Below are 230686 nucleotides of genomic sequence, written 5' to 3'. Positions count from 1 at the left end.
GCGCCGGAAAACGGAGGCGCAATTGCAAGGTCAGCCTCAATCATGGGCATCACAGGCAGCACGCCATCGATGGCCAGGGCGGTCAACGCCGTCAGCGCAACGTAGAGGCAAAAGCGTTCAGTGCGTTTCAATGGCCATGTCCAAGCTTTTCCTCATAGGCTAAATGTTTGCGGTCGAAGCGGAGCAGCCATTGGTGCGGACCACAGCATCGGTCAGAAGGGGCTTTTTTATGCCGTTCGCCGCGCCGCAGCATCTCATGATATGATGTTATGTCAACGTCGGGTTGTGACTGTGGAAGGGTATGGTGGATCGGAGGATCCCTTATGCAAACACCAAACTTACCAGCCATTTGTGCGGTTCCACGAACGCCTCCATACATCAACGCGCCAGGATGCAAGGATCCTACGTACTGTTCAGAATTCGTAAGGTCAGACTACCGCTGCACTAACAAAGCGACGGCAGCCAGCCGTCGTTGAAAAGTCAGCTTTAAAAGGCTTTACCACCTGAATTTGCGATCAATTGTGGAACCCGCCAAATACTATCGCCTATGGCGCACCGATAGCGACTCCTGTAGTGTGTCGAAAGAAGGTTCAGCAATGCGGGTTCAGGAACGCATTTTCGTCGGCCTGCGCTGCTGGCTTGCCGGCTAATATTTCTGCATAATTGAATCTGGCAATTCCGCGTTGTGGGCGCGGCTCTGACAAATGCACTAAGCCATATCCCGTCTGGGTCAGGATCGCTGTCACCGCACGGTAATGCGCTGTCTCAGATGCTTCGCCAAAATGGCCAAAGACTGCGGTTACTGCCTTCGTGCCGGATCGTCAGACTGTTCGACAAGCAAATGAGGCTTTAGCCCAGTTTCAAATAGCTAAGTCCAACGGCGCATCGAAAAGATCGTTTTCGATCCAGTAATTGATTGGGTGTCAGTCAGTTGGGTCGAGCGTCTTCTTGCTAAATTGTTCTTCGCAATCCAGCGCTCTTGCGAAAATTGACTCATTGAAAATCGAAAAGGTGGACGGAATGCTTTCAATACATGCGATGCCTGATGCGTTCACTAAGAGTGAATGTGAGCTGATTATTTCGATGATTTCCCAATCGCCAACCAATGAAGCCCTCCTCGTCGGCAGCAATAAAGATCACAATCTTCGCAAATCTGAGTTGGTCTGGACAGATGACGTGGTTGGTATGGAGTGGGTGATGGACCGCTTGATCGAGCTGGTTCGCAAATCAAACAGGGATCATTTTGAATTCGATCTGCGCGAGTTTGCCGAAAGCCCGCAGGTGGCGATCTACAAGTCCTCAGATAGCGGCCACTTCGTATGGCACTCCGATATTGGTAGCGGTCCTGCCTCTGGAAAACGAAAGCTCACTCTGGTGCTGCAATTAAGCGGTGCCGATACCTATGAAGGCGGTGACTTGGAGGTCATGCCGGGCGCACAAATTCTCACAGCTGGTCGCGCTCAGGGGTGTGTTAGCATTTTTCCCAGTTTCACGCTTCATCAGGTGACGCCGGTTAAAAGTGGTATACGGCATTCGATGACTGTTTGGGCGCACGGTCCTGCATTCCGCTGAAACGGCCCTTAGCTGACATTGCTGATGTTGCGGTAGCGCTACCTTACGTCGAATAGGTCATGAACCAGTCGCAGAATTGGATGCAATGCTGTTCGTCCGGCGCAAAGGGGCCGGGGCGATAATGCATAGACTATGCACCGGCCGTCATCGACATGCACAGGCCGAGGCAGAGTGCTGGGTGCTATTTACGCGCCGACACTTCGAACAGCCGTCCGGGCGCGTCGGCTGCCAAGGGTGCCCCGGCCGCCTGCGCCATATGCCAGGCCAGAACCTGATTGCTGCTGAGCACTGGAATGCCGAGTTCCGATTCCAATGGGGCGATGATGTCGAGCGTGCGCAGATTGGTGCAGGACAGAAAGATCGCTTCTGCCCCGATCGACGCGGCACGGGCCGCAGCCATGATCGAAGCCGGCGCAATCCGGGCTACCTTCGCCTCCTCCTCCTCGCCAAACGTCACGGTATCGACCACCGTAAACCCTGCGGTGCCGAAAGCGTCGCGCACGGGGCCGGCGACGGTCGCGACGTAGGGCGTCACCAGACCTATCCGCAGAACGCCAAGCGCTTTTAAAGCGGCCAAAGCCGCCGTCAGGGGATCAGTAACAACGGGCGCTACAACGCCCTGGCGAACCATGTCTGCCACCGCTGCGGCACCGATCAGGGTCGTGCCGGATGTGCAGCCGTAGCCCACGACATCGAACAAAGCAGCCCGCGGAAAAAGCTGCGCCGCACGCGGTAGGTCAGCCTTCATTGCGGCGATCGTATCGGTCGTTAAGGCGTCGCCGGACGGAATACGGCTGATGTGGATCGCAATGTCGCGGTCGGGAAAAAGGCGGCGAAAGTCCTGCTCTAGCGTTTCGTCGGCCTGAAGCACGATCAGCCCGAAAGTGGCCTTGCTGCCAATGGGACCTGTCAGATCAAATTTAATCTGCTTCATGGCAAGATCACTGGCAATGCGGCAGGCGCACGGCGTGAAAGCAATTCGGGTCCATGCGCCCGCAACACGATATTCTCCTCGTGCACCATGATCAGTCCTGGGGCGATGTTCACGCTGGGTTCAAGTGTCAGCACCATCCCCTCGCGTAGCTCTGTTGTGTCCAGCGGGGTCAGCGACGGCCATTCGGTTAAGGTCACCCCAAGACCGTGGCCCAACCTGCCGCCGCTTGCCACTGCACCCGCCCGTGTCAGGGCCTCTGCCATGATCCGGTGCGCATCCCGGGCCAGCATACCGGGGCGCAGCGCCGTCAGTGTCACATCGGTCGCGGTATACAGCGCGTCATGCGCGCGGCGCACCGCATCGCTGGGCGGGCCGATCGCAAAGTTGCGGTCGAAATCGCAAAAATAACCGTCTCGTACGGCACCCGTATCCAGCATCAGCACGTCGCCTAACTGCAAGGGCCGGTTGTCGGCGGGCGAGATAACATCCCCATATCCACCCTGCCCCGCAGCCCCTGCGACATAGCTGACCCAGTCGGCCCCTGCCTGCAGCAGGGCCACCTGAAAGTCGCGGAATACGTCGATCAAAGGCGTGCCAAGTTGTGCGAAATCCCGAACGCGATCAAAGGCGGCATTGGCCACGTCACAGGTCGCGCGAATCTTGTCGATTTCAGCCTCGGACTTGATCTCTCTGACCCGGCAGACGGCGGCGGTTCCGTCGATAAATTGCCGCGGTGCGACAAGGTCCTGCACGCGCAGGTAATCCGCGAGCGGCATGCGCAGATGCGTTTCCAACCCCATTGGCAGGCCGATCCTGCCCGCGGCAGGGACGGATGTGATCAACGCCTCGGCCAGAAGGCTGACACCGTCATCAACCGGGTCAGGGGCTCGCCAGGTCCTGATGTCCGTGATCCAGCAGCGCCCCATCAGCGCGGCACCAATCGTCGGGATGATCGCAATCGGATCGCCCGCCGCAGGCACCACGATGAACCATGGCCGCGCGGGGCTTTCCCAGAACCGTGTCAAAAACCCTGTGGTGTAGAAAATATCCGCGGGTGACGTCAAAAGCAGGACATCCATCCCGCCGATTGCCATTTCGGCCTGAAGCGCCTTGATCCGGCGGCGATATTCATCCGCCGGAAAGATCATCGAACCGTCAGGCATTTTCCGGCCCTTCGCTAAGGATGCAAAGCACGTGGCTTTCGGCATTGATCCCGTCCAGCCCCGCCAAGAGTGCCGCTACACCGGCAGCACCTGATGGTGTCGATGGTAATCCGGCGGCGGCGACGGCTTCGGCTCCTGTCGCCGCCTCTTCCTCCGTCAAGGTGACAAAGCCATCGGCGTCGCGTGCCAGATCCGCCAACGCCAGCATGGACGGCGTTTTGCAATCCAGCCGTCCCATCGCAGAGACAGGACCGGATGTCACAACGACCCGCCCCGCACGGATGCTGTCAATCAGCGCCGGGGCCGCTTCGGGTTCGACCACGATCATCTGGGGGCCGTCACCCCATGCAAGGCGCAGTTCCGCCGCAACCGCCGCGGCAAGGCCGCCGACGCCAGCCTGCAGCAGGACATGGGTCGGCCGGTCGGTCATCTGGCCCACGATTTCCGTCGCGATCTGTCGGTAGCCTTCCATCACCCGAAACGGCAGGTCGACATATCCCGGCCAGGACCCGTCCGACAGCAGCGTCCAACCCTGCGCCTTGGCCGAATGACCCGCCGCAACCATGCTCGCCTCGTAATCTGCGCCCGCACGTACGACCTGCGCACCCATCCCCCGCAACCGCGCGGCAAAGCTTTCGGGTACGGTGTCCGCCAAATAGATGACTGCCGCAGCACCAAAAATGCGCGCGCCAGCAGCCACTGACAGGCCGTGATTGCCAGCGCTGGCAGTCACATAGGTGCGTCCGGTCAAGGCTGTTGGTAATGCACCGCCAGCGGCAGCAGCTTCACGCGCGATGGCATAGGCGGCCCCCAGCGCTTTGAAACTGCCAAGACCCATGCGACCGCGTTCGTCCTTGATCGTCACGCGCGCGGCACCCGCCATTTCAGCAAGAGCGGGGACGTCGCGCAGCGGGGTCTGTTCATGCTTCGGGCACTGCGCCAGAAGGGAGGCGACCGCACGCGCACGCGCGCCAGGCGTTGGCTGAAGATCGGGTAGACCGCGACCCCGATATGGATTTACAAATACCTGTGTCACGCATCCCCCTCGTCGTTAATGCTGCTTCGCTCGCATGTATGAGGGCACAGAGTGGGCAGCTTTAATAGCGGTAACGGGACATTTCTTCAGATCATCGCCATCCATAGATCCGCAACGAGGTGTCCGCGCCTTGCCGCAAAGCTTTCGAACGAAAGGCGGCGTGATAAAGACCAAGCCCACCTTGTTGCGCGAATTGCGGTGCGGCACCTCGGACTTCGCTTCGACGATAGTGCGCTGTCAGCGCTGCCATTAAAATTCCAAACACTGACGACCGAGCTTGATCTAGCTAATGCTGAAATAGCGCCGGACTGGTCGTGAAGCGCCCGCAATCGGCCCCCGTGCGGCCTGCGACCTGAACGCGGCACTGTCATTGCGCTACCCACTAGACGCGTGGCGCAGGCAAGCTAAGGTTGTAGGAGGAGCTGTTTTGGGAGGAACTGCAGATGTTAAGAATTTACGCGCTTGCCGTAATCACGGGTTTTTACGGATCTGTCGCCTCGGCTGAAAGTCACGCCGCAACGGAAGCTGAACAAACCGAAGCGCCCGCGGTCATAGCCGAAGATGTGGACTTGGATGCTGCGAAGTCGATATTCACGCGGAGCTGCCGTGGGTGTCATGGCAACAAAGCGCAGGGCGTCGCGAGCTATCCGAAGCTATCCGACAAGACACCGGAATACATTGTTGAAAAGCTAGAAACCTATCGCGCAGGAGAGCGGATCGGACCCAACTCGGTCTTGATGATCCAGAACGCAAAAGGCCTCTCGGACCTAGAGATCGCGAGCCTTGCAGTCTACGTCACAACCGCTTTTGAATGAACTCCGCAGCCCTCGGGGCTAATTCACTGAACCGCGGGTTTACTTGATTCACGTTCAGACCCTGCTAGGGTTGTGTAACGGCCAGGTGTGTCAGCGGACAACCAGTGCGACGTCATACCTCTGCTTCATTGAAATCTGGGAGGAAATCATGACTTTATCACGTCCATTTTTTACATCGTTGCTCATAGGAACATCCATATTCGTAACGCCTGCGCTTGCGCAAAGCGGGATGAACACAACTAGTCTTCAGCAGGAGGTCGTGCTGGAGGGGCTAGAAAATCCGTGGGATATGGCGTTCTTGGATGATGGCACGATGCTATTCACCGAGAAATGCAGCGGCCTGTCTGTGCGCATGCCCGATGGCACCGTCAATGCGCTATATGGCGTGGGCGAGACGGAAGGCTACGCAGAAAATGGCGCTGACCTTTTTTGCGAGGGCCAGGCCGGGATGATGGGCGTCGCTTTTGATCCCGACTTCGATAATAACCGTCGGATCTACGTCTATGCGACCTCGAACATGTCCGCGCCTCATACAAACCGGCTGATGCGGTTCACCCTGAACGAAGACTTTACGAGCGTCGCGGACCGGACCGACATCGTGGACGATGTGCCATACAAAATGGAAGCGTCGGACCATCCCTTCGGTGGTCCAGGTGCGCACAACGGCGGACGCGTTCGCTTTGGTCCAGACGGCGCGCTGTGGCTCACGACAGGTGACAACCACAACGAGGAGATCCCGCAAAGCCCGACACTGATGGGGTCCAAAGTTTTGCGGATGGATACAGATGGGCAGGCTCACCCTGACAACAGCCCACCCGAAGGATTTGACCCGCGCACCTATACCTATGGCCACCGCAACGTGCAGGGCATCGCGTTTCACCCTGAAACCGGACAGGCCGTCATCGCAGAGCATGGCCCTTGGCATTCGGATGAGATTACCGTGCTGGTGAATGGTGGCAACGGTGGCTGGGACCCACGCGCCAATATGGCAGGCCGCGGCGACTGCCCGGACGGGTATTGCGGATACAGTCCAAATCAGAACGAGGGTATGAACCGTTACGAGCGGGCCGCCTTTATGCCGATGACAGACTTCGCAACATACCCCGACGCCATGCCACCTGTATGGGAAAACAACGGCTGGTCGCAGGGCACGTCGTCAGCGGCCTTCCTCGAAGGTGAGCAGTGGGGCGACTGGAACGGTGCGATGGTTGTCGGCATCATGGGGATCGGTTTTGGCGGCACGCCGCTTGGACAGCGGATCGACGTCATCCAGTTCTATGAGGACGATGGCACACTTTCGGTCGAGGACGTGACCGAGATGACCCTGCCAATGGAGGCCGGGCGCTTCCGCTCGGTTGTCCTTGGACCGAACGGAAGTCTTTATACATCCGTTGATGAGGGCACCATCTACAAGCTGACACCAGGCAGCTGATACTGCGCTAGGCCGCGCTACTCCGACAGCGCGGCCTAGTTCTCTCGGTGAAGCGCAGCAAAAACCGGGAAAAGCTGGCCACCCAACCAAACATAGTATGGCCCGTTAGCAAGGCCGCGCTTCGATGCCGTTCACACACCCAACATTGCTGAGGTTTTGCGCCGTGATATTTCGTCCAAGAATGATTGTATCCGGACGCGACAGTCTGAAAAGGTCATGACCTGGACTGCACGACTGTCGCCGCAGACGAATGTCATTCTACAATGACGGCCCCTCAAACAAAGACAAACACACATCGTTTGTGGGCAGATCACCGTGTTCGCAACGCTCGTTTTCAATGCTGTTGCGAAGACGCGCCGCGCCCGCTTTCGGTGGCCCTATCGCCCCGTGATGCCCTCGATCTGGGGTAAGGGTGTTGACTGCGTGACGCGTTCGGATGGCCGTTTTTCGTAGAAGGCATTGCCGCCTGTCGAAAGAACGTAGTGAATGTTGTTGTAGGGCGCGTGGTATGTTGCGGCGTGGAAAAACTGCGCCCGCGCGATCATCGGGTGCCGTTCACCTTTTAGAACCGAAACTGCTGCCTCGCGGACAATCGCAGCAGATCGCCCGTCCATTTTGCGTGACATGATCCCGGGTGCAAACTGATTTTTCTGCGCGACGACACCACAGACGGTGTCGGGATAGCTGCTGGAATTGACGCGGTTCATGACCACGCTGCCCACTGCGATCATGCCGTCCCGGCTCGACCGGTTCGACTCGAAATACATCGCCCGTTCCATACAGTCGCGTTCGGTATGACGCGGGAAAATGCCACAACCCGTCAGTGCCGCCAATGCGGCGACCGAAATGATCATCTGAAATCTGACCTTTTGACGTATCACTTTTGGTCGCTCCTAAAGCTTGGTGGCGTCGCAGTTGTCTTGCCAAGGGCACAAGCGGGCTGGTGGGCCGTTGGTCCCAAGTAAATCGAAGGCCGAAAGGCGAGGCGAGCCATAGCGCTTCGCGCCAAGCTGTTCAGCATCACGCCGAGGCACCTTTCCCGTAACGTCCTTCAGTCACTTTATAATACCTAAAGACATTGAAACCGCTTTACTAGTTTTCACAAATTTTCCGCCAAAGGCATGCAGGGTAAATTTGCCGACCGCGGACATATAGCGAGCGTGTATCGCCCCCTTTTCGGTAATTTTTTACGGTCACTCAAGCTCCGAAGCATGCCCAAACTAATCTCCGTTCGTATATCGCGAGGTGATAGTCTAAGCGAACCCACATCCTCATACGCCGACGTTCATGGATCGCGCAGCATGTCGTCGACCGAAACGTTGCTCAGCCGATCGGCGGACAATCCAGCTTGATGCTGTTACGGCATTGATCGTCATGAAACGTCACTTTACCGTCTCAGAGCAGCACTTTCCGACATGCACTTTGTCTCACCTTCATTCCCATCGTTCGTTGCAAATGTTAGTTTAATCTTCCACCTCTTGCGGCGCGACTTGACCTCTCCCACCCATCAGATGCGGATTAAATCTCTTATGAATGCGATAAAATTGAAGTCGTTTCTGTTCGACGGGTTCCTTGCTGGCTGGACCGCTTTGTTCGCATTGGGGGTGCTGGTCTTTTGGTTGTCTGGCTCGCCGCAAAAACCAATTCGGGCTGCAACTCGTCTATGGGTGCGCGGAATCTTGTTCGGGCTGAAGCATATCGTAGGGCTGGATTATGCCGAAAAGGGCCGCGACCTGATTCCAGACGAACCCTGTCTCATCGTCTGCAATCATCAATCCACTTGGGAAACGCTTGCAGCCCTTGTTCTTTTCCCGGACGTCGCAATTGTCGCGAAGCACGAACTTCTGCGGATCCCGATAATCGGGTGGTATCTGCGAAAATCACCGATGATCATCATCGATCGTGAAAGCGGGTCCAAGGCACTAAAGGCGATGCTGAAACAGAGTCATGAAGCGATTGCCTCCGGCCGCTCGGTTCTGGTTTTTCCACAAGGGACACGTATGGATGAGAGCGAGCCAATCGCGTTCAAGCGTGGGGTGGAACTGCTGTATTCAAAGCTGGGGGCCCCCGTCCTGCCCGTCTTGGTGAACTCCGGCAAATTCTGGGGGCCTAGCGGATCAAGCAAGCGTGGTGGGACAATCACAGTCTCGTATCTCGCTCCGATACCACCTGGGTTGTCGGCCGAACTGTTTGTTCGAAAGGCCGAAGCGCAGATGGAGGCAGAACGGTCGATACTGCCATAACCTGTCGCAACAGGTGCATTCTACGAAGATTGCCAACCGCTGGCCGGACGTGGTTTCCGTCAGCATGCCAGCCCTTAAGAGGAGTAGGCGCGACGACACGGTCGGTCCCGGACGCGCAGGACACTCCTCTTGCAGGTCGATAAAAAGCATGCCGCGTCAGTTTGGGCGCGCTGCTGCCCAAAGATGTGGTCTGGTGCGAGCCCTTCGTGCAGCCCGCATGGGACCGGCCTGTTTGCGATGACCTAAGAAATATGTCATGATGCATTAACCCGGAAATGCACTCGGTAACGTCGCATGGTCTTCAAAAGGGTGCTCATATGCCGAAAATCGTCAACAAATCAGAGGATCAGGAAACCGCTGAGGGCGAAGTCGAAAGATTTCAAGACGACTTAGGACCCTTTGTCGTCGCTGCCGAGACGACACGGATGGCGATGGTGTTTACGGACGCCTGCGAAACTGACAATCCGATCATCTTCGCCAACGACGCCTTCCTCAACATGACAGGTTACGAACGCGTGGAGGTCTTGGGTCAGAGCTTTAACTTTCTCATGGCCCATATCGCGGATCAAGATGCACTGGCCCTCATCCGCGAGGCGTTAGAAAACCATTCCGACACAAATACTGACCCCGAGATCCTTTACCGCCGCAAGGATGGCAGCGAATTTTGGGCCGCCCTCTTCGTCAGTCCGATTCGGGACGACGATGGTGATATTATCCAGAACTTTGCCTCCTTCGTGGATCTCACCGCATACAAGAACGAGCAGGCTCAGTCGCGCATGCTTATCGATGAACTGAACCACCGCGTTAAGAACACCCTCGCGACCGTTCAATCGATCGTCTCGCAGGCGGCGCGAGCGAACGCCGACCCACAGGCAATGAAGAACGCCGTTGAGACTCGCCTATATGCACTTTCCCGGTCGCACGACCTGCTGACCCGCGAGAAGTGGCACAGCGCCGGACTTTTGGATGTGATCCACGACGCGCTCGAGCCATTCGGCGCGACCGACGTGCGGGCGCGCCGCGTAAAGATTACAGGCGATAACATCCGCTTCGGACCAAAGCCGGCATTGGCGCTTGGCATCGCCTTCAACGAGTTAGCCACCAATGCTATGAAGTATGGCGCATTCTCGAACGAGAATGGATCGATCCGGATTAAGTGGACGATTGAACCGTCACCGACAGGTCGGCGGCTGCGTCTGATCTGGACGGAAAAGGATGGACCGGCTGTGACACCACCGACGCGCAAAGGATTTGGGTCCCAAGTGATCGAGCGGGGACTCGCACATGAACTGGACGGCACTGTAGGGCTCGATTATCGCGCCGAAGGCGTTGTCTGCGCGATGGACATTCCTGCACCCGTTTCCGACGATGAGTGATCTGTTATCTGGTCGTCGTGTCCTCGTCGTTGAGGACGAGTCGCTGATCCTGTTTTTGATGGAGGATATCCTGGCAGATCTCGGATGCCAGGACGTCAGTGGTGCCAGCACGGTTGCCAAAGCGATTTCTTTGATCGAATCCGAGTCTTTTGATGCGGCGACGCTAGACATGAATTTGGGTGGAGAAGACCGCAATCTCGTAGCTGATGCTCTGCTGGAACGGGGCATCCCCTTCATCTTCTGCACCGGAAATAGCAAATCCGATATGAGGGAAGGATTTGGAGATCATGCGGTCCTTTACAAGCCGTTCCGCGACGCAGATTTGACCACCGCACTCACACAGCTTCTGTCGTAAAAGGCCAAGCGCAATTCAGTATGTGGGGTGGGTCACCGGGTCTTTAGGCGTAAAACTAGCAACCACTTCCACATGACAAAATGGCCGCAAGGCAAACAGGCTCGATATTTGCGATGCATATCCAGCGCCGGTTTTCTTCGATCTGGCCGGCAAGAGGATCGCTACACGGCCCGGCAGCCAACGTCTGCTTTTAGGATGGGTGGTTCAATTTTCACGCGCGCAGCGAAGAACCGCAATTCGCCCGTGCTGATGGTCGGCCCGCGGCTTCCAGTCCACGCGGAATCACGCCGCGACTTGCTGAAAATGTTGCTCATGGCCAAGTGCCTGACGCCTGCCATTTAACGGTGCAATCGCAACATGATCGATCAGCCAGTCCGACGGATCGCTGAATCTGCTGCCCGATTGACGACACCTCTTACAAGTCGCGTAGCCGTGTCACGGATCGCCGCCCTAACACCACCTTCTTCGAATTGGTTGCTACTGCTCCGAGACACGCAACGCGCCTCGGAGACTGTATTTTAAAGCCCTACAGCTTTCGTAGGACCAACTTTGGTCGACGTTGCACGTCCTTGGAAAGAACGATGCCCTCCACACCAACCAACGCTGCCGCCAATCAGCTACAGCCGCTGGTGCCACCGCAGGTGTTGCACTTCATGCAGGTCCCGTTGCGGACCAGCGTGTAGTTCTGGCATTCACCGCAGGGATCCCCCTCGTAGCCTTGCATCTTTGCCTTGTCGCGCAGGGTCAGGCTGCCGCTGGTCGTCATCGTGCCGGACGCGATGGCTGTCGTGGTCGATTGGCTGACAGCGACGGTGCCCGTCACGCTTTGCGCCACATCCGCCCCAACCGTCAGGCCAGACATGCCGCCCTGTAGAACCACCAGATCCTGCGGCATCCGCTTGCGCAAATACCCGGTAGAGCTGATCTGCCGCAGCACTTCCAGCGAACGGCTGGCAGCGGCCTCTGACGGGGTGGCGACGTTGGTGACGCCCTCTTCCACGCCGCGTCCGATGTCGTCAAAGGCTGCGCCTTCGGGCTTCACATGCGCCAGATCGGTGCGATCCAAATAGCTGACCGCCAGCTCGCGGAAGATGTAGTCCAGAATGGACGTCGCGTTCTTAATGCTGTCGTTACCCTGCACGCCGCCGGCAGGCTCGAACTTGGTAAACGTAAAGGCGTCGACGAACTCTTCTAGCGGGACGCCGTATTGCAGGCCGACCGAAACCGCGATGGCAAAGTTGTTCATCATGGCGCGGAAACCTGCGCCCTCTTTATGCATATCGATAAAGATTTCGCCTAGCTTGCCGTCCTGATATTCCCCCGTGCGCAGATAAACCTTGTGACCGCCGACAATGGCCTTTTGCGTGTAGCCCTTGCGCCGTTCTGGAAGTTTATCGCGCTGAGACTTTGCGATTTCCTTAATGATGATCTTTTCCACGATCTTTTCGGCCAGCACGGCGGCCTTTTCGTGGTTCGATCCGGTGGTCAGGATCTCTGCCGCCTCGTCGTCATCCTCGACCAAAGCCGAAGCCAATGGCTGCGACAGCTTCGATCCATCGCGGTACAGCGCGTTGGCCTTGATCCCCAGCGACCACGACAGTTCGTATGCTTTCTGGCAGTCCTCGATCGTGGCGTCGTTAGGCATGTTGATCGTCTTGGAAATCGCGCCCGAGATGAAGGACTGCGCCGCCGCCATCATGTAGATGTGGCTGTCAACCGACAGATAACGCTTGCCAATTTTACCGCAGGGGTTGGCGCAATCAAAGACGTTGTAGTGCTCTGCCTTTAGGAACGGCGCGCCTTCCAGCGTCATGGTGCCGCAAACATGGGCGTTGGCCGCGTCGATGTCGGCCTTGGAATAGCCAAGGTGGCGCAGCAGATCAAAAGACGGATCATTCAGCTTTTCCGCCGGAATCCCCAGCGTCTTGGCGCAGAAATCCTCGCCCAGCGTCCACTGGTTGAACACAAAGCGGATGTCGAAAGCCGCCTTCAGAGCGCCTTCGATCTTGTCCAATTCTGCCTGACCAAAGCCATGCCCGATCAAGGATGTATGATTGATCGCAGGCGCCTGCCCCATGCTGCCATGACCCACGGCATAGGCGATGATTTCTTCAATCTGGGCAGAGCCATAGCCCAGTTTCGTCAACGCCGCGGGCACGGACTGGTTGATGATCTTGAAATAGCCGCCGCCTGCGAGCTTCTTGAACTTCACCAGCGCAAAGTCAGGCTCGATCCCTGTCGTATCGCAGTCCATCACCAGACCGATGGTGCCCGTCGGCGCGATGACCGACACCTGCGCGTTGCGGTAACCATGCTGTTCACCAAGGCGCAGCGCCTCGTCCCACGCGCCGGTCGCCATGGCAACCAGCCGCTGATCAGGGCAGCCGGCTTGGTCCAGCGGCACGGGTTTAATATCCAGCGCCTCAAAGCCGTCAGACTTGCCCTGCGCGGCGGTGCGGTGGTTGCGGATGACGCGCAGCATGTGGTCGGCGTTGCGCTTGTACCCTGGGAAGGCACCCAGTTCGCCCGCCATCTCGGCCGAGGTCGCATAGGCCACGCCCGACAGGATCGCCGTCAGCGCAGCACCCATGGCGCGGCCTTCGCGGCTGTCATAGCCAAAGCCCATGTTCATCAGCAGACCGCCGATATTGGCATAGCCCAGACCCAGCGTGCGGAAATCATAGGACCGCTGGGCGATTTCCTTGGACGGGAACTGCGCCATCATCACGCTGATTTCCAGCGTCACGGTCCACAAACGGCAAGCGTGGATGTAATCCTCGGCCTGAAACTGGCCGTCCTTGTAGAAGGTCAGCAGGTTCAATGACGCCAGATTGCAGGCGGTATCGTCCAAGAACATGTATTCAGAGCAGGGGTTAGATCCCCGAATGGCACCATCCTCTGGGCAGGTATGCCAAGCGTTAACCGTGTCGTGATACTGAATGCCCGGATCGGCGCAGGCCCATGCGGCATGGCCGACCTGTTCCCACAAATCGCGGGCCTTAATGATCTTGGCGACCTCGCCGTTGCGGCGGTTGATCAGCTTCCAGTCACCGTCAGCCTCGACAGCCTTCAGGAAGGCGTCCGTCACCCGGATAGAGTTGTTGGAGTTCTGGCCAGAGACGCTGGAATAGGCTTCCGAATCCCAGTCGGTGTCATAGGTCGGGAATTCGATGCTGGTGTGGCCCTGCTTCGCATAGTCCAACACGCGCTTGATGTAAGTCTCTGGGATCGCAGAGCGTTTTGCCTCTTTGATAGCGGTCGCAAGCGTGGCGTTCGCCTTGGGATCATAGGCGTCATCGGCGCTGCCGTCCCATGCCTTGATCGCGGCAAAGATGGCGTTCAGGTAACGCGCGTGCATCTTTGAACCGGCAACGATGGAGGCAACTTTTTGCTCTTCGATGACCTTCCAGTTGATGAACTGTTCGATGTCAGGATGGTCAGCGTCGACGATGACCATCTTGGCCGCGCGGCGCGTGGTGCCGCCAGATTTGATCGCACCCGCAGCGCGGTCGCCAATCTTAAGAAACCCCATCAGCCCCGACGACTTACCGCCACCCGACAGGCTCTCGCCCTCGCCGCGCAGGCTGGAAAAGTTGGTGCCGGTGCCAGAGCCATATTTGAACAAGCGCGCCTCGCGGACCCACAGGTCCATAATGCCACCTTCGTTAACCAGATCGTCACCAACGGACTGGATAAAGCAGGCATGCGGCTGCGGGTGTTCATAGCTGCTGGCGGATTTCGTCAGCTTTTGCGTTTGATAATCGACGTAATAATGTCCCTGCGCCGGGCCATCGATACCGTAGGCCCAGTGCAGGCCGGTGTTGAACCACTGCGGGCTGTTTGGCGCAGCGCGCTGGGTGGCCAGCATATGGCGCATTTCGTCGAAATAGGCCTGCGCGTCGGCTTCTTTGGTGAAATAGCCGCCCTTCCAGCCCCAATAGGTCCAAGCACCTGCCAGACGGTCAAACACCTGCTTGGCGCTCGTCTCTCCGCCGAATGTCGCACCTTCCGCAGGCTCCGACCGCCATAGGAACGACGGCACGCCTTTTTCCTTAACCCGCACGACTGCAGACGGCACGCCCGCTTTGCGAAAGTATTTCTGCGCGATCACATCAGATGCGACCTGGCTCCACTGAGCGGGAATCTCGCAGTTTTCCAGTTTGAAGACGACCGTGCCATCGGGATTGCGAATCTCTGATGTCGCGCTGCGAAATGCGATGTCTGCATAGGCGTCAGCACCCTTGCGCGTGAACGTGCGATCAATCTTCATGTCTGTCCCTTCCGGTCGCCGTCTATGCGGCGCTGAATGTCCCTGCCGCCCCGCCACGCGGGGACTGCTCTGATTGCCGATGAAGGGCGGGCATGTCCGGGCGCGTTAAAATACCGCGCGACCCGATCTATGCTTCTATGTTCAATCCTCCACGCGCCACCACATATAGTGGCTATAGGCCCGGCTCGCACAACCTGACGTATCCGGACCAAGAGGGTCAACGGCTTTATTCACAAAAAATTTGTATTTTTATGTTGACCATTCAGGCCGAAAGCCTTGCCGCATATCGTAGACGGATCTGTCCACAGACCCATCCACAGGCGTACCTGGAAAAAGCGTTGAAGTAGCGCAGGGTTACCCGACGAAGCTGTGCAAATGGGCGCCGGTCGATATGACGCCAGCGCGAATCGCAGCCTGTGGCGCGTAGGTCACGCAGCGGCACCCTGCCGCAGACCGGCCCATTCATCCGCCGCTTAAAACATAAGCGACGCAAAATGCGGCCCCCCGAGGGGTGTTTTATAGATCAAACAATGTGGTGAAAGTGGTCGGGGCGATAGGATTCGAACCTACGACCCTCTGTTCCCAAAACAGATGCGCTACCAGGCTGCGCTACGCCCCGAACCTGCGCCCCTCATAGTATCAGTGCGCGGCATTGAAAAGCACTAAATTACGATCCGCAGGGTAAAGCTGCATTTGGACCGATAGAGGGGTGCTGCAAGACCGCGCCGGGCGCGATTCCAAGGCGCGCCGCAAGGCCGCCGTTGATTTCGAGCACATATTGGATGTCATCACCGCCCAGAATCGGCGTCTCGTCCAGCGGAATGGCCTTCGCGTGCACGGTCTGGACGGTGCCATCCGCACTGGCAAAAATCATATCAAGGGGAATCAGTGTATTGCGCATCCAAAAGCTGGCGGTCTGGGGTGACTCATAGACAAACAGCATCCCCGTCATCGTCGGCATCTGTTCGACATGCATCAGCCCCTGCCCGCGTTCAGCCGGATCATCCGCGACATCGACGGCGAATCGCGCCTGTCCGAAATCACCGCGCACGGTCACTGTATCCGGCGCGCATTGCGCACTTGCCGCGCCTGCGACAAGGCTGACCGCCAGCACTGTCGCCAGCTGATAGGTTAAAGTTTTAGTCCTGCGTCCCACGTTAACACCTCGATTGCCATGCGCCCGCGTTTGCCGGGCATGACCCGCATCGCGATCGCTTCTCCGGTCGCAAGGTCGGACAGACCGCTGCGCCGCAACACTTCGACATGTACGAATATATCGTCGTCGCTGCCAAACACGTTTGCGAAACCAAAGCCCTTGGCCTTGTCGAACCACTTAATGCGGGCAGGCTCTAGCGGGCAGCGAGCGATATCTTCGGCAGTGACGGCCTCCATATCGGCCAGCGGCACAAGCGAGGCGTGATCAGGCGGCGTGATCGACAGGATGCGGTCGGCCTGACAGCCGCGCGGCGTGGTCACGACAATCATTTCGATCGCCGCGCCTTCGACAACAGACCCTTGGCCAAAGTTGCGCAGGACATTCGCGTGCAACAGCACGTCGTCCCCGCCGCCATCGCGCAATACGAACCCGAAGCCCTTACCAGGATCGAACCACTTTACCTTGCCGGTCACCGTGATCGCTGTGTCTTCGCTTTCCATGCCGTCATACTCTTTTTTATTCCCCGGTCAGACCAGAGGGATTTCCTGCGCGCCGCCCGGCCGCGATTAAGGCGACAGTCGCGTGACAGTCCAATCGCCGGGTATGCCGCGCGCGGGCCGGGTCCAGCGGAACCGATCATGCAGGCGGTTCGCGCCATCGGCCCAGAACTCGATTTCCTGCGGAATGATCCGAATCCCGCCCCAAAAGGCCGGGCGCTGCGGATCTTCACCATGAACGCTACGCATATGGTCCAGCTTGTCCATTAAAACTTGCCGGCTTTGCAGTGGATTTGACTGCGCCGATGCCCACGCCCCCAACCGGCTGTCCACGGGACGCGCAGCATAATAGGCGTCAGCCAATGCGCCATCTTCACGTTCTACCCGGCCGCGCACACGGATTTGCCGCCGCAGGGATTTCCAGTGCATGACAAAGGCCGCGTTGCCGCTGCCGGCCATCTCGCGGCCCTTGGCGCTGTCGTAATTGGTGAAGAACACAAAGCCGTTGTCTTCGATCTGGCGCATCAGCACGACGCGCACATTCGGCATCCCTGCTGCATCAACCGTGGCCAGCGCCACCGCATCAGGGTCATTCACCTCGGCCTCTCGCGCCTCGGCCAACCACGTCCGCGCAAGGGCGAAGGGATCGTCTGCTGCAAAAATACCTGTTCTATCAGTCATGTGAGGTGCCTCTCCAATACCTGTTCTAGGTTAAGAGCCGCCCGCTCACAAGTCCGTGTCCGCGCAGCGGCGCTTGATGCGGGTGCCAGCATCGCCTAAACCCCATATCAACATATCGCAAGCCGGGGGCACACCATCATGACGTCGCAACTAATGGCAGGAAAGCGCGGCCTGATAATGGGCCTTGCCAACGACAAGTCCATCGCATGGGGCATCGCAAAGTCGCTGTCCGACGCTGGCGCTGAACTTGCCTTTTCTTATCAAGGGGATGCGCTGAAAAAGCGAGTCGATCCGCTGGCCGCCTCTGTCGGGTCCAACCTAGTGTTGCCCTGCGATGTGGGCGACGAGGCGTCGATTGACGCGCTGTTCGAAAGCCTCAAGGCCGAATGGGGCACGATGGACTTCATCGTCCACGCCATCGGCTTTTCTGACAAGAACGAGCTGCGCGGCCGCTATGTCGACACCTCGCGCCAGAACTTCCTGACCTCGATGGATATCTCGGTCTATTCCTTCACCGCCGTTGTGAAACGCGCCGCTGAAATGATGACAGACGGCGGCTCGGCCCTCACGCTGACGTACTACGGCGCGGAAAAGGTCATGCCGCATTACAACGTCATGGGCGTGGCCAAGGCCGCTTTAGAAGCCTCTGTGCGCTACATGGCAGAGGATCTTGGCAAGGACGGCATTCGCGTCAACGCGATTTCAGCTGGCACGATCAAGACGCTGGCCGCCTCCGGCATCGGCGACTTCCGCCTGATCATGAAATGGAACGAATACAACGCGCCCCTGCGCCGCACCGTAACCCAAGAAGAGGTCGGAAAATCAGCGCTTTACCTGCTGTCTGACCTTGGCTCTGCGGTCACAGGCGAAGTGCTGCACGTCGACGCCGGCTACCACGTTGTCGGCATGAAGGCGGTCGACGCCCCGGACGTGACAAAGGAATGACCCTCGCCGCCTTTGCGTCGATCGTCCTGATCCATCTGGCCGCCGCCATCTCGCCGGGCCCCTCTTTTGTGGTGGCCCTGCGCGTGGCTGCGGCCGAAGGATTCCGGGTCGCCGCCGCCTTGGCGCTTGGCTTTGGCCTTGGCGCGGTGCTGTGGGCCGGGGCGGCGATGGCCGGGCTCGCGCTGGTGTTCTCCGTGCTGCCTGCCCTCTTTCTCGCGCTCAAATTCGTCGGCGCGGCCTTCTTGATCTATCTGGCGGTGCAAATGTGGCGTCACGCGGCAACGCCAATGCCTGCGCCGCAAACAGATACCCCGCCCCGCTCGGCCTTTGCCGCTGTGCGCTTTGGCTTTGTGACCTTCGCCAGCAACCCCAAGCCTGCGATCTTTTTTGGCGCGGTCTTCGTGAACCTTGTCCCCGCTGCCACACCGCTCGGCTGGAAAGCGGCGATCCTGCTCGCGGTCCTTCTGAACGAAACGCTGTGGTACCTAATCGTTGCCCGCGTCTTCTCTCTGCCGCGCCCCCGTGCCGCCTATGCCCGCGCGAAGGCGTGGATCGACCGGGGCTTCGGCACCCTCCTCGCCCTTCTGGGCCTCAAAATCGCACTTACGTAAATGAAAGGCCCTGCCATGCCCCCCATCGACGCCACCATCACCAATGCCCCGATCAAAGACCCCAGCCGCCTGCCCCATGAAAAAGGCTTTCACATCAGCTGGGACCAGCTGCACCGCGACAGCCGCGCGCTGGCATGGCGCCTTGATGGCCACGGCCCCGATAACGGCGGGTGGCGCGCCGTCGTCGCCATTACGCGCGGCGGCATGGCGCCTGCAATGATCGTTGCCCGCGAACTCGACATCCGCACAGTGGATACGATCAGCATCAAATCCTACGACCACCAAGCCCAGTCCGAGGCGAAAGTCCTCAAGTCCCCCGATGCGGATATCATGGGCGACGGCACCGGCATCCTGATCGTCGACGATCTGGTCGATTCTGGCCGCACGCTTGAAGTCGTGCGCGGCCTTTATCCCAATGCCCACTTTGCCACGGTCTACGCCAAGCCAAAGGGCCGCCCGCAGGTCGATACTTTCATCACCGAAGTCAGCCAAGACACTTGGATCTTTTTCCCATGGGACATGGCGCTGCAATACGTCGAACCCTACCGCGGCAAGGACTAAAAATTGACGCACCGCCGGGCGTGGCTGATCGAATGGACGTTTCGTCTGTCACTGCTTGGAAAAGCTATGCTCGGCATGGCGCAGGTTATTGGCGGGCTGTTCCTTGCGATCATGCCCGCCGACGCCATCGCCCGCACCGCTGATGCCCTGACCCGCAGCGAACTGGCCCAAGACCCCACCGACCGCTTCGCCAAAGCGGTGATGCACTGGGCCCACGCCATCAACCCCGCGGCAGAGCATTTTTACATCATCTACCTGCTCGGCCACGGTATCATTCACTTCGTCGTGGTGATCGCCTTGCTGCTGAAATCCCGCATCGCCTACCCGTTCTCGGTGGCGACGCTCATGGCGTTTGTTGGCTTCCAGACATGGGACTGGCTGCACACCCACGATCCCGCCCTACTGCTGCTGACGGCGCTCGACATCTTCGTGATCACCATCGTGATCCTCGAACACCGCCTGACAAAAGGCGCGGCCGCCGCCAAGTCCTCGCTTTTTTAAAAATACTCCCGCCCCGGTGATGTGGCGCAGCCAAATGCACCTGAGAGGCATCCTACCCCCGCAACAGCTTTAGCGGTTGCCTTTGCCCGCGAACATCGCCGCATCCGCAGCCGCCTTGCGGATCGCGTTGGATTTATGGACGGTCTCTTGGTATTCCGCTTCCGGGTCGCTGTCATAAACAACGCCGCCGCCGGCCTGAATATAAAGCTTCTCGTCCTTCACCACAGCGGTGCGCAGGGCGATGCACATGTCCATATCGCCATTGGCGGAAAAATACCCGCAGCCGCCGCCATAGACGCCGCGTTTTTCCGGCTCCAGCTCGTCGATGATCTCCATCGCGCGCACCTTTGGCGCGCCTGACACGGTGCCCGCAGGCATCCCGGCAAAGAACGCGGACAGCGCGTCTTGATCATCGCGCAGTTCGCCCACCACGTTCGACACGATATGCATCACGTGGGAATAGCGCTCGACGATGAACTGTTCGGTCGGGCGCACGGTGCCAACTTTCGACACCTTTCCCGTATCATTACGGCCCAGATCCAGCAGCATCAGATGCTCTGCCAGCTCTTTTTGGTCTGCCAGCAGATCAGCCTCTAGGGCCGTATCTTCCTCGGGCGTCGCACCCCTTGGCCGCGTGCCAGCGATCGGCCGGATCGTCACTTCACTGCCGAAGACCCGCACAAGGATCTCTGGCGAAGCACCAATAACCTGAAAGCCGCCAAAGTTGAAAAAGAACATGAACGGCGACGGGTTCGTGCGCCGCAGGCTGCGATACAGCGCAAAGGGCGGCTCTGGAAAGTCCTGCGTCCAGCGCTGGCTGGGGACCACCTGAAAGATATCGCCAGCGCGGATATATTCCTTCGCCGTCTCAACCGCGGCCAGATAGCCGTCATGGCTGAAATTCGATACCGGCGCTGCAATGGGCGACGGGTCGGACAGCGTGTGGGTGGACGGCACCGTGCGCTCCAACGCGCGCTCTGCATCGCGCACCCGTTCTGCCGCTTGGGCATAGGCCGCGCGCGCACTGATGCCGCCGCCAGCCCATGCCGGGGCGACCAAGATCACGTCACCTTTGACGCCGTCCAGCACCGCCACGACGGACGGGCGCAGCATCATCGCATCCGGCAGACCCAGCGGGTCCGGATTCACGTTCGGCAGGCGTTCCACCAGACGGATCATGTCATAGCCCAGATAACCAAACAGGCCCGCGCTGGCCGCAGGCAGCCCCGCTGGCAGATCAATCCGGCTTTCCGCGATCAACCCGCGCAGGGCCGCCAGCGGGTCAGCCTCGTCCGCGACATAGGCTTCGGAATCGTAGCGTGCATTGCGGTTCGTCCGGCTGACGGTGCCGCGACATTCCCAGATCAGATCGGGGTTCATCCCGATGATCGAATACCGACCGCGCACTTCGCCGCCCGTCACGCTTTCCAGCATGAAGGTGTTCAGCCCCGCATCCCCCAGCTTCAGCATCAAAGATACCGGCGTGTCCAGATCAGCGGCCAACCGCGTCCAGACCACCTGATTTTCGCCGTTATCAAAGCCGCGCGCGAAACTGTCGAAATCGGGCAAAAGCGCCATATCAGGGGTGGTCCTTGCTTGGGTCGGTCTTGGGGTTTTGGGCTTACTGCATCTGCGCGTTGACGGCGTTCACGGCGGCCTGATCGATGGTCACATCGGTGCGCGCGCGCACGGCTTCGGCGAAGGCGTCAAACACATCCTGCGCAATCCCGGCAGAGGCTTGGCTTGTGATATCCGCCGCCTGCGCTGTCAGACGCTCTGACGCCAGATCGGCAGCCTTGATGTCATTCAGGCGCACAATGATCGCGCCCGCTTCGGTCGGCAGCACGCGGGTTTCGCCCGGTGCCATCTCGAACACGGTGCGCATAAAGCCCTCTGGCGTGTCCGCAACAAAGCTGCCGCGCGTCAGGTTTGCACTGGGCGTGGGCGTCAGCGCCAGCGCGCTTAGATCGGTGTCAGAGGCAACGTCGTTTGCGATGGCCTGCGCCTGCTCTAACACAGCAGTTTTTTCCGCCGCAGCGCGCCATGCGTCCTCTAGCCGGGCGCGGACGTCTTCCAGCGGCTGCACCGCAGGCGGCGTCACCGAGTCCAAACGCAGGGCAAAGATGCCGCCGTCGTCCAGATCAACAAGCTCGGGGTATGCGCCCTCGGTTGCGGCCGTGGCCGCCGTGCGAAAGGCTTCATAGGCGGCGGGGCCTTCGGTGCTGCCAGCGGTGTAGTCGATGGTCTGCAGTTCAAGTTCGGTCCGCTCGGCAAGGTCTTCCAGCGTTGCGCCGCCTGCGATCAGATCGTTGATCGTCTCTGCGTCGGCCTGAATAACGCGGCGGGCTTGGTCGGTCGCCAGCTCGTCGCGCAGCTCTGGTGCAGCCTCTTCAAAGGTTGTCTCTTCTGCGGCCAGCACAGCGTTCACGCGGAACAGCGCCGGGCCAAGGTTAGTATCCTGCGGGCCGACCACATCGCCAGCGCTGCCGGCAAAGACAGCCTCGCCTGCAGTGCCCAAATCTTCGATGGCAACATCGCCAAGATCAACGTCGCTAAGCGACAGGCCGCGCTCTGTCACCAGAGCGTCAAAATCCAGTTCTTCTGCAGTCAAACGGGCCAAGGCGGCATCCGCCTCTTCGACCGTGCCGAAAACCAGACGCTCGACAAGGCGACGCTCTGGCTGGCTAAAGGTGTCGATGCGCTGGTCATACAGGTCCTGCACCTGCGCGTCGTCGATGGTGACTTTGTCCGCCAGCATCGCAGGCGTCAGCATCGCATAGGTGATCTGACGTGCTTCGGGCGCGGTGAACATGTCAGGGTTTTCGTCATAGAAGGCCTGCAAGTCTGTGTCCGTCGGGCCGGGCACTGGTGTCGTCAGAATTGCGGCGGTCACGGGCGCGGTTTCAATATCCCGCGTCTCGCCCAAAAAGGCGGTGACGGTTTCGGCATAGACCGGGGCGGCAGGGATGCCGCCGACGACCGCGCCTTGCAGCAAGGTGCGCGACAGCTCATCGCGGATGCTAGTTTCATACGCGGCCTCTGACAGGCCAACGTTGCGCAGGGCGTTGCTATACACGGTGCGGTCAAAGCTGCCGGACAACGACTGGAACGCCGGGTTAGACAGCACCTCGTCACGCACGCGGGTATCGCCAACGGACACGCCAAGCTCTGCCGCCTCGTTGTCCAGCGTGCGCTGCGTGACGACCTGCGCCAGCACCGAACGGTCAAGCCCGATGGCCTGCGCCTGTTGGAACGTCACACGGGACCCGACCTGCGCATCTAGGCTGCGCAGTTGTTCATTCAGCGCCGATTGATAGGACGCAACCGAGATTTCTTTGTCCCCGGCGGTGCCAATCCGGCTGATGCCGCTGGTGAAGCCACCAGTGCCAAAGCCCAAAAGGCCGCCCATGATCAGGATCATAATGATCCAAACAGCAATCGGTGTGCGCTTTTTCTCAGCCATGATCTGCGGGCCCCCTCGCGTGATACGTCACGTTAATCGTCGCGACTGCATAAGTTGCTGCCCGCCTACGTGCAAGGGCCGCGCGGCGTGTCAGGGGGTGTAAGCGGCCAGCCGGGCAAACAATTCCGCGACACCTGCGCGGTCGATATTGGCAAAGGCGATGCGCAGTTCGCGCGGGCCAGCCGGATCGGAGGCCGGGCGGAACATCGTGCCGGGCAGGCATAAGATGCCCGCGCCCGCCACCAGCCGCTGCGCCAGATCGTCCGAGGCGATGTCAAAGGGATGCTGTAGATAGGCGAAATAGGCCCCGCAGCCCAAAATTTTCCATCCCTTTTCAGCCAGTTGCGGGAAATGGTCGATGATAGCAGCGCGGCGATCAAGGATCTCGTCCCGTTCTCCGGCCAGCCACTGATCTAGGTTCCGCATCCCCCAAAGGGCGGCGCGCTGACCCAGCTGGTTGGGGCAGATCGCGACCGTATCCAGAAACTTTTCCACCTCTGCCAGACGCGCCTGCGACGCCGTGATCGCGCCGACGCGGTGGCCTGTCAGGCGGTAAGCTTTGGAAAAGCTGTAAAGCTGGATCAGCGTGTCGTCCCAATCGGGGTCGGTGAACAGATCGTGCACGATACCGCTCCGTGCATCGAAATCGCGATAGGTTTCGTCCACGATCAGCGCGATGCCCCTGCTGCGGCACAGATCGCGGAACGCAGACAGCGTCGCTGCGGGATATTCCACGCCGCCGGGGTTATTGGGGCTTACCAAAACGATTGCGCGGGTGCGCTCGGTGATCAGTGCTTCAGCATCCGCAGCGCTTGGGATCAGCCCTGCGCCAGCCTGCAGCGGCACGGTCACAGCGCCCGCCATATCCAGCCACATCGCGTGGTTGAAATAATAAGGCACCGGCAGGATCACCTCGTCTCCTTCAGCGCATAGCGTTGAAATCGCAGCGGCAAAGGCTTGGTTGCAGCCAGAGGTGATTGCCACCTGCGCAGGCGTCACCGTGCCTGCATAGTCGCGCGACCACCGCGCCGCGACCTCTGCCCGCAAGTCTGGCAAACCCAGCACCGGGCCATACAGATGCGCGGACGGATCGGTCAGCACGATCTGCGCCATCGCCTCTAGCATCGGTTGCGGCGGCGCATCAACGGGCGCCGCCTGCGAGACGTTGATCAAAGGCCGATCTGCCGGATGCGTGACACCGTCCAGCCAGCGCCGCGCCTCCATCACCGGGGGGGAAAAGGTCATCTCGGTCCGGGGCAGTTTGCGCATAGTGGTCATCCTATTGTGCCAAGAGCGTGGTGGACAGCGGCGCCAGCGCCACCTGCCCTGCCCGGTTCGCCGTGCCCCACAAGATCAGCGCCGAAATCGTCTCTGGCCTGATCCGGCCGAGCAGCACGACACCCGGCTGTTGCCGCGCCCGGAACGCCGCTTGATCGATAAAGCGGCGAATGACCCGCGCGTCCTGCCCGTTGCCGTCCAGATCGCGATAAATCGTGGCGGCGCGCACGTCCGCAGCCGCTGCCGCGCGCAACGTCGAATTCAGCCCGCCGTCCGGCATCAGCAGACCGCGTCCGTCATCTGACAGCGCATCCATGATCCGTCCGGTGATATCGCTTTGGGACGGGATCGGGTGATCTTCGGTCGCGACCAGCACCACCGCGCGGGGCAGCGCGTCAAAGGTGCCCTCTAGCGCAATCGCGGCGTCATTGCTGGTGCCGCCGTCAGGCAAGGACACCAGCGCGCCGATTTCGATCCCGGCCGCGGCATAGGCTTCCATGCGTTCGGACGCGCCCACCGCAGAGGGGTCCAGCAACACGGTGACCGGAAACGGCACATCCGCCAAGGCGCGCGCGCCGTCGGCCATGATGCCATCGTCGATCAACACCACCGACATCAGCGGAAGCTCAGCCGCGTTATCGAAAAACGCGCCGTAGCGGATCAAGGCGGGCATAGCATCCGTGACCTCTGGCTCTGGCGCGGGATCGACCACCTCAGGCTCTGCCTGATTTAAGCCGGGGCGACGGATAACGACGTTGCCCGTGCCGCCGGGCAATCCGGTAGAGGGCGTGTCGATAATCGTCACGACCGCAGGCAGGTCGGCCTTTGGCGCAGGCTGCGCTGCGGGCGGCGTGTCGATCACAAGCGGCGCGGCTTCAGCGCTTTGCGCCTCTGGTGCAGCCTCGATCTGCGCAGGCGTATCCTCTGGCGCGATTTCAGGCGCGGCCTCGGCTTCGGCGGTGTCAGCAACCTCAGGCATCTCAGCCACCTCGGGCATTTCAGTCTGTGGCGCTTCCGGCAGCTCTGCAACAGCCTCTGGCGCAGGTTCTTCTTCGACGATGATCAAAGGCGCGTCAGCGTCCGGCGTCACCACGATCACCGGCGTATCGGCGGTGGCATCGACGATAATATCAGCCTCGGCGTCGGGCAGTTGCGGTGGCATGCTTTGCGGGTTGGGAAACACGGGTTCATCGCCGCTTGGCTCTGTGTCCAAAGCCGCAACGGGCACATCAGGGGCCACGGGCGCGGCAGGCGCATCAGCGGCCAAGGGCGCGGCCAGTGCAGCATTTTCAGCGCCGGGCGCATCGGGCGCGGCATCCGGCGCGGTCAAGGCATCCACGGGCGCAGGCGCTGTGGGCGCATCCACCGCGGCGACCTGCGGCAAGGCATCCGTATTTGCAGGCGCCATCTGCGGCGCGTCGTCCAGCACGACCAAGGGTGCCTGCGGCGGCGTCACGCCAGCGGGCTGCGGCGCCATGACCGACACAACTGCCGCACCAGCCCCGCCGATGACTACACCCCAGAAGGCGCCTTTCAGAAATGCCATAAGTATACTGCCCTTGCCTGTCTTGTCTGCCCGTTTGGTGGCCGTACCCCTGCCGGATTCGGCCAGCGGCCTTGACGCCTGCCTGCGTCCTGCCCCATATCGAGGGCAACTATACCGTGACCCGTCCGGGCTTCGGTAGCCCCTAATTCACCCAAGACCGGCACCCGCATGATCCTGCTTATCGATAACTACGACAGTTTCACCTATAATCTGGTCCATTATCTGGGCGATCTGGGCGCGGATGTGGTCGTGCACCGCAATGACGCGATCGACGTGCAGGCCGCAATGGCGCTCAAACCCTCTGCCATCGTGCTGTCCCCCGGCCCCAAAGCACCTGCGCAGGCTGGCATCTGCCTGGCCCTGACGCACGCTGCTGCCGAAACCCGCACCCCGCTGCTGGGCGTCTGCCTTGGCCACCAAACGATTGGAGAGGCCTTTGGCGGCAATATCGTGCGCTGCCATGAAATTGTGCACGGCAAGATGGGCGAGATGCATCACACCAACCAAGGCGTGTTTCGCGGCCTGCCCAATCCGTTTCTGGCCACCCGCTATCACAGCCTTGTCGTGGACCGCGCCACCCTGCCTGCAGACCTTGAAGTCACGGCAGAGCTGACCGACGGCACCATCATGGGCCTGCAGCACCGCACGCTGCCGATCCAAGGCGTGCAATTTCACCCCGAAAGCATCCGGTCCGAACACGGCCACCAGTTGTTGCAAAACTTCCTTGATATCGCGGCGGTCCCGGCATGAGCGACGCACTCAAGCCGCTGATCAACGCCGCCGCCGACGGCCCGCTAACCCGCGCTCAGGCCGAGGCGGCCTTTGCCATCCTGTTCGCCGGTGACGCGACGCCCGCCCAAATCGGCGGCTTTCTGATGGCCCTGCGCACCCGCGGCGAAACGGTGGATGAATACGCCGCCGCCGCCGCCGTGATGCGCGCCAAATGCGTGCCCGTGCGTGCGCCTGCGGATGCGATGGATATCGTCGGCACCGGGGGCGACGGCAAGCATACGCTGAATATCTCGACCGCGACCGCCTATGTCGTCGCTGGCGCGGGACAGCCCGTCGCCAAACACGGCAACCGGAACCTGTCATCCAAATCCGGCACCGCCGATGTGCAAACCGCCATGGGCGTCAATGTCATGGTCGGCGCGGATGTGGTGGAGCGCTGCATGAACGAAGCCGGGATCGGCTTCATGATGGCCCCGATGTTCCACCCCGCCATGGCCCACGTCGGCCCGGTGCGCGCAGAACTTGGTGCAAGAACGATCTTTAACATCTTGGGACCACTGACAAATCCTGCAGGCGTCAAACGCCAACTGACCGGCACCTATCGCCGCGACCTGATCCGGCCCATGGCAGAGGTGCTGCTCAACCTCGGCTCTGACGCGGCATGGCTGGTCCACGGGTCGGACGGCACGGACGAGCTGGCGATTTCTGGCATCAGCTGGGTGGCCGCGCTGAAAGACGGCGCCATCACCGAACGCGAAGTCCATCCAGAGGATGCAGGCCTGCCCGTCCACGACTTCGCCGCCATCGTCGGCGGCACGCCAGAGGATAACGCAGCTGCCTTCCGCGCCTTGCTGGAGGGCGAGGCTAGCGCCTACCGCGACGCGACATTGCTCAACGCCGCCGCAGCCCTGCACGTCGCAGGCAAGGCCGCAACGCTGAAAGACGGCGCAGCCATGGCGGCTGAAAGCATCGACAGCGGCAAAGCCAAGGCCGCCGTGGACGCCGTCGCGCGTATCACATCGGCCAAGTGACCGGCTTCGATCTGTCCCGCCTTGGCGCTTGGGCCGACCTGCCGTTCTGGCAGAACGAGGGCGCGCAGATCGCCGCCGCGATCGACGCCGATCCCCGGCCTATCCTGCCGCCCCCCAGCGCGATGTTCGCCGCATTGGAACGCACCCAGCCAGACGCAACAAAGGTCGTGATCCTAGGCCAAGACCCCTATCACACGCCGGGCAAAGCGGACGGCCTTGCCTTTTCCATCCCGCAAAATTTCGGCGGCAGGCTGGATAGTCTTGGTAATATTTTCAAAGAGTTACAGAGTGATCTTCATGTATCACGCGAACAAACGGACCTGTCTGATTGGGCGGATCAAGGTGTGCTTTTGCTGAACACCGCGCTCAGCGTGCCGCAGGGCAAGGCTGGCGGTCATGCCCGCCTTGGCTGGGACCGCCTCACGCGGCAGGTCATCGCCCGCCTTGGCGATCGCCCTCGCGCCTATCTGCTGTGGGGCGCACATGCCCACGGATTTGCGCCAGATCGCCCCGCTGACTTTGTGATCCAAACCGCACACCCGTCGCCACTGTCCGCCCGCCGCGGCTTTTTCGGCGCGCGGCCATTTTCAACCGTCAACGCGTGGCTTACACAGCGGGGACAAGCACCAATCGACTGGGCAGGCACCAAATGACCGATACCATCCTCGACAAGATCAAAGCCTATAAACTAGAGGAGATCGCCGCCGCCAAGGAGGCGATCCCGCAAGAGGCGATCGAGGCGCAGGCCCGGGACGCCAGCCCCGTGCGCGGCTTTACCAAGGCACTGCAAGCCGCCGCTCGCGACGGCTACGGCCTGATCGCAGAGGTGAAAAAGGCCAGCCCGTCAAAGGGTTTGATCCGCGCCGACTTTGACCCCGCCGCCATTGCCGCCGCCTACGAGGACGGCGGCGCAGCTTGCCTGTCCGTTCTGACCGACGCGCCGTCCTTTCAAGGGGCACCCGAATACCTGATCGCGGCACGCGAGGCGTGCGAACTGCCCGTGCTGCGCAAAGATTTCATGTATGACCCCTACCAAGTCGCACAGGCCCGCGCTTGGGGCGCGGACGCGATCCTGATCATCATGGCCAGCGTGTCTGACGCGCAGGCGAAAGAGCTGGAAGAGGCCGCCGCCGCTTGGAACATGGACGTTCTGGTCGAAGTCCACGACCGCGAAGAGCTTGATCGCGCGGCCCAACTCGACGCCGTCCTGCTGGGCATCAACAACCGCGATCTGCGCAGCTTTGAAACCAGCCTTGATGTCACGCGCAGCCTGTCCAAGCATGTCCCTGTCGGCAAAACCATCGTGTCGGAAAGCGGCCTGACTGGCCCTGACGATCTGGGCGATTTGGCCCGCTATGGCGCGCGCTGTTTCCTGATCGGCGAAAGCCTGATGCGGCAAGACGATGTTGCCGCCGCGACAAAGGCCTTGCTGTCCAGCCCCGTCAATCCCGGTGGCTTTTAAGATGGCCGCAGATAACACCCTGTCCCACTTCGACGACCAAGGCCGCGCGCATATGGTCGACGTGTCGGACAAGCCCGTCACGTCCCGCATCGCCGTGGCCGAGGGGCATATCACCATGACGGCGGACACGCTGGCGCTGGTCATGGAAGGCCGCGCCGCCAAGGGTGACGTATTGGGCACCGCCCGGCTCGCGGGCATTATGGGCGCGAAACGCTGCGCCGATCTGATCCCGCTGTGCCACCCGCTGCCGATCACCAAGGTGTCGCTCGACCTGACCTGTGATCCAGACCTGCCCGGTGTGCGCATCAGCGCAACGGTCAAGACCACTGGCCAAACCGGGGTCGAGATGGAGGCCCTGACAGCCGTGTCGGTTGCCGCGCTAACTGTGCACGACATGGTGAAAGCCGTGCAAAAGGATATGGTTATCGGCGGCATCCGCGTCACATTAAAAGACGGCGGCAAGTCCGGCCGCTTTACCGCCGCATGATCAGCGTCGCGCAGGCGCTGGACGCGCTTTTCGCCCTCGTCTCGCCTTTGGACGTGGAAGACGTCCCGCTGCGCGAAGCCCATGGCCGTGTGCTGGCCCGCAGCGTGGCCGCGCAGCGCAGCCAGCCGCCCTTTGCCGCCTCTGCTATGGATGGCTACGCCGTGGCAGCCGCGCAGGCCGCGCCGGGCGCGCGTTTTACCGTGATCGGCGAATCTGCTGCTGGGCACCGCTTTGATGGCACAGTGGCCGCGGGCCAAGCCGTGCGTATTTTCACCGGGGCGCCCCTACCGGCCGGCACTGACCGCGTTATTATTCAAGAGGATGTGGACCGCAGCGGTGATGTGATCACGCTGAAGGACAACCTTGATACAAACCCCTACGTGCGCCCCGCTGGCAACGATTTCGCCGCAGGCAGCACATTGGATGCGCCGCGTCTGATTGGCCCCAATGACATCGCCCTGATGGCGTCCATGAACATCGCCGCCGTCCCCGTGACGCGCAAACCTGTGGTCGCGATCATCGCCACGGGTGACGAGCTGGTGCAGCCCGGAGAGGCCCCCGGCCCCGATCAAATCATTGCCTCGAACAGCTATGGCCTTGCGGCCTTGCTGGTCCAACATGGCGCAATCACACGGATGCTGCCGATCGCCAAGGATACGCACGAAAGCCTTGCGCTGGCGTTTGAATTGGCACGCGGCGCGGACCTGATCGTCACCATCGGCGGCGCATCCGTGGGCGATCACGATCTGGTTGGCGCTGCGGCCAGCGCGCAGGGCATGGACCGGGCGTTTTACAAGGTCGCAATGCGCCCGGGCAAGCCGCTGATGGCGGGGCGCATCGGCGATGCGGCCATGATCGGACTGCCCGGAAATCCCGTGTCTGCAATGGTTTGCGGGCATATCTTCATTCTGCCAGTCCTGCGCGTCATGCTCGGCCTTCCCGCCGGGCCCGCGCCGCGCACCAAGGCCGAGCTGACGCAGCCGCTGACGGCCAACGGGCCGCGCGAACACTACATGCGTGCCCGTGTTGATGCAGGTCAGGTCACAGTGTTCGAACGGCAGGACTCCGCGCTGCTGTCCGTGCTATCGCAGGCCAACGCGCTGGCTGTGCGCGCGCCCGACGACGGACCCCGCCTGCCCGGTGACCGGATCGAGATTATTGCGATCTAAGACTTGACACAAAAGGGGAACATGTGCAGAACATAAGGTGAAGCGCATTTCCGCGCCCCCTGATTGTTAGGCCCGACATGCTGACCAAGAAACAGCTCGACCTTCTTAATTTCATCCATACCCGTGTGCAACGCGACGGCGTCCCGCCCAGCTTTGACGAGATGAAGGAAGCGCTGGATCTGAAATCCAAATCGGGAATCCACCGCCTGATTACAGCCCTTGAGGAACGCGGCTTTATCCGCCGCCTTGCCCACCGGGCGCGTGCCTTGGAAATCGTCAAACTGCCCGATGCTATGGCGGAAAAACATGCACGCGGCGGCTTTAGCCCCAAGGTCATCGACGGCGACCGCCCCGACAGCCTGCCCGCCGCAGCCCAGCCTGTGATCACCATCGCAGCGGTGGAATTGAACGTCATGGGCCGTATTGCCGCTGGTGTGCCAATTGCCGCTATTTCAGAAGTGTCCCACTCCGTTGCCGTACCGCAGTCGATGCTGGGCCGGGGCGAACACTATGCGCTGGAAGTGCGCGGCGATTCGATGATCGAGGCCGGGATCAATGACGGCGACGTTGTTGTGATCCGTGAAACCACGACCGCGAATAACGGCGATATAGTTGTGGCACTGGTCGAAGACCAAGAAGCGACGCTCAAGACGTTCCGGCGTAATGGCTCCTCCATCTCTCTCGAGGCTGCGAACCCAGCTTACGAGACGCGGATTTACCGCGACGATCAGGTCAAAGTGCAAGGCCGCTTGGTTGGGCTGATCCGCACCTACTAGGTCTGCGCGGCTATTCCAGCGGTGCGATGATCACAGGCGCGGTTTCGACCCAAGGTCTGCGCCCTGTGATCTGACTTGCGGTCGTGACAATCAGGCGGCCTGCATCGTCCAAGTCCAGTGCGATGCCCCCCGTCTTGCGCAAAGCCGCGACATCCAGCACCAGACAGGGGCGCGGTCCAGCGTCTGTCTGATTACTGATTAGAATATCAGCGCCGCCGCATCCCTGCATCTGGGCTAGCGCGGTCTTGCCGCGCACCAGCGTTATATTGTGCTGACCCATCTGTACTGTCGCGCCGCGTGGCGCCGGGATCAAACCGGGGCGGTTGGCGGCGACGTCTTGCGGGACTGGGCCTCCGTCATTCTCGAGCCAGATGCCCGCGACGAACCCGTCGCCGGTGGCCGTGGACAAGGCGCGCCCATCTGGCCCCATCGCCCCGACCAACCCGCCGCTGTCCGCAATCAGCACCGCAGGCCTTGGGGTCTGGATCCACAGGACCAAAGCCGCCGCAATACCAATCGTCCCGGCTAGCCGGGCCCGCCCCTGCCACAGGATCAGCCACAGCAGGCCCAGCGTCAGGCAAGGCAGCACCCATGGTCCCGGCGATTTCACATGGCTCAGCGCGCCGTCCCAACCCGCCACCGTGTTCGCGACAAACAAGATCCAGCGCAGGCCAAGCCCCATCAGCCACAGGCCCGCCCCCGCCAGACCAAAGGGGGCAAGGCAGGCCGCCAGCACGGCGGCGGGCATGACCAGAATGCCCATCAGCGGCACGCTGACCAGATTAGCGATCAACCCATAGTGCGAAATCTGGTTGAAATGCGCGGCCGCAAAGGGGGCCGTCGCCGCACCCGCAACGGCAGAAGATATGATGACCGAGGCCACTGGCTTGAACCAGCGCGGCCCCAAGTGGATACCTCGCAAAAGGCGGAACACGACGACCAGCGCCGTGGTGGCGGCAAAGGACATCTGGAACCCCGGCCCGGTCAGCGCCTCTGGATGCAAAACCAGCACCAGCGTCGCGGCCAAGGCCACGCCCCGCAAGGTCAGCGCGCGGCGGTCCAAAAGCACGGCAACCAACATGACCGCGACCATGATATAGGCCCGTTCGGTCGCGACGTTCCCGCCCGAGAGCAGCAGGTACCCTGCCCCCGCGATCAAGGCGCAGACGGCTGCGATCTTTTTCACCGGTAGCCGCAGCGCAAGTGCAGGCCAAAGTGACAAGCCGCTGCGGATTACCATAAAGATAAACCCGGTCAGCAACCCCATGTGTAGGCCAGAGATCGCCAGCAAATGTGCCAGATTGGACGCGCGCAACGCCGACAGGCTGCCTTGCCCCATACCCGATCTGTCGCCAGTGACGACGGCGGCGGCAAAGGCACCGACCTCTCCCGGGAGATGGGCCTGCACAGCGCGTGAAATTGCCATCCGCGTTGTGAATACCCGTAGGGGCCAACCGCCGGCGGGGGCTGTCAGGCGCAAAACCGGAGTGCGGGTATAGCCGACGGCACCCAGCCCTTCGAACCACGCAAAGCGGCGAAAATCAAAGCCGCCGGGTTCTGCCGGGCCTGCGGGGGGCGACAGATGGGCGGTCAGGATCAAGACATCTCCTGGCCGCCAGTTTTGCAATGGTTGGTCCCCATGAAGCGACACGCGGACCCGGCCGGGCGTGCGGGCGGGGTCCATGCGGTCCAGCCGCACCCGGTCAAGCGTCAGCCGCACCGCGTCAGAGCTGGAGCGGTCAATATTGACGACGCGCCCTTCCACGGGGCCGTAGTAGCGAAAGCCCAGCACCGGGGCCGTCATGCGCAGGGTTTCCAGTTTGGCCAATCCCGCCCCCGCGCAGATCAGCGCAAGGCCAAGGCACACGGGCCGCAGGGCCACCGCAACGACACGTGCCGCGATCACCAGCGCAAGCGCCAGCGCCGCAACCGACCACCAGATCACCAGTCCCGGTTCAAAGCGCAGGGCGAAATATACCCCGATGCCGATACTCAGGCAGACCGGCAACCAGCCAATCAGCCCGCCCCGCTGCGCCAGCAAGGCATCGCGCAGCATCGCTTGCACTTGTTTCTGCCCCCCGCTTTGCCTATCCCGACATCCAACGCGCTGACCCTGCGCTCTCAAGGTTTATCAAAGGTTAATTTCCATGTCCCCAACGCCCCCCGTGACCCGCTTTGCCCCATCCCCCACCGGCGCGCTGCACATCGGCGGGGCGCGCACAGCGCTGTTCAACTGGCTTTATGCGCGCGGCCACGGCGGCACGTTCCTGCTGCGGATCGAGGATACGGACGTCGCCCGGTCCAACCCCGAGAACACCCAGATCATCCTAGACGGTCTGCGCTGGCTGGGCCTTGATTGGGACGGCGAGCCGATCAGCCAAGCCACCCGCGCGGATCGCCACGCCGAGGTTGCGCATCAGATGCTGGCCGCTGGCAAGGCGTTCAAATGCTTTAGCACGCCAGAAGAAATCGAAGCCTTTCGCGAAAATGCCCGCGAGAATAAGGAATCCACGCTGTTCCGCTCGCCTTGGCGCGATGTGGCAGAGGCGGATCACCCAGACGCCCCCTATGCCGTGCGCCTGAAGGCACCGCGCGACGGATCGACCACTTTGACTGACGCAGTGCAGGGCGACGTGACGTGGTCGAATGACCAGCTGGACGATATGATCCTGCTGCGGTCCGACGGCACGCCGGTCTATATGCTGGCCGTGGTGGTGGACGATCACGATATGGGCGTGACCCATGTCATTCGCGGCGATGACCATCTGTCGAACGCCTTTCGCCAGAACATGATTTACGACGCCATGGGCTGGCCCAAGCCTGTGCTGTCCCACATCCCGCTGATCTTTGGCGCGGATGGCAAAAAATTGTCGAAGCGTCACGGCGCAACCGCCGCCGCCGATTACCAAAAACTGGGATTCCCCGCCGCTGGCATGCGCAACTACCTTGCGCGTCTGGGCTGGAGTCACGGCGACGACGAGTTTTTCACCGATGCGCAGGCGCAAGAGTGGTTTGATCTGGACGGCATCGGCAAATCCCCCGCCCGGTTTGATCTGAAAAAACTAGAGCATATCTGCGGGCAACATATGGCCGTGATGGACGATGCTGCACTGCTGCAAGAATTGGAATCCTATCTGACGGCGACGGGCGCTTTGCCGCTAACCGAACGTCAGCAAAAGGACATGCTGGCCGCGATGCCGCACCTGAAAGAGCGCGCCAAAACATTCCCCGATGTCATTGAAAAGGCACACTTTGTTCTGGCTGATACCCCTATCGTGCCAGACGAAAAAGCGGCCGGCCTGTTGGATGCCACAGCGCAGCAATATTTCACGGAATTGACGCCGCACCTGCAAAATGTTAATTGGGACCGTACAACGCTGGAGGAGGCTGTTGCCGCCTTTGCGACCGCCCGGGATACGAAACTGGGCAAGCTTGCAGGACCGCTTCGCGCAGCCCTTGCCGGTCGGTCGGTCTCTCCTAGTGTCTTCGACATGATGCTGGTCCTTGGACGGGATGAAACCTTGTCTCGGCTACGGGCCGTCTCTGCCTGATCGTTACGTTTCAGTTACGCTTTTGCGTCACACAGGCAGAAAACTGAAGATACGCGGCGCCATAACGGTCGTCGTAGACATAAGGGACTCACATGGCCGACACTTCCAAGACTGCGACGCTGACCATTGACGGGCAGACCTATGACTTGCCAATTTTGACGCCGACCGCTGGTCCAGACGTTATCGATATTCGCAAGCTTTACGCGCAAGCGGGAGTGTTCACCTACGATCCCGGCTTCACGTCCACAGCGTCGACGGAAAGCACGATCACCTTTATCGACGGCGACAAAGGCGAGCTGCAGCACCGCGGCTATCCCATTGATCAGCTTGCAGAACATTCCCACTACCTTGAAGTCTGCTATCTGCTGCTGAACGGCGAATTGCCTAACGCAGAGCAGCTGGAAGAGTTCGAATATCTGGTCACGCACCACACGATGCTGCACGAGCAGATGATGATGTTCTTCCGCGGTTTCCGCCGCGATGCGCACCCGATGGCCATCATGGTTGGCGTTGTTGGCGCGATGTCCGCGTTCTATCACGACAGCACCGACATTCACGATCCAAAGCAGCGCGAAATCGCCGCGTTCCGTCTGATCGCCAAGATGCCAACGATTGCTGCCAGCGCGTTCAAGTACCACGTCGGCCAGCCGTTCGTGTATCCGCGCAACGATCTGGATTACGCGTCGAACTTCTTGCACATGTGTTTCAGCGTGCCAGCACAGCAGTATAACGTCGATCCGATCCTGGCCCGCGCCATGGACCGCATCTTTACCCTGCATGCCGACCACGAGCAGAACGCATCCACCTCGACCGTGCGTCTGGCGTCGTCTTCGGGCGCGAACCCGTTTGCCTGCGTCGCCGCTGGCATCGCCTGCCTGTGGGGCCCTGCCCACGGCGGTGCGAACCAAGCCTGCTTGGAAATGCTGCGCGAAATCGGCACCGTGGACCGCATTCCTGAATTCATCGCAAAGGCCAAAGACAAGAACGATCCGTTCCGTCTGATGGGCTTTGGTCACCGGGTTTACAAAAACTTCGACCCGCGCGCGACCGTGATGAAAGAATCCGCAGACGAGGTTCTGGACCTGCTCGGCATCGAAAACAACGAGACGTTGAAGGTCGCCAAGGCGCTGGAAAAAGCCGCGCTGGAGGATCCGTACTTCTCCGAGAAGAAGCTGTTCCCGAACGTCGACTTCTATTCGGGCATCATTCTAGAGGCGATGGGCTTCCCCACCTCGATGTTCACGCCGATCTTTGCCGTGTCCCGCACCATCGGCTGGGTGTCGCAGTGGCAGGAACAGCTGTCCGATCCGCAGTTGAAAATCGGCCGCCCCCGTCAGCTCTATATGGGCGAGACAGAGCGCGATTACGTCGATATCGAAAAGCGCTAAGTCCCTTCTTCCGGACCAAAATAAAAGCCACGGCCGAAAGGTCGTGGCTTTTTTCGTACATTCTACCTTGCCTGGTCGCCCGCCTTGCGCCTATCAAGGCAGCACGGGCGACAGGATGCCCAGACGCCGCCGGCCGCAAGGCCATGCTAAACCTGTCATACAACCTTTGACCGTTCAGCCAGTGACGCTGCGATCGACAAGGGCGGCTCTCGACCTATCCCATGCGTCAAGAACTGGAGGAACCATGTCCCGGTCCCCGATCCCGCTTGTGATCGACGATCTTTCGCAATTTGCGACCCAACTGCGCGGCCATTGGCCGAGCAGCGATGTCACGCAGACGCAGGCCCTTGGCCTGATCGCGCAGGCCGCAGGTTATCGCAATCATCAACACCTGAAAGCCAGCCAGCCGCCGCCCCTGCCCGCCCTCGACAAACAGGCGTTAAACCGGGTGAAAGGGGCGCTTGCCGTCTTTGACGATTGTGCCCGCATGACGCGGTGGCCCCTGAAAACCAGCGTGCAGCGGCTTTGTCTGGCGTGGTTCTGGACCCGTCTGCCGGACCGCGCCGATATGACTGAAAACGAAGTTAACGCGGTCCTAAAGGCCAACGAGGTCTTTGGCGATCATGTGCTGCTGCGCCGCTGCCTGATCGAGCATAAAATGGCCACGCGCACGGTCGATGGCGCAACCTATCGCCGGATTGGCCGCAGCCCCGACGCCGAGGAACGCGCTGTGATTAAGGCCCTGTCCGAACGCGCCATGTCGAAGGTGTAAAACACGAAACGCCCCGTCACGGCCGGGGCGTTTCAAAGTTAAGGGGGGCCTTATGCCTCCACCTCTTCCAGCGTGGGGTAATCGGTGTAACCCTTTGCCCCGCCGCCGTAGAATGTGCTTTGATCCGGCTCATTCAGCTTTGCATCCAGTGCAAAGCGCTTTGGCAAATCGGGGTTCGCGATAAAGTCGCGGCCAAAGGTCACCGCCTCAGCGTGGCCGCTTTCAATCGCCTCTCGCGCCAGCTTTGCGTCATATCCGCCGTTCGCGATGTAAAAGCCGTTATAGTCGCCCCGCATCCGTGCCAGCAGATCGCGCCCTGCGCTGTCATCGCTTCCGGGAAAGGCTTCGACGACGTGCAAAAATGCCAGCTGATAACCGTTCAGCATTTTGTAGATTTCCGAAAAATGCCCTTCTGGATCGCTGTCAGACATATCATTGGCCTGCCCAAGCGGCGACAAACGCACGCCTGTTTCGGATGGTTTGAAATGGTCCGCGACCGCGTCCAGCACTTCGGTCAGGAAACGCATCCGGTTGTGAATGTCGCCGCCATAAGCGTCGGTGCGATCGTTCACGCCGTCCTGCAAAAACTGGTCGATCAGATAGCCGTTGGCCGCGTGCACTTCGATCCCGTCAAAGCCGGCTACTTTCGCCAGACGCGCCGCCTCGCGGTAATCTTCAACCGTGGCTTTGATGCCCTCAATGGTCAGCGCAACGGGTTTAGAGCAGTCCTCGAACCCATTGGCGGTAAAGGTCTGGCCGTTCGCCGCCTTGTCCGTCGATGACACGGGCTGGGCACCGTCCGGCAGCAAGGACACATGGCTGATCCGGCCGACATGCCAGAGCTGGATGATGATCTTACCGCCCTCGGCGTGGACAGCATCCGTGATCTTTTTCCACGCATGCGCTTGCTGCTCTGTGTGGATACCGGGCGTGTCCAAATACCCTTTGCCCATCGCTGAAATCTGAGTCGCCTCGGTGAAAATCACGCCGGCACTGCTGCGCTGGCGGTAATATGTGGCGGCCAAATCGCCGGGCACACCATCGGGCTGCGCCCGGTTGCGGGTCAGCGGGGCCATAAGCACGCGGTTTTCCAAGGCGATGTTGCCCATTTTGACGGGCTGGAACAACGGGTCGTTGCGGGTGACGGTCTGAGTGGTCATTGCACGCTCCTGCGAAATAAGGTTCGCAAGAGAACGTCAACCGCCGCCCGTTGTTCCCCTTTGCCTTAACGTCCCTGAAACACGGCAGGGCGTTTTTCCATGAACGCGACGACGCCTTCGGTGAAATCACGGGTCAGACCGCATTGGCCCTGCAGCTTCGCTTCCAGCTCAAGCTGCTGCTCGAGCGAGTTATCGAAAGACGCACGCAACGCCGCCTTGATATGGCCGTAGGTTTGCGTTGGGCCGGTTGCTAATTGCAACGCCCGGCCGCGCCAATGACCTTCGAAATCAGCGGCCTCGGCCACCTCATAGATCATGCCCCAGTCGGCGGCCTGCTGCGCCGTGATCTTATCGGTGAACAGCGCTGCCCCCATGGCCCGCGCAAGACCAATCTGGCGTGGCAAGAACCAGGTGCCGCCCGCGTCAGGGATCAGGCCAATGCGGGCAAAGGCCTGCACAAAATACGCATCGGTTGAGGCCATGACCACATCAGCCACCAGTGCAAGGTTCGCACCCGCGCCCGCCGCCGGGCCGTTCACAGCCGCAATTGTGGGGATCGGGCAGTCGATAATCGCCCGCAGCATCGGCACATATTCGTCCCGCAGCGTGCGTTCCAAATCCAACACCGCACCGCTGGACCGATCGCTTAGGTCTTGGCCAGAACAGAACGCCCGCCCCGCACCCGTCAAAACCGCCACGCGCCCCATATCTGGGGCCGCCTTAAAGGCATGCGTCACTTCGGCCCGCATCTGCGTGCTCAGCGCGTTCATCTTTTCGGGGCGGTTCAGCGTGATCTTGACAACATCGTCGCGCGCATCAACCGTGATTGCACTATATTCCATGGGCCTGCTCCTTTGACGTTTGCGTCAGAGTAGCGAGGCCGCCCTTAAGTAAAAGCGAAACCGCACGTCACGAGTGCAATATCCGCTCCAACTCGGCCTGCTCGGCCTCGGTCAGCTGCTGTTCCGCCGGGGCGCGGCGGCGGATCGTAAGCCAGCCAACAAGCAAGGCGATCAGCAGCATCGCCGGGGCCGCGGCCCACAAGATCAAGTTCGCGCCCTGCCGGTCCGGGTTAAGCAAAATGAACTCGCCAAAGCGCGCGACCAGAAAATCCACGACTTGTTCGTCTGTATCGCCCGCGACCAGCCGTTCACGCAGCAACACCCGCAATTCGTGGCTAATCGGCGCGTTGGATTCGTCTATGCTTTCGTTTTGGCAAACGGGGCACCGCAAGCCGGCGGAAATCTCTCGCGCGCGTGATTCCAGCGCCGGATCAGACAAGATTTCCGACGGCTGCACCGCAAAGACAGGTCCGGCCAGCAGCAGAAAGATCAGGATCAGACGCTTCATTCCGCAGGCACCTGCGCCGCACGTTTTGCGCCGACAGCAAACCGGAGCCGCCGATCTGTCAGCGAAATGACCCCGCCAATCGCCATCAACATCGCGCCGCCCCAAATCCAATTGGCAAATGGTTTAATATACACGCGCATCGCATAGCCGCCGTTCGTCTGCGGATCACCAATCACGACATACAAATCGCGCAGGATGCCATTCGTGATCGCAGCCTCAGTCGTCGCCATCTGCGCCACCTGATAGAACCGTTTTTCCGGTGTTAGAACAAACGGGCGACCATCGCCGCGCCGCGACGTCACTGTCGCCATAGTCGAGGCATAGTTCGGTCCTGCCACCTGTTCGACGTCATCAAGGGTAAAGCTATATGCGCCCACCTCGAACGTGTCGCCGATTTGGACGACGCGAATATCTTCTTGCTGCCACGCGGTCATCGCCGCGACGCCAAAGATCGTCACACCCATCCCCGCATGCGCAACCGTCTTACCCCAGTCGCCGCGCGGTAGGCGCAGGATCCGGCCCAGTCGTTCGACAATGTTGCCACGTCCAGACCGCAGCCAAAGGTCAAGCGTCGCGCCGCCCACGACCCAGACGCCCAGCAGCACGCCCGCAGGCCCCAGCAGCGAGCGGCCTGCGTAGATCGCATAAAACAACCCAGCCATCGCCATGGCAAAAATAGCCAGCCCCGCCAGCGGCAACCGCGCACGGTTCAAGTTGCCGCGTTTCCACGCCAGCAGCGACCCCAGCGGCAGCACGATGGCCAGCAATACCATGAAAGGTGTAAACGCTGCGTCAAAGAATGGCGGCCCGACGGACAGTGTGCGGCCAAAGGCGAGCTCTGCCACAAGCGGCCAGATCGTGCCGATAAACACGACGAAAGCGCTGACGGCGAGTAGGATATTGTTAAGCACCAGCGCGCTTTCGCGGCTGACCGTGCCAAATGCGCCCTGCGCCTGCATCACACCTGCGCGGGCCGCATAAAGCGTTAACGAGCCGCCCAGGAAGACGCCCAAGATCAGGAGGATAAACACGCCCCGCTCTGGATCATTGGCAAATGCATGGACGGACGTCAGCACGCCCGACCGCACGATGAACGTGCCCAGCAGCGAAAAGCCGAACGCCAAGATCGCCAGCAGGATCGTCCAGCTTTTCAACGTCTCGCGCTTTTCCACCACGATGGCGGAATGCAGCAACGCTGCCGAAATCAACCACGGCATAAAGCTCGCGTTTTCAACGGGATCCCAGAACCAGAAGCCGCCCCATCCTAATTCGTAATAGGCCCACCAGGACCCTAGCGCGATGCCGACTGTCAGAAAAACCCATGCCGCCAACGTCCAAGGCCGCACCCAGCGCCCCCAAGCGGCATCAACGCGCCCCTCGATCAAGGCGGCGACGGCAAAGCTGAACGTCATGCTGAGCCCGACGTAGCCCAAATACAAAAACGGCGGATGGAATGCCAATCCGGGATCCTGCAACAACGGGTTCAGGTCGCGCCCGTTCAGCGGGGCCTGCGCCAGCCGCGTAAATGGGTTCGAGGTGAACAGGATAAAGGCATAAAACGCGACCGAAACGCTGGCTTGCACCGCCAAAACGCGCGCCTTCAGTGTCACGGGCAGGTTGCCGCCAAACCAGACCGCGCTGGCCCCGAACAGCGCCAAAATCAGCACCCACAGCAGCATTGATCCTTCGTGGTTGCCCCAGACGCCGCTGATTTTATACAGCAGCGGCTTGTCCGTGTGGCTGTTGCCATACACCAGCGCGACGCTGAAGTCGGACACGATAAAGGCATGCATCAATACGGCAAAGCTAAAGCCTGTCAGGATCAACTGACTGTTGGCGGCGGGGTCGGCAAATGCCATCCAGCCCGCCCACCCTTTTTGGGCACCAATCATGGGCACGATCATCTGCGCAATGGCGACGATAAAGGCAAGAATCAGGGCGAAGTGTGCGAGTTCTATTAACATTCCAAAGCTATACCGTATCCCGGCGCGCTAGGATACGGGGCGGCGCACAAATCAGCGTGCGCCGCATTGTCTCAGACCCGGAAACCGCCCTGCATCGCATAGGTAATCCCGCCCACAATCAGTGCACCAATGATCAGGCGCACCAGCCATTTCAGCATATCCTCTATCGCCAAAAGACGATCCGCGACATTTGCGCGGTGCACACAGTTTACGGCGTTATGTGTTTCCAAATCGATAAGACGCTTCTCGATTTCGTCCATCCAGTCATTTTGCACGCGATTGCCCCCACCATTCGGCCAATGCGGCATTGTCGGTAAATGCCCCCTCTGGGGCTGCCGGCACTGACTTCGCTTGCTCTTGCGATCGCTCTGCGGCCAAAGCCTGCGCCATCAAGACCGTTTGCGCCGCAGAGCGTTGAAAATCCTGTCCTTTCACCTGATGCCGCGCGCCGAAATAAAAGCTGACAATCGCCCCCATTAACCACCAAAGCGGCTCTGGTATCAGGGCCACGCCCACCATTCGGCTGGAAAACCACACGGGATCGGCCATGGCCGCCACAAACAATCCCAGCGTTCCCAGCGCCAGCATCGGGCGCGGCAAACGGTTCAGCCCGTCGATAGCGCGGTCGAAAACACCAAGGCGTCCGCCTTGGAATTCTGCTGCAAACTGGGCGAGCGCCGCCTGCTTTTCGTTCGACTGCCGGGCTGCGCCGTTTTCGCTGTTTTCGCGAAATGCTTCGACCGTCTGCACAAGGGTGCCACCGCCCCCGAAAAACCAGCCCATAACCTTGCCAATCATGCCCATGCTGCAACCCTCGCCCGGTGCGCTGCGTCCGTCAGACGATAGCGCTCTGCCATGAATTCCTCTGCCCGCGTGATCCATCCCCCTTTGCCGCCATCCTTGCGCCGGGCATAGCGCCGACTGGCGGGCCGCGTGTCCGCAAGGCCGTAGTAATAGTTGCGCCGCGCAATGCCGTAGGCATCCACCAGATGATCAGGTGCCGCCGCAATCGCCTGCGCCGCAGCTTGGGCCGTCTGCGGCCCGATCACGCCATCCACTGTAGCTTCGATGCGCATCTGGTTGAAAAGGCGTTGTAAAATCTTGACGGCTTGATTGCCGGCATTGACGTACATGTCGAACACGCTGGCCTGCAACGGGCCGGGCAGCCGTGCGATCCCGGGACCGTCGAAATAATGTTGGATAAAGATGCCCTGCGCCTGCGCGATGGTTAACTGGCGCACATCGTCCGTATCCACGCGCCCGTCGCCGGTCAGATCAAGCCCCAACCGGCGCATCGTATGGATTGTGACGCCATGGTTTGTGGCCCCGCCCGGATCATTCGGATCGTTGACGAAGCCACCTTCGCGCCGCACGATATCGGCGGCGATCTGCTGGACACTTTGCATGCCGTTCCCCTGCTTTTATTGCAAAGGGAAGCATGCCTATCTGTGGTTAATTGGTCGCGACCGCATCGTCCGGTGCCACATAGATACCTTGTTCCTTCAACGCATCCACGACCTCTTTTGGCATGTAGGATTCGTCATGTTTCGCAAGGATTTCAACAGCCTGAAAGGTGCCGTTAATGTAACGCCCCTGCCCGACCATGCCTTGCCCTTCGGCAAATAGGTCCGGCAAGATCCCGGTATAGCTGACGGGGATCGACGCGCCGCCGTCGGTGACTTTGAACGTCACCTCTGTGCCCACGCCGCGTATCATGGACCCGTCCTCGACCAGACCGCCGATGCGGAACAGCTCTGTCTCGCGCGGCGGATCAGCCGCGACTTCAGAGGGCGAGCGGAAGAATTGGAACGACTCGTCCGGCAGCAAGGCCAGCAGGCCCAGCACCGCCGCGATACAGACGCCGGACAGCGCCAGCACCTGCACCCGGCGCTTTTTCTTTAGGCCCCTCACGGAAAGACGGGGGCCAACATCAGCCCCTCCGTCTCTGGCAGGCCCAGCATCAGGTTGGCGTTCTGCAACGCCTGCCCGCTGGACCCTTTGGTCAGGTTATCCAGCGTCGCGATCACTTGGCAGCGCCCATCGATGCGGTCTTTGACCACGCCGATGTGGCAGAAGTTGCTGGCGCGGATGTGCTTGATCGACGGGTGCTGGCCCATGGGCAGCATGATAATAAAAGGCTCGTCCTGATAGGCAGCAACCAGCGTATCATAGACCACCTGCGCGTCGCCTTTGACATATACCGTCGCAAGAATACCGCGGTTCGCGGGGATCAGATGGGGCGTGAACTGGACGTGGACGGGGCGGCCAGCGAGTTTAGAAAACTCCTGATCGAACTCGCCTAAGTGCCGGTGGGTGCCACCCGCGGAATAAGCATGCGCGCCTTCGGACAGTTCGGCGTGCAGCAAGTTTTCCTTCAGCGACCGGCCGGCGCCGGACACAGCGGCGAGCAGGTCGATAATGATGTCATCAAGGTCGATGACCCCCGCCGCGATCAGCGGGCGCAGCGCGTATTGGCCAGTGGCCGCGTTGCAGCCGGTACCAGCGACAAGCCGCGCGCCTTTAATGTCGTCGCGATAAAATTCGGTCAGGCCGTAGACGGCCTCTGCCTGCATTTCGAGCGCCGCATGGAGCTTGCCGTACCATTTTTCATAGTCAGCCGGATCGCGCAGGCGGAAGTCGGCGGATAGATCGACGATCTTCAGATGCTTGGGCAGGTCCTTGATCACCAGTTGCGACGTCGCGTGGGGCAGCGCGCAGAACACCAGATCGACGCCGTCAAAGTCCATATCCTCGATCGTGGTGAGGACCGGCAGGTCCAGATGGCGCAGGTGCGGGAACACATCGGCCATGGCCATCCCGGCCTTGGAATTGCCGGACAGCCCGACGATCTGCATCGACGGATGGGTGGCGATCAGACGCACAAGTTCAGCGCCAGTGTAGCCAGAAGCGCCCAGAATGGCGACGTTATAGGTCATGTGGTCGGTCCCCCTTAGGGTGATATTTAGGGCCGAGGCTGGGCGTGTGCAACGCCCGCGCCATCAGGCCGCAGTGAAGGTGATACTGTGTTTGAGGAATTGCGTCGCGCGGGACGATACCTTTTTCGGATCGCCCGTGGTCAGGAACTGCGACTGCGTGCCCTTGCCAACCATTTCGGGTCGTCGGTCCAGATAATGCGCAAGACTTTCCGCCACGAGGTTCGCCTGAGAGAAGACTTTCACATCCGCGCCCAGCGCGTCCTGAAACACCTCTGCCATCAGCGGATAATGGGTGCAGCCCAGCATCGCGGCGTCGGGTTCGGGCATCTTGCGTTTCAGCGCATCAACATGGGACCGCACCAGCGCTTCGGCAAGGATGAAATCACCGTCCTCGATCGCGTCAACGACGCCGCCGCAGGCCTGCGCCTCCACGTCCACGCCGACAGCGCGAAACGCCAGCTCGCGCTGGAAGGCGCGGCTGCGCACGGTGGCGGGGGTCGCGAACAAGGCGACATGTTTCACTGCGACTTCGCGGGGCGGAGAGTTATCGCCCCACTCGCGTTCGGTCAGCGCCTCGATCAGGGGGACAAAAACGCCAAGCACGCGCTTGCCGGGGGGCACCCAGCCTTCTTGCATCCGGCGCAGGGCGGCGGCGCTGGCGGTGTTGCAGGCCAGGATCACCAGATCGCAGCCCGCATCGAACAGCCGCTGCGTGGCGGCGGTCGTCAGGTTGTAGATGTCATCGGAATCGCGCACGCCGTAAGGCGCATTCGCGTTGTCGCCCAGATAGACCAGCGGCAAGTCCGGCAGCCGCTTGGCCACCGCGTCATAAACGGTCAAGCCGCCCAAACCGCTGTCGAAAATTCCCACCGCCATGGCGCACCCTATGCTTAGCCTCGAATTCGTGACCCAGCTTGTTCGCATCGATGGGCCTTGGGGACAGAGCATAAGTCTGATGGCGCAGGAAATCCATGCATGCTTTGGGATTGTGGCGTAAAGCGTCCAGTTTTGCCGGATCAATGGGTTTGCCGATCACGACCCGCACTGGGCGATCAACCTTGGTGCGAAATTCGCGGATCAGCAGACCAAGGCGCAGATAGGTGTTCAAATGGCTGGCCACCTGAAACAAGCGACTGTTCGCGCCGTCAAAGAACACTGGCACGACGGTGGCCCCGGTGGCGGCGATCATCTTGGCGGTGAAATTGCGCCAAACCGGATCAAGCGGCTGTGACAGCGGGCTGGCACTGGTGGACACGGTCCCGCCGGGAAAGACGCCAATTGCGCCGCCCCCTGCCAGATAATCCAGCGCGGTGCGGCGTGTGGCGATATTCTGCGCTGCGGCAGCGCGGGTGTCGTCAAAGCTGATCGGCAGGATAAAGCGGTTCATATCCTCTGCGCGGTTAAAGACGCTGTTGGCCAGAATACGAAAATCACCGCCCCGGCGCTGGGACAGCATCCGCCCCAAGGTCAGACCGTCTAGGATGCCGTAAGGGTGGTTCGCGACCACAACCAGCGGACCGGATTGCGGGATATGGCCCAGCGCCCCGCCGATGACATCCACTGACAGGCCAAAGCGGTCCGACAGCACATCCCACAAATCGCCGCCCTGCCCGACCTGCGCGTCATAGCCTTGCACCCGGCGTAGCAGTTTGGGCCGCCCGGTTGCGTTTTCCAGCAAGCGGATCAGCGTGCGCCCGCCCCGCCCTTTGGCAGAACTGGCATAACTGATCTCTTTCGTTGCCGTTTTATCCATGTCTGCCAGCGTCCCGCACCGTGCTACCTCATCCGGGGATAGGATTGCACGGTGCGGTAAAGGTTTTATGAAGCCCCGCTACTCTGCGGCGATCTTTGATGGCCCATCGCGTAGACGGGACAGAAAGACTTCACGTTCTTTTTCAGCCTTAGCGGCGTTCGCAGCCTTCACAGGCCCGAACCCCCTGATCGTCAGCGGCAAGGCGGCCAGCGCGACAGCAGCATCGGGGTTCTGCGCCGCGTTTGTGCCCAGCGCCGCCATGTCACGTTCGTATTGCGTGATCAGGGCGCGTTCCATGCGGCGTTCAGCGGTATAGCCGAAAGGATCAAGCGGCGTGCCGCGCAACACCTTTAGCTTGGCCAGCCACGGGAACATCCGCCCCATACCTGCACCAAAGGTGCGCTTCATCGGACGACCATCCGCGCCCTCCTTGGACAGCATTGGCGGGGCAAGGTGATAGCTGACCTTGATATCGCCATCAAAGGCCTCGCGGGCTTTGGCAGCGCTATCCTGCAACAGGCGCGCAACCTCGTATTCGTCCTTATAGGCCAGCAGCTTGTGATAGCCCTTGGCGACAGCCTCCCGCAGGGCGGGATCATCGAAGCGGTCGACCATGGCGCGGTAGCGTTTGGCGAGGCGCTTGTTCTGGTAGGCCGTCAAATGGGCTTCGCGAAACGCGATCCTTTCGTTCAGTGACTTTGGCAAGGCTATCACGGTGGGGGTTAACAGATCCTCTACCTGCGCAGGGTGCAGTACGGCCCAGCGCCCCAATTCAAACGCACGCAGATTCCGGTCGACCGCCGCGCCATTCAGCGCAATCGCCTCGCGGATCGCGGCGCCGCTGATCGGGATCGCGCCCATCTGCCATGCCGCGCCAAAGACCATCATGTTGGAATAGATACTGTCCCCCATGGTGGCCTTGGCCAGTTCGGTCGCATCGAACAGTTGCACGTCATCGCGCAGGCGGGCGGATAGCGACAGTTTTAGCTGCTCTGTCGGCAGTTGGAATTCCGTGTCGCGGGTGAAATCGCCGGTGATGATCTCATGCGCGTTCACGACGCCCTTGGTGCGGCCCGTTTTCATCAGACCGATGGTCTTGGCCCCTGCGCTCACCACCAAATCGCCGCCAATCAGCGCATCGCATTCGCCCGTGGCAACACGGATCGCGCTGATGTCTGCGGGACGTTCTGCGATACGGCAATGGATATGCACTGCGCCGCCCTTCTGGGCGAGGCCGGCCATTTCCATCATGCCAGCCCCTTTGCCGTCCAGATGGGCCGCCATGGCAAGCACGGCTCCGATGGTCACAACGCCCGTGCCGCCGACGCCCGTGATGACGACGTTATGCGTGCCATGGATCGTGGGCAGCATTGGTTCCGGCATATCGGGCAGTTCGACCTGCGCGGTGGCAGCCTTTTTCAGCTGTGCGCCCTCTACCGTCACAAAGGACGGGCAAAAGCCCTTAAGACAGCTAAAGTCTTTGTTGCAGGACGACTGGTCAATCGCCCGCTTGCGGCCAAGTTCTGTTTCCACCGGCACGATGGACACGCAGTTGGACTGCACCCCGCAATCGCCGCAGCCTTCGCAAACGTCGGTATTGATGAAGACCCGCTTGTCCGGATCAGGGAACTGACCCCGCTTGCGGCGTCTGCGTTTTTCTGCGGCGCAGGTCTGGATATAGACCAGCGCCGACACGCCCTGCACCTTAGCCAGCTCCGCCTGTACGCGCGGCAGCTCTGCCCGCTCCGACAGCGGCACGCCCTTGGGGAACATGCCAGCGTCGATGTCTTCCTTCTCGTCATAGACAACGCGGACGTCTTTCACCCCCATGGCGACAAGCTCTCTGACGATCTGGTCAGCGGTCAGCCCGCCGTCATTGCCCTGCCCGCCCGTCATGGCGACGGCGTCGTTGAACAGGATCTTATAGGTGATCGTCGTCCCCGCCATCAGCGCAAAGCGGATCGCTTGCACGCCAGAGTGGTTATAGGTGCCGTCCCCTAGGTTCTGGAACACATGGCCGGTCTTGCTGAACGGGGCTTCCCCCACCCAGTTCGCGCCTTCGCCGCCCATCTGGGTAAAGCCGACCGTGTCCCGGTCCATCCACTGCACCATGTAGTGGCAGCCGATCCCCGCGTAGGCCCGCGATCCCTCTGGTACCTTGGTGCTAGAGTTGTGCGGGCAGCCCGAGCAGAAGTAGGGCAACCGTGCCGCCAGTTCCGGCACATTGTCTGCGCGGCGTGCCTCGGCCAATTGCGCCAGCCCTGCGGTGACGCCGGACGATCCGCAGCCTTCTTCGGTCAATATCCCGCCCAGCTTCTCCGCGATCCAGATCGGGTCTAGGGCATAGCGGGTCGGGAACACTTCTTCGCGCCGCCCTTCGGAATGTTCGTCCCCCTTGTGCCAGCCATAGACGCGGGTGTTGGTGTCGTCGAACAGCGCCTCTTTGACCTGCACTTCGATCAGCTTGCGCTTTTCCTCGACCACGACGACCAGATCGAGTCCCTTTGCCCACTCATGAAAGCTGGCCATATCCAGCGGCCAGACCTGACCCACCTTATAGGTGGTGATCCCCAGCCGCGTGGCCTCCGCCTCGTCGATCCCCAGCAGGGATAGGGCGTGTACCAGATCAAGCCAGTTCTTGCCCGCCGCAACAAAGCCGATCTTGGCCCCGGGCTTGCCCCACTTGCGCTGGTCCATCTTATTGGCGCGGCTAAACGCTTCTGCGGCAAACCGCTTATGGTCGATCATCCGCGCTTCTTGCAGCACGGGCGTATCCACCAGACGAATGTTCAACCCGTCCTTTGGCAGCGGCATATCAGGGGTGACGAAATCGAGCCGATGCGGATCGCCGTCTACGACGGATGTGACCTCGATCGTGTCCTTCATCGTCTTTAGGCCCACCCAGACACCCGCATACCGCGACAGCGCCCAGGCATATAGGCCGTAGTCCATCACCTCTTGCACACCCGCCGGGCTGACAATCGGCATATAGGCATCGACCATCGCCCAGTCAGACTGGTGCAAAGTTGTGCTGCTTTCGCCTGTGTGGTCGTCCCCCATCGCCATGATGACACCGCCATGGGGCGACGTGCCTGCCATGTTCGCGTGACGCATCACGTCGCCGGACCGGTCCACGCCCGGGCCTTTGCCATACCACAGACCAAAGACGCCGTCGTATTTGCCCTCTCCGCGCAGCTCTGCCTGCTGGCTTCCCCACAGGGCGGTCGCAGCAAGGTCTTCGTTCAGACCCGGCTGGAACGTCACCTGCCCGGCGGTCAGTGCCTTGGCGGCCTTGGTCATCTGCATATCCACCGCGCCCAGCGGCGAGCCGCGATAGCCGGTGACATAGCCTGCGGTATTCAGCCCCGCGCGCGCATCGCGGGCACGCTGCATCAGCATCAGGCGCACCAGCGCCTGCGTGCCATTCAAAAGCACTGGACTGACATCCAGATCAAAACGGTCATTGAGTGAGATCTTATCCCGGCTCATCGTGCACCTCCTATGCGCAATTTGCGGATGAATGCAGCTTAGGTCATAAATTATGACCTACAAAGCGATATATTCCCCCCCAGCCTTCATTGATTTGTGAAGATTCATAAGTAATAAAGTTGCATTGCTTAACGCTAACATTTTCGCCATGGGAACTAGATGGACTGGGATAAATTGCGAATCTTTCACGCCGTCGCTGACGCAGGGTCATTAACCCATGCGGGCGATGTGCTGCATCTGTCGCAATCTGCGGTCAGCCGACAGATTCGCGCACTCGAAGAGTCGCTAAATACCACCCTTTTCCACCGCCATGCGCGTGGACTGATTCTTACCGAACAGGGCGAGTTGCTGTTCGACGCCACCAAATCGATGAACCGGCGCCTTGAAACCGCATCCGCCCGTATCCGCGATAGCGAAGAAGAAGTGTTCGGCGAATTGCGCGTCACCACGACGACGGGCTTTGGCACGCTGTGGCTCGCGCCGCGTCTGCCAAAACTGTACGAACTGTATCCCGACATCAAAATCGACCTGATGCTAGAGGAACGCGTGCTTGACCTGCCCATGCGCGAGGCTGACGTCGCCATCCGCATGAAGGAGCCGTCGCAGGCTGATCTGATCCGCAAGCGTTTGATGAACATCCGCATGCGGCTTTATGCGACGCAGGAATATCTGGACACGCGCCCGCCGCTGGACCGCATCGACGAAATTAAGGGCCACCGCCTGATCTGCCAAGCGCTGACATCGACCCAAGTCACCGCAGGATCGACATTAATTCACCATCTGCTCAGCCACGATGTGCAGTCTATCTTTACGGTGAACAACTACTTCGGCGTGCTGCAGGGCGTGATCAACAACCTTGGCGTTGGCGTGCTGCCCGACTACGTGACCGAAGATTTCCCGCACCTTGTCCGCTGCCTGCCAGAGATCGAGAGCGGCGAAGTCCCCGTCTTCCTCGCCTACCCCGAAGAGCTACGGCAATCGCGCCGTATCATGGCGTTCCGCGACTTTGTGCAAGACGAGATTTTCGAGCATCGCAAGAGCGTTCGCAACCTGACAGAGCCGCGCGCGCCGTCCAAATAAACCGGTAGCCGCCCCTATCTCACGCTAAAGTTGTGGCGTCATGCGCACAGTGCATAGCCGGAATGCAATATTTATTAAGATTTTTTCTTGATTGCTTAATTTCGCGGCTCTATCTGAATTGGTGAGGCGACGCGACAGTTTGTCCGTCTCCTCACCTCCCTGTTGGACTTCGCCGGGCCTTTGTGCCCGGCACTTTTTTGCCCGCAGCCTATTGGCAGGCATAACAACAGCCCCCCCTGCAGACTTAACGCACCGCATTGCGCGCAGGCCTTTCCCTTACGGCCGTCCTCGCCTAAAAGCAGCCCAACGCTATTGCCGGGGGACGCCATGCAAGATCCGATTATCACGCCAGACCTGATTGCCGCACACGGGCTTAAGCCTGACGAGTACGAAAGCATCCTGTCGATCATCGGACGCGCGCCGAATTTTACCGAACTTGGCATCTTTTCGGCCATGTGGAACGAGCATTGTTCCTACAAGTCCTCTAAGAAGTGGCTGCGCACCCTGCCCACCACTGGCCCGCAGGTCATCTGCGGCCCCGGTGAAAACGCAGGCGTCGTCGATATTGGCGACGGTCAGGCTGTCGTTTTTAAGATGGAAAGCCACAACCACCCGTCCTACATCGAACCCTACCAAGGGGCTGCCACCGGCGTCGGCGGCATCCTGCGCGATGTCTTTACCATGGGCGCGCGGCCTATCGCTGCGATGAATTCGCTGTCCTTTGGCCTGCCCAGCCACCCCAAGACCCGCCAGCTGGTTAACGGCGTTGTCGCGGGCGTTGGCGGCTACGGCAATGCCTTTGGCGTGCCGACGGTTGGCGGCGAATTGCGCTTTGACGCGTCCTACAACGGCAACTGCCTTGTGAACGCCTTTGCCGCAGGCCTCGCGGATGCGGACAAGATATTCTACTCCGCCGCCTCCGGTGTCGGCATGCCAGTCGTGTACCTTGGCGCGAAAACCGGACGCGACGGCGTCGGCGGCGCGACCATGGCATCCGCCGAATTTGACGACACGATCGAGGACAAGCGCCCCACCGTGCAGGTCGGCGATCCCTTCACCGAAAAACGCCTGATGGAAGCCACGCTGGAACTGATGGCCACTGGCGCTGTGATTTCCATTCAGGACATGGGCGCCGCTGGCCTGACCTGCTCTGCCGTGGAAATGGGCGACAAGGGCGGCCTTGGCATCCGCCTGAACCTAGAGGACGTACCGCAGCGCGAACTTGCGATGACGGCGTATGAGATGATGCTGTCCGAAAGTCAGGAACGCATGCTTATGGTCCTCAAGCCAGAGCTTGAGGCCGAGGCGCGCGCCGTCTTTGTTAAATGGGACCTCGATTTCGCCATCGTGGGCGAGACCATCGCAGAAGACCGCTTCCTGATCCTGCACAACGGCGAAGTCAAAGCCGACCTGCCGCTGTCCAAGCTCGCCTCTTCTGCCCCCGAATATGACCGCCCGTGGGAACCAACGCCCGCTGCAGCCCCTGTGGATGACATCCCCGCCATCGACCCCATCGCCGGCCTGCGGTCCCTGATCGGCAGCCCGAACTATGCGGCAAAGTCCTGGGTGTATGAACAGTACGACAGCCAAGTCATGGGCGACACCCTGCGCATCCCCGGCGCGGGCGCGGGCATTACCCGTATCCACGGCACGACAAAGGCACTGGCCTTCACCTCTGACGTGACGCCGCGCTATGTCTTCGCCAACCCCGTCGAGGGCGGCAAGCAGGCCGTCGCCGAAGCTTACCGCAACCTGACCGCCGTCGGGGCCAAGCCGCTGGCGACAACCGACAACATGAACTTCGGCAACCCTGAAAAGCCCCGCATCATGGGCCAGTTCGTCGGGGCCATCGACGGGATCGGCCAAGCGGTCACCGCGCTCGACATGCCCATCGTGTCCGGCAACGTGTCGCTTTACAACGAAACCGACGGTGCCGGCATCCTGCCCACGCCTACCATCGGCGCGGTTGGCCTGATCGCCGACATCACCCAGATCATCCGCGGCACGCTGGCCGACGGCCACACCCTGCTGCTGCTGGGCAACACGCCAGGCCACATGGGCCAGACCGCCCTGCTGGCCGAACACCTTGGCCGCAATGAGGGCGACGCGCCCCCCGTCGATCTGGTGGCAGAGGCTGCCCACGGCGACTTCATCCGCGCGAACATTGCCAATATCACCGCCTGCACCGACCTCGCTGACGGCGGCCTCGCGCTTGCGGCGTTCGAAATGGCGGAGACCGCTGGCATCGGCGTCACGCTGGACACCGACGACACCGCCCAGCTCTTCGCCGAGGATCAGGCCCGCTACCTGATTGCAGCGTCCTTCGATCAGGCAGAGGCGCTTCTGACCGCCGCCGCCCACGCAGGCCTGCCCATCGCGCTTGTCGGCAAAGCGGGCGGCGACAAGATCACCTTTGGTGCCAGCAGCACGCCGCTTGCCCCCCTTGTCGACCTTTACCGCAGCGCCTTTGCCGACGCTGTCGCCTAAAAGCGTATTCATCTTGCCAAAAATACTCCCCCCGGAGGGGACCTTGCAAAGCCAATCCACCCCAAAGGGGCCCCCTTGCCCCTGCGCCGCCACGTTCATAAGTTAAGCTAACCCGACCAAAGGACGCCCCCATGGCCATCACCGCCCACGAGATCGAGACCCTGCTGCGCGAAGGCTTTCCCGACGCCAAAATCACCGTGCAAGGCGACGACGGTGCCCATTTCGCAGCCGAAGTGATCGACGCCAGCTTTGCCGGCAAGAACCGTGTGCAACAGCAACGCGCCGTCTATGCTGCGCTTAAGGGCAAGATGGATGGCGCGGCAGGCGAACTGCACGCCCTCGCCCTGACAACCCGCGCGCCTGACTAACACCCCAGCCCGACACCGCTTCCGAATTTTCACCCAAAATTCGGCGCCTGCGCAGGCCACCGCATTTTAAAGGATACCACTATGACCGCTTCCGATCAGATCAAAGACACCGTCACGAACAACACCGTCGTCTTGTTCATGAAAGGCACCAAGACCATGCCGCAGTGCGGGTTTTCGTCCCGCGTGGCTGGCGTGCTGAACTTCATGGGCATCGAATACACCGATGTGAACGTGCTGGCCGATGACACCGTCCGTCAGGGCATCAAGGATTATTCCGACTGGCCGACAATCCCGCAGCTTTACGTCAAAGGCGAATTCGTCGGTGGCTGCGACATCATCACCGAGATGACCCTGTCCGGCGAACTGGACACGCTGTTGAAGGAAAACGGCATCGCCTTCGACCAGGCTGCTGCAGACAAAATCCGCGAAGCCAACGGATAACGCCTTCGGGCCAACAGCCCTTACATAAAAGGCCCCCGCCACATCAGCGGGGGCCTTTTTCTTTCAGAAAGCTTAGCTTTCCACGCAGGCCGCGTAGAGCGTTATCTCTTCACCCAGTACGGCATCGTACCAGACCAACTGGGCCGTGCCCTGATGGGTCCACCAGACATAGCCTGACCCGTCATTCGGGAACCGATAGCGCACGCCGGATGCGGCCTCTGCGGTGGCCTGCAGATTGATCATCCGCCCTTCGACGTAAATCACCGCGATGCCGGGCGCGCGGCCGTCGTCGGTGTTGATATAGACCGCCGGGATTTCGACGCCGCGTTCACAGATGTAGCGCGGCGTCGATGTCACAGCAGCCTGTGCGCCCTGCCCTGCACTGACACACAAAGCAGCGGCAGCCAGATAAACGATCTTCATTGCGATACGCGTTTCATAGCCACGCCCTTTGCGATCAGGCCTCTGCCTGTTCCGCTTGCTCGGCCAGCGCCTCGGCGCGGGCGGCGATTTCGGCCATGCCGTCGTGAAGCTCTTGCGGAATTACAGGCACTTCGATGCGGGCGGCGGGGCGTGCGGCGGCTTCTGCGATATGGGCGCGCAGGTTGGCCTGCTCTGCTTCTAGCTCGCGGACTTGGTCTTCTAGCCCGGCAGTGCGATCCGCCAGCATCAAGCCTGCCATCAGCAACATACGCCCTTCGGGCATCCGGCCGATCTGGGCCGACAAATGCGCGGCTTCTGCGTCCAGCATTTTAGCGGCAGAGACCAGATATTGCTCTTCGCCCTCTTGGCACGCGACCTCAAAGGACCGACTGCCGATCGTGATTTCGACCTGTGGCATGGCTTACGCCTCCTGCTGCAACAAGGGTTTCAGGTCCGACAAGATCGCCGCAACTTCGGCGGCCTCGGCGCTGCGCTGCGCTGTTAGCCCGTCAACTTCGGCCATCAGGGCGCGGTTGATCAGTTCGGCGTCCACGACACCGCCCGTGGCGGCAGCGCGCAGTTTGGCGCAGACCTCTGTCAGGTCGGCGTTCGATCCGCGCAGCTGCTGCAATTGCGCATCCAGCGCCGCAATCTGCGCCGCTTGATCGCTGCTGCGCTTTTCCAGATCGACGATCTGGCCGTCTTGGCGCGACTTCAGCTTCGCCACGCGCTCTTCTAGCTGGGCATTTGCGCCGCGTTCCGCGTCCAGCTGCGCCGTCAGATCGGCGACGCTGGGGCCATCGTCGACAACAGGCGCGGCTTTTGGCTTGGACAATTGCCATGCGATCCGGTCCAGCGCGTCAGTGATCCGCGTCTCAAGTGCTTTGATATCGTCCATGCGGCGTTCCTGTCCCGTCCTCGCGCAGCTGCGCGAATCGTATGATTTCGCAAAGGTTAAGCGATCCGCCACGCCCCTACAAACGCCGCAAGGTCGTTTCGGCGCCGCTTGATCTTAGGTTCTGCCCTGTTATGACACTCTCAACCGCTTCAAACGCACCTGAACAGGACCTTGCCCCATGGATCTTACCGCTCTGCGCACCGCCCATCCCGAGCATTGGATGAAAGCCGCGGCTATCCGCGCTCTGACTTTGGACGCGGTTGCTGCCGCGAACTCCGGCCACTCTGGCATGCCAATGGGCATGGCCGATGTGGCGACAGTGCTGTTTACGAACCATTTGAACTTTGACCCGACCGCGCCGCATTGGGCCGACCGCGACCGGTTCATCCTGTCTGCCGGCCACGGGTCGATGCTGCTGTACGCCTTGCTGTACCTGACCGGCTACGAAGACTTCCCGCTGGAGCAGATCAAGAACTTCCGCCAGTGGGGCGCACGCACCGCAGGCCACCCCGAATTCGGCCACGGCCGCGGCATTGAAGTCACGACCGGCCCGCTGGGTCAGGGCATCGCGAACTCTGTCGGGTTCGCCATCGCAGAAGAAATCCAGCGCGCGACCTGGGGCACGGCCATCGTGAACCACAACACCTACGTCATGGCGGGCGACGGCTGCCTGATGGAAGGCATCAGCCAAGAGGCGATCGGCCTTGCGGGTATGCAGGAACTGTCCCACCTGATCGTGTTCTTTGACGACAACAACATCACCATCGACGGCAAAGTGTCCATCGCCGACAAGACCAACCAGATGGAGCGTTTTGCCGCCTCTGGCTGGCATGTGCAGGCCATCGACGGCCATAACCCGGACGAGATTGAGGCCGCTATCGTGGCCGCCAAGGCCGACAAGCGCCCGTCCATGATCGCCTGCAAGACCCACATCGCACTGGGTCACGCGGCGCAGGATACCTCTAAGGGTCACGGCGCACTGACCGATGCAGACCAGATGAAAGCCGCAAAGGCTGCTTACGGCTGGACCACCGGCCCGTTTGAAGTCCCCGCCGACGTCAAAGCCCAGTGGGAAGCCACCGCGCAGCGCGGCAAGACCGCCCACGCCGAATGGCAGGCCCGCGTCGAAAAGCTGTCGGCGGCCAAGCAGGCCGAATTTGCCCGCGCCCAAGGCGGCGAGGCCCCGAAAAAGCTGGCATCCACCATCCGCGCCTTCAAAAAGCAGGCCAGCGAAGAAGCCAAATCTGTCGCGACGCGCAAGTCGAGCGAAAACGTATTGGCCGTGATCAACCCGATCATGCCCGAAACCATCGGCGGCTCCGCTGACCTGACCGGGTCCAACAATACCAAGACCGCCGACATGGGCGTGTTCACCCCGGACAACCGCAAGGGCCGTTACATCCACTACGGTATCCGAGAGCACGGCATGGCCGCTGCGATGAACGGCATGGCGCTGCACGGCGGCGCACGCGCTTACGGCGGCACGTTCATGTGCTTTACCGACTACGCCCGCGGCGCGATGCGCCTGTCTGCCCTGATGGGCGTGCCTGCAGTCTACGTCATGACGCACGATTCCATCGGCCTTGGCGAAGACGGCCCGACCCACCAGCCGGTCGAGCATCTGTCGATGCTGCGCGCCACGCCGAACACCAACGTCTTCCGCCCTGCGGATAGCGTTGAGACGGCAGAAGCGTGGGAGCTGGCCTTGACCGCCACGGGCACGCCGTCTGTGCTGGCCCTGTCGCGTCAGAACCTGCCAACCGTGCGCACGGCCCACACCAACAAGAACATGACCGCCCAAGGCGGCTATGTGTTGGCAGACGCCGAGGGCAAGCGTCAGGTCATCCTGATCGCCACAGGCTCTGAAGTTGAGATCGCGCTGAAGGCCCGTGACGCCCTGCAAGCCGAAGGTATCGGCACCCGCGTTGTGTCCATGCCCTGCATGGATATCTTCCTGGCGCAGGACGAAGCCACCCGCCGCAAGGTCCTGCCCGCAGGCCCCGTGCGTGTCGCCATTGAAGCTGGCGTGCGCCAGTCCTGGGACATGATCCTGATGGGCGAGCGCGGCAATGCCAAGAAGGCGGCCTTTGTCGGTATGGAGGGCTTTGGTGCCTCTGCCCCGGCAGAAGTGCTGTACGAAAAGTTCGGTATCACGGCTGAGAACGTGGTGGCGCAGGCGAAAAACCTGCTCTGACTTTATCGGATCATGTTGCGACGGGGCGTGCTGCGGCGCGCCCTTTTGCGTTTTAGCGGTGAGTTTGGGGTTCGACCCGGCTGCGCCGCGCCGATCCGCGGGGGCGCTGCCCCCGCACCCCCGAGGTATTTTTGACCAGAAGAAGCGGCGTGAAGGGAGAGGTTAGAGCTAGATCGCGCCCTCGGTCTGGATGTGAAGAGTCTCGCCGCAGTGCTTGCAGTGGACCGCATCGGCGTCATGCAGGATCAGGCCGCAGGTCGGGCATTCGTGGCGCACTTTGGGCGGGCGGAATAGGACTTGCAGCATTTGCAAGAAGAGTGAGACGCCGAAGATCATCACCGCGACGGCCAGCATCCGGCCCCATGTCGTATTGAGTGTGATATCGCCGAAGCCTGTCGTCGTCAGCGTCGTGACTGTGAAGTAAAAGGCGTCGGCGTAGTTGTTGATCTGGTCGTTGATGTTGACCTGGCTGGCGTAGATTAGGCCCGTCATGATGAACAAGAACACGATCAGGTTGGTCACAGCGAGGATGATATCCTCGCGTTCGCGGAACCATTTGCTGTCGTGGCGCAGGCGGGACAGCAGCTCGTAGCTACGCAGCAGACGTAGGGTGCGCAGCACGCGCAGGAAGGCGAGCGCTTGGCCCGTCACAATAGGCGCGAGGAAGCTGATGATCGCGGCGATGTCGGCCCATGTGGTGAAACGCAGCAAGGCGCGCAGGCGCTGATCCTCGATCCATCCCCGCGCGATGAAATCCGCAAGAATGACCGCGCCGAAGGTCAAATCGAGGGCCAAGACCAGCTTGCTCGGCTCGAAGAACGAAGTGACGATGACAAAGATCACGGTGATCAGATCGAAAGCCACCAAAGCGTAGCGGAAATTGACCGCCCGGTCAGAGGAGCCGCTGTAAAGCTCTGCCACCAAAGCCTTCATGGCCGGTCCGCCCGCAGCGCCCATGCGCCAGAGCCCGCCACCATGAGGGCAAGGCAGCCCCCTGCAATGGCCCAGTTTTTCACAAAGATCGTCATTTGCCATGCATCCCCTGTCGCCTGAAAAACATTGAGATGGAAAAAGCTGGTGAGGGCGCAATAGGCCGCCGCTGACAGGGCAACAGGCCGCACAGCGACGCCGAGCCAAAGCGCCAGCCCGGCAAGCGCATCATAGATCAGCGCGGGCCAGACCAGTGCGAAAGGCAGGCCCAGCCCCACCAGCATTCCGCCCGCATCACCGGGGGACAGCGCCTTTTGCACAGCGCCGCCGATCAGTAAGGCTCCGATCAGCAGGCGCGCGCCAAGCAGGGCCAGATTGGTCATGCGGGGCGCAGGGTGCGGTAGAGCGGCGCGATGACGTAGGTCACCAGCGGGATGATCAGCAAGCCCAGCATAAATCCAAGCACGCCGTCGCAGAACGCCGTCGTGATCCACTCGGCTGCGCCCATGTAGTTTTCCGGCACCATGTGGCCAACGGTGACAGCCCAGCCGTGAATGATTTCTTCTGGCGTGTGCCAGCCCAGTTGGCCCAGCCCGTGAACGATAATCTGCCCGCCGACCCACAGCATCGCGGCGGTGCCGACCCATGTCAGCACGAACAGGAATGTCGGCATCCAGTGCACGATGCCGCGCCCCAAGGCGCGGGTCACACCAAGGCGGCCACTATTGGCCATCAGCAGGCCCAGATCGTCAGCCTTCACAATGGCCGCGACAGCGCCGTAAACGGCGACTGTAATCGCAATGCCGACCACAGCCAGCACAGCGGCCTGCACCCAGATATTATCGATCGTGATCGCCGCGAGCGAGATCGTCATGATCTCGGCGCTGAGGATAAAGTCGGTCTTGATCGCGCCTTGGACTTTTGATTCCTCAAGATGCTCTGGATCGCCCGTCGCTTTGGAATGGGCGTCGCTGTGCGAAAAGGCATGCACGATCTTTTCCGCACCCTCGAAACATAAATAAGCGCCGCCCAGCATCAGCAGCGGCGTAATCGCCCAAGGGGCAAAGGCCGACAGCAACAGCGCGATGGGCAGCAAGATGACCAGTTTGTTGAAAAATGACCCCTTCGCGATCTTCCACACGATAGGCAATTCGCGCGCAGGCGCGAAGCCATGCACATATTTGGGACTGACGGCGGCATCGTCGATCACGGCGCCAGCGGCTTTGGAACCGGCCTTGGCCGCCTGCCCGATCACATCGTCCACGCTGGCCGCAGCCACCTTTGCAATTGCTGCAACGTCGTCCAGCAAGGCCAGCAAGCCGCTCATGATATCTTCCTTCTTTTGATCACGTCTTTGCGAACCTAGGCCGACAGGCGCACCCCGCAACCCTTTGGCTATCTTGGATTGCGGGTCATGACTAGGCAGCGCTGCCGTTCACGATTACACAGCCGCCATGACAAACGCGCTCGCCATTGGCCTTGTAACCTTTATCGCAGCCTTCTTTGCGCTGGATTTTTTCGTGCTTGATCTAGACGCACCGCTGTTTTTGGCGCGCAAATTCTATGACATGCTGGAATGGCTCGCCTTTTGGCGATGACGTCCAGCCCTTGACCTTTGCGCGAAAATTGCAATGTTCGCGCCAACTTCTGTCACTTAATAAAGGATGACATCATGGCCGTAAAAGTCGCAATCAACGGATTTGGACGTATCGGGCGCAACGTGCTGCGCGCGATCATCGAATCCGGCCGCACCGATATCGAGGTCATCGCGATCAACGATCTGGGCCCGGTTGAAACCAACGCCCACCTGCTGCGCTTTGATTCGGTCCACGGCCGCTTTCCGGGCACCGTGACCACCACCGAAGACACCATCGACGCAGGCCGCGGGCCGATGCGCGTCACCGCGATGCGCAATCCTGCTGACCTGCCTTGGGGCGACGTGGATGTTGTGCTGGAATGCACCGGTATCTTTACGTCCAAGGAAGCCTGCCAGGCGCACCTTGAAAACGGCTCTAAGCGGGTTCTGATTTCCGCCCCCGGCGCGAACGCTGACAAGACCATCGTGTTTGGCGTCAACGAGGGCACGCTGACCAAGGACGACATTATCGTATCCAACGCGTCCTGCACCACGAACTGCCTGTCCCCTGTCGCCAAGGTGCTGAACGACACTGTCGGCATCAACAAAGGCTTTATGACAACGATCCACAGCTACACCGGCGACCAGCCGACGCTGGATACGATGCACAAAGACCTGTACCGTGGCCGCGCTGCTGCCCTGTCGATGATCCCGACGTCCACGGGCGCAGCCAAGGCTGTTGGCCTTGTTCTGCCAGAGCTGAACGGCAAACTGGACGGCGTCGCGATCCGCGTGCCGACCCCGAATGTGTCGGTCGTCGACCTGACCTTCGAATCCAGCCGCGACACCACCATTGAGGAAATCAACGACGCGATCCGCGCCGCTGCTGATGGCCCGATGAAAGGCATCCTTGCCTACACAGACCTGCCGATGGTCAGCACCGATTTCAACCACGACCCGGCCTCGTCCACCTTCCACATGGACCAGACCAAAGTGCTTTCGGGCAACATGGTTCGCATCCTGACATGGTACGATAACGAGTGGGGCTTCTCGAACCGGATGTCCGACACGGCTGTCGCCATGGGTAAACTGATCTAAAAGACGCATCTTGCGTTGCGCGAAGGGCCGTCCATTCTGGGCGGCCCTTTTGCGTTTGAACACCGGGCGTGCCGTACGGCGCGCCTGCAAATAAGGCGAATTTATGACAGTTGCCTTGCACAAGGCGCAAGGCGGGTCTTCGGTTGTGTCAGTTGTGCTGCGCTGCAGCATCTTTAAATAGGTTAGCAGAACAGACCCCCACCACGCCCCCGAAAGGAGCATGCCATGACCCTGATCGACACTATTCGCCAGACGATTTCAAAGCGTGCCGTATACGCCCGCACCAAGCACGAGATCAAATCGATGCCGCTTGATGTTGCGCTGGACCTGAACATCGACCGCGACAACGCAGCGCAAATCGCACGCCAAGCCGTCTACGGCTAATCACATGATTAATCGCGCCTAAGGGCGGCGACTGCTACGCGCAGTTGCCGCCTTTTTCGTGTCTGGGTCAGACCTTGCCGTATTTGCGCTGCAAGGCGGCGTCGACCGTCGGTGTGACGAACTTGGACACATCGCCATCCAGACGGGCGATTTCCTTGACCAGCTTGCTGGCAATCGCTTGGTTTTTGGCATCAGCCATCAGAAAAACCGTCTCGACCGAGTTATCCAGCGACCGGTTCATTCCCACCATCTGAAATTCATATTCAAAGTCAGCCACGGCCCGCAGGCCGCGAATGATCACGCCGGCGCCAACGTCCTTGGCGCAATGAATCAGCAGGTTTTCAAAGGGATGCACGATGATTTCTGTGCCCAGCGGCTCGCCCAGTGGCACGACCTCTGACCGGACCATCTCGACCCGTTCATCAAGATCAAACAGCGGTCCCTTGTCGCGGTTAATCGCGACCCCGATCACCAGTTTATCGACCAGCGAACAGGCCCGCCGCACGATATCAATATGCCCGTGGGTGACGGGATCAAAGGTGCCGGGATACAGCCCAATACGCATGGTCGGCCTCGCAAGATTATGTCGCAACCGCAGCAGAACCGCATTTCACGACAGGTTGCAAGGCCGACCCGGCGCACCGCTGCGTCAATGCCCGGCGATCATTCCCTCTAGGGCGTTATTCTCCATCGCCAGTTGCGACAGCCGTGCCTTTACCACGTCACCGATTGAAATCAGGCCAATCATCGCGCCGTCTTTCATCACAGGTAGGTGGCGGAACCGGCCGTTGGTCATCATTTCCAGCACGACATCGGACTGATCCACCGGCGTGCAGGTGATGATTTTACTGGTCATCAACGAGTCCACCTGATCGTCCAGACAATTGGCGCCGCCTTTGCCGATCTGGCGTACGATGTCGCGTTCCGACAGAATGCCAAGCAGGGCTTTCCCATCTTCACTGACGATCACGGTGCCGATCCGATTGTCCGACATGATTTTGGCCGCATCAGAGACGCGATCCCCCGGCTTCACCCAAAACATCTCTCCCGAGGCCTTGGAGCTGAGAATCTGTTGTACAAGCATGGCTATCCTCCCGTTACAGCGCGTTTTACCAGCGTTTCAGACCGCAGGCGTGCCTGTCAATGATTCCAGACGATGCACCTCTGCCCGCAAGCCATCACTCAGCGCCGTTGCAAAGCGCTGCAGGCGGTCAGATCGGCGGTCGGCGGTGTGGCGCACAAGGTAGAAAGAGCGCACCAGCGACAGCTCTTCCGTCAGCACACGCCGCACCTCTGGCGCGAAGGGCAGCGCGAAATCATGCGCGATGCCGATGCCCGCCCGTGCCCGCAGCATTTGCAGCTGAACGCTGACCGAATTGCTGGCCAGCTGCACCCCGTTTGCGGCCAGCGCGCCCAGATAATCCAGCGCGGAATCGAAAATCATATCGGGGATGTACCCGACAACCGCCCTGCCCTTGAGGTCTGGCAACCCCGTGGGAACGGGCAGATCGACGTGTTGCGCAAGGTGCAATTTATAATCGACAATCTTTTGCACGGTCAGGCGCCCGGCCTCAGGCGGGCTAACGGTGACGGCCATATCCGCCTCTCGCCGTGACAAGTTCACGACGCGGGGCAAGGCTAGGATCTGGACCTCAAGCTCGGGATTGGCCGCTTGGATCGCGGCGCAGACCTGCGGCAGCAGATAGTTCGCGCAGCCATCGGGCGCGCCGATGCGGATCTGCCCCGCAAGGCCGCTGCTGGGGCTTTGTCCAAGGTCCGCGGCGCGCAGCAACGCCGCCTCGGCCTGCGCGGCCTCTTCTGCCATGCGCGCGCCAAGGTCGGTCAGCGCATAGCCCTGCGGTGATTTCACGAACAAAGCCGCGCCGACCGATTGTTCCAGCCGCGCGATGCGGCGGCCCAGCGTGGCCGGGTCCATGCGCAGCACCGGGGCCGCGCCGGACAGGCTTTCCGCCCGCGCCACGGCCAGAAACACCCGCATGTCATCCCAGTTTTGCACGCCGCACCCTTGCATTTTTGCAAATCAACTTTGTCATCTTGGCCCTGTTGCCCGCAAAAACGCAAGACTAAGGTGCAGGCAATCACAGGAGGATTCTATGCAAGACCTGACCCATTACATGAACGGTGCCCATGTTGCTGGCACGTCCGGCCGCTTTGCCGATGTCTTTAACCCCGCCACTGGCGAAGTGCAGGCCCGCGTGCCGCTGGCCAACGCCGCAGAGATGGACCAAGCCGTTCAATTCGCCGCTGCCGCCCAGCCGAAGTGGGCCGCTGTCAACCCGCAGCGCCGCGCCCGCGTGATGATGAAGTTCGTCGAACTTCTGCACCGCGACATGGACAAGCTGGCCGAGGCGCTGTCGCGCGAGCACGGCAAGACCCTGCCCGACGCCGCTGGCGACGTGCAGCGCGGTCTTGAAGTTGTTGAATATTGCATCGGCGCACCGCAGCTGCTGAAGGGTGAATTCACCGACGGCGCTGGCCCCGGCATCGACATGTATTCCATGCGTCAGGCACTGGGTGTTTGCGCTGGCATCACGCCTTTCAACTTCCCCGCCATGATCCCGATGTGGATGTTCGCCCCGGCTATCGCCTGCGGCAACGCATTTATCCTCAAGCCATCCGAGCGTGACCCGTCGGTCCCCCTGATGTTGGCCGAACTGATGGAAGAAGCCGGTCTGCCCAAGGGTATCCTGCAGGTCGTCAACGGTGACAAAGAAGCTGTTGATGCGATCATCGATCACGACGTGATCCAGTCGATTGGCTTTGTCGGCTCGACCCCGATCGCCGAATATATCTATGGCCGCGGCTGTTCGCAGGGCAAGCGCGTGCAGTGCTTTGGCGGTGCCAAGAACCACATGATCATCATGCCCGACGCGGACATGGATCAGGCTGCCGACGCGCTGATCGGCGCAGGCTACGGCGCAGCAGGCGAGCGTTGCATGGCGATCTCCGTCGCCGTGCCCGTCGGCGAGGAAACAGCCGACAAGCTGATCGAAAAGCTTAAGCCCCGCATCGATGCACTGAAGGTCGGCCCCTACACCGGCGGCAATGACGTGGACTACGGCCCCGTTGTCACCGCTGCGGCCAAGGCGAACATCCTTAAGATGGTTGAATCCGGCATTGCGCAAGGCGCAGAACTGGTCGTCGACGGCCGCGACTTTAGCCTGCAAGGCTACGAGGAAGGCTTCTTTGTCGGACCGCACCTGTTCGACCGCGTCACCACCGATATGGACATCTACCAAAAGGAAATCTTTGGTCCCGTCCTGTCCGTTGTCCGCGCGCAGGACTACGAAGAGGCGCTGGCGCTGGCCATGGACCACGAAATGGGCAACGGCACCGCGATCTATACCCGCGACGGCGACGCCGCCCGCGACTTTGCCAACCGTGTCAACGTCGGCATGATCGGCATCAACGTGCCGATCCCCGTGCCGCTGGCCTATCACACCTTTGGCGGCTGGAAGAAATCCGTCTTTGGCGACCTGAATCAGCACGGCCCGGACGCGTTCAAGTTCTACACCCGCACCAAAACGGTCACATCCCGTTGGCCGTCGGGCATCAAGGACGGCGCTGCGCTGAACTTCAAACCAATGGACTAACCCCCCATTTATAAAACTAAATCAAAGGCGCACCCTTCACTGGGTGCGCCTTTTTCACGTTCAGGGGAAATGACAAACCTTTTTTGTTAAATCGCGTGAAACCATTCTGCCCGGACGCCGTGAGTATCTGCGAAAGGCGGCCCCAAACCCGCCTGATATCCGGTCAGATCCGGGTTGCCCCCAATGCAGCCCCTGTCCCGGTGCGGCCCGCATCCGTCCCAAGTTCGGATGCGGGCTTTATCTTTTTGACAAACCGCTGACCCTTCGGCATCCTTTTCTGAACGCACGTTCAATTCACGCGCGCGGCAACTCGGGGGGAACGATGGATTTTGCACTCAGCCAAGAGCAATCAGCGATTTTTGACATGGCGCAGGCCTGCGGAGCAGAGCATATCGCGCCCTTCGCCCGGCAATGGGAAAAAGACGGCACCATTCCCCGCGATCTTTGGCCCAAGCTGGCAGAGCTGGGCTTTGGCGGGCTTTATGTGTCCGAAGAGTCCGGCGGCACGGACCTCAGCCGCCTAGACGCCACGCTAGTATTCGAGGCACTGTCGATGTCCTGCCCGTCGGTCGCCGCTTTCCTGTCGATCCACAACATGTGCGCGCGCATGATCGACCAGTTCGGCAGCGACGACATGAAGGCGCGGCTGCTGCCCGGCGCGCTAAGCATGGACACCGTGTTGTCCTATTGCCTAACCGAACCGGCCAGCGGATCGGACGCCGCCGCGCTGAAGACGAAGGCGGTGCCGACGGACGCGGGATACGCCCTGACTGGGACCAAGGCCTTCATCTCTGGCGCGGGATATTCGGACGCTTATATCGTCATGGCCCGCAGCGGCGACGCAGGACCCAAAGGCATCAGCGCCTTTGTCGTGATGGACGGATCAGACGGGCTCAGCTTTGGCGGGCTAGAGGATAAAATGGGCTGGCGCAGTCAGCCGACGCGGCAGGTCCAGTTAGACGATTGCAACATTCCTGCGGGTGACTTGCTAGGTGAGCTGGGCAAAGGTTTCACATATGCGATGAAGGGCCTTGACGGCGGACGGCTTAACATCGCCGCCTGTTCGCTGGGGGCCGCGCAATCGGCGCTGGATCAAACCCGCGCTTATATGGCCGACCGCAAGGCCTTTGGTAAATCCATCGACCAGTTTCAGGCGTTGCAATTCCGCCTTGCCGATATGGAAATCGCCATGCAATCGGCGCGCATCTTTTTGCGGCAGGCCGCATGGAAGCTGGACACCGGCGCACCTGACGCGACCCGTTTTTGCGCCATGGCCAAAAAGCTCGTGACCGAAACAGGGTCACAGGTCGCCGATCAATGCCTGCAACTCCACGGCGGCTACGGGTATCTGGCGGACTACGGGATCGAAAAAATCGTCCGCGATTTGCGGGTTCACCAAATCCTAGAAGGCACGAACGAGATTATGCGCATGATCGTCGCCCGCGACATGGTATCAGCATGAGCGACGTTGATATCCGCACCGAAGGCCGCGCTGGCCGCATCACCCTCACGCGGGAAAAGGCGCTGAACGCGCTGACGTGGGACATGGTGATCCAGATCGAAGATGCGCTGACGCGCTGGCGCAGCGACGATGGCATAGCCCTTGTCATCATCGACGCTGCCGGCCCCAAAGCGTTCTGCGCTGGCGGCGATATTGCGCAAATCTATGCCACAGGTACCGCCGGCGATTATGGCCCTGCGCGTCGGTTTTGGCGCGATGAATACCGCCTGAACGCGATGATTGCAGGCTATGATAAACCTATCGTCGCGCTGATGCAGGGCTTTGTCATGGGCGGCGGTGTTGGCATCGGCGGCCATTGCAGCCACCGCGTTGTGGACGACAGCACCCGCGTCGCCCTGCCCGAATGCGGTATCGGGCTGGTGCCCGACGTTGGCTCTACGCTGCTTTTGGCGCGCGCACCGGGGCGGCTGGGCGAATTCCTTGGGCTGACGGGATACCGGATGGACGCCGGGGACGCGGTCTATGCCGGGTTTGCCGATGTCATGATCCCGCAGGACGCCTGGCCGGACCTGATCGCGGCCCTGTGCACAGACGGTGATGCCAGCGCCGTGCAGGCCGCCGCCCTGCCCGCGCCGCAAAGCAAACTGGCCGCTTGGCGCAGCGATATCGACAACGTCTTTGCCGCGGGTGATCTGCCCGGCATTCGCCAACAACCCGCAGCTGTGCCTCCCGCACCGATCACCAATGCGCTTGATTTGATGGAGCGGAACTCGCCCCTATCTATGGCCTGCACCTTGCAGATCGTGCGAGCGGTGCGTGCGGACCCTACCATTCACACGGCCCTGACCCACGAATTTCGCTACACGTTTCGCAGTCAGCAGGGGTCCGACCTGCTTGAAGGCATCCGCGCCGCGATCATTGACCGCGACCGCAGCCCAAAATGGCGACACACCAGTTGGGACGTGCCCGCAGACGACATCGCGGCCCTGACCGCGCCCCTTGGCCCCGACGCCCTATACCCGGAGACTTCTTTATGAACATCGCATTCATCGGCCTTGGCAACATGGGCGCGCCCATGGCTGCGAACCTGATCAAAGCGGGCCACGCCGTGACCGGTTTCGACACCCACGCCAAGCCAGACGGCATGACAATGGCGGATAGCGCAGCTGCGGCGGCAAACGGCGCTGACGTCGTGATCACCATGCTACCAAACGGCGCAATTCTAAGCAGCGTTGCCGCTGAAATTCACGCCGCGATGAAGCCGGGCGCGGTGCATCTGGACTGTTCCACCGTGGATGTGGACAGCGCGAGGAACGTCGCGCAAGCCGCTGAAGACGCCGGACTATTGGCGATTGATGCCCCCGTGTCAGGCGGCATCGGCGGCGCAACAAACGGTACCCTCACCTTCATGGCAGGCGGGTCGCAAGAGGCCTTTGATATCTGCAAACCGCTGTTCGATATCATGGGCCAAAAAGTTGTCCATTGCGGCCCCGCAGGGAATGGCCAAGCGGCCAAAATCTGCAACAACATGATCCTTGGCGTGACCATGATCGCCACCTGCGAGGCGTTCAATCTGGCCGACCGCCTTGGCCTAGACCGCCAAGCGATGTTCGACGTGGTCAGCACATCGTCCGGCTCCAGCTGGAGCATGAACGCCTATTGCCCCGCGCCCGGCGTCGGGCCGACATCCCCCGCGGACAACGACTACAAGCCCGGCTTTGCGGCTGATCTGATGCTCAAGGACCTGACCCTCGCGCAGGCCGCGGCAAAGTCTGCAGACGCCGACACCCCGCTGGGGGAAGCCGCGCGCGCGCTTTACGATCAGTTTGTGAACCGCGAGGATGGCGCAGGACGCGATTTTTCCGCCATGCTGCCGCGCTTTTCCGCCCGCAAGCGCGGATAACCGCCGACAGGTCCGGCGCGCACGGAACGGCGCGCCGGGCTTTGCGTTTTTCCTGTGAACCGGATCACTGGAAAGACCGACAGATGAAAAATATCGTCACATTCACCGCCATCGCGGCCCTGACAGCCATGCCATTCGTGGCCGAGGCGAAGGGTAAAGGCCAAGGCCAAGGCCATGGCGGCGGAAATGCGCAATCCGCCCAAAACCATGGCAACGGGCATGGCAACAATGGCAATGGTCGCGGAAACGGAAACGGCAAAAAGCATGACCGACCAGAGCGTGAACACAGCAACGATAACGCCCGAGGCGGCAACGCTGATCTGGCCCGCATCGCAACCGGCATCGCCGCAGCCAGCGGCCTGATCTATCTGACCCCCGATATGGGCGCCGCGCAGTTTACAAACGACGACTATCGGACCATCGCCAACTGCCCGCCGGGCCTTGCGAAAAAAGACCCACCCTGCGTGCCACCTGGCCTTGCGAAAAAGGGTGTCACCTATCAGGACTGGGCAGGCTATGATCAGGATGCGCTACGCGGCGTCTTTGACGACCGCTGGACCGCCTATACCCCAGCTGTTCCCGCCCCAGATGCACCGCGCGACACAGCGCTGACCTCTGCCCAGATCCGCCAGATCTTCGACCTGCCGGCAGAGCCTGAAGGCAAACGTTATGCCGTGATCGACGGTCGCCCGGTTTTGCTCAGCGCGGAAGACTACGAAAAGCTGATGACGATCAATACACTGGCGGCCCGCCCAATGCTTGCCGACAGCATCACGGTCCTGCCCGATGCGGCCCTGACGCAAGAGCAGCTGATCAACCGCTACAATCTGCCCGCACTGGGCGATGGTCAGAATTACGCCGTCCTCGACAACCAGATCATCGCCCTGCCCGATCAAAGCTATGACCTGCTGCAACTGATCCGGATCTTGGGCGCGGTCTGACCTTCTTCTGGTCCTAAATACCTCCGCCGGAGGCATCCCGCCGCTGCGCCAAAACGCAGCGGCAGTTTTTTATTCCGCAGCGACCCGCTTGGGCTGCAGCATCGGCTTTAGATATCGCCCTGTGTGGCTTTCTTCGACTTCGGCGACCTCTTCCGGTGTGCCCTCGGCCACGATCCGGCCACCGCCATCGCCGCCCTCGGGGCCGATATCGATCAGGTGGTCCGCCGTCTTAATGACATCAAGGTTATGCTCGATCACAATGACCGAGTTGCCCTGATCCACCAGTTCGTGCAGCACTTCCAGCAGTTTGCGCACATCCTCAAAGTGCAGACCGGTCGTCGGCTCATCAAGGATGTAAAGCGTGCGGCCCGTGGACTGACGCGCCAACTCCTTGCTCAGCTTGACGCGCTGCGCCTCGCCGCCTGACAGGGTCGTCGCCTGCTGGCCGACCTTGATATAGCCCAGCCCAACCCGCACCAGCGCGTCCATTTTCGTTCGGATCGAAGGGACCGCCTGAAAGAACTCCTGCGCATCTTCCACAGTCATATCAAGAACATCGGCGATGCTCTTACCCTTGAATTTGACCTCAAGGGTCTCTCGGTTATAACGCTGACCCTTGCAGGTTTCGCAGGTGACATAGACGTCGGGCAGAAAGTGCATTTCGATCTTGATAACGCCGTCGCCCTGACAGGCCTCGCAGCGGCCGCCCTTGACGTTGAACGAAAAACGCCCCGGCTTATAGCCGCGTGTCTTCGCCTCTGGCAGGCCTGCGAACCAGTCACGGATCGGGGTAAAAGCACCGGTATAGGTCGCGGGGTTGGACCGCGGCGTGCGGCCAATGGCACGCTGGTCAATGTCGATGACCTTGTCCAGATGCTCGAACCCTTTGATCGTCTCGCAGGGTGCGGGCGCTTGCCGCGCGCCATTCAGCTTCATCGCGGCGTTCTTGAAAAGCGTCTCGATCGTCAGCGTGGACTTGCCGCCGCCCGATACGCCGGTCACGCAGACGAATTTGCCCAGCGGAAAATCGGCGGTAACGTCGTGCAGGTTGTTGCCGGTGGCTTTTACCACCGTCAGCTTCTTACCGTTCCCCTTGCGCCGCACGGCGGGCACCGCGATTTCGCGTTTGCCCGTCAGATACATCCCGGTGATCGAGTTCTCATTGGCCATAATCTCGGCCGGTGTCCCCTCGGCCACGACATTGCCGCCATGCACCCCGGCCCCCGGGCCGATGTCAAAGACGTAATCCGCCTCGCGAATCGCCTCTTCGTCGTGTTCGACGACGATCACCGTATTGCCCTGATCGCGCAGGTTTTTCAGCGTCGTCAGCAGGCGGTCATTGTCGCGCTGGTGCAGACCGATGCTGGGTTCGTCCAACACATACAGCACACCTTGCAAGCCCGATCCAATCTGGCTGGCGAGCCTGATCCGCTGGCTTTCGCCCCCCGACAACGTGCCCGCATTCCGCGCCATCGTCAGGTAGTTCAGGCCGACATTGTTCAGGAACCCCAGCCGTTCGCGGATTTCCTTCAGGATCGCATTGGCGATCTCGTTCTTCTGCTTGCTCAGCTGGTCCGGCACCGCAAGGCACCAGTCATAGGCTTCGGCAATCGACATCTGCACAACATGGCCGACGTGCAAGCCACCGATCTTGATCGCTAACGCCTCTTCGCGCAGACGGAACCCATGGCAAGTGCCGCAAGGGCGGTTGTTCTGAAATCCCTCGAATTCCTCGCGAATCCAATTGCTGTCCGTCTCGCGGTAGCGGCGTTCCATATTGGGAATGACGCCCTCGAACGGACGCGACACCTGATAGACCCGCCCGCCTTCATCATAGCGGAACTTGATCTCTTCTTTGCCAGACCCGCGCAGAAACACCTCTTGGTGCTTGGGATCAAGATCCTTCCACCGCGCGTTTTTGTTAAAGCCGTAGTGCTTGGCAATCGCCTCGATCGTCTGCAGGAAATAGGGACTCTTGCCCTTGCGCCAAGGGGCCAGCGCACCATCCGCAATCTTCAGCGTCACATCCGGCACGACCAATTGCTCGTCAAAGAACAGCTCGACCCCAAGGCCATCACAGGCCGGGCAAGCGCCAACGGGGGCGTTGAACGAAAACAGTCGCGGCTCGATTTCGGGAATGGTAAATCCCGACACCGGACAGGCGAAATTCTCGGAAAAGGTCACGCGCTCTGGCTCGACCACTGGCGCGCCCTCCTCCCCCGCAGGGGCGGCAATTTCCAGCACGGTGATGCCGTCGGCAAGGTCCAGCGCGGTGCGGAAACTGTCCGCCAACCGCGTCTCTAGCCCCTCGCGCACAACGATCCGGTCGACCACGACGTCGATGTCATGGCGGAATTTCTTATCCAGCGTTGGCGGCTCGTCCAGTTCATAGAATTGGCCGTCCACCTTGACCCGCTGAAAACCCTGCTTACGCAGATCCAGGAATTCCTTGCGATATTCGCCTTTGCGGTCGCGGATGATCGGGGCCAACATATAACCGCGCGTGCCATCTGGCATCGCCATGACGCGGTCGACCATATCCTGCACCTGCTGCGCCTCAATCGGCAGGCCCGTGGCCGGCGAATACGGCGTGCCAGCGCGCGCGAACAGCAGACGCAAATAGTCGTAAATTTCGGTGATCGTGCCAACGGTAGAGCGCGGGTTCTTTGACGTCGTCTTCTGCTCAATCGAAATGGCAGGCGACAGGCCACTGATGTGATCCACATCAGGCTTTTCCATCATATCAAGGAACTGCCGCGCATAGGCCGACAGCGACTCTACATAGCGCCGCTGCCCTTCGGCATAGATGGTGTCAAACGCGAGCGAGGATTTGCCCGACCCCGACAGGCCGGTGATCACCACCAGCTTGTCGCGCGGAATATCCACGTCGATGTTCTTCAGGTTATGTTCGCGCGCGCCGCGCACTTCGATGTTCTTCAGCTCGGCCATTTTGCCCCCAAGGCGGTGTCCCCCATCAGATAGCAAGCCAAAACCCAATTGCCAGCCCCAAAAATGAACAAACGATGAACATACCCCATTTCAGTCCGGTTCCCCTTTCATCTTGCCCAAAATACTCCGGGGGGGGCCGCGCCAGCGGCGGGGGCAGCGCCCCCTCCACCGCGCAATAAAAAGGACCGCCCGCTTGCGCAGACAGTCCTCCTTCTTCTCGTCCCAAATATCCCGGGGGGAAGGCCGCAGGCCGGGGGCAGCGCCCCCAGCACCCTCGCCCTAAAACGCTTACATGTGGATCACACGCCCGTAAGCATCCAGCACGCTTTCGTGCATCATTTCGGACAGTGTTGGATGCGGGAAGACCGTGTTCATCAGGTCTTCTTCGGTCGTCTCTAGCTGGCGGCCGATCACATAACCTTGGATCAGCTCGGTGACTTCCGCGCCGACCATGTGGGCCCCCAGCAGCTCGCCGGTTTTTGCGTCGAACACCGTCTTGATCATGCCCTCAGGCTCGCCCAAGGCGATCGCTTTGCCGTTGCCGATGAAGGGGAATTTCCCAACTTTGACGTCAAAACCCAGCTCTTTTGCTTTCGCTTCGGTGTATCCGACGGACGCGACCTGCGGATAGCAATAGGTGCAGCCCGCGATGCTTTCGGGCTTCACCGCATGCGGGTGGCCGCCCGCGATCAGCTCTGCGACCATGACGCCTTCGTGGGACGCTTTATGCGCCAGCCAAGGCGCGCCGGCGATGTCGCCGATGGCATAAAGCCCCTCGATCCCGGTTCGGCAGTATTCATCGGTCACAACATGGGTGCGGTCGATCTTGACGCCCAGCTCTTCCAGGCCCAGGTTTTCTACGTTGCCGACGATACCCACGGCAGAAATCACGGTATCAAAGACCTTCTTTTCGATCTTGCCGCCAACTTCGATATGCGCCGTGACCTTGCCCGCCTTAGGGTCGCGGTCCAGCTGCTTAACGATGGCCTTTTCCATGATCGTCATGCCCTGCTTGACGAACTGCTTCTTGGCAAAGGCAGAAATCTCGGCGTCCTCGACGGGCAGGATGCGGTCCATAACTTCGACGACGGTCGTATTCGACCCCATCGTGTTAAAGAAGCTGGCAAATTCGATGCCAATCGCGCCCGATCCGATGACCAGCAGATCCTTTGGCATACGCTTGGCCTGCAGCGCATCGCGGTAGGCCCAGACCAGATCGCCGTCGGCCTCTAGTCCCGGCAGGTTGCGCGCGCGGGCGCCGGTGGCCAGAACGATGTTCTTCGCCGTCAGCTCTTCGCTGCCCTTCTCGGTCTTGACCGAAACCTTGCCCTTGGCGGTGATTTTGGCTTCGCCCATGACGACAGAGATTTTGTTTTTCTTCATCAGGTGGCCGATGCCGCCCGACAACTGGCCTGCGACTTTACGCGACCGCGCAACGACGGCGGTCAGGTCAAAGTCCGGCTTTTCCACCGACAGGCCGAATTCCTTGGCGCGGTGCATCAGGTGGAAGACCTCGGACGAGCGCAGCAGCGCCTTTGTCGGGATGCAGCCCCAGTTCAGGCAGATACCGCCCAGATTTTCACGTTCAACGATCACAACCTTCTGGCCCAGTTGCGCTGCACGAATAGCTGCAACATAGCCGCCGGGGCCGGCACCAATCACGATCACATCAAAGTTTTGGGCGGCCATGCGGTCTCTCCTGCGGGTCCGTTGAAAACTGGTTTAATACTGAACTATTATAAGCCGAATGGCCAGAGGTCGCAATCAGGCGTCTGCGGCCTGCAACTGGCGCAGCGCCGTGCCGTAACCGCCACCCGATAAAAACTGCGCCTCTGCCGCTGTGGTCGCGCGGTCCAGCGCGTCATTACGATAGGGGAAACGGCCAAAGTCGCGAATAATCGCGCGGTGCGCGCGGGCGTGGGTCAGATTGCTGCCCCCCGCATCCGGCATCCGGGTGTGGAACAGGCGCACGGCGCGGTCCTGATCGGTCAGGTTTTCCGAATGCATCAGCGGCAGGTAAAAGAACTGCCGCGCGGGCGCATCGATTTGCATATCCCAATCGCGATCAATTGCCATCTTGGCCGCCGCCCGCGCCACCGCGTCGGTGGCAAAGGCGTCGCCTTGGCCCCGGAACATATTGCGCGGGAACTGATCGGTCAGAATGATATAGGCCAGCGTCTCGCTTGGGCAGGTCAGCCAAAGGCCAAGGTGGCCATCCGCCGCGCGATTCCATGTCGCCAAAAACTGGTCACGGATGCGCGCATCCAGCGCATCATCCTGCCGATACCAGTCGGCAGGGCCACATTCATCTAGCCAAAAGGCCAACACATCCTGAGCGGTTTTCACAATATGGCCCTTTTTGTCTGGCGCGATTAGCCTCAGACAAACAGACGGTTGACCCTAAGACAAGTGTTATTCCGCAGGTTCGGCCAGTGCGGCCTCTCCTGTTTCTTCGGCGTCCAAATAGACCTCTTGCGCCATCTCGGCCAAGATCGGCGAGGTGGTCATGGGGAAGTTGGCATAGGTGGTCACATTATCATTGCCGATATCGGCGCGGCTGCGGCGGGTCATCCGAAAGATACCGTACATCCCGACGGCAAACATCAGCACGCCAAGGAACACCCAATATCCGCGCGGCCCCATAGTATCGAGCATATAGCCCAGCGTCAGCGGACCCATGATCGCACCGACACCGTTAATGAACAGCAAACCACCGGATGCAGCGGCCATATCCTCTTTTTCCAAGTAGTCGTTGGTATAGGCGATCAGCAGCGCATACAGCGGGTTCGACGTGCCGCCGACAAGTGCGCCGGATACCACGGCGAGCGTATAGGACGCTGGCCAGAACGCACCGGCCAGGCACCCGACCCCGCCAATCAGCGCCACGGCGATGATCAAAATGCGGCGGTCAAGGCGGTCTGACATCCAGCCGATCGGATACTGCGCTACAAGGGCCGCCAGATAGATGGCCGACACAAACAAAGAAATCTCTCCGACGCTGAAACCTGCCCGCGCGCCGTAAACCGCCGACATGCCGAACTGCGCCGAAAACACGCCGCCCAGCAGGAACATACCGACCGCTGCCAAAGGCGAGGTGCGGATCAACTGCACGACTTTCATCGGCTTAGTGCGGCCAAAGGCGGGCGTCGGTTTGATCGACAAAAGGATGGGCGCAAAGGCCATCGACACCAGCACAGAGGGCACGATGAACAGCACAAAGCCCGACACATCACCGCGCGTGATAATGAATTGCGCAGTCACGATGCCCGCCATCTGCACGATCATATAAAGCGATAGCGCTTGGCCGCGGGTCTCATTGCTGGACGCATCGTTCAGCCAGCTTTCGGCAGTGACGTAAACGCCGCAGAAACAAAAGCCGATGACGACGCGGCCCAGCGTCCAAGCGATCGGATCGGCCAGCACCGGATACATGATCAGCACAGCGGAAATCGTAGACCCCAGCGCGGCAAAGACCCGCACGTGACCGACGCGGCGGATCATTTCGGGTGCCATTTTGGACGCGAATAGAAAGCCGACGAAATAGCCCGACATGACGATCGACAGTTGCAGGGTGCTAAAGCCCTCAATCTCTCCGCGCAGGCCAAGAAGGGTACCTTGCAGGCCGTTGCCGATCATCAGCATGAACATGCCAAGGAAAAGCGCCCAAGAGCTGCCAAGAACTTGTATCATCGCGGGTGCCTTTCGGGCCAGATCTAGTCGCCGTCTATCGGTCCACTTGGGCCGATGTCAGGACTGAAAACGACACCATGTGTCGCTAATGTTCAAGCGTCGCCCTGTGGCAGCAAAAGCGAAGCATCACCATAGGAAAAGAAGCGGTATCGGCTGGATATCGCGTGTTTGTAAACATCACGTATCCGCGACTGCCCCATCAGCGCACTCACCAACATCATCAGCGTCGATTTGGGCAGGTGAAAGTTGGTCATCAGCGCATCAGCGGCGCGGAATTTGAAACCGGGCGTGATAAAGATATCCGTCGGCCCTTCCCACGCCTGAACGCCATCATCGGTTGCGGCGGTTTCGATCAGGCGCAAAGCCGTGGTGCCCACGGGAATGATGCGCCCACCTGCGGCGCGTGTTGCGTTGATCTGGTCAGCGGCGGCCTGCGTCACCTGCCCCCATTCGCTGTGCATTTTATGCTCGCTGACATCATCCACCTTGACCGGCAGGAACGTGCCAGCGCCGACATGCAGCGTCACATGGGTAAACTGCACACCCTTTGCGGCCAACTGGTCCAGCAATGCGGCATCGAAATGCAGTGATGCGGTGGGGGCTGCGACAGCGCCGGTATGGCGGGCCCAAGCGGTTTGGTAGTCTTCCTTATCTGCCGCATCCGCCGGGCGCAGCGCCGCGATATAAGGGGGCAGCGGCATCGCGCCGACCTGCAGCAGGGCCGCATCAAAGTCGTCGCCCGTCAGGTTGAATTGCAGCTCTGCCTGCCCATCGCTGCGCCCGACCACAGTGGCGCGCAGATCATCGCCGAACACAATCTCTTCGCCGTCGCGCACCTTTTTCAGCGGCTTGAGCAGCGCCATCCAATGGGCATCCGGGGTGGGTTGCAGCAACGTCACCTCGATCCGGGCGGCGGTATCACCTGCCTCGCCGCTGCGGTGGCGCAGCCCTTCTAGGCGGGCGGGGATCACCTTGGTGTCGTTCAGGATTATCCGGTCGCCGGGGCGCAGCCAGTCGCCTAGACCCGACACCACCGCATCGGTGATGCTGTCCGGGGTCGCCACCAACAGCCGGGCCGACGTGCGCGGCCGTGCGGGGCGGGTTGCGATCAGGCCTTCCGGCAGGTCGAAATCAAAATCGGACAGTTTCATGGACTTACCTCTGGCACAGGGCGGCGAAAGATTTCGCGGAACATGCCGGGGGTAAAGACCGACAACGGATTCACCCCCACTTGCGGTGCACCGGGTGTGCCGCGCACCGTAAAGTTGAACCCGATCAACCCCTCGCCCTTGCGGGTCAAAAAGCTGCCGATCCCGTTCAGCAGATAGAAGGGGGACACCACCCCCTGAAAATCCACAGCCCGACTGCCGAGCGTGTAGATTCCATCTAGCGAAATGCCAAGCCCCGGCCCCACCGCGCTTGATTGCGTCACGACGATCTGGCTGGGGGTCAGGCGGAATTGCGCGTCCACCTCGTCAAAGGCGAGGCCTTGACCGTCCAGTTGTTGCAGCAGACCCACGACGCTGATGGCGTCCAGCAATTCGGCAATTGCGGGCGCGTCGCGCACCCGCAGTTGCCGCAGGCCCAGCGTGCCGTCGAATGTGCCCGCGTCCCCCGCAGGCACCAAGGTCAGATCCAGCGTTCCGCCAAATGCGCCGTCCAAAAACTTGCCCGCGCGCAGCACCGCGCCCGCGTCGTCCGACCGGATACGCACCGCGCTGCGCCCACGCGATGGCGATACGCTGCCCGCGATCCCGGCTTGGCCGTTGAACAGACCGGTAAAGTCGCCGCCAAAACCGCCCGTGGTGTCGAAATCGCCGCGAAAGCTGGTCAGTTGCAGCCCTTGCGCGATGGTCAAGCTGTCCAGCCGGACGGAAATCGGCAGGCCCTGCCCCGATCCGCCGCCCGCGCCGCCACTACTGCCGCCAAAGCTGGCGCGGCTTAGGTTCAGCGCGCCGCCCAGCACCTCGACCCCGATGCCGCGGCCTCTGCCGCGTCCGCGCAGGGTGACAGCGCCGTCGAACCAATCGCCGACGACGACACGGGACAGGCGCGCGGCATCCAGCTGGTTGCCAGTGGTCAGGCTGACGGCACCTGTCGCCTGCAGACCAGGCGCGCGCAGCGACAACCGCTCGACAGCCGGATTGGCGCCAAGGGTGCCTTTGACCTCTAGCGTGCCGGAACTGCCGCGCGATTTGGTATAGCCGATGGCGGGCACCGACAGGCCCAGCCCAACCAGATCGGACGTCAGGGTAAAGCGCGGGGCCGCGCCCTTGGCCAGCGTCACAGCAAGCTGCCCGGTCCCAGCCCCGCTGACCGTGCGCGCAGGCAGCGCAATACCAAATATTTCAAGCGCTTGCGGGGTGATGTTCACGCGGCCTGTAATCTGTGTGGGTCCCCGATTGGGGCCAAATTCCTGCACGAATTGACCATTGAGCGGCACACCGTCCAGCGTTGCTGGGCCGCTGATCTGCATCCCCGTGCGGTCCACGCTGACTGCCAGATCGCTGGCCGCCAAGGTCCGCCCTTTGACCAGCGTGCTGCTGCGCACGCGGGACAGGTTTGCTGTGGCGTCAAAAGCAATCTCGTCCGGTGCAATCTTAGGCTTCAGCGGCAAGGTCACATGGGCGTGCACCGAAGCGCGCCCATCGGCCAGCGTGACGGGCAAGTTCGCCTTGGTCAGGTATTGGAACGGCGGTTGGTCCAAAATGGCCAGCGTGCCGGTGATGCTGCCACTTGTCGCGACATCCAGCACCATCGGTGCCGATTTGATGCGGATATTGGGGATTTGCAGCACCGATCCCGCTACATCCAGCGCCCCGCCCTGCGGCGCGATGACTTGGCCCTTGTCCAAACGCAGCACGAAGGCGTCATCCGCCAGCGTGGCATAACCCGCGCCATCCACAATCGGCGGCTCTTGTTTCAGGAACCGGACAGAGGCGCCGTCAAAGGCAAAACCTGCGGCCAGCGACGCCTTTTCGCCGGGACGCATCCGCCAACCTGCAACGACGTCCGACAGATCGCCTGCCAAGATATTGTTGGTGAACCAGCGCCGCGTGCCGGGGCGAATACCATCAGGCCACAGGCGCAGCACGTCCGCGGCGCTGAGCGCAGGGCTTTGCAGATCGACGGCGGCATTCCAGCCGTCCGGCGTGGCATTTAGCGCGCCGCTGGCGGTCAGGGTCAAGGACGGGTCGGACAGGCTGATTTGCCCCATATCCAGCCGGAACGGGTCAAGCCGCAGGCGCAGGTCAATGTCAGCCTGATCCAGCGTGATCGGCGCCGGATACAGCCCCGCCGGATTCAGTGCGATATCGGTCAGGGTAAACTGCCCCACCAGCGCATCCGGCAGGCCGCGATCAAAATCGCGGGCCAACGCCTGCCCCCGTGCCTGCAAGCTGCCCCATTCAGACGCGATGCTGACGTTACTAAATTCCAGCCGCTGCGCCTGCGGATCATAGCTAAGCGCGGCCGTGACGCCGTCAAAACGCAGCGGCGCGGTCTGCGGGCCCGGTTGCAACGCGCCTGCACCGATCGTCAGTGTCGCGTTCAAGGGGCCAAGTTCGCCCTGCGCATTCAGACCTGTGCGCAGGCTGGCCGACAGCGGCGCATCAAGCGCGCCAAGGAAACGCAGCGCAGCGGATTGGCTGGCCAGATCGCGGGCCTGTGCGTCAGTTATAGTAATCGCAATCGCGGCGGCGTCACTGCCGCGCGGGCTGTCCAGCCGCAGCCCAAGCCCCGACACACCGCTATCGCCCGCAACCTGCAACTGCGCAGTCGCCGTTGTATTCTGCGCGTCGATGCCAAAGGCAAAGCTGCCGCCCGTTGCGGTCCAGGTCCGGTCTGCCCGCTCGTCCCGGTAGGTGACGTCAAGGCCGTCCAGCGTCAGGCTTTCCAGCGCCGCCAGCACAGGCCGGTCACGCAGCGTGTCGATCTGGCGCACCAGCCCGACAAGGCCGTCCGCCAGCAAAGCGCCATTGCCCGCCTCCGGCAGCATAAATGTCAGCCGCATCTGGCCCTGCGCATCGCGGGTTAGGTCAATCGCCGTGCCCGAAAGGGCCACGCGCTGCACCAAGGCTGCGCGGTCGAACAAAAGCCCGCGCGGGCTGATCGTGGCATCCACCGTGTCGATCTGCGCAAGCGGCGTGCCCGCCGCATCGGCCACCTGCGTTTGATACAATCGCACACGCGGATGCAGGTCCGGCCCCACGCGCAGCGTGATATCGCCAAAGTCGATGCTGCCCCCGCCAAGCATGGTGCTGGCCCGCTCTGCCACCAAATCTGTCACCCAAGACGGCGCAGTAATGTCACGGTCGAACATCATCACAAGCGCGATCACGGCAAAGACGACCGGCAGTACCAGAAGCAACAGCAAGGTGCGAAAGGCATGAAACCCCTTACCCCGGCGGTCGCCGCGCTTGCGCCGCTGGGGCTGCGGTGGCTGATCGGTCTGCGTCATATCCTGCCTTGGCCTGCCTTTGGCTTTATCTTTGCCCACCACAGGCTAAAACGAAACAAGTAAACACATATCCCAAACCCGCGCGAGGAATACCATGCCGTCAGAGTCTAGCCCGCACCCCAGCCAAGGCGATACCGCCCCGGATTTTACACTGCCCCGCGACGGCGGCGCGCAGGTCAGCCTGTCGGACTACGCCGGGCGCAGCGTTGTGCTGTACTTCTATCCGCGCGACGACACCCCAGGCTGCACGACAGAGGCGCTGGATTTTACCGCCGCGGCAGGCGAATTCGCGGCGGCCGGGGCGGTTGTGCTGGGCGTATCAAAGGACCCGGTGGCCAAGCATGACAAGTTTGTCGCCAAGCGCGAACTGGGCATTGCATTGCTGTCGGATGAACACGGCGATGTTTGTGAACGCTACGGCGTGTGGGCGGAAAAGCAGATGTACGGAAAGACGTATTTCGGCATCCAGCGCACAACCTTTCTGATCGGCCCGGACGGCAAAATCGCGCAGGACTGGCATAAGGTAAAGGTGCCGGGGCATGTGGACGCGGTGCTGGCGGCGGCGGTCGCGCTTTGATGCTTTGGGCCATGTTAGATGAGGCGCCTGACATGGGGGCCAGCCCCCATACCCCCGAGGTATTTTCGACCAGAAGAAGGGGGACCGCGCGATGAAATCGCTGGCACAGATGGCGGTCGAGGTTTTGAGCACGGCTGACGGGCGGGCGAAGACGGCGTTGTCACATGCGCATGCGGCAGCTTGGCGCGCTGCGCGGACAGGCGGCGCGCGGCCAGAGGTGGGCACGGCGCAGCCGCCGCTGCATCCGGCGCGGCCCGCCAAGCCAGAATTGCTAAAACCGCGCGATGTGCCGCGGCGCAAGCCCAGCAGCCCAGAGGGGCGGATCGCCATGCTGCATGCGGTGGCGCATATCGAGCTGAATGCGGTCGATCTGCACTGGGACATCATCGCGCGTTTTGCGGATGTGCCCTTGCCGATTGGATTCTTTGACGACTGGGTCAAAGCGGCGGACGAAGAATCGAAGCATTTCAACCTACTCTGCGACTGTCTTGAAGCGCATGGCAGCTTTTATGGTGCGCTGCCCGCCCATGCGGGCATGTGGCAAGCCGCCGAAGAGACCAAGGACGACTTTATGGGGCGGCTTGCCGTGGTGCCGATGGTGCTAGAGGCGCGCGGGCTCGATGTGACTCCCGGTATGATTGAAATCTTTCGCAAGGCAGGCGATTCGCAGGTCGTCGATGCCCTAGAGGTGATTTACGCCGAAGAGGTCCACCACGTCGCCTATGGGTCCAAGTGGTTCCACTTTCTGTGTGGCCGCCATGACTTGGACCCCGTTGTTGTGTTTCACGAGCTTGTCCGGCACTATTTTCACGGCAGTCTGAAGCCGCCTTTTAACGAAGAAAAAAGGGCCGAAGCGGGCCTTCCGCCGGACTTTTACTGGCCGTTGAGCGAGACTCGGTGACGAGCCGCCGGGTTTCGGCGTGATCTCGCCCAAACCCGGCAAATTGTTCCATAATTTTTCAAAAATGTTGCACCCACGCCGCAGGGTGGCTAGACGACGGGTACCGCGGCGGCAAAAGGGTGTGGAACCTTGCTGCGGTGTTACGGGACGGGACAGGGATAATACTAGTGAGATCACGACTGACGCAGGCCATTCATACGCGCCTAGAAGCACGATTTCCTGAAAAACGACTCTTTCTTCGGTCCGACACAGAAACCCGCTTTATCCGCTTGCGGCCATCGCATCAGCTGATCGGCTGGACCGCCGCAACGGCGATTGTCGGCTGGACGATTATCTCGACCGCGATCCTGCTGATGGACAGCATTGGATCGGGCAACTTTCGCGCCCAGGCGCAACGCGACCAGATGATCTATGAGGCGCGCTTGAACGCCCTGTCGTCCGAACGTGATGCCCGCGCTGCCGAAGCTGTCGCTGCCCAGTCCCGGTTCAGCGCCGCCCTTGCCCAGATTTCCACGATGCAATCCGACCTGCTGGCCACCGAAGACAAGCGCCGCGAGCTTGAGACCGGGCTAGAGGTTGTGCAGTCCACGCTGCGTGACACGATGCAGACCCGTAAGGCGCAGGCCACCGAACTGGCCGCCCTGACCGCCGAAGGTGCAGACACCCCCACCCCCGCCGCCCAGACCGCTGTGCAAGAGGGCACTGTCGATTTGCTGGCGACCGCGCTGGCGGAAACGGCCGCAGAGCGTGACAAGATCGCCCAAGACGCCCAATTCGCGCTGGATCATGCCGCAGAGACCGAAAACGAACTGCGCCTGCTGCACGAGCGCAACGATGATATCTTTCGCCAGCTCGAGGACGCGATGACCGTGTCGGTCGAGCCGCTGGAAAAGATGTTCCGCGCCGCCGGCATGAACCCCGACAACATGCTAAGCCAGGTGCGCCGCGGCTACTCCGGCTCTGGCGGCCCGCTGACGCCGCTGTCGTTTTCGACCATGGGCGGCGGACCTGACCCGGACGCGGCACGCGCCAACGGCATCCTAAGCCGTCTGGACGAGATCAACCTGTACCGCATTGCTGCCGAAAAAGCGCCGTTTGACGTGCCTGTCAAAGCCTCTTTCCGCTTCACCTCTGGCTTTGGTCAGCGTTGGGGCCGCCTGCACGCGGGCACCGATTTTGCTGCCCCTGTCGGCACACCCGTTTATGCCACCGCAGACGGCGTCATCGTATCTGCTGGCTGGTCGTCCGGTTATGGCCGCCTGATCAAGATCCAGCACGAGTTTGGCATCGAAACCCGCTACGCACATTTGAACGCGATGCGCGTGTCGGTCGGCCAAAGGGTCTCGCGCGGGGACCGGATTGGTGATATGGGAAATTCTGGACGCTCGACCGGGCCACACCTTCACTATGAGGTGCGTGTCGGCGGCAACCCCGTAAACCCGATGAATTACATAAGAGCTGGACAAGATGTTTTCTAAATCCAAAATCAACGAACCTGGTCCCAAGGCCACTGAAACGCCTGCTCAGCCTGCCACGTCGCCAATCCCGGCCCCAAGCGGCAGCAGCAGCGATTTCAAAGCGAGCGCGCCCAAGGCCAAGCCGCCTGCGTCGATTCTGTCCGCAGACCTGCTGGTTACTGGTAATATGAAGACGACTGGCGACATCCAGATCGAAGGTCAGGTTGATGGCGACATCCGCGCCCACCTGCTGACCATCGGCGAAGGCGCCACCGTCAAGGGTGAAGTCATGGCCGACGACGTCGTGATCCACGGCCGCATCATCGGCCGCGTGCGCGGTCTGAAGGTACGTCTGACATCCACCGCCCGCGTGGAAGGTGACATCATCCACAAGACGATCGCTATCGAATCGGGTGCCCACTTCGAAGGCTCCGTGCAGCGTCAGGACGATCCGCTGACCACTGGCGGCAAAGCCAAGATGCCCACAGGCAGCAGCGGTGCCAGCGCCGCAAGTGCAGAGCCCACAAAGGGCTAAGCTTGCCCGAACATGATACAGCCCAGCGGGCCACGTCTGAAAAGGCGCGGCCCGTTTTCGTGCCGGACTTTAGCACGGAACACCGCCGCCCGCTGATCCTTGCGGCTGCGGTGCTTGCTTCGTCGATGGGGTTCATTGATGGCACCGTCGTCAGCATTGCGATCCCGGCGATCCGCAGCACGCTGGGGGCGACGCTGGATCAGGCGACGTGGATCAACAACGCTTACATGGTGGCCCTGTCAGCGCTGATCCTGACGGGCGGTGCATTTGGCGACCGCTTTGGTCTGGCGCGGGTGTTCAGCCTTGGCGTGGGGCTGTTCCTGCTGACATCGCTCGCCTGCGCCCTTGCCCCGACCCCTGACACACTGATCGCCGCGCGGCTCGCGCAGGGGGTGGGCGCATCGCTGATGATTCCGGGTGCGCTGGCCATGATCAGCCGCGCCTATCCGCGCGATGTGCGGGGCCGCGCCATTGGCATGTGGGCCGCGGCATCCGGCTTGACCACCGCCGCCGGGCCGCTGATTGGCGGCTTGATCCTCTCCACCTTCGGAGAGGACGCCTGGCGCTATATCTTTGCGATCAACCTGCCGCTGGGCATCATCGCGCTAGTCCTTGTCCGGCGCGGCGTCGTCAAAGATGCCCGCCGAAGCGGAGAGCCGATTGACGCCATAGGCGCAGCGCTGGCTGTCGCGGGCCTTGGCCTGCTGGCGTGGACGCTGACGCACTTAGAGGCGTCCAATGACATCCGCATCACCATTGTGACCGGCATCGCCGGTGTGATCGCGCTGACGGCCTTTATCCTGCACGAAGGGCGCACGCCGCAGCCGATGATGCCGCTACGCCTGTTTGCCAACCCGGCCTTCAGCGCGGCGAACCTTGCGACGTTCCTGTTGTATTTCGGGATGAGCGCGATCCTGTTTTTCCTGCCCATGCTGACCGTCGTTGGCTGGGGCCTGTCAGAGTTCAAGACGATCTTTGCCTTTGGCCCGCTGTCCGGTTTCATCGCCCTGCTATCCACCCGCTTTGGCCGGCTTGCAGACCGGCGCGGGCCGGGTCCGGTCATTGCCGTGGGGGCCTGCGTGGTGGCCATTGGATATGCGGTCTTGGCGCTGGTTGTGGACGGGCGGGATTTTTGGTTCGGCGTTTTGCCCGCCATGGGCATCGTCGGCTTTGGCATGAGCATGGTCGTCGCCCCCCTATCCACCGCCGTCATGGTCGCGGCGGGTGACGGGCAATCAGGCATCGCGTCAGGCATCAACAACGCGATCAGCCGCATCGGCGGGCTAACCGCCGTGGCCGCCATGAGCTCTGTCGCGACGATCGCTTATAATCTGTCGGGCGGGCCTGCCAGCTTTGGCGAACGTGCGGCGGGGGATGCGCATACGGCCGCAATGGGCAGCGCCTTTGCCGCCATCGTCTGGGTCGCAGCAGGCTTTGCCGCCATCGCCGCGCTGGCCGCCGCTTACGGCATCAGGCGGCGTTAAGCGCGTGCCAGCCTGTCGCCAGCTGCAATAGGCCCAGATCGTCCCGCGACTGCCCAATCAGTTGCAGGCCCATGGGACGCCCTTTTGACAGTGGCAACGGTACAGCGACGGAGGGCAGGCCGATCAGGCTGACGGGCACGACGACCTCCATCCAGCGGTGATAGCTGTCCATCTTTTGCCCTGCGATATCCTGCGGATAAGCCCAGTCAATCGGGAACGGCCAGCATTGCGCCGTGGGCAGCACGAGGGCATCAAAGTCATTGAATAGCTTCGCCGCGGCCCGGAACCAGTCGGACCGGATCAGGCTAGCGCGCTGGATCTGGGTGCCGCTTAGCGCCCGTCCCCGCTCGATTTCCCAAATAGCGGTATCCTTCAGCGCGGCGCGCATCGCTGGCTGGTCGTAAAGCGGACCGAGGGAGGCTGCGACAGCGTAGCTGCGCAGCGTGGTCCAGCTGTCCCAAAGCGCCGCCGCGCTGAAGGGCGGCGCGACGTCCGTGACATGGCACCCCAGATCGGCAAAGCGCGCGATTTGCGCGGCGCAGTGGTCCGTCACCCCGTCCGCCACCGGGTAGGCACCGCCCCAATCGCCCAGCCAGCCGATCCTTTTCCCGCGCAAATCCGTATCAAGCAGCGCGGCCAACGGGGTGTGATCCAGCCCATGCGGCTGGCGCGAATCAGGTCCGGCCATGGTATCCAGCAGCAGCGCCAAATCACGCGGATGGCGCGCCATGGGACCATTGGTCGACAGCGGATGCAGCATTAAATCGCCAACCGGCTCTGACGGCACCCGGCCCCATGTGGGCCGCATGCCATAAACGCCGTTCCAGCCTGCTGGATTACGCAAGCTGCCCATCATGTCAGACCCATCAGCGATAGCGATCATCCCTGACGCCAGCGCAACCGCCGCCCCGCCAGAGCTGCCGCCCGCGCTGTGCCCCGGCATCAGCGCATTCTGCGTCGCGCCAAAGACGGGATTAAAGGTATGGCTGCCAAGGCCGAATTCAGGCGTATTCGTCTTGCCGATGACAATAGCCCCGGCGTCCTGCATCCGCTGCACCATGATATCGCTGGTGGCTGCGATCCGGTCCTTCAGCGCGGGCGATCCCATCGTCGTGGGCAAGCCCGCAGCGTTTGACAGATCCTTGACCGCCAGCGGCATGCCGTGCAGCCAGCCCTTGCGCGGGCCCGCGTCTGCGGCTGCGGCATCGCGCATCAGCACATCCGCATCCCGCAGGGACACGATAGCATTCAGGTCGGGATTGCGCGCGGCGATCCGGTCCAGCGTCGCCGCCATCAAGGCCGTCGCCGTCAGATCGCCCTTGTCCAAGGCTGCGGAAATGGCAAAGGCGGGTTGGTCAAGAAAATCATTCATGACCGCATCAGACACTGCCGCCTGCCCGCTGGCAAGCGTGCGTCTTTAGTCCTCGAGGTTCGCCTCTGCCCGGCTTTTGCCGCTGACGTCCATCGCCAGCGTCGCCGCCATCAGCGCATCCAGATCGCCGTCCAGCACGCCAGAGGTGTCAGATGTCTCGTACCGGGTGCGCAGGTCTTTCACCATCTGGTAAGGCTGCAACACGTAGGACCGGATCTGGTTGCCCCAGCCTGCGTCACCCTTGTTGTCATGCGCCTCGTTGATGGCTGCGTTCCGCTTATCCAGTTCCATCTGATACAGACGCGACTTCAGCGCCTTCATGGCGATATCGCGGTTCTGGTGCTGGGATTTTTCCGACGACGTCACGACGATACCCGTGGGGTGGTGCGTGATCCGCACGGCCGAGTCGGTCGTGTTCACGTGCTGACCGCCCGCGCCGGACGACCGGTAGGTGTCGATGCGGATATCTTTGTCCTGCACTTCAATCTCGATATTGTCGTCCACCACGGGATAGACCCAGACAGAGCTAAAGGACGTGTGCCGCTTGGCCGCAGAATCGTAAGGCGAAATGCGGACAAGGCGGTGCACGCCGGATTCGGATTTCAGCCAGCCGTAAGCATTAGGGCCGGAAATCTTGTAGGCGGCGGATTTGATGCCGACTTCTTCGCCCGCGCTTTCGGACTGCAGCTCGACCTTATAGCCCTTCTTTTCTGCCCAGCGGACATACATCCGCGCCAGCATATTGGCCCAGTCACAGGACTCGGTGCCCCCAGCGCCGGCGTTGATTTCAAGGAAGGTATCGTTGCCGTCCGCCTCGCCGTTCAGCAGCGCTTCAAGCTCTTTTTCAGCGGCTTTGACTTTCAGCGCGGCAAGGGCAGCTTCGGCCTCTGTCACGATCTCGGCGTCGTCTTCCATCTCGCCCATCTCGATCAGCTCGACGTTGTCGGCCAGTTCCTGACGGATACCTTCATAGCTGCCCATCGAATCGACCAGCATCTGCCGTTCGCGCATCAGCTTTTGCGCGTGTGCGGGATCGTCCCACAGGGTCGGGTCTTCGACGCGGGCGTCAAATTCTTCGAGCCGGTGCGGCGCGGTGTCATAATCCAGCCGCTGCGCCAGCAGGGTCAGCGACTTTTTGATCGCTTCGATGGTGTTCTGAGTTTCGGCGCGCATGGGCTTGATCCTTCGACGGGCAAATTGCATCGCCCAGACACGGGCGGCTGCGGGGCGGGTCTAACCCGCCGCCGCGCTTACGGCAAGGGAATGGCTAGTAAAGCCCGCCCGAGGACAGCGTGCCAAAGGTGGCCTTGGGCCCCACCGTCGCGGTGCCGCCCGTGCTGGTGGTGACCTGACGCGCAGCGCGGGGCACTTCGTCGACCAGCGGCAAATCGGCCGCCATGGCGAAACCACCATCGAAGGTGATGCCAAAGATCGGCTCTTCGCCCGGACGGAAGCATTCAGCGATCACGTTGTCGCCGCTGGCCCCATCACCCAGACGCGCGCCGGAAAAGCGGTCGATGTTGATGAATTGACAATCGGCCGGCACATGGAACGCGCCGCCGCCGTATTTCTTGATCGCCTTGCCCATGAAAGCGTTGAACACCGGCGCACAAATGCCGCCGCCGGACGCCGATTTGCCCATGGGGCGCGGGTTGTCGAAACCGATGTAGCAGCCCGCGACGATGTTGGAGGAAAAGCCGACAAACCACGCGTCTTTTTCGTCGTTCGTCGTACCGGTTTTACCCGCGATAGGCACAGGCAGATTGATCGCGTTCTTGGCGGTGCCGCGTTTGACGACGCCTTCCATCATGGACGTCAGCTGATAGGCCGTGATTTCGTTCATCACGCGCTGGCGATTGCTGGTGATGCGCGGGGCTTCACCGCTGGGCAGGCTGGCCAATTGGCAGTCTTCGCAAACGCGCTGATCGTGGCGATAAACGGTGTTGCCATAGCGGTCCTGCACCCGGTCCACGAGGGTCGGTTCTACCCGCTCGCCGCCATTGGCGAACATGGCGTAGGCGGCGACCATCTTGAACAATGTCGTCTCATCCGAGCCGAGGGACGCGGCCAGCACACGGTTCATGTGATCGTAGACGCCGAATTTCTCGGCGTAGTTGGCCACAGTGTCGATGCCGACCTCTTGCGCCAAACGCACGGTCATCAGGTTGCGCGATTGTTCAATACCGGTCCGCAGCGGGGTCGGACCGTAGAATTTGTTCGAATAGTTCTGCGGGCGCCAGACGCCTTGGGGTGTGTTAATTTCAATCGGGGCGTCGACGACGACCGTTGCGGGGGAATAACCCGAATCTAGCGCGGCCGCGTAAACAAAAGGTTTAAAGCTAGAGCCTGGCTGACGCTTTGCCTGTGTGGCGCGGTTGAACACCGACGCCTGATAGGAAAAGCCGCCCTGCATCGCCAAAACGCGGCCCGTGTTCACGTCCATCGCCATGAACGCGCCTTGCACTTGCGGCACTTGGCGCAGCGTCCAGCGGATGAATGCGCCGTCGCTGTCCTGCGTCATGCGGCGGATCAGCACGACATCGCCGGCGGTGAAATTGTCGGCAAAGCTGCCCTTCATCCAGGCGATATCGTCGCGCGGCACGGTAAAGGGTTCGGCTTCGGTTTCCTCGACGCCCTCAATGCCGACGCGCATGCTGGCGTCGCCAACCTCTAGCACGACGGCGGGGAACCATTCGTTTTCCAGCGTGATGTCGCGGGGGACTTCGGTTTCGGCCAAGGCTTTGCGCCAATCGGCTTCGGTGCCAAGCAAGGACGCATCAATCGTCTTGCCCGTACCGCGCCAGGTCCCCTGCCCGCGGTCATAGCTTTCCAGCGCGCGTTGCAGCGCATGAGCAGCCTCGACCTGCAGGTCAGCGTCAACTGTCGCGCGGATCGCAAGACCGCCAGAAAAGAATTCATCCTCGCCGAAGTTCTGGCTGAGCTGGCGGCGGATTTCGTCGGTGAAATAGTCGCGCGGCGGCAGTTCGGACCGAAAGCTTTCGTAGTCCCCCGATTGCACGGTGCGCAGCGGCGTGGCTTTTGCGGTCTCGTAGGCCGCGTCCTCGATATAGCCGTTTTCCCACATTTCGCGCAGGACAAAGTCGCGCCGCGCGATGGACCGGTCGTATTGGCGCACTGGGTCGTAGTCAGACGGGGCCTTAGGCAGCACGGCCAGATAAGCGGCCTCTTCCACGGTCAGATCGGACAGGGATTTGTTGAAATAGGTCAGCGACGCAGCGGTGACGCCATAGCTGTTTTTGCCAAGGAAAATCTCGTTCAGGTAAAGCTCTAGGATCTTGTCCTTGGGCATCGCCCCCTCGATCCGGGTGGCGAGGATGATTTCCTTGATCTTGCGCTCGACCGAGCGGGAACCGTCGAGCAGGAAGTTCTTCATCACCTGCTGGGTAATGGTCGATGCGCCGCGCACGTCTTCGCCGCGCGATTTGACTGCTGCGACCAAAGCCGCCGCCATACCGCCGGCGTCGTAGCCGCCGTGGGTGTAAAAATTCTTATCCTCGGCGCTGATGAACGCTTGTTTCACCATGTCGGGGATGTCTTCGGCGGGGGTGAACAGGCGGCGTTCGACGGCGAATTCGTCGATGATCTGCCCTTCGCCCGAATAGATCCGGCTGATGGTTTTCGGCGTGTATTGCGCCAGCGTGTCATAGGATGGCAAATCGCGGCCATACATATAGAAAATGCCGCCAAGACCCAGCGCCGCCATGACAAGCCCAAGGCACAGCATCGAAAAGATGCCGCCGAAAAATGACATGATAAAGCGGAGCATGGCCGAAGACCCTTCTGTCGGATTGGCCCGCTTATAGGGCGGCCCCCGGCTGGCGTCAAAAGCAGAACAGCGCAGTTTGCGTGAATACCTCCCTAAATCGGGGTCACATTAGCGCCAGCCGTCTTAATAATCCGTTATTGCCGCTTGAGCGGTGCGCGGGCAGCCTCGGCTTTGGCCCAGTCTTGCAAGGCGGCGGTGATGCCCGCCACGATAGGCGCGCGGCCCTGCGGCGTGGACAAGGCGGTGCGGTCGGCGGCATTGGACAGAAAACCAGCCTCGAGCAGGACAGACGGAAAGTCGGCGGCGTTCAGCACGGCAAGGCGCCCTTCACGGCGCGGGCGGCTGTTGACACCAGCGCCAGTGCTGCGCAGGCCCGTGATCAGCGCATCCGCCAGACGGCGGGACGCGGGCGTGGTTTCGGCGCGGGCCATGTCCATTAGCACGGTGGCGACGCGGTCATCCTGCCCGGTCAGGTCCAGCCCGGTCAGCAGATCGCCGCGCTCGTGCCGCTCTGCCATGCGCTGCGCGGCGCGGTCCTGCCCTTCGGCGTTGAGGGTATAGGCAGAGGCCCCGCGGGTGACATCATCGTCCAGCGCATCGGCGTGCAGCGACAGCATGACGCCAGCGCCAGCGGCGCGGGCGATGGTCATGCGTTCTTCGAGCGGGACAAAGTCGTCGGCGTTGCGGGTCAGCACGGCGCGCAGGGTGCCGCTGCGGTTGATCGCCTCGGCAACCTCGATCCCCAGTTGCAGCATCAAATCCGCCTCGTGGATTTTGCCGCGCGTGGCCCCGGGGTCAACGCCGCCGTGGCCGGGGTCAATGGCGACAACCAGCGGCCCGCTGCGCTGGATGGGCGCGTCAAGGCTGACATCGGGGGTGTCCGGTGCATCCGGCGCGCCCGCGCTGGCGGCAAAGCTGGCCGCATCTGTCGGCATCATACGCAGGCTGAGCCGCGCAGCCCCGGTTTGGTCATCCACCGTCAGCCCCGCCTGCGCCACGGCGAGCGGGCTGCCCAAGGTCACGATCAGACGCGACCAGCCGGGGCGCAATGGGCCAAAGCTGACGTCCGTCGCGATCCCGTATTGCCACAAATCTTCGGGGATCAGGCCGCCAAAGTCGATTTCGCGAAAGTCGACGACCACGCGCATCGGATCGGCCAGCGTGAACACGCGGTACGGCACGGTCTGGCTTAGCTGTAGATCGATGCGCAGCCCCTGCCCTTCGTCCGCGATCCGGCTGGTCGCCGGGTCAATACGGGCAAGCGCTGAAAAATCCTGCGCCGCCGCAGGTGCGGCCAGCAACAGGCAAAGCGCCAGTGTGCGGATCATCCGCGTGCGGCCATGTAGCGGCGCAGACGCTCTAGCCCTTCGGCCATGTCGGCGGTGCGTCCGGCATAGGAAAAGCGCAGCCAGCGGTGGCCGTGGATCGGATCGAAATCCAGCCCCGGCGTCACAGCAACGCCTGCCTTGTCCAAAATATCGGCGGCCATGGCCCCGCTGTCATCCGAATGGGCCGAGATATCGGCGTAGATATAGAACGCGCCGTCCGGCGGCGCGATGGTGTCAAAGCCCGCCTGCGCCAGACCGTCCAGCAACAGCGTGCGGTTCGCCTGGTAGACGCTCAGGTTCGCGTCCAGCTCTTCCCGGCAATCCATCGCGTGCAACGCAAGGCGCTGGCTGGCGTGGGACGCGCAGATGAACATGTTCTGCGCCAGACGTTCCACCGTGCGAACGTGATCCTGCGGCACAACCATCCAGCCACAGCGCCAGCCGGTCATGCTGAAATACTTGGAAAAGCTGTTGATCACATAGGTGTCCTGCGTGACCTCAAGCGCGGAAACCGCCCGCGTGCCGTAACCGATGCCGTGATAAATCTCGTCCGAGATCAAGGCCGCATCGCGGGCAGAGCAGGCGTCGGCCAGCGCGGTCAGCTCGCCCTTATTCAGCATAGTGCCCGTGGGGTTCGCGGGGGAGGCAACGATCAAACCTGCCAAATCGTGGGCGGCGATGTCTTCGGGCTGCGGCTGATAGCGGCCGCGGGCGCGGGTTTCAATCTCGACCGGTTGCAGGCCCATTGCCTTTAGAATCTGGCGATAGCTGGGATAGCAGGGCAGCCCCAGCCCGACCCGCTCGCCATTGTCGAACAGCGCCGAAAATGCCAGCACAAAGGCGCCAGAGGCCCCGGCCGTGACCACGACCCGGCCCGGATCAAGGTCGACGTCATAGATATCGCCGTAATGCTGGGCGATGCGGCGGCGCAGCGCTGGCAGGCCAAGGCCGACGGTATAGCCCAGCGGCGTTTCCAGATCAGCCTTGAGCGCCTCTAGCGCCGCGATGGGCGCGCCAGTGCCAGGCTGGCCGACTTCCATGTGAATGATCGACCGGCCTGCGTCCTCTGCGGCGCGGGCGGCTTCCATGACGTCCATCACGATAAAGGGATCAACATTCCCCCGGGTTGAGCTGCGCATCTTATGCCCCTACTGCTTTTGGCAACTTGTGCCCGCCAAGGCGGGGGTGCGTCAACCGCCTGCGCCATGCCGCCTTGGCAGTCCTGCCCCGATCTGCGCATAATCAATGCGAACCGATAGAAAGTGACCCCCATGTTCCGCACGCTGACAACCGCCGCCGCCCTGACCATGTCGCTGTCCCTGCCCGCGCTTGCACAGACGCAGGATGACGCAGCCTTTGGCGAGCGGGTGCGCGCCTATCTGATGGCCAATCCAGAGGTGATCATGGAAGCCGTCGGCGTGCTGCAGCAGCGCGAAGACGCCGCCGCCGCGCAGGCCGATCAGGATATGCTGGTGTCGCAAACCGACGCCCTGCTGAACGACGGGTTCAGCTGGGTCGGTGGCAACCCCGACGGCGATATCACCGTGGTCGAATTCATGGATTACCGCTGCGGATACTGCAAAAAGGCCTTTCCAGAGGTCGAAAGCCTGCTGTCCGCCGACGGCAACATCCGCTTTATCGTGAAAGAATTCCCGATCCTGGGCGAACAGTCGGTGCTTGGCTCTCAGTTCGCGATTGCGGCGCATATGATCGGCGGCGATGACGCCTACGAGGCGGTCCACGAGACGCTGATGAACTATAACGGAGAGATCACCGCAGAAAGCCTGAGCCGTCTGGCCGATAGCCTTGATATGGACGGCGAAGCCATCATCGCCAAGATGAGCGACCCAGAGGTTGCGCGCCGGATCACAGCGAACCGGGCGCTTGGCCAAGCGCTTGATATCTCTGGCACACCGACCTTTGTCATTCAGGACCAGATGGTGCGCGGTTATGTGCCGGTCGATCAGATGCAGCAACTTGTGGATCAATTGCGCGGCTAACGCCGATTTGACTGGTCGGCATGCGGACTTGTCCTAGGTTAGCGACAACGCCAACCAACGGGAGAGTCCCATGACCACCACACGCCGCCACTTCCTTGCGACCTCTGCTGCCGCAGCGGGCGCTGTCACGCTGCTGCCTTATGCCGCAATGGCTGCTGCCCATGCCGGTGACGTCTATGCCACCAACGCTGGCGACGTCACCGTCTATCCGATCGACCATGCGTCCATCGTCATGACAACGCCCGTTGGCACCTTGTATGTCGATCCGATTGGCGATGCGTCCTTGTATGCCGATCACGGCACACCGGACCTGATCCTTGTCACGCACGAGCATGGCGATCACTACAACGCCGAAACGCTGGCGGCGATCGTGGGTGAAAACACACAGATCATCACCAACCCCGCCGTCTTTGCGATGCTGCCCGACGATCTGAAGGCCAAAGCGACCGAGATGGCCAATGGCGTCAGCGGCGAATACAACGGCATGGCGATCGATGCGATCCCCGCCTACAACATTACCGAAGACCGGATGAAGTATCACCCGCAGGGCCGCGACAACGGCTATGTGCTGAGCTTTGACGGCCTGCGCGTCTATGTCTCTGGCGATACCGAAGACACGCCAGAAATGCGCGCGCTGGAAAACATCGACGTGGCGTTCATCAGCATGAACCTGCCCTTCACGATGGACAAAGACTCCGCCGCATCCGCCGTGGCTGAATTCATGCCAACATACGTCTACCCCTACCACTACCGCGGCCAAAATGGCGGCACGCAGAACCCAGAAGAGTTCGCAGCCCTGGTTGGCGACACAGCGACCGTGGTCATCGCACCGTGGTATGCAGGCGACGTGATGCCGGGCTAAGTCGCCTCAGACTTAGAACGACAAAGGGGGCGCTGGTGAAAACCAGCGCCCCCTTTTTTGTGCCTGCCGCGTTTGCGGGGCCTAGACGGTTTCGGCCTTGGATTTGACAGAGGCGGCTTCCAGCTCTGCCGCTTTCTTTTCGACCTGTTCGACGATGTGTTCGATCATCGCGTCATTGCCCAGCTTGTGGCTTTGCTTGCCCGCCAGATAGACCATGCCGGACCCGTTGCCACCGCCGGTAAAGCCCACGTCGGTCATCAGCGCCTCTCCGGGGCCGTTCACAACGCAGCCGATGATGCTGAGGCTCATCGGGGTCTTGATGTGCTCTAGCCGCAGCTCTAGCGCCTCTACCGTTTTGATCACGTCAAAGCCTTGGCGGGCGCAGGACGGGCAAGAGATGATATTTACGCCACGGTGGCGCAGGCCAAGGGATTTGAGGATCTCGAACCCCATCTTGACCTCTTGCACGGGATCGGCGGACAGGGACACGCGGATCGTGTCACCGATGCCAGCCCACAGCAGGTTGCCCATGCCGATGGCGGATTTGACTGTGCCGGAAATCAGACCCCCTGCCTCGGTGATACCCAGATGGATCGGTGCGTCCGTCAGATCGGCCAGCTGCTGATAGGCGGCAGCAGCCATGAAAACATCCGACGCTTTGCAGCTGATCTTAAACTCGTGGAAATCATTGTCTTGCAGGATCTTGATATGATCCATGCCGCTTTCAACCATCGCATCAGGCGTCGGCTCGCCGTATTTGTCCAGCAGGTGCCGTTCCAGCGATCCGGCGTTCACGCCAATGCGGATGCTGCAGTTGTGATCGCGCGCGGCCTTGATGACCTCTTTCACGCGCTTTTCGTCGCCGATGTTGCCGGGGTTGATCCGCAGACAGGCCGCGCCCGCCTCTGCCGCCTCGATCCCGCGTTTGTAGTGGAAATGGATGTCCGCGACGATTGGCACGCTGACCTCTGGCACGATCAGCTTCAGCGCCTTGGCCGACGCTTCGTCCGGAACCGACACGCGGACAATATCGCAGCCCGCATCCACCGCCGCCTGAATTTGCGCGATGGTGCCTTTGACGTCCGTGGTCAGGGTGTTGGTCATCGTCTGCACCGTAATCGGCGCGCCGCCCCCAACAGGGACGTTGCCCACCATGATCTGGCGGCTTTTGCGGCGTTCGATATGGCGCCAAGGGCGAATGGAATGCAGGTCCGACATGACGGTCTTTCGAAAAGGGACTTTGCCCTTAACTAGGTCCTTGCCCGCCTGCCAGCAACCGCCTTGCGGCGGTTATTCGGTGACGACGGCTTCTGCGACGTTCACAATGGCGCGCAGGTCGCCGTCGCTGTTCAGATCAGCCACCGCAAATTTCTGCGTCAGGTTGTCAACGGACAGCGCAAGGTTCGACGTCACAGTGCCGTTCGGGCCAGCGGGGCCGTAGTGCTGGCCGTTGACCGCGAAATAAACCGCGCCGCTTTCGCCGACGCGCAGGGTCGCGGGCTCTTCGGTCGCGGGCAGCGCAAAGGTGTCGCCGGCGTTCATGATGCCTTCGAAGATAATTGAATTGTCAGCCGTGCGCACGCGCACCCAGGCAGGGCGCACAGCGACAAGCTGTACTTCTGGCACCGGACCTTCGCTGACTTGGATGGCAGGCTGCGCAGCTGCGTCGCCCGGCAGCGGCGGCGCAGCGGTCGTGTCGGCCAGCGCCTGACGCAGGCTGTGATCCACGGCTAGCGTGCCCAGCGTGCTGGATGTGCCCGGCAGCAATGTCGAAATCGGCGCATCGCGTGCGACCAGCACCGGGACGTCCAACGCCTGCGGGCGATACAAACGGTCCAGCGCCTCTGGCGTGGGGGCGGCGAAATCAGGAGAGTCTGTGCCAGCGTCTGCAATCTGCGATGCACCCGCCAAAGGGTCGAGGTCAGACAGCACAACGGGGGTCTGATCCACGGGGGCCAGACGCACCTTTTGCACCTCTTGCAGGACGGAATAGCCGCCGTAGCCAAGTCCGCCGATCAAGGCGACCAGCACCAACAAGGACCCGACAGCGCCCGGTTCGATGCCAGAAAACATGCGGTCCCCATGGGGGATAAAGGGCGTGGCCGAGGCGGAAAAGATATCCTTGCCCATCGGTGTGCGCTGCGCCTGAAATCTGGCAGGCTTGGCAGAAGACGCCGCCGCTGACATGCCGTGCGCCGTGCTGAACCCGCTTTCGCGGCAAAATGTTTCAAACGCAGAATCGGGGTCCATTTTCAGATAGCGCGCATAGGACCGCACATATCCGGCGATGAATCCGGGCGTATCAAAGGCCGAGGGGTCAGCATTTTCGATCGCGGAAATATAGGCAGCCTTGATCTTCAGCTCGCGCTGCACATCAAGCAGGCTTTTGCCCATCGTCGCACGTTCGCCGCGCATCATATCACCAAGACGCATGTCGAAAGCGTCGAAACCTTTAGTTTCAACGTCCGCGACCGCCTTTGCGCGCCGAAAGCTTTTTACGATCATTATCGTTCCGCCGTGTGCCTGCCCCGAGTTCAACCGTAGATTACGATCCCACCTTAGTCGAATCATCTCTTAAAGATTGATTAATCACCATGTATCACACGGTTCTGTGTTGTGCACTTGCAGAAAAGTTAGCCCGCCATATCGGCGCGATTCAGCGCACAGTGCGACCAAAGGTTATCCAACGCGGTCACAAGGGCGTCCATTTCCTTGGGCCCATGCACGGGAGAGGGCGTAAAGCGCAGCCGCTCTGTACCGCGCGGGACGGTCGGGAAATTGATCGGCTGCACGTAGATCCCGAACCGGTCCAGTAACATATCGGACATCAGCTTGGTATGCTTGGGATCGCCCACCATCAGCGGCACGATATGGCTGCCGTGATCAATGATCGGCAAGCCAAGACCTTTAAGCCGCAATTTCAGGATCTTAGCCTGCGTTTGCTGCGCATCACGCAGGCCCTGATCGGTTTTCAGATGTTTGACGCTGGCCGCCGCACCCGCTGCCACAGCAGGCGGTAGGGACGTGGTAAAGATAAAGCCCGGCGCATAGGATCGCACCGCGTCACACATCTTGGCCGATGCCGCGATATAGCCGCCCATGACGCCGTAAGCCTTGGCCAGCGTGCCGTTGATGATGTCGATCCGGTCCATCAGGCCGTCACGTTCTGCCACCCCTGCCCCGCGCGGGCCGTACATGCCGACGGCATGGACTTCGTCGATATAGGTCAGGGCACCGAATTCTTCGGCCAGATCGCAGATTTCCCCGATGGGGCCAAAGTCGCCATCCATCGAATAGATTGATTCGAAGGCGATCAGCTTGGGGGTCTCGGGATCATCGGCGGCCAAAAGCTCGCGCAGATGCGCCAGATCGTTGTGGCGGAAAATCCGCTTGGCCCCGCCATTGCGGCGCACGCCTTCGATCATGGACGCGTGGTTCAGCGCGTCAGAATAGATGATCAGACCGGGGAACAGCTTTGGCAGCGTGCTCAGCGTTGCGTCATTGGCGATATAGGCGCTGGTGAACAGCAGCGCCGCCTCTTTGCCATGCAGATCAGCCAGTTCGGCCTCTAGCTGCTTATGATAAACCGTGGTGCCCGAAATGTTGCGCGTCCCGCCAGAGCCTGCACCGGTGGCGTCCAACGCCTCGTGCATGGCCGTCAGCACAACCGGGTGCTGGCCCATGCCCAGATAATCGTTGCCGCACCACACCGTGACCGGTGCCTTGCTGCCGTCAGGCTTGTTCCAGACCGCATGGGGGAACTGGCCCCGCGTGCGCTCGATGTCGATGAAGGTACGGTAACGCCCCTCGTCATGAAGCCGATTGATCGCGGTCGAGAGGGCTGCGTCGTAGTTCACCGGTTATCCTTTCGAAAGTGCGATACCTCCGGCAACCAGCAGCGGGACGTATCTTGATTTCCGCATGCATATAGGCCCAATGCCCGGCGATCAACACGCGACCTGTTGTCACCGTACCTTAAAGCCTTAAAAAGTCGCCGCTTTGATCTAGCGCAAATAGGTGCCCCGCCGCGCCCGCAAAGCGCTGCGCAAGGGGATGTCACCTGCTTGACCTTACCGGGAAAGGGGCAGAACCTTGGCACAAATTTGTCTAAATTAAGGCCCTGCCCCCATGACCGACGCGACCCTCGCCCCTGTTTTGCAAAAGATCGACGATGATCTGGATGCCGCAACCGCCCGCCTGCTGGACCTGCTGCGCATCCCGTCCATCTCGACCGACCCTGCGTTTAAATCCGATTGCGACCGCGCCGCCGACTGGCTGGTAGACGATCTGCAATCCATCGGCTTTGAAGCCCGCAAATACCCCACGGACGGGCACCCGATGGTCGTCGCCCATTCCGGCGGGACAGGTCCGAACGTGCTGTTCTACGGCCACTACGATGTGCAGCCCGTCGATCCGCTGAACCTGTGGGACCGCGACCCGTTCGATCCCGCGATCGAACAAACCGCCAAAGGCCCGGTTATTCGCGGCCGCGGATCTTCCGATGACAAAGGCCAGCTGATGACCTTCGTCGAGGCCTGCCGCGCGTGGAAAGCCGTCCACGGCACCATGCCCGCCAACATCACGCTGTTCTTTGAAGGCGAAGAGGAATCCGGCTCTCCATCGCTGATCCCCTTCTTGAAATCCCACGCCGACATTCTAAAATCCGACATCGCGTTGATCTGTGATACCGGCATGTATGGCGAGGAAACCCCCGCCATCATCACCCAGTTGCGCGGCCTTCTAGGCGAAGAGGTGACGATCCACGGCCCGTCCAAGGACCTGCATTCGGGCATGTACGGCGGCATCGCCATGAACCCTGCCCGCGTGCTGGCCAAGGTCATCGCGTCCTTGCATGACGACACAGGCCGCATCACGGTGCCGGGCTTTTATGACGGCGTGCCGGAACTTTCCAACGCGCTGGCGGCCAGCTGGGATGATCTGAACTTCGACGCCGAAGCGTTCTTGGGCGAAGTCGGCCTCAAGATCCCCGCAGGCGAACAGGGCCGCCGTCCGCTGGAAATGATCTGGTCTCGCCCCACCTGCGAAGTGAACGGCATGACCGCAGGCTACACTGGCGATGGCTTTAAAACCGTGCTGCCTGCGCAGGCCAGCGCCAAGATCAGCTTTCGCCTTGTCGGCACCCAAGACCCCCACGCGATCCGCGAAAACTTTCGCAAGATGGTGCAAGATATGATTCCCGCCGACTGCCGCGTGGAATTCCACAGCCACGGCGCCTCAGCTGCTGGGCAGATGAGCACGGATCACCCCGCGTTCACCCAAGCCCGCAGCGCGCTGTCGGACGAATGGCCGCAAGCGGCGGCCTATGTCGGGTGTGGCGGCTCGATCCCGATTGCGGCCTACTTCAAGCAATATCTGGATATGGACGCGATGCTGATCGGCTTTGGCAAGGATGATGACCAAATCCATTCGCCAAATGAAAAATACGACCTGTCGTCGTTCCACAAAGGCACCCGCAGCTGGGCGCGAATCCTGCGCGCCATGACAGCCTGATCCAAACGCACGGCGCATCACCCTGCGCCGTGCCCTTCTTCTGGTCGGAAATACCTCGGGGGAGTCCGCAGCGCGGACGGGGGCTGGCCCCCTGATTTTTCGCAAAAAAAAATTGCAGCGCCGCAGCGCGCCTGCACGACATAAGGCGAAGGATGACTTCTCGCTGGAAAAGTCAGATGCCGTATCAAACTGTTACGAAAGGGTGAAATGGCGCGGTTGACGGGGCTCGAACCCGCGACCCCCGGCGTGACAGGCCGGTACTCTAACCAACTGAGCTACAACCGCGCATTTCAACGACATAGCAGACAAATCAGGGTCAATGGCGCGGTTGACGGGGCTCGAACCCGCGACCCCCGGCGTGACAGGCCGGTACTCTAACCAACTGAGCTACAACCGCCTTTGACCCGTTCAGCGTCTGCACTGAACGTGTCGCGCTTCTATGCAAGCCCCCCGACCCCGTCAAGCGCTGGAAGGACAAAAATTGCGATGCGGCGCGATTAAATTTTGCGGCAGGTATTGTGTGGCTGGCGTCAGTGGGGGCGCTGCCCCCGGCTGCGCCTCCCCCGAAGTATTTAGGACCAGAAGAAATTAGGACCCCGCACACCTGCGCCGCAGCTCGGCCCGGATCAGTTTACCTGTCGTGGTCATCGGCAGGCTGCCTACAAAACGAATATGGCGCGGGGTGTCGTGGGCGGCCAGATTGGTGCGGACGTGATGGCGCAGGGCCTCTGACAGATCATCGGTCGCGGCGTGCCCCGCCGCCAGCTGCACGAAAGCGACGATGATCTGCCCGCGCAGATCGTCGGGTTGGCCGACGACGCCGGCCATTTGCACGGCCGGATGGGACAGAAGGCAGTCTTCAATCTCGGCCGGGCCAATCCGGTAGCCGGCGCTGCTGATGACATCATCGTCCCGGCCCACAAATTTGATCCGGCCAGAAGGCGTTACGACGCCGCGGTCGCCGGTTAGCAGCCAGCCTGCGCGAAACTTGGCCGCCGTGGCCACCGGATCGTTCCAATAGCGCAGAAACATCACTGGATCGGGCTGGCGCACGGCAATATCGCCCTCTTGCCCCGCCGCGCAGGGCGCACCTGCGGCGTCGATGATCTGCACGTCATGCCCGGGGACAGCAAAGCCCATCACCCCCGGCTCTGCCGGCGCTATGGCGGCGCAAGAGCTAACGATCATGTTGCACTCTGTCTGGCCGTAGAATTCGTTGATCGTACAGCCCAGCACGCGCTGGCCCCATGCAATCAGCTCTGCGCCAAGGGTTTCGCCGCCGCTTGCAACAGAACGGAGCGCGATACCCTCGGGCGGGTCAGACTGGCGCATGATCTTAAGCGCGGTCGGCGGCAGGAACGTATTGCGCACACGGTACGTGCGGATCACGTCATAGGCCGCATCTGCACTGAACCGATCAAACCGGCTCGCCACTACAGGGACACCGTGATGCAGCGCTGGCAGCAGCACATCCAGCAAGCCGCCGATCCAGGCCCAGTCCGCAGGCGTCCAGATCACGTCGCCGGACTGCGGAAAGCCATTGTGGCTCATCTCGACGCCCGGCAGATGGCCAAGCAGCACGCGGTGGCCCAGCAAGGCACCCTTGGGCGGGCCCGTCGTGCCCGAAGTAAAGATCAGGATCGCCGGATCGTCGGGGCTGGTATCACAGGGCGTAAACACCTGAGGCCGGCCTGCGATGAAATCTGCAAAGTCGTCGTCAACCGACACTACCCGTACAAGATCAGGCAGATCGCCACGCAGCTGTTCAAGCAGCGCCGCGCCCTGCGCGTCGGTAATCACAACCTTCGCCCCGGCCGCCCCAAGCCGGTGGCGCAGCGCGTCCGGCCCGAACAGTTTGAACAGTGGAATACTGATCGCGCCCATCTTGAGGATCGCGATATGGGCCGCGGCCGTCTCTACCCTTTGCGGCAGCAACACCCCGATCCGGTCGCCCTGCCCCGCCAGCCCCGAGAGCGCGTGGGCCAGCTGGTTCGACAGACCGCGCAGCTGGGCGAAGCTTGTCACGTTGCCAGTTTGCGCGTCGATAATCGCGGGGGAATCGGGCGCGTTCGCCGCCACCCTATCGCAGCAGTCCACGCCGATATTAAAGCGCGCGGGGATGTCCCACGCAAAGGCAGCGCGGGTTTGAGTGATGGTGGGATAAAGTGTCAACATCCCCGATCATCACGCGGCGCGCGCAGTCTGGTCAAGCGCTATTGCCCGCGGGGGGATATGGTGGATGGTGCGGGGCGCGAAGCCCCACCATTTGGAGGGCGAACGAAATCTAGCCGAGCTGAAACTGCTGCTTCCGCACGCATTTTTACTCCCACCAGTCACCGGACCTTTTCAGCGGCACGACGAACGACGGTGATATTTGAAAACAACTCTTGCCTAAGCAGCGTCGCAATCCGCCCCAGCCGTCGAGAGCGGTAAAGAAACCGAGATCTTTGTCCCGACCCCGCGCGCACTATCGATCGTGATTGTGCCATTTAATCGATCAACCGTTCGTTTGACGATCGCCATTCCAAGACCCGTGCCGCCGTACCGACGCGCTGCTGCTTCGTCCGCCTGCTCGAACTCTTCGAAGATTTTGCTGTGGTATTCAGGGGCAATCCCAATTCCTGTATCGGACACGTCAATCACGACTTGCCCGTAGGAATCCTGATCTAAGGTCACATCGATAGACCCGACGTTCGAAAACTTTACCGCGTTCGACACGATGTTCTGAACGATGCGCGCAAGCGCGGTCGCATCAAACCGATAGCAGGCATTCTGAAGACGATCTTCTAAACGAAGTATCAGTCCTTTTTCCCCCGCCTGAATTGAGAATTCGTTCAGTTGGTCTTTCATGAAATCACCGATGCGGGCCACTTCCTCGGCTATATCTGACGGCCCCGCATCCAGCCTGGCCAGATCAAGCACATCATTTACAAATTCAAGAAGCTTGTGGGCCGATTTATCTAGGAATTTAACAAGGCGCGCCGGTTTTTCGTCGAGCGGTACACCTTTCAGGATCCCGATAGATCCCAGAATTCCAGTTAAAGGCGTGCGTATTTCGTGTCCGACATGGGCAATATATGCCCCGCGCGCGGCGGCAATATCCTTCAACTGCTTGCGCGCGGCTTGGTCTTCCAAAGCAAGCGTCCGCGCGATGACGATATCATCCACGCACTTTGATAGGCTTTCAAGCATTTGGATGTCCTTATCGGACCAGTCCCGCGGCGTTTTCGCCATACAGCAAAGTGAGCCGATCACCTTGCCGGTCATCGTATGGATTGGGCTGCCAATATAAGACCGCAATCCATTTTGCTGAATCAGCTCGCTGTCGCGCGTTCGCGGATCGGCCAGTAAATCAGGGATGACCACCGTATCGCAGGTCTCTTGGACGTACTGACAAATCGTATCCTCTATCGCTATTTCGCATCTTTCATTTGGCGCGAATAAAGAGCCGATAGACGCAGAAATAAACTGAAGGCCCGCTTGTTTTTCAAGCACAGCGATATGCGCCAAGGGCGCGTCCAACGCGCGGGACGCGAGGTTTAAAATATTAACAAAGCTTTCGTCCATGTCGCAATGCAACAGTCCAAGCGCTTCGAAGGAGTATGTTTTAGCCAAGGTGCCAACGCCCTCCGACTCACCCCAGCGGGCGAGAAAATTACCGCAACACCACCTCAAGTTTAAAATGTGGCAGAAATAGGGCAGAGCTTACCCGCCTGGACAATACCTTATGCTAACGCGCGCGAAGATGCTGCAGAGCAGGTTTTAGGGTCTAATCGTGCAAGACGGACTTGCCTGATGCTGAACAGATTGTTGATTCTGCGTTCGCGGACGCAAACATAGTCACAGACCGACCCGGCCGACTGAGCGTATCTGAAAGCTGGACCTGTCAGCACGCATAAAGGCGCATCTAAGCCAGTGTTGAAACGCAGACCAGACACCGAACGTTTAAAGGCAGCATCCTGCATAAACGTCACGCAGTATGGCGATCCGGTATTCAGTAACGATTTCAGAAGGAAAAACCACAAAACCCGGCCTGAGTCTTTGGTTTTATGGTGGGTGGTGAGGGGCTCGAACCCCCGACATTTTCGGTGTAAACGAAACGCTCTACCAACTGAGCTAACCACCCGCAGCGCCCATGTAAGGCGGTTTTTGCGCTAGTGCAACTCCTCTGCGCGGCCTTTGTGCAAGTAAAATACATTCCCCTGCCCGCCTGGCAATGTATCCCAGGCCGCATCGTCCAGTCCAAGCGCGGCGCAGCGCAAAAATCGACTGATGATTCCATGGCAAACGATCACAGCTGGACCGTCCAGATCGGCCAAAAACGCCCGCGCCCGCGCTGCGACGCCGGCCAAGCCTTCGCCCGGCGCGCTGGCATAGACCGACAAATCGCCATCCGGCCCCTCGACCGCGTTTGGTGCGGCAAAACTGTGGCGCAGCTTGCCTTGCCATGCGCCAACATCGATTTCACGCAGGCGGGCGTCCGTGTTGATTTCTGTCGCCACGCCCCCCAGCGCCAACCCGGCGGTCTGCACCGCACGCGCCAGCGGCGACGAATAGAAGGCAAAGCCGCGCAAATCGCGCTGCGCCAGCACGGCGCCCTGCGCTGCTGCCTGCGCCTGCCCCAGATCGGTCAGCGGGGCGTTCAGGTGCCCCTGCATCCGGCCCTCTCGGTTCCACGTCGTTTCGCCGTGGCGCAGAATATATAGGTCATGCATGGACGTATTCCCCCAAAGAAAAAGGGTGCCACCCTGCGGTGACACCCCGAAATTCTGGTGGGTGATAAGAGATTTGAACTCCTGACATCTTCGATGTGAACGAAGCGCTCTACCACTGAGCTAATCACCCGTATGGCGTGATTTAGCTGTCGTCGCCCGCATCTGCAACCCCGGATTTTGCATTTTGTGCACCGCCCGCATTGCCAGCACCAAGGCCTGCGCCGTCTTTCATCGTGCGCAGCTTAAGGGTCATCATTTGCGCACCCTCGCCCAAATCCTTGACCTTGACGGCCTTCAGCTTGCCCATGGGCGGCAGCACCAATTCCTCGCCCGCAGCGAGCAGATCTGCCAGCTCAGCCAAGGCTGCTTCAATCGCGGGCTTAGCGTCGCGCTTTTTCAAATCGCCACGCGCGATGACGCGGTCAATAAAGGCGGATTTCTTGATCGACTCGCCGGCGGGCATATCGACGTTCGCACCCACAACGCGCGGCGCAGGTGCCTTCGCACCAGCTGCGGGCGTGATCTGAACCTTGGGCGCAGCGGCCGAGAGCTGAACAGTGCCGTCAGTAGATTTTGTGGGTTTATCGGTCATGTCGCTTCCTTCTAAGGCATGAACCCGGATCGTGTCATTTCGAATCCGGGGCCGCCACATAGGGCGGTATTTCCTCATCAATAGCGATTAATCGTGGCAAATCTATGCCTCAGATGCAAAAGGCGCGCCGCGGGGGCGCGCCTTTCACGGGTTTAGGCGGGTCTTAGTGAACGCCGGCCCCGACACCCTGGTTGCGGGCAACAAGGGCTGCTGCGGCGGCGGCTTCTTCTGCCGCCTCGTCCCATTCAATCGCGTCCGGCTGACGCACAAGGGCGTGCTTCAACACTTGCGACACATGGGACACCGGGATGATCGTCAGACCTTCCTTTACGTTATCGGGAATATCCACGAGGTCTTTTTCATTCTCCTCGGGGATCAGGACGGTCTTGATCCCGCCGCGCAAGGCGGCCAGCAATTTTTCCTTCAATCCGCCAATCGGCATCGCATTACCGCGCAAAGACACCTCGCCGGTCATGGCGATATCCTTGCGGACCGGGATTTGCGTCAGGACCGACACGATGGACGTCACCATCGCAAGACCTGCGCTAGGCCCGTCCTTGGGCGTTGCACCATCCGGCACGTGGACGTGGATGTCCGTCGTGTCGAACTTCGTCGGTTTCACCCCGATGCTGGGGCTGATGGAACGCACGTAAGAGCTTGCCGCCTCGATGGATTCCTTCATCACATCGCCCAGCTTGCCAGTCGTTTTCATCCGGCCCTTGCCCGGCAGACGCAGTGCTTCGATCGACAGCAATTCACCGCCGACAGAGGTCCACGCCAGCCCGGTCACAACACCGATCTGATCGTCCTTTTCCGCGAGCCCGTAGCGATGCTTGCGCACGCCCAGATAGTCATCAAGGTTGTCGGCTGTCACAGCGACGGCTTCGACCTCTTTCTTGACGATCTTGGTCACGGCCTTGCGGGCGATCTTGGCCAGCTCACGCTCGAAGTTCCGTACACCAGCCTCGCGGGTGTAATACCGCGCAATGTCCGTCAGCGCGCTATCGTCGACGCTGAACTCTTTCGCCTTCAACCCGTGGTTTTTCATGACCTTAGGCAGCAGGTGCTGGCGCGCGATTTCGCGCTTTTCGTCTTCGGTGTAGCCAGACAGGCTGATGATTTCCATCCGGTCAAGCAGCGGCCCCGGCATGTTGTAGCTGTTCGCCGTCGTCAGGAACATCACGTTCGACAGGTCGTATTCCACCTCAAGGTAGTGGTCCACGAAGCTTGCGTTCTGTTCCGGATCAAGCACCTCGAGCATCGCCGACGCCGGGTCGCCCCGGAAATCCTGCCCCATCTTGTCGATTTCATCGAGCAAGATCAGCGGGTTCGTCGTCTTCGCCTTTTTCAGCGCCTGAATGATCTTACCGGGCATGGACCCGATATACGTCCGGCGGTGGCCACGGATTTCGGATTCGTCACGCACGCCGCCAAGGCTGATGCGGATAAATTCGCGCCCCGTCGCCTTTGCAACCGACTTACCCAGCGAGGTTTTACCCACACCCGGAGGGCCAACGAGGCACATGATCGGCCCCTTCAGCTTGGCAGAGCGTTGCTGCACGGCCAGATATTCGACGATCCGTTCCTTGACCTTATCCAGGCCAAAGTGGTCGTCATCCAGCACCTTTTGCGCATGCGCTAGGTTCTTTTTGGTGCGCGATTTCACGCCCCATGGCACAGCCAAGATCCAGTCAAGATAGTTGCGCACGACGGTCGCCTCGGCGCTCATCGGGCTCATGTTCTTGAGCTTTTTCATCTCGGCGTCGACCTTTTCACGGGCCTCTTTCGACAGCTTGGTCGCCTCGATGCGGGCTTCCAGTTCGGCCACTTCGCCGGCACCTTCTTCGCCGTCACCCAGCTCCTTCTGGATCGCCTTCATTTGCTCGTTCAGATAGTATTCGCGCTGCGTGCGCTCCATCTGGGTTTTGACGCGGGTCTTGATCTTTTTCTCGACCTGCAGCACGGACATTTCGCCCTGCATCAGGCCATAGACCTTCTCTAGCCGCTCTGACACGGACAGCGTTTCCAGCAAGCCCTGCTTTTCAGCAACTTCGATGCCAAGGTGCCCCGCGACAAGGTCAGCCAGCTTGGCCGGCTCGGTCGTTTCCGACACGGCGGCCATCGCCTCTTCGGGGATGTTTTTCTTGATCTTGGCGTAGCGCTCGAATTCAGCCGCAACCGTGCGCACCAGCGCCTCGATCTCATCTTCGTTGCCAGGCATTTCGGTCAGATACTCGGCCGAGGCTTCAAAGAAATTCTCGTTCTCGATGAAATCGACGATCCGCACGCGTGCGCGGCCTTCGACCAACACCTTTACGGTGCCATCGGGCAATTTCAGCAGCTGCAGCACATTGGCCAGCACGCCAGCCTTATAGATACCGTCCTGCGCGGGATCATCCTCGCCGGGGTCGATCTGGCTGGACAGCAAGATCTGCTTGTCATCGCGCATCACCTCTTCCAAGGCGCGCACGGATTTTTCACGGCCCACGAACAGCGGCACGATCATGTGGGGGAAAACCACGATGTCGCGCAGCGGCAGGACGGGGTAGGATGTGGCAAGTGTGTCTTGCATGCTCTTATTCCTTCTAGTGGCAAAACACCCCGGTCCCGATTTGGCGACCCTTGGGGCGTTTCCGTATCATTCATGTGGGGGGACGTGTCCCCCGTTTCAACATCTCGCGCCCCCATAGCGACAAGCGTCGCTGCAGCGCAAGATTTGCCACCGATGTTGAACCTGCGCGCCAGTGGCCGCAAGCCGACATTTCATCAAAGGGGCCCTTGCCCGTCCCGTGTGCGCCCTTTGATACGAGCAGACTGCGCGAAACAGGTGAATAAACATTGAACGCCTACGCGGCTGCACATCTGCCGAATTGACGTTGCGCAAACTGCGTTACAGCGGATCGATATCCCCCTGCGCACGCCCCGCGTGAAAGCCAGCCTCCCATGCGGCAAATGTACCGGCGGCGATCGCATCGCGCATTTCGCCCATGATTTGCTGGAAATAATGCAGGTTGTGCCAGGTCAGCAACATGCCGCTAATCATCTCTTGCGACTTAAACACGTGGTGCAGATAGGCGCGCGAATAGTTGCGGCAGGCGGGGCATGTGCAAACCTCGTCCAACGGGCGCGGATCGTCGGCATGACGCGCGTTCTTCATATTCACAACGCCGTGACGCGTGAACCCCTGCCCCGTGCGACCAGAGCGGCTGGGCAACACACAGTCCATCATATCAATGCCGCGCTTGACCGCGCCGACGATATCGTCGGGCTTGCCGACGCCCATCAGGTAACGCGGCTTGTCGGTCGGCAGCATATCGGTCGCGAAATCAAGGCAACCGAACATCGCCTCTTGCCCTTCGCCCACCGCAAGGCCGCCGACCGCGTAGCCGTCAAAGCCAACGTTAATCAGTGCCTTAGCGGATTCCTCGCGAAAGTCCTGCTCTAGCCCGCCTTGCTGGATACCAAACAACGCATGGCCCGGCCGATCCCCAAAGGCATCCCGCGACCGCTGCGCCCACCGCATCGACAACCGCATCGATTCCGCGATCCGGTCCCGGTCCGCTGGCAGCGCCGGGCATTCGTCGAAACACATCACAATGTCAGAGCCAAGCAGCTTTTGGATGTCCATCGACCGCTCGGGCGACAGCATATGTTTGGACCCGTCGATATGGGACTTAAACGTCACGCCATTCTCGGTCAGCTTGCGCAGATCAGCCAGCGACATGACCTGAAAGCCGCCCGAATCCGTCAGGATCGGCTTGTCCCAGTTCATAAATTTGTGCAGCCCGCCAAGGTTCGCGATCCGCTCTGCCGTGGGGCGCAGCATCAAGTGATAGGTATTGCCCAGCAAAATATCCGCCCCGGTCGCCGCGACACTTTCGGGCATCATCGCTTTGACCGTCGCCGCTGTCCCCACGGGCATGAAGGCCGGCGTGCGGATATCGCCGCGCGGCGTATGCATGACGCCGGTGCGGGCCGCCCCATCGGTGGCGTTCAGATCAAAGGAAAAACGGGTTGTCATGGGCATATCCTAGCAGATTGCCCCCCTTTTGCCCGTGGCCGCGTCAAATGAAAAGGCCCGGCTCGCAAGGCAGGACACGCCCCGCATCCTGCCCTGCGACACCGGGCCTCACCAAGGCCCAAATCCCTCCCGCCGCGCCGCCCTTTACCCTTGCGCGGGTAATCCCTATATGTTCGGTCAGGAATAGACGGGAACCGATCATGACAGACCAGACCGCACCAATGGAAGGCACGCCGCTGATCGCGCCCTCTAGCACGGACCATCCGCTGCACGAAAAAATCGTCGAAGCGTGCCGTTCGGTCTATGACCCGGAAATCCCGGTCAATATCTATGACTTGGGCCTGATCTATACGATCCAGGTCGCCGAAGATAACGCCGTGCGCATCATCATGACGCTGACAGCCCCCGGTTGCCCCGTCGCCGGCGAAATGCCTGGCTGGGTCGCTGACGCGGTCGAGCCGCTCGAAGGCGTAAAACATGTCGACGTCGAAATGACGTTCGAGCCGCAATGGGGCATGGACATGATGAGCGACGAGGCCCGCCTCGAACTGGGCTTCATGTAACTCAATCGCCGCACCTCTTGAGGCGCGGCGCTATCGTGCCTACATTCACAGTGACCTGAAAGGATATGCCATGTTCGGTATCCCCGGAAAACAAGCCGTCACGATCACACCAAAAGCCGCTGCGCAAATCGCAAAGCTGATGTCGCGCGACAGCCACCAAGGCCTGCGCGTTGGCGTGAAAAAGGGCGGCTGCGCTGGCATGGAATACACCATGGAATACGTCACTGACGTCAATCCCATGGACGAGGTCGTCGAAGTGGACGGTGCCCGCGTGATGATCGCGCCGATGGCACAGATGTTCCTGTTTGGCACCGAAATCGACTACGAAACATCCCTGCTGGAAAGCGGCTTCAAGTTCCGCAATCCCAACGTTGTGGATGCCTGTGGCTGCGGCGAGTCGATTAAATTCGACGAGACCCTCTCCGCCACCTAAGACGTCTGCACGCATTCACCTTGCCCAAAATACTCCCGCCGGAGGCCCGAATTTTCGTCGAAAATTCGGATGCGCCCAGATCAGCGGGCGGCGCTTCCCTTCTGCAGATGCACATAGGTCTGATCAAAGCGCCGCTGCAGGTGATCAATCGCCAGAACCGGCGGCACGCCCGCAGGTGCAACATTCGCATCGTGGTCGGGGTTAAAGAACAGCGGCACGGAAATCCGCTCTTCTGATCCGCCAACAACGCGGTGCGGGGTGGCGACGATCCGGCCCGTCGTCCAGATTTCCAGCATCTCTCCGAAATTGATGACAAATGTGCCGGGCTGCGCTGACAGCGCGGTCCAGCCGCCACCGCGGCGGCGCACTTCTAGTCCGGGGGTGCCATCGGTCGCCAAAAGCGTCAGGCAGCCATAGTCGGTATGGGTTGCGATCCCGAAATCTTTGGCCCCTGCCCCAGCGGGACGTTCGGGATAATAATTGCCCCGCAGCAAGGCCATGGGGCGCGTAAAGCGGTCTGCAAAGAACGCGCCATCCTCGCCCACAGCATTCAGCACAGCAACCAGAAGGTTGCGGGCAAAGGCGGTCGCATCGACGTAATACGCTTGTAGGATTGCGGCAAAACCCGGCGGCGTGTCTGGCCACAGGTTTGGCGCATAGGCCGGCAGCGCCGTCAGCGGATCGCCCGGCGGCAAGGTCAGACCGCAATCAAAGACCTGTTTGTAATCGGGATTGGCGTCCGGGTTCACCTGCTCTGACCCCGGCGCGCCCCAGCCGCGGTTCGATCCCGTCGCGGCCATATCCCACTGCGCCTTCTGCGCGGCTGGCAAAGCGAAAAATGCGCGGTAGGCCGCAATCACCTGCGTCACGCGGTCCGCGCTTAGCGGTGTGTTGTGTACTGTCATAAAGCCGATATCAGACGCCCCAAGCCGCGCGGCGGCGACAGCTTTGCCGTGATCTGCATGCGATGGGTCCAGCAAGGCCGCAGCGTCGATCTGGGGAATGGGCGGGTTTGTCATAGCTGGGCCTTTCGATCCGGGTTGCCAGTTGCTACCAAAGCGCAAGCAAAACGCAAAGGATGGATCATGCGCCGTAAACTTGCCGCCGGAAACTGGAAGATGAATGGCACCACTGACACGCTGCGCGAGGTCAAGGCGCTGACGGATGCCCACCCTGATCCGCTGGTCGATATGCTGCTTTGCCCGCCCGCAACCTTGCTGGCACAAATGGCCTGGGCGCGCGGCACCCACGCACTGCAAATCGGCGGGCAGGATTGCCATGCAGCGGCCACTGGCGCGCATACCGGTGATATCGCGGCCGATATGCTGAAAGATGCAGGCGCAAGCCATGTGATCGTCGGCCATTCCGAACGCCGCAGCGATCACGGCGAGACTGACGCAGACGTCGCAGCCAAGGCGGCCGCCGCCCATACGGCCGGTCTGATCGCCGTGATCTGCCTGGGCGAGACTCTGGCGCAGCGCGAGGCTGGCGAGGCACTGGCCGTCGTCACCGCCCAAATGGCAGGTTCTGTGCCAGCCGGCGCGACAGCCGCCAATACAGTCATCGCTTATGAGCCGGTTTGGGCCATTGGCACCGGTCATGTCCCAACGCTAGACCAAATCGGAGAGGTGCACGGCACCCTGCGCGCGGCCCTGCGCGACATCATGCGCGAGGCAGGCGGCGTGCGGATCCTGTACGGCGGCTCTGTCAAAGGGTCCAATGCGGCCGAGATCTTCTCGGTCCCTGATGTGGACGGCGCGCTGGTCGGCGGGGCCAGCCTGACGGCGGCGGACTTTTCGCCTATCGTGACGGCATTGGAAAACGCCTAAAGGTAGCGGTTGGGGCCACTCCGATTTTTCGGCGAAAAATCGGGATGCCTCCGGCGGGAGTATTTAAGGCAAGATGATAGGGGCGGCACCGGGCATGGTGGCCGCCCCCTTTGTTTATTTAATGATCGTTTCCGGACCCATCACCGAGTTCGGCAGGTAGGTGGAGATGATCGGGATGTAGGTGATCATGATCAGGAATACGAAGAGCACGGCGAGGAACGGCAGGGCCGCGCGGACCACGGCCATCATCGGCATGTTTGCTACGCCAGAAGTGACAAAGAGGTTCAAGCCGACAGGCGGTGTGATCATGCCGATTTCCATGTTCACCACCATGATGATGCCCAAGTGGATCGGGTCGATGCCCAGCTGAATTGCGATGGGGAAGACCAGCGGGGCCACGATGACGATCAGGCCTGACGGTTCCATAAACTGGCCGCCGATCAGCAAGATCACGTTGACGACGATCAAGAAGGTGATCGGGCCGAGGCCGACGCCGAGCATCGCGTTGGCGATGTGCTGGGGGACTTGTTCGTCGGTCAGCACGTGCTTGAGGATCAGCGCGTTGGCGATGATGAACATCAGCGTGACGGTCAGTTTGCCGGATTCGAACAGCGTCGCCCGGGTGTCACGGTGGAAGAAGGCCGTGACAATCGCGGCAGGCTTGCGCCACAGCGGCAGCGGGCGTTGGCCCGGTCCGACATGCAACGGGCCCATATCGCGGTAGACGAAAGAGGCCACGAAGAAGGCGTAGACTGCGGCGACGGCGGCGGCCTCTGTCGGGGTGAAGGCACCGGATTTCCAGTAGATCCCGATCGGGTCAAGCGAGACCCAAGGGTGGCCATAGATGCCGCCCATGATGATCAGGATCAGGCCAAGGCCCCAAAGCGCGTCGCGGAAGCTGTCAGTGACTTCGCCCCAGCCAAGCCATTCGCCTTTGGGCATATTTTTGACCCGCGCCATGACGTAGATCGTGATCATCAGCATGATGCCAGCCAGCAGGCCCGGGAACACGCCCGCAAGGAACATGCGTCCGACGCTGACGTCTGTGGCCGAAGCATAGACCACCATCACGATGGACGGCGGGATCAGGATGCCCAGCGTACCTGCGTTACAGATCACGCCAGCGGCGAATTCTTTGGTGTAACCCGCCTTGGTCATGGCTGCGATGACGATGGAGCCGATGGCGACCACGGTGGCCGGCGACGAGCCGGACAAAGCGGCGAAGATCATGCAGGCCAGCACGCCCGCGATCGCAAGGCCGCCCTGAAGGTGGCCAACGCAGGCGATGGCAAAGCGGATGATCCGTTTGGCCACGCCCCCGGTGGACATAAAGCTGGACGCGAGGATGAAGAACGGGATCGCCAGCAGCGTGTAATGCCCGGCCATCGCCTGAAAGATCGCCTGCGCAACCGCGCCGAGCGAGGTGTCAGAGAACCACAGCTGGAACAGGATCGACGCAAGGCCCAGCGATACGGCGATCGGCACACCGATCAGCAGGAACCCGATGATAAGAACGAATAAGAGGAGAACTTCCATGGATCAGGCGTCCTTGTTCAGAAGGGCGGCCTCGGCCACGGCATCTTCGGCTTCATGGGAAACGATCAGGCTGGCGGCTTGGTCTGTCCAGACGCGCCAGACGGCCTGGACCACCCGGAACAAGATCAGCACGGCGGCGATGGGCAGCATCGTGTAGGGGATCAGGCGGGGCAGCTTGGAATAACGCTCATCATAGTTGATCAACGGCTCAAGGAACCGCAGCCAGTCGGGCATGGGGATCTGGTCGGTTTCAAAGAAAGAGCCAGAGCGCACGGAGGTATCAAAACCCATTGGGAACCAGCGGCCTGCGGTGGGGGGCAAATCAGCGAAGGGGGCCCAGTAGTCATAGGCGCCTTTGAGGAACAGCAGCGCATAGGCGATGCACAGCGCGCCCGCGATCAGCGCAACGATCTTGCGCGGACGGGGCGACAGCAGGTTCGTCACCGCATCGACGCCCAGATGCGCCGTGACCTTAAAGCCGTAGGCGATGCCGAACAGCACAAGCCATGCGAACATGACAAGGACGACTTCAAGGCTCCAGATAATCATCGAAGGGGCCGCATCGACAACAGCGGTGCCGAACAGCATGTGAAATACCCGGCTGACGCCCCAAAAGATGCCGTCGGTCAGGTATTCGAACCATGTGCCGGCGGTATAGCGTAGCACCACGTTGGTGAAGGTCAGCAGGGTCATCGCGCCCAGAAGCAGGGCGATCACGCCCTCTTCGAACCCGTTGACCGCGGCCCCCACGATGCCTTTGGCCTGATAATGCTGGCTCATCGCCATCCCCCCTTTTGCGTGATGCTATGATGGTCAAACGGCCCGGACGCTGGTGTGAGTGTCCGGGCCGCGTCTGTGTCGCAACGTTGCGCGGGCGGGCCTGAACCCACCCGCGCAAAGGCGATTACATGGTGTCGTTGATCGCCTGAGCGGCGTCGATGTTGTCCTGACCGACTTCTTCGGCGAACTCTTCCCAAACGGGCTTCATCACGGCGACCCAGTCAGCACGCTGCTCTGGTGTAAGCTCTACGATCTTGCCGCCAGCATCCAGAATCGCCTGACGTGCCTCAAGGTCGACTTCACCCACAGCGGCGTTCCGCTCTGTTGTGACCTCGTTCATGATGGTCAGGAACTGGTCGCGCACGGCCGGGTCAAGCGCATCAAGGAAGTCCATCGAGGTGACGACCATATAGTCGAGCACGCCGTGGTTGGTTTCGGTCACGCCGTCCTGCACTTCAAAGAACTTCTGGCCGTAGATGTTGGACCATGTGTTTTCCTGGCCGTCGACAACGCCAGTCTGCAGCGCGCCGTAGACTTCGGAAAACGCCATCGGCTGCGGCGAGGCACCCAGTGCGTTCATCTGTGCGACCAGCACGTCAGACGGCTGCACGCGGAACTTCAGGCCGTTTGCGTCAGAAGGCTCTAGCAGCGGCTTGTTGGCCGAAATCTGCTTCATGCCGTTGTGCCAGTAGCCCAGACCCTGAAGGCCGCGGCGCTGCATCATGTCCAGCATGCCTTTGCCCGTCTCGGACGCTTGGAACGCGTCAACAGCGTCGATGTTTTTGAACATGAACGGCAGGTCGAACAAGCGGTAGGCTTTGGTGATGGATTCAAACAGCGACAGGGACGGCGCGGCCAGTTGCACGTCGCCGCGCAGCAAGGCTTCGATGACCTGCTCGTCGGTGTACAGGGTGGAGTTCGGGAAGACCTCCATGCACATGGTGCCGTCCATCTCTGCGTTGACACGTTCCATCAACAGCTGGGCCGCGATCCCCTTGGGGTGCTTGTCGGTGTTGGTGACGTGGCTAAACTTGACGACGGTTTCGCCGTCATCGCAGCCCGCAGCGGAATGGCTTTCGGCCAGCGTAGCGGTGGCAGCGACGGACATCGCAGCAGCAAGAGCGGCGGTTTTCAGAAAAGTCATGGTGGTCTCCTCCCAGAGATCGAAGTTTGCTTTCGGTCTAAGGCCGAAACGGTCAATTATGTCTACACGACAAGGTGAAGGTGACAAGCGCTTATCGCGCGGCAAAGTGACCTTATAGCGCTAACATAAGAATGGGTTGTGCAAAAAAGGGTCAGGGCAGCGCGCGGATGCAACCGGGCCTTGCGGAAGTGCAGCAAGCCGGAAATATTGCGCGATATGAAAAGCTTCACCCAATCCCCGACCGAGCCTGCATTCGTGCAAAACCCCTACCCTGCCTATGACGCAATGCGCGCGCTGGGGCCATTTGTGCGGTGGACGGATTACGATCTGATCTGCACGACCAGCCATGCCGTGACCTCTGCTGTGCTGCGCGACAAAAGGCTGGGGCGTCAGGTACCCGAAGAGCTTGCCCCCGCCCCCGACGCCGCCCGCGCCGCGTTCGACGGGATCGAGGCGCATTCCATGCTAGAGCTGGAAGGGGCCGATCATATGCGCCTGCGCGGGCTGGTGCTGCGGTCCTTTACGTCCCGCGGGATTGCCGGGCTGGCGGATGGCATCCGGGCGCTGTGTCATACTTTGGTCGACCAGTTTCCCGCCGGGGACTTTGACCTGCTGGACGCCTACGCTCGCCCCGTGCCCGTCATCACCATCGCCCGCCTGCTGGGCGTGCCAGAGTCTGCGGCGGACGATCTGCTGCGCTGGTCCAACGCCATGGTCGCGATGTATCAGGCGCGGCTGACGCCCCAGATTATTGCCGAGGCCGAGGCCGCGACGGAAGATTTCAGCGCCTTTATCCGCGCGCATCTGGTCCACAAGCGTGCAGAACCGGGCGATGACCTGATTTCGACCCTGCTGGCGGCCGGGGATAAAATCAACGAGGCGGAGATGATCTCGACCTGTATTCTGCTGCTGAATGCGGGCCACGAGGCGACGGTGCATACGCTGGGCAACGGCGTAAAGGCGATGCTAGAGGCCGGCGTGCGCCGCGCGGATGCCGCTGCGGTGGAGGAGATCATGCGCCTTGATCCGCCCCTGCATATGTTCACGCGCTGGGTGATGGAGGATTGCGAGATCGCAGGCCAGTCGTTCAAGCGCGGCGAGAAGATCGGCTGCCTGCTAGGGTCCGCCAACCGCGACCCCGGCATCTGGGACGCGCCAGAGGCATTCAACCCAGAGCGCACAGGCCCCGCCCATGTCGCCTTTGGCGGCGGCGCGCATTTCTGCGTCGGCGCGCCGCTGGCGCGGATGGAATTGCAGATCGCGCTAGAGGTCCTGTGGGAGCGCTGCCCTGCCCTCGCGTTGGCTGAGGTCCCTGTTTATGCTGACGTTTACCATTTCCACGGGTTGGAGCGGTTGACGGTGCGGCGCGGGTAAGCCTGCGTGCGCCGCGCGTTGGGTGGTGTCGCGGCCTCCGGCGGGAGTATTTTCGGCAAGATGATGGGATGACGCAAGGCGGGCAGACCGGACTGGCCGCGGGAGGATTATAGCGGCAAGGCGGCGGTGGATTTGATTTCCTCCATCGATAGTAGTGCTGTGACGTTGTGGACTTTCACCTCTGAAATCAGGGCTTGGTAGAAGGTGTCATAGGCGCGGGCGTTGGCGACGCGGACCTTGAGGATGTAGTCGATATCCCCCGCGAGGCGGTGCGCTTCTTGCACCTCTGGCCGGGATTTAAGGGCGGCGAGGAAGCGTTTTTGCCAGTCGGCATCGTGTTCACTGGTGCGGATCAGGACGAAGAAACACGCCTCGAACCCCAGCGCTTCGGCATCAAGGATGACGGTGGTTTGACCGATGATGCCAGCCTCGCGTAATTTGCGGATCCGATTCCACACAGGCGTCTTGGAAGAGCCGACTTCGGCGGCGATTTCATCGAGCGAGCGGCTGGCATCGCGTTGCAAGGCGGCGAGGATTTTTCGATCTGTGTCGTCGATGCGAACGGGCATACTGCGTTTCCGATTATTCTGGCACAGGCGTGCTGATTTGGCATAAGCGCGGGACGTATGTCCTTATCTACGCGCGGGAGTGGTCAAAAACCAGAACAATGTTCTATATCAAGGGCAAGTAAAGGAGCGCTTGGCATGGATCATTTTCCCGTCTTCATGGCCGTCGCAGGACGGCGCATCGTTCTGTCCGGCGGCGGTGAGGCTGCGCTGGCCAAGCTGCGCCTGATCCTGAAGACGACGGCGCATGTGACTGTGATTGCAGCGCAGGCTGCGCCTGAAATCCATCGTTGGGCCGCTGAGGGGCGTTTGCACCTGATTTCGCGCGGTATGGAGCCGGGCGACGCGATGTGCGCCGTACTGTTTTATGCCGCCAATGAAGATGACATCGAGGACGCGCGGGTGGCCGCGCTGGCGCACCGCGACGGCGCGCGGGTCAATATCGTTGATAATCTGGCAGACAGCCAGTTCATCACCCCTGCCATCGTGGACCGTGATCCGGTTGTCGTGGCCATCGGCACCGAAGGCGCGGCCCCCGTTCTAGCGCGGCGCATCAAGCGTGACCTGGAAGAGCGGCTTCCGGCGCAGCTGGGCGTTTTGGCGCGGATCGGCAAGACCTTTCGCGCGGCGGCTGATGTGCTGCCGATGGGCGTGAAGCGGCGGGATTTCTGGTCCGCATTTTACGATAAGATAGGCCCGCAAGCAATTGAAAACGGAGGGGAATCCGCCGTCGTACCTGCGTTGGAAGCGCTGCTGGATGAGACCTTGGCCGCAACTGAAAAGCTGGGCCATGTGGATCTGGTTGGCGCAGGTCCGGGCGATCCGGAGCTGCTGACGCTGAAGGCCCGCAAGGCGCTGGATGTGGCCGATGTCGTGATTTACGACCGCCTTGTCAGTGGCGAGATCCTAGAGCTTGCGCGCCGCGAGGCCGTGATGATCGACGCGGGCAAAGAAGGCTTTGGCGCGGCGATGGCGCAGGAAGACATCGACGCGCTGATCGTGCAGCACGCCCTGAACGGGGCCCATGTTGTGCGGCTTAAATCTGGCGATCCGACGGTCTTTGGCCGCTTGGATGAGGAAATCGACGCGCTGGATGCGGCGGGCATCAGCTGGCGCATCGTGCCGGGGATCACGGCGGCCAGTGCCGCTGTGGCTGGGATCGGGCAAAGCCTGACCAAGCGCGGGCGCAACGGGTCGGTGCGGTTTCTGACCGGGCACGACACCAAAGGCTTTGCCGATCACGATTGGAAAGCGCTGGCCCGCCCCGGCGAGGTTGCCGCGATCTATATGGGCAAACGCGCGGCGCGGTTCATTCAGGGGCGGCTGCTGATGCATGGTGCGAACCCAATGACGCCGGTGACGGTGATCGAAAACGCATCCCGCCCGGATGCGCGGGTGCTGGCAACGACGCTGGCGCAGCTCGAGCCGACTTTGACCAAAGCAGGCCTGAACGGCCCTGCCTTGACCTTTCTGGGCCTTGCCCCCCGCGACGCGGTGGCCGCCCGTAACGACATGAATATCGAGGAGTTCGCGTGATGGCGAAGCAATTTTCCCCCAAGGTCGTCACGGCCAATGCCCTGCTGTCCGGCGACGCTGTCTGGCTAACCGAAGACGACCGCTGGACCGGCGATATCGCCGAGGCAGAGCTGCTAAGCGATGAGGCCCACGCAGATTTGCGTCTGATCGAGGCGAACCTGCGGCAGGCGGAAATCGCCGGTGCCTATTTGGCAGACGCCAAGGCGACGGATAACGGCCCCGCGCCCACCCACTTTCGAGAGGAATTCCGCACGCGCGGGCCTTCCAACTATTTCCACGGCAAGCAGGCAGAGGCTTAACCAATGTATAGCTATAACGAATTCGACGAAGCTTTTGTCCGCACGCGCGTTGCCCAGTTCCGCGGCCAAGTGGAGCGCCGCATTGACGGCAGCCTGACCGAGGATGAATTCAAGCCGCTGCGCCTGATGAACGGTCTGTATTTGCAGCTGCATGCCTATATGCTGCGGGTTGCGATCCCTTACGGCACGCTGAACAGCGGCCAGATGCGCCAGTTGGCCATGATCGCGCAAAAGTTCGACCAAGGCTATGGCCACTTCACCACGCGCCAGAACATCCAGTACAACTGGCCTAAGCTGCCGGATGTGCCAGATATCCTAGAGGCTTTGGCCGACGTGGAAATGCACGCGATCCAGACCAGCGGCAACACAATCCGTAACGTGACCGCCGACCACTTTGCCGGCGCTGCCGCGGACGAGGTCGCCGATCCGCGCCCATATGCAGAATTGCTGCGCCAGTGGTCGACCGACCATCCGGAATTCCAGTTCCTGCCGCGCAAGTTCAAGATTGCCGTGACAGGTGCCGAACAGGATCGCGCAGTAATCGCTGCCCATGACATCGGCTTGCAGCTGGTCGAAAAGGAAGGCGAAATCGGTTTCCGCGTGCTGGTCGGCGGGGGCCTTGGCCGCACACCGATGATCGGCAAGGAAATCAGCGCCTTCGTGTCGCAGGCTGATATCCTGCCCTATTGCGAGGCGATTGTGTCCGTGTGGAACCTGCTGGGCCGCCGCGACAACAAGTACAAGGCGCGCATCAAGATCACCGTGCACGAGCATGGTATCGACGATATCCGCGCCCGCGTCGAAGATCGCTTTGCCCGGATCAAGCCGACGTTCTCTGGCGTGGATCAGGTGCTGCTGGCTGACATCAAAGCGGCCTTTGCGCCGCCCGCCCTGCCCGCGCGCGGCACCGATGGCTTTGATGCCGTGAAGGCCGCAAACCCTGCGTTCCGCAGCTGGTGCGACACCAATCTGACCGCGCATAAAAACGCGGATTATACCATCGTCAGCGTGTCGCTGAAAAAGCACGGCGCGACCCCCGGCGATGCCAGCGCCGAGCAGATGCGTGTCCTGGCCGATCTGGCCGAACGCTTTGGTCACAATGAGCTGCGCATCAGCCACGAGCAGAACGTGATCCTGCCGCATATCGCCAAGGCCGATCTGGTCGAGGTCTATGCTGCCCTGCGCGCTGTGGAACTGGCGACGGCGAACATCGGTCTGATCTCTGACATCATCGCTTGCCCCGGGATGGATTATTGCGCGCTGGCGACGGCGCGTTCGATCCCGATTGCCCAGCAGATCGCCACCCGCTTTGACGAGCTGAAGCTAGAGCATGACGTCGGCCCGTTGAAGATCAAGATTTCGGGCTGCATCAATGCCTGCGGGCATCACCACGTCGGCCATATCGGCATCCTCGGCCTCGACCGTGCGGGGGTTGAAAACTATCAGGTGACGCTGGGCGGCGACGGCACGCAGGATGCGGCGATTGGCGAACGCGCTGGTCCCGGTTTCAGCGCAGAGGAGATCATCCCCGCGATTGAACGTCTGGTGCTGGGCTACATGGACCTGCGCGATGCCCCCGAAGAGACATTCCTGCAAGCCTACCGCCGTCTAGGGGCAGAGCCGTTCAAGGCTGTCCTTTACCCCGATAAAGAAGGGAAGCGTGATGCCGCGTGACGATCTGCAAGCCCGCGCCGATGCGCTGAATGGTGCGTATAAGCATCATTCAGCCCATGCGGTGCTGGAACGGGCGCTGAAAGACCCTGATGTCGGGCAACTCGCGCTTGTCAGCTCTTTTGGCGCGGAATCTGTGGCGCTGCTGCATTTGGTGTCGGTCATTGATCGCCACACGCCAGTGATCTTTCTGGATACCGAAATGCTGTTTGCCGAAACGCTGACCTATCAGATGGAGGTCGCAGAGCGACTGAACCTGAAGGACATGCGCGTTTTGCACCCGGACCGGCAGGAGGTGTTTGAGGAAGACAACGAAGGCCTGCTGCACCTTGCCGATCCAGATAGCTGCTGCGCACTGCGCAAGACCGTGCCATTGCAGCGGGCGCTGGCCCCCTTTGACGGCTGGATTACCGGACGCAAGCAATACCAAGGCGGCAAACGTACGGCCTTGCCGTTCTTCGAGGCGGACGGCGATCACCTCAAGGTGAACCCTCTGGCGCATTGGGACCGGCAGGACGTGCAGGACTACATGACCGAAAACCGCCTGCCCCGGCATCCGCTGGTCGCGCAAGGCTATCCATCCATCGGCTGCGCCCCCTGCACCACGCGCGTTGCGCCGGGTGAAGACCCCCGCGCGGGCCGCTGGCGCAATCAGGAAAAGACCGAATGCGGAATTCACTTTGTGAATGGCAAGATGGTTCGGATACAAGCGCCGGAGGCAAAGGTCGGATGAGTATTTTGAGCAAGATGATGCAGGGGCGCAGCGCCCGGAGGACGATAAGATGAGTGTAATTGTAACCGATACAGGCTTTGCCGCCGATGACTTTGACGGCGACTTTGTGGCCCTTGGCGACGTGGCGCTGGAAGTGCCGGGCGCGGTGGATGTGCCATCGGACGCAGAGCCGGACGCTGTGCGCACGGTGATGCAGGCCCCGATGATCCGTATCGCCTTTCCCAGCTTTTCCGATGGGCGCGGCTTTACGCTGGCCGCGATCCTGCGACGTGCAGGCTATCAGGGGCGTCTGCGCGCCTGCGGCCATGTGATTGCGGACCAATACGCGATGGCGCGGCGCAGCGGGTTTGACGAGGTCGAGATCAGCGATGATCTGGCCGCACGTCAGCCAGAGCCGCAGTGGCTGGCCCGCGCCGATTGGCAGGCCCATGATTATCAGGCGCGGATGCGCGGCTAACCCCTTTCCCTTTTCTTGACGAACCAGAGGCGCGGCGCCATCAGGGCTGCGAATGAATGATATGACAGAGCAATCCCCCGTGACCGAAGCCACCGCAAAAGCCGTCCCCGCCCTGCCCGACGCGCAGACCGTCACCGCCGTGACCCATTACACGGACCGGCTGTTTTCGTTCCGCGTGACGCGTCCCGCGTCCCTGCGGTTTCGGTCTGGCGAATTCGTCATGATCGGGCTGATGGGCGATCCGCACCCCGAAACGGGCAAGCAAAAGCCGCTGCTGCGCGCCTATTCCATTGCCTCGCCAAGCTGGGACGAAGAGCTGGAGTTCTATTCGATCAAGGTCGAAGACGGCCCGCTGACGTCCAAGCTGCAGCACATCGAAGTCGGCGATCAGATCATCCTAAAGCCCAAGCCCGTTGGCACGCTGGTGCATGACGCCCTGCTGCCCGGCAAGCGGATCTACTTCTTTTCCACTGGCACCGGCTTTGCGCCATTTGCGTCCCTGCTGCGCGAGCCAGACACCTATGAGAACTACGACGAGGTCATCGTCACCCATACCTGCCGCGATGTGGCAGAGCTGACGTACGGCGCGAACCTGATTGAAAGCTTCAAGCAAGACGAGATGATGATCGAGCTGCTGGGTGAAGAGAACCTAGCCAAGATCCGTTACTACCCCACCACCACGCGCGAGAAGAGCGCCAAGATGGGCCGGATCACCACGCTGATCGAAAACGGCGAGTTGTTCACCGATCTCGGCGTGCCGCCGCTGAACCCCGAAACCGACCGCGCCATGGTGTGCGGCAGCCTTGCGTTCAACAAAGACATCGCCGCCTTGATGGAGGCCGCCGGCCTGCACGAGGGTGCCAATTCCGAGCCGGGCGAGTTCGTGATCGAGAAAGCCTTCGTCGGCTAACGATTTACGACTGATGATTTACAAGGGCGCGTCCTATTGGGCGCGCCTTTTTTCGTTCAGCTTATGCCGAACAGCCGGGCGGGCGGTGGAACGTTTAGTCCCGCCGCGTCGCTGACCATAATCGCCTCTATTCCGTAGGCTTTCTGCGACGCAGCGGATGGCTGCAATCTGCTGGTTACCAAACAGTTGGCCAGCGGCAGACTTCGCATGCGAACTGATCTGGATCAGCGCGCGCATTGCCCGAACTGTTTAACATTGCTCAAAGATCGGCGGTATTTGCGATGTTTTGCGCGTCAGCTGGCTGGGATTCATCGGCCAGCACCAAAAGCCTAAGACGACCAAAGCATGAAGCACTTGCGCCATTGGCCCGTGAGGGCGCGCTATTTTTCTGACGTGAGGACCGCCTATGACACGCCGCCGCGATGCCGCAACGCCAGCAGACATACCGGTTGTGGGCTGGAAGGACGTGGCATTTCGCGTCAAGGATGAAATCGCCAAGGACCGCGTCGGGCTGCTTGCTGCCGGGGTGGCGTTCTATGGCTTGCTGGCCCTGTTTCCGGCCATCACCGCCGCAATCGCCATCAGCGGCCTGTTGATAGAGCCAAGCCGCATTCTCGCGCAACTTAGCAGCCTTTCGGGGCTCGTCCCCGAGGACGTGATCGCAATCGTGACCAGACAGGCCACGGCTGTTGCGAATTCCCGCCAAGGCAGCTTGGGCTTTGCTGCCATCCTTGGACTGCTGATTGCATTTTATTCCGCATCCAAGGGCATGGCCAGCCTAATGCAGGGCCTCAATATCGCTTATGACGAACAGGAAACACGCGGGTTCACCGCGCGTTTGTTGGTGACGTCCGCTTTAACGCTGCTGTTGATTGCCGGGCTTGTCTGCGGGCTTGGCGCGACGCTGGCCCTGCCCGTCATTCTGGCCTTCGTGGATATGGGACCCGCTGTCGCGATCCTGTTGACGGCGGCCTTTTGGGCCGGATTGATCGCACTGACCATTGCCGGGCTTTGCGTGCTTTACCGCTTTGCACCGTCACGCGAGACGCCAGAGTGGAAATGGACGTCGGTCGGCGCAGTCGCAGGATGCCTTGTCTGGATCGCGGCGTCGGCCAGCTTTGCGTTCTTTGTCAGCAATTTCAGTTACTATAATCAAAGCTTTGGAACCTTGGCCGGCGTTGTCGTGCTGCTGATGTGGTTCTGGATTTCAGCCTACATCGTCCTCATGGGGGCGGAATTGAATGCCGAACTCGAGGCGCAGACGCGCGCCGACACGGCGGCCGGGGACGACAAAGCGACGGCTTCGCAGGACGCCGCAAAACCGGGCAATCCGCATGCGACGGGCGGCAGATGACAGTCGTATTATTCTGGAAGTCGAAGGAGATGTCTTATGTGCTGGAGCGGTGAAGCCTCGGCGGCGCTGGCAATCGTTGGTATTTCAACCACCGTCTACGCCGCATACAAGAAAGAACCGGCGCCATTGTGGATGGCTCTTGGCTATTTCTCGTCAATGGAGCTTTTGCAGGCCTTCACTTATTCGGTGATTGACCAATGCGCACTGCCTTCAAATCAGGTCGCCACCCTGCTTAGCTATTTGCACATCGTATTTCAGCCCTTTTTCATCAACATGCTGTCGATGTATTTCATTCCAGATGCTGTGCGGGTCAAGATTCAGTGGCCGGTTTATACGGTCTGTTTTGCATCGGCCATCGTCATGCTTTTGCAGCTTTATCCGTTCGCATGGGCAGGATCATGTCCACTGGGTGAGGTGCTGTGCGCAGAGCGCCTTTGTTCAGTGTCCGGTAATTGGCATATCGCTTGGGAGGTGCCGACGAACGGCATGCTGAACTTTATAACGGTTGATTCCTGGGCCTCTTTTTTGACCGCTTATCCCACTTATTTCATCGCAGCGTTTGCAATGCCGCTTCTTTACGGGTCATGGCGCATCACGATCTATCACTTCCTGATCGGACCACAGTTGGCCGTTCTGCTGACCAACGACCCTAACGAAGTGGCCGCTATCTGGTGCCTGCTATCAATCGGCATCCTGCTGCTTGTCGTGAAAACACCCATAAGACGCTTCATGTTTGTGAAATCTTGGTGGCTTTGGCCAAAACAAAGCGCCTGAAGCCGAAGCGCTTTGTGATCAGGCCATACCTTTGGACCGCAAAAGCGGCCCGTCCTACGGATGCGCCGCGCTAAGGTCAGGCTCATTTCGATTTTAAGTGCCCACGCTAACCTGCATCGGTGCGCAAGACTTAGGAAGCGGGCAAGCTGCGCAGGACAATCCACACAATTGGCCTGCGCATCTGAAGGAAATCACCGCGTTCGGGTGCCAAAGCAATTTGGCACCCGTCATGAAATGCCATCCTTCACACAGCGCCCGGCCCGCAAAATCTTGCCAAGTGCGCCCCGCGCAGGCCGCCCACCCCCGCCCATTCAAAGAGGTTTCTATGTCAATATTTTCCAATACCAGCGATCGCCTTTCCGTCCTTGCAAACTTCGGGACGGACCCAGGTTCGCTAAGTGCCGACATCTACGTGCCAAAGAACTTCCCGAAAAACGGACCGCTTGTGGTGGTGCTGCATGGCAGCACCCAGTCACCAGATGACTACGATATCGGATCCGGCTGGTCCACGCTCGCCGAGGAGTGCGGGATCGCGCTGCTGTTTCCGGGGCAAAGACTGACCAACAACATGATCGGCAGCTTTAACTGGTTCGAGACAGGCGACAGCCAACGCGGCGAAGGCGAGCCTTTGTCTATTCGTCAAATGATCGGCCAAGTCGTCGATGATCATGCCGTCGACCCGTCGCGTGTTTTTATCACGGGGATGTCGTCGGGCGGTGCCATGACATCGGTGATGCTGGCCACCTATCCAGAGGTCTTCGCCGGAGGGGCAATCATCGCAGGGATCGCCTTTGGCAGCGCGACCAACATGATGGAGGCGGTCATGCGCATGAATGGTTTCGGAAGCCCATCGGACAGCCGCCTAGATGCGCTTGTCCAAGGCGCGACGGACTTTGCAGGGCCTTGGCCGACGATCTCGGTCTGGCAAGGCGATAGCGATACGACCGTCGCCAGTTCCAACGCCGCGTCTATCGTCGCGCAGTGGCAGCAAATTCACAAAGTCGCAGACAAGCCGACCCGTGTTGAGACCGTTGACGGCTTTCCGCGCAAGGTCTGGTGCGACGCGGACGGGCGCGTGGTGATCGAGGAATTTATCATCACGTCCATGGGCCACGGCACGCCGATCAGCGCAGATGGCGTTGAGGGGTTGGGGGAAGAAGGCAAATACATGCTAGAGGTCGGCATCTCTTCCACCCGCCACATCGCTGATTTCTGGGGTTTGACGCAAGGCGGCGGCGCAGCCACGGACACCCCCGAAGTGGACGACGCGGCTTAGGCCTAGACCTTTGCCGGGCATGTTTCCGCGTCCAAAGGGCGCGCAGGCATGCCCGGTGTCAGGGTTGCGCGCTGTCCGGCTGTAAATCCGCAAGCGTTTTGCGGTCAAAGGCATGAACTGACATCTTTTGGCCTTCCCGCACCACCTGTTCGCGCAGCCCTGCAATCGCGACACGCGCCGACAGGGGAAAAGACTTTTCTAACATCGCAAGGGTTTCACAAAGGCGGGTGACGACATCCGCGTCGGCCATGCCATAGCGTGCAACGGACGCGAAGGCCCGGCAGCTAACTTCCCCCAGATTTACGACGTCGGTCAGGATACGCAGCTCGCCTTTATGGTCGAACCGCATGGGCGACGGAATGTCCCGGGTTGCCAATAGTTCAAAAACTTGTCCCAACCGGTCGATACAATAAAGCGCGGTCGTGGGATCATTGATGCCGGGCGACAGGGACCGTTGCGCCAATTCCACGATGCGGCGGATGGCGAATTCCAGATCCTGATAGGATGTCCGGTCGCGTCCGATGACGACCGCACCGCGCAAATCCTCGTCGATTTTGTCCGACACCCGCGCCTTTGGATAGGCTGTCATCACACTCGTGCCTTTGGTGACGAACGCGCCGGGGCGCGCCGCAATCCGCAGAACAAGATCATGTTTCACAGCGATCCGCATCAGCACGTCGCCGCCGATGCTTTGGATATACCCATCTGAATCTGCAGATATTTGTCTGCTTTGCGCATCGAAATCGTCGGGCAAAGTCTGCTTAACAGCATCGGCTGGCGGCCCGTCACCCAATCGTTCGGGAAAGACATGATCGACGGCGGCGCAGCCTTCGACAGCAAGTTTTTCCAGCAGTGTTTCGACGCGGATCGACGTCGCGATGTGATGGATAAAGTAAAGCAAGACAGCCACGCTTGCCGCGGCCATCAGCACGCCAAAGGCCACCGCAATATGCGGGACAAAGCTGGACCCTTCGGTGCCGCGCACGGACCGCAGCACGAACAGGCAATACAGAAACGTGGCGATGAAGGTCCCCAACACGATCTGGTTGCTGCGATCCCGCATGAAGTTGCCCAATGTCCGCGGGCCGAACTGGGATGACGCCAGCTGCAAAGACAGCATCGTGATTGAAAAGATCAAGCTGGCCACCGTGATCATGGAACTGGCGATCACCGACAGCATCGCGCGGGCCCCTTCGGGTCCGAACGTATAAAGCGCGCCGGGATTGTCGTTCTGGGCGACGTCGCGCAGGACATCCACCTCGATCAACACAAAGGATAGAACGACGGCAAAGACCGCCATGACGGCAGGCAAGAACCAGAAGCTGGCGTTAAGCCGTCCCCAGAATGCCGTGACACGCGTAAGTGAAAATGACGCTGCCATACGCAACTCCTTGTTTTTAGACGGTCTATAGGATCGAAAAGCAGCAAGTTTTAGAGGCGGCCTTGGCCCTGCCCCGGCGCGGCCCACCAACGCCGAAAATCTGATTTCGCATCGTTCACCGTGCGGTGCCGCCATCATCAATGACTTTGGCGCATCCGGTTCCTGACGCGATCACGGTATCATGCCGGACAGGGACCACACTGATTTCGATCAAGCCGCCCCCGCTTTCATTGTGTCAGGGCGGCGTTTTCTGGATCAGCGGCTGTGGGCGTCCAAACCAAGACTGATCTCGATCAAGGCCGGGTCAGTCATCCTGTCGTAACTCACTTGAATATGCGGCGGCGCCTGTGCCGGCTTCGACAATCCATTGCCTGCCTTGGCGTGGAACACGAACGGCCCACGCAGGACCACCGGATTATCTGCTGGCATGATGTCCAATCATCGCGCTGGCGTTTCTTCGCCCTTCAAAGGAGCAATTCAATGCCTATTCACCGCGTGGATTCGGCCGACACATCCAGTCTTTTGGATATTTACGCAACTGAGGCATCGCAAAACAGCCTGCCAAAGTATCGGATACCGGACGGGCGCACCGAACCGCGTGCGGCCTACGCCCTGATCCGCGACGAGCTTTTGCTAGACGGGAATGCGCGCCAGAACCTTGCGACGTTCTGCACAACTTGGGTCGAGGATGAGGTCAAGGCGCTGATGGCGGACGCCATCGACAAGAACATGATCGACAAGGACGAATACCCGCAAACCGCCGAAATAGAAAAACGCTGCGTGCATATCCTTGCCGACCTTTGGCATGCCGAAAGATCGCGCGAAACGATAGGCTGCTCTACCACCGGGTCGAGCGAGGCGGCTATGCTTGGCGGGTTGGCGTTCAAGTGGAAATGGCGCAAGCGCCGGGAGGCCGAGGGCAAGGACGCGAGCAAACCCAACATCGTGACCGGCCCCGTGCAAATCTGTTGGAAGAAATTCGCGCGCTATTTCGACGTCGAAATCCGCGAGGTACCGCTAGAAGGTGACGCGCTTGGGCTAAAGCCTGAGGACCTGCGCAAATATTGCGACGAAAACACAATCGGTGTTGTGGCTACGCTGGGCGTCACCTTTACCGGCGTTTATGAGCCTGTCGCGGCCTTAGCGGCTGAACTTGATGCGATGCAGCGCGACCTTGGGCTGGATATTCCAATTCACGTCGATGCGGCCTCTGGCGGGTTTATCGCGCCGTTCATTCAAAAAGACATCGTCTGGGATTTCAAACTGGACCGAGTCCGGTCGATCAACGCGTCGGGCCACAAATACGGTCTGGCACCGCTGGGCGTGGGCTGGGTGATCTGGGCGACGCAGGACGATCTGCCCGAAGAGCTGATCTTTTATGTCGATTACCTTGGCGGCAACATGCCCACCTTTGCGCTGAACTTTTCCCGCCCGGGCGGCGAAATTATTGCCCAGTATTACAATTTCCTGCGCCTTGGCATGGAGGGATACACCGCTGTCCAGCAGGCCTGTTCGGACACGGCCCAATGGCTGGGGGAACAGATGGCGGCAATGGATTGCATCGAAATGGTCTATGACGGCCACGGCGGCATTCCGGCCGTGGCGTACAAACTGACGGACGCGGATCACGGCTATACGCTGTATGATCTGTCGGACCGGGTCCGCATGGGCGGATGGCAGATCGCGTCCTATCCGCTGCCGATGAACCGCAAGGACACCGTCGTTCAGCGCATCCTAATCCGGCACGGGGTCAGCCGCGATCTGGCGCAACTGCTGCTGGACGACATCAAGCGTGCCATCGCGCATCTAAAGGAAAACCCGGTTCCGAACTCTACCGCGAAGCCCGGATTTCACCATGATTAATGCGAAAACTGATCGCAGCGTGATCTTGAAACGGGCCATCTGCGGCGCGGGCCTGCCGCTGATCCTGTCGGCCAGTGCGGCGGCGGCCCAAGACGCAGACACCGGGTCCGGCGGGGTCATCGGGCAGGTGTTCGATACGATAAAGCCGGTGACAGAGGCTGGCGTTCACGGCTTTTTCCAGCTTCTGGACAACCAGCCCATCGCGTTCATTCTGTTGTCGCTTGCGCTGGGAACGCTGATCGGAAAATTCAGCTTCAAGACTATCTCTCTGGGCTCAACCGCTGGCACGCTGCTTGTCGGGGTGTTGGTGTCGATGACCGCGCAAGCGGCCTATGACATCACCTATTCGATCCCCAGTATCCTGTCGTCGTTCATGCTGCTTTTGTTCATGTATGCGCTGGGGCTTAAGGTCGGCCCGCAGTTCTTTTCCGGGCTGCGAAAGGGCGGCCTGGCGTTCCTTGTGATCGGTTTCACCGTCTGGATTCTGAACTGGGTCATCTGCTTTTTCGGGGCCAGTATGGCCGGGCTTGCACCGGGCTATGCCACCGGTTTGATGTCGGGCAGCTATACGATCACAGCGATCTTGGGCGTCGGTCAGGATGCCCTGTCCAGCGGTGCCTATGTTCCCCCCGATGGCACCTCGGTCGAGCAGGTCGGGGCCAATATGGCCGCCGCCTATGCGATCAGTTATGTCCTGTCGACCGTGCTGACCATTTTGCTGATCCGCTATCTTCCGCGCATGTTCGGCTATGACGCCATCGCCGAGGCGAAGCAGGCCGAAGAGGATTTCAGCGGCGGCGCGAAAGACCCGGTGCCGGGCGCGCCCGGTGCGCTGACCATGGGCATGACATCCGTCGGCGTCCGCGCCTTTGCCGTTAGCCACAAGGATTTCATCGGGCGGACTCTGTCGCAATTGGCAGAAGACTTTCCTGCCGTGCCCATCCTGCGCATCGTGCGGGACGGCACGATTTTGGACATGACCGGCAATCCCGCCGTGCAGGAAAACGATATCGTCACGGTGCGCGCCGATGTCGAGGATCTGATGGGCAAAGAAATCAAGCTTATCGGCCCCGAATCAAGCAATCCGCTGGCCCGCAACGTCCCCATCGAGGTCGCCGATGTGCATGTGGGATCGCACAAAGTTTCGGGCAAAAGTCTGGCCGACTTTGGGGCGCATCTGTCGGGCGGCGTTACGGTGCAGGCACTGTTCCGCGCGGGCACAGAGCTGCCGCTGGGTCCCAAAACCGACGTTCGCTTTGGCGACGTGCTGCGTCTGAACGGCCCTGATGTCGCCATTCAGCAGGCGGCAAAGCAACTGGGCGGCACCGCGATCCTTTTCACCATGAAGACAGAGGTCCTCTACCTCGCGCTGGCGATGTTGCTGGGGTATCTGGTCGGGATCATCTCGGTCACGATTTCGGGCATCCCCTTTGCGTTCGGCACCTCGGCTGGCGTGATCATGGCGGGCGTGGGTGTCAGCTATTTGCGCAGCCGGAACCCCAGTTTTGGCGGTCCCGTCAATGAGGGCGCACGCAGCTTTCTGCAAGATTTTGGCCTAAACGCCTTTGTCGCCGTGCTGTCTGCCAACGTCGGTCCCAAGGTCATTTCGGCCTTGGGCGGTGATACGATCCTTTGGCTTGCGCTGATCGGCATTGCAGGGGCGCTGATCCCGCCGCTTGTCGCATTTTGGGTCGGGATCAAGATCTTTGGTCTGAACGCGATCATCTCGGACGGGGCGGCGGCCGGTGGGCGCAATAGTACGCCCAGCCTGAACGCAATCATGGAAGAATCCCGCAGTTCCGTCGCTGCCGTGCCTTATCCGGTCAGCTACGCGTTCACGACCGTTCTGGCGTTGATCGGTGGATATTTTTCGATGATCCTGTCCTGATGGATTTGGCCCGTCGCCCTGTCCGGGCGGCGGGTGCAATCACGCCGCGACCTTTCAAATGAAAGGAAGGACCGTCAGCGTGATTAAATCGCGGTCAGGCGTAGGCACCCGGGCCATTTTGCTTGTATCAAAGGGCGAAGCCAATTGGTCCTGACACTGGGGCACCCCCGGATCAGCACCCGATAAAGAAACGCGTCTTGCACGAAGACCCCGCTTGAAAGCTATGTCCCTGACCACGCCGCAGATCCTGATCTTCGCAATCCTCGTCGCTATGATGGGACTGTTCCTATGGGGACGGTTTCGCCATGACGTGGTCGCCCTCACGGCCCTTTTGGCCTGCGTGATCGCGGGGCTTGTTCCGTCCGGCGTGGCCTTTGCGGGCTTTGGCCATCCGGCGGTCATAACGGTGGCCTGTGTCCTTGTGCTCAGTCAGGGGCTGCGCAGCACCGGCGCGGTTGATTGGTTGGCGCGCAGCATTCTGCCACGCGATGCCGGGCGGATCACAACCCTGCTGGCGTTGATCGGGCTGGGGGCCGCGCTGTCGGGCTTTATGAACAACGTGGGCGCGATGGCGCTTTTGATGCCCATCGCAGTGCAATTGTCGGCCCGTTTGGATCTGGCACCCGGACAAATCCTGATGCCGCTGGCCTTTGGCACAATTTTGGGCGGCATGACCACGCTGGTGGGCACGCCCCCCAACCTGATCGTTTCCGGATTTCGCGAAGAGGCCGGGCTGGGGCAATTTGCGATGTTCGACTTTGCGCCCGTTGGAATCGCGGTTGCGACCCTGGGCGTTCTGTTCGTCGCGTTGATCGGTTGGCGTCTGGTACCTGCGCGCAAATCTGCCGCTGGCACAGGTTTCGACACTGGCACCTATCTGACCGAGGTCCGCGTCCCTGACGGTGGCAAGGCCGTCGGCCTGACCCTGCGCGATTTCGAGGCCGAAATCGAAGACAGCGGCGCACAGATTATCGGTCTAGTGCGAAACGAAGTCCGACTGACCGCGCCCCATGGCTTGCGCCGGATCAAGGCGGGCGATGTGCTGGTGCTGCAGGCCGATGTTGACGCACTGGCCGAAGCGCTGTCCGTCTTCGGCATTCAGCTTGAGGCGCAGAAATCAGCTGCCGATGAAAAAGACGCACCGGCAGACGACGCGTCCGAAAAGGCACCGCATAAGGTGATGGCAGAAGCCGCCATCCGCACTGCTGAAAAAGTCGAGAAGACCGCCGAGAGCGATGAGAGCGATCAGCGTGACGAGGACATCGTGCTGCGCGAACTTGCCATTTTGCCGGGTGCGACCATCGCCGGGCAATCAGCCAGCGACCTGCGCTTGCGCACGCGCTACGGGCTTAATCTGCTGGCCGTGTCCCGCGAAGGACAACAGCCGCAGGCACGCCTGCGCAAGCTAAAGCTGAAATCCGGCGATCTGCTGCTGATGCAGGGCCCGGCCGAGATGATGTCCGAATTCATTAACGACACGGGCTGCGTCCCCCTCGGAGAGCGCGAGCTGCGCATCCCCGACAAACGCATGGCGATCATTGCGGGCGCGATCATGCTGGGTGCAATCGGCCTTGTTACGTTGGGCCTGCTGGCTGCCCCCGTGGCCTTTGCCCTTGGGGTTCTGGCCTCGATGGTGTTGCGAACGGTTCCGTTGCGGAAAATCTATACGACAATTGACTGGCCGGTCATCGTGTTGCTGGCCGCACTGATCCCGGTTGCGGGCGCGATGCAGACGACCGGAGCCGCCGACCTGCTGGCGCGTTTTTTGGTCGAGGCGATTGCGCAGAGCAACCCTATCGCCGCATTGGCCGTGGTGCTGATCACCACCATGTTCCTGTCGGACGTCATGAACAATGCCGCCACCGCCGCCATTCTGTGCCCCATCGCCCTTGGCATCGCCGCGACCCTTGGCGTCAATCCGGACAGTTTCCTGATGGCTGTGGCGATTGGCGCATCCTGCGCCTTTCTCACGCCTATCGGCCATCAGAACAACACGCTGATCCTTGGCCCCGGTGGTTTCCGCTTTGGCGATTATTGGCGCTTGGGACTGCTGGTCGAGTTGATCGTGGTCGTCGTCAGCATACCGCTGTTGTTGATCGTCTGGCCCTTGTAGGTCGCGCTTTCGTCAAACGCAGGCGGTCGATGTTTTGGAATTACATCTTCTAGAACACGATTCTATCGGACACCTGCCGGCGCAAACAAAAAGGGCCGCGCCATGATGGCGCGGCCCTTTTGGGTTCGCTTATGCGCGGGTTACAGACCCAGCGCTTCGCGCACGCGGGTCAAGGTGGCGGTCAGCAGTTCGGGGTTGTTCTGCGCGCCTTTGATTGCGGCGGTCAGCGTGGTTTTCTGCACCATCGACAGATCGCTCTCGTTCAGCCGTTCGATGACCGCGTCGGCGTCAAAGCCTTCTGGGGTCAGCAGATCGGCCAGCGGCGCGTTCGCCTCTGGCGCGGCGCCGGGCGTGACAGTGCCGTCGGCTTCCACAGTGGCATCGATGGCCGCGCCATCTGTGGGGGCCTCTGTGACTGCTTCTTCCGCAACTGGCGCTTCAGCAACTGGCGCTTCAACAGCCGGGGCTGTCATTGCCTCTGCCGCATCGGTGGCCGCGTCTTGGGCCGCGTCGCCTGCGTCTTGGATCATCGCAGCGGCGGCGTCATTCGCCTCTGTCGCCATTGCGCCCGCAGTCGCAGCGGCGTCGCCTGCAGCGGCTTCCACTTCGGCAGCCGCATCAGCGGCGGCGTCTTGCGCGGTGGCGGCAGCGCTGGCGGCCTCGGCGACGGCGGCAGTTGTTGCCTCGTCAGCGGTGGCTTCCATTTGATCAGCAGCGGTTTCGGCCTCGGTCACAGCGGTATCAGCAGCATCGGCGGCAGCATCAGCGGCATCAGTCAACGCATCGCCTGTCGCAGTTGCAGCTTCATCAGCAGCGGCTGTCGCGGCGTCGGCTGCATCATTTGCGGCTTCGGCTGCGTCAGCGGCAGCCTCGTCCGCTGCGGTTGCGGTGTCATCTGCTGCGCCAGTCACGGCGTCGGCGGCATCGCCAGCAGCGTCGCCGATTGCTGCGGCTGCGCCTTCGGCAGCAGCGCCGACGGCAGCGGCCCCTTCGGTCAATGCATCGCCTGCGGCAGCGGCATCAGGCACATCAGTGCCCACGACAGCCTGCGGGTCTTGGCCCTTGACGAAATATTCATAGCCGAAAAAGCCCAAAATGGCTGCAATGACGATGATCACGATGGCGCGCATGGCAAAATCCTTCTAGTTTCGCGGCAAGAATGGCCGCATTCCCCTGTCAGATGCGGGGCGCGCGGCCTTGCGTCAAGGTGAACTAAACCAAATCAAGCTCATTCTTGCCGTTTCACGCCGCTTTGCGCCTTGAAGCATAGGGCGCAGAGGATTAGGTTACGGCCACCCCCTTAAATGACTAAAGGATGAAGACCATAGGACGCAGACCACATAACGCACCCCCGGTGCGTGAGACCGGCCCCCGTATCAACGAACGCATCCGTGGCGGCGATATCCGCCTGATCGGCGCTGAAGGTGAGAACGTAGGTGTCGTGAGCCCAGAGCGCGCGCTGCAGATGGCAGAAGAAGCCGGGCTGGATTTGGTCGAGATTTCGCCCAACGCCTCTCCGCCCGTCTGCAAGATCATGGATTTCGGCAAATATAAGTACGAGACCCAGAAGAAAGAAGCGGAAGCGCGTAAGAAGCAGAAGATCATCGAGATCAAGGAAATCAAGTTCCGTCCGAACACGGACAGCAATGATTACGAAGTCAAGATGCGCAACGTGTTCAAGTTTCTGGAAGGCGGCGACAAGGTTAAGATCACCCTGCGCTTCCGTGGCCGCGAGATGGCCCACCAAGAACTGGGTCGCCAGCTGCTGGAACGTGTTGCAGAAGACACCAAAGAGCACGGCAAGGTGGAAAACTTCCCCAAGATGGAAGGCCGCCAGATGGTCATGCTGATTGGCCCGATGCCGAAGTGATCGCACTGTAGACCGATATCAGGCCCCGGGGGATTCTCCGGGGCCTTTTTCATGGGCACCGTCATGGCCTCTACTTGGGTGCAGCATGCCGCCGCTCGCCGGTTCCAGAACACAGGCAGCGTGGTTCAAGCGGCGCGAGACGCCCAAACGAAATAGGCCCGCGCATCGCTGCACGGGCCCTTCTTTTGCCGTCAAACAAACTTAGCCGTTTGTCAGCAGCTCCGAGATGTTGCGCACAGCCGCGCGGCGGTTGGCCCGCTCGCCAGCCTCTGTCTGGATCTTCAGAAACTGCTCACCATAACCTTGGGTGACAAGGTTCTCTGGCGGCACCTGAAAGTACTGCGACAGGGCCAGCGCGACAGTTTCGGCGCGGCGGTCGGACAGGGACAGGTTGTAGCCGGCATCACCGACGGCGTCCGTGTGACCCTCGACCAAGAAAATGGCCGACGGGTTCTGCGCGACGATCTGACGGATCGCACCGCCCAGCGCTGCCAGTTCGTCCGCTTGGCTTTGCTGGATCGCGGCAGAGCCGGTTTCGAAGGTGATCGCGGCCAGTTCAACCTGCGGCGCAAGGGCGCGGACCTGGCGGATGTCGCGGACCTGTTCCAGCGAATAGCTGCGGCCAGTTTGTGCCAGCAGGCTGGCGGACAGTGCTGCTTCCAACGCGGCCTGATCGCTCAGCGCGACAGGATTGGTTGTCACCTCTTGCGGGACTGGCGGCAGGGTGGACACTTCGACGGGCACGCTGGTGCGGTCCAGATCGTCGATCAGCTGCACTTGGGTGCCATCGACGCGGGTCAGCGACCGTCGCAGAACGGTGCCGTCAGCGGCGCGGATCGTGGTCACAACGCTGCCGTCTTCACGGGTGATCGTCGTCAGGGTCGAACCGTCGTCAAAGGTGCGCGACGCAACCTGAGAGCCGGCCTGGCGCAGCAGCACGTCGTCGTTTTTCAGTACGCGCAATTCGCCGTCACGCTGCACGACCACGCGGTCGCCAGAGTTCGACACCACCTGGTCGCCGTTCTTCAGGATAGAGCCGACGACGACAGCGCCAAGACCAAGTGCTAGCGCCTTTTCAAAGGTGGACAAGCCGCCTTTGCTGGAGTCCGCAGTTGCAGTTTCAGTTGTGGCTGGGTCCGTTGCGGCTGGCGCTTCGGTCGTGGCGGCCGTGACTTTGGTATCAAAGTCCTCGTCCGCGCTCCTCACGTTATCTTCGGTCACCTCTTCGGTCACGACCTCTGGATCGGCGGCCATATCAGGCTGCTCACCGCTGGCTGCAGCTTCTGCGGCAGCAGAACCCTGACGCGCAGCTTCACGCTCTGCCGTACGGACGGCCTGCTCTTCTGGCGTCAAAGCCGGCTCTGCTGGCGGTGTTGACGTTTCAGCAGAGGTATCAGCAGCGATGGTGGACTCGCCGTCAGTGGCCGCTGGCGCAGTTGCAGTGTCAGCGGTCGGGGCGACGGTCGCGCTTTGCTCAGCGGGTGCCTCTGCAGGTGCCGCTGGCTCAACTGGGGCCTCGGCAGCAGGCGCAACTGGCGCTGCTGCTTCTGGCTCTGCCGGAGTCTCCTCTGCGGGCTGCGCCGCGATCGCGGCAGCGGCTGCTGCAGCGTCCGCAGCGGCCTGATCCGTGGCTTGATCAATCGCCTGCTGGTCAACGGCTGGTGCCTCAGGTGCCACTTCAGGCTCTACTTCTGGCGCGGGCTCAGGTGCCACTTCTGGCGCTGGCTCGGCCATTGTTTCTGGCGCGACCTCTTCCGCGACGTCGGGCGCTGGCGCTTCGCTCACCTCTGGTTCAACCGGGGCGTCCGCCACGGGCGGCTCTTCAGCTGCAGGCTGGGCCTCGGGTGCTGGGGCAGCCTCAGCTGCAGCCTCTTCCGCTGCCTGCGCCGCTTGATCAGCTGCTGCCGCGTCAGCAATCGCCTGATCCGCCGCCGCTTGATTAGCCGCAGCCTCATCCGCTGCTGCTTGGTCCGCGACCGCCTGATCGGCTGCGGCCTGATCGGCAGCACCCTCTACCGGCGCGTCAGCAGGCGCATCAGCCATGCCTTCCTCAACGGCCGGAGCTTGCGTATCAGCAGCAGTCGCCTGCGCCAAAGCCAGTTCTTCACCGCCAGCCTCTGTCGCCTGTGCCATCGCATCAGGACCGCAAACCGGGCCCGCTGCCGGATCAGCCTGCGCCGCATCGCCGCCAGCTTGGGTCAAACCATCAATCATGGCCCGCGCCAAAGCGTCAGCACCATCAACGGACTGACCGTTGGCAGTCACGCAGGGAAACGGTGCTTCTGGCGTTTGGGCAAAGGTAGGTGTTGCCAACGACAGGCACAAAACGAGAGAGGTCGTGGACTTGAGTGAAATGGATCGCATGGAGGTCCTCCGCAAAAACTGACCCGGTGATCCGGGTGTTGCAAATGAAACCACCGGGTGGTGTTCCGCGTTCCGGGGCAAACACAGGCTATGGCGGATTTCCGCCGACACTTAAGCCTTCATCAAAGCGCGCACTGCGGATCAGCAGAACAAACCTCGCCGCTTCTCCCCCTTCTTCTGGTCAAAAATACCTCGGGGGAGGCGCAGCCGGGGGCAGAGCCCCCTCCAACCTCGCATTTAACCCTCTCGACGCGCGTCAGTCCGCCACCCGCCGTGGCCGCGGGCGAGAGGGGATTTCTTTGAGCAAACCGCCCACCCCCATTGCGGCGATGTCGTCCGGCGTCACCGCCACACCGCACAGCAGACGCTCTAGCACCCAGTCCGCGCCGTTCAGCGCAGGGGACCGCGCACAGCCGGGCAGCCCGATCACAGGCCGCCCGCCCAGCGCGCCGATGAACAGCAGGTTTCCAGGATCGACGGGCATCCCGAAATGCAGCACCTCGCCGCCCGCCTGCCGCAGCGCTTCGGGGGCGGTGTCATGCAGATCAGAAGTGGCAGAGCCGGTCAGGATGCAGATCAGCGGCGCATCGCAGGCGGCCAGCGCAGCGGCGATCGCGGCGCTGTCGTGGTCCACCAAGTCGCGCCCGGCAAACCCCACGCCAAGACGGTCCAGACGGATGCGCAAAGACCGCTCTCCCTTGTCCCCAAGATCGCGGCCTGCGCGGGTCTCAACCAGTGCAACGCGGTCAATCTGCGGGTGGTGCAGCGCGATTGCGCCCTGCCCGGCGGCGCACGCGGCATCAAGGTCGGCTTGCGGCACGGCGTAGGCGATAATCTTGATCGTCGCGACCAACCCGCCCGGCTCCATCCGGTGCAGGTCCGGCACGGTCGCCACGGTGATCATCGGATTGATGCGGTTCAGCGCGTGTAGCGCTGCGGCGTCCAGCGCCGCTAGGCCCGGTGTGTCGGCGATCACATTGACGCGGCCCGTCGCAGCGGTGCCAAGGCGCAGGCCCGGCGCAGCCCCGACCAAGGCCGCGGCCAAGACGGCGGCGGCTGTATCTTCGCCCACGTCGCCGGGGTCCAGTTGCGCCACGGTGATCTGCGTATACCCAGCTGACGCTAGCGCCGTCAGGTCAGATCCCGTCAGCACATGTCCTTTGGACAGCACCAGATCGCCCGCGACTTCGCGGTGCGCAAGGATCGCGCCCAGCGCACCTGCAACGGGGACAGGGCCGAACCTCATTGCGCGCGGCGCAGGGTCGCAATGACCTGCGCCATTATGCTGACGGCGATCTCTGCCGGGGCGCGGCCACCAAGGTCAAGGCCGACGGGGGCGTGGATGCGGGCGATGTCAGCCTCGGAAAAACCCGCCTCGGTCAGGCGCAGAACGCGCTTGGCGTGGGTGCGGGTCGAGCCAAGGCAGCCAAGGTAGAACGCCTGCGATTTCAGCGTCTGGATGATCGCGGGATCGTCGAGTTTGGGATCATGGGTCAGGGTCACAACCGCCGTGCGCGTGTCAGGTGCCAAGGTTGCCATCGCCTCGTCCGGCCAGTCCTCTATGATCGTCTCGCCGGGGAAACGTTCGGCAGAGCCAAAGGCCCCGCGCGGGTCGATCAGCACGGGGTCATAGCCGCAGGCACGGGCCATGGGCAGGAGCGCTTGCGCGATATGGACCGCGCCCACGACGATCATGCGCAGGGGCGGATTGTGGATCGCGATAAAGGTCTGGCCGTCCTCTTCGAACCCAGAACGGTCAAGGCGAAAGCGGTCCGGAAAATCGGCGGGATGGGCCAACTTGCGGGCTTGTGCCTGCGCGGCGGTGACATAGGCGATGGGCTGGCGCGCGGTGATGGCGGCGACCAGTTGTTCCAGCAGGTGCACGGGCATCGCCCCGCCCACCGGTTCGACCAACACGCGGATGCGCCCGCCGCAGGCAAGGCCGACGGCAAAGGCTTCGTCATCGCTGACGCCGTAATCCAGCAGGCGCGCATCGCCGCTTGGGATAGCGTCCAGCGCTTCCATAATCACGGCCCCTTCGACGCAGCCGCCAGAGACGGAGCCTTCCATATGGCCGTCCGCGTCGATGATCAGCAGCGATCCCACCCCGCGCGGGGCAGAGCCCCACGTTTCCACCACGGTGGCCACCGCCACAGCGCGGCCAGCGCGGTGCCAATCAAGGGCGGTTTGAAGCAGGTGATGTGACATGGGGCGGACCTTACTGGGAATTGGTGGCGCGGGTGAAGGCAAAGGGGCTGGGGGATGGCTCTGGCGCGGGATTGCGCAGGGCGGCCATCAGGCGATTTTTCTCTCCTGTATCATCGGGGCGGGACAAGGCTTCTGCAAGTCCTTGGAGCGACGCGATATTGTGACCCGCGCGCAGGCTGGTGACATGGGGCAGCATGGCAGCGATTCCGTGAGCTTTGGGCGCAAAGCCATCCCAGCGCAGCAAGGGGTTCAGCCAGATCAACTGGCGCGATGTCAGGGACAACCGCTGCATTTCGCGGCCCAGATCAGCGTCTGGGTCCCGGTCAAGGCCATCAGTGATCAGCAGCACCACCGCCCCCTGCCCCATAACGCGGCGCGACCAGTCGCGATTGAAGTCGTGCAGACACGCGGCGATGCGGGTGCCGCCTTCCCAGTCCTGCGCCTCTGCCCCGGCCGCTTGCAGAGCCGCATCCACGTCGCGGGTGCGCAGGTGGCGGGTGATATTGGTTAGCCGCGTGCCAAAGGTGAAGGCATGAACCTGCGCCCAGTCCTGCCCCTTGGCGTTGGCGACCCCGTGGACGAAGTGCAGCACGGCGCGCGAATATTGCGACATGGAACCAGAGATATCGCACAGCACCACCAGATTGGGATAGCGGGTGCGCTTTCGTTTGGTTTTCAGGTCGGCGATCTCTCCTCCCTTTCGCATGGCGGCGGCCTGCGTGCCGCGCCAATCGGGAATGCGGCCCGGCAGCGCCTGCGTGCGGCGCGATGGCAGGGGTTTGACGGGAAGTGCGAGCGCGGCGAGGATCCGGCGGGCGGCGTGCATTTCCGCAAGGCTCATCTGTTCGAAATCGAGGGTGCGAAGCCGCTCTTGCGCTGAAATGGTCTGACTGGCGTCAATATCGAGCAGCATCTCGTCCTCGGGCTGCTCTTCTTGCTGGGGCGTATCGCGCTCTTGCCCGTCGAGCAGCGCCTCTGCCGCGCGTTTTTCAGCGGCCACGGCCGTGCGGTCTTCGGCCACGCCCCGCACCATAGGCGACATCATCGCCATCATATGTTCCATAAAGCGCGGATCGCGCCAGTACAGGCGAAAGAGTTGCGAAAAGACGGCGGATTCTTCGCGTTTGGACACGAAGCAGGCGTGAAGGGTCCAGTAAAAATCGCGCCGTTCGCTAAAACCCACCGCCTGCACCGCGCGGATCGCATCGACGACACGGCCGGGGCCAATGGGCAGGCCCGCCCGGCGCAGGGCACGGGCGAAATGGGCGATGTTGTTGGCGAGTTTGGGATTGTCTGGAAGTTCCAGATCGGCAAGTTCTACCACGTGGCCTTGACTGGGGGTTTCACACCCCCAGACCCCCGTGACATATTTTTATTCGGGTGAAAGATCATAGCGGCAGGGCGGCGCGGGCGTCGTCGAGGATTTGTTTGGCTTTGGAGCCTTCGATCTTTTGGATGTCGTCCTGGTATTTAAGGATGGCACCGAGGGTATCGGCGATGACCGCGGGGGACAGGTCGATCACGTCGAGAGCGAGCAGGCATTTGGCCCAGTCGATGGTTTCGGCGACGCCGGGTTTTTTGAACAGGTCTTCTGTCCGCAGGCGCTGCACGAAGGCGACAACCTCGCGCGACAGGGTCTCTGCCGCCTCTGGTGCGCGGGCGTGAAGAATGTCGAGTTCGCGGTCGAAATCGGGGTAATCGACCCAGTGATAGAGGCACCGGCGTTTGAGGGCGTCGTGGACCTCTCGGGTGCGGTTCGAGGTCAGGATCACGATGGGGGGCGTTGGTGCCTTGATTGTGCCAAGCTCTGGTATGGTGACTTGGAAGTCAGAGAGGGCTTCGAGCAAGAACGCCTCGAACGGGGCGTCGGTACGGTCAAGTTCGTCGATCAGCAGGACGGGCGCGCCGCCGGGTTGGGGGCGCATGGCTTGTAGCAGGGGGCGCTCTATCAGGTATTCTTCGGTGAAGAGTTCGGCCTTGAGTGCGTTGCGGTCGGTACCGCCGGAGGCTTCTGCCGTGCGGATCGCGATCATTTGTTCGGCGAAGTTCCATTCATAAACTGCTGATGCGGCATCTAAGCCCTCGTAGCATTGCAGGCGGATCAGGCGGCGGCCCAGCGCAGCGGACAGCGCCTTGGCCAGTTCGGTTTTGCCGGTGCCGGCCTCTCCCTCTAGGAACAACGGACGGCCGAGCTTGAGGGCCAGAAAGACGATCGTCGCCAAGGCGCGCGGGCAGATGTAGTTTTCCGCCGCAAGTGCGGTTTGCACGTCATCAATCGTATCGAACATTGCCAGTCCCCCCTTGGCCGCAACCATCCCATCCAACCTGCACCGCAGGGGGGCCGCGTCAAGCGGTGCATTGCGGGCCTACGGCCAAGGTCGTATGTTTTGGCGAAATAAGCGGCGGCCGCGCCAAACCTAAAAACGGGCTTATCGCGCCCCTATTTTTGCCGCATTAACCTTGCAAACAGGTCAAAATCGACAGGTGCCTCGCACCGCGACAGGAGAGCCGACATGACGGATCACGCGCTACGCTTCAAAACCGAGCTCAAAGGACTGGAGGCTTCTGAATGGTATGAAGCCCTAGAGGAACTGGTGGAAGAGCATGGATCCTTCACGCCGCTGGGCCGCGATCATGTGGCGACGTTTCTGGATGCAGGGCCCAAGTTGCTGGTCACCTTCGAGCATGCCGAAGAGGTGCAGGAACTGAACGACGCCGCCCCGCGCGGCTTTGCCTTTACCCAGTGCGAAGGCTGGTCCCATTTGGCAATCATCAGCCGCGGGGACAGCTGGTTTCGCGATCCCGCGGTCTATCGCTATATTGACCGGCTGATCGACGACGGCTTCTTTGAGGATTTCGAGGACGTCTTGTTCTTTGGCGCGCAGGCGGGCGGTTATGCGGCCGCCGCTTATAGTGTGGCCGCCCCCGGCGCGCGCGTCTTGGCGCTGCGGCCGCAGGCGACGCTTGATCCGACCACGGCAGGCTGGGACAATCGGTTCATCGCGCAGCGGCGGCTGAACTTTACCGATCGCTATGGCTATGCCCCCGATATGGTCGACGCGTCCAAGCAGACCTATATCGTGTTCAACCCGCAGCAGCGCTTTGATGCGATGCATGCGGCGCTGTTCACCAAGCCTAACGTCACCATGCTGCGTGTGATGGGGCTGAATGGGCGCCTTGATGTGATGTTCGACACGCTGGGCGGGCTGGACGATATGATCCGTGCCGCAATGGCAGGAGAGCTGACACCCCAGCGGTTTATTCAGGCCTTGGCCGCGCGTAAAACCTTTGCCCCCTATCTGCGCAATCTGGTCCGCCGGGCGCGCGATTCGGGCCATGCGCGGTTAGCAGCCGTCGTCTGCCGCACCGTCTTGGACGATGGTCATGACGCTTTTTTCATCAGACAGTTGCAAGACATGGGCGAGCCGCTGCCTGAAGCCTACCAAAAAGACGCCGTGCGGGCCTAAACGGGGCAGCTATAGCGGGCCAAAGATCTGGTCAGGGGCGGGCCTTGGGTGTATGCCCGCCCTATGCCTGACCAAAAAATCACAGACCTGACCCTGCGCCGCCCAGACGACTGGCACCTGCACCTGCGTGATGGTGCGATGTTGCAAGCCGTGTTGCCGGAAACGACGCGGCATTTTGCCCGCGCCATCATCATGCCAAATCTGGTGCCGCCTGTCGTTACAGGCGATCAGGCGCGCGCTTACCGCGACCGCATTTTAGCCGCCCGGCCTGCGGGCAGCGATTTTGTGCCGCTGATGACGCTTTACCTGACCGAAGAGACTGACCCGGACGACGTCGCCGCCGCCCACGCGGCCGGTTTGATCGCCGCGGTGAAGCTTTATCCGGCTGGCGCGACCACGAACTCTGCCAGCGGCGTGCAGGATTTCGACAAAGTGCGCCCGGTGCTGGACCGTATGGCCGAAATCGGCCTGCCCCTGTGTGTGCACGGCGAAGTCACGGATAGTAGCATCGATATCTTCGACCGCGAGGCGACGTTTATCGACCGCATCCTTAAGCCGATGCGCAAGAAGAACCCCGACCTGCGCATCGTGATGGAGCATGTCACGACGCAGGACGCGGTGGACTACGTGCGCGATACGGCCAAGAACCTGGCCGCGACGATCACGACCCACCACCTGATCATCAACCGCAACCACATCCTTGCGGGCGGGATCAAACCGCATTTCTATTGCCTGCCCGTGGCGAAACGCGAAACCCACCGCATTGCGCTGGTGCAGGCGGCCGTGTCTGGCGACAAACGCTTTTTCCTTGGCACGGATTCCGCCCCGCATACCGACGCGGGCAAATTGCAAGCTTGCGGTTGCGCCGGGATCTTTACCGCGCCCAACACAATGTCCTGCTTGGCAGAGGTGTTCGAAGCCGCAGGCGCGCTGCGCCAACTCGAAGCCTTCACCTCTTTGAACGGTCCCGCGTTTTACCGCATGGCCCCGAACGAGGGCACGATCCGCTTGGTCAAAGGCGATCCCGTGTCCTACCCCGCCCAGATCGACACGGCAGATGGCCCCGTCACTGTCTTTGATCCCGGCTTCCCCCTGCATTGGCGCGTGACCTGAAGACTATTCACTGACGTCTTCGCGCCCCAAAACTTTTCGCCCCCACCGAACAAAAGGTTTTCGACATGATCCCCACCGGCTTTCCCGCAAAAGACGAAATCGCCCGCCTGACCGCTGGCATGTTGCTGGAAATCGGGGCTGTCGATTTCAACACCAAGACGCCCTTTACCCATGCCAGCGGCAAGCAGGCCCCGACCTACGTCGATTGCCGCAAGCTGATTTCCTACCCCCGCATCCGCGCCACACTGATGGATTTCCTATCCGTCACCATCATGCGCGAAGTGGGTTTTGAGGCATTCGACAACATCGCCGGCGGCGAGACGGCAGGCATCCCTTTTGCCGCCATGGTCGCCGAACGCCTTGCCCTGCCGATGACCTATGTGCGCAAAAAGCCCAAAGGCTACGGCCGCAATGCCCGCATTGAGGGCGTGATGACCGAAGGCCAGCGCGTTTTGCTGGTCGAGGATCTGACCACCGATGGCGGCTCTAAACTGTCCTTCGTCGATGCGATCCGCGACACCGGGGCCACCTGCTCTGCCACCGCCGTGATCTTTTTCTACGGTATCTTTGAGGGCGTAGAAGAGCGTCTATCGGACCACGGCGTGCAGCTTTTGCACCTGTGCACGTGGTGGGATGTGCTCGAAGTCGCCCGCGCGCGCGGCAGCTTTGACAAGGAAACCTTGGACACGGTTGAAGCCTATTTGCGCAACCCGGCGGGTTGGGCCCCCGGCGTGATGGTCTAAGCAATCCAAGCGAAAATTCGCTTAGCAATTTAAAAGTTTCCGGCGCGTGGCCCCTTGTATTGTGGCCGCGCGCTAGCCGCACAGCACATCTTGTGCTAAGGTGCTTGGGGCGGACTTCTCCACAAAAATATACAATTTGGGTCCGGCGGCGGGCTGGTCTATGACCAGTGAACGCGTGCGGGGGCATCGCGGACATGTAAATGGGGACAGGGATCAGATGAACGAGATCAGCACTTTTAACGCGACCGGCACGAACGAGGCCACCGTGGACGCCATGCCCCATTCGATCGAGGCAGAGCAGCAGCTGCTGGGCGCGATTCTGACGAACAACGATATTTTCGACCGCATCGCCTCTGTCGTCGGCCCGCAGCATTTCTATGACCCCGTCCATGCGCGCATCTTTGACTGCGCCGCCGCGCGGCTTGCCAAGAACGCGCTGGCCAGCCCCGTCACGCTGAAATCCTACATGGAAGACGACGAGGGCCTGGCCGAACTTGGCGGCGGTGCCTACCTCGTGCGCCTTGCCGCCAGCGCGACCTCTGCTTTCGCCGCGCGGGACTACGCGCAGATGATCTATGATCTGGCGATCCGGCGGCAGCTTATTCAGGTCGGGCAAAGTATCTCGGCCAAGGCGTCAAAGGTCGATGTCTCGTCCGAACCCAAGGACCAAATTGTCGAGGCCGAACAGGCGCTTTACGCTCTTGCCGAAAGCGGCACAGCAGAAAGCGGCTTTCAGTCCTTCCTGCGCGCCGTCACCGACGCCGTGAACGTCGCCAACGCTGCCTATCAGCGCGATGGCGGCTTGGCGGGTGTCTCTACCGGTTTGATCGACTTGGATAAAAAGCTCGGCGGCCTGCACAAGTCCGACCTTTTGATCCTCGCGGGTCGTCCGTCGATGGGTAAAACCTCGCTCGCGACCAACATCGCCTACAACATCGCGAAGGCATATAAAAAAGGCATTCTACATGACGGCACCGAAGGCGCAGTCAACGGCGGCGTCGTCGGTTTCTACAGCCTCGAGATGTCGGCAGAACAGCTGGCCGCGCGTATCCTGTCAGAGGCGGCAGAGGTGCCGTCCGAACAAATCCGCCGCGGCGACATGACAGAGGTCGAATTCCGCCGCTTTGTCGATGCCGCCAAACAGCTGGAATCCTGCCCGCTGTTCATCGACGACACGCCCGCCTTGCCAATCTCTCAGCTGGCCGCCCGTGCGCGGCGGCTCAAGCGGACGCAAGGCCTCGACGTGCTGGTCGTCGACTACCTTCAGCTGGTGCGTGGCACGGGTCGGTCGGAAAACCGGGTGAACGAAATCTCGGAAATCACGATGGGCCTGAAAGCGATTGCCAAGGAATTGCAGATCCCCGTGATCGCCTTGTCCCAGCTGTCGCGTCAGGTGGAAAACCGCGAAGATAAACGCCCGCAGCTGTCTGACCTGCGCGAATCCGGCTCGATCGAGCAGGACGCCGACGTCGTGATGTTCGTGTTCCGCGAGGAATACTACAAGGAACGCGAAAAGCCCGGCGATCACGAGATGGACAAAATCTCGATCTGGCAAGAAGAGATGGAACGCCTGCGCGGCAAGGCCGAAGTCGTGATCGGCAAGCAGCGTCATGGCCCCATCGGCACAGTGGAACTGTCGTTCGAGGGTCGCTTCACCCGCTTCGGCAACCTTGTGAAGCCATGGCAGCAAGACGGCGGCGGCGGCGATGTCGGGTTTTAACACCCAATAGTAAGAGCCGTCTCTTTACAGGGCAGCGCTGCATCTGACGCCCCCCCTTCTTCTGGTCATAAATACCTTGCGGAGGTGTGGAGGCGCAAAGCCTCCACGCGGCCCGGCACGGGCCGCCCACGGCCCTGTCATTTGCAACCCCCGCCGGCGGCCCTATCTTGGTTCAAACCGCCGAAAGGGCCGCCATGACCGACGACACCCACCTGACCCGCACGCAGGCCCGCAATATCCGCAATGCCCGCGACCTAGAGGATCATGTCAGCTGGCTCGACAGCATCACCGGCACTGCGCTTGGCGTGCTGGCCGTGGCCTCTGGCATTTATACCTACCTTGGCGTGTCGTCCCTGCTGGATGACAACGGTGCGCTCTCTGTCTTTGCGGCGCTGGCCTATTCCGTCGCTGTCTCCGTCGGCATCTTCGTCTTCTGGTCCTATATGATGCGGCTTGTCCCCGCCGTGCGCACCGCAGGCGCGCGCATCGGCCTTGGCCTGTCGATGATCCTGGGCAGCCTTGCCATCGTCGCCATGTCGTCTTGGCTGAACGCCGCAGCCCTTGCCGGGGCTGCCGCTGTGGAACAGCACCTTGCGACAACCGTGCAGCAATACCAGACCGCGCTGGAACGCAGCGACGAGATTACCCAGTCAGCCCAATCGCTGGCCCGTGACGTCGCCCGCGTGCGGCAATCCTTCGATGACCTGAGCGAGCAAGAGGCCACCGGTCAGCTCTCTGGCTTTGCGGGCCAAGGTGCGGTCTTCCGCCTGCTGCGGCAAAAATCCGACGAACTTGCCGCGCTCGAGGCGCAGATCACCGCCCAGCAGCCCCTCGTCGAACAAGCCTTCGCGGAAGGCAACGCCAGCCTGTCGCGCATGCGCGCCCTGACCGTCGAGCAGGGCCCGGTGGAAGCCCGCTCTGTCCCCTTCTCTGAAGAGGCCGTGCGCCTTGCCAATGTGATCACCCAGCTGCGCCAGCTTTCTGTCGCGCCCTTGGTGAACCGCGCGGCGACTGACCTGACTGACGCCGTCGTGCTCCCCAGCCTTGACGGCTCCGACAGCGATACGCGCGCGGGCCAGCAAGCGACCATTGATTCGGTGCTGTCGGTCCTGCAACAACGCGCGCAAACCTTGCAGGCGGCGGCCCAAGACGTGCTATCGATGACACCGCCGCAGGAAATCAGCTACACACCGATCAGCGCGGCCGACGCGGTGATCCTTTACGCGGGCAATTTCATCCCCAGCTGGGCCGGCGCGATCGCGATTGACCTGCTGCCTGCTGTGCTGGTGCTCATCCTTGCGGTTACCCAAGCCGCCATCCGCACAGGCCGCGATGGCACCGCGGTCGAGGATTCGATGACCCTGTCAGAGCTGCGCGCCGCGATCACCGCGATCCGCGATATGGACACATCACTGGCGCGGTCAGAGCCTCGGACCCCGCCCGTGCCTCTCTCTGATGCGCCCGTCGGCACCCCGAAACCCGCCGCCCCAGACAACGCAACCACAGACGACACAACCACCTCATGACCGACATGCCCCCGCCGCTGCCCCATACAGCCAAAGAGCAGGCCCAAGCCGCGCCAAAATGGCCCGCCAGCCGTATGCTGCGCTGGATATTCGGCTTGCAACTGGTCTTCGCTGCGGTCCTGCTGGGCTCGGACATGCTGCGGGTGCTGCCGCAGCTCGCCTTCCCCTCCAGCGCGCCCGACATCACCCAGCCCCTTGGCCCCGGCGATCAAACCCGGCGCTATGACCCGGCACAAATCGACCCGCGCCCGGCCCGTCCCGGCTCGCGCCCGATTCCCACGACGACAGACATGCCGTCACGCCTGGAATTTATAGACGCCGTCTGGGACGGCCAGCCCGTCATCACTCTGACCGGCCAAATCGCCCCCGGCGACGCGGCCCGCTTTGCCGACTTTCTGACCACCGTCGACCCCGCCCCCACGCAGGCCTTCCTCAACTCCCCCGGTGGCTCGGTCCAAGACGCCCTCACCATGGGCCGCCAAATCCGCAACCTTGGCATCGGGGCGCGCATGACCGCCACCGACATCTGCCTCTCCGCCTGCCCCTACTTGCTCGCCGCAGGCACAACCCGCACCGTCGAGGACGGCGCGCTTGTCGGTGTGCACCAACACTATTTTGGCAAAAACACCGCCCTGCCCGCCTTTATGGCGGTTGAAGACATCCAACGCGGCCAGGGCGAGGTGATGGAATACCTGTCCGATATGGACATCGACCCGCTGATCATGCGCCACGCGCTTCTCACCCCGCCCGACGAAATCTACCTGCTTACCCCGGATGAAATGCAGACTTACAACCTGACCACTCCTGACTAATCGCAGCCCCCATCATCTTGCCACAAATACTCCCGCCGGAGGCATACGGCCTCCACCCCATCCGCCTTACTGATCGCCCCATTCCTCCCTTTTTCCCCAAATACTCCCGCCGGAGGCACACGCCCCCGCGAAAAACACGAAATCCCGCCTCTTGCCGCCGCACCCCTGTCCTGTCAAAAGATGCCGCATGAGCACTGGACACCTGACAATCGACCTTGCGGCCCTTGCCGCGAACTGGCGCAGCCTGAATGCATTGACGTCGTGCGAAACCGCCGCCGTCATCAAGGCGGACGCTTACGGCCTTGGCGCGGACCGCGTCGCCAAGGCGCTGGCCAAGCAAGGCGTACGCACCTTCTATGTGGCCATGGCCGAAGAAGGGGCCGCCGTGCGCGCCGCTGTTGGCGACAAGGCGCAGATCCGGGTGCTGACCGGGCACATGCGCGGCGACACCGATATGATCGCCGACCTGAACCTGACGCCAATTCTGAACACCATCGACCAGATCAACCGCCATTTCGAAGCGCTGCCAGATCATTCCTTCGGCCTGCAACTGGACACCGGAATGAATCGCCTTGGTCTGGAATGGGACGACTGGGCCGCCGTGGCAGAGGCCGCGCTGCGCCGCAAACCCGTTGTCGTCATGTCGCATCTGGCCTGCGCGGACGAGCCTGATCACCCGATGAACCCATACCAGCTGGATATTTTCCACCAAATGACCGACGGGATCACCACGCCGCGCAGCCTTGCTGCGACGGGCGGGATCCTGCTGGGGCCGGACTATCACTTTGATGAATGCCGCCCCGGCATCGGCCTTTACGGCGGCCTGCCGTTCGAGGATGCCCGCCCCGTCGTGCGCCTTGATCTGCCCGTCATCCAGCTGCGCGACCTAACCGCGGGCGAAGTCGTCGGCTACGGCAATTCGTGGCAAGCGGAACGCCCGACGCGCCTTGCGACCATCGCTGCGGGGTATGCCGACGGCTTGCTGCGCTCCTTGTCGCGCGGTGCAATGCTGTATCACGGCGACACGCCCTGCCCGCTGGTGGGCCGCGTGTCGATGGATTTGATCACGGTAGACGTGACCGATCTGAACGAGGATCCCGCCGCGCTGGCCTTTATCTGTGACGCGCAACCGGTGGACAGCTTAGCGCAAAGTGCGGGCACGATCGGCTATGAAATGTTGACCAGCCTTAGCCCGCGTTATTCGCGCCGCTACGTCGGCTAGGGCTGCCGCGATTCGGTGATTCCATCGCGTTATGGCTGACCTGATCGGCGGTATGCCGCAATTCTGCCATCTTATTGCCACAGTTCACGAAAAACTGCGGAAAAGCTGAACCTTAGATTGTTGCCGCTCAGCCGGACTTGCCTGCTGGCACAATCCGCAAAACAACAAGATCTCGCTCTATAGGCGAAAATGCGGCGCTCACATCGCCGCAAAGGACGGTCGCGTCGCCCGTCCGCCAGCCTCTCGTTTCCGCAGTGGAAACAATGGTGTGGACTGGCCGGAGCCAAAGCAGTGGACCTGCTTTGCAAATAGCCTATACTCCGAGTCCTGCGGAAGCCGAATTTGGTGACTTGACGGCTGGGTTTGGAACGATTCAGCTATGCCTATGATCCGCCCCGGCTTTCTTTCCTCAGCAGACCGCCTCGAGCTTGAGGCTTGCGTGCGTTGCCAGCGCGAGGACCACGGCATTGCCCGCCGGGCAAATGCGATCCTGCTGCTCGACGACGGGGAAAGCTGTGCTCGGATCGCAAAGTTTCTCTACTTGGACGACGATACCATCCGGGGCTGGCATAAAACCTTTCTGCAAGATGGTTGGGATGCGCTTGCTTTCGACGGCTGGAAAGGCGGTCAGTCCCGTATGACACAGGCACAGGAGGTTGCTTTATGCGCCTGGCTGGAAGCACGCTTCTGTCGCTCGACGGTCGAGATCAGGGCCCATGTCGCAGCTGAGTGCGGTCTGAACTATTCCCATTCTGGCTGCATCAAACTTCTGGCCCGACTGGGCTTTGAATACCGCAAGCCCAAGTCCCTGCCGCGCGTGGCATCAGCGGAAAAGCAGGCCGCTTTTATCGCATTATACGACCGCCTGATGCGTGAGTTACCAGCGGATGAAGCCGTCTACTTCGCCGATGCGGTGCATCCGGAATACCAGACCAAGCCTGCGTTTGGCTGGGTGAAAGTAGGATCAAATCCAGCGGTTCTCAGCACGGCAGGGCGCGGTCGTGTGAATATTCATGGGGCTGTGAACCTTGAAACCTTCGATGCACCCTTTGTCGAGCCCACAACCGTTGATGGCGTCAGTGCAGCACAGCTTCTGACCAAGATCGAAGTGCGCAACCCTGACAAGCGCATCATTCATGTCATCTGGGACAACGCGGCCTACCACAAAGGGCCCGATGTCAGAGCCTTCCTCGCCAGGGCAGCTTGCCGTATCCATCTGATCCAGCTGCCGCCTTACTGCCCTCATCTCAATCCCATTGAGCGGCTTTGGGCCGTCTTGCATCAATACGTTACCCACAATCGCTACTACCCAAGTCAAAAGCAGTTCGCCGACGCCATCCTTGCATTCATGCGTGAAACCATCCCGCAGGAATGGACGAAGTTCCGCGACAAGGTCTCAGACAACTTCCGCGTCATAACCTACGAAAACTTTCGGGTTTTGAAGTAGTGGCGGTATAACTTTCAAATTATAGATTTATTCATGCTTATGCGACGGGACGGCGGCTTATGACCACTACTTTGCGCGACGTTGTGCGGCTGATGCACAGCCTCGCTCTTTTCACCGTGTCGTTCTTTGCGTTTTGCGCCATTTTCTACACCGTACTCTGCGCCCTTGGCGTCGCCGGCTGGCTGCAAATAGACGCGACGCTTGGCGGCGTGGCATATCCCAATGCAGGCCCGTGGATCCAAGGCGCGCTAACTGCGATTTTGGGCGCAATGGCGTTCTTCCTGCCCACCCATATGCGCATGATGAAGTTAGAAACCAGCCACCGCAATTTTCACATCAGTATGGATGACGTCGCGCGCGCCTATCACGATGTCCACGCCGCCGACCGCGCGGGGGTATTCACGCTTAGCTCTGAATTTGATGCCGTACGCGAACGCCTTGCCTATCTGCGCGACCACCCTGACCTGCCGCAGCTTGAGGCCGGCGTCATGGAAGTCGCTGCGCAAATGAGCGTGCAAAGCCGTCATCTGGCCGAAGTGTATTCCGCCGAACGTGTCGCCCGCGCCAAAGCGTTTCTGCGCCAGCGCCAGCAGGCCGCAGAAGAGCAGCAAGAGCGGATCATGGAAGCCCTGCACATCTGCGAACAGATCCGCACGTGGTCCGAACAGGTCGAGATTGAGGAAGCCCGCGTCGCCAGCCAGCTCACCTATCTGGACGACCGCCTGCAAAGCACCCTGCCCCTGCTTGGCTACGCGCTGGAACATGACGAATCGCTTGATGCCGCCGTGCTTCAGGCAGAGGTCGAGCGCCGCGCGCAGCGCAGCGCCGGCGGGACCAATATCGTGTCCCTGCCGCAAAAGCCGGCTGCCGAATGACCGTGCCCGTCTGGCTGCGCGGCCTTAATCTGGCGCTGCTGATCCTGTTCCCGCTGTCATGGTTCGCGCCGCTGTTGCGCGCGGGCCTGCTGCCGCTGTTCGGCCTGTCCGACATCAGCGTCGTCTCTGGCCTGCAAAGCCTGTGGCCTAGCGATCCGCTGCTGGCTTTACTCGTGACCGCGCTAGCCCTATTCGCGCCCATGCTCAAAACCATCGGGCTGGCGCTGATGCACCATGATTTACTTAGCCCGCGCCTGCTGCCTGCGCTGGCCTGGGCTGGCAAACTGGCGATGGCGGATGTGTTTTTGATTGCTCTGTACGTGGTGATCATCAAGGGCGCGGGCATCGGACGGGTCGAAACCGCATGGGGCCTATGGCTGTTCACCGGATGCATCCTTGCGTCCATCATGGTGTCCGGCCTAACGCAGCGCTTTATATCCAAGCACTGACCCGCGCGGCCCCCGTTGCAACTGCTGCAATTCCGGTCCAAAAGGTGAACATGGCCAAAGATCTTGCATTCACCTGTTCCGCCTGCGGCGCGTCGACCAGTAAGTGGTCCGGCAAATGCGAAGCCTGCGGCGCATGGAACACCATTCACGAGGATACCGGCCTTGCCGCCGGTCCCAAGAAAACCTCCATCGGCGGGCGGCGGGGCAAAACGCTCAAGCTGACCGACCTTGCCACGCAAGAGGCCGCACCGCCCCGCACCCTTGCGGGCGTGGACGAGCTGGACCGCGTGCTGGGCGGCGGCTTGGTCAAGGCGTCTGCCCTGCTGGTCGGCGGCGATCCAGGGATCGGCAAATCGACCCTTATGCTGCAGGCCGCCGCCCGCTTTGCGCGCAATGGGCTTAAGGTCATCTATGTCTCTGGCGAGGAATCGAACGCGCAAGTCCAGATGCGCGCACAGCGGCTGGGTTTAGAGAAAAGCCCCGTCATGCTCGCCTCTGACACCAATCTGCGCGACATCCTGACCACGCTAGAGGCGGAAAAAGCCGATCTGACGATCATCGATTCGATTCAGACGATGTGGGCGGACCATGTCGATTCGGCCCCCGGGTCCGTCAGCCAAGTCCGCACCTGCGCGCACGAGCTGACGACCTTTGCCAAAACCCACGGGATGTCGGTCATCATGGTCGGCCACGTCACGAAAGAAGGTGCCATCGCGGGCCCCCGCGTGGTCGAACATATGGTCGACACCGTGCTGTATTTCGAAGGCGAGCGCGGCCACCAGTTCCGCATCCTGCGCAGCGTGAAAAACCGCTTTGGCCCCGCAGACGAGATTGGCGTGTTCGAGATGACAGGCAAGGGTCTGGCAGAGGTGCGCAACCCCTCTGCCCTGTTCCTGTCCGAACGCGGCGAGCCTGCGCCGGGATCGGTCGTTTTCGCAGGGATCGAGGGTACGCGCCCCGTCTTGTGCGAAATTCAGGCGCTGGTCGCGCCCAGCCCCCACAGCCAGCCCCGCCGGTCGGTTGTTGGCTGGGACGGCGGGCGTTTGGCGATGATTATGGCTGTGTTGGAATCGCGCTGCGGCGTGCCGTTCACGGGGCTTGATGTCTATCTGAACGTCGCGGGCGGCCTGCGGATCAGCGAACCTGCCGCCGATCTCGCGGTCGCCGCCGCCCTTGTCAGTGCCCGAGAAGACGCAGCTTTACCCAAAGAAGCCGTTATTTTTGGGGAAATTAGCCTGTCTGGTGCGCTCCGTCCCGTCATTCAGACGGAAAATAGATTGAAAGAGGCGCAAAAACTTGGTTTTACCTCGGCGATCATGCCGCGGCTTCCGAAAGGGACCGGGGCTGCCGGACTAGAGCTGCGTGAAATGCAGGATCTGGCTGGTTTCGTAGAACAGGTCTTTGGCGCACGCCAAGGCTGACCCCGGGGGGACATCCATTGGAAGGTTTCACAATCATCGACGCCGTTGTCGCTGGTATTATCGTGATTTCAGCGCTGCTGGCATATAGCCGCGGTCTGATGCGCGAAGCTATGGCGATCGCAGGTTGGATCGGTGCCACGGTTCTGGCGTTCATTTTTGCGCCGCAGGTGCAGCCGCTGGTCAAACAGATCCCGGGGCTGGACAGCTTTATCGGTGACAGCTGCGAATTGTCGATCATCGCGGCCTTTGCCGCCGTGTTCGCCGTGGCGCTGGTCGTCGTGTCGATCTTTACGCCGCTGTTTTCCAGCGTCGTTCAGCGCTCTGCCCTGAACGGGCTGGACCAAGCTGCGGGCTTTTTGTTCGGTGTGTTCCGGGGCGTGCTGCTAGTGGCGGTTGCGTTCTTTGTCTACCAGACTGTGCTGTCCAGCCAGAACGTCGCCATGGTGGACAACAGCCGCTCTGCTGTTGTGTTCAGCAACATCACTGGCAAGATCGCAGAGCGCGACCCAGAAGCCACGCTGTCTTGGGTTACCGCCCAGTATCAGCAGTTGGTTGGTGAATGCGGCGCGCCGGCAGAATAATCCGGCACACCCTTTAGCTTACGATGCGGCGGGTCCTGTAACGGGGTCCGCCGTTTGTGTTTCAACCTCTTCGGCATGATGGACTTCATCCGCTGCGCCAAGGAAGTTGCTAACGATCTCCATCCCCTCGACGTTGTCGGCGACAACCTTGAACACCACAAGGAACGGCACGGCGACCAGCGCGCCGGCGATGCCCCACAGCCACCCCCACAGCACCACCGTCAGGAACACGGCGACGGTGTTCAATTCCAGCTTGCGGCCCAGCAGCGTGGGGGTGACAAAGTTGCCTTCAATCGTCGTCAGGGTCAGATAGGCGGCGGGGATCAGCAGGGCATAACCAAAGCTGTCGAAGGTGATGATCGACAAGGCCCCGACCATCAAGACGCCAGTGATCGCACCCAAATAGGGCAAGAAGTTCAGCAAGAACGCCGCGATTCCCCAAATATAGGCATAGGGCATGCCCAGCAGCGTCAGCGCCGATCCCACGCAGATCCCAAGACCTGCGTTAATCAGGGCGATGGTCAGCAGATAGTGGGACACCCGCCGCTCAATGTCGTAAACCATGGTCAGGGCGCGTTTCTTGCCGCTCATAGTCTGGAACGACTGCACCAGCTTGATGTAAAACATATTGCCCGACGACAGCAGGAACACCGCCAGCACCAGCGCCACAGCCGTGGTCGCACCGATGGTGCTGATCACATCCATTGCGCTGTCGATCAAGGTCGGCTGCTTGACGACAACCTCTTGCACTGCGGGGTCCGTGCCAGCCATGCTCGCCACATCCTCACCGGCCTGACGCACATGTTCAAGCTGCCGGAAGACGCCGCTGAGCTTGGTTTGCAGTTCGTCCCCCATCGTGCCGGCCGTATCCATCCAGCCAACAATCGTGCCCGATGCAAAGTAAATGACAGCGCCAACGGCCACTGCAATCATGCCAATCAGAACAACCGCCGAGGCCCAATGCGGAATGCCGATCCGCGCCAACCCGCGCGACAGCGGTGACAGGGTCAGGGCGATCAAAAAGCCCAATAGGATCGGCAACAGCAGATCCTTGGCAAAATAGCAGGTCACAAACACCGCGATCAAAAGGATCACGTTTAGGCTGCGACGGATCGCTTCAAGGTGGGTTGCGCGTTTCATCAATGCCCTGAGGTTGGTTTTAAAATGCGGCAAAACGCGCCGGGTGATTTACTTGTTATACCTGCTTTAACGCGGCATCGCGACGCAGGTTCCGTCCCTGCCACAGATCATGCCAAACAGCCCAATGCGCCGCCGCATCGCCGCGCTGCGGCAATTAAATGCGTCCGCACACCCCGACGTGTGTATCAGTCTCGTGACACGGCCCCGCTTACGCGTTAAGACCCCCGCAACTTCCCCGGATTCGGAGCTGCCCCGTGCCAGAAGCGACCTCCCCGCGCGACACCACCTTGGCGAAGGATTTGCCAAGCCATCCCTTTGATATTGATGCGGACAGCGACAAGCTGCGCGAAGAATGCGGGGTCTTTGGCGTCGTCGGCGTGACAGAGGCCAGCAACTTCATCGCGCTTGGCCTGCACGCGCTGCAACATCGCGGCCAAGAGGCTGGCGGCATCGTCACCTACGACGAGACGAGCGGCTTTAATCAGGCCCGCCGCATGGGCCTTGTCCGCGATAACTTTACCAGCGCTGACATGATGGCCATGCTGCCCGGCGAAGTCGGGATCGGCCACGTCCGGTATTCCACCGCCGGACACAAGGGTCAGACGGCGATCCGCGACGTGCAACCCTTCTTTGGCGAATTTTCCATGGGCGGGGCTGCGATTGCCCACAACGGCAACATCACCAACGCCGTCGCCCTGCGCAAAGAACTGATCGAGCGCGGCTCGATCTTTCAAAGCTCGTCCGATTCCGAGTGCATCATCCACCTGATGGCCCGGTCCATGGGCCGCACCATCCCCGACCGCATGGAAGAAGCCCTGCGCAAGGTCGAAGGCGCGTTTTCCGTTGTCGCCATGACCCGGTCCAAGCTGATCGGCTGCCGTGACCCGCTGGGCGTGCGCCCATTGGTGCTGGGCAAACTGGGCGATGGCTGGGTGCTGGCGTCGGAAACCTGCGCGCTTGATATCGTGGGTGCCGACTTGATCCGCGAAATCGAACCGGGCGAAATGGTCGTGATCAGCGCGGAAACCGGCGTGCAGTCGCATTTCCCCTTCCGCCGGGCCAAATCGCGGTTCTGCATCTTTGAACACGTGTATTTCAGCCGCCCAGACAGCATCCTTGGCGGCCGGTCCGTCTATGAAACCCGCGAAGCGATTGGCCGCGAGTTGGCGAAAGAATCGCCCGTCGATGCCGATCTGGTCTGCCCCGTCCCTGACAGCGGGACCCCTGCGGCCATCGGCTTTTCGCTGGAATCGGGCATTCCCTATGCGATGGGGATCATCCGCAACCAGTACATGGGCCGGACATTTATCGAGCCGTCAGAGCAGATCCGCAACATGGGTGTGCGTCTAAAGCTGAACGTCAACCGCGCCCTGATCCGCGGCAAGCGCGTGATCCTTGTGGACGACAGCGTTGTGCGCGGCACCACCAGCCAAAAGATCAAGGAAATGATCCTAGAAGCTGGCGCCGCAGAGGTGCACTTCCGCATCGCGTCCCCGCCGACGCAGTGGCCGTGTTTCTATGGCGTCGATACGCCAGAGCGTGAAAAGCTGCTGGCCGCCCGTATGACAGAGGATGAGATGCGCGATCATTTGGGCGTCGACTCGCTCAAGTTCATCTCGATTGACGGTTTGTACCGCGCGGTTGGCCAATCTGGCGGCCGCGACGCCAAGTCGCCGCAGTATTGCGATGCGTGCTTCACGGGTGAATATCCCATCACCCCGACCGATATGATCGAACGCGGCTTCAAGACAAAGGTTGCGGCCGAGTAAACGCGGCAAACACATTTGCGTCAGGCGCGGCAGCATCGGCTAAGCCTTGCCAACCGGACCTGCGCCGCTGGCGGACAATCGCACAACAAAGGGCTGCCTTCGGGCGGCCCTTTTCATTTGCCGCTGCACATCGCATCGCTGCCGCTTCACTGCAGGATACGCAATGTTATGACTACTACGACCGACGTCGGCCAAATGGCCAAAAGCAAGGCGCAGCTTCAGCTTGATAGCATCGCCGTCATTGGCCTGTTCACGGGCCCGCAAGGCGACAGTGCCTTGCTGCGGATGCGCGATGGCGCGATCCAAAAAGTCGCGGCAGGCGACAAGGCCGCCGGGCTGACGGTATTGGCCATCGATGATGCTGCAGTCACCCTGCGCGACAACCGGGGTCAGACCTTTCGACTTGGCCTGCCCGGCGACGCCTGACGCCACTTTACAGACCGCGCGCCTTGCGGCACATACGCCGACATGACTGATAAAATTGCCCTGATCACTGGTGCGTCGCGTGGCCTTGGGGCCGCGATCGCCAAGGCGCTTGCGCCCGAATATCACATCGTCGCCGTCGCCCGCACCGTCGGCGCGCTGGAAGAGCTTGACGACGCCATTCAGGCCAAAGGCGGCCAAGCGACGCTGGCCCCGATGGACGTCACGACGGACGCTGCCATGCAGCAGCTGTGCCGCGGCATCCATGACCGCTGGGGCAAGGTTGATCTGTGGGTGCATACCGCAATCCACGCCGCCCCGCTGTCCCCTGCTAGCCACATCGGCCCTAAGGATTTCGCGTCATCCATGGACGTGAACGTCACCGCCACGCAGCGGCTGATGTCCTATGTTGCGCCTTTGCTGGGCACCAATGGCCGGGCCGTGTTCTGCGACGATACGGTCGCGGGCACGAAATTCCACGGCACCTATGGCGCGACCAAAGCCGCGCAAATGGCGCTGGTCCGGTCTTGGGCTGCGGAAACGGTGCAGACGGGTCCGCAGGTCGCGATCATCGCGCCAGCGCCCATGCCCACCGCCCTGCGCGCCCGCTTTTTCCCAGGCGAAGATCGCAGCGCTCTGGCGACACCAGAGTCCGAGGCCGCGCGCCTGCTGGATCAGATCAAAGCCTGATTCCCCAAAGCCACAAACGATGGCTAAAAGACTGACCCGCCCCTGCCACGCCTTGTGACCGGGGCGCGTCTCTCATACCCTATCAGCACCAGTGAACCGGGGCCCTCATGCGGATTTTGATTACCAACGACGACGGCATCAACGCACCCGGCCTTGTCGTGCTTGACGCGCTGGCCCGCGATTTGGCTGGCCCGCAGGGCGAGGTTTGGACCGTCGCCCCCGCGTTCGAACAATCCGGCGTCGGCCACTGCATCAGCTATACCCATCCCACGATGATTTCCGAATTCGGCCCGCGCCGTTTTGCTGCCGAAGGCACGCCAGCCGATTGCGTGATGGCGGGGATCTATGACGTGATGAAGGACAGCCCCCCCGACCTGATCCTGTCCGGCGTAAACCGGGGCAATAACGCTGCCGAAAACGTGCTGTATTCCGGCACCATCGGTGCCGCGATGGAAGGCGCGCTGCAAGGCGTGCGGTCAATCGCCCTGTCGCAATTCTATGGCCCCCGTAACGTCAAACTAGACGACCCATTCGAAGCCGCCTCAGCTGGCGGCGCCGTGCTGCGGCAGTTGATGGATGATGCGTTTTGGGACAACGAAGACTACCCGCTGTTTTATAACATCAACTTCCCCCCCATCCCCGCCGCCGACGTGAAAGGCATGCGCCTCACCCGCCAAGGCCTGCGCCGCGGCGTGCACCACAAGGTCGAGGCGCAGGTGTCCCCCTCTGGCCGCCGTTTTCTGTGGGTGCGCGGCGGTGATCAACAGGTCCGCACGGCGGATGGCACGGATGCGGCAGCAAACTTGGACGACTACGTCTCTGTCACGCCGCTGCGCGCTGATCTGACGGCACATGATGCGTTTGACAGGCTGACCGCGCAGTTTTATGGCAAGCTCGGGTGACGGACGCACAGACCAAAATGCAGTTTCTTTTTGCCTTGCGCAGCAAGGGCGTCACCGACTCGCGTGTCCTGCACGCCATGGAAAAAATCGACCGCGCCGCGTTTGTGCGCGGCCTGTTTGCCGAACGCGCGTATGAAGATATGCCGCTGCCCATCCCCTGCGGCCAAACCATCAGCCAGCCCTCTGTGGTTGGTCTGATGACGCAGGCGCTGGATGTGCAGCCGCGCCATAAGGTTTTGGAAATCGGCACCGGGTCCGGCTATCAGGCCGCGATCCTAAGCCAGCTGGCACGCCGCGTCTATTCCATCGACCGCTTCAAGCGTTTGGTGACAGAGGCCCAGTCCGTTTTCGACGCTCTTGGCATCGCCAATATCACCGCCATGACCGCCGACGGCAGCTATGGTCTGGCCGAACAGGCCCCCTTTGACCGCATCCTGCTGACCGCCGCGGCCGAAGACCCGCCCAGCCCGCTACTTGCACAGCTCCGCGTGGGCGGCATCATGGTGCTGCCCGTCGGCCAATCCGATACCGTTCAAAGCCTGATCCGCGTCACACGCCTTGAAAAAGGCTTTGACTACGAGGAATTGCGCCCAGTCCGGTTTGTCCCCTTGATCGAAGGGTTGGGTCAGGACTAGAACCTTTGAAACGCCTCAGATAAGGGGCAAATGGCCCCAACGCGCGGGCAAGTTACGACAGGACACTGCAGCCATGACATACACTTCCACTTTCGGATTGCGCCGCATTGCCTTTGCAACCTCTGCGCTGGCCATTTTGACCGCCTGCGACACCGCGCTGCCGGATCTGGATTTTCGCGACCGGGCCGGCGGTTTTGACACCTCGCCTGCCGTCGCCGACCTGCCCAGCCGGCCCCAGCCCGACAATCGCGGCGTGATTTCCTATCCCGGTTATCAGGTCGTAGTGGCCCGGCGCGGTGACACCATCGCCAGCATCGCGTCCCGGCTAGATCTGCAAAGTGCGACCCTTGCCAGCTATAACGGTGTCAGCGCCGATGCGACCCTGCGCGAAGGCGAAGTCGTCGCCCTGCCCGGCCGCGTGACCGAACCGTCCCCTGCGACGGGTGCAGCCACGACCGGCCCTATCGACATCAGCGGCATCGCAACCACCGCGCTGGACCGCGCGTCCCCCGTCGTCACAGGCGGCCTTGCGCCCCTGCCGACCAGCGGGACCGAACCGATCCGCCACAAGGTCCAACCAGGAGAGACGGCGTTTTCGATCAGCCGCCTGTACAACGTGCCCGTTGGCACCCTGACCAGCTGGAACGGCCTGTCTGGCGACCTAGAGGTCCGCGACGGCCAATATCTTCTGATCCCGCAAAACAGCCAACCCGCTGACGTCACCGGCGGCCCACTGGTCGCGCCGGGCACCGGCAGCGGATCGCCCGTGCCCCCCTCTGCCGCAGTGCCACTGCCGCTTGAGGCACCCATCGCCGCCAGCGCACCAGTCGAAGCACCGCCAGCGCCTGTTCTGGAAGAGGCCCCGCCGCGCACAGCAACCGTGATCGCCCCTGCCCCGGTCGCCCCGCCCGCGCCAGCACCAGCGCCTGCGCCCGCATCCAGCAGCAACGCACAATTCGTCCGCCCCGTGACGGGCAGCGTCATTCGCGACTATGCGCCCGGTAAGAACGAAGGCATCGATATCGCCGCCAGCGCCGGCACCACCGTGAAGGCCGCTGACGCAGGCACTGTCGCCGCCGTGACCACCGACACCAGCGGCACGGCGATCGTCGTGGTGAAGCACGCTGGCAATCTGTTGACGGTCTATACCAACCTAGAAGGCCTGAGCGTGTCCAAAGGCGATTCCGTCACGCGCGGCGGCACTTTGGGTAAGGTCAAAAGCGGCGATCCGAGCTTTGTGCACTTCGAAGTGCGGCGCGGACTTGAGTCCGTCGATCCGAACGACTTCTTGTAGGCGCGCCTCCGGCGGGAGTATTTCTGGCAAGATGAATGCCCGGGCATATTGGGTTGCCGTGGACGTGCAAAGGTGCTGGCAAAGAAGGGGGGAGCGGCGGGCGTTAGCCCAGCGTGACGCCCCGGCGGCCCGCTAGATCCGTAAAATACTGCCATGCCACGCGGCCAGAGCGGCTGCCGCGTGTGGCTTGCCATTCGATCGCTTCGGCCCGCAGGGTCGCGTCGTCGATGTCGATGCCATGCGCGTCGCAGTAGCCCCGGATCATGGCCAAATATTGGTCCTGATCGCACGGATGGAAGCCAAGCCAGAGGCCGAAACGGTCTGACAGGCTGACCTTTTCCTCGACCGCTTCAGCAGGGCTGATGGCCGTCGAGCGTTCATTTTCGATCATATCGCGCGGCATCAGGTGGCGGCGGTTCGACGTGGCATAAAGCACCACGTTGTCCGGGCGCCCTTCAATCCCGCCATCCAGCACGGCCTTGAGCGATTTGTAATGGCTATCGTCATGGCTAAAGCTGAGGTCGTCGCAGAACAGTATGAACCGCTGGTCGGTGCCGCGTAGCAGGTGTAGCAGGCGGCCGATGCTGGGCAGGTCTTCGCGCTGGATTTCGATGATCTTTAGGTTTTCATGCATTACATGAAGTTTGCCATGGATCGCTTTGACAAGGCTAGATTTTCCCATGCCGCGCGCACCCCACAGAAGGGCGTTATTGGCAGGCAAGCCGCGCGCAAAGCGTTCGGTATTTTCAAGCAGTGTATCGCGGGACCTGTCGATTCCCACCAGAAGGCCCACGTCAACGCGGCTGACGCGGGTGATTGGCGTCAGCCCGTCAGGGTCCGCATGCCAGACGAAGGCCCCTGCGGCGCTAAAATCAGGGGCCGTCGCTGGGCCGGGCCGCAGCCGTTCGAGGGCGGCTGCGATCCGTTCCAGCGGGTCGGTCATGGCTTAGGCTCCGTGTCGTCGTCGTCCACTGGGTTCAGTGGATTGCCATACATGTCCTCGTCTTCGGCAACGGTGCCGTTGGCGCGCAATTCGGCCAGGCGGATCCGCTCTAACCGGGCGACGAGTTGGATGGAGATTTCGTAAAGACCGTAGATCACGGTAAACAGAATGACTTGGCTGACCACGTCCGGCGGGGTCGCCAGCGCGGCCATCAGCAAGATGCCGATGACAGCATATTTACGGGTGTTGCGCAGGCCAGCGGCGCTGACCAGACCGGCCTTGCCCATCAATGTCAGCAGCACAGGGAGCTGAAAACAAAGGCCAAAGGCGACGATGAACTTGATGGTGAGATTGAGGTAGGCCTTGGCCGAGCCTTGGAACAACAATCCAGCAGCCTGCGTCGACACCTCTGGTCCGTCGGGCAGCACGTTGCCCTGCTGAAAGCCGAGGAAGAAGTTAAAGGCCAGCGGCGTGATGACGTAATAGGCGAAGGCCGCGCCAAGAAAGAACATAAAGGGCGAGGCCAGCAGGAACGGCAGAAACGCGCCCTTTTCCGACTTGTACAGACCCGGCGCGATGAAGCGCCACATCTGGTAGCTGATGAAGGGGAACGACAGGCACAGCCCGCCCAGTAGCGAGATCTGGATCGCGACGAAGAAGCCTTCTTCTAGCGCGATGAAGATCAGCCCGCAGTCCTGCCCTTCGGCGTCGAGGGCAGAGCACAGAGGCAGGGTCAGGAAGTCAAAGATCGGGTTCCAGACCGTGAAACAAATCACCATGCCCAAGATAAAGGCCAGCAGCGATTTGATCAGGCGCGAGCGCAGTTCCGTGAGGTGTTCCAGCAGCGGTGCTGCGCTGTCATCTAGGTCGTCTGCAGCGCTCATGCTTCACCTGCTGGGGTCTTTTTTGCACGCGGTTTCGCGGGCTTATCAGACGTTGTTGATGCAGCGGCCTTGGCCTTGGGCGCAGCTTTTGGCTTTGCTTTAGGCTTGGGCGCTGGCGCGGGTTCGATCACCGGGGCGGGCATGGCCATGTCCGGCTCGTCCGACATTTCGGCAGCGTCGGCGGCGGCCATTTCGCGGTCACGGCGGTCCTGTGCGGCGCGAGCGGTGGCCGCAGAGATTTTGTCTTTCGCCGCCTGACGCTCCTCTGACAGTTTAGCTGTCTCGGTGCCGGGCTTGAATGTCGAACTTGCCGCAGATTTCAGCTTGTCGACACCAAATTTCGCCGGGTTTGCAGCGGCTTGGATCGACTTGCTAATGTCCTTGACCCCGCTGTCATCCGCAGCGGATTCCATGGCGCGCTGGAATTCAGACGCCATGGCCCGGGCTTTGCCGCTCATGCGGCCGAGCTCTCGGAACATGTTCGGCAGATCTTTGGGCCCGATCACGATCAAGGCCACGACCCCCAAAAGGATCATTTCGCTCCAGCCTAAGCCGAACATACGCGTTACCTCTAGGCGGGTTTAGACGTTGTCTTTTTTCGACTCTGGCGTGACATCCCGCGCATCGGCAAAGCTGTCGTCCAGTTCTTTTTTGCTATCATCGACGCCGCGCTTGAATGCGGTGATGCCTTTGCCGACTTCGCCCATCAGGGACGAAATCTTGCCCCGTCCGAACAGGACAAGCACGACGACGGCGATCAGCAGAAGGCCGGGAAGGCCGATATTGTTGAGCATGTAATCTCTCCTTGGCGGAACCCGGGGCCTGCGACGCCGGGCGGTTGAGGCCCATCAGACATACGCGTCCGGCGCCCTATTTAAAAGTGGCAATCTGTCAAAAAGGCGTGCGGTGACTTTGCCTTGCGCCTTTTCGCGTCGCGTCGCTTATGCGCCGATCGCTTTGCGCAGCATGTTCAGGGCAACCAGCACCAAAAACACGCCAAATACGCGCTTTAGGCGCACGGCATCGGTCTTATGCGCCAGCGCGGCACCCCATGGCGCGGTGATCAATGTCATCGCGACGACAAGGCCAAAGGCGACAAAGTTGACCGACCCGATGGTAAAGGGCGGCGCGACGGCGATGGGCTTGAACAGCAGCACCAGCACCGACGGCACAGCGATCAGCACACCAAAGCCTGCGGCGGTGGCCACGGCGCGGTGAATCGGGGTGTTATAAAGGCTCATGACTGGGACGCCAAAGCTGCCGCCGCCGATGCCCATCAGTACCGACAAGAAGCCCAGAAGCGGTGACAAGGCCGCGCGTGCGATACCTGTTGGCATCGCCTGCCCCAGCCGCCAGTGATGGCGGCCAAAGGTCATGTAAAGGCCGACGATGATTGCCAGACCGCCAAAGATCAGCTGCAGCGTCAAGGTGCGCAGGGTGGATACCAAAAGCACGCCCAGCACAGCGCCGATCACGATGCCAATGGCCCATGTTTTCAAGATCGCCCAATCGACCGCGCCCTTTTTGTTATGGGCATGAAGTGAACGCAGGCTGGTCACGATGATTGTCGCAAGAGATGTGGCAAGGCACATCTGCATCAGCTGCGGGCTGTCGAAGCCTAAGGCGCTGAAAGCGTAGAAAAACGCAGGCACCAGTACAATACCGCCGCCAACCCCTAGAAGGCCCGCAAGCACGCCAGCAAAGGCCCCGATGGCCAGCAACAGCAGGCCCATTTCGATCAGCAAAGTGGTATTTTCCAAGGTGTGCCCCTCCTTAGGCAGCAAGCGTCGTGACGTGTCTTAGCGCATCTAGCACCACGTCCACACCCGCGCCATCTTTATGCGCGTGCTCTGATAGGTGTCGGCGCCAAAGTCGCGCACCCGGGCGGCCTTGGAACAGGCCGAGCATGTGCCGCGTCACCTGCCCCAGCTTACCGCCAGCGGCGACGTGATCGGCGATATAGGGCAGCATGGCGTGGACGATCTGGATGGCATCGCCGGGGGTGCCATCATTGAAAATCCGCGCGTCAGCGTCCAGCAGGATCGCGGCTGGGTCATGATAGGCGGCGCGGCCAATCATGACGCCGTCAAGGCCTGCGTCCAGTAGCTCCCCCGTCAGGTCAAGGTCAGCAATGCCGCCGTTGATCGATAGGTGCAGGGCGGGAAACTGGGCCTTCATCGCGTGGACAAGGTCATAGTCCAGCGGGGGAATATCGCGGTTTTCCTTGGGGCTAAGCCCCTGTAGCCACGCCTTGCGGGCGTGAATGGTAAAGCGGTCAACGCCGGCGGCGCTGACGCGGGTTAGAAAATCGGGCAGCACTTGCGCGGGGTCTTGGTCATCGACGCCGATGCGGCATTTCACGGTGATCGGCAGTTTTGTGACGGCCATCATGGCAGAGACGCAATCGGCCACCAGATCAGGTTCGGTCATCAGCACCGCGCCAAAACGCCCCGATTGCACCCGGTCAGAGGGGCAGCCGCAGTTCAAGTTCACCTCGTCATAGCCCATATCAGCTGCGATTTTTGTCGCCTGCGCCAGCAGCGCAGGGTCAGAGCCGCCAAGCTGCAAGGCGACGGGATGCTCGTCCTGCCCGTAAGCCAGCAAACGCGCGGTATCGCCGTGCACGACGGCAGCGGCGGTGACCATTTCGGTATAAAGCAGCGCATGACGCGACATCAGCCGATGAAAGTGCCGGCAGTGACGATCCGTCCAATCCATCATCGGGGCCACGGACAGGCGAGCGGCCTGCGTCACCCGGCTGGTCGTGAGGGCTTGGGGCGTTGGTTCATATTGCATCGCGCAATACTCCTGTCCTGCATGCAGCATCCGGCGCGCACCGCTGCAGGGCGCGCTGGATGCTGCTTTAGCAGGCCCGCGCCGCGCCCGCAAATCGGTCGCCAGTTACGGGGTTAGGCCGCGGGGTCAGGTCGCAGATTACAGCGACCAGCCGCCGTCGACGGCATGCGCCTGACCCGTGGTAAATGCGCTGTCGTCGCTAGCAAGGTACAGCGCGAGGGCTGCGACTTCCTCGGGCTTACCGATGCGGCCCATAGGCTGGCGGCCGATAAAGGCGGCAAGGGCTGCCTCGTAGTCGCCGGTGTCGCGCAGGCGCTGGTGCATGGACGGGCTGTCCACGGTGCCGGGGCAGATCGCGTTGCAGCGGATGCCTTGCTGGATGTAGTCAGCGGCCACGGATTTCGTCATGCCGATCACGGCGGCCTTGGACGCGCAATAGGCAAAGCGGTTCGGCACGCCCTTCATCGACGACGCGACCGAGGACATGTTGATGATCGAGCCGCCGCCGTTTTCCAGCATAGCCGGCAGCGCGTGCTGCATCATGCGGAACATCGCGGTGACGTTCAGATCAAAGCTAAAGTTCCAGTCCTTTTCCGAACACTCCAAAATCGTGCCATGCGCCACCACCCCGGCGCAGTTGAACAGCACGTCCAGCGGGCCCGCGTCCTGCACGACCTTTTTCACGGCCTCGCCGTCGGTCACGTCAAGCTTTACTGCCGTAATCCCGTCTATTTGCGCCAGCTCTGCCAGCGCGGCCTCGTTCACATCCGTGGCAATTACATTCGCGCCCTCCTGCGCGAAAAGTTCTGCCGTGGATCGCCCGATCCCCTGCCCGGCTGCGGTAATCAGCGCCGTTTTTCCGGCTAATCTGCCTGTCGTCATGTCGTCCACTCCTCCTTGGAACAGCATTTCGTGCTGCGTCGAACCCAAGCGTCGCGGCAATCCGTCGCGGCCCCTGTTCGGGGCGGAGTGAACATTTTCTAAAACGATAACGCAACACGGCGCGGGATCATTTCCGCGGCGCGTGTCGCCTTAGGATTGCACCGCGACTTTGTGCGCAGTGTCAAAGGGGATTGCGGCGTTCATTGCCGGTGCGGCGTCCAGCGGAATACGCAGCATGACCAAGGCGTTGCCGGTGATCGCCGCGCGTTGCAAAGCTGCAGGCAGATCGGCCAGCGTCGTCTGCACGATCTGCTGCGTCGCCTTGCTGACGTCAGCCGCGATGGTCACAGCGCTGCCCGGGTTTAGCCCGTGCTGGTGCAGCGATGCGCTGATCCGGGGTGCGGCCCCGACGCCCATATAGAACACCAATGTCGTGCCGGGCACCGCGTGGGCGGCCCAGTTTTCCGGTGCCTGATCGTCGCAATGCTGCCCCGTCGTCAGCACCAGCGTATCGGTTTGCCCGCGCTGGGTCAGGGATTGGCCAAGGAAGGCAGCGGCGGCGCTGGCGGCGGTGACGCCGGGGACGATTTCGACCGGGATGTTTTGGGCGCGTGCGGCGTCCAATTCCTCGGCCGCGCGGCCAAAGATATTGGGATCGCCGGATTTCAGGCGCACGACACGGCGGCCCTTTGCGGCCTCGGCCACGATCAGGGCGCTGATGCGGTCTTGGGGCCAAGCATGCGCGCCGACGACCTTGCCAACGAACACGCGTTCGGCGTCGCGGCGGGCGAGCTCTAGGACCTCTGGATCGACAAGGCGGTCGTAAAAGATCACATCCGCCTCTTGCAGGCGTTCGACCGCGCGCAGGGTCAGTAGATCGCGCGCGCCGGGGCCTGCGCCGACAAGGGCGATATGGCCGGTGCTGGCGGGCAGTGCGCGGGTGTGGATCGTCTGTTTCAGCAGGTCAGCGGCGGCGCGTTCTTGGCCGGTTTTGTGCATCTGCCACGGCGTATCGCCAAAGGCCCAGCGCCAGAACGCCCGCCGATCGCTGCGCGGAATCTGCGCGGCCACCGCGCCCCGCAGCCGCCCCGCCAGCGCAGCAAAGCTGCCAAGGCGCGGGTCAAGCATCTGCTCCACCTGCGTCTTGATCTGGCGGGCCAGTACGGGGGCGGTGCCTTCGGTGCCGATGGCGACGACGACGGGATCGCGGTCTACCAGCGATGGGGTGGTGATATCGCACAGGCTGGGCTGGTCCACGACATTGACCTGCGCGCCGCCCGCCTTGGCCAGCATATGCAGGGCAGCGTCCATGCCGGGGCAGCCCGTGCCGATAAAGACCATCGCCGCATCCGCAAAGCTGGCGGGGGTAATGGGGGATGGATCATGCAGGGCGCGGCCCGTGGCGACCAGATCAGCCAGTTCTGGGTCCAAGTCCTGCGCCAGCAGCACGAGTTGTCCGTCCGTTTTCAGCATCAGCCGCGCCTTTTGTGCGGCCTGCTCGCCGCTGCCAGCGATGACGATGCGGCGGTTCGTGGTGCGGATGAACATCGGAAAGCTGTGCATTGTCTTATCCCTTTCAGGCGGCGGCGCTGCGGTGGCGGGACTGCCACAGGTCTTGGGCCAACGCCTCTGGCTTGGCGGCACCGACGGCGGACAGCGCCAGCGCGGCGGTGCTGGTGATGATGGCAGCGGCGAAATCGTCGGTCTGCTCGCCGTGCCAGACCTGCGAAAGGGTGCTGGTGGTTTCAGACAGGCGCTGGTGGCCGGTCAGCGGCGCGCCAGTGGTGCCTTCCCAGATTGCGCCCTGCGTCAGACCGTGCAGGGTGATGTCCTTGGCGGGGTGATGCTCAAACTCTCCTCCGCCCCCTTTGAGGACGCGCAGGGTGGGCTGGCTGAGCAATAGCGCAGCGTCGCGCTGCAACTCTCGGTATGACGGATGAAACACGCCTTGCAGGGCGACAGGCGCGCCGGCGGGGTTGAGCATGCGCAGCACGGTATTGATGCAGGACCGCAGGCCGAAGACGTCGCGCAGGCGCAGCAGGTCCATCAGGCGCGGCTGCATCTGTTCCAGCGGGACATAGGCGATGCCATCGCGGGCAAGCGCGGCAGAAGCGTCCGTCCAATCCACCTGCGCGATACCGACATCGCCAAGGGCCGCGCGCACCGAGGCGCCAGTGGCTTGGTGCGAATTCCAGCCGTGTAGCAAAACCGGATAGCCCGCCTGCGCCACCAGCCGCGCCGCGGCTAGAAACCAAGGCTGCCCGCGCGTGCGCCCTGCGGCATAGGACGGCCAGTCAACGGCGGGCGCGCTGCCCTGCCATGTGGGCAGGGATGCGCGGGCGGCAGCGGTGAAACCTGCGATTTCGGCCGCGACCTCGCCTTTCATGCGCAGCAGCATCAGCAGTGCGCCCAACGCCTCTGGTTCGGCGTCCCCGCGCAGGATGATCTGCATCGCGGCAAAGGCTTCGTCTTGCGTCAGGGACCGGGCGCGGCCCTGCCCGCGGCCAAGGATTGCGACATATGGGGCGAGTGTCATTCAGCGGCCTCCAACCGGGTTGCCTGCGCAAGAAGCACGGCAATCTCGGGTCTGCAAGAGCCGCAGTTCGTGCCCGCCCCGGTGCAGGCGCCCACCTGCGTCACCGTTGCGGCTTGGCCTGTGTCGATCACGCCCCGGATCGTATTTACACCGACATTCAGGCAGGCGCAGACCACGGCGCCGGGGTCCGGCATATCGGCGCTGGGACGGCCTGACAGCGGTGAGTGCGCCACCTGCCCCAGTTGCGCGGCTAGGTGATCGCGCGAGACTGCAACGGGCGTGCGCGACACGAAAAGCGCGGCCAGCAAGCGGCCTTCGTCGGTGAAGGCCATGCGCACGGTGCCTGTCGCTGGATCGCGAAAGGTCTGGCAGGGGGCGTCTGGCAAGGCGAACAGGCGGCGGGCCTCGACCTCCCAATCCTCGGGCGCGGTATCGGCGGCCAGTTCGGCGCGCCAGCCGTTTGCGACGCGGCTGCGAGCCCAATAGGCGCTGGCGGGGCTCATGTCACCTGTGCTGACCGCATAGCCGAACCAAGCGGCGTTATAGGGCGCAAGTGCGACCACTGCGGCCTTGCTTTCGGGCTGGCCTGACAGCGGGTCAACGACGCTGGCAACCAGCGCATCAACGCGGCCCGTCGGCGCGGTTTCCCCAGTCCAATGCATCGGGGCAAAGACTTGGCCCGGCTGCACCCGGTCGGTGATCAGCGCACGCAGGATGCAGCGGCCTTGCGGGCTGGTAACGGTGATCAGGCCTGCAGGCGCGATGCCCAAGGCGGCAGCATCATGCGGGTGGATTTCCAAGAACGGCTCGCCCAAGTGCTGGTTCAGACGCGGCGATTTCGCGGTGCGGGTCATGGTGTGCCACTGATCGCGGATGCGTCCGGTGTTCAGCCGGAACGGAAAGCGCGGCGCCGTTTTGGCGACCGGCGGGCGGGCGGTAACCGGGATCATGCGAGCGTGGCCGCTCGGGGTATAGAACTGGCCGTCTGCAAAGAACCGCACCGTCTGGCCGCGCATAGTGACAGGCCAACGCGTCGGCATCAGCGTGTCATAACCGCCCTGCCCCAGCCCGGTCAGGCCAGAGATGTCAAAGTCCCGCCCCATCGCAGCCGCAAGCCCGGACAGCGCGGCGTATTCGTCAAAGATTTGCGCGGGGCTAGTGTAGGCAAAGGCTTCGGTCCAGCCCATGCGGCGGCCCACGTCCGACATGATATCCCAATCGGCGCGGGCCTGCCCTGCGGCGGGCATCAGGGCGCGTTGGCGGCTGATGGTGCGGTCAGAGTTTGTGACCGTGCCGTCCTTTTCGCCCCACCCCGTCGCGGGTAGCAGCACATGGGCCAGCCGCGCGGTATCGGTGTTTGCGGTCACATCGCTGACAACGGTAAAATCGCAGCCTTTGATCGCATCGCGGACCATATCGGCGTCGGGCATCGACACGGCGGGGTTGGTGCAGACGATCCACAGTGCCTTGATCTGGCCAGTGCGGACCTGTTCGAACAGATCGACGGCCTTGAGCCCCGCGCCTTCGGGCATGGCGGGGGCGTCCCAGAAATTACGCACAAGGTCGCGGTGAACCGCGTCCTCTAGGTCCAGATGGCAGGCCAGCGCGTTGGCAAGCCCGCCCACTTCGCGCCCGCCCATGGCGTTGGGCTGGCCGGTGACGGAAAACGGGCCCATGCCGGGCTTGCCGATGCGGCCCGTGGCAAGGTGGCAGTTGATGATCGCGTTGACCTTGTCCGTGCCGGATGACGACTGGTTCACCCCTTGGGAGAAGACAGTGACGACCTTTTCCGTGCGGGTCCACAGGTCACAAAAGGCGGTGATCTGCGCGGGTGTCAGGCCAGTGACGCGGCCGTCCTGCGCCTGCGCGGCGCGCAGGGTTTCGTCAAAACCATCAACGTGGCGCAGGTAGGCGGCATCGACGGCGCCGCCCTCGTAAATCGCGGCAAGCAGGCGATTGAACAAGGCGACATCGCTGCCCGGTTCCAGCGCCAGATGCATATCTGCCAGATCGCAGGTTGCGGTGCGGCGCGGGTCGATGACGACCACGCGCATCGCGGGGTTTGCGGCCTTGGCGGCGGCAAGGCGTTGATAAATAACCGGATGACACCACGCCAGATTGCTGCCGACCAACACGACAAGGTCGGCAAGCTCAAGGTCCTCGTAGGTGCCCGGGACGGTGTCGGTGCCAAAGGCGCGTTTTTGCCCCGCCACGGTAGAGGCCATGCAGAGGCGGGAGTTTGTGTCGATATTGGCCGAGCCGATGAAACCTTTCATCAACTTGTTGGCGACATAGTAATCCTCGGTCAGCAGTTGGCCAGAGACATAGAAGGCAACAGAATCAGGGCCGTGGTCGGCGATGGTTTGGCTGAAACGGTCCGCGACAAGGCCAAGCGCCGTGTCCCAATCGGTGTCCACATCCAGCACGCGGGGCGTCAGCAGGCGGTCGTCCAGCGAGAGTGTTTCGCCCAGCGCGAAGCCTTTGGAACACAGCCGCCCAAGGTTTGCCGGATGTGCGGGATCGCCGCGCACCGCGACTCCGCCCGCCCCGTCCGGCTGCGCCAGCACACCGCAGCCAACGCCGCAATAGGCGCAGGTGGTGCGGATTTCGCCGGGTTGCTGCGGGCGGGTGTCCATCATGCCACCTGCGCGCGGCGCAGTTTGGCGGTATCGAGCAGGATGCGCCCGCCCTCGACGCGGATAGGATAGGTATTCACCGCGCCGGTGTCTGCGCCTTGCGCCAATCCAGTGTCTAGCCGCAGCACCATGTTGTGCAGCGGACAGGTGACGGACCTGCCGTGCACGATACCCTCTGACAGGGGGCCGCCCTTGTGTGGGCAGGCGTCGTCAATGGCGAACACCTCGTTGTCGATGGTGCGGAACACGGCGACGCAGCCGATGTGGGTTTTCACCACGCGCGCGCCGCGTTCGGGGATGTCTTCGAGCGCGCCAATATCGGTCCAGTTGGTCATTCTGCGGCCTCCAGTGTCAGGTCGGCAAGGGGCTGCCAAAGATTGCGGAATGCGGGCTTTGTGCGTTCAGCCCAAGGGTCCTGCTGCATGAACTGCTGGGCATAATAGAAGCGGTCCGCCAGCGCCTTGCGGCTATCGGCGTCCGTGACGACCCGTGCGACGATGTGGTCAAGGCCAACGTTATCCAGCCATTTGTACATGCGTTCCAGATAGGCGGCCTCTTCGCGGTACAGCTGCAGGACGGCAGCGGTGTATTCCAGCACTTCGTCCTCTGTCTTAACGGTGCACATCACGACAGTGCCCTGAATATGCAGACCCGCCGCGCCGCCGATGTGCAGCACATAGCCAGAGTCGACGCAGATCACGCCAACGTCCTTGCAGGTGGATTCCGAACAGTTACGTGGACAGCCAGAGACGGCCATTTTCACCTTGGCCGGCGTCCAAGACCCCCAAAGCGCCTTTTCCATGCGGATACCAAGTCCGGTGCTGTCTTGGGTACCAAAGCGGCAATGGTCGGTGCCAACGCAGGTTTTCACCGTGCGCAAACCTTTGGCGTAGGCTTGGCCGGACACCATGCCCGCGGCGTTCAGATCGGCCCAGATGTCGGGCAAGTCTTGTTTCTTGACGCCCAGCAGGTCGATGCGCTGGCCGCCGGTGACCTTGACGGTTTGCACGTTGTATTTGTCAGCCGCATCCGCAATCGCCCGCAGTTCAGCCGCAGAGGTGATGCCGCCCCACATGCGCGGGACAACGGAATAGGTGCCGTCCTTTTGGATGTTCGAATGCATCCGTTCGTTCACAAAGCGGCTTTGGTCGTCGTCCTGATATTCGCCCGGCCAGTCGCACAGCAGATAGTAATTCAGCGCAGGCCGGCAGGACGCGCAGCCGCAAGAGGTTTCCCAGCCGCATTCCTGCATCACGGCCGCCATGGATTTCAGGCCGCGTGATTTGATCAGGCGGCGCACGTCCATGTGTGTCAGCGGCGTGCAAGGGCACATCGGCTTGACGGTCTGCACTTCGAACGCGTCGCCAAGCGTCAGGGCCATGACCTGTTCGACAAGCCCGGTACAAGTGCCGCAGGATGCGCTTGCTTTGGTCTGGGCGCGCACGTCGGTCAGCGATGTTGCGCCGCCTTTGATCGCGTCCTGAATTGTAGATTTGCATACGCCGTTGCAGCCGCAGATTTCTGCATCAGCCGGTAAGGCTGCAACGGCCGCCAACGGGTCCGATTGGGCACCCCCTTGGAAAGCTGGGCCAAAGATGAGGGTATCGCGCATGTCCGATACGTCGGTCTTGTCCTTGATCAGCCCGTGGAACCACGCGCCGTCAGCGGTGTCGCCATACATGACCGCGCCGATCAGCCTTTCGCCTTCTAGCACAAGGCGTTTGTAGATGCCCCGCGCGGGGTCGCGAAAGACGATGTCGTCGCGCCCGTCCCCTTCGGCAAAGTCCCCGGCGCTGAACAGATCGCAGCCGGTGACTTTCAGCTTTGTCGCCACCTCTTTGGGGGTGAAAATTGCGGGGGTATCGCCCAGCGTGTCGGCGGCAACCTTGGCTTGGTCATACAGCGGCGCAACAAGGCCGAAGATGGCCCCTTGATGTTCAACGCATTCGCCCAGCGCTAAGATGTGTTCGTCTGATGTGATCATCGCGTCGTCGACATGGATACCGCGACCAACAGCCAGCCCTGCCTCTTTGGCCAAGGCCACATTGGGGCGGATGCCGACAGCCATCACAAGCAGATCACAGGGCAGTTCGGTGCCGTCGTCCAGCAGCAGTCCGCTGACGTGGCCGTCCGTGCCCATGATCTCTTTGGAGTTGGCAGAGGTCAGGACGGTGATGCCCTTTGCCTCTAGCGCTTTTTTCAGCAGATAGCCTGCCGCCTCGTCCAACTGGCGTTCCATCAGGTGGCCCATGACGTGGATCACGGTGACATAGACGCCGCGGGCGGCCATGCCTGCCGCGGCCTCTAGCCCCAAAAGGCCGCCGCCGATCACGATGGCTTTCGCGCCGGGCTTGGCACCCAGGCCCATCATGCGTTCGGTGTCTTCCAGATCGCGGTAGGGAATGACGCCGGGCAGATCGTGGCCGGGCAGCGGGATCATAAAGGGGTTAGAGCCGGTGGCGATGACAAGGCGGTCATAGGGGACCGGCCCATTTTCGCCGTGGACGATGCGGGCCGCGCGGTCGATGCGCAGGACCTTTTCGCCAAAGCGGCAGGTGACGCCGTGGCCCTCGTACCAGTCCGTGTCATGAGTGACAATTTCGGCGTAGGTCTTATCCCCGGACAGCACGGGGGACAGCATCAGGCGGTTATAGTTCCCGCGCGGCTCTGCGTTGAAAAGCGTCACGTTCCACGCGCCGGGCTGCGTGTCGAACAGATGCTCTAGCATCCGGCCAGAGGCCATTCCGGCCCCGATAACGACAAGGTTCTTTGTCATGGCTTACTCCGCTGCGATGGTGGCAGGTTTCGGCGCAGGCTTTGCGCCGTGTTCGTATTCTGTCAGGAAATCAAGGACTTCTTGGCGGTATTCATAGTAGTCGGGGTGGGCCAGCAGCGCCTTGCGGGTGCGCGGGCGCGGCAGTTTCACGTCTGTGATTTTGCCGATGGTAGCCTGCGGGCCGTTGGTCATCATGACGACGCGGTCGGCCAGCAGGATCGCCTCGTCCACGTCGTGCGTCACGCAGATCGCGGTGACTTTGGTGCGGGACCAGACTTCCATCAGGACCTCTTGCAGTTCCCACCGGGTCAGGCTGTCCAGCATGCCAAAGGGTTCATCCAGCAGCAGCAGTTTGGGCGACAGGGCAAAGGCGCGGGCGATGCCGACGCGCTGTTTCATGCCGTTCGACATGGAATGCGCGCCGCGGTCCATCGCATCGGCCAGGCCGACACGTTCAAGGTAGTATTCCACCACCTCTTGCCGCTCGACCTGGGTCGCCTTGGGGTAAACCTTGTCCACGCCAATCGCGACGTTTTCCTTGGCGGTCAGCCATGGGAACAGGTTGGGCGATTGGAACACGACCGCGCGTTCTGGGTCCGCGCCTTCGACGTGGCGTCCATCAAGGCGGATCGCGCCTTTGCTGATCTCGTTCAGGCCGGCGGCCATGGTCAGCACGGTGGATTTGCCGCAGCCGGAGTGGCCGATCAGGCTGATGAACTCGCCCTGATTGACCTTGAGGTTGAAGTCTTCGACCACCGTCAGCGGGCCTTTGGGCGTGGGGTAGACTTTGTGCAGCTGCGAAAAGTCGAGGAAGCGTTCCTCGATCATGCCTTCGCGGGCCTCTTTCACCACGGCGGGGATGGTCTGGTGGATCGGGGTGACATTGGGCAAGTGCCGCGTTTCGGCAACTTTGGCGGCGATACCGACGTCCATCAGGTATTGCGTCACCTGCGCGCGCAGCTTTTTAAAGCCTGCGTCGTGGTTCATCGCGTCGCGGTTACGGGGGCGCGGGATGTTGACGGCGACAGGATCGGCCAGCGTGCCATCGGGGTTCAGCACGATGATGCGGTCGGCCAGCAAGATCGCCTCGTCCACATCGTTGGTGATCAGGATGCAGGTCTTCTTGTCGGCCTCCCAGATCTCTAGGATTTCATCGGCAAGGTTGGCGCGGGTCAGCGCATCAAGGGCGGACAAAGGCTCGTCCAGCAGCAGCAGGTCAGGCTCCATCGCCGGTGCACGGGCCACGGCGACGCGTTGGCGCATGCCGCCGGACAGTTCGGATGGATAGCGGTGGGCGGCGTGGGGCAGCCCGACCATGGCGATGTAGTGATCGGCCTTGGCGGTTTGCTCTGCCTTAGGCAGCTTGCCGTGGACTGCCTCAATCGCGAGCATGATGTTGCCGCGCACGGTCAGCCACGGCATCAGGCTGTAGCTTTGAAACACAAGGCCGCGATCTGGGCCGGGGCCGCCGATGGGCTTGCCGCGAAAGGTTAGATCGCCGGTATCGGGTGCCTCTAGCCCGGCGATCAGGTTCATCAGAGTGGACTTTCCGGTGCCGGAAAACCCGAGGATGGCAAGGAATTCGCCTTCTTTCACATCAAGGTCGATGTGTTTCAGGATTTCAGTCCGGTGGGTGCCTTCCCCGAAACCTTTGCCGACGTCTTTGAATTGCAGAATACTCATCAGGGTCACCGCTGCGCTGAGAAGGTAAAGAAGGACTGCATCGCGAACATGACCCGGTCGAGCAGGAAGCCAATGATGCCGATGGTCAGCACCGCGACGATGATCCGCGCCAGCGATTGGGATGATCCGTTCTGGAATTCGTCCCAGACGAATTTGCCAAGGCCCGGGTTCTGCGCCAGCATTTCAGCGGCGATTAGCACCATCCAGCCCACGCCCAGCGACAGGCGCAATCCGGTAAAGATCAGCGGCAAGGCGGACGGCAGCACCAGTTTGGTGATCTTGGCGTAGGGGCCCATTTTCAGCACGCGGCTGACGGAAATCAGGTCGCGGTCGATGGACGCCACGCCCAGCGCTGTGTTGATCAGCGTCGGCCAAAGCGAGCAGAGCGTTACGGTGATGGCAGACACGAGGAAGGATTTAGAGAAAAAGCCGTCGTTGGTGGCATAGACCGCGCTGACGACCATCGTGACGATGGGCAACCACGCGAGGGGAGAGACCGGCTTGAAGATCTGGATCAGCGGGTTCAGCGCCGCATTGGCTGTGGGCGACAGGCCCGCCGCAATGCCAAGGGGGATGGCGATGGCGGATGCGATCAGGAAGCCGAAGAACACCGTTTTGATCGAGGTCCAGATCTGCCCGTAGTAGGTCGGCGATCCGGTGTAGGCGATGTCCTTGACCTCGTCGCCGCGGCCCGCGTCGATCAGGCGTTTGTTACGCTGGTCAAGGCGGTCGGTGAACACAGCCTCTTTTTCCCATTTCACCACGGCGTCGGCGTGCAGGCCTTTGGCTTCATCCCACACCGCCACCGGGCCGGGGATCGCGCCAAGGGACGTGACGACCTTGGGCGCCAGCGCCGACCACAGCATCAGGAAAATCGCGATGGACAGCAGGGGCACGCCCAGCAAGCGCCAGATTTCCTTGCCCTGCGCGCGGGGATTATCCCCGGCAGCCGCCTTGAGCATTGGCGTCACCCAAGCAAGGCCAAGGACGGAAAACCAGGCGTCGGCCTTGTTGATGCGGGTGAACCAGACGGCGCGGCGGGCTTCGCGGTGCTGGGCTTGGATGTGATCGGGATCGACGGCGGTCATGGCGTGGCTCCGTGGGTGGGATCAGGGGGCAGTGCCGTCCCGCCAGCGCGGCGGGACGGCAGGTGGCGTCAACCAGCGATGTCGCCGGACTTCAGGCCAATCGGCAGGCTGTCGATATAGGCGTTGGGGGTTTTGCCGTCGTAGGGGATGCCGTCGATGATGTCGGCGGCGGGTGTCGGGGCTTTGTAGCCGTCGCTGTCCCAAGGGAAGTCAGCCTCTGCCGCCAGATCTTCGTCGACGAGCATGCGGGCGGCTTCGAGGTAGATGTCCGGACGGTAGACGGACTTTGCGGTTTCATCGAACCAAGCGTCGTCTTTGGGTTCGGCGATCTGGCCCCAGCGGCGCATCTGGGTCAGGTACCAAACGGCGTCGGAATAGAACGGATAGGTCGCGTTGTAGCGAAAGAACACGTTGAAATCGGGCACATCGCGCACATCGCCGGGCTCGTATTCGAAGGTACCTGTCATGGACGCCGCGATGACCTCGGCGTCTGCGCCGACGTATTCGGGGCGCGCCAGGATCGAGACCGCTTCGGCGCGGTTGGCGTTGTCGTTTTCATCCAGCCAGATCGCCGCGCGGATCAGCGCCTTTGTCAGGGCCAGCGTGGTATTTGGGTTTTCTTCGGCAAAGGCGTCGGTGATGCCGAATACTTTTTCAGGGTTGTTCTTCCACAGCTCGTAATCGGTAATGACCGGCACACCGATGCCTTTGACGACAGCCTGTTGGTTCCACGGCTCGCCCACGGCGTAACCGTCGATTGTGCCGGCTTCCATCGTGGCGGGCATCTGCGGCGGCGGGGTGACGGACAGCATGACATCAGCGCCGATGGTGCCGGTGGTGTCAGCGGGCGTATATTGGCCGGGGTTCAGACCGCCAGCGGCCAGCCAGTAGCGCAATTCGTAGTTATGGGTAGAAACCGGGAACACCATGCCCATGTTGAAGGGCTTGCCAGCCGCTTTGTAGCTTTCCACGACGGGGGCCAGTGCAGAGGCGCTGATCGGGTGCTGCGGTTTGCCGTCGGCATCCGTTGGGATGTTTGGCTTCATCGCCTCCCACACGGTGTTCGACACGGTGATGCCGTTGCCGTTCAGGTCCATGGAAAAGGGCGTGATGATGTGCGCTTTGGTGCCGTAGCCGATGGTTGCGGCCAGCGGTTGACCGGCCAGCATATGTGCGCCGTCCAACTGGCCGCCGATAACGCCGTCCAGCAGGACCTTCCAGTTGGCCTGCGCTTCAAGCGTGACAAACAGACCTTCGTCCAAGAAATACCCATTCTCGTAGGCGATGGCGAGCGGCGCCATGTCGGTCAGCTTGATAAAGCCGAAGGTAAGCTCGTCTTTCTCAAGCTCCAGCATTTCGGCAAAGGCCGGGCTGGCGATCATCGTGGTTGCCATCAGGCTGCAGAGTAGTTTTCTCATGTCGATTTCCTTGCGATGGATCTGGAGCGCGGTGGAAAGACGTCCCAGACAAACAAAAATAGCCGCTGACCAACTTCATGCATTGGCATAAAGGGTCGAGCGGCTTTGCTCGGGTAACCCGGACTTGGGAATGGGGTCAGGCGGACGCCATTGTCTGCCTATGAACTTAGGTTAGGCGGCGCTTTGGCGGCGAAACAACAGTGAATGCGGGGTTTGGTGCAACTGCAGCGTGATTTTCTGCATCGCGGCATAGGAGTGCCGCTTTTTGCATCACTCTGGCAGGACTGCGCTGAAATCCTGCCCATCAAACGAACGGGCAAAGCCGCTGGGGCGCGTCTGGTAGCCGGGAATCGCGTGGACGATCTGGCTATGCAAGTCGGTGCGGAAGGTCGCCACAACCGCCGCGCGGGCGCTGGTGCGGTCCAATCCCATGCGGGCGGCCAGCTGCGTGCCGATCCAAGCCGCGTGCTGCGGCTGGGGGGTATAGCGGGTGAAGTCGACGAAGCCCGGCACGCTGCGGCTGTCACCGCGCGGCGTGATTGTCAGATGACCGGACAAGGCGCGGTCGATGACTTCGTCCGGCACCTCTAGATAATCGCGGCCCGACAGCATGGCGCAGGCACTGGTGCGATGGGATGGGTCGGCCAGCCATTCGCCCGCCCGCCACAGCGCGCGGATCAGGCCGCACAGCGGCTCTGGCGCGGTATCAGCCAGATCAGCCCGCACGCCAAGCACCTTTTCCGGCGCACCGGGCCAGATCGCGGCACCGGGCAACAGCAAAGCGCCAGAGCCGTTTTCAACCGCCATAGAGCCCCAAGGCTCTCCGACACAAAAGGCGTCCAGTTCTTCGGCGGCAAGCGCGGCGGCCATCAAGGGCGGCGGCACGGTGCGGATATCAACGCCGGCAGGCGCAGGCAGGCCCAGCGCGGTCAGCCAGTGATACAGCAGTTCGGCATGCATCGAAAACGGGAACGGCACGCCAATGCGCAGCGGGCCATTTGCGGCGGCGATCAAGGCAAGCCCTGCGGCGCGGGCATCGTGGAAATCAAAACCGTGGCCATTGGCGCGCAGGCGCTCTTCGATCCGGCGGCTCACGCCGATCACTTCGCCATTGGTGGACAGCACCGCCACAGCAGCCAGTGGTCCCCCTGCCCCGCTGAGGCCCAGCGCGGTCGCGACAGGCATGGGGGCAAGCATCTGCGCCGCCATGACTTGACCGAATGACACCATATCACGCAGCGCCGACCACGAATGGGCGCGGCGCAGATCAAGCGTGACGCCTTCGGCGCGGTCAAAGCCCATTTCGCGGGCGACGATCAGCGGGGCGGCGTCAATCAGGGGCAGAAAGCCGACGGGCAAATGCGTGGTCACGACAGCAGCCCCGCCGTGGATACCAGCGCCTCTGCTACGTCGATGACCTTGCGGCCTTGGTCCATCGCGGCGCGGCGCAGCAAGTTATAGGCGGCATCTTCGTCGATGCCTTTGGCCTTCATCAACAGGCCCTTGGCGCGGTCGATGACTTTGCGCTCTTCTAGCGCGCGTTTCGTGGTGGCCAGTTCAGTGCGCATCTGGCGAAACATGCTGAAGCGCGCGATGGCGGCGTCGATGATCGGCTTCAGCCGGTCGGCGCGCAGCCCGTCGACAACATAGGCGGACACCCCTGCCTCGATCGCCAATCGCGTCAGGTCGGCATCGCTTTGGTCGACAAACAGCGCGACGGGACGTTCCAGCGGGGCAGAGGCAAGCGTCAGCGCCTCGAGCGCATCGCGGGACGGGTTATCAAGGTCAATCAGCACGATATCGGGGTTATGCGCGGCGATTGAGGCGGTCAGCCGGGTCATATCGGTGACGGTCGTCAGCTCGTATTCCCCCGCGCGCAGCAGGCTTTGTTCGATCAAGGCGGCGCGGGCCGGGTCGCTTTCGACGATGGTGATTTTCAAGCGGCGCTGCATATTGGCAGCGTCACCAGAGGCGCCGGCGATTGGCAACGGTTTGCGCGACTATTTGGCCCATGAAAAGTGCAGGTGCCGCTATTTCAGGCAGTTGCGCCACTCACCGACGGCAATTGCACCATTTTTCGGGTACGATTGGGGTCAGTACAGCCCTGCTTCGCGCGCGATCATGGCCGCTTGGGTGCGATTGGCAGCACCGATTTTGCGATACAGCGTTTTGACATGCAGCTTGACCGTCGGCTCTAGCACATCCAGATCGCGGGCGATTTCCTTGTTGGATTTACCCTCTGTGAGGCCCTTGAGGACCTGCAATTCGCGCGCGGTCAGTTTTTCCGCCAATGGGTTAGAGGTGACATCGTCCACAGCGGTCATAAATTCGATGGGCGCGTATTGTTCGCCCATGGCCATGAATTTGACGGCGTTAATAAGGGACTTGGCAGGCAGCGATTTCGGGACAAAGCCAGCGGCACCAGCCTCTAGCGCGTCTTCGGCGATCTGGCGCGTCGCCTCGCCAGAGATTAGCGCGACACGCTGGCCGCCGCCCATCGCAATCGCGGTGCGCAAGCCGTTCAGCCCGTTCATGCCGGGCATGTTGTAGTCCAGCAGCACCAGATCATAAGGCGCGTCCGCCTCGATCCGCGCGCAGGCTTCGCCAAAGGTGCCGACGGATGCGGTTTCCATGCCGCCTTGGGATTGCAGAAACATCACCAGCGTATCGCGCAAAAGGTCATGGTCGTCGGCGATCAATACTCTCATGCGCTATCCCTAGTCGTGTCTTTGGCTGTCAGTATGCCATTTACTGGCGCGATTTTCGCAAAAATTTTCGACAACTTTAACTATTATGGATACCTTTACTAGCCTGAGATACCTCTAACAGACATCGCATTGCCTGACGATAACCCGTTCGGACACTGCCCTGCCCAATGGCCTGCACCAGACATCGCCGTTTTTCACCGCAAAATGCGATCGCAATGAATATACGCCATATGAATAGAACTCAGCCCCATTTGCGAAGCGTAAAGAATACAGCCAGATATGATGCGAAAATCTATCTGCGATCCAATTGCATTTGGCTTTATTTGGCGTAGGCGGGCGGCACAGCCTTATGCTAATTCTACATATCACCCGTCTCGCCTTAAAGGCGAAGGATACCGAAACTGATGTTGGGCCGGATGGCAGCATCTAGCGCAGCGGCCACGATAGCGTAGGTCATCCACGGTTAACCTATCCGAAAGGATAGCCGGCTATCCCAATGACCGCATGCGGAACTAACGGGCTATCGGTATAGTTTTCTCATGATGTAAAAGGATGTAGCGATGCTTAAAATGGTTCTGAATACAGCTATGGGCGCAAGCCTTGCACTGGCCTGTGCCACCGCCGCGCTGGCAGAGGATATGGCCGCACCGCAGGGCGACGTCCTGTTGACGGTCTCGGGCGATATCGATGTGACGAATGTTGGCGACACCCTACAACTTGACCGCGAACAGCTTGCTGCGCTTGATATGACATCGTTTGAAACGACAACCATTTGGTCCGACGGCATCCAAACCTATGAGGGAACGTCATTGGCTGCGCTTGCCGAACTGCTGGGCTTGACCGAAGGCAAGATATTGGCGACCGCGATTAACGACTATACTGTTGAAATCCCAGTATCTGACGCTGTCGAGGGCGGGCCGATCATCGCCGTTCTGATGAATGGCGAAGAAATGTCGGTCCGCGACAAGGGTCCGCTGTGGATCGTTTACCCCTACGATTCGAACAAGGACTATCGCTCTGAGGTTGTGTACTCGCGCAGCATTTGGCAATTGGACCGGATCGAAGTGATGCGCTAAGCTGATTGCAGGGCGCATCATGTCCGATCGGGATTTAACCTACTTGGCCATGAAGTCCAAACAACGCAACAAGGCCGGGCGCACCTTTGCAGTGTTGTCCGGCCTGTTGGCGTTTTCCGCGGTTATCTTCTTGGCGTTCAGCGTCACAAAAGAGATACGCCTGCTGGGCTCTGCCAATTCTGACAACGTACAATGGCAGCTGTCACAGACAGAGGTTGAGTTTCTGGAGTTCAGCAAGACTCTGGCTGAATTGCCCGTTGATTTGGCAAATGTGCGACAGCGGTTCGACATCTTTTATAGTCGGATCACAACTGTGCTGCAGGCGACGGTCTTTGAAGAGCTGCGCGATGACGAACATTTTCAAACCTCTTTGGATGCGGTTCAGACTTTTCTGCGCCTTAGCGTGCCGCTGATCGACGGCGATGATGCGGCACTGCTAGCCGCCCTACCGGACCTGCGACAATCATCCATACAAACGCGCCGCGACGTGCGTGATCTGTCGAATGGCGGGCTGGATTTGTTTGCCACCGCTTCGGACAAGCAGCGCAGTGCGGTCGCGGCCACGATGATTGAACTGGCCGCCGTGTTGGCAATCTTGATCGGGGTGCTTGCGGTTGCAGTGCTTTACCTGAACCGATTGCTGCGCGCCCTGACCAGAAGAGAGCATCAGCAGCATCAGACTTCTACGCGGATGAATGCGATCATTTCGTCGTCCTTGGACGGGGTCATCGTCATTGATGCGCAGGGCAGCATTTTGACCTTCAGCCCCGCAGCAGAGGCGATCTTTGGCTATTTCGCCGAAGACGTCGTAGGTCGAGATCTAGCAACAGTCATCGTGCCGCCCAAACTGCGCGACGTGCATTACGCAGGCATGGAGCGGATGCGCAATGGCGGCAAAAAGGCCGTAGTGGGCAAAGGCCGGGTGCGACTGGAAGCGCTGCGTGCAAATGGGGAACTATTCCCAATTGAGATGGCGATCCACTCTTCAATCACGACTGAAGGCGAGATTTTCATCGCCTTTTTACGCGACATCACAAAGCGCGTGGCTGATGAGGTTGAACTTGTCGCGGCCCGCGATGCCGCGGTTGCAGGGGCTAAGCTTAAGACCGAGTTTCTAGCCACCATGAGTCACGAAATCCGCACCCCGCTGAACGGGTTGCTGGGCAACCTTGAACTGATGAGCGAAACAGAACTGACACAAAGCCAGTCCCGGTATGTGCGCAATATGGACACCTCTGGCCGGCTTTTGATGCGGCATATCTCTGACGTGCTCGACATCACGCGCTATGATGCGGGCAAAATGACGACCAAGTCAGAGCCGATGGATTTGTCCGTGCTGTTGCAAGACATCATCGACAGCCAGACCAGTATGGCGGGTGCGAACCAAACCACCCTCAGCTGGGGCTGGGACGGGGCACCGCAGAATTGGATCAAGTCTGATCCCGACCGCCTGCAGCATGTCCTGCTGAACCTGATCGGCAACGCCGTGAAATTCACGCGCAATGGCAACGTCACACTGACTGTGGCCGCGCAGCCTTACGGCGATGTGATTCAGCTTGGCTTTACCATCAGCGACACCGGTCCTGGCATGTCCGCCGATCTGGCGGGCCGGGTTTTCGATGATTTCGTGACCGGAAATACGGCATATGACCGGGATGTGGGCGGCACCGGACTTGGGCTTAGCATCGCCAAGCGCTTTGTCTCTGCAATGAACGGACAAATCGGGGTCGAAAGCGTCCTTGGCAGCGGCAGTACCTTTTGGGTGCGCCTTCCCGTTTCAGCGGCGCAGCCGGTGCAACGGCAGCCCGCCCTGCCCCCGCCGGCGGCGCGTCCAATACGGCCTTTGCAGGTTTTGGTCGTCGAGGATAACGAGATTAACCGCACCGTCGTGCGCGACATGCTGGAAAAAGGTGGCCACCGCGTGACCGAGGCAAACGATGGCCGCGCGGGCGTCACGGCAGCACTGTCGCGGCGGTTTGACCTGATCTTGATGGATATCAGCATGCCCGTGATGGATGGCCGCACCGCCACCCGCGCAATCCGGCGCGGCACGGGTCCGTCGGCCCATACGCCGATTATTGCCCTGACCGCGAATGCGATGCAGGAAGAGCAGGTAAACTTTCTGGCCGATGGTATGGACGGCGTCCTGACAAAGCCGTTGACTAAGGCCGCCTTGGCCGATGTGCTGGGCCGCCATACCGGGGCCGTCCAGCCTGCCACGCCCCAAGCCGCAGCACCGCAAGTTTTGGATAGCGAACACAACGCTGAAACCCGAGAGATTCTAGGCGAAAGTGGCTATGCCCGCATGTCTGGCGTTTTCGTCGAAGAGGTTGAACAGTTTATACTGTGGCTGGATGATCCAGCGTCGCATGACCTGTCCGCGCTCGCACCGCAGTGCCACAAATTTGCCGGCAGCGCGGCCGTTTTCGGCGCAACCGCGCTGCATACTCAGCTTAAAGAGATGGAAACAGCGGCAAAGCAGGGCAATGAAAGCGCAGTGATGGCACTGCGCAGCAAATTGCCCGCGATCTGGAAAGCCACCCGCGCCTTGGTTGGTTAGCGTGAATCTGGTGCGCAATTCAACAGACAGACAAGGCTCCCCTTTTCACAGGCGAATTTATCCCGTGGCTGTAGTGACAGAGGTACCAACGGCGGCGTAGACCTTAAGGATCGCGACGCGCCGACAGGCTCTGGCCCAGCAGTTTCATACAATGCACTTTGTCTCGACGCGGTTCCGGCAGTGGTATCCGCTCACGTTCCGCCATCTTGCCCGGTCCAGAAATTTTGATATGCGCAACGCTTAGATCCTAGCGATGGCACCGGCGGTGGTAGGCTTCCAAGGCTGGGCATTCTTGCGCGGCCGGACAACCTCAGACGTTACCCGATCGGCAATGGCGTAGTGGCATCGGTGCATGTCATAGGTGCCATCCGAAGTCACGCTCCCGTCTGCTGATCGCGCGAGATCTATTTAACAGATCGGGCAACATCGGTGGATCATCGGTGTTGCTGTCGGTGATTTAGACCGCTCTGATTCAGAGTGTCCTATCTTTTGTGTAGCCGAAAACTGGTCCGTGTTCATGTGAGGAACAAGGACGATGACGATGTCCAAGGAACTGCTGGACGAAGTGCGAGAATGGCAGTCCCGGGCGTTGGACCGAATGTATACGATCGTGATTTTAAGCGCTCACCGAGACAAAGTCCGTGACGCAGATAGCCGCATGTTCAAGAACAAGGCCGTCTATTTCGCCCTCGGCGTCAATCAACTGGGATGGAATGCGCGAGGTCCTGGGCCTATGTCTTGCCGATAACGAGAGCGCCTAATTCTGGCTGTTCGTGATGATGGAGCTGAAGAACCACGGGGTGCAGGACATCCTGATCGCGGTAGTGGATGGCCTCAAAGGCTTCCCGGAACCAGTAGTGCAAGCCTGTATAGTCTTCCTTGCGCGCCACTTGGTGAACTTCTGCGCCTGGAAGGACCGCAAGGCAGTGGCCGTGGACCTGCGTCGGATTTACAGTGCTCCGACAGCCGATCAGGCGGCCGCCGGGCTGGATGCCTTTGAGGAAAAATGGGCCAGTAAATACGCTTCCATCGCCTCGGCCTGGCACCGAGCATGGCAAGAGGTGATCCCGTTTTTTGCCTTCGATCCGGCGATCCGCAAGATCATCTACACTACAAACGCGAGAGAGAGTTTAAACCGGGTGATCCGCAAATCGATCAAGACGCGGGGATCATTCTCGACCGAAGATGCTGCCACAAAGCTAATCTACCTGGCGATCAGCAACTTCGAGAAAGGTGGTCGAAATGTTCGGGAATGGTTTGCCGCACGCAAACATTTCGCTATCATGCTCAAAGATCGCTTCAATGCATAATTGTATCTGAAACCCGCATGGGCCAGACCAGATACGCAGATTTTATGACACTCCCCTCGAAGATGGCCAAGTCGACATCGCTTCAGAGCTCGTTGAAAACGCCATTCGAAGCCCAGCCATGAACCGCCGCAACGCGCTCTTTGCCGGCCACGATGAAGGGGGGTCGTAATTGGGCGCGCTTCGCCAGCCTGATCGGCTACTGCAAGATGAATGGTGTCGAACCCTATGCCTACCTGCGCGATATCTTCACCAAGCTCGCCAACGGCCATCCCTCAACACGAATATCAATGACCTGATGCCCTGGGCTACGCAGCGGCTGCCCCGTACTTACAATGAGCTCATCCGAGAATCCCCATTGAGTTCATTCTGACCACTTATGAAGGCGAAAGCGTCAGGCTAACCTCATCGCAAATAATGCCCGCAAGTAAAATTCCAATGGGACGTAAACCGCGCTTATTATCAACCCTGCTTTCAACCGTATAATACATGCACTATCCGTACACTATACAGTGCTTTGACAGGTATAATACATGTCTTTGCCATGCAAAACACATAGAAAGCACATGCTTTTCAATGTGTTTTCAATGTATTTGGGTGCATCTCGTGATACTCCAGCAGCCACTTGGCGATATTCCTAGAACCACCTCATGATACACGTAGTGGCACCTCGTGATACCCCTACGCGCACCTCGCGCTACTCCTATAGCAATTAAGCGTTACACATCGCTAATACTTATTTATAATCAATATGTTACACCTATAACTTTTTTCATGAAAATCTTGATGAAACTAGCTATGCCGGTCACTCGCTGTTTGCTGTATGTGCTACACAGATTTAGCCTGAAATTGCTTGGCAATCGCAGGCAGCTCCTCACTTCTGGTAGAGCTGCAAATGGGTAGAGTGAGCAAGGTGTGCACCTCATCATTCAGATATCATGGGATGCTCATCTTAGTTTCACCGGCCACTTTGGATACCGCTACTAGCCTGTGGTGGGCATTCGATAACAGACCAGCGGCTTCCTCCCAAAAATCATGATAATTTGGCGTAAAGTATCACTAGGTGCTCGTCGTGGTATCACGAGGTGCTCGCCTGTGTAGCGCGAGGTCAGATTGGCCGATGCTCAAAAAAGACCTCAAAATTCTATCTGACCTCGTGATACCTATACAGCCACCTCGTGATACACATGTAAGGTGTAACGGGGGGAATCAAATTGAAATTACAGAAAGCCCTGTAAGGCAAAAACACATCAGAAGCCTCAAGCAGCCTCTTCAACGAACCATCCCAAAAACAGAAGCCCCCCCAAACTGCATTTTTGAGGCGACTAACGGAAGTAGATAAGACCTGCGGTGCTCAGCACGCCAACATGCTCCACATTGTCGCCCCCCAAGCCCCTAGCAACTATATCTTCAAGCTGCTGGATCAGCCCAATTGAGCCGTGATTTGCAGAGCGCGTTCGCGACGGTGACAAGTTTTCTGGCGACGGCTGTAACGACGACCTTATGTGGTTTTCCGTTAGCGCGCAGGCGGTCTGCGAAAGGTTTTAAGGCCGGATTATGGTGGCTGGCCACCAAAGCCGCGTGGAACATCACATGCCGAGATTTCCAGGCGGCCGCGCCAAAAGTGAAATGGCTAACTGACATCACCGAGTTCCACGTCCGAGCTGGAAAAGTCTATCTTTCCCCAATCATCGATTACTTCGACGGGCTCGTCATAAGTTGGACCTTATTGACCAAACCGGACGCCGATCTAGTCAACACTATGCTTGATGCAGCGGTTGGGACTATCGCTGACAGCGAAGCGCGGCCCATAATCCATAGCGATCGCGGAGGCCATTATCGCTGGCTTGGCTAACTGGAACGTTAGAGGCAGCAAAGCTCGTTCGTTCGATGTCACGAAAGGCGATTTCGCAAGACAACGCCGCATATGAAGGCTTCTTCGGACACCTGAAGACTAGGTTCTTCTATCCTCGCGATTGGCGGGCCTTCACCGCGGCCCAGTTAATTGACGAGGTTGACGCTTACATTCGCTGGTATAACGAAACACGCATCAAGATGTCCTTTGGTAGTAGAAGCCCAATCGAATATCGTAAAAACCTCGGCCTTATACCGTGCAAACAGTCCAAGTTTTTGTCCGCACCACCCGGGTCACCTGGGTGGAAATTTACATACAGTGCTTAAAAATATATCGGCAGCCAGCGCGCTATTCCAGAATTCAGGCCATTTTCAAGGGATGAAGACCAAGACAGGCGCGCTGAGAACAATTTCAGAAAGTGTTCTTTGACGCCATCCGTTTGTACGTACATAGTCCAAAGTGAACGATACAAGAGGATAAGATGACCGATCTGAATGACAACTATGCAAAGGTTTACAACAGGACAGTCGGCTTCGGCCAACGCCCCTGCCTTCTTCTAATTGACTTTGCACATGCCTACTTTGACCCAAAATGCCCCTTGTACGCGAACGTTGACGATTCACTGGCCTCTGCCCTTAGGGTTCGAGCTGCAGCGACAGTCGCTGGAATCCCAGTTGTCCTGACGAAGGTGACATATGATCCAAAGGGCCTGAGCGGCGGTCGCTTTTTCGAGAAGGCCGCCCCACTGGAAGCTTTCCTGCCCGGCCGCGCCACCGGAGAGTTCACAGCAGGCCTGGAACCGACCGAGGACGAGATCATCGTCACAAAACAATACCCCAGCGCATTCTTTGGCACGTCGCTTGCACCGATGCTGACAGCGATGGGCTGCGACAGTGTGCTACTGACCGGGCTCACGACATCGGGATGCGTGCGCGCCACGTGCGTTGATGCCATGAGCCACGGCTTCCGCACGTCGGTCATCGCAGATGCCTGCGGCGACCGGCACGACGATCCGCACAGGGCCAACCTATTAGATATGAACGCAAAATACGCCGACGTCATTTCAGAGATATCAGCGCTAGACTATTTAAATCGCCTTACTGCCTAAGGATCGGACGGGGCCAGCGCGGCCCCGCCCACCCTAGCTAGTCACACGATGGCGCAGGCGTCTTCAAAGGCCAGTCGTGGTAAGCGGCCAAAGACGTTGGACGGATCACCATAGCCGATATTGCACAGAAAATTGGCCTTCCAACCGTGCTCTTTCAGGAATTCAGTTTCCACCATATCGACGTCAAAGCCTGACATGGGGCCGACATCCAATCCAAGCGCGCGGGCCGCCAGCATTAGATAGCCGCCCATTAACGTGCCGTTGCGAAAGGCGGTATCATGGGCCATTTTCTCTGACCCCGTGAACCACGGCCGGGCGTCGGTATGAGGAAAGAGTTCGGGCAGTTTGTCATAGAACGCAGGGTCCCAAGCGATGATCGCACAGACCGGGGCGGTCATGGTTTTCTCTAAGTTGCCGCCGGACAACGCGGGGCGCAGTCGTTCCTTGCCAGCGTCCGTGGTGACAAAGACAAACCGGCCGGGCGAGCAGTTGGCCGAGGTTGGGCCGAACTTTAAAATATCCCACAACGCGTGCAGCGTGGTATCTGGGACGGCCCGATCCTGCCAGCCGTTCTGGCTGCGTGCTTGCGTAAAAAGCTGGGCGATGGCGTCGTCCGGCAGGGTCGTTTTCATGTCGAGCATAAAGTTATCCTTAAGGAATTAGAGAGAGTGTTGGGGCCGAAGGGCAACGGCAGCCTCAATCATGCGGGCAAAGGCAGCGATCCGGCCTTCGGTCCCCGCGGGACCTATGATTTGCAGCGAAAGCGGGCCGTCTGCCGTCACCGCTACAGGCAGGCTAAGCGATGGGAGGCCAAGAATTGAGGCTGGGCGCGTAAAGCGGGTCAGCCCCGCGATTACGCGATTAAGGTCAGGATCGTTGCCAATATCGACGGCAGCGCCCTGCGGCGGTGTATCTGCTAGGGTCGGCATTAGGAACAGATCGCAATCTGCGAAAACCTGCCTCATGCACTGCCGGCCGGATTGCCGGATTTGCAAGGCGCGCAGATATGCCTGCGCCGGGATCGCTGCGGCTTGGACCAGCCGGGCAAGCACCTGCGGGCCGTAGGTGCCAGAGTGGCTTTGCAGGCGATCTGCATGCACTGTCGCTGCCTCGCTTATGGCGATTGCGTTAGCTGGTTCGGTCAGGCCGTCGAAAAATTTCAGCGGCAGGTCGGTTAGGGTATGACCAGCTTTCTCTGCGAGCTTGGCGACATCGGCCATCGCGGCCTGCATGCGAACGCTGGCGGATTCTTGCATGGGGCCAGACAACAGACCAATGCGCAGCGCGCGCGGGCCTTCGCCCAAGGGACGACCAGAGATGATCGACAGCATGACCACCGCACAATCAACGGAGGCCGCGAGTGGCCCGATGCAGTCTTGGGTCCACGACAGCGGCATTGCGCCATCTACGGGGACAAGGCCCTGCGACGGCTTGAAGCCAACAACGCCATTGCAGGCGGCAGGAATGCGGATTGACCCACCGGTATCGGACCCCAGCGCCGCCGCGACAATGCCCGCTCCGACCGCCACGCCAGAGCCGGACGACGAACCACCAGTGATTGCGCCGGGGACCAATGGATTTATGGGCATGCCGTGGTAGGCATTGTGACCAGACGGGCCCATGGCAAATTCGCTCATCTTAAGCCGTCCAATATCGACTTGTCCGGCAGCGTCGAGACGAGCCAGCACAGTGGCCAACCCAACTGCTATTTTTGCGGCACTGGGGTGCGCGCCCATGCCTACAGCCTCGCGGGGACGGTCAAACATATCCTTGTGGGCAAAGGGGATGCCGGACAACGTGCCGGTCCCACTGGGGCATCGGCGCACAACAGCAAAGGCGCTACTGGTCTGCGCCAGCGCCATGGCCTGCGCAGCGAGTTCGTTTGCGGTGATATGGCCACTGGCCAGCGCGCGGCGCTGGAATGCGATCGTTGGCAAGGCAGGAAGGGTCATGGCACCTCTGGCGCGAAGGGTGGCAGATCCTGCAGCCCGGTCGTTGTCGGCAGCAGGGGATTGGTTCGGATGGCGACCAGCCGCTCGGTTTGATCGGCATAGATCGCACGGTCTTCCAGCGTCGGCGGGCGACCAAGGAAGGCGGTGAGGATAGGATCAGACATTAACCAAAACTCTGCGGTTGGCGCCCGCGCACAAGCTGCGACAACGACACGGCCACGACCAGCGCGCCGCCATAGAACAGGCTTTGTACAAACGCATCTGCCCCCATCATGGTCAGTCCAGTGATCCCGGTGATTAAGAAATAGACCGACAGCAACGTGCCCAGCGGGTTGAACCGCCCCGGATAAAGCGTCGTCGCGCCGAGGAAGGCTGCAGCAAAGGCGGGCAGTAGCAGGCCGGTGCCAGAATTTGGATCCGCCGATCCGGTCATGCCCGCGTAGAGCACCCCAGCAATCGCCGCCAACGTCGATGATGCCATCAAGGACACCACGCGCACCCGATCGACCTTGACCCCGTTCAATCGCGCGACTTCGCGACCCCGGCCGACAAACAGCAATTTTCGCCCGGCGATGGTGTATTCCAGTACCCACCACATGATCAGAGCCAGCGCGAGGCCGTAGTAAAACGCAAGCGGGATGCCGAAAAAGCGCTGGATCACCACGACCTCTACCAAGTCCATTGAGATGCCAGAGATAGTGCGGCTTCTCGACATCCACAGGGTCAATCCTTGCAAGAATGTGCCGACACCAAGTGTGATGATCAGGGAATGGATGCGGAAATACAGGATGAAAACCGCGTTGACCGCACCAATCGCCGCACCTACTCCGATGGCAAGAATGATGCTGAGCCCGATAGGAAGGGCCAGTTGCACGTTCGTCACCGCGACCAGCATCGCAGAAAAGACCAGCACGTTGGCTGCCGACAAATCGAAATCTCCCGCCGTCAGCGGCACAAGGATCGCAAGGCTAAGGACCACCAGAACTGCCTGAGAGCCAAACATAGAGCTGAAGGTTCGCCATGTAAGAAAGGTATCGGGCACCGCGAGCGCGAAGATCGCTATTAGAACCGCCCACGCGCCCAACAGTGCAAAGCGTTCGATATCCTTGGTCCAGTTGCGCCGCGCTGGCTGAATCGGGGGACTTGTGGTTTGTGCGGTCATGCGAAGACCTCCGTAGCGGTTTGATTATCAGGGGTGGCGGCATCAATGCCAAGGCAGGCGCGTGCGATGTTACTCTTCTCGACCTCCCGCCCGGTCAGGATCAGCACAGGCAGGCCCCGGCGGAACACGATGACCCGGTCGCACAGCTGTGCCAGCTGTTCATGATCTGTCGAGGCGACAAGGATCGACATTCCTTGCGCGGCGGCTTCGTCCAGCGCGGCAAAGATTTGCTGGCGTGCACCGTAATCGACGCCCTGTGTGGGTTCATCCAGACACAGCAAACGCGGTTTTTCCGCCAGCCATTTTCCCAGCAGCACCTTTTGCTGGTTGCCGCCCGACAGGTTGCCAAGGTCGGCGGCGGCATTGGCGGGGCGCACGTCGTGCTGAACGATCAGTTCATTCGTCGCCCGCGTCATGGCGGCATGGCTGATACCCGGCCCGCGCCGCAGCCGCGGCAGCGCTAGAAAAGTCGCGTTTTCAGTCACCGACAAAGAGCCCACGCCGCCCTGCCCCATCCGGTCACCCGGCAGCAAGGCAATGCCAGCGCTATGCGCTTTTGCAGGCGGCATCTTTGCGGCGTCCAAGCAGGTATCGCCAACGCTCACCAGCCCCCTGGCGGGCGTCGCGCCAAACAAAAGGTAAGGCACATCAGCAAAGCCAGAGCCGATCAAACCGGTCAGCCCCAAAATTTCGCCCGCCTTAACTTCCGCATCCAGCCCGGCGCAACGCCCGCCAGTCAAACCTTCGATAATGACATTGCGCTGGCTTGGCGTAGGACGATCTGCACGGACGTATGCAGAAATTGCGCGGCCTACGATTGTGTCTAGGATCTGCTGGCGGCTGGTCTCCTTCGTCTGCAACATTGCCGCCAACCGCCCGTCGCGCATGACGGCAACGCGGTCGGTCAGGCTTAGGACTTCGTCGATGTCATGGGTAACAATAATCACAGAAGCACCGGTTTTCTTGATACTGCGCAGCACTGTAAACAGCTTCTCGACATCGGCGACGGACAGGAACGGCGTCGGCTCGTCCAGCACCAAAACTCCCTCTCCGGCCCGGCCCGCATCGGACCGGCGCAATTCGGCAAAGGCGCGGACGATCGCCACAAAGGCGCGTTCGACCGGTGACAAGGTTTCCACGATGGCACCCGGATCGATCCCAAGGTCGAATTCTTCCATTAGGGCGACAATCTTGCGCCGCTCTGACCGCCAGTTGATGCCAAACGGTCGTCGCGACGTGTCAGAGATCAGCATGTTGTCGATGACCGACAGCGTTGGGATCAGCGCCAGATGCTGATGGACAAAGGCGACGCCCATCTGCCGGATGCGGGATGCGTCTAGTGGCAGAGGCAGGTCTTCGCCCCATAGCCGCAGACCGCTCCCCGGTTCAGGCGAATTGAACCCCGCTAGAACCTTGATCAAGGTGGATTTTCCCGATCCGTTTGCCCCCAGCAGACCGACGATTTCTTTGCGCCTCAACGTCAAGTTGACGTCTTTAAGCACTTCAACCGGGCCGAACTTCATCCGGATATGCGACATGCGCAGAATATCGGCGTCATGTGGGGATACGCCGGGCGATGCTAGGGGCTGGACAGCCATGTCTTAGTCCAGCATCCAGAGTTTGCGAAAACCTTCAATATGCGCGTCGCCATAGCCGTTATCAAAATTAGCGGGAATACCAGTGGTTTCGACGTTGTCCTTGTCAAAAATGACCAAAGGGATTCCTAGATCGGTCGGCACCTCTAATCCGCAAAGCTGGCGCATCTGCGCATCGACGGCGGCGTAACCAGCCCATCCAAGGCTTTCGCCAATGTCCATTTCCACCGTGCCTTCACGCACCATATCCAGCACAAAGGGCGTACCGTTAAAGCTGGCGATTGGCACATCGGCCCCGGCAATTCGGAGCGCAGGGGTGACGAATTGCGACATACTGTCATAGATCGGAAGGATGTAGTTGATGTCCGGGTTGGCCAGCAACGCCGACTGCACGCCGGATTGGATGCGCGTGCCCCATTCAGCCAACGGGACGTTCAGATATTGCTGTTCGCAGTCGGGACAAAATTCCGACAACTTGGCTTGAATGCTTTCGACATAGGGCAGCGACGGCAGAATGTCGTCGGACCCGATGATCAGCACGTTCGGTGCACCTGTCGTCTGCACATAGGCCCAAGCGGCTAGGATTTCGCCCACCGCAGAGAACGGCACCTTCGCTGACGCATCGACGAAATCAGCCTGTTCCTGCGTATCGTCATAAAGGTGCGTTGTAGTAATCATGGCTCCGGCGGCTTTTGCCTGCATCAGTTGCGGGCCGATGACTACGGGGTTTAGACCGCCTGTCAGGTCGATCAGTTCATAGCCCTGTGTTATCGCCTGATCGACACCTTGGATGTAAGAATCCATACCGCCCTGCGTTTCCCAAACGGTATATTCGAACCCCACATCGGCAGCGGCGCGGGCCATCGCGTCCTCTAGCGCAACGGTGAAAGGGATCGTCATTGTGACAGGGATGGAAAAGACCTTTTTGTCGGCCATACAAGCCTTAGCGTCAAAGGGTTCGCCCTGCGCTGCAAAGTCGGGAATGATGCGGTGTGCGGCGATCAGGTCCTGTGCATCACTCATTGCATCGGCTTGAGCGATCTGCGGCATGATAAGCGGCATTAATAGCGCCAAGTGGTAAGTCTTCATCTTTCATATCCCCTGCAAATTTACGTCCTGTAGATATGTCCGTACAAAGTTAGATGTATTGAAAGGGGTTTTTTACACTTTTTCCGGCCGCAGGCTTTAAATGCTAAAAAGACAGGCAGAATCTTGCGATCCTGCCTGAATTTTATGTACGGACAAACTTTGAAAGGTTATGTCGCCGCGCACCCAGCACGCCGCCAATCAGACCGGGAATCGAAAACACGGCAAAGCACAACGGATAGCTACCAAGCATATGGAAGATTGCCGCAAAGATCGACGGACCGACGATGACGCCTATAAAGGTATAAGACAAGATCGCCCCCGTCGCGGCCCCCACCCGGCCCGGCGGCGCGGTTCGGGCAATGGCGGCCAGAAACACGCCGTTCCAGCCTGACGCGCAAGCACCAAGGCAAATCATGGTGACCGTAAGCACGGACACCGGTAAGGTCGGTTGAAAATACAACAGTAGCGACAGCCCGCCCCCGACAAAGCCCAGCATCGACAGCACGCGGAACGGTCCGAACCGGTCGGCAACAACCCCCCAACCCACCCGGCCAGAGGCACCGGCAATTTGCAAGGCCGCGCCTAGCAGGCCGGCGGCATATATACTCCACCCGATTTCCACGAGGGATACGACCGCAAAGGCGGTTACAGTCAGTTGCATGGCAGAGAACAGACAACCAAGCGCCGCCAAGGTGCGCAGAGAAGGATCTGTTAGCACCGCGCGTTGTTCAGCAATCGCGGTCGCCAATATGCCGGGGCCCTGCACCCGGACGGGATGCGGCGTGCGTCCGGTGTGGCGTAGGGTAAAGGCCAGCAAGATTACCGGCACGACCATCAACGACAGGATCGCCGCCTGCCACCCCGAGAGCCACAGCGCCACCAGCGGTAAGAATGCATTTGCCACGACAGCGCCCAGCGGTACGCCGCTTTGCTTCAACGAAAAAACTAGACTGCGGCGCTTGGCAGGCGTCACCTCGTGCAAGATCACCGATGATGCGGGATTGTTAATGCCGTAGGCTATGCCGAACAGGACAGAGGCAAGGATCATAAGAGCCGGCAAGGCGCTAGCCAACATCGCCAGACCAATGATTAACAGGACCAGTTCCAGCGCGATAATTGCTTCTCCACTTAGGCGCGCAACAAGGCTACCAGCGCTCAACGATGCAAAAAGGCCCGCGAAATAAATAAAACTGACCTGATAGCCAATCCAGTAGGCCCCGACGTGCAAGGTCTCTGCCACGATAGGTGCAAGTGCTGTCAGCGCCAGGACACTAGCGGTTGCTGCAATTTGTACGAAGGTCATGCGCGCCAAGGTCAACCAAAGATTGGCATTTGTCTGGTTAGTCTCGCCAAAGGCGGGTGCAGTTGACATAATACGTTGTGACACTGGGTAATCTCCACTCTCTTACTCAAGAAGTGCGCATATGTCCGGACAAATAGCAAGAGGCGGCCCTCCCCTTTATGTCAATTCATAACGACCGTGCGACACCGCTTTATATGCAGATCGCACACAAGCTAGAGCAGCGTATCCGTGACGACATTTACCCCGTTGGCACCCTTCTGCCGACTGAGGCGGAACTGGTCGCTGCGTTTCAGGTGTCGCGTCATACCGTGCGCCAGGCGATCGAACAGCTAAAGCGCAATGGCACCCTGTCTGCCCGCAAAGGCGTCGGCACCAAAGTCGAAAGCCGTGGCACCGATTGGCGCACCCGCTTTCGCGGACAATCACGCCACGACCTGTTCGATTTTTCACGCGATTCAGAACTCCACTTTCAGACCAAATCACAGGTCATCGCCCGCGCCGACATCGCGACAGAAATGGGGATACCGCCGGGGCGCACCTTTACCTACGCCGCTGGCCTGCGGTACTTCAAAGGCGAAGACGTACCATTTTGTTGGAACGAAGTTTATCTAGATGAAAGCGTCGCAGAGGTACTGCAAGGCGTCGATGTGCTGCGTCAGGCGCTATTCCATATGGTCGAGAGTTATACCGGCGAGCGGATCGCCTCGATTCACCAAGAACTGAAGCCCGTGCAGCTGGACACGGAGCTAGCCGAGAAGATGGACCTGCCCGCCGGCGCTTTGGCCCTGCGGATGACACGCCGCTATCTGTCGTCGCGGGGACGGCTACTGGAATACGCGATCCAGACCCTACCCGCTGACCGATTCAGCTATCGCACCGTCCTATCCGCCGGAGAGGGAGAGACAACATCGGCCTAAGAATTCAGCACAGGCCACCATTCAGCGCAAATTAATAGATCAAACGCGAAAAATATGACTTTGTCCGTACAAATAAACCATTCTTAACTAGCTATCCGAGGCGATAGCCAAACTATGTCCATACAAACATAACACAGAGGGTTTTGTCATGGACATGGGTGTCTTCATTCCAATCGGGAACAACGGCTGGCTGATTTCGGAAACCGCGCCGCAATACATGCCGTCGTTCGAGTTGAACAAACAGGTCGTTCAAAAGGCTGAAGGTTACGGTCTGGAATTCGCGCTTTCTATGATCAAGCTCCGCGGCTTTGGCGGCAAGACAGAGTTCTGGGACCATAACCTAGAAAGCTTCACGTTGATGGCCGGCCTTGCTGCCGTAACGAGCAAGATCAAGCTTTTCGCCTCGACTGCGATCCTGACACTACCGCCTGCGATTGTGGCTCGCATGGCCAGTACCGTAGATAGCATCGCGCCGGGCCGGTTTGGTATTAACATTGTGACCGGCTGGGCCAAAAACGAATACACCCAGATGGATATCTGGCCCGGCGATGAATACTTCGGCTACCGCTATGCCTACGGCGGCGAATACGTGCAGGTGATGCGAGATCTGTGGGAAAAGGGATCGTCCGATTTTAAGGGCGAGCATTTCACCATGGACGACTGCAAACTGTCGCCCCGCCCCGAAAAAGTAGAGATTGTTGCGGCAGGCCAATCGGCCAAAGGCATGGCCTTTGCGGCAGAGCACGCGGATTATAACTTTGTCATGGGCGTTGGCATTAACACGCCGCTGGCGTTTTCGGACGCAGCCGCGAACCTTGTCACCGCCGCTGAAAAGACCGGCCGCGATGTAGGCGCTTATGTGTTGTTCATGATTATCGCCGATGAAACCGACGAACTGGCGATGGCCCGATGGGAGCATCTGCGCTCTGGCGTCGATGCGGATGCACTGGCCTGGATGGCCGATCAGGGGTCTAAGGATTCCACCGCCGATGAGACATCGACCGCAAAGCACATCAATCTGCCAGAGGGCGCGGTGAACTTTAACATGGGCACGCTTGTCGGGTCCTACGCCAAAGTCGCGGCCATGCTGGACGAGGTTGCCAGCATCGAGGGCGTAAAGGGCATCATGATGACCTTCGATGATTTCCTTGGAGGGCTCGATGCCTTTGGCACGAAAGTGCAGCCGCTGATGACTTGCCGGCAGGAAAAACTGGCCATCGCGGCAGAATGATGGATGGCTCTATGACAGGCGGGCCAAGCGCAAGCTTGCCCGCCGACCCGTTTCGCACCCTAGATTTGCGCCGCATCAGCCGCGTCCCTGCCCCATTTGTCGCACCAGATGTGCCCGGCGGCGTTGGCGATTTGCTGGCGCGTTATGCAAGCGGGCAGACGACACCGCAGGCTGAAATGGCGCGATTTGCGAGCAGCATTGCTGCCCCCGCGGCATGCGAGGCGGTGCTGTCCGTGCTTGATGTCAGCGATGCAGCGCAGGCCTCGGCCCGGCGTTGGCAAAATGGCACCGCCCGCCCGCTAGAAGGCGTGCCGTTTGGCGTCAAGGCGATCATCGACGTGGCCGGTGCGGAAATCACATGCGGGTCCGCGCTGACAGGACACCAGATCGCGGCTGCCGATGCGGATGGCGTGGCCCGGCTGCGAGCGGCGGGCGCGATCCCGGTCGCGATTCTGGCGACGACGGAATATGCGGCAGGATCACCGTTCAACCCGCGCCATGGCGTGGTGACCAACCCCCATGACGCAGCCCGATGGACGGGCGGATCATCGACCGGATCGGGCGCTGCGGTCGCGCGGCGCATGATGCCGTTCGCGCTGGGAACGGACACTGGCGGTTCGGTCCGGGTGCCGTCCTGCTGGTGCGGGGTTACGGGGCTTAAGCCGACCCGCGCACTGTTGAGCACCGAGGGGATCGCCCCGCTGAGCTGGACCTTGGACCACCTTGGTCCGCTGGGCTTGTCGGCAGCGGATTTGTCCCGCGTCATGGCAGTGATGGCTAACCTCGATCCCGTTGCGATGCGGCCCTTGCGCATCGGCGTGCCGGATGGGTGGTTTACAGAAATTGTCGACACTGCCGTATTGACCGCATGGACAGATGCACTGTCGGTTATGCAGGACTTGGGCGCGGCCCTTGTGCCAATGTCGACCGTCGACCTATTTGGCGACATGGCCACCAACCACGAAGCGGGATGGACCATCCTAACGGCAGAGCTTTCGGCCAGCCAACGACACAACGCCGTTCGCCGCGGTGAACAAGACGCAGGCCTGCAAGCGCGTATCGCCCGCGGCGACACCCTGACAGCGGCTGACTATTTGCTCGCCATGTCACATCGGACGACGTTGATTGAGCGGCTGATGGCGCGCTGGGATGTGGACTTGATCGTTACCCCCGGCCTTGGCGGCGAAGCGGGCCACCTGGACGGCCTAGTCATCGATATCGACGAGCAGACCCACGGGTTTGACATCATCTCCCGCAATACGATGATCTGGGATCTGACGGGGTTTCCTGCGCTTATGCTTCCCGCTGGGACGGGACGCAGTGGGCTGCCGCTGGGGGTGCAAATAATCGGGCGGCCCTATGACGATGCGCTATGTCTTGCGATGGGAACTGCGTTTCAAGGCGCGACGGACCACCACAGGATCACACCATGAAAGACCTGACACAACTGACCGCGACCGCAGCACGGCTGGGTCTGCGGCGCGGCGACTTCACCGCGCTTGATCTAACCCGCGCGAGCCTTGCCCGGATCAAAGCCCGCGACGGCGCGGTCAAGGCATGGCTATGCTTGAACCCGGAGGCAGAGGCAGAGGCCGCAGCGATCAGCGCCGATGATCCGCGCCCGTTGGCGGGCGTGCCGGTTGGGATCAAGGACGTCTTTGACACGGCGGCAATGGCAACCACTTATAACTCGCCAATATTTGCAGGCCATCGCCCTGCGACGGATGCGGCGGCAGTCGGCTTGCTGCGGGCGGCAGGCGCGATCATCATCGGCAAAACTGACACCACAGAATTTGCCGCGGCTGGGCGTAATGCGGCAACCTGCAATCCGGCCAGCTTCGCCCACACGCCCGGGGGATCATCTGCCGGGTCGGCGGCTGCAGTGGCTGATTTTCATGTGCCCTTAGCGCTATCCACACAGACCGGTGGATCGACGATCCGGCCTGCAAGCTTTTGCGGCATCACGGCTATAAAACCTAGCTTTGGCCTAATTTCGACCGAGGGGATGAAGCGCTACGCGCCCAGCTTTGATACAGTGGGCTTTCATGCGCGTGACATCGCTGATCTGACTCTCATGGCCCAAGTGTTCGATCTGCCAACGGCCGCCGCCCCAACTGCCCCACGCATCGGATTGTGCAACACGCCTTACGTCGATCACCTGACCCCACCGATGGCTGCGCTGATGGCAGGGGCTTCGCGCATGCCATCAGCGCAGAGCTTTGATTTGCCGCCGGCCTTTGCTGTTCTCGATCAGTTGCACCGGGCCGTTATGTTTGCGGAAGGTGCCAGCGCATTTCTGCCTCTTGCACGCCAAAACCCAGGCCAATTGCATGCTGATTTTTACGATCGCATCGCCAGCCGCACCGCGCAGACAATGCGCGACGCGTTTATCGCCCGTGACCGCATCCTACATCTCGCTAGCCAGCTAGAGGTGCTGATGTGCGACGCCGGAATAGATGCCCTGCTTGCCCCTGCTGCCCCCGGAACAGCCCCTCTTGGCTGCACGCCGGGCGATCCGGTGTTTAACTCGCTCTGGACGGCCATGCAGATGCCGTGCGTCGCATTAACTGGCGGATCGGCAAACGGACTGCCCATCGGTTTGCAATTGATCGGCCCGCGCGGCTCTGACGGTTTACTGCTGCAGATCGCGAGCCGCATCGCCCCGTTCCTGGCCTCAAAGGAGACAGCGCTTGACCCAGCCTGAAGATTTTACCAACGGTATGCGCCGCCTTGCAGCCGGCGTCAGCTTAATCACCACGCAGCGGGATGGCGTGCGCTATGGCCTGATCGCAACGGCAGTCACGTCCGTATGCGCCGCGCCCCCGACCTTGCTGATTTGTGTTAACCGGACGGCATCGATCCACGAGCATCTGATCCAATCCGGATCTTTTTGCGTCAATGTCCTGTCCGCCAACCAATCCTCCATTGCGACCCGCTTTGCCACGCCGAAGGATCGCGAAACGCGGTTCGACGTTGGCAATTGGACCGCACGCCAGACCGGCGCACCGGCTTTGCAGGGTGCCTGCGTAAGCTTTGACTGCCGGACCTCGCATCACATGGCCCAAGGCACCCACACCGTCCTGTTCGGCCTGATCGAGAACGTCTGGCTGCAGGACGAGGCAGCACCACTGACTTATCATGGGGGTCGCTTTGGCACCCTCACTCAGATCACATAGAGGAGATTGAAATCATGAAGCACACCCAGAACATGACCCCTGCAGTCACGCCCACAATGTCTCCCGCAATGGCCGACGCGATTGCCGCCCTGCAAAACGGCCAAGGCGTAATCGTTGCCGATGATCCGAACCGTGAAAACGAGTGTGACTTTGTCTTTGCAGCCGAAACCCTGACAGAGGAGCAGATGGCCCTCATGATCCGACATGGCTCCGGCATCGTCTGCGCAGTGATTACACAAGATCGCGCCGACTCATTGGGTTTGCCGCCCATGGTTGCGGACAACGCATCGCCGTACAAAACACCCTTCACCATATCGGTCGAGGCGAAGACGGGTGTCACGACCGGCGTCTCTGCTCACGATCGTACGCGCACGATTACGACGCTCTGCGCGGCATCAGCATCGGCGACTGACCTGCGCAGTCCTGGTCACGTTTTTCCTTTGATCGCCCACCCCGAAGGCCTGCGCGCCCGCAGAGGACATACAGAAGCAACCCTCGCCCTGATGCAGTTAGCCGGGCTCACCCCGACGGGCGTCCTGTGCGAGGCCATGACCGACGACGGCCGCATGGCGACCTACAGCGACATCGCAGACCTTAAGGCCGCGTCCGGCATGCCGCTGGTAACAATCGATGAAATTATCGCTTGCATAGTTGTCTGACTCAACGGCGTGATCGCGCCATCCATATTTTGACCATTGCCAAGTTGCTAGCAATCACTCTAGCTGCATTCGTGATCTTTGGATTTTGAGTTTAAGGCCTAGCGCCAACGGTGCCTATAACTGACCACCAGCTCACTTAGACCATCATAAGATTGAAAGCATGACCGCCTGATCCGACACCATTGAGGCGGCCCCCGATATTTAATGGGTTGCGAATCAAGATAATTTACCCCGCGACCACGGAGCCAAGGGTGTATAATTATGGGTATACCGTAATGACTTCAGACGCTTTAATGAAATAAAATCAGCATCTTAAAGTATCTAAATGGTGCCCCCACACGGACTCGAACCGCGGACCTACTGATTACAAATCAGTTGCTCTACCAGCTGAGCTATAGGGGCACTGAGGGCGGAATAACGTCACTTTGGGGGGGGTGCAAGACCCTACTTATGCGCGCGGGCCAGCAAAATGACGGCGAGCAGGCCAACGCCGCAGATCACCAGCGCGGCGGGGGCGGCTTCGGCGATATTTTCAAGGCTCGCTTTCGCATAGACGCGGGTCGATAGGGTGTCATGATTGTACAGCATTAGGGTTGCTGGCAGCTCTTTAACCGCATCGACAAAGGTCAGCAGCAGGGCCGATCCGATGCTGGCGCGAATCAACGGCAGGTGCACGGCGCGCAGGGTTTGGCCTGCGCTGCGGCCCAGTGACCGCGCAGCCATGGGTAGGCTGGCGGGGACGCGGCCGAGGGCTGCGTCAGCAGTGCCCTCGGCGATCGCAAAGAAGCGCACGACGTAAGCCAGGATCAGCACGCCAGCGCTGCCTGTCAGCAGCAAACCGGGATCGCGGCCTGTGATGGACAGAATCAGATCGGCAAGGCCGTTATCGAAGGCCGCCAAGGGCACAAGGATGCCCAGCGCCAGCACGGCACCCGGCGCGGCGTAGCCGAGCGCTGTGACCGGCAGCAGCAGCTGCGGCAGACGGCGGCCTGACAGGCGCGTGCCGTAGACCATGAATACGCCGCCGATCACGGCCAGAACCGCTGCCAGCCCGCAGACCAGCAGCGTGCGGCCGAACGCCTCTGCCAAGCCCGGCGCGGTCCATTGCGCAGCGGTCAACGCATGCGATGTCAACACGGCGACGGGCAGCACAAAGCCCGCCAGCACGGGTAAAACGCAGGCCAATGTCGCAGCAACGGCCCCTGCCCCGCGCAGCTGCGCCGGGGTGACGGGGCGCACGTTGCGGGCCGATGTAGCAAAGCGAGAGCGGCGACGAGATGTCTTTTCCAACCCAACAAGGATCACGATGACCGACAGGATCACACAGGCCAGCTGCGCAGCCCCGCCCAGATTACCGCCCTGCCGCCAGACCGAGAAAATACCAGTGGTTAGCGTCTGCACGGCGAAATAATCGACGGTCCCGAAATCGTTCACGGTCTCCATCATCACGACAGCAACGCCTGCAGCGATGGCGGGGCGGGCCAGCGGCAGACCCACGCGCCAGAAGCGGGCAAAGGGCCCTGCGCCCAAGGCGCGCGCGACCTCGTACCCTGCCCCGCCTTGTTCGCGGAACGCGGCGCGGGCCAGCAGGTAGACGTAAGGATAAAGCGCGGCGCCAATGACCAAAATCGCCGCGCCGCGTGTGCGGATCTGCGGGAACCAATAATCGCGGGACGTGGCCCAGCCGAAGGTACTGCGCAGCGCGGTTTGCACCGGACCTGCGTAATCAAGGAAATCAACCAGCGCATAGGCACCGACATAGGCGGGCACGGCCAGCGGCATCAGCAGCGCCCATTGCAGCCAGCGCCGCCCCGGAAAGCGGTACATCACAACGAGCCAAGCCGTCGCCGTGCCGACAACTGCGGTCAAGGCGCCGGTGCCCAGCATCATCAGGCCGGTGTTCACCACGTAGCGCGGCAATGTAGTCGACAGCAGATGTGGCCAGATGTTGTCCGTCGGCGTCAGGGCGAACCAGACGACCGCCACCAGCGGGGCCAAAACGACGCAGGCGATCAAGACCGCCCCTGCGGACCACGGATCGAACCACGCCTTGCGGCGGGCGGCGGGCAATACCTGAGTGCTTTGCTCTGACATAGGCCAGCGCCTACCGGAAAGCGTTTCCCCTGTCCAGATTTCCCGTTATGCTGCGCGCCAAGATAAACAAGAACATTTGCTTGGGGCCATCATGGAAATCGCGCTGCACATCGGGGCCAATTGCACCGACGAAGATCTGCTGCTCAAATCGATCCTGAAAAACGCCGACCTTTTGGCCACCCATGATATCAGCGCCCCCGGCCCCAGCACCTATCGCCGCCTGATCCGGGAAACGATCCAGAACCTGAATGGCGCAGCCCCCACCCCCGATACGCGCCAGATCCTACTGGACGCCATTGTCGAAGACGACGACCCGAACCGTCTGGTGATGAGCAATACGAACTTTATCTGCATCCCGAACCGCATATTCGATGGCGGTGCCTTTTACGCCCAAGCAGAGTTCAAACTGCGCGCCATGCTGCAACTGTTCCCGCAGGACGAGCTGGATATTTACCTGTCGCTGCGCGATCCGGTGACCTTTTTGCCAGACGCTTACCGGCGGTCAAAGGCGGATAGCTTTCCGGCGTTCATGCAGGGGTTCGATCCGCATAACATGCGCTGGTCCGATCTGGTGCGCCGTATCCGCAGCATCGCACCAGAGGCGACGCTGACCTGCTGGTGCAACGAGGACACGCCGCTGATCTGGGCAGAGCTGGTGCGCGACATTGCCGGACTGACCCCCGACGTGCAGATCACGGGCGGCTTTGACCTGCTCGCGTCCATCATGTCCAAGGAAGGCATGAGCCGCTTTTTGCACTACATGCAGGCCCATCCGCCCGCGAACGATGCGCAAAAGCGGCGCATCATTGCTGCGTTCTTGGACAAATACGCCATCGCAGAAGAGGTGGAAGAAGTCGTCGATATGCCCGGTATGACGCCAGAGGATATCGAGGATATGTCAGCGGCTTATGACGAAGATGTGCTACGCATCGCGCAGATGCCGGACGTCACCTTTATCATGCCCTGATGCGCAGGCCCGCCCCACGTCGGGATCGCGCCGCAATCACAATAGCGCAAATGGGCCGCGCGATGCGCAGCCCGGTCAAGCCAAATGGCTTAGCTCATGCCCAATGCGGCCATGTACATTTCCAGCACGGCCTCTTCTTCGTCCAGATCGTCCTTGTCACGCTTGCGCATGGCAATGATCTTGCGCAGGACTTTCACGTCATAGCCGCGACCCTTGGCTTCAGCCATGATCTCTTTCTGGCCTTCGACGATGTCCTTCTTTTCCGCCTCAAGCCGCTCATACCGCTCGATAAACTGGCGCAGCTCTTCGCCGGCAACGTTCTCGGTCTGGATGTTGGGGGGTGTATCGGACATCGGGTTTCTCCTGCGCGGTATGGGTCGAGCCCGTTCCTAGCCGCTGACCCCGCCCCTTGCAAGGCGCTGGCTGACACGGTAGCGGATGCGCGCAATATATGGGGGCATGGGCAATGATCTATCTTATCTGGGCTGGCGCGATCGTGTCTGTACTGGGCCTGTGCGGCGTCCTTTATTCCGTGACGGCCGTGATCCGCGCCAAACGCGCCGGTTTGGACGACGAAGCGCTGCGCGCGCAGATCGCCAAGCAGATGCCGATAAACCTAGCCGCGTTCTTTTCAGCCATGCTGGGACTGATGATGGTCGTTGTCGGCGTATTGCTAGCTTAAATCGTCGCGGCCATGTCCAGCAGCGCCAGCATCCGCGGCTCTGCCACGGCATAGAGCATAATGCGCGCGTCATCTGCGTCGCGGTAGCAGCTGACCAACCCGTCATTGCGCATCCGTAGCAGCTGTAGCGATACCGCGGGCTGCGTGGCCCCGACCATCACTTGCAAAACGCTGACCGATTGCGGCCCGCCGCGCAACGCCAGCAGCAGACGCAGGCGCATCGGGTTGGCTAGCCGTTTCAGCACAGCAGCGGCGTGGTCGGCGGTGTCCCAGTCGGTCTGCGTCATATTCGGCCTTTGGTTCGGGGCTTGCGGCGGGGGAACAAATGCATAAGTGGCGATGTCTGCCCTGCAAGGGTAAACGGCTTTGCGCAAAAGGAAAAGGAACGACACTGTGCCAATAGATTGGATCATGGGATTGATCGGCGGTTTGCTGATCGGCGGGGCGGCAGCGCTGTTCCTGCTGGTGAACGGGCGGATCATGGGGGCCTCTGGCCTGCTTGGCGGACTTGTGGACGGTAGTGGCCGCAGCGACGCAGGAGAGCGGCTCGCCATGATCGCCGGCCTTATCGTAGTGCCGGGCGTGATCGCGCTGGCCATGGGCGGCGCACAAACACACCTGACATCCAACATGGGGCTGATCGTCGTGGCAGGCGTGCTGGTCGGGATCGGCACGCGGCTGGCGAACGGTTGCACCAGCGGCCACGGCGTCTGCGGCATTAGCCGGCTCAGCCTGCGCGGGATTATCGCCACCTTAATCTATATCGGCGTAGGGGCCGTCACCATCGCCGCCCTGCGCGGCATCGTCGGAGGTCTGTAATGCGCAAACTTGTCAGCTTTCTTGTGGGCGGTATCTTTGGCACCGGGCTGTTGCTGTCAGGCATGACAGATACGGCCAAAGTGCAGGGATTCCTTGATTTCTTTGGCGACTGGGACGTGACGCTGGCCTATGTCATGGGCGGGGCAATCCTGCCAATGGCGCTGGCCTGGCGCTGGACGATCGGTCGCCGCCCTGTGCTGGGCGGGCAGTTTCCGGTGCAATCCGGCACCCAGCTAGACACAAAGCTGGTCACCGGTTCGGTGCTGTTCGGTATGGGCTGGGCGCTGGTGGGTCTGTGCCCCGGTCCGGCCATGGCATCGCTGTTTTGGGGGGGCCTGGGCGGCATCATCTTTGTCGCCGCGATGATCGCGGGCATGCTTGTCGCCCCCGCCATCACCAAGCGGCTAGACGCGGGCCCGGCGGCGCGGTAATCCTGCAACATGGATATTCGTCAAATCACCCCCGCCTACGCCTCCGCGCCTCAGATCGATCCTGCCGATGCAGGCGCGATCAAGGCGGCGGGTTTTGTCACCGTCATCTGCAATCGCCCCGATGCAGAAGTGCCGCCAAGCCATCAGGCTGACGCGGTGCGCGCCGCGATCGAGGCGGAGGGCCTGACCTTTGTCGTCAACCCGGTCACGCACCAAGGCCTGAACGCCGATATGGTCGCCTTGCAAGCGCAGGCCGCCGCCAGCGGCAAAACGCTGGCCTATTGCGCCTCTGGCACACGGTCCACGATTGTCTGGGCCTTGGGCCAAGCCGGCAAGATGGACCCGGACGCCATTATCGCGGCAGCGGCCACGGGCGGCTATGACATCAGCGGCCTGCGCGACCGTCTAGGCTAAGGCACTGCACGCAGGTCCAACCCGCTGGGCCTGCGTGATCCTGCCCCGCTAAAGCGACAGCGGCAAAGGTGCTGCAGACCAATCCATCTCCTCTTCGCTATCGGCGTCGCCGTCGTCCATCATAAACTGCGGCGCGGCCATATCGCTCGCACGGGTGCGCATGGCACGTTCCGGCGGCTCTGATGCGCCGCCATCCATTTAGGTCATCGGGATAATATCGGCGCAGGCTTGGATTCGCACAGCGATCTGCCCAAGCCGCCCGCGCGCCACGGTGCGCCCGTTCAGATCGACAAGCCGCACCATGCCCACCGTGCACCCTTGCAGCGGTAAAATCTGCCCGACTTGCAACCCCGTCATCACTGACAGCCGCAGTTTCATCCGGTGCAGCACCGCGTCCAGCCGCGCCGGGGCTGTCATGACCGTATCGTTCAAAAGGCTGTGCCAATCGGCGATGGGGACATCCGGGCTGGCCGCCTGCGTATCGGCCAGCGCCGAACCCTGCAATGGCAGCGCCAGCAGCATCATCCCCTGCCGATCCGGCCCGCCGCAATCCAGCGTCATCCGTATCAACCGATAGGTGCCGTCATGTCAAAACTTGCAGCGCGGCAACGGGTAAAGCGCGGGCCAAGCCCGACCATCCGCGTCCAGCCGTCCAAAGATGTGCGCGCTGTCGTCTCTTCTAATTCATCCAGAAGGGCCCGGAGCAAGGGCTGCACCAGTGTGCCTTCGGTCTTGGTAATGGAGCGCGTATCCGGAGCACCTGCGCTGATCTTACCGGTTGTCATCACCTCTATCGCCGCCGCAACAAGGCCAGCATCGCAGGCCAAAATCCCGCAAATTGCGCCATCCCGCGTCAGGGATATCAATAACAACTCGTCCGTGAATTCGGCTAGCAATTCATCCAGCGGCAAGGCCTGTTCGGCCACGCTGCCCACGGTCACCGGCAGGCCGATACTGGTCTGCGCCCCCCGCGCCAGTGCAAGCCGCACGGCCCGCAATGCGGTCAGCGGGACATCCGGTGCATCCGGTTGCTGCCGCTGTGTCATGCGCTGCAGAACGCCGGATCCGGTCGCCGTTGTCATTGCTATCCTTTCAGGTCAGGCCCACTGCGCAGCGGGATGACCCAGATGTCGCGCAATTAGGTTTCTACACCCTTAAGATGCGACCGCCGGAGTGCCCTCTTTCACGGGCGCAGGCGCAATTTCAGGTAAAGTCACGCGAAAACAGGTGCCCGCTGCCTGCGGAACATAGGCGACATCACCGCCAAGCCGGATCATAATCTCTTTGCTGATCGCCAACCCTAGTCCTGCGCCCCCAGCCCGCGACGAATCGCCAAGGCGAGAGAACTTTTCAAAAATAACGACCCGGTCAGGCCCAGCGATCCCGCGGCCATTATCCACGAAATCAACCACTTGCCGCCCGTCCACCACGTGACTGATCACCCGCAGTTCCGGCACCGGCGCACTGCAATACTTCGCCGCATTGGCAATCAGGTTGATAAAGACCTGGCTCAGCCGGTCCAGATCAGTTTCCAGCCACAGCTTTTGCGCAGCCCCGCTGCGATCAATGCGCAGCGCGCGCGGGGTAAGACCGGCAGCCCCGATGGCGCGGTCCAGCAAATCCGCCAGCGTGCCGCGTTGCACATGCAGCGTGACCTGCCCGTTTTCCAGCACCGACAGGTCCAGCAAATCGTCCAGCAGGCGGGTCAGGCGCAGCGCCTCTGCGTTGATGATTCCGGCCATGCGGGCGGTATCCTGCGGGCTAATATCGCCCATGCGCAGGATATCGGAAAACGACCGGATCGAGGTCATGGGCGTGCGCAGCTCGTGGCTGATCTGGGACAGAAACGCGTCCTTTTGCACCGACAGCTGCATCAGCTTGGCGTTCGCCTCGCGCAGGGCGCGGGCGGTGCGTTCTTGTTCGGCGGATTTGGTCTGCAACTGGTTGGAATATTCCAAGATTTGCGCCGTCTCATCCGCCAGCGCGATCAGATCATCCACCGTCACCGATGCGCCCTGCGTTAGCTGCGCAATCATCGCATGGGCCGTGGCCGCCCCGACCGAACCTGCGAGTTCGCGTTCCAGCGCGGCAACAAAAGCGGGGGTCACGTCCGGCAGCGTATCAGATTTACCCTGCCGCACCGCTGCACGCGCAAAGATCGCCTGCGCCTGCGACGCGCCAAGGATGCGCTGGGACATGATCAGCAAATCCTCGGCCGTGGCGGCAGAGCGGGTCCAAGCGGGGCCGCTGGCCGAGTGGTCGAAAACGTTGACGAATTGCGCGCCTTGCAACCGCTCAATCGGTTTGGGAAAGGACAAGACGGACCCGGCAAAGAACAGCCCTGTGTTCACCAGCAAGGACCACAGCAGCCCGTGCAGCACCGGGTCCACGCCCGCGATGCCGAACAGTGCCTCTGGCCGCAGCCAACCCAATCCAAACGGGCCATTTGCCAACACGGACGCGCTTAAAACCGCGTCTGTGCCAAAGCTGGGCAGGAACAAGCACCAGATCCAGACCGCAAAGCCAGAGGTCAGCCCAAGGATCGCCCCCGTCCGCGTCGCCCCGCGCCAAAAGATGCCGCCTAGCATCGCAGGCAGGACCTGCACCACGCCGGAAAATGACACGAGTCCGATGGCCGCCAGTGCAGCGCCGCCGCCTGACAGGCGAAAATAAAGATAACCCAGCGCCAGCACACCGCCGATGGACAGCCGCCGCGCCAGCACGACGACTTGGCGCACATCGCCCGACATCACCGCGCCGGGGGCCGCGCCTGCGCGCATCCACAGCGGCAAGACGATATGGTTCGACACCATCGTCGACAGCGCAATCGTGGCCACGATCACCATCGACGTGGCCGATGAAAACCCGCCAAGGAATGACAGCGTCGCCAGCCCCTGCTGCCCTTGGCTCAGTGGCAGTGTCAGCACGAAAAGGTCCGGGTTTGCCCCGACTGGCATGACCCGCAAGCCGACCACGGCGATGGGGATGACAAACAGGCTCATCAGCATCAGATACAGCGGAAAGGCCCAGCTGGCCGTTTGCAAATGCCGCTCGTCGGCGTTTTCAACGACCAAGACCTGAAACATGCGCGGCAGACATAGGAAGGCGGCGGCAGACAGAAAGATCAGCGCGGCCCAGCGACTGCCTGATTGGGTCCAGTCGGATATCGGGGACGCCTCGATTTCCGCCAGCATGGCGACGGCACCGTCGGACAGGCCCCAGACGACAAAGATGCCGACGGCCAAAAGCGCAACTAACTTAACGACAGCCTCGACCGCGATGGCGATGACGACACCGTGGTGCCGCTCGTTCGCGTCTAGATTTCGGGTGCCGAAAAGGACGGTAAAAAAGCAAAGGCCGATGGCGATCCAGATGGCGGCGCGGTTCAGCTCCACATCGCCCCAATCCTGACCGCCAGCGCGGGCGAAGACTTGGAAGGACTGGGTGACGGACTGCAATTGCAGCGCGATATAAGGGGTCGCCGCGATGATCGCCATGATCGTGACAATCACGCCAAGGGTCGTGGATTTGCCGAATCGAGAGGAGATCAGGTCGGCGATGGACGTGATCCGCTGCATCCGTCCGATCCGCACCAATCGCCGCAAAATCCACCACCAGCCGACCACCACAAGGGTCGGGCCAAGGTAGATCGTCACGAATTCGAGCCCGGATCGCGCCGCGTAACCGACGGCACCGTAAAACGTCCAAGCTGTGCAGTAGATCGACAGCGACAGGGTATAGACGATGGGCAGGCGTAGCCAGCCGCCCTGCCCGCGTGCGGCCCGCCGTTCCGCCGCGAAGGCGACAAAGAACAAAAACGCGACATAGCCCAGCGCGATCGCGATCAGCTGATTAAAGGACATCATGGCGCGGTATCTGGATCGATAGCCGCTTCGTCAACGGGCCGCAGCTTGCGGGCGATTAGCGCGGTCAGCACGATCAGCAGCGTCCATCCGGCAAAAACAAAGACCACGGCAGCGGCCATGCCACCTGTTTCCTCTGGTGCGCGTTGCCACATCAGCGGCAGCAGCCAGATCACCGTGCCAAGCACGGGCAGCATTCGTGCTGCGTCGCGCAGACGGCGTTGGCGATAGCTGTCGCGCGCCAGAAACAGGCTGGGTTTGCCCGGCAAGCGCGGCGGCACGGCGGGCAGCAGGTCAGGCGGTTGCGTCACGGGCCACATCGCCGCGGGGGGAATCCTCGCCAATCAGGGCGCGGACTTGGGCGCAAATCTCGGCGTTGGAAAAGGGTTTTGTCATAAACACATCCGCCCCCAGCCGCGTGGCCAATTCGCGATCCTTGGCCTGCCCGCGTGCGGTCAGCATCAAGACAGGAAGGGTCGCCGTGGCGGGTTCTGCGCGCAAATCCCGCAAGATATCAAAGCCGGATTTACCGGGCAGCATGACATCCAAAATGATCATATCGGGGCGCTGGGCGCGGACCTTGTCCATCGCGGTCTCGCCGTCCTCGTGGGTGTGCACGGTGAAGCCATCGCGCGACAGGATAAAGCTGATCGCCTCGATGATATTCGGCTCATCCTCGATCAACAGAACTCGTCTGGCCATACGGTCTCCCTCTCCCCCCACGTTTGTGCGTCCCCCTCCCCGGGTGCGCACAAATTGAGTATCGCGCCTGCGGCAATGGGAGTCAAAGAGTGATGGCTAAAGAGACAGAGGCCGGCTCTCTGCGGGCGGGGCATTGGGTGCGCGGGCACAGGCGGCACCCTGCGCCGACAGGGACCGCAGCGGCGGCGGCGGGGCCGTCATCGGGGCGCAGCAGCATCGTCGCCTCGATCAGGGGGGGCATATGCGGCCCGTCCGAGTGCGGGATGACATCGGCAATCGCGTGGCAGTTCAGGCGCACATCCGGCGTGCCCGGCAGCACCGCCTGCGCCGCCACAGCCCGCCCCGGCTGCCCCAGCGCGGTAAAGATCGGCCATAGCGGACAAAGACCCGCGCGGGACAACCCCGCCCCCGGCACGGATTTAAGCAAACGCACGACCCCCGCCGCATCGCAGATCAGAAGCCCCAGCGGCGGCGCATCGTTCTGCGCGGGTAGCGCGGCAAGCCGCCGCATCACCTGCGCCAGCGGGCGGCCCATTTGCGCGGAGACCCGCAATGGATCATAGCTGGCAGCCTTTGCTGCAGGCAGAAACGTCGCCAGCGGCAAGGCCACAGCATCCGCGTGATAACGGGCGTCGTAATCGGCCAGCAACCCCGCCGCCCCGGCGCTGAGCTGTGGATCATCCGCCGCCGCTGTCCCGCCGCGTTCCTGCGCGGGGCGGTAAAAGCCAGTTTGCGACAGGGCCTGCTCCATTTCCTCGAGCGGGGACAGCGACACCGGCGCGGCATTCGCGGGCGCATCGAAATAGGCGATCAGCGCGGCAGAGGTCTGCGCCAGCCGCGTCGCGTCATCGAAAATGTTGCGGTGAAACCGGGCCTGCCAATCGGCATCGACCTTAGCATCGCCCGTCAAAATCGCCGCCGTAGACTGGATCGAGGTCACGGCAGAGATGACGCCGTGCAGTGCCGTCGCAAGCGCCGGATCGTGGGTAATCCGGTCCTCTAGCATCTGCGCGCGTTGTTGCAGCGCTGCAATCTGATCGGCCTGCGCCGCAATCAGCCGCGCCCAGCCGGGATAGCGGGCGGCCAGATCGGCGGTCTGCGCGGCCTCGACCGTTTCGGCATCGGCAGCGCTGGCGGCGGCGCGCATGCGCCCCACCAGTCCGGCGTCAGCGCCTTCGGCCAGCAACGCGGGGTCCAGCCCAAGGGCCGCGGCGAGCTGGGTCAGCAATTTACCCCCGATGCGGCGGCGGTCATGTTCAATCAGGTTCAGATAGCTAGCCGAGATCCCAACGCTTTGCGCCAGATCGCGCTGCGCGATCTTGGCGTCCAGCCGCCTTGCCCTGATCCGCGATCCTGTCCGGTCCATTTACCACGCCTCCCTGCCGCTCAATGCTGCACCTGCGCGAAAACCACTTTACAGACGCTTTGGCGGATTTGTGCATTAGTTTACAAATTCGTCAAGTTTTCTGAAAGCTGTGTTGGTGCAAAACCGGACGTGACGTCATGATCACATTAGCGCTGTCAAGTGCAGGCCAAGGGACGGGAGGGTCCGGCGGCCTAGAAACCATGAGGGAGGATACCCATGTCCAAATCGAATTTCTCGCGCCGCGGCGTGCTGAAGACCGGGGCTGTCACAGGCGCTGGCCTGATGCTGCCAACGTACCTGCGGGCCGAAAACCATACCGGCTTTACCAACGCACCCACCGGCGACACCGTCACATTCGGCTTTAACGTGCCCCAGACCGGCCCCTACGCCGAAGAAGGTCTGGACGAGCTGCGCGCACAAGAGCTGGCCGTCGAGCACCTGAACGGTATCGGCGACGGCGGCATGCTGAACACCTTTAGCCAGAAGAACTTGGATGGCACCGGTATTCTGGGCAAAAAGGTCGGCTTCGTCACCGGCGACACCCAGACAAAATCCGACGTTGCCCGCGCTGCTGCGCAGTCGATGATCCAAAAAGACGGCTGCATCATGATTAACGGCGGCTCGTCCTCGGGCGTGGCTGTTGCTGTGCAGGGCCTGTGCCAAGACGCTGGCGTGATCTTTATGGCGGGTCTGACCCACTCTAACGACACGACCGGTAAGGACCGCAAAGCCAATGGCTTCCGCCATTTCTTTAACGCTTACATGTCCGCAGCCGCCCTCGCGCCGGTTCTGGAAAAAGCCTACGGCACCGACCGCAAGGCCTATCACCTGACCGCCGACTACACATGGGGCTGGACGCAGCAGGAATCGATGGCAGCCGCCACCGAAGCCATGGGCTGGGAAACCACACAGAACGTGCTGACACCCGTCGGCGCTGGTGACTTCTCGTCCTATATCGCGCCTGTGCTGAACTCTGGCGCTGATATTCTGGTCCTGAACCACTACGGCGGGGACATGGTCAACTCTTTGACCCAAGCTGTGCAGTTCGGCCTGAAGGACAAGATGGTCAACGGCAAGCAGTTCGAGATCATCGTGCCGCTGTATTCCGAGCTGATGGCAAAGGGTGCAGGTTCCAACATCGAAGGCGTCTACGGCTCGATGAACTGGAACTGGCAGCTGCAGGACGAAGGCACCAAGGCTTTCGTCAAGTCGTTCGGTGAAAAGTACGGCTTCCCGCCGTCAAACGCCGCGCACACCTGCTACGTCCAGACGCTGCTTTATGCAGATGCGGTCGCACGCGCAGGCTCGTTCAACCCCTGCGCCGTGGTCGAAGCGCTCGAAGATTTCGAGTTCGACGGCATGGGCAATGGCCAGACGCTGTATCGCGGCTCTGATCACCAGTGCTTTAAGGACGTGTTGGTCATGGAAGGTGTCGCATCGACATCCGGCAACGCCAACATGGTCGGCTACGACACTCTGAAAATCGTGGAAGAGACCCCGCGCGCTCAGGTCGAGTATGCCGAAGATCACCCCATGTTCGCCGGCGGCGCACTGGGCGACTGTAACCCGGGCGCATAAGCGCAAGGTTTCGGGGCAGGCGCACGCCGCCTGCCCCACCCCGCCAAGGTGCCACTGCTGCGCCATTCTCAATTTTTCGCACGAAACAGCCCGAGCCCCCCAAGAGGAGCGGACCGATGGACGCTATCGTACTACAAATTCTAAATGGTCTGGATAAGGGGTCGGCCTATGCGCTGATCGCGCTGGGCCTGACACTGATCTTCGGCACCCTTGGCGTCGTCAACTTCGCCCACGGCGCGCTGTTCATGATCGGCGCGTTCTGTGCTGTGACGATGCAGCGGCTGTTGTCGCTGTCACATACGGTCATTGACCCAACGCAGACCGACTTCCTTGGCAATCCGCTGCAAACCAAGGTGCCTTATCTGGCCTCGGTCTTTGGCACAGAGGGCGCGACAAGCCTGATCGCTTGGTCGGTGCCGCTGTCGATCATCCTTGTGATCCCCGTCATGCTGTTCGTCGGCTGGGCGATGGAGCGCGGGTTGATCAAGCACTTCTACAAGCGCCCCCATGCGGATCAGATCCTTGTGACATTCGGCCTTGCCATCGTGCTGCAGGAAATCATCCGCGCAGTTTACGGAGCGAACCCGATCCAGTCGCCTGCCCCGCCGATGTTTAGCGGCTCTGTCGATTTGGGGACCTATATCGGCTTTCAGGCGAACGCGGTCGTCTATCCGATCTGGCGTCTAGTGTACTTTGGCTTTTCGGCGATCATCATCGCTGCCGTTTTTGCCTTCTTGCAGTTCACCACCTTCGGCATGGTTGTCCGCGCCGGTATGGCGGACCGCGAAACCGTCGGCATGCTGGGCATCGACATCGACAAACGCTTTACCCTGATGTTCGGCCTAGCGGCCGCTGTCGCGGGTTTAGCCGGGGCCATGTACGCGCCCATTGTGTCGCCGAACTATCATATGGGCATGGACTTTCTGGTACTTAGCTTCGTTGTGGTCGTCGTCGGCGGCATGGGCTCGCTGCCGGGCGCTGTGCTTGCGGGCTTTATGCTCGGCATCCTGCAAGGCTTTGCATCCATGAACGAGGTCAAGGCGATCCTGCCGGGCATCGACCAAATCGTCATCTATCTGGTGGCCATCATCATTCTGCTGACACGTCCCCGGGGCCTTATGGGCCGCGCCGGCGTGATGGAGGACTAATCCATGTTAGGTCTGACACGCAAAGACTTTACCCTGCTGCTGGTCGTCGTCGCCCTGACGCTGCTCGCACCTATCATCCTGAACCCCTTCCCCGTCAGCTCGTCGCTGGGGCAATCGTTCAACGCAGGCTATCCTGCACTGCTGCAACGGTTCGCCATCTTCGGCATCCTTGTGATCGGCTTTAACATTCTGTTCGGCCTGACGGGCTATCTCTCCTTCGGTCACGCAGCCTTTCTGGGTGTCGGATCCTACGCCGCCGTCTGGATGTTCAAGCTGCTGTCCTACAACATCGTCCCGGCCATCCTGCTAAGCGTTATCGTCGCGGGCCTGTTTTCCATCGTCATCGGCTACGTCAGTTTGCGGCGCTCTGGCATCTACTTCTCTATCCTGACGCTGGCCTTTGCGCAGATGTCCTATGCGCTGGCCTATTCGGTGCTGACGCCTCTGACGAACGGCGAAACCGGTTTGCAGGTCTACGCGTCTGACCCGCAAATCCTGGCCGGTGCTGGCGCGCCTTCTGCGCCGCACTTCTTTGGTCTGCCGATGGCCTCCTCTACCACTTTGAACATGGGCGGCTGGGCCTTCACCTTCGAGGTTGGCTACTACCTCTGCGCGCTGATGCTGATCGCCGCCTTCTATCTGTCGATCCGCATCTTCCGCTCGCCCTTTGGCATGATGCTGCGGGCGATCAAATCGAACCAGACGCGGATGAACTACACCGGCCTGAACACGAAGCCTTACATGCTCTGGGCGTTCATCATCTCTGGCATGTATGCTGGTCTGGCTGGCGGTTTGCTGGCCGCGATGGACCCGCTGACCGGTGCAGAGCGGATGTACTGGACCGCATCAGGCGAAATCGTCGTCATGGCTATCCTTGGCGGTGTCGGCACCCTGATTGGCCCGATCGTCGGCTCTGGCGTGATCAAGTATCTGGAAAACATCGTCTCCAAGATCAACGAGAACGTGCTGCACCAGTGGTTTGGTGCCCTGCCCGACCCGATTGAAAATGGCCTGATCTGGCTGGTCCACCCCTTTGTTGGCGAAGGCTGGCATCTGACACTGGGCCTGCTGTTCATGGTCGTCGTCATCTTCTTGCCCGGTGGCCTTGTACAAGGTGGCCAGCGTCTGGCTGCACTGTTCAACCGCAAATCCGGCACGGTCACGGCAGCAGATCGCGATGCCGCCCGCCAGAAATCTGCAGAATAAGGAAACGATCTTATGGGAATCCTTGAAGTCAAAGGCGTCAACAAGCGCTTCGGCGGTCTGCAGGCACTGGGCGACGTAAACCTGTCCATCGCAGAAAACACCGTCCACGCCATCATCGGCCCGAACGGCGCAGGCAAATCGACCCTGCTGAACGTGCTCGTCGGCAAACTGATCCCGGACTCGGGGTCAGTCATGTTCGACGGCCAATCCGTGCTGGGGCGCAAACCGTTCGAGATTGCGCAAATGGGCATCAGCCGCGTGTTCCAGACGCCAGAGATTTTCTCTGATCTGACGGTCATGGAAAACGTGCTGATCCCCTGCTTTGCCAAACGTGACGGCGCATTCCGCATGCATGCCATCGAACCCGTGCGGCACGAACGCGCCATCACCGCGCAGGCAGAGGCGATGCTGGAAGAGGTCAACATGCTGTCCAAAGCGCATGAGATCGCATCCAGCCTGTCACGCGGCGACAAACGGCGGCTGGAGATGGCGATGTGTCTTGTGCAAGAGCCGCGCCTGATGCTGCTGGACGAGCCGACGGCAGGCATGGCCCGCGCCGATACGGAAAACACGATTGCACTGCTCAAAGACATCCGCACGAAGCGCGGGATCACGATGGCGATTATCGAACACGACATGCAGGTCGTTTTCTCGCTCGCCGACCGCATCACCGTTCTGGCGCAGGGCACCCCGCTTGTCGAAGGCAGCCCCGACCAGATCAAAACCGATCCCAAGGTGCGCGAAGCCTATTTGGGCGAAACGCAGATCTAACCAAATTTTCAAACAAAATTTGGCATCCGCAAAGGACATGACATGACCGCACCATTTGACCCGCAGAAAAACAACGCCGCCGTCGACCGCCCCTTCCTCAGCGTTTGGGAAATCGAGGCGTATTACGGCGAAAGCTACATCGTTCAAAACGTCAGTTTTGATATCCGAGAGGGCGAAATCCTTGCCCTTCTTGGCCGCAACGGCGCTGGCAAAACGTCCACCCTGCGCACCATCGCGCGGCTGGGCAATCCAGAGCTGAAGCACGGCGAGATCTGGCTGGACCACCAGCCACTGCACCTGATGAAAAGCCATCAGGCCGCTGGGGCGGGAATCGCCCTCGTGCCAGAAGATCGCTGCATCATCGCGGGCCTCACCGTTGAAGAGAATCTACAACTTGCCCAAATCGCCCCGCCGATTGGCTGGTCGCTAGAGCGGATCTACGAGCTGTTTCCGCGCCTCAAAGAGCGCCGCAAGCAAGAGGGTGTCACCCTGTCAGGCGGCGAGCAGCAAATGCTGGCCATCGCCCGCGCCCTTGCCCGCGACATCAAGGTTTTGCTGCTGGACGAACCCTACGAGGGCCTGGCCCCTGTCATCGTCCAAGAAATTGCGAAGACGCTTAAAATCATTCGTGATCAGGGCATTACGACGGTTATCGTTGAACAAAACGCCGTCGCCGCGCTCAAATTGGCGGACCGTGCCGTCATTTTGGATACTGGCTCGGTGGTCTTCAACGGCTCTGCCAAAGAAGTGCTAGAGAACGAACAACTGCGCGCGGAATATTTGGCGATTTAAGCGCGCACGTTAACCATCGCTTTGGATTTTCGATATAATTGTGGCCCGGTTTACGTCTTCGTAACCGGGCCACAGCATATTAAGGGGATATTAAACCGGCGGACCTGAAAGGAGCGCCATTCTGGAAATCTTAACTTCTTCAGTCGCGGCCCCCCAATCTGCCCCGCCCCCTGTGGCCCGCGCAGACGTACGCCCCACCGCAGACGTCGCCGCAATGGTGCGCAACCCGCAGCCTAATATCCCACTGCCCATCCCAGCCAATAGCGGACAAACTGCGGCCGTTGTGCAGGCAAAACTGTCATCCCCAGCAGACACCGTCAGCCCCATCGACCGGGTTCTAAAACCCTACGGCGTCACGATGTTGCCGCATGGCCCCAAACCACAAGAGCCTGAGGCAGAGACGGACGAACAAGCCGCCACTCCTGCGGATAATGATGCTGAGGAAGCGGTCACAAACCATCTAAAAACAAAGGCACGCAGCAGTGACGATACAGTAAACCCAGCCGAAATTGCGGCGATCAAAGACAGTTCTGAAACCGCGGAATAGGCCTGCACTTAGCGAATCGCCTGCAAGCGCTTTTCACCTTGCGTCACTTGCCCTATAAGTTCGCCAATCGTGCGGCCGTCAGCGGCGCACAACTGGTAGTAACAAGAGCAATGACCGGGACACACATGGGCAACAAGACCTCTCAGGACAGCGACGTCAGCTTTATTCAGGCACTGGCAGAACTGCTTCGCGCAAACGATTTAACCGAACTGCAAGTGAAGCGGGACTACGCTGAAAACGACAGCCTGAACGTGCGCGTCAGCCGCCACGTGCAAATGGCACCGCAGCCGCAGCAGGCTATGGTCGCCGGTGCTCCGGCACCGATGGCAAGCGCCCCAATGGCAGCCCCGGCGGCATCAATGCCGGCAGATCCGGCGTCTCATCCCGGCGCTGTGACATCGCCAATGGTCGGCACTGTTTACATGGCCGCAGAGCCGGGTGCGGCAGCATTCGTCGCGACAGGCACGCAGGTCAAAGAAGGCGACACCCTTCTGATCATCGAAGCCATGAAAACGATGAACCACATTCCTGCGCCCCGCGCGGGCACCGTAAAGCGTATCCTGGTCGAGGATGGCGGTCCGGTGGAATTCGGCGCTCCCTTGATGATTATTGAATAGGATTACTGTCATGTTCGACAAAATCCTGATCGCGAACCGGGGCGAAATCGCCCTGCGTGTCGTCCGCGCCGCCCGCGAAATGGGCGTCAAATCCGTCGCTGTGCATTCGACAGCCGACGCTGACGCGATGCATGTGCGCATGGCCGACGAAGCCGTCTGCATCGGCCCGCCGTCCTCTGCGCAATCCTATTTAAACTTTCCGTCGATCATTGCGGCCTGTGAAATCACCGGCGCGCAGGCGATCCACCCCGGATATGGCTTTTTGTCGGAAAACGCGGCCTTCGTGCAGGTTGTTGAAGATCACAGTCTGACCTTCATCGGCCCCACCGCCGAACATATCCGAATGATGGGCGACAAGATCACCGCCAAGGACACGATGAAAAAGCTCGGCGTGCCCTGCGTGCCCGGCTCTGACGGCGGTGTGCCAACGCTCAAAGACGCGCAGCGCGTCGGCGAAGAAATCGGCTATCCGGTTATCATCAAGGCCACCGCTGGCGGCGGCGGGCGCGGCATGAAAGTGGCGCAAACTGCTGCTGATATGGAAAAAGCCTTCCACTCTGCTCGGGCCGAATCAAAGGCCGCTTTCGGCAACGATGAAGTCTATATCGAGAAATATCTGACCACGCCCCGCCACATTGAGATTCAGGTCTTTGGTGATGGCAAAGGTAACGCCGTCCACTTGGGCGAGCGGGATTGCTCGCTGCAGCGGCGCCACCAAAAAGTGCTCGAAGAGGCCCCCGGCCCCTCGATCACGCCAGAACTGCGGGCGCGCATCGGTAAGGTCTGCGCCGACGCCGTGGCTGCGATTAACTATATCGGCGCTGGCACGATCGAATTCCTGTTTGAAAACGACGAGTTCTATTTCATCGAAATGAACACCCGTTTGCAGGTCGAACACCCGGTGACAGAGAATATCTTTGGCATCGATCTGGTGCGCGAACAGATTCGCGTCGCCGCTGGCTTGCCGATGTCGTTCACGCAGGACGATCTTAAGATCAATGGTCACAGCATCGAAGTGCGGATCAACGCTGAAAAGCTGCCGAACTTCACCCCCTGCCCCGGCACGATCACGCAGTACCACGCCCCCGGCGGTCTTGGCGTGCGGATGGATTCCGCGCTTTATGACGGCTACCGGATCCCGCCCTACTACGACAGCTTGATCGGCAAGCTGATCGTGCATGGCCGCGACCGTCCAGAAGCACTGGCCCGCTTGGCCCGCGCCCTTGGCGAGCTGATTGTCGACGGTGTCGACACCACGATTCCGCTGTTCCATGCCTTGCTGCAAGAGCCTGACGTTCAGTCCGGCAACTACAACATCCACTGGCTGGAACACTGGCTCGAAACCCACCTGGGCTAGGGAAATGACGGGGATGCTGACGCCAGACCTGCTGTTGCAGGCCTATCAGCAAGGTCTTTTCCCCATGGCAGAGACCCGGGACACGCAAGACGTGTTCTGGGTCCAGCCCCGCTTTCGCGGCATCCTGCCGCTGGACAGCTTCCATATTTCTCGATCTTTGCGCAAATCCTTGCGGCGTGGCCACCTGACGGCCAGCGCCGACCGCGCCTTTGCGCAGGTCGTGCAGGGCTGCGCCGCCCGGCCAGAAACGTGGATCAACCCGCCAATCTATGATGTATATCAAGCGCTTCACGCGCAGGGCGACGCCCATTCCATCGAGGTTTGGCAAGGTGACGCCTTGGTCGGCGGCGTCTACGGCGTCACGGTGGGAACTGCGTTCTTTGGCGAAAGCATGTTTTCGACCGTCACTGACGCATCAAAAGTGGCCTTGGTCTGCGCCATAGATCGTTTGCAGCAGCAGGGCTTTACCCTGTTCGATACGCAATTCATCACGCCGCATCTGGCGTCCCTGGGCGGTATCGAAATCCCGCGCGCAGCCTACGAGGACCGCCTTGCCAATGCCTTAACGCAGGTTGCTGATTTTGGTCCCGCAGGCACCATAGATCTGGATCAGCTGGCGCAATCCATCACCCACACGTCGTAACGTGGGTGGTCCATGGCGTTCAGCGCCGGGGCAGACGCAATCATCCAACCGCTGAACACCGGCGCCGGATCGTCGCGATAGGTCACAACAAGTTCCGCATAGGCGTCGCCATTCGGGTTGTCAGACGGGACGCGGCAGTCGTTCATAACGATGTTTAAAAAGCCAACTTTTTCGCTTTGCCCAACACCCACAGACAGGTCGAACAGTTGACCTGTCACCTTGTCCAAGACGCGCAAATCACCGCCGTTGCGGGACAAGGCCGACTGGGCAAACGCGCTGCCCGGCAGCAGCAAGGCGCACAAAAGGGCGGCGCGGATCATTCCGGGGACCATGCCTCGTAATCGGTGCGGTCGGCAGGGGACGCGCTGCGCAGCGATCCCTTAGGTGCATAGGCCAGCGCAGTGCCGGTCAGGTTTTCCTGATGCGGCTGCTCCCAAACCTTATGGACAAGCGGGCGTTCAGTCGGGGTTTCATCCCACGTCCGGTGCAGCCATCCGTGCCATTCGGGTGCGATTTTGGTCGCCTCAATCTCGCCCTTGAAAATCACCCAGCGACGGCTGTCATCGGCGTTGCGATAATACAGATTACCTTCTGCATCTTCGCCCACTTTTTCGCCCTTACGCCACGTCCAGAACTGCGTGGCAAAGGTCTGACCATCCCACCAGGTGAAAACGCGTGCGATTTTCTGAACAAGGCCCATCATCGTCTCCGGTTGCTTAGGTGTTGTCATGCCCCAATCGGGCACAAAGGTCCAGAGGCACCGCTTATGGCAAGCGCGCTGTGACCTCTATTTCGATCTTCATTTCGGGCGTCTGCAAGCCCGCCCGGATCATCGTCGCCGCCGGGCGCGCGCGGGCAAAGGCATCCGAGACGATCGGCCAGCATGGCTCCCAGTCGTCCCCGTCTGGCAGGATATAATTCACGCGCACCACGTCATCCAGCGACGCCCCCGCCTGCCCTAGCGCATCGGCGATGGTAGCCAGCGCATTGCGGCACTGGTCCGTCACATCAATCGGCATCGTCATGCTGGCGTAGTCATAGCCCGTCGTGCCCGCGACGAAGACCCAGCCATCCGCGACGACAGCGCGGGAATAGCCGATCTTTTCCTCGAACGGGGATCCAGTGATGATGTGGGTGACGGTCATAAGTCAGTCTCCGTATCTGATGTAGGCGGCTAGGCCGACAGTTGGTGCATAGATTGACAGATTTTCGGGGAACCGATCACTGGCGTAATAATTGCCATCCGTCAGCAGCCCCGCCCTCAATTCCGCTGCAAGTCCGTCGGGCCATTCATCAGCACAATTCGATATGATCGAGAGAACACGGTCGTCAGGCGCCGCCGGTGTCGGGTGCCAGCCCCGGTCCCAGACGTAGTACCAATCCAAGGGAGGCTCACGCCGCTCCGGTGGCGTCGCAGGCGCGTTTGGTCCCAGCCGCACGATGGCATACATGCAACCGTAGCCAGCAAAGAATCCATCACCATTTACCATCGACGCGACAACCGGTGCATCCGGCAAGAGTTCGGCGAAAAAGCGGCTCGCGAAACGTGGATTTTCCCAGGTCATTGATATTGTGGACCACGCCCATGCTACCAAAACGAAGGCACCAAAGAACAACTGGTACGTAAACATCAAAATGGCCCCCGCTACTGCGAGGGCCACCCATGTCCGTTTCGAAAACCCCAGCATCGCTTACGCGCTGGCGGTTTCTTTCTCTTTCTTCTTGCCGTCGTCGTGAATCATCAGCGGGCTGGCGTCGGGACCGACGGCTTCCTCGTTCACGACGACTTCGGTCACCGTGTCCATACCCGGCAGGTCGAACATCGTGTCCAGCAGGATGTCTTCCATGATGGACCGCAGACCGCGGGCACCGGTTTTGCGTTCGATCGCCCGTTTTGCGATCGCTTTCAGCGCATCATCGGTAAAGGTCAGCTTGGTATTCTCGATGTCGAACAGGCGCTGGTACTGCTTGACCAGCGCGTTTTTCGGCGCGGTCAGGATGGTGATCAGCGCGTCTTCGTCCAGATCGGTCAAGGTTGCGATGACCGGCAGGCGGCCAACGAATTCCGGAATCAGGCCGAACTTCAGCAGGTCTTCTGGCTCCAGTTCGGTGAAAATCTCGCCGACGCCGCGCTCGTCCGGGCCTTTGACATTGGCCCCAAAGCCCATGCCGGACCCCTTGCTACGCTGGGCAATGATCTTGTCCAGACCGGCAAACGCGCCGCCACAGATGAACAGAATGTTCGTCGTGTCGACCTGCAGGAATTCCTGCTGCGGATGCTTGCGCCCGCCCTGCGGCGGCACAGAAGCGACGGTGCCTTCCATGATTTTCAGCAAGGCCTGCTGCACGCCTTCGCCCGACACGTCGCGGGTGATGGACGGGTTGTCGGACTTGCGGGTGATCTTATCGACCTCGTCGATATACACGATTCCGCGCTGCGCGCGTTCCACGTTGTATTCAGACGCCTGCAACAGCTTGAGGATGATGTTTTCGACGTCTTCGCCCACGTAACCGGCTTCGGTCAGGGTGGTCGCGTCGGCCATCGTGAACGGCACGTCCAGAATCCGCGCCAGCGTCTGTGCCAACAGCGTCTTGCCGCAGCCCGTGGGGCCGATCAGCATGATGTTGGATTTCGCCAGTTCGATGTCTGATTTATCGCTGTTATTCAACCGCTTATAGTGGTTGTGGACGGCGACGGACAACACGCGTTTTGCATGCATCTGGCCGATGACGTAATCGTCCAGCACGTTGCAGATGTCGCGCGGTGTCGGCACGCCTTCACCGGATTTCAAAGTCGCGGATTTTGTTTCTTCGCGGATAATATCCATGCAAAGTTCGACGCATTCGTCGCAGATGAACACGGTGGGGCCCGCGATCAGTTTGCGCACCTCATGCTGGCTTTTGCCGCAAAAGCTGCAGTATAGCGTGTTTTTGCTGTCGCTGCCGGTGGTGCTTGCCATTACTCGTGTCCTTTGGCCAAAGGCCGTTTTGGTGTCGCGCTGTCCTTGGTCATGCAGACTAGGACAGCGCCGATGTGGCCACAACGCCAAAAACGCATCAGGGTGTATGCGATCTGGCGCGCGGCGCGGTCAGGACGGGTTTATTCGTCCTCGCCTGTGTCGCGCTTGGTGACGATTTCGTCGATATGGCCCCACTCCAGCGCCTCTTCGGGGGTCATCCACTTATCGCGGTCCAGCGCCTTTTGCACTTTGGCCAGCGACTGGCCCGAATGCTTAACATAGAGTTTATACATCCGCTCGCGCGTGGCTTCGATGTTGCGGGCGCGGATCAGGATATCCTCTGCCGTGCCTTGTGCGCCGCCGGATGGCTGGTGCACCAGAAATTCAGCGTTGGGCAGGGAAAACCGCATGCCCTTTTCGCCGCCGATAGCGATGACCGACCCCATGGATGCGGCAAGACCGCAAACCAGAGTCGACACCTTGGGGCGGATGTACTGCATGGTGTCATAAATGCTCATCCCGGCGACGACGGACCCGCCCGGAGAGTTGATGTACATGCTGATTTCTTTCTTCGGGTTTTCCGATTCAAGGTGCAGCAACTGGGCGACGACCAGCTGGCTCATGCCATCATGGACGGGGCCGTTCACGAAAATGATGCGTTCTTTCAGCAGACGGCTGAAAATATCATAGGCACGTTCCCCGCGAGAGGTCTGTTCGACCACCATCGGCACAAGGTTCATGTAGGTTTCGACGGGATCTTGCATAGCAATGCCTCTGGTTCTGGACGTCTAGTTGGCGCGTCCGTGCGTGTTCGCCTAAGTCTATGCACCCCTGCGCAGGGCTTCAAGGGCGGTTGGCTTTGTCTTCGCATACGCGAGTAAACGCTTCGTTTACCAAACCCGGTATTCCACACAAAAAATGCCCTCGCCAATCTGTCGCAGTGGCGCGGGCGCAGCCGCGCTCCAACTTTGAAATCATGCCCCAATTCACCCCATCACGCGCCGCAGGGCTTGCCCGGTTTGACGATTTCGCACCCCGCGCCGCAGGGGATTACGCACGCACGCGCAATTTCGACACTGGCGGCCACACGAACGTCAGCAGCTTGTCGCCTTGGCTGCGCCACGGTCTGCTGACCGAGACAGAGGTGATCGCGGCCGCAGTGCGTCATCACGGCCCGGATTTGCCGGAAAAATTTGTCACAGAAGTCGCTTGGCGGCTTTATTTCAAAGGCTGGCTGGAACTGCGCCCCGGTATTTGGACCGCCTACAAGGCCGAACGACAGGCCGCGTGGAACGATGTGCAAACCCAAAGCGGCCTGCGCCAGCGGTGGGAGCAGGCCTGCACCGGGCAGACCGGCATCGCCTGTTTCGACCATTGGGCGGCAGAGCTGGCGCAGACGGGATATTTGCATAATCACGCGCGCATGTGGTTCGCCTCGATCTGGATTTTCACGCTGGGGCTACCGTGGACGCTGGGGGCAGATTTGTTTTTACGGCATCTGCTGGACGGCGACGCCGCGTCCAACACATTGTCGTGGCGCTAGGTTGGCGGGCTGCATACGCAGGGCAAAACCTATGTGGCGACGGCTGAAAATATTGCGCGCTACACCGATGGTCGGTTCAATCCGCGCGACCTAGCATAGGTCGCGCCGGCCTTGGACGGCCCGCCCTTGCCTGCCCCGCGCCCCTGCCCCGTGAGCGATCCGTTTGACCCCTCGCGCCGCAGCGGCCTGTTGCTGACAGACGAAACCCTATATCCTGATGCCCTGCTGGATCGCGGCCTTTTGCCGGCCACAACCGCCACTTTGCAGGCCAGCGCCGCGCGCTCTCATCTGCTGGTGTCTGACCGGGTCACGCAGTTTAGCCGCGCCGCGATTACCGATTGCACCACACGGCTGGCGGGGCGTTTGGGACCCGTTACCGCCTGCACAGACGCGCAAACGGTGGTGGATTGGGCCAGCGCCGCACAGCTGGAACAGGTGATTATGCACCACGTCCCCACTGGGCCAGCGGCAGATATGCTGGCCGGATTAAAAGAGGCGCTCGCCGCGCAGGGCATCGCCCTATCCCAGCAAATGCGCCCGATTGATCAACTGACATGGCCCAGCGCCACGGCCGGTTTCTTTAAATTCAAACGCGTTTTACCGGATATTTTGGCCCAGGCAAAAACCGAAAATATATCCTAAAATTTGCGGCAAATCTGCGGCTTTTTGCCAAACCCCGCCCTATTTGCGCCTTAATCCGACCGGTTTGCCTTAAAATGGCCCCGCCTGCCTTGCTAAGGCCACTTGAACGGCGAATTGCCGCCGCCCCATCCCGTTATTGCTACTGATCAGAAACGAGCGAATGCCCCCGTCTTAGGGCCTCCGCCCTAATATGATTGTGACGATGATGACTGATGGTGTTGTTTTAAATATTGGAACCGATAGCCGCCTGAACAACGGCGACGGGGCAACAGCATACAGCAACTTCACCATCGCGCAGACCTTGGGGACCGGTACGGTCCAGTACCGCACCACAACCAGCAATACACTCGTGACGGTATCCGGAACCTATTACGTCGATACCAACGGCAATGTGCAATTCGCGCCAAACACCCCGTTTCCGACGAACCTAGCCGCGGTCACGGTCGTCACCGCGCCCGACGTCGGAGTTTATTCCGGCACCAGCGGCAATGATACCGCACTGAACGGCACGACGGGCGCAGACGTCATTTATGGCGGCGCAGGGAACGACACGATTTCT

At 60.9% G+C, this 230686-nt stretch carries 210 protein-coding genes, 6 tRNA genes and 5 pseudogenes (2 of these 221 cut by a window edge); 105 read left to right on the top strand and 116 right to left on the bottom strand.

Going from position 1 to position 230686, the window contains the following annotated elements; genetic code table 11:
• Positions 1 to 131: the 5' end (the start) of an MFS transporter gene (locus KBW81_RS06335; protein WP_254248716.1), read on the bottom strand. It extends 1087 nt beyond the left edge of the window; only the first 131 of its 1218 coding nucleotides appear in the window; the start codon lies at positions 129 to 131; its stop codon lies beyond the left edge, outside the window.
• An 889-nt stretch (positions 132 to 1020) separates the two neighbouring features.
• Between KBW81_RS06335 and KBW81_RS06330 the strand changes: the two genes are divergently transcribed.
• Positions 1021 to 1572: a 2OG-Fe(II) oxygenase gene (locus KBW81_RS06330; protein ID WP_090183852.1), complete on the top strand. Its 552-nt coding sequence runs from the start codon at positions 1021 to 1023 to the stop codon at positions 1570 to 1572.
• Between the two features lie 181 nt (positions 1573 to 1753).
• Here KBW81_RS06330 and KBW81_RS06325 read toward each other — a convergent pair whose 3' ends face one another.
• From KBW81_RS06325 to KBW81_RS06315, 3 genes are read right to left on the bottom strand one after another with little or no spacing between them, the layout of a single operon-like run.
• Positions 1754 to 2506 (bottom strand): maleate cis-trans isomerase family protein, encoded by a 753-nt coding sequence (locus tag KBW81_RS06325; RefSeq protein WP_254248715.1) that lies wholly within the window; start codon positions 2504 to 2506, stop codon positions 1754 to 1756.
• Positions 2503 to 3669 carry a M24 family metallopeptidase gene (locus KBW81_RS06320; RefSeq protein ID WP_254248714.1) on the bottom strand — a complete coding sequence of 389 codons (1167 nt, stop codon included), beginning with the start codon at positions 3667 to 3669 and terminating at the stop codon, positions 2503 to 2505. Before KBW81_RS06320 ends, KBW81_RS06325 begins: the two co-directional genes overlap by 4 nt.
• Entirely contained in the window at positions 3662 to 4534 is an 873-nt protein-coding gene (locus tag KBW81_RS06315) for a pyridoxal-phosphate dependent enzyme (RefSeq protein WP_411914379.1), read from the bottom strand. Before KBW81_RS06315 ends, KBW81_RS06320 begins: the two co-directional genes overlap by 8 nt.
• 614 nt (positions 4535 to 5148) lie before the next feature.
• Here KBW81_RS06315 and KBW81_RS06310 point away from each other — a divergent pair.
• A complete protein-coding gene (locus KBW81_RS06310; protein WP_254248712.1) occupies positions 5149 to 5520 on the top strand; it encodes a c-type cytochrome in 372 nt (123 codons plus the stop codon).
• 229 nt (positions 5521 to 5749) lie between these two features.
• The gene (locus tag KBW81_RS06305; protein WP_245754086.1) at positions 5750 to 6952 is read left to right on the top strand and encodes a PQQ-dependent sugar dehydrogenase; all 1203 of its coding nucleotides are present in this window, start codon (positions 5750 to 5752) and stop codon (positions 6950 to 6952) included.
• A 377-nt stretch (positions 6953 to 7329) separates the two neighbouring features.
• Here KBW81_RS06305 and KBW81_RS06300 read toward each other — a convergent pair whose 3' ends face one another.
• Positions 7330 to 7806: a cell wall hydrolase gene (locus KBW81_RS06300; RefSeq protein ID WP_090183870.1), complete on the bottom strand. Its 477-nt coding sequence runs from the start codon at positions 7804 to 7806 to the stop codon at positions 7330 to 7332.
• Positions 7807 to 8442: 636 nt separating this feature from the next.
• Here KBW81_RS06300 and KBW81_RS06295 point away from each other — a divergent pair.
• From KBW81_RS06295 to KBW81_RS06285, 3 genes are all read left to right on the top strand, one after another.
• Entirely contained in the window at positions 8443 to 9195 is a 753-nt protein-coding gene (locus KBW81_RS06295) for a lysophospholipid acyltransferase family protein (RefSeq protein WP_254248711.1), read from the top strand.
• 317 nt (positions 9196 to 9512) lie between these two features.
• Positions 9513 to 10571, top strand: coding sequence for an HWE histidine kinase domain-containing protein (locus KBW81_RS06290; RefSeq protein WP_254248710.1), 1059 nt, complete (start codon positions 9513 to 9515; stop codon positions 10569 to 10571).
• Positions 10564 to 10926 carry a response regulator gene (locus tag KBW81_RS06285; RefSeq protein WP_254248709.1) on the top strand — a complete coding sequence of 121 codons (363 nt, stop codon included), beginning with the start codon at positions 10564 to 10566 and terminating at the stop codon, positions 10924 to 10926. Before KBW81_RS06290 ends, KBW81_RS06285 begins: the two co-directional genes overlap by 8 nt.
• 613 nt (positions 10927 to 11539) lie before the next feature.
• Here KBW81_RS06285 and KBW81_RS06280 read toward each other — a convergent pair.
• From KBW81_RS06280 to pdxH, 5 genes are all read right to left on the bottom strand, one after another.
• Positions 11540 to 15196: a vitamin B12-dependent ribonucleotide reductase gene (locus KBW81_RS06280; RefSeq protein WP_254248708.1), complete on the bottom strand. Its 3657-nt coding sequence runs from the start codon at positions 15194 to 15196 to the stop codon at positions 11540 to 11542.
• 542 nt (positions 15197 to 15738) lie between these two features.
• Positions 15739 to 15815: transfer RNA gene (locus KBW81_RS06275), tRNA-Pro, on the bottom strand.
• A gap of 48 nt (positions 15816 to 15863) precedes the next feature.
• Positions 15864 to 16352: a DUF192 domain-containing protein gene (locus KBW81_RS06270; RefSeq protein ID WP_254248707.1), complete on the bottom strand. Its 489-nt coding sequence runs from the start codon at positions 16350 to 16352 to the stop codon at positions 15864 to 15866.
• Positions 16328 to 16852, bottom strand: a complete 525-nt coding sequence (locus KBW81_RS06265) for a cold-shock protein (protein WP_090183881.1) — start codon at positions 16850 to 16852, stop codon at positions 16328 to 16330. The genes KBW81_RS06270 and KBW81_RS06265 overlap by 25 nt, the downstream gene beginning before the upstream one ends.
• Positions 16853 to 16918: 66 nt before the next feature.
• The gene (gene pdxH / locus KBW81_RS06260; protein WP_090183882.1) at positions 16919 to 17530 is read right to left on the bottom strand and encodes a pyridoxamine 5'-phosphate oxidase; all 612 of its coding nucleotides are present in this window, start codon (positions 17528 to 17530) and stop codon (positions 16919 to 16921) included.
• 138 nt (positions 17531 to 17668) lie between these two features.
• Here pdxH and fabI point away from each other — a divergent pair, with 138 nt between their 5' ends.
• Genes fabI through KBW81_RS06240 form a run of 4 tightly spaced genes read left to right on the top strand, consistent with a single transcriptional unit; the run spans position 17669 to position 20148 of the window.
• Positions 17669 to 18475, top strand: a complete 807-nt coding sequence (gene fabI / locus KBW81_RS06255) for an enoyl-ACP reductase FabI (RefSeq protein WP_254248706.1) — start codon at positions 17669 to 17671, stop codon at positions 18473 to 18475.
• Positions 18472 to 19086, top strand: coding sequence for a LysE family translocator (locus KBW81_RS06250; RefSeq protein ID WP_090183887.1), 615 nt, complete (start codon positions 18472 to 18474; stop codon positions 19084 to 19086). The genes fabI and KBW81_RS06250 overlap by 4 nt, the downstream gene beginning before the upstream one ends.
• A 15-nt stretch (positions 19087 to 19101) precedes the next feature.
• Positions 19102 to 19647, top strand: coding sequence for a xanthine phosphoribosyltransferase (gpt, locus tag KBW81_RS06245; protein WP_090183890.1), 546 nt, complete (start codon positions 19102 to 19104; stop codon positions 19645 to 19647).
• Positions 19648 to 19650: 3 nt separating this feature from the next.
• A complete protein-coding gene (locus tag KBW81_RS06240) occupies positions 19651 to 20148 on the top strand; it encodes a DUF2127 domain-containing protein (protein WP_254248705.1) in 498 nt (165 codons plus the stop codon).
• 69 nt (positions 20149 to 20217) lie between these two features.
• On the opposite strand, the gene trpE is transcribed toward KBW81_RS06240, so the two are convergent.
• From trpE to KBW81_RS06220, 4 genes are all read right to left on the bottom strand, one after another.
• Positions 20218 to 21726: an anthranilate synthase component I gene (trpE, locus tag KBW81_RS06235; protein ID WP_254248704.1), complete on the bottom strand. Its 1509-nt coding sequence runs from the start codon at positions 21724 to 21726 to the stop codon at positions 20218 to 20220.
• Positions 21727 to 21769: 43 nt separating this feature from the next.
• Positions 21770 to 23611, bottom strand: coding sequence for a peptidyl-prolyl cis-trans isomerase (locus KBW81_RS06230; RefSeq protein ID WP_254248703.1), 1842 nt, complete (start codon positions 23609 to 23611; stop codon positions 21770 to 21772).
• 90 nt (positions 23612 to 23701) lie between these two features.
• The gene (locus tag KBW81_RS06225) at positions 23702 to 24880 is read right to left on the bottom strand and encodes an aminotransferase (protein WP_254248702.1); all 1179 of its coding nucleotides are present in this window, start codon (positions 24878 to 24880) and stop codon (positions 23702 to 23704) included.
• 10 nt (positions 24881 to 24890) lie between these two features.
• The gene (locus KBW81_RS06220; RefSeq protein ID WP_254248701.1) at positions 24891 to 26435 is read right to left on the bottom strand and encodes a divergent polysaccharide deacetylase family protein; all 1545 of its coding nucleotides are present in this window, start codon (positions 26433 to 26435) and stop codon (positions 24891 to 24893) included.
• Positions 26436 to 26603: 168 nt separating this feature from the next.
• Between KBW81_RS06220 and KBW81_RS06215 the strand changes: the two genes are divergently transcribed.
• The 7 genes from KBW81_RS06215 to lexA all read left to right on the top strand — a co-directional run bounded on the left by KBW81_RS06215 (position 26604) and on the right by lexA (position 32092).
• Positions 26604 to 27185 (top strand): anthranilate synthase component II, encoded by a 582-nt coding sequence (locus KBW81_RS06215; RefSeq protein ID WP_090183907.1) that lies wholly within the window; start codon positions 26604 to 26606, stop codon positions 27183 to 27185.
• Positions 27182 to 28198 (top strand): anthranilate phosphoribosyltransferase, encoded by a 1017-nt coding sequence (trpD, locus tag KBW81_RS06210; RefSeq protein WP_254248700.1) that lies wholly within the window; start codon positions 27182 to 27184, stop codon positions 28196 to 28198. Before KBW81_RS06215 ends, trpD begins: the two co-directional genes overlap by 4 nt.
• Entirely contained in the window at positions 28195 to 28851 is a 657-nt protein-coding gene (locus KBW81_RS06205; protein ID WP_254248699.1) for a uracil-DNA glycosylase, read from the top strand. Before trpD ends, KBW81_RS06205 begins: the two co-directional genes overlap by 4 nt.
• A complete protein-coding gene (gene trpC / locus KBW81_RS06200; RefSeq protein ID WP_090183917.1) occupies positions 28848 to 29660 on the top strand; it encodes an indole-3-glycerol phosphate synthase TrpC in 813 nt (270 codons plus the stop codon). Before KBW81_RS06205 ends, trpC begins: the two co-directional genes overlap by 4 nt.
• Position 29661: 1 nt before the next feature.
• The gene (gene moaC, locus KBW81_RS06195) at positions 29662 to 30147 is read left to right on the top strand and encodes a cyclic pyranopterin monophosphate synthase MoaC (RefSeq protein WP_090184559.1); all 486 of its coding nucleotides are present in this window, start codon (positions 29662 to 29664) and stop codon (positions 30145 to 30147) included.
• Positions 30144 to 31316: a molybdopterin molybdotransferase MoeA gene (locus KBW81_RS06190; RefSeq protein ID WP_254248698.1), complete on the top strand. Its 1173-nt coding sequence runs from the start codon at positions 30144 to 30146 to the stop codon at positions 31314 to 31316. The genes moaC and KBW81_RS06190 overlap by 4 nt, the downstream gene beginning before the upstream one ends.
• Positions 31317 to 31393: 77 nt before the next feature.
• Positions 31394 to 32092, top strand: coding sequence for a transcriptional repressor LexA (gene lexA, locus KBW81_RS06185; protein ID WP_090183923.1), 699 nt, complete (start codon positions 31394 to 31396; stop codon positions 32090 to 32092).
• Between the two features lie 10 nt (positions 32093 to 32102).
• Here the strand turns inward: lexA and KBW81_RS06180 are convergent, their stop codons facing one another.
• Positions 32103 to 34148, bottom strand: coding sequence for a ComEC/Rec2 family competence protein (locus KBW81_RS06180; RefSeq protein WP_254248697.1), 2046 nt, complete (start codon positions 34146 to 34148; stop codon positions 32103 to 32105).
• A 91-nt stretch (positions 34149 to 34239) separates the two neighbouring features.
• Here KBW81_RS06180 and gltX point away from each other — a divergent pair, with 91 nt between their 5' ends.
• From gltX to KBW81_RS06165, 3 genes are all read left to right on the top strand, one after another.
• Complete coding sequence (gene gltX, locus KBW81_RS06175; RefSeq protein WP_254248696.1) at positions 34240 to 35643, top strand: glutamate--tRNA ligase; 1404 nt, start codon at positions 34240 to 34242, stop codon at positions 35641 to 35643.
• Between the two features lie 92 nt (positions 35644 to 35735).
• A complete protein-coding gene (locus KBW81_RS06170) occupies positions 35736 to 37031 on the top strand; it encodes a citrate synthase (RefSeq protein ID WP_090183931.1) in 1296 nt (431 codons plus the stop codon).
• Positions 37032 to 37275: 244 nt separating this feature from the next.
• Positions 37276 to 37803 carry a DUF2087 domain-containing protein gene (locus KBW81_RS06165; RefSeq protein ID WP_254248695.1) on the top strand — a complete coding sequence of 176 codons (528 nt, stop codon included), beginning with the start codon at positions 37276 to 37278 and terminating at the stop codon, positions 37801 to 37803.
• Positions 37804 to 37853: 50 nt separating this feature from the next.
• On the opposite strand, the gene KBW81_RS06160 is transcribed toward KBW81_RS06165, so the two are convergent.
• The 12 genes from KBW81_RS06160 to KBW81_RS06105 all read right to left on the bottom strand — a co-directional run bounded on the left by KBW81_RS06160 (position 37854) and on the right by KBW81_RS06105 (position 50455).
• Positions 37854 to 38963, bottom strand: coding sequence for an alkene reductase (locus KBW81_RS06160; RefSeq protein WP_254248694.1), 1110 nt, complete (start codon positions 38961 to 38963; stop codon positions 37854 to 37856).
• A 65-nt stretch (positions 38964 to 39028) separates the two neighbouring features.
• The gene (locus tag KBW81_RS06155; RefSeq protein ID WP_254248693.1) at positions 39029 to 39805 is read right to left on the bottom strand and encodes an enoyl-CoA hydratase-related protein; all 777 of its coding nucleotides are present in this window, start codon (positions 39803 to 39805) and stop codon (positions 39029 to 39031) included.
• Between the two features lie 67 nt (positions 39806 to 39872).
• Positions 39873 to 40313: a cytochrome c-type biogenesis protein gene (locus KBW81_RS06150; protein WP_090183941.1), complete on the bottom strand. Its 441-nt coding sequence runs from the start codon at positions 40311 to 40313 to the stop codon at positions 39873 to 39875.
• The gene (locus KBW81_RS06145; RefSeq protein ID WP_254248692.1) at positions 40310 to 42277 is read right to left on the bottom strand and encodes a heme lyase CcmF/NrfE family subunit; all 1968 of its coding nucleotides are present in this window, start codon (positions 42275 to 42277) and stop codon (positions 40310 to 40312) included. Before KBW81_RS06145 ends, KBW81_RS06150 begins: the two co-directional genes overlap by 4 nt.
• Before the next feature lie 71 nt (positions 42278 to 42348).
• Positions 42349 to 42537 (bottom strand): hemolysin XhlA family protein, encoded by a 189-nt coding sequence (locus KBW81_RS06140; RefSeq protein ID WP_254248691.1) that lies wholly within the window; start codon positions 42535 to 42537, stop codon positions 42349 to 42351.
• Positions 42538 to 42541: 4 nt separating this feature from the next.
• Positions 42542 to 43081, bottom strand: coding sequence for a holin family protein (locus tag KBW81_RS06135; protein ID WP_254248690.1), 540 nt, complete (start codon positions 43079 to 43081; stop codon positions 42542 to 42544).
• On the bottom strand, positions 43072 to 43683 hold the full coding sequence (locus KBW81_RS06130; RefSeq protein ID WP_254248689.1) for a holin-associated N-acetylmuramidase: 612 nt from the start codon (positions 43681 to 43683) through the stop codon (positions 43072 to 43074). The genes KBW81_RS06135 and KBW81_RS06130 overlap by 10 nt, the downstream gene beginning before the upstream one ends.
• Positions 43684 to 43729: 46 nt before the next feature.
• Positions 43730 to 44188, bottom strand: coding sequence for a cytochrome c maturation protein CcmE (gene ccmE / locus KBW81_RS06125; RefSeq protein ID WP_090183951.1), 459 nt, complete (start codon positions 44186 to 44188; stop codon positions 43730 to 43732).
• Positions 44185 to 45213 carry an N-acetyl-gamma-glutamyl-phosphate reductase gene (gene argC, locus KBW81_RS06120; RefSeq protein WP_254248688.1) on the bottom strand — a complete coding sequence of 343 codons (1029 nt, stop codon included), beginning with the start codon at positions 45211 to 45213 and terminating at the stop codon, positions 44185 to 44187. The genes ccmE and argC overlap by 4 nt, the downstream gene beginning before the upstream one ends.
• 63 nt (positions 45214 to 45276) lie before the next feature.
• Positions 45277 to 46089 carry a glutamate racemase gene (gene murI, locus KBW81_RS06115; RefSeq protein WP_090183957.1) on the bottom strand — a complete coding sequence of 271 codons (813 nt, stop codon included), beginning with the start codon at positions 46087 to 46089 and terminating at the stop codon, positions 45277 to 45279.
• Entirely contained in the window at positions 46040 to 46966 is a 927-nt protein-coding gene (locus KBW81_RS06110) for a lysophospholipid acyltransferase family protein (protein ID WP_254248687.1), read from the bottom strand. Before KBW81_RS06110 ends, murI begins: the two co-directional genes overlap by 50 nt.
• 78 nt (positions 46967 to 47044) lie before the next feature.
• On the bottom strand, positions 47045 to 50455 hold the full coding sequence (locus KBW81_RS06105) for an indolepyruvate ferredoxin oxidoreductase family protein (RefSeq protein WP_254248686.1): 3411 nt from the start codon (positions 50453 to 50455) through the stop codon (positions 47045 to 47047).
• Between the two features lie 159 nt (positions 50456 to 50614).
• Between KBW81_RS06105 and KBW81_RS06100 the strand changes: the two genes are divergently transcribed.
• The 4 genes from KBW81_RS06100 (at position 50615) to grxD (ending at position 54831) form a co-directional block, all read left to right on the top strand.
• Positions 50615 to 51535, top strand: a complete 921-nt coding sequence (locus KBW81_RS06100; protein ID WP_090183965.1) for a LysR family transcriptional regulator — start codon at positions 50615 to 50617, stop codon at positions 51533 to 51535.
• Between the two features lie 327 nt (positions 51536 to 51862).
• Entirely contained in the window at positions 51863 to 54022 is a 2160-nt protein-coding gene (purL, locus tag KBW81_RS06095; RefSeq protein ID WP_254248685.1) for a phosphoribosylformylglycinamidine synthase subunit PurL, read from the top strand.
• 131 nt (positions 54023 to 54153) lie between these two features.
• Entirely contained in the window at positions 54154 to 54390 is a 237-nt protein-coding gene (locus tag KBW81_RS06090; protein WP_090183970.1) for a BolA/IbaG family iron-sulfur metabolism protein, read from the top strand.
• Positions 54391 to 54471: 81 nt separating this feature from the next.
• Positions 54472 to 54831 (top strand): Grx4 family monothiol glutaredoxin, encoded by a 360-nt coding sequence (grxD, locus tag KBW81_RS06085; protein ID WP_090183973.1) that lies wholly within the window; start codon positions 54472 to 54474, stop codon positions 54829 to 54831.
• Between the two features lie 72 nt (positions 54832 to 54903).
• Here the strand turns inward: grxD and KBW81_RS06080 are convergent, their stop codons facing one another.
• Genes KBW81_RS06080 through KBW81_RS06070 form a run of 3 tightly spaced genes read right to left on the bottom strand, consistent with a single transcriptional unit; the run spans position 54904 to position 56152 of the window.
• A complete protein-coding gene (locus KBW81_RS06080; RefSeq protein ID WP_254248684.1) occupies positions 54904 to 55254 on the bottom strand; it encodes an MliC family protein in 351 nt (116 codons plus the stop codon).
• 34 nt (positions 55255 to 55288) lie between these two features.
• Positions 55289 to 55672 (bottom strand): cell division protein ZapA, encoded by a 384-nt coding sequence (locus tag KBW81_RS06075; RefSeq protein WP_090183981.1) that lies wholly within the window; start codon positions 55670 to 55672, stop codon positions 55289 to 55291.
• Positions 55673 to 55675: 3 nt separating this feature from the next.
• Positions 55676 to 56152 carry a hypothetical protein gene (locus tag KBW81_RS06070; RefSeq protein WP_254248683.1) on the bottom strand — a complete coding sequence of 159 codons (477 nt, stop codon included), beginning with the start codon at positions 56150 to 56152 and terminating at the stop codon, positions 55676 to 55678.
• A 178-nt stretch (positions 56153 to 56330) separates the two neighbouring features.
• Here KBW81_RS06070 and tkt point away from each other — a divergent pair, with 178 nt between their 5' ends.
• The gene (gene tkt, locus KBW81_RS06065; protein WP_254248682.1) at positions 56331 to 58346 is read left to right on the top strand and encodes a transketolase; all 2016 of its coding nucleotides are present in this window, start codon (positions 56331 to 56333) and stop codon (positions 58344 to 58346) included.
• Positions 58347 to 58514: 168 nt separating this feature from the next.
• On the opposite strand, the gene KBW81_RS06060 is transcribed toward tkt, so the two are convergent.
• From KBW81_RS06060 to KBW81_RS06050, 3 genes are read right to left on the bottom strand one after another with little or no spacing between them, the layout of a single operon-like run.
• Entirely contained in the window at positions 58515 to 59279 is a 765-nt protein-coding gene (locus tag KBW81_RS06060; protein ID WP_254248681.1) for a potassium channel family protein, read from the bottom strand.
• Positions 59276 to 59659, bottom strand: a complete 384-nt coding sequence (locus tag KBW81_RS06055; protein ID WP_090183988.1) for a DoxX family protein — start codon at positions 59657 to 59659, stop codon at positions 59276 to 59278. Before KBW81_RS06055 ends, KBW81_RS06060 begins: the two co-directional genes overlap by 4 nt.
• A complete protein-coding gene (locus KBW81_RS06050) occupies positions 59656 to 60603 on the bottom strand; it encodes a DUF808 domain-containing protein (protein WP_090183990.1) in 948 nt (315 codons plus the stop codon). Before KBW81_RS06050 ends, KBW81_RS06055 begins: the two co-directional genes overlap by 4 nt.
• Positions 60604 to 60730: 127 nt before the next feature.
• On the opposite strand from KBW81_RS06050, the gene KBW81_RS06045 reads away from it, so the two are divergent.
• The 3 genes from KBW81_RS06045 to KBW81_RS06035 all read left to right on the top strand — a co-directional run bounded on the left by KBW81_RS06045 (position 60731) and on the right by KBW81_RS06035 (position 62334).
• Positions 60731 to 60874: a hypothetical protein gene (locus KBW81_RS06045; RefSeq protein ID WP_175499111.1), complete on the top strand. Its 144-nt coding sequence runs from the start codon at positions 60731 to 60733 to the stop codon at positions 60872 to 60874.
• A gap of 74 nt (positions 60875 to 60948) precedes the next feature.
• A complete protein-coding gene (gap, locus tag KBW81_RS06040) occupies positions 60949 to 61950 on the top strand; it encodes a type I glyceraldehyde-3-phosphate dehydrogenase (RefSeq protein ID WP_090183993.1) in 1002 nt (333 codons plus the stop codon).
• A gap of 225 nt (positions 61951 to 62175) precedes the next feature.
• On the top strand, positions 62176 to 62334 hold the full coding sequence (locus KBW81_RS06035; protein WP_175499112.1) for a hypothetical protein: 159 nt from the start codon (positions 62176 to 62178) through the stop codon (positions 62332 to 62334).
• Between the two features lie 67 nt (positions 62335 to 62401).
• Here KBW81_RS06035 and coaD read toward each other — a convergent pair whose 3' ends face one another.
• The 3 genes from coaD to KBW81_RS06020 form a co-directional block, all read right to left on the bottom strand.
• On the bottom strand, positions 62402 to 62899 hold the full coding sequence (gene coaD, locus KBW81_RS06030; protein WP_090183995.1) for a pantetheine-phosphate adenylyltransferase: 498 nt from the start codon (positions 62897 to 62899) through the stop codon (positions 62402 to 62404).
• Positions 62900 to 62983: 84 nt separating this feature from the next.
• On the bottom strand, positions 62984 to 63418 hold the full coding sequence (locus tag KBW81_RS06025; RefSeq protein ID WP_090183998.1) for a CBS domain-containing protein: 435 nt from the start codon (positions 63416 to 63418) through the stop codon (positions 62984 to 62986).
• A gap of 36 nt (positions 63419 to 63454) precedes the next feature.
• Entirely contained in the window at positions 63455 to 64351 is an 897-nt protein-coding gene (locus tag KBW81_RS06020; protein ID WP_254248680.1) for a LysR family transcriptional regulator, read from the bottom strand.
• A gap of 97 nt (positions 64352 to 64448) precedes the next feature.
• On the opposite strand from KBW81_RS06020, the gene KBW81_RS06015 reads away from it, so the two are divergent.
• The 5 genes from KBW81_RS06015 to KBW81_RS05995 all read left to right on the top strand — a co-directional run bounded on the left by KBW81_RS06015 (position 64449) and on the right by KBW81_RS05995 (position 70254).
• Positions 64449 to 65948 (top strand): CoA-acylating methylmalonate-semialdehyde dehydrogenase, encoded by a 1500-nt coding sequence (locus KBW81_RS06015; protein WP_090183999.1) that lies wholly within the window; start codon positions 64449 to 64451, stop codon positions 65946 to 65948.
• A gap of 322 nt (positions 65949 to 66270) precedes the next feature.
• A complete protein-coding gene (locus KBW81_RS06010) occupies positions 66271 to 67410 on the top strand; it encodes an acyl-CoA dehydrogenase family protein (protein WP_254248679.1) in 1140 nt (379 codons plus the stop codon).
• Positions 67407 to 68447 carry an enoyl-CoA hydratase/isomerase family protein gene (locus KBW81_RS06005; RefSeq protein WP_254248678.1) on the top strand — a complete coding sequence of 347 codons (1041 nt, stop codon included), beginning with the start codon at positions 67407 to 67409 and terminating at the stop codon, positions 68445 to 68447. Before KBW81_RS06010 ends, KBW81_RS06005 begins: the two co-directional genes overlap by 4 nt.
• On the top strand, positions 68444 to 69313 hold the full coding sequence (mmsB, locus tag KBW81_RS06000; protein ID WP_254248677.1) for a 3-hydroxyisobutyrate dehydrogenase: 870 nt from the start codon (positions 68444 to 68446) through the stop codon (positions 69311 to 69313). The genes KBW81_RS06005 and mmsB overlap by 4 nt, the downstream gene beginning before the upstream one ends.
• An 83-nt stretch (positions 69314 to 69396) precedes the next feature.
• Complete coding sequence (locus KBW81_RS05995; protein WP_254248676.1) at positions 69397 to 70254, top strand: hypothetical protein; 858 nt, start codon at positions 69397 to 69399, stop codon at positions 70252 to 70254.
• Between the two features lie 69 nt (positions 70255 to 70323).
• On the opposite strand, the gene uvrA is transcribed toward KBW81_RS05995, so the two are convergent.
• The 6 genes from uvrA to KBW81_RS05965 all read right to left on the bottom strand — a co-directional run bounded on the left by uvrA (position 70324) and on the right by KBW81_RS05965 (position 81352).
• Positions 70324 to 73203, bottom strand: a complete 2880-nt coding sequence (gene uvrA / locus KBW81_RS05990; RefSeq protein ID WP_254248675.1) for an excinuclease ABC subunit UvrA — start codon at positions 73201 to 73203, stop codon at positions 70324 to 70326.
• A gap of 288 nt (positions 73204 to 73491) precedes the next feature.
• Positions 73492 to 74892 (bottom strand): dihydrolipoyl dehydrogenase, encoded by a 1401-nt coding sequence (gene lpdA, locus KBW81_RS05985; protein ID WP_254248674.1) that lies wholly within the window; start codon positions 74890 to 74892, stop codon positions 73492 to 73494.
• Between the two features lie 75 nt (positions 74893 to 74967).
• Positions 74968 to 75549, bottom strand: a complete 582-nt coding sequence (locus KBW81_RS05980) for a DUF924 family protein (protein ID WP_254248673.1) — start codon at positions 75547 to 75549, stop codon at positions 74968 to 74970.
• 66 nt (positions 75550 to 75615) lie between these two features.
• Positions 75616 to 76893 carry an MFS transporter gene (locus KBW81_RS05975; RefSeq protein ID WP_090184023.1) on the bottom strand — a complete coding sequence of 426 codons (1278 nt, stop codon included), beginning with the start codon at positions 76891 to 76893 and terminating at the stop codon, positions 75616 to 75618.
• A gap of 92 nt (positions 76894 to 76985) precedes the next feature.
• On the bottom strand, positions 76986 to 78044 hold the full coding sequence (gene queA, locus KBW81_RS05970; RefSeq protein ID WP_254248672.1) for a tRNA preQ1(34) S-adenosylmethionine ribosyltransferase-isomerase QueA: 1059 nt from the start codon (positions 78042 to 78044) through the stop codon (positions 76986 to 76988).
• On the bottom strand, positions 78041 to 81352 hold the full coding sequence (locus KBW81_RS05965; RefSeq protein ID WP_254248671.1) for a YhdP family protein: 3312 nt from the start codon (positions 81350 to 81352) through the stop codon (positions 78041 to 78043). The genes queA and KBW81_RS05965 overlap by 4 nt, the downstream gene beginning before the upstream one ends.
• Before the next feature lie 94 nt (positions 81353 to 81446).
• Here KBW81_RS05965 and bcp point away from each other — a divergent pair, with 94 nt between their 5' ends.
• The 5 genes from bcp (at position 81447) to KBW81_RS05940 (ending at position 86306) form a co-directional block, all read left to right on the top strand.
• The gene (gene bcp, locus KBW81_RS05960) at positions 81447 to 81929 is read left to right on the top strand and encodes a thioredoxin-dependent thiol peroxidase (RefSeq protein WP_254248670.1); all 483 of its coding nucleotides are present in this window, start codon (positions 81447 to 81449) and stop codon (positions 81927 to 81929) included.
• A gap of 91 nt (positions 81930 to 82020) precedes the next feature.
• On the top strand, positions 82021 to 82830 hold the full coding sequence (locus KBW81_RS05955) for a ferritin-like domain-containing protein (RefSeq protein ID WP_254248669.1): 810 nt from the start codon (positions 82021 to 82023) through the stop codon (positions 82828 to 82830).
• Positions 82831 to 82997: 167 nt separating this feature from the next.
• Positions 82998 to 84308 (top strand): M23 family metallopeptidase, encoded by a 1311-nt coding sequence (locus KBW81_RS05950; protein ID WP_090184036.1) that lies wholly within the window; start codon positions 82998 to 83000, stop codon positions 84306 to 84308.
• Complete coding sequence (locus KBW81_RS05945) at positions 84298 to 84822, top strand: bactofilin family protein (RefSeq protein ID WP_254248668.1); 525 nt, start codon at positions 84298 to 84300, stop codon at positions 84820 to 84822. Before KBW81_RS05950 ends, KBW81_RS05945 begins: the two co-directional genes overlap by 11 nt.
• Before the next feature lie 2 nt (positions 84823 to 84824).
• Entirely contained in the window at positions 84825 to 86306 is a 1482-nt protein-coding gene (locus KBW81_RS05940; protein WP_254248667.1) for an MFS transporter, read from the top strand.
• Here KBW81_RS05940 and KBW81_RS05935 read toward each other — a convergent pair.
• The 5 genes from KBW81_RS05935 to KBW81_RS05915 form a co-directional block, all read right to left on the bottom strand.
• Complete coding sequence (locus KBW81_RS05935; RefSeq protein ID WP_254248666.1) at positions 86293 to 87678, bottom strand: amidase; 1386 nt, start codon at positions 87676 to 87678, stop codon at positions 86293 to 86295. The genes KBW81_RS05940 and KBW81_RS05935 overlap by 14 nt on opposite strands.
• Before the next feature lie 45 nt (positions 87679 to 87723).
• Positions 87724 to 88851: a peptide chain release factor 2 gene (prfB, locus tag KBW81_RS05930; protein ID WP_090184041.1), complete on the bottom strand. Its 1128-nt coding sequence runs from the start codon at positions 88849 to 88851 to the stop codon at positions 87724 to 87726.
• A gap of 94 nt (positions 88852 to 88945) precedes the next feature.
• Positions 88946 to 91465 carry a penicillin-binding protein 1A gene (locus tag KBW81_RS05925; protein WP_254248665.1) on the bottom strand — a complete coding sequence of 840 codons (2520 nt, stop codon included), beginning with the start codon at positions 91463 to 91465 and terminating at the stop codon, positions 88946 to 88948.
• Positions 91466 to 91599: 134 nt separating this feature from the next.
• Complete coding sequence (locus tag KBW81_RS05920) at positions 91600 to 92793, bottom strand: N-acetylmuramoyl-L-alanine amidase (RefSeq protein WP_254248664.1); 1194 nt, start codon at positions 92791 to 92793, stop codon at positions 91600 to 91602.
• Positions 92790 to 93932 (bottom strand): pyridoxal phosphate-dependent aminotransferase, encoded by a 1143-nt coding sequence (locus tag KBW81_RS05915; RefSeq protein WP_254248663.1) that lies wholly within the window; start codon positions 93930 to 93932, stop codon positions 92790 to 92792. Before KBW81_RS05915 ends, KBW81_RS05920 begins: the two co-directional genes overlap by 4 nt.
• 132 nt (positions 93933 to 94064) lie before the next feature.
• Between KBW81_RS05915 and KBW81_RS05910 the strand changes: the two genes are divergently transcribed.
• Both KBW81_RS05910 and KBW81_RS05905 read left to right on the top strand, forming a co-directional pair.
• Positions 94065 to 94793 (top strand): DsbA family protein, encoded by a 729-nt coding sequence (locus KBW81_RS05910; RefSeq protein WP_090184051.1) that lies wholly within the window; start codon positions 94065 to 94067, stop codon positions 94791 to 94793.
• Between the two features lie 70 nt (positions 94794 to 94863).
• The gene (locus KBW81_RS05905) at positions 94864 to 95655 is read left to right on the top strand and encodes an MBL fold metallo-hydrolase (protein WP_254248662.1); all 792 of its coding nucleotides are present in this window, start codon (positions 94864 to 94866) and stop codon (positions 95653 to 95655) included.
• Positions 95656 to 95736: 81 nt separating this feature from the next.
• On the opposite strand, the gene ispG is transcribed toward KBW81_RS05905, so the two are convergent.
• The 3 genes from ispG to hemA all read right to left on the bottom strand — a co-directional run bounded on the left by ispG (position 95737) and on the right by hemA (position 99512).
• A complete protein-coding gene (gene ispG, locus KBW81_RS05900) occupies positions 95737 to 96873 on the bottom strand; it encodes a flavodoxin-dependent (E)-4-hydroxy-3-methylbut-2-enyl-diphosphate synthase (RefSeq protein WP_254248661.1) in 1137 nt (378 codons plus the stop codon).
• 72 nt (positions 96874 to 96945) lie between these two features.
• Complete coding sequence (locus tag KBW81_RS05895; protein ID WP_090184060.1) at positions 96946 to 98160, bottom strand: helix-turn-helix domain-containing protein; 1215 nt, start codon at positions 98158 to 98160, stop codon at positions 96946 to 96948.
• 128 nt (positions 98161 to 98288) lie between these two features.
• A complete protein-coding gene (hemA, locus tag KBW81_RS05890) occupies positions 98289 to 99512 on the bottom strand; it encodes a 5-aminolevulinate synthase (protein WP_090184063.1) in 1224 nt (407 codons plus the stop codon).
• Between the two features lie 271 nt (positions 99513 to 99783).
• Between hemA and KBW81_RS05885 the strand changes: the two genes are divergently transcribed.
• The gene (locus KBW81_RS05885; protein ID WP_254248660.1) at positions 99784 to 101166 is read left to right on the top strand and encodes a M20/M25/M40 family metallo-hydrolase; all 1383 of its coding nucleotides are present in this window, start codon (positions 99784 to 99786) and stop codon (positions 101164 to 101166) included.
• A 208-nt stretch (positions 101167 to 101374) separates the two neighbouring features.
• On the opposite strand, the gene KBW81_RS05880 is transcribed toward KBW81_RS05885, so the two are convergent.
• The 10 genes from KBW81_RS05880 to tgt all read right to left on the bottom strand — a co-directional run bounded on the left by KBW81_RS05880 (position 101375) and on the right by tgt (position 110494).
• Positions 101375 to 101451, bottom strand: a tRNA-Asp gene (locus tag KBW81_RS05880).
• 35 nt (positions 101452 to 101486) lie between these two features.
• Positions 101487 to 101563, bottom strand: a tRNA-Asp gene (locus KBW81_RS05875).
• A 191-nt stretch (positions 101564 to 101754) separates the two neighbouring features.
• Positions 101755 to 103341 (bottom strand): AMP-binding protein, encoded by a 1587-nt coding sequence (locus KBW81_RS05870; RefSeq protein ID WP_254248659.1) that lies wholly within the window; start codon positions 103339 to 103341, stop codon positions 101755 to 101757.
• Positions 103342 to 103557: 216 nt separating this feature from the next.
• The gene (locus KBW81_RS05865; RefSeq protein WP_254248658.1) at positions 103558 to 104781 is read right to left on the bottom strand and encodes a GAF domain-containing sensor histidine kinase; all 1224 of its coding nucleotides are present in this window, start codon (positions 104779 to 104781) and stop codon (positions 103558 to 103560) included.
• Between the two features lie 435 nt (positions 104782 to 105216).
• Positions 105217 to 105292: transfer RNA gene (locus KBW81_RS05860), tRNA-Val, on the bottom strand.
• A gap of 28 nt (positions 105293 to 105320) precedes the next feature.
• Positions 105321 to 105881, bottom strand: a complete 561-nt coding sequence (locus tag KBW81_RS05855; RefSeq protein WP_254248657.1) for a histidine phosphatase family protein — start codon at positions 105879 to 105881, stop codon at positions 105321 to 105323.
• 55 nt (positions 105882 to 105936) lie between these two features.
• A tRNA-Val gene (locus KBW81_RS05850) sits at positions 105937 to 106011 on the bottom strand.
• Positions 106012 to 106023: 12 nt separating this feature from the next.
• The gene (locus KBW81_RS05845) at positions 106024 to 106473 is read right to left on the bottom strand and encodes an HU family DNA-binding protein (RefSeq protein WP_245754090.1); all 450 of its coding nucleotides are present in this window, start codon (positions 106471 to 106473) and stop codon (positions 106024 to 106026) included.
• A gap of 163 nt (positions 106474 to 106636) precedes the next feature.
• On the bottom strand, positions 106637 to 109045 hold the full coding sequence (gene lon / locus KBW81_RS05840; protein WP_254248656.1) for an endopeptidase La: 2409 nt from the start codon (positions 109043 to 109045) through the stop codon (positions 106637 to 106639).
• 318 nt (positions 109046 to 109363) lie between these two features.
• A complete protein-coding gene (gene tgt / locus KBW81_RS05835; RefSeq protein ID WP_254248655.1) occupies positions 109364 to 110494 on the bottom strand; it encodes a tRNA guanosine(34) transglycosylase Tgt in 1131 nt (376 codons plus the stop codon).
• A gap of 200 nt (positions 110495 to 110694) precedes the next feature.
• On the opposite strand from tgt, the gene KBW81_RS05830 reads away from it, so the two are divergent.
• Both KBW81_RS05830 and KBW81_RS05825 read left to right on the top strand, forming a co-directional pair.
• Positions 110695 to 111057, top strand: a complete 363-nt coding sequence (locus KBW81_RS05830) for an SUF system Fe-S cluster assembly protein (protein WP_090184079.1) — start codon at positions 110695 to 110697, stop codon at positions 111055 to 111057.
• 70 nt (positions 111058 to 111127) lie between these two features.
• Positions 111128 to 111490 (top strand): HesB/IscA family protein, encoded by a 363-nt coding sequence (locus tag KBW81_RS05825; protein WP_090184082.1) that lies wholly within the window; start codon positions 111128 to 111130, stop codon positions 111488 to 111490.
• 80 nt (positions 111491 to 111570) lie between these two features.
• On the opposite strand, the gene KBW81_RS05820 is transcribed toward KBW81_RS05825, so the two are convergent.
• Entirely contained in the window at positions 111571 to 112509 is a 939-nt protein-coding gene (locus KBW81_RS05820) for an isopenicillin N synthase family dioxygenase (RefSeq protein WP_254248654.1), read from the bottom strand.
• Between the two features lie 66 nt (positions 112510 to 112575).
• Between KBW81_RS05820 and tpiA the strand changes: the two genes are divergently transcribed.
• On the top strand, positions 112576 to 113319 hold the full coding sequence (gene tpiA, locus KBW81_RS05815) for a triose-phosphate isomerase (RefSeq protein ID WP_254248653.1): 744 nt from the start codon (positions 112576 to 112578) through the stop codon (positions 113317 to 113319).
• A gap of 114 nt (positions 113320 to 113433) precedes the next feature.
• Here the strand turns inward: tpiA and KBW81_RS05810 are convergent, their stop codons facing one another.
• The 3 genes from KBW81_RS05810 to KBW81_RS05800 form a co-directional block, all read right to left on the bottom strand.
• Positions 113434 to 114855, bottom strand: a complete 1422-nt coding sequence (locus tag KBW81_RS05810) for a TRAP transporter large permease (protein ID WP_254248652.1) — start codon at positions 114853 to 114855, stop codon at positions 113434 to 113436.
• 3 nt (positions 114856 to 114858) lie between these two features.
• The gene (locus tag KBW81_RS05805; protein ID WP_254248651.1) at positions 114859 to 115635 is read right to left on the bottom strand and encodes a TRAP transporter small permease; all 777 of its coding nucleotides are present in this window, start codon (positions 115633 to 115635) and stop codon (positions 114859 to 114861) included.
• 124 nt (positions 115636 to 115759) lie between these two features.
• A complete protein-coding gene (locus KBW81_RS05800) occupies positions 115760 to 116779 on the bottom strand; it encodes a DctP family TRAP transporter solute-binding subunit (RefSeq protein ID WP_090184093.1) in 1020 nt (339 codons plus the stop codon).
• A 216-nt stretch (positions 116780 to 116995) separates the two neighbouring features.
• On the opposite strand from KBW81_RS05800, the gene KBW81_RS05795 reads away from it, so the two are divergent.
• On the top strand, positions 116996 to 118153 hold the full coding sequence (locus tag KBW81_RS05795) for a cytochrome P450 (protein ID WP_254248650.1): 1158 nt from the start codon (positions 116996 to 116998) through the stop codon (positions 118151 to 118153).
• Between the two features lie 107 nt (positions 118154 to 118260).
• Here KBW81_RS05795 and KBW81_RS05790 read toward each other — a convergent pair whose 3' ends face one another.
• Positions 118261 to 118722, bottom strand: a complete 462-nt coding sequence (locus tag KBW81_RS05790) for an Lrp/AsnC family transcriptional regulator (RefSeq protein WP_090184098.1) — start codon at positions 118720 to 118722, stop codon at positions 118261 to 118263.
• Between the two features lie 135 nt (positions 118723 to 118857).
• Here KBW81_RS05790 and cysG (KBW81_RS05785) point away from each other — a divergent pair, with 135 nt between their 5' ends.
• From cysG (KBW81_RS05785) to KBW81_RS05745, 9 genes are all read left to right on the top strand, one after another.
• A complete protein-coding gene (gene cysG / locus KBW81_RS05785; RefSeq protein WP_254248649.1) occupies positions 118858 to 120255 on the top strand; it encodes a siroheme synthase CysG in 1398 nt (465 codons plus the stop codon).
• A complete protein-coding gene (locus KBW81_RS05780; protein ID WP_254248648.1) occupies positions 120255 to 120554 on the top strand; it encodes a DUF2849 domain-containing protein in 300 nt (99 codons plus the stop codon). Before cysG (KBW81_RS05785) ends, KBW81_RS05780 begins: the two co-directional genes overlap by 1 nt.
• 3 nt (positions 120555 to 120557) lie before the next feature.
• Complete coding sequence (locus KBW81_RS05775) at positions 120558 to 122228, top strand: nitrite/sulfite reductase (protein ID WP_254248647.1); 1671 nt, start codon at positions 120558 to 120560, stop codon at positions 122226 to 122228.
• Complete coding sequence (locus KBW81_RS05770; protein WP_254248646.1) at positions 122218 to 122958, top strand: phosphoadenylyl-sulfate reductase; 741 nt, start codon at positions 122218 to 122220, stop codon at positions 122956 to 122958. Before KBW81_RS05775 ends, KBW81_RS05770 begins: the two co-directional genes overlap by 11 nt.
• A gap of 49 nt (positions 122959 to 123007) precedes the next feature.
• Positions 123008 to 123415, top strand: a complete 408-nt coding sequence (locus KBW81_RS05765; protein WP_090184113.1) for a DUF934 domain-containing protein — start codon at positions 123008 to 123010, stop codon at positions 123413 to 123415.
• 61 nt (positions 123416 to 123476) lie between these two features.
• Complete coding sequence (locus KBW81_RS05760; protein ID WP_254249010.1) at positions 123477 to 124325, top strand: ferredoxin--NADP reductase; 849 nt, start codon at positions 123477 to 123479, stop codon at positions 124323 to 124325.
• A gap of 406 nt (positions 124326 to 124731) precedes the next feature.
• Positions 124732 to 125679, top strand: coding sequence for a YihY/virulence factor BrkB family protein (locus KBW81_RS05755; protein ID WP_254248645.1), 948 nt, complete (start codon positions 124732 to 124734; stop codon positions 125677 to 125679).
• Positions 125680 to 125715: 36 nt separating this feature from the next.
• Positions 125716 to 126453, top strand: a complete 738-nt coding sequence (locus KBW81_RS05750; RefSeq protein ID WP_254248303.1) for a DUF5765 domain-containing protein — start codon at positions 125716 to 125718, stop codon at positions 126451 to 126453.
• 325 nt (positions 126454 to 126778) lie between these two features.
• On the top strand, positions 126779 to 127729 hold the full coding sequence (locus tag KBW81_RS05745; protein WP_254248644.1) for an extracellular catalytic domain type 1 short-chain-length polyhydroxyalkanoate depolymerase: 951 nt from the start codon (positions 126779 to 126781) through the stop codon (positions 127727 to 127729).
• 58 nt (positions 127730 to 127787) lie between these two features.
• Here the strand turns inward: KBW81_RS05745 and KBW81_RS05740 are convergent, their stop codons facing one another.
• Both KBW81_RS05740 and KBW81_RS05735 read right to left on the bottom strand, forming a co-directional pair.
• Complete coding sequence (locus tag KBW81_RS05740; RefSeq protein WP_254248643.1) at positions 127788 to 129110, bottom strand: DUF2254 domain-containing protein; 1323 nt, start codon at positions 129108 to 129110, stop codon at positions 127788 to 127790.
• Between the two features lie 255 nt (positions 129111 to 129365).
• Positions 129366 to 129539: a hypothetical protein gene (locus KBW81_RS05735; RefSeq protein WP_254248642.1), complete on the bottom strand. Its 174-nt coding sequence runs from the start codon at positions 129537 to 129539 to the stop codon at positions 129366 to 129368.
• 51 nt (positions 129540 to 129590) lie between these two features.
• On the opposite strand from KBW81_RS05735, the gene KBW81_RS05730 reads away from it, so the two are divergent.
• From KBW81_RS05730 to KBW81_RS05720, 3 genes are all read left to right on the top strand, one after another.
• Positions 129591 to 130973, top strand: a complete 1383-nt coding sequence (locus KBW81_RS05730; RefSeq protein ID WP_254248641.1) for a glutamate decarboxylase — start codon at positions 129591 to 129593, stop codon at positions 130971 to 130973.
• On the top strand, positions 130966 to 132861 hold the full coding sequence (locus tag KBW81_RS05725; protein ID WP_254248640.1) for an aspartate:alanine exchanger family transporter: 1896 nt from the start codon (positions 130966 to 130968) through the stop codon (positions 132859 to 132861). Before KBW81_RS05730 ends, KBW81_RS05725 begins: the two co-directional genes overlap by 8 nt.
• 223 nt (positions 132862 to 133084) lie before the next feature.
• The gene (locus KBW81_RS05720) at positions 133085 to 134974 is read left to right on the top strand and encodes an SLC13 family permease (RefSeq protein WP_254249009.1); all 1890 of its coding nucleotides are present in this window, start codon (positions 133085 to 133087) and stop codon (positions 134972 to 134974) included.
• A 140-nt stretch (positions 134975 to 135114) separates the two neighbouring features.
• Here KBW81_RS05720 and KBW81_RS05715 read toward each other — a convergent pair whose 3' ends face one another.
• On the bottom strand, positions 135115 to 136104 hold the full coding sequence (locus KBW81_RS05715; protein WP_254248639.1) for a hypothetical protein: 990 nt from the start codon (positions 136102 to 136104) through the stop codon (positions 135115 to 135117).
• 224 nt (positions 136105 to 136328) lie between these two features.
• Here KBW81_RS05715 and infC point away from each other — a divergent pair, with 224 nt between their 5' ends.
• Complete coding sequence (gene infC / locus KBW81_RS05710; RefSeq protein WP_254248638.1) at positions 136329 to 136844, top strand: translation initiation factor IF-3; 516 nt, start codon at positions 136329 to 136331, stop codon at positions 136842 to 136844.
• Between the two features lie 201 nt (positions 136845 to 137045).
• On the opposite strand, the gene KBW81_RS05705 is transcribed toward infC, so the two are convergent.
• The 5 genes from KBW81_RS05705 to KBW81_RS05685 form a co-directional block, all read right to left on the bottom strand.
• Entirely contained in the window at positions 137046 to 139208 is a 2163-nt protein-coding gene (locus KBW81_RS05705; RefSeq protein WP_254248637.1) for an OmpA family protein, read from the bottom strand.
• A 256-nt stretch (positions 139209 to 139464) separates the two neighbouring features.
• Entirely contained in the window at positions 139465 to 140454 is a 990-nt protein-coding gene (locus KBW81_RS05700) for a molybdopterin-binding protein (protein WP_254248636.1), read from the bottom strand.
• Complete coding sequence (locus KBW81_RS05695) at positions 140451 to 141416, bottom strand: XdhC family protein (RefSeq protein ID WP_254248635.1); 966 nt, start codon at positions 141414 to 141416, stop codon at positions 140451 to 140453. Before KBW81_RS05695 ends, KBW81_RS05700 begins: the two co-directional genes overlap by 4 nt.
• 10 nt (positions 141417 to 141426) lie before the next feature.
• On the bottom strand, positions 141427 to 142740 hold the full coding sequence (locus tag KBW81_RS05690) for a vWA domain-containing protein (RefSeq protein ID WP_254248634.1): 1314 nt from the start codon (positions 142738 to 142740) through the stop codon (positions 141427 to 141429).
• Between the two features lie 64 nt (positions 142741 to 142804).
• Positions 142805 to 143704 carry an AAA family ATPase gene (locus KBW81_RS05685; protein WP_090184590.1) on the bottom strand — a complete coding sequence of 300 codons (900 nt, stop codon included), beginning with the start codon at positions 143702 to 143704 and terminating at the stop codon, positions 142805 to 142807.
• A gap of 225 nt (positions 143705 to 143929) precedes the next feature.
• Here KBW81_RS05685 and KBW81_RS05680 point away from each other — a divergent pair, with 225 nt between their 5' ends.
• The 12 genes from KBW81_RS05680 (at position 143930) to KBW81_RS05625 (ending at position 156792) form a co-directional block, all read left to right on the top strand.
• The gene (locus tag KBW81_RS05680; protein ID WP_254248633.1) at positions 143930 to 144883 is read left to right on the top strand and encodes a hypothetical protein; all 954 of its coding nucleotides are present in this window, start codon (positions 143930 to 143932) and stop codon (positions 144881 to 144883) included.
• Between the two features lie 63 nt (positions 144884 to 144946).
• A complete protein-coding gene (gene pyrC, locus KBW81_RS05675; protein ID WP_254248632.1) occupies positions 144947 to 145996 on the top strand; it encodes a dihydroorotase in 1050 nt (349 codons plus the stop codon).
• 65 nt (positions 145997 to 146061) lie between these two features.
• Positions 146062 to 146739 carry an orotate phosphoribosyltransferase gene (locus KBW81_RS05670; RefSeq protein ID WP_090184159.1) on the top strand — a complete coding sequence of 226 codons (678 nt, stop codon included), beginning with the start codon at positions 146062 to 146064 and terminating at the stop codon, positions 146737 to 146739.
• A gap of 217 nt (positions 146740 to 146956) precedes the next feature.
• Positions 146957 to 148459 (top strand): replicative DNA helicase, encoded by a 1503-nt coding sequence (locus KBW81_RS05665; RefSeq protein ID WP_090184162.1) that lies wholly within the window; start codon positions 146957 to 146959, stop codon positions 148457 to 148459.
• Between the two features lie 194 nt (positions 148460 to 148653).
• Positions 148654 to 149985 carry a hypothetical protein gene (locus tag KBW81_RS05660; RefSeq protein WP_254248631.1) on the top strand — a complete coding sequence of 444 codons (1332 nt, stop codon included), beginning with the start codon at positions 148654 to 148656 and terminating at the stop codon, positions 149983 to 149985.
• Positions 149982 to 150797: a COG3904 family protein gene (locus tag KBW81_RS05655; protein WP_254248630.1), complete on the top strand. Its 816-nt coding sequence runs from the start codon at positions 149982 to 149984 to the stop codon at positions 150795 to 150797. Before KBW81_RS05660 ends, KBW81_RS05655 begins: the two co-directional genes overlap by 4 nt.
• A 187-nt stretch (positions 150798 to 150984) precedes the next feature.
• Positions 150985 to 152019 carry an alanine racemase gene (gene alr / locus KBW81_RS05650; RefSeq protein ID WP_254248629.1) on the top strand — a complete coding sequence of 345 codons (1035 nt, stop codon included), beginning with the start codon at positions 150985 to 150987 and terminating at the stop codon, positions 152017 to 152019.
• 385 nt (positions 152020 to 152404) lie between these two features.
• Entirely contained in the window at positions 152405 to 153466 is a 1062-nt protein-coding gene (locus KBW81_RS05645) for an IS630 family transposase (RefSeq protein ID WP_254246941.1), read from the top strand.
• Positions 153467 to 153525: 59 nt separating this feature from the next.
• Positions 153526 to 154341 (top strand): DNA repair protein, encoded by an 816-nt coding sequence (locus tag KBW81_RS05640; RefSeq protein ID WP_254248628.1) that lies wholly within the window; start codon positions 153526 to 153528, stop codon positions 154339 to 154341.
• The gene (locus tag KBW81_RS05635; RefSeq protein ID WP_254248627.1) at positions 154338 to 154790 is read left to right on the top strand and encodes a paraquat-inducible protein A; all 453 of its coding nucleotides are present in this window, start codon (positions 154338 to 154340) and stop codon (positions 154788 to 154790) included. Before KBW81_RS05640 ends, KBW81_RS05635 begins: the two co-directional genes overlap by 4 nt.
• 50 nt (positions 154791 to 154840) lie before the next feature.
• Positions 154841 to 156211, top strand: coding sequence for a DNA repair protein RadA (gene radA, locus KBW81_RS05630; protein ID WP_090184174.1), 1371 nt, complete (start codon positions 154841 to 154843; stop codon positions 156209 to 156211).
• Positions 156212 to 156228: 17 nt separating this feature from the next.
• The gene (locus tag KBW81_RS05625) at positions 156229 to 156792 is read left to right on the top strand and encodes a CvpA family protein (protein ID WP_090184177.1); all 564 of its coding nucleotides are present in this window, start codon (positions 156229 to 156231) and stop codon (positions 156790 to 156792) included.
• 18 nt (positions 156793 to 156810) lie between these two features.
• On the opposite strand, the gene KBW81_RS05620 is transcribed toward KBW81_RS05625, so the two are convergent.
• Positions 156811 to 157932 carry an AI-2E family transporter gene (locus KBW81_RS05620; RefSeq protein WP_090184179.1) on the bottom strand — a complete coding sequence of 374 codons (1122 nt, stop codon included), beginning with the start codon at positions 157930 to 157932 and terminating at the stop codon, positions 156811 to 156813.
• A gap of 287 nt (positions 157933 to 158219) precedes the next feature.
• On the opposite strand from KBW81_RS05620, the gene purF reads away from it, so the two are divergent.
• The 6 genes from purF to KBW81_RS05590 all read left to right on the top strand — a co-directional run bounded on the left by purF (position 158220) and on the right by KBW81_RS05590 (position 163645).
• On the top strand, positions 158220 to 159701 hold the full coding sequence (purF, locus tag KBW81_RS05615; protein ID WP_254249008.1) for an amidophosphoribosyltransferase: 1482 nt from the start codon (positions 158220 to 158222) through the stop codon (positions 159699 to 159701).
• A 168-nt stretch (positions 159702 to 159869) separates the two neighbouring features.
• Positions 159870 to 160127, top strand: coding sequence for a hypothetical protein (locus KBW81_RS05610; protein WP_139222565.1), 258 nt, complete (start codon positions 159870 to 159872; stop codon positions 160125 to 160127).
• A 42-nt stretch (positions 160128 to 160169) separates the two neighbouring features.
• The gene (locus KBW81_RS05605; protein WP_090184184.1) at positions 160170 to 160814 is read left to right on the top strand and encodes an SDR family NAD(P)-dependent oxidoreductase; all 645 of its coding nucleotides are present in this window, start codon (positions 160170 to 160172) and stop codon (positions 160812 to 160814) included.
• A gap of 107 nt (positions 160815 to 160921) precedes the next feature.
• Positions 160922 to 161716, top strand: coding sequence for a 5'/3'-nucleotidase SurE (gene surE / locus KBW81_RS05600; RefSeq protein ID WP_254248626.1), 795 nt, complete (start codon positions 160922 to 160924; stop codon positions 161714 to 161716).
• Between the two features lie 17 nt (positions 161717 to 161733).
• Positions 161734 to 162351 carry a protein-L-isoaspartate(D-aspartate) O-methyltransferase gene (locus KBW81_RS05595; RefSeq protein WP_090184596.1) on the top strand — a complete coding sequence of 206 codons (618 nt, stop codon included), beginning with the start codon at positions 161734 to 161736 and terminating at the stop codon, positions 162349 to 162351.
• Positions 162352 to 162424: 73 nt separating this feature from the next.
• Positions 162425 to 163645: a peptidoglycan DD-metalloendopeptidase family protein gene (locus tag KBW81_RS05590; protein WP_254248625.1), complete on the top strand. Its 1221-nt coding sequence runs from the start codon at positions 162425 to 162427 to the stop codon at positions 163643 to 163645.
• A 103-nt stretch (positions 163646 to 163748) separates the two neighbouring features.
• On the opposite strand, the gene KBW81_RS05585 is transcribed toward KBW81_RS05590, so the two are convergent.
• The 18 genes from KBW81_RS05585 to KBW81_RS05500 all read right to left on the bottom strand — a co-directional run bounded on the left by KBW81_RS05585 (position 163749) and on the right by KBW81_RS05500 (position 183995).
• Positions 163749 to 164588 (bottom strand): ATP-binding protein, encoded by an 840-nt coding sequence (locus KBW81_RS05585; protein WP_254248624.1) that lies wholly within the window; start codon positions 164586 to 164588, stop codon positions 163749 to 163751.
• On the bottom strand, positions 164585 to 165472 hold the full coding sequence (gene tatC / locus KBW81_RS05580; protein WP_254248623.1) for a twin-arginine translocase subunit TatC: 888 nt from the start codon (positions 165470 to 165472) through the stop codon (positions 164585 to 164587). The genes KBW81_RS05585 and tatC overlap by 4 nt, the downstream gene beginning before the upstream one ends.
• The gene (tatB, locus tag KBW81_RS05575) at positions 165469 to 166032 is read right to left on the bottom strand and encodes a Sec-independent protein translocase protein TatB (RefSeq protein ID WP_090184200.1); all 564 of its coding nucleotides are present in this window, start codon (positions 166030 to 166032) and stop codon (positions 165469 to 165471) included. The genes tatC and tatB overlap by 4 nt, the downstream gene beginning before the upstream one ends.
• 21 nt (positions 166033 to 166053) lie before the next feature.
• A complete protein-coding gene (locus tag KBW81_RS05570; RefSeq protein WP_090184203.1) occupies positions 166054 to 166266 on the bottom strand; it encodes a twin-arginine translocase TatA/TatE family subunit in 213 nt (70 codons plus the stop codon).
• A 147-nt stretch (positions 166267 to 166413) separates the two neighbouring features.
• On the bottom strand, positions 166414 to 167232 hold the full coding sequence (locus KBW81_RS05565; RefSeq protein ID WP_254248622.1) for a sulfite exporter TauE/SafE family protein: 819 nt from the start codon (positions 167230 to 167232) through the stop codon (positions 166414 to 166416).
• Between the two features lie 13 nt (positions 167233 to 167245).
• Entirely contained in the window at positions 167246 to 168193 is a 948-nt protein-coding gene (dusA, locus tag KBW81_RS05560) for a tRNA dihydrouridine(20/20a) synthase DusA (protein WP_245754101.1), read from the bottom strand.
• A gap of 213 nt (positions 168194 to 168406) precedes the next feature.
• Positions 168407 to 169150: an SDR family oxidoreductase gene (locus tag KBW81_RS05555; protein WP_254248621.1), complete on the bottom strand. Its 744-nt coding sequence runs from the start codon at positions 169148 to 169150 to the stop codon at positions 168407 to 168409.
• A gap of 150 nt (positions 169151 to 169300) precedes the next feature.
• A complete protein-coding gene (gene cysG, locus KBW81_RS05550; protein WP_254248620.1) occupies positions 169301 to 170713 on the bottom strand; it encodes a siroheme synthase CysG in 1413 nt (470 codons plus the stop codon).
• A gap of 13 nt (positions 170714 to 170726) precedes the next feature.
• Entirely contained in the window at positions 170727 to 171686 is a 960-nt protein-coding gene (locus KBW81_RS05545) for a glycosyl transferase family protein (protein WP_254248619.1), read from the bottom strand.
• The gene (locus KBW81_RS05540) at positions 171683 to 174325 is read right to left on the bottom strand and encodes a nitrate reductase (protein WP_254248618.1); all 2643 of its coding nucleotides are present in this window, start codon (positions 174323 to 174325) and stop codon (positions 171683 to 171685) included. The genes KBW81_RS05545 and KBW81_RS05540 overlap by 4 nt, the downstream gene beginning before the upstream one ends.
• Positions 174322 to 174657 carry a nitrite reductase small subunit NirD gene (nirD, locus tag KBW81_RS05535; RefSeq protein ID WP_090184222.1) on the bottom strand — a complete coding sequence of 112 codons (336 nt, stop codon included), beginning with the start codon at positions 174655 to 174657 and terminating at the stop codon, positions 174322 to 174324. Before nirD ends, KBW81_RS05540 begins: the two co-directional genes overlap by 4 nt.
• Positions 174654 to 177098 carry a nitrite reductase large subunit NirB gene (gene nirB, locus KBW81_RS05530; protein WP_254248617.1) on the bottom strand — a complete coding sequence of 815 codons (2445 nt, stop codon included), beginning with the start codon at positions 177096 to 177098 and terminating at the stop codon, positions 174654 to 174656. Before nirB ends, nirD begins: the two co-directional genes overlap by 4 nt.
• 3 nt (positions 177099 to 177101) lie before the next feature.
• Complete coding sequence (locus tag KBW81_RS05525; protein ID WP_254248616.1) at positions 177102 to 178781, bottom strand: ABC transporter ATP-binding protein; 1680 nt, start codon at positions 178779 to 178781, stop codon at positions 177102 to 177104.
• Between the two features lie 5 nt (positions 178782 to 178786).
• Positions 178787 to 179869 carry an ABC transporter permease gene (locus KBW81_RS05520; protein WP_254248615.1) on the bottom strand — a complete coding sequence of 361 codons (1083 nt, stop codon included), beginning with the start codon at positions 179867 to 179869 and terminating at the stop codon, positions 178787 to 178789.
• Positions 179870 to 179937: 68 nt separating this feature from the next.
• Entirely contained in the window at positions 179938 to 181287 is a 1350-nt protein-coding gene (locus KBW81_RS05515) for a CmpA/NrtA family ABC transporter substrate-binding protein (protein WP_254248614.1), read from the bottom strand.
• A 270-nt stretch (positions 181288 to 181557) separates the two neighbouring features.
• On the bottom strand, positions 181558 to 182658 hold the full coding sequence (locus KBW81_RS05510) for an ABC transporter substrate-binding protein (protein ID WP_254248613.1): 1101 nt from the start codon (positions 182656 to 182658) through the stop codon (positions 181558 to 181560).
• Positions 182655 to 183239: an ANTAR domain-containing response regulator gene (locus KBW81_RS05505; RefSeq protein ID WP_090184236.1), complete on the bottom strand. Its 585-nt coding sequence runs from the start codon at positions 183237 to 183239 to the stop codon at positions 182655 to 182657. The genes KBW81_RS05510 and KBW81_RS05505 overlap by 4 nt, the downstream gene beginning before the upstream one ends.
• A 141-nt stretch (positions 183240 to 183380) precedes the next feature.
• A complete protein-coding gene (locus KBW81_RS05500; RefSeq protein ID WP_090184240.1) occupies positions 183381 to 183995 on the bottom strand; it encodes a response regulator transcription factor in 615 nt (204 codons plus the stop codon).
• Positions 183996 to 184555: 560 nt separating this feature from the next.
• On the opposite strand from KBW81_RS05500, the gene KBW81_RS05495 reads away from it, so the two are divergent.
• Both KBW81_RS05495 and KBW81_RS05490 read left to right on the top strand, forming a co-directional pair.
• The gene (locus KBW81_RS05495) at positions 184556 to 185071 is read left to right on the top strand and encodes a putative pterin-binding protein (RefSeq protein ID WP_367305325.1); all 516 of its coding nucleotides are present in this window, start codon (positions 184556 to 184558) and stop codon (positions 185069 to 185071) included.
• Positions 185072 to 185090: 19 nt separating this feature from the next.
• Positions 185091 to 187631: a hybrid sensor histidine kinase/response regulator gene (locus KBW81_RS05490; RefSeq protein ID WP_254248612.1), complete on the top strand. Its 2541-nt coding sequence runs from the start codon at positions 185091 to 185093 to the stop codon at positions 187629 to 187631.
• A 115-nt stretch (positions 187632 to 187746) separates the two neighbouring features.
• Here the strand turns inward: KBW81_RS05490 and KBW81_RS18835 are convergent.
• Positions 187747 to 188088, bottom strand: a pseudogene (locus KBW81_RS18835) (transposase); the annotation flags it as partial.
• Positions 188089 to 188184: 96 nt separating this feature from the next.
• Here KBW81_RS18835 and KBW81_RS05480 point away from each other — a divergent pair.
• The 4 genes and pseudogenes from KBW81_RS05480 to KBW81_RS05460 all read left to right on the top strand — a co-directional run.
• A pseudogene (locus tag KBW81_RS05480) lies at positions 188185 to 188941 on the top strand (IS256 family transposase); the annotation flags it as partial.
• 55 nt (positions 188942 to 188996) lie between these two features.
• Positions 188997 to 189311 (top strand): annotated as a pseudogene (locus KBW81_RS05475) (transposase domain-containing protein); the annotation flags it as partial.
• 1212 nt (positions 189312 to 190523) lie between these two features.
• Positions 190524 to 191044 (top strand): annotated as a pseudogene (locus tag KBW81_RS05465) (IS3 family transposase); the annotation flags it as partial.
• Positions 191045 to 191274: 230 nt separating this feature from the next.
• Positions 191275 to 191901, top strand: coding sequence for an isochorismatase family protein (locus KBW81_RS05460; RefSeq protein WP_254248610.1), 627 nt, complete (start codon positions 191275 to 191277; stop codon positions 191899 to 191901).
• Positions 191902 to 191942: 41 nt separating this feature from the next.
• Here the strand turns inward: KBW81_RS05460 and KBW81_RS05455 are convergent, their stop codons facing one another.
• The 7 genes from KBW81_RS05455 to KBW81_RS05425 all read right to left on the bottom strand — a co-directional run bounded on the left by KBW81_RS05455 (position 191943) and on the right by KBW81_RS05425 (position 199071).
• Positions 191943 to 192542, bottom strand: coding sequence for a malonic semialdehyde reductase (locus tag KBW81_RS05455; RefSeq protein WP_254248609.1), 600 nt, complete (start codon positions 192540 to 192542; stop codon positions 191943 to 191945).
• A gap of 18 nt (positions 192543 to 192560) precedes the next feature.
• Positions 192561 to 193853, bottom strand: a complete 1293-nt coding sequence (locus tag KBW81_RS05450; RefSeq protein ID WP_254248608.1) for an amidase — start codon at positions 193851 to 193853, stop codon at positions 192561 to 192563.
• Positions 193850 to 194017, bottom strand: a complete 168-nt coding sequence (locus KBW81_RS05445; RefSeq protein ID WP_254248607.1) for a hypothetical protein — start codon at positions 194015 to 194017, stop codon at positions 193850 to 193852. Before KBW81_RS05445 ends, KBW81_RS05450 begins: the two co-directional genes overlap by 4 nt.
• Entirely contained in the window at positions 194017 to 195015 is a 999-nt protein-coding gene (locus tag KBW81_RS05440; protein WP_254248606.1) for an ABC transporter permease, read from the bottom strand. The genes KBW81_RS05445 and KBW81_RS05440 overlap by 1 nt, the downstream gene beginning before the upstream one ends.
• On the bottom strand, positions 195012 to 196613 hold the full coding sequence (locus KBW81_RS05435; protein ID WP_254248605.1) for a sugar ABC transporter ATP-binding protein: 1602 nt from the start codon (positions 196611 to 196613) through the stop codon (positions 195012 to 195014). Before KBW81_RS05435 ends, KBW81_RS05440 begins: the two co-directional genes overlap by 4 nt.
• Positions 196614 to 196616: 3 nt before the next feature.
• Positions 196617 to 197699 carry a sugar ABC transporter substrate-binding protein gene (locus KBW81_RS05430; protein ID WP_254248604.1) on the bottom strand — a complete coding sequence of 361 codons (1083 nt, stop codon included), beginning with the start codon at positions 197697 to 197699 and terminating at the stop codon, positions 196617 to 196619.
• Between the two features lie 142 nt (positions 197700 to 197841).
• The gene (locus KBW81_RS05425) at positions 197842 to 199071 is read right to left on the bottom strand and encodes an MFS transporter (protein ID WP_254248603.1); all 1230 of its coding nucleotides are present in this window, start codon (positions 199069 to 199071) and stop codon (positions 197842 to 197844) included.
• A gap of 89 nt (positions 199072 to 199160) precedes the next feature.
• On the opposite strand from KBW81_RS05425, the gene KBW81_RS05420 reads away from it, so the two are divergent.
• The 6 genes from KBW81_RS05420 (at position 199161) to ribB (ending at position 204985) form a co-directional block, all read left to right on the top strand.
• Entirely contained in the window at positions 199161 to 199919 is a 759-nt protein-coding gene (locus tag KBW81_RS05420) for a GntR family transcriptional regulator (RefSeq protein ID WP_254248602.1), read from the top strand.
• Positions 199920 to 200067: 148 nt separating this feature from the next.
• Positions 200068 to 201150: a pyrimidine utilization protein A gene (gene rutA, locus KBW81_RS05415; protein WP_254248601.1), complete on the top strand. Its 1083-nt coding sequence runs from the start codon at positions 200068 to 200070 to the stop codon at positions 201148 to 201150.
• Positions 201151 to 201161: 11 nt separating this feature from the next.
• Complete coding sequence (locus KBW81_RS05410; protein WP_254248600.1) at positions 201162 to 202583, top strand: amidase; 1422 nt, start codon at positions 201162 to 201164, stop codon at positions 202581 to 202583.
• On the top strand, positions 202580 to 203854 hold the full coding sequence (locus tag KBW81_RS05405; protein ID WP_254248599.1) for an amidase: 1275 nt from the start codon (positions 202580 to 202582) through the stop codon (positions 203852 to 203854). Before KBW81_RS05410 ends, KBW81_RS05405 begins: the two co-directional genes overlap by 4 nt.
• Complete coding sequence (locus KBW81_RS05400; protein ID WP_254248598.1) at positions 203841 to 204326, top strand: flavin reductase family protein; 486 nt, start codon at positions 203841 to 203843, stop codon at positions 204324 to 204326. The genes KBW81_RS05405 and KBW81_RS05400 overlap by 14 nt, the downstream gene beginning before the upstream one ends.
• A 14-nt stretch (positions 204327 to 204340) precedes the next feature.
• Entirely contained in the window at positions 204341 to 204985 is a 645-nt protein-coding gene (ribB, locus tag KBW81_RS05395; RefSeq protein ID WP_254248597.1) for a 3,4-dihydroxy-2-butanone-4-phosphate synthase, read from the top strand.
• A gap of 326 nt (positions 204986 to 205311) precedes the next feature.
• Here ribB and KBW81_RS05390 read toward each other — a convergent pair.
• Both KBW81_RS05390 and KBW81_RS05385 read right to left on the bottom strand, forming a co-directional pair.
• Positions 205312 to 205387 (bottom strand) — tRNA-Thr (locus KBW81_RS05390).
• Positions 205388 to 205429: 42 nt separating this feature from the next.
• Positions 205430 to 207079 carry an ABC transporter permease gene (locus KBW81_RS05385; RefSeq protein ID WP_254248596.1) on the bottom strand — a complete coding sequence of 550 codons (1650 nt, stop codon included), beginning with the start codon at positions 207077 to 207079 and terminating at the stop codon, positions 205430 to 205432.
• Between the two features lie 91 nt (positions 207080 to 207170).
• On the opposite strand from KBW81_RS05385, the gene KBW81_RS05380 reads away from it, so the two are divergent.
• Positions 207171 to 208046 (top strand): hypothetical protein, encoded by an 876-nt coding sequence (locus tag KBW81_RS05380; protein WP_254248595.1) that lies wholly within the window; start codon positions 207171 to 207173, stop codon positions 208044 to 208046.
• Positions 208047 to 208135: 89 nt separating this feature from the next.
• Here the strand turns inward: KBW81_RS05380 and KBW81_RS05375 are convergent, their stop codons facing one another.
• The gene (locus KBW81_RS05375) at positions 208136 to 208399 is read right to left on the bottom strand and encodes a DUF2312 domain-containing protein (protein ID WP_254248594.1); all 264 of its coding nucleotides are present in this window, start codon (positions 208397 to 208399) and stop codon (positions 208136 to 208138) included.
• 113 nt (positions 208400 to 208512) lie between these two features.
• Here KBW81_RS05375 and KBW81_RS05370 point away from each other — a divergent pair, with 113 nt between their 5' ends.
• Positions 208513 to 208728, top strand: a complete 216-nt coding sequence (locus KBW81_RS05370; protein ID WP_175499115.1) for a hypothetical protein — start codon at positions 208513 to 208515, stop codon at positions 208726 to 208728.
• On the opposite strand, the gene KBW81_RS05365 is transcribed toward KBW81_RS05370, so the two are convergent.
• Positions 208725 to 209015: an ArsR/SmtB family transcription factor gene (locus KBW81_RS05365; RefSeq protein ID WP_254248593.1), complete on the bottom strand. Its 291-nt coding sequence runs from the start codon at positions 209013 to 209015 to the stop codon at positions 208725 to 208727. The genes KBW81_RS05370 and KBW81_RS05365 overlap by 4 nt on opposite strands.
• Before the next feature lie 106 nt (positions 209016 to 209121).
• On the opposite strand from KBW81_RS05365, the gene KBW81_RS05360 reads away from it, so the two are divergent.
• The 3 genes from KBW81_RS05360 to KBW81_RS05350 are packed head-to-tail and all read left to right on the top strand — an operon-like array spanning position 209122 to position 210392.
• The gene (locus KBW81_RS05360; RefSeq protein WP_254248592.1) at positions 209122 to 209547 is read left to right on the top strand and encodes a YeeE/YedE family protein; all 426 of its coding nucleotides are present in this window, start codon (positions 209122 to 209124) and stop codon (positions 209545 to 209547) included.
• A complete protein-coding gene (locus tag KBW81_RS05355) occupies positions 209547 to 209978 on the top strand; it encodes a DUF6691 family protein (RefSeq protein WP_254248591.1) in 432 nt (143 codons plus the stop codon). The genes KBW81_RS05360 and KBW81_RS05355 overlap by 1 nt, the downstream gene beginning before the upstream one ends.
• Before the next feature lie 9 nt (positions 209979 to 209987).
• Positions 209988 to 210392: a protein tyrosine phosphatase family protein gene (locus tag KBW81_RS05350; RefSeq protein ID WP_254248590.1), complete on the top strand. Its 405-nt coding sequence runs from the start codon at positions 209988 to 209990 to the stop codon at positions 210390 to 210392.
• A gap of 198 nt (positions 210393 to 210590) precedes the next feature.
• Here KBW81_RS05350 and KBW81_RS05345 read toward each other — a convergent pair whose 3' ends face one another.
• From KBW81_RS05345 to KBW81_RS05320, 6 genes are all read right to left on the bottom strand, one after another.
• The gene (locus KBW81_RS05345; protein ID WP_254248589.1) at positions 210591 to 210953 is read right to left on the bottom strand and encodes a FliM/FliN family flagellar motor switch protein; all 363 of its coding nucleotides are present in this window, start codon (positions 210951 to 210953) and stop codon (positions 210591 to 210593) included.
• A 5-nt stretch (positions 210954 to 210958) separates the two neighbouring features.
• A complete protein-coding gene (locus KBW81_RS05340; protein ID WP_254248588.1) occupies positions 210959 to 211474 on the bottom strand; it encodes a hypothetical protein in 516 nt (171 codons plus the stop codon).
• 72 nt (positions 211475 to 211546) lie between these two features.
• Positions 211547 to 214258: an ATP-binding protein gene (locus KBW81_RS05335; RefSeq protein ID WP_254248587.1), complete on the bottom strand. Its 2712-nt coding sequence runs from the start codon at positions 214256 to 214258 to the stop codon at positions 211547 to 211549.
• The gene (locus KBW81_RS05330) at positions 214255 to 214566 is read right to left on the bottom strand and encodes a hypothetical protein (RefSeq protein WP_254248586.1); all 312 of its coding nucleotides are present in this window, start codon (positions 214564 to 214566) and stop codon (positions 214255 to 214257) included. The genes KBW81_RS05335 and KBW81_RS05330 overlap by 4 nt, the downstream gene beginning before the upstream one ends.
• Complete coding sequence (locus KBW81_RS05325) at positions 214550 to 214957, bottom strand: response regulator transcription factor (protein WP_090184273.1); 408 nt, start codon at positions 214955 to 214957, stop codon at positions 214550 to 214552. The genes KBW81_RS05330 and KBW81_RS05325 overlap by 17 nt, the downstream gene beginning before the upstream one ends.
• Before the next feature lie 82 nt (positions 214958 to 215039).
• On the bottom strand, positions 215040 to 216323 hold the full coding sequence (locus KBW81_RS05320) for a helix-turn-helix domain-containing protein (protein WP_254248585.1): 1284 nt from the start codon (positions 216321 to 216323) through the stop codon (positions 215040 to 215042).
• Positions 216324 to 216539: 216 nt separating this feature from the next.
• Between KBW81_RS05320 and KBW81_RS05315 the strand changes: the two genes are divergently transcribed.
• From KBW81_RS05315 to aat, 9 genes and pseudogenes are all read left to right on the top strand, one after another.
• Positions 216540 to 217901: a substrate-binding protein gene (locus tag KBW81_RS05315; RefSeq protein ID WP_254248584.1), complete on the top strand. Its 1362-nt coding sequence runs from the start codon at positions 216540 to 216542 to the stop codon at positions 217899 to 217901.
• Between the two features lie 116 nt (positions 217902 to 218017).
• Complete coding sequence (locus KBW81_RS05310) at positions 218018 to 219049, top strand: branched-chain amino acid ABC transporter permease (RefSeq protein WP_254248583.1); 1032 nt, start codon at positions 218018 to 218020, stop codon at positions 219047 to 219049.
• Between the two features lie 3 nt (positions 219050 to 219052).
• Positions 219053 to 220255, top strand: coding sequence for a branched-chain amino acid ABC transporter permease (locus KBW81_RS05305; protein ID WP_090184285.1), 1203 nt, complete (start codon positions 219053 to 219055; stop codon positions 220253 to 220255).
• 114 nt (positions 220256 to 220369) lie between these two features.
• A pseudogene (locus tag KBW81_RS18830) lies at positions 220370 to 220738 on the top strand (ATP-binding cassette domain-containing protein); the annotation flags it as partial.
• 3 nt (positions 220739 to 220741) lie between these two features.
• On the top strand, positions 220742 to 221026 hold the full coding sequence (locus KBW81_RS18825; protein WP_411914383.1) for an ABC transporter ATP-binding protein C-terminal domain-containing protein: 285 nt from the start codon (positions 220742 to 220744) through the stop codon (positions 221024 to 221026).
• A 42-nt stretch (positions 221027 to 221068) separates the two neighbouring features.
• Positions 221069 to 221818 carry an ABC transporter ATP-binding protein gene (locus KBW81_RS05295; protein WP_090184291.1) on the top strand — a complete coding sequence of 250 codons (750 nt, stop codon included), beginning with the start codon at positions 221069 to 221071 and terminating at the stop codon, positions 221816 to 221818.
• A 672-nt stretch (positions 221819 to 222490) separates the two neighbouring features.
• On the top strand, positions 222491 to 222982 hold the full coding sequence (gene accB, locus KBW81_RS05290; protein ID WP_254249005.1) for an acetyl-CoA carboxylase biotin carboxyl carrier protein: 492 nt from the start codon (positions 222491 to 222493) through the stop codon (positions 222980 to 222982).
• A gap of 10 nt (positions 222983 to 222992) precedes the next feature.
• A complete protein-coding gene (gene accC / locus KBW81_RS05285; RefSeq protein ID WP_090184299.1) occupies positions 222993 to 224339 on the top strand; it encodes an acetyl-CoA carboxylase biotin carboxylase subunit in 1347 nt (448 codons plus the stop codon).
• A gap of 4 nt (positions 224340 to 224343) precedes the next feature.
• A complete protein-coding gene (gene aat, locus KBW81_RS05280) occupies positions 224344 to 224982 on the top strand; it encodes a leucyl/phenylalanyl-tRNA--protein transferase (RefSeq protein WP_254248582.1) in 639 nt (212 codons plus the stop codon).
• Here the strand turns inward: aat and KBW81_RS05275 are convergent.
• The 6 genes from KBW81_RS05275 to KBW81_RS05250 all read right to left on the bottom strand — a co-directional run bounded on the left by KBW81_RS05275 (position 224949) and on the right by KBW81_RS05250 (position 228706).
• Positions 224949 to 225302, bottom strand: coding sequence for a DUF2155 domain-containing protein (locus KBW81_RS05275; protein WP_254248581.1), 354 nt, complete (start codon positions 225300 to 225302; stop codon positions 224949 to 224951). The genes aat and KBW81_RS05275 overlap by 34 nt on opposite strands.
• A complete protein-coding gene (locus KBW81_RS05270) occupies positions 225299 to 225682 on the bottom strand; it encodes an NADH:ubiquinone oxidoreductase subunit NDUFA12 (protein ID WP_090184307.1) in 384 nt (127 codons plus the stop codon). Before KBW81_RS05270 ends, KBW81_RS05275 begins: the two co-directional genes overlap by 4 nt.
• Positions 225683 to 225746: 64 nt before the next feature.
• Positions 225747 to 226127 carry a RidA family protein gene (locus KBW81_RS05265; protein WP_254248580.1) on the bottom strand — a complete coding sequence of 127 codons (381 nt, stop codon included), beginning with the start codon at positions 226125 to 226127 and terminating at the stop codon, positions 225747 to 225749.
• Between the two features lie 3 nt (positions 226128 to 226130).
• Positions 226131 to 226643 (bottom strand): hypothetical protein, encoded by a 513-nt coding sequence (locus KBW81_RS05260; protein ID WP_254248579.1) that lies wholly within the window; start codon positions 226641 to 226643, stop codon positions 226131 to 226133.
• Positions 226644 to 226673: 30 nt separating this feature from the next.
• Positions 226674 to 227942, bottom strand: coding sequence for an ATP-dependent Clp protease ATP-binding subunit ClpX (gene clpX / locus KBW81_RS05255; RefSeq protein WP_090184315.1), 1269 nt, complete (start codon positions 227940 to 227942; stop codon positions 226674 to 226676).
• A 140-nt stretch (positions 227943 to 228082) separates the two neighbouring features.
• Positions 228083 to 228706 (bottom strand): ATP-dependent Clp protease proteolytic subunit, encoded by a 624-nt coding sequence (locus KBW81_RS05250; RefSeq protein WP_090184319.1) that lies wholly within the window; start codon positions 228704 to 228706, stop codon positions 228083 to 228085.
• 212 nt (positions 228707 to 228918) lie between these two features.
• On the opposite strand from KBW81_RS05250, the gene KBW81_RS05245 reads away from it, so the two are divergent.
• From KBW81_RS05245 to KBW81_RS05235, 3 genes are all read left to right on the top strand, one after another.
• Positions 228919 to 229485: an FAD-binding domain-containing protein gene (locus KBW81_RS05245; protein ID WP_254248578.1), complete on the top strand. Its 567-nt coding sequence runs from the start codon at positions 228919 to 228921 to the stop codon at positions 229483 to 229485.
• 111 nt (positions 229486 to 229596) lie between these two features.
• Positions 229597 to 230127, top strand: coding sequence for a hypothetical protein (locus tag KBW81_RS05240; RefSeq protein ID WP_254248577.1), 531 nt, complete (start codon positions 229597 to 229599; stop codon positions 230125 to 230127).
• Between the two features lie 202 nt (positions 230128 to 230329).
• A protein-coding gene (locus KBW81_RS05235) for a Hint domain-containing protein (protein WP_254248576.1) crosses the window boundary here: on the top strand, positions 230330 to 230686 show its beginning. It continues 6174 nt past the right edge of the window; the window shows 357 of its 6531 coding nt (coding positions 1–357); it begins with the start codon at positions 230330 to 230332; its stop codon lies off the right edge, out of view.

This window comes from Loktanella salsilacus (assembly GCF_024206795.1).
In the GTDB taxonomy this organism is placed as follows: Bacteria; Pseudomonadota; Alphaproteobacteria; order Rhodobacterales; family Rhodobacteraceae; genus Loktanella; species Loktanella salsilacus.
This window is presented reverse-complemented; position numbering and strand designations above follow the sequence as displayed.

Coding starts and splice junctions, on each gene's coding strand:
- KBW81_RS06330 (WP_090183852.1), top strand. CDS start 1,021: ATGCTTTCAATACATGCGATGCCTGATGCGTTCACTAAGAGTGAATGT.
- KBW81_RS06325 (WP_254248715.1), bottom strand. CDS start 2,506: ATGAAGCAGATTAAATTTGATCTGACAGGTCCCATTGGCAGCAAGGCC.
- KBW81_RS06320 (WP_254248714.1), bottom strand. CDS start 3,669: ATGCCTGACGGTTCGATGATCTTTCCGGCGGATGAATATCGCCGCCGG.
- KBW81_RS06310 (WP_254248712.1), top strand. CDS start 5,149: ATGTTAAGAATTTACGCGCTTGCCGTAATCACGGGTTTTTACGGATCT.
- KBW81_RS06305 (WP_245754086.1), top strand. CDS start 5,750: ATGAACACAACTAGTCTTCAGCAGGAGGTCGTGCTGGAGGGGCTAGAA.
- KBW81_RS06300 (WP_090183870.1), bottom strand. CDS start 7,806: ATGATCATTTCGGTCGCCGCATTGGCGGCACTGACGGGTTGTGGCATT.
- KBW81_RS06290 (WP_254248710.1), top strand. CDS start 9,513: ATGCCGAAAATCGTCAACAAATCAGAGGATCAGGAAACCGCTGAGGGC.
- KBW81_RS06285 (WP_254248709.1), top strand. CDS start 10,564: ATGAGTGATCTGTTATCTGGTCGTCGTGTCCTCGTCGTTGAGGACGAG.
- KBW81_RS06280 (WP_254248708.1), bottom strand. CDS start 15,196: ATGAAGATTGATCGCACGTTCACGCGCAAGGGTGCTGACGCCTATGCA.
- KBW81_RS06265 (WP_090183881.1), bottom strand. CDS start 16,852: ATGGAAAGCGAAGACACAGCGATCACGGTGACCGGCAAGGTAAAGTGG.
- pdxH (WP_090183882.1), bottom strand. CDS start 17,530: ATGACTGATAGAACAGGTATTTTTGCAGCAGACGATCCCTTCGCCCTT.
- fabI (WP_254248706.1), top strand. CDS start 17,669: ATGACGTCGCAACTAATGGCAGGAAAGCGCGGCCTGATAATGGGCCTT.
- KBW81_RS06250 (WP_090183887.1), top strand. CDS start 18,472: ATGACCCTCGCCGCCTTTGCGTCGATCGTCCTGATCCATCTGGCCGCC.
- gpt (WP_090183890.1), top strand. CDS start 19,102: ATGCCCCCCATCGACGCCACCATCACCAATGCCCCGATCAAAGACCCC.
- trpE (WP_254248704.1), bottom strand. CDS start 21,726: ATGGCGCTTTTGCCCGATTTCGACAGTTTCGCGCGCGGCTTTGATAAC.
- KBW81_RS06230 (WP_254248703.1), bottom strand. CDS start 23,611: ATGGCTGAGAAAAAGCGCACACCGATTGCTGTTTGGATCATTATGATC.
- KBW81_RS06225 (WP_254248702.1), bottom strand. CDS start 24,880: ATGCGCAAACTGCCCCGGACCGAGATGACCTTTTCCCCCCCGGTGATG.
- KBW81_RS06220 (WP_254248701.1), bottom strand. CDS start 26,435: ATGGCATTTCTGAAAGGCGCCTTCTGGGGTGTAGTCATCGGCGGGGCT.
- KBW81_RS06215 (WP_090183907.1), top strand. CDS start 26,604: ATGATCCTGCTTATCGATAACTACGACAGTTTCACCTATAATCTGGTC.
- trpD (WP_254248700.1), top strand. CDS start 27,182: ATGAGCGACGCACTCAAGCCGCTGATCAACGCCGCCGCCGACGGCCCG.
- trpC (WP_090183917.1), top strand. CDS start 28,848: ATGACCGATACCATCCTCGACAAGATCAAAGCCTATAAACTAGAGGAG.
- moaC (WP_090184559.1), top strand. CDS start 29,662: ATGGCCGCAGATAACACCCTGTCCCACTTCGACGACCAAGGCCGCGCG.
- KBW81_RS06190 (WP_254248698.1), top strand. CDS start 30,144: ATGATCAGCGTCGCGCAGGCGCTGGACGCGCTTTTCGCCCTCGTCTCG.
- lexA (WP_090183923.1), top strand. CDS start 31,394: ATGCTGACCAAGAAACAGCTCGACCTTCTTAATTTCATCCATACCCGT.
- KBW81_RS06180 (WP_254248697.1), bottom strand. CDS start 34,148: ATGCTGCGCGATGCCTTGCTGGCGCAGCGGGGCGGGCTGATTGGCTGG.
- gltX (WP_254248696.1), top strand. CDS start 34,240: ATGTCCCCAACGCCCCCCGTGACCCGCTTTGCCCCATCCCCCACCGGC.
- KBW81_RS06170 (WP_090183931.1), top strand. CDS start 35,736: ATGGCCGACACTTCCAAGACTGCGACGCTGACCATTGACGGGCAGACC.
- KBW81_RS06165 (WP_254248695.1), top strand. CDS start 37,276: ATGTCCCGGTCCCCGATCCCGCTTGTGATCGACGATCTTTCGCAATTT.
- KBW81_RS06160 (WP_254248694.1), bottom strand. CDS start 38,963: ATGACCACTCAGACCGTCACCCGCAACGACCCGTTGTTCCAGCCCGTC.
- KBW81_RS06155 (WP_254248693.1), bottom strand. CDS start 39,805: ATGGAATATAGTGCAATCACGGTTGATGCGCGCGACGATGTTGTCAAG.
- KBW81_RS06150 (WP_090183941.1), bottom strand. CDS start 40,313: ATGAAGCGTCTGATCCTGATCTTTCTGCTGCTGGCCGGACCTGTCTTT.
- KBW81_RS06145 (WP_254248692.1), bottom strand. CDS start 42,277: ATGTTAATAGAACTCGCACACTTCGCCCTGATTCTTGCCTTTATCGTC.
- KBW81_RS06140 (WP_254248691.1), bottom strand. CDS start 42,537: ATGGACGAAATCGAGAAGCGTCTTATCGATTTGGAAACACATAACGCC.
- KBW81_RS06135 (WP_254248690.1), bottom strand. CDS start 43,081: ATGGGCATGATTGGCAAGGTTATGGGCTGGTTTTTCGGGGGCGGTGGC.
- KBW81_RS06130 (WP_254248689.1), bottom strand. CDS start 43,683: ATGCAAAGTGTCCAGCAGATCGCCGCCGATATCGTGCGGCGCGAAGGT.
- argC (WP_254248688.1), bottom strand. CDS start 45,213: ATGACCTATAACGTCGCCATTCTGGGCGCTTCTGGCTACACTGGCGCT.
- murI (WP_090183957.1), bottom strand. CDS start 46,089: ATGGCGGTGGGAATTTTCGACAGCGGTTTGGGCGGCTTGACCGTTTAT.
- KBW81_RS06110 (WP_254248687.1), bottom strand. CDS start 46,966: ATGGATAAAACGGCAACGAAAGAGATCAGTTATGCCAGTTCTGCCAAA.
- KBW81_RS06105 (WP_254248686.1), bottom strand. CDS start 50,455: ATGAGCCGGGATAAGATCTCACTCAATGACCGTTTTGATCTGGATGTC.
- KBW81_RS06100 (WP_090183965.1), top strand. CDS start 50,615: ATGGACTGGGATAAATTGCGAATCTTTCACGCCGTCGCTGACGCAGGG.
- purL (WP_254248685.1), top strand. CDS start 51,863: ATGCAAGATCCGATTATCACGCCAGACCTGATTGCCGCACACGGGCTT.
- KBW81_RS06090 (WP_090183970.1), top strand. CDS start 54,154: ATGGCCATCACCGCCCACGAGATCGAGACCCTGCTGCGCGAAGGCTTT.
- grxD (WP_090183973.1), top strand. CDS start 54,472: ATGACCGCTTCCGATCAGATCAAAGACACCGTCACGAACAACACCGTC.
- KBW81_RS06080 (WP_254248684.1), bottom strand. CDS start 55,254: ATGAAGATCGTTTATCTGGCTGCCGCTGCTTTGTGTGTCAGTGCAGGG.
- KBW81_RS06075 (WP_090183981.1), bottom strand. CDS start 55,672: ATGCCACAGGTCGAAATCACGATCGGCAGTCGGTCCTTTGAGGTCGCG.
- KBW81_RS06070 (WP_254248683.1), bottom strand. CDS start 56,152: ATGGACGATATCAAAGCACTTGAGACGCGGATCACTGACGCGCTGGAC.
- tkt (WP_254248682.1), top strand. CDS start 56,331: ATGGATCTTACCGCTCTGCGCACCGCCCATCCCGAGCATTGGATGAAA.
- KBW81_RS06060 (WP_254248681.1), bottom strand. CDS start 59,279: ATGAAGGCTTTGGTGGCAGAGCTTTACAGCGGCTCCTCTGACCGGGCG.
- KBW81_RS06055 (WP_090183988.1), bottom strand. CDS start 59,659: ATGACCAATCTGGCCCTGCTTGGCGCGCGCCTGCTGATCGGAGCCTTA.
- KBW81_RS06050 (WP_090183990.1), bottom strand. CDS start 60,603: ATGAGCGGCTTGCTGGCCTTGCTGGACGACGTTGCAGCAATTGCAAAG.
- KBW81_RS06045 (WP_175499111.1), top strand. CDS start 60,731: ATGACAAACGCGCTCGCCATTGGCCTTGTAACCTTTATCGCAGCCTTC.
- gap (WP_090183993.1), top strand. CDS start 60,949: ATGGCCGTAAAAGTCGCAATCAACGGATTTGGACGTATCGGGCGCAAC.
- KBW81_RS06035 (WP_175499112.1), top strand. CDS start 62,176: ATGACCCTGATCGACACTATTCGCCAGACGATTTCAAAGCGTGCCGTA.
- coaD (WP_090183995.1), bottom strand. CDS start 62,899: ATGCGTATTGGGCTGTATCCCGGCACCTTTGATCCCGTCACCCACGGG.
- KBW81_RS06025 (WP_090183998.1), bottom strand. CDS start 63,418: ATGCTTGTACAACAGATTCTCAGCTCCAAGGCCTCGGGAGAGATGTTT.
- KBW81_RS06015 (WP_090183999.1), top strand. CDS start 64,449: ATGCAAGACCTGACCCATTACATGAACGGTGCCCATGTTGCTGGCACG.
- KBW81_RS06010 (WP_254248679.1), top strand. CDS start 66,271: ATGGATTTTGCACTCAGCCAAGAGCAATCAGCGATTTTTGACATGGCG.
- KBW81_RS06005 (WP_254248678.1), top strand. CDS start 67,407: ATGAGCGACGTTGATATCCGCACCGAAGGCCGCGCTGGCCGCATCACC.
- mmsB (WP_254248677.1), top strand. CDS start 68,444: ATGAACATCGCATTCATCGGCCTTGGCAACATGGGCGCGCCCATGGCT.
- KBW81_RS05995 (WP_254248676.1), top strand. CDS start 69,397: ATGAAAAATATCGTCACATTCACCGCCATCGCGGCCCTGACAGCCATG.
- uvrA (WP_254248675.1), bottom strand. CDS start 73,203: ATGGCCGAGCTGAAGAACATCGAAGTGCGCGGCGCGCGCGAACATAAC.
- lpdA (WP_254248674.1), bottom strand. CDS start 74,892: ATGGCCGCCCAAAACTTTGATGTGATCGTGATTGGTGCCGGCCCCGGC.
- KBW81_RS05975 (WP_090184023.1), bottom strand. CDS start 76,893: ATGATACAAGTTCTTGGCAGCTCTTGGGCGCTTTTCCTTGGCATGTTC.
- queA (WP_254248672.1), bottom strand. CDS start 78,044: ATGAAACTGTCCGATTTTGATTTCGACCTGCCGGAAGGCCTGATCGCA.
- KBW81_RS05965 (WP_254248671.1), bottom strand. CDS start 81,352: ATGACGCAGACCGATCAGCCACCGCAGCCCCAGCGGCGCAAGCGCGGC.
- bcp (WP_254248670.1), top strand. CDS start 81,447: ATGCCGTCAGAGTCTAGCCCGCACCCCAGCCAAGGCGATACCGCCCCG.
- KBW81_RS05955 (WP_254248669.1), top strand. CDS start 82,021: ATGAAATCGCTGGCACAGATGGCGGTCGAGGTTTTGAGCACGGCTGAC.
- KBW81_RS05945 (WP_254248668.1), top strand. CDS start 84,298: ATGTTTTCTAAATCCAAAATCAACGAACCTGGTCCCAAGGCCACTGAA.
- KBW81_RS05935 (WP_254248666.1), bottom strand. CDS start 87,678: ATGAATGATTTTCTTGACCAACCCGCCTTTGCCATTTCCGCAGCCTTG.
- prfB (WP_090184041.1), bottom strand. CDS start 88,851: ATGCGCGCCGAAACTCAGAACACCATCGAAGCGATCAAAAAGTCGCTG.
- KBW81_RS05925 (WP_254248665.1), bottom strand. CDS start 91,465: ATGCTCCGCTTTATCATGTCATTTTTCGGCGGCATCTTTTCGATGCTG.
- KBW81_RS05920 (WP_254248664.1), bottom strand. CDS start 92,793: ATGATCCGCACACTGGCGCTTTGCCTGTTGCTGGCCGCACCTGCGGCG.
- KBW81_RS05915 (WP_254248663.1), bottom strand. CDS start 93,932: ATGCGCAGCTCAACCCGGGGGAATGTTGATCCCTTTATCGTGATGGAC.
- KBW81_RS05910 (WP_090184051.1), top strand. CDS start 94,065: ATGTTCCGCACGCTGACAACCGCCGCCGCCCTGACCATGTCGCTGTCC.
- KBW81_RS05905 (WP_254248662.1), top strand. CDS start 94,864: ATGACCACCACACGCCGCCACTTCCTTGCGACCTCTGCTGCCGCAGCG.
- ispG (WP_254248661.1), bottom strand. CDS start 96,873: ATGTCGGACCTGCATTCCATTCGCCCTTGGCGCCATATCGAACGCCGC.
- KBW81_RS05895 (WP_090184060.1), bottom strand. CDS start 98,160: ATGATCGTAAAAAGCTTTCGGCGCGCAAAGGCGGTCGCGGACGTTGAA.
- KBW81_RS05885 (WP_254248660.1), top strand. CDS start 99,784: ATGACCGACGCGACCCTCGCCCCTGTTTTGCAAAAGATCGACGATGAT.
- KBW81_RS05870 (WP_254248659.1), bottom strand. CDS start 103,341: ATGTTGACACTTTATCCCACCATCACTCAAACCCGCGCTGCCTTTGCG.
- KBW81_RS05855 (WP_254248657.1), bottom strand. CDS start 105,881: ATGCATGACCTATATATTCTGCGCCACGGCGAAACGACGTGGAACCGA.
- KBW81_RS05845 (WP_245754090.1), bottom strand. CDS start 106,473: ATGACCGATAAACCCACAAAATCTACTGACGGCACTGTTCAGCTCTCG.
- lon (WP_254248656.1), bottom strand. CDS start 109,045: ATGCAAGACACACTTGCCACATCCTACCCCGTCCTGCCGCTGCGCGAC.
- tgt (WP_254248655.1), bottom strand. CDS start 110,494: ATGACAACCCGTTTTTCCTTTGATCTGAACGCCACCGATGGGGCGGCC.
- KBW81_RS05830 (WP_090184079.1), top strand. CDS start 110,695: ATGACAGACCAGACCGCACCAATGGAAGGCACGCCGCTGATCGCGCCC.
- KBW81_RS05825 (WP_090184082.1), top strand. CDS start 111,128: ATGTTCGGTATCCCCGGAAAACAAGCCGTCACGATCACACCAAAAGCC.
- KBW81_RS05820 (WP_254248654.1), bottom strand. CDS start 112,509: ATGACAAACCCGCCCATTCCCCAGATCGACGCTGCGGCCTTGCTGGAC.
- tpiA (WP_254248653.1), top strand. CDS start 112,576: ATGCGCCGTAAACTTGCCGCCGGAAACTGGAAGATGAATGGCACCACT.
- KBW81_RS05810 (WP_254248652.1), bottom strand. CDS start 114,855: ATGGAAGTTCTCCTCTTATTCGTTCTTATCATCGGGTTCCTGCTGATC.
- KBW81_RS05805 (WP_254248651.1), bottom strand. CDS start 115,635: ATGAGCCAGCATTATCAGGCCAAAGGCATCGTGGGGGCCGCGGTCAAC.
- KBW81_RS05800 (WP_090184093.1), bottom strand. CDS start 116,779: ATGACTTTTCTGAAAACCGCCGCTCTTGCTGCTGCGATGTCCGTCGCT.
- KBW81_RS05795 (WP_254248650.1), top strand. CDS start 116,996: ATGAAAAGCTTCACCCAATCCCCGACCGAGCCTGCATTCGTGCAAAAC.
- KBW81_RS05790 (WP_090184098.1), bottom strand. CDS start 118,722: ATGCCCGTTCGCATCGACGACACAGATCGAAAAATCCTCGCCGCCTTG.
- cysG (WP_254248649.1), top strand. CDS start 118,858: ATGGATCATTTTCCCGTCTTCATGGCCGTCGCAGGACGGCGCATCGTT.
- KBW81_RS05780 (WP_254248648.1), top strand. CDS start 120,255: ATGGCGAAGCAATTTTCCCCCAAGGTCGTCACGGCCAATGCCCTGCTG.
- KBW81_RS05775 (WP_254248647.1), top strand. CDS start 120,558: ATGTATAGCTATAACGAATTCGACGAAGCTTTTGTCCGCACGCGCGTT.
- KBW81_RS05770 (WP_254248646.1), top strand. CDS start 122,218: ATGCCGCGTGACGATCTGCAAGCCCGCGCCGATGCGCTGAATGGTGCG.
- KBW81_RS05765 (WP_090184113.1), top strand. CDS start 123,008: ATGAGTGTAATTGTAACCGATACAGGCTTTGCCGCCGATGACTTTGAC.
- KBW81_RS05760 (WP_254249010.1), top strand. CDS start 123,477: ATGACAGAGCAATCCCCCGTGACCGAAGCCACCGCAAAAGCCGTCCCC.
- KBW81_RS05755 (WP_254248645.1), top strand. CDS start 124,732: ATGACACGCCGCCGCGATGCCGCAACGCCAGCAGACATACCGGTTGTG.
- KBW81_RS05750 (WP_254248303.1), top strand. CDS start 125,716: ATGTGCTGGAGCGGTGAAGCCTCGGCGGCGCTGGCAATCGTTGGTATT.
- KBW81_RS05745 (WP_254248644.1), top strand. CDS start 126,779: ATGTCAATATTTTCCAATACCAGCGATCGCCTTTCCGTCCTTGCAAAC.
- KBW81_RS05740 (WP_254248643.1), bottom strand. CDS start 129,110: ATGGCAGCGTCATTTTCACTTACGCGTGTCACGGCATTCTGGGGACGG.
- KBW81_RS05735 (WP_254248642.1), bottom strand. CDS start 129,539: ATGCCAGCAGATAATCCGGTGGTCCTGCGTGGGCCGTTCGTGTTCCAC.
- KBW81_RS05730 (WP_254248641.1), top strand. CDS start 129,591: ATGCCTATTCACCGCGTGGATTCGGCCGACACATCCAGTCTTTTGGAT.
- KBW81_RS05725 (WP_254248640.1), top strand. CDS start 130,966: ATGATTAATGCGAAAACTGATCGCAGCGTGATCTTGAAACGGGCCATC.
- KBW81_RS05720 (WP_254249009.1), top strand. CDS start 133,085: ATGTCCCTGACCACGCCGCAGATCCTGATCTTCGCAATCCTCGTCGCT.
- KBW81_RS05715 (WP_254248639.1), bottom strand. CDS start 136,104: ATGCGCGCCATCGTGATCATCGTCATTGCAGCCATTTTGGGCTTTTTC.
- KBW81_RS05705 (WP_254248637.1), bottom strand. CDS start 139,208: ATGCGATCCATTTCACTCAAGTCCACGACCTCTCTCGTTTTGTGCCTG.
- KBW81_RS05700 (WP_254248636.1), bottom strand. CDS start 140,454: ATGAGGTTCGGCCCTGTCCCCGTTGCAGGTGCGCTGGGCGCGATCCTT.
- KBW81_RS05695 (WP_254248635.1), bottom strand. CDS start 141,416: ATGTCACATCACCTGCTTCAAACCGCCCTTGATTGGCACCGCGCTGGC.
- KBW81_RS05685 (WP_090184590.1), bottom strand. CDS start 143,704: ATGTTCGATACGATTGATGACGTGCAAACCGCACTTGCGGCGGAAAAC.
- KBW81_RS05680 (WP_254248633.1), top strand. CDS start 143,930: ATGACGGATCACGCGCTACGCTTCAAAACCGAGCTCAAAGGACTGGAG.
- pyrC (WP_254248632.1), top strand. CDS start 144,947: ATGCCTGACCAAAAAATCACAGACCTGACCCTGCGCCGCCCAGACGAC.
- KBW81_RS05670 (WP_090184159.1), top strand. CDS start 146,062: ATGATCCCCACCGGCTTTCCCGCAAAAGACGAAATCGCCCGCCTGACC.
- KBW81_RS05665 (WP_090184162.1), top strand. CDS start 146,957: ATGAACGAGATCAGCACTTTTAACGCGACCGGCACGAACGAGGCCACC.
- KBW81_RS05660 (WP_254248631.1), top strand. CDS start 148,654: ATGACCGACGACACCCACCTGACCCGCACGCAGGCCCGCAATATCCGC.
- KBW81_RS05655 (WP_254248630.1), top strand. CDS start 149,982: ATGACCGACATGCCCCCGCCGCTGCCCCATACAGCCAAAGAGCAGGCC.
- alr (WP_254248629.1), top strand. CDS start 150,985: ATGAGCACTGGACACCTGACAATCGACCTTGCGGCCCTTGCCGCGAAC.
- KBW81_RS05645 (WP_254246941.1), top strand. CDS start 152,405: ATGATCCGCCCCGGCTTTCTTTCCTCAGCAGACCGCCTCGAGCTTGAG.
- KBW81_RS05640 (WP_254248628.1), top strand. CDS start 153,526: ATGACCACTACTTTGCGCGACGTTGTGCGGCTGATGCACAGCCTCGCT.
- KBW81_RS05635 (WP_254248627.1), top strand. CDS start 154,338: ATGACCGTGCCCGTCTGGCTGCGCGGCCTTAATCTGGCGCTGCTGATC.
- radA (WP_090184174.1), top strand. CDS start 154,841: ATGGCCAAAGATCTTGCATTCACCTGTTCCGCCTGCGGCGCGTCGACC.
- KBW81_RS05620 (WP_090184179.1), bottom strand. CDS start 157,932: ATGAAACGCGCAACCCACCTTGAAGCGATCCGTCGCAGCCTAAACGTG.
- KBW81_RS05610 (WP_139222565.1), top strand. CDS start 159,870: ATGACTACTACGACCGACGTCGGCCAAATGGCCAAAAGCAAGGCGCAG.
- KBW81_RS05605 (WP_090184184.1), top strand. CDS start 160,170: ATGACTGATAAAATTGCCCTGATCACTGGTGCGTCGCGTGGCCTTGGG.
- surE (WP_254248626.1), top strand. CDS start 160,922: ATGCGGATTTTGATTACCAACGACGACGGCATCAACGCACCCGGCCTT.
- KBW81_RS05595 (WP_090184596.1), top strand. CDS start 161,734: ATGCAGTTTCTTTTTGCCTTGCGCAGCAAGGGCGTCACCGACTCGCGT.
- KBW81_RS05590 (WP_254248625.1), top strand. CDS start 162,425: ATGACATACACTTCCACTTTCGGATTGCGCCGCATTGCCTTTGCAACC.
- KBW81_RS05585 (WP_254248624.1), bottom strand. CDS start 164,588: ATGACCGACCCGCTGGAACGGATCGCAGCCGCCCTCGAACGGCTGCGG.
- tatC (WP_254248623.1), bottom strand. CDS start 165,472: ATGAGCGCTGCAGACGACCTAGATGACAGCGCAGCACCGCTGCTGGAA.
- tatB (WP_090184200.1), bottom strand. CDS start 166,032: ATGTTCGGCTTAGGCTGGAGCGAAATGATCCTTTTGGGGGTCGTGGCC.
- KBW81_RS05570 (WP_090184203.1), bottom strand. CDS start 166,266: ATGCTCAACAATATCGGCCTTCCCGGCCTTCTGCTGATCGCCGTCGTC.
- dusA (WP_245754101.1), bottom strand. CDS start 168,193: ATGATGGATTGGACGGATCGTCACTGCCGGCACTTTCATCGGCTGATG.
- KBW81_RS05555 (WP_254248621.1), bottom strand. CDS start 169,150: ATGACGACAGGCAGATTAGCCGGAAAAACGGCGCTGATTACCGCAGCC.
- cysG (WP_254248620.1), bottom strand. CDS start 170,713: ATGCACAGCTTTCCGATGTTCATCCGCACCACGAACCGCCGCATCGTC.
- KBW81_RS05545 (WP_254248619.1), bottom strand. CDS start 171,686: ATGACACTCGCCCCATATGTCGCAATCCTTGGCCGCGGGCAGGGCCGC.
- KBW81_RS05540 (WP_254248618.1), bottom strand. CDS start 174,325: ATGATGGACACCCGCCCGCAGCAACCCGGCGAAATCCGCACCACCTGC.
- nirD (WP_090184222.1), bottom strand. CDS start 174,657: ATGACCAACTGGACCGATATTGGCGCGCTCGAAGACATCCCCGAACGC.
- nirB (WP_254248617.1), bottom strand. CDS start 177,098: ATGACAAAGAACCTTGTCGTTATCGGGGCCGGAATGGCCTCTGGCCGG.
- KBW81_RS05525 (WP_254248616.1), bottom strand. CDS start 178,781: ATGAGTATTCTGCAATTCAAAGACGTCGGCAAAGGTTTCGGGGAAGGC.
- KBW81_RS05520 (WP_254248615.1), bottom strand. CDS start 179,869: ATGACCGCCGTCGATCCCGATCACATCCAAGCCCAGCACCGCGAAGCC.
- KBW81_RS05515 (WP_254248614.1), bottom strand. CDS start 181,287: ATGAGAAAACTACTCTGCAGCCTGATGGCAACCACGATGATCGCCAGC.
- KBW81_RS05505 (WP_090184236.1), bottom strand. CDS start 183,239: ATGCAGCGCCGCTTGAAAATCACCATCGTCGAAAGCGACCCGGCCCGC.
- KBW81_RS05500 (WP_090184240.1), bottom strand. CDS start 183,995: ATGAGAGTATTGATCGCCGACGACCATGACCTTTTGCGCGATACGCTG.
- KBW81_RS05495 (WP_367305325.1), top strand. CDS start 184,556: ATGCTTAAAATGGTTCTGAATACAGCTATGGGCGCAAGCCTTGCACTG.
- KBW81_RS05490 (WP_254248612.1), top strand. CDS start 185,091: ATGTCCGATCGGGATTTAACCTACTTGGCCATGAAGTCCAAACAACGC.
- KBW81_RS05460 (WP_254248610.1), top strand. CDS start 191,275: ATGACCGATCTGAATGACAACTATGCAAAGGTTTACAACAGGACAGTC.
- KBW81_RS05455 (WP_254248609.1), bottom strand. CDS start 192,542: ATGCTCGACATGAAAACGACCCTGCCGGACGACGCCATCGCCCAGCTT.
- KBW81_RS05450 (WP_254248608.1), bottom strand. CDS start 193,853: ATGACCCTTCCTGCCTTGCCAACGATCGCATTCCAGCGCCGCGCGCTG.
- KBW81_RS05445 (WP_254248607.1), bottom strand. CDS start 194,017: ATGTCTGATCCTATCCTCACCGCCTTCCTTGGTCGCCCGCCGACGCTG.
- KBW81_RS05440 (WP_254248606.1), bottom strand. CDS start 195,015: ATGACCGCACAAACCACAAGTCCCCCGATTCAGCCAGCGCGGCGCAAC.
- KBW81_RS05435 (WP_254248605.1), bottom strand. CDS start 196,613: ATGGCTGTCCAGCCCCTAGCATCGCCCGGCGTATCCCCACATGACGCC.
- KBW81_RS05430 (WP_254248604.1), bottom strand. CDS start 197,699: ATGAAGACTTACCACTTGGCGCTATTAATGCCGCTTATCATGCCGCAG.
- KBW81_RS05425 (WP_254248603.1), bottom strand. CDS start 199,071: ATGTCAACTGCACCCGCCTTTGGCGAGACTAACCAGACAAATGCCAAT.
- KBW81_RS05420 (WP_254248602.1), top strand. CDS start 199,161: ATGTCAATTCATAACGACCGTGCGACACCGCTTTATATGCAGATCGCA.
- rutA (WP_254248601.1), top strand. CDS start 200,068: ATGGACATGGGTGTCTTCATTCCAATCGGGAACAACGGCTGGCTGATT.
- KBW81_RS05410 (WP_254248600.1), top strand. CDS start 201,162: ATGACAGGCGGGCCAAGCGCAAGCTTGCCCGCCGACCCGTTTCGCACC.
- KBW81_RS05405 (WP_254248599.1), top strand. CDS start 202,580: ATGAAAGACCTGACACAACTGACCGCGACCGCAGCACGGCTGGGTCTG.
- ribB (WP_254248597.1), top strand. CDS start 204,341: ATGAAGCACACCCAGAACATGACCCCTGCAGTCACGCCCACAATGTCT.
- KBW81_RS05385 (WP_254248596.1), bottom strand. CDS start 207,079: ATGTCAGAGCAAAGCACTCAGGTATTGCCCGCCGCCCGCCGCAAGGCG.
- KBW81_RS05380 (WP_254248595.1), top strand. CDS start 207,171: ATGGAAATCGCGCTGCACATCGGGGCCAATTGCACCGACGAAGATCTG.
- KBW81_RS05375 (WP_254248594.1), bottom strand. CDS start 208,399: ATGTCCGATACACCCCCCAACATCCAGACCGAGAACGTTGCCGGCGAA.
- KBW81_RS05370 (WP_175499115.1), top strand. CDS start 208,513: ATGATCTATCTTATCTGGGCTGGCGCGATCGTGTCTGTACTGGGCCTG.
- KBW81_RS05365 (WP_254248593.1), bottom strand. CDS start 209,015: ATGACGCAGACCGACTGGGACACCGCCGACCACGCCGCTGCTGTGCTG.
- KBW81_RS05355 (WP_254248591.1), top strand. CDS start 209,547: ATGCGCAAACTTGTCAGCTTTCTTGTGGGCGGTATCTTTGGCACCGGG.
- KBW81_RS05350 (WP_254248590.1), top strand. CDS start 209,988: ATGGATATTCGTCAAATCACCCCCGCCTACGCCTCCGCGCCTCAGATC.
- KBW81_RS05345 (WP_254248589.1), bottom strand. CDS start 210,953: ATGACGCTGGATTGCGGCGGGCCGGATCGGCAGGGGATGATGCTGCTG.
- KBW81_RS05340 (WP_254248588.1), bottom strand. CDS start 211,474: ATGACAACGGCGACCGGATCCGGCGTTCTGCAGCGCATGACACAGCGG.
- KBW81_RS05335 (WP_254248587.1), bottom strand. CDS start 214,258: ATGATGTCCTTTAATCAGCTGATCGCGATCGCGCTGGGCTATGTCGCG.
- KBW81_RS05325 (WP_090184273.1), bottom strand. CDS start 214,957: ATGGCCAGACGAGTTCTGTTGATCGAGGATGAGCCGAATATCATCGAG.
- KBW81_RS05320 (WP_254248585.1), bottom strand. CDS start 216,323: ATGGACCGGACAGGATCGCGGATCAGGGCAAGGCGGCTGGACGCCAAG.
- KBW81_RS05315 (WP_254248584.1), top strand. CDS start 216,540: ATGTCCAAATCGAATTTCTCGCGCCGCGGCGTGCTGAAGACCGGGGCT.
- KBW81_RS05310 (WP_254248583.1), top strand. CDS start 218,018: ATGGACGCTATCGTACTACAAATTCTAAATGGTCTGGATAAGGGGTCG.
- KBW81_RS05305 (WP_090184285.1), top strand. CDS start 219,053: ATGTTAGGTCTGACACGCAAAGACTTTACCCTGCTGCTGGTCGTCGTC.
- KBW81_RS18825 (WP_411914383.1), top strand. CDS start 220,742: ATGGCGATGTGTCTTGTGCAAGAGCCGCGCCTGATGCTGCTGGACGAG.
- KBW81_RS05295 (WP_090184291.1), top strand. CDS start 221,069: ATGACCGCACCATTTGACCCGCAGAAAAACAACGCCGCCGTCGACCGC.
- accB (WP_254249005.1), top strand. CDS start 222,491: ATGGGCAACAAGACCTCTCAGGACAGCGACGTCAGCTTTATTCAGGCA.
- accC (WP_090184299.1), top strand. CDS start 222,993: ATGTTCGACAAAATCCTGATCGCGAACCGGGGCGAAATCGCCCTGCGT.
- aat (WP_254248582.1), top strand. CDS start 224,344: ATGACGGGGATGCTGACGCCAGACCTGCTGTTGCAGGCCTATCAGCAA.
- KBW81_RS05275 (WP_254248581.1), bottom strand. CDS start 225,302: ATGATCCGCGCCGCCCTTTTGTGCGCCTTGCTGCTGCCGGGCAGCGCG.
- KBW81_RS05270 (WP_090184307.1), bottom strand. CDS start 225,682: ATGGGCCTTGTTCAGAAAATCGCACGCGTTTTCACCTGGTGGGATGGT.
- KBW81_RS05265 (WP_254248580.1), bottom strand. CDS start 226,127: ATGACCGTCACCCACATCATCACTGGATCCCCGTTCGAGGAAAAGATC.
- clpX (WP_090184315.1), bottom strand. CDS start 227,942: ATGGCAAGCACCACCGGCAGCGACAGCAAAAACACGCTATACTGCAGC.
- KBW81_RS05250 (WP_090184319.1), bottom strand. CDS start 228,706: ATGCAAGATCCCGTCGAAACCTACATGAACCTTGTGCCGATGGTGGTC.
- KBW81_RS05245 (WP_254248578.1), top strand. CDS start 228,919: ATGCCCCAATTCACCCCATCACGCGCCGCAGGGCTTGCCCGGTTTGAC.